Annotated in this window: 201 protein-coding genes, 6 tRNA genes, 5 pseudogenes and 2 CRISPR repeat arrays (1 of these 214 running past the window's edge); of the genes and pseudogenes, 119 read left to right on the forward strand and 93 right to left on the reverse strand. The window is 54.6% G+C overall.

Going from position 1 to position 181891, the window contains the following annotated elements:
- On the forward strand, positions 1–199 hold the 3' end of the coding sequence (locus tag ACYQ04_RS02180) for an SPL family radical SAM protein (RefSeq protein ID WP_460127059.1). The gene continues 641 nt to the left of window position 1, outside the view; only the last 199 of its 840 coding nucleotides appear in the window; its start codon lies beyond the left edge, outside the window; the stop codon is at positions 197–199.
- On the opposite strand, the gene ACYQ04_RS02185 is transcribed toward ACYQ04_RS02180, so the two are convergent.
- A complete protein-coding gene (locus ACYQ04_RS02185; protein ID WP_460127060.1) occupies positions 129–968 on the reverse strand; it encodes a gamma-glutamyl-gamma-aminobutyrate hydrolase family protein in 840 nt (279 codons plus the stop codon). The genes ACYQ04_RS02180 and ACYQ04_RS02185 overlap by 71 nt on opposite strands.
- 48 nt (positions 969–1016) lie before the next feature.
- Positions 1017–2273 (reverse strand): aminotransferase-like domain-containing protein, encoded by a 1257-nt coding sequence (locus tag ACYQ04_RS02190; protein ID WP_460127278.1) that lies wholly within the window; start codon positions 2271–2273, stop codon positions 1017–1019.
- 268 nt (positions 2274–2541) lie between these two features.
- Between ACYQ04_RS02190 and ACYQ04_RS02195 the strand changes: the two genes are divergently transcribed.
- From ACYQ04_RS02195 to ACYQ04_RS02220, 6 genes are all read left to right on the forward strand, one after another.
- Positions 2542–3510 (forward strand): ribose 1,5-bisphosphate isomerase, encoded by a 969-nt coding sequence (locus tag ACYQ04_RS02195; RefSeq protein WP_460127061.1) that lies wholly within the window; start codon positions 2542–2544, stop codon positions 3508–3510.
- Between the two features lie 79 nt (positions 3511–3589).
- Positions 3590–4852 carry a C/D box methylation guide ribonucleoprotein complex aNOP56 subunit gene (locus ACYQ04_RS02200; RefSeq protein WP_460127280.1) on the forward strand — a complete coding sequence of 421 codons (1263 nt, stop codon included), beginning with the start codon at positions 3590–3592 and terminating at the stop codon, positions 4850–4852.
- A 5-nt stretch (positions 4853–4857) separates the two neighbouring features.
- Entirely contained in the window at positions 4858–5538 is a 681-nt protein-coding gene (locus ACYQ04_RS02205) for a fibrillarin-like rRNA/tRNA 2'-O-methyltransferase (RefSeq protein WP_014123188.1), read from the forward strand.
- Between the two features lie 99 nt (positions 5539–5637).
- Positions 5638–6690: a hydroxymethylglutaryl-CoA synthase gene (locus ACYQ04_RS02210; protein WP_460127282.1), complete on the forward strand. Its 1053-nt coding sequence runs from the start codon at positions 5638–5640 to the stop codon at positions 6688–6690.
- A 10-nt stretch (positions 6691–6700) separates the two neighbouring features.
- Positions 6701–7861: a thiolase domain-containing protein gene (locus ACYQ04_RS02215; protein WP_460127283.1), complete on the forward strand. Its 1161-nt coding sequence runs from the start codon at positions 6701–6703 to the stop codon at positions 7859–7861.
- 2 nt (positions 7862–7863) lie between these two features.
- Positions 7864–8268 carry a Zn-ribbon domain-containing OB-fold protein gene (locus ACYQ04_RS02220; RefSeq protein ID WP_460127062.1) on the forward strand — a complete coding sequence of 135 codons (405 nt, stop codon included), beginning with the start codon at positions 7864–7866 and terminating at the stop codon, positions 8266–8268.
- A 67-nt stretch (positions 8269–8335) separates the two neighbouring features.
- Here the strand turns inward: ACYQ04_RS02220 and ACYQ04_RS02225 are convergent, their stop codons facing one another.
- The gene (locus ACYQ04_RS02225; protein WP_460127285.1) at positions 8336–8626 is read right to left on the reverse strand and encodes a hypothetical protein; all 291 of its coding nucleotides are present in this window, start codon (positions 8624–8626) and stop codon (positions 8336–8338) included.
- Positions 8627–8643: 17 nt separating this feature from the next.
- Positions 8644–9141: a GNAT family N-acetyltransferase gene (locus ACYQ04_RS02230; protein ID WP_460127063.1), complete on the reverse strand. Its 498-nt coding sequence runs from the start codon at positions 9139–9141 to the stop codon at positions 8644–8646.
- Between the two features lie 67 nt (positions 9142–9208).
- Here ACYQ04_RS02230 and ACYQ04_RS02235 point away from each other — a divergent pair, with 67 nt between their 5' ends.
- The 4 genes from ACYQ04_RS02235 (at position 9209) to ACYQ04_RS02250 (ending at position 13350) form a co-directional block, all read left to right on the forward strand.
- Positions 9209–9742 carry a multiprotein bridging factor aMBF1 gene (locus ACYQ04_RS02235; protein ID WP_042691882.1) on the forward strand — a complete coding sequence of 178 codons (534 nt, stop codon included), beginning with the start codon at positions 9209–9211 and terminating at the stop codon, positions 9740–9742.
- 42 nt (positions 9743–9784) lie between these two features.
- Positions 9785–11635 carry an McrB family protein gene (locus ACYQ04_RS02240; protein ID WP_460127064.1) on the forward strand — a complete coding sequence of 617 codons (1851 nt, stop codon included), beginning with the start codon at positions 9785–9787 and terminating at the stop codon, positions 11633–11635.
- A gap of 5 nt (positions 11636–11640) precedes the next feature.
- Positions 11641–13083 carry an McrC family protein gene (locus tag ACYQ04_RS02245; RefSeq protein ID WP_460127065.1) on the forward strand — a complete coding sequence of 481 codons (1443 nt, stop codon included), beginning with the start codon at positions 11641–11643 and terminating at the stop codon, positions 13081–13083.
- Between the two features lie 96 nt (positions 13084–13179).
- Positions 13180–13350 (forward strand): hypothetical protein, encoded by a 171-nt coding sequence (locus ACYQ04_RS02250; protein WP_460127066.1) that lies wholly within the window; start codon positions 13180–13182, stop codon positions 13348–13350.
- A 32-nt stretch (positions 13351–13382) separates the two neighbouring features.
- Here ACYQ04_RS02250 and ACYQ04_RS02255 read toward each other — a convergent pair whose 3' ends face one another.
- Positions 13383–13811 carry a DUF356 domain-containing protein gene (locus ACYQ04_RS02255; RefSeq protein WP_460127286.1) on the reverse strand — a complete coding sequence of 143 codons (429 nt, stop codon included), beginning with the start codon at positions 13809–13811 and terminating at the stop codon, positions 13383–13385.
- 137 nt (positions 13812–13948) lie between these two features.
- Here ACYQ04_RS02255 and ACYQ04_RS02260 point away from each other — a divergent pair, with 137 nt between their 5' ends.
- The 3 genes from ACYQ04_RS02260 to ACYQ04_RS02270 all read left to right on the forward strand — a co-directional run bounded on the left by ACYQ04_RS02260 (position 13949) and on the right by ACYQ04_RS02270 (position 17335).
- Entirely contained in the window at positions 13949–15652 is a 1704-nt protein-coding gene (locus ACYQ04_RS02260; protein WP_460127067.1) for a DUF505 family protein, read from the forward strand.
- Positions 15653–15754: 102 nt separating this feature from the next.
- Entirely contained in the window at positions 15755–16327 is a 573-nt protein-coding gene (locus ACYQ04_RS02265; RefSeq protein ID WP_042691874.1) for a TATA-box-binding protein, read from the forward strand.
- Between the two features lie 6 nt (positions 16328–16333).
- Positions 16334–17335: a histone deacetylase family protein gene (locus ACYQ04_RS02270; RefSeq protein ID WP_460127068.1), complete on the forward strand. Its 1002-nt coding sequence runs from the start codon at positions 16334–16336 to the stop codon at positions 17333–17335.
- 1 nt (position 17336) lies between these two features.
- On the opposite strand, the gene ACYQ04_RS02275 is transcribed toward ACYQ04_RS02270, so the two are convergent.
- On the reverse strand, positions 17337–18461 hold the full coding sequence (locus ACYQ04_RS02275; protein ID WP_460127069.1) for an AAA family ATPase: 1125 nt from the start codon (positions 18459–18461) through the stop codon (positions 17337–17339).
- Positions 18462–18597: 136 nt separating this feature from the next.
- On the opposite strand from ACYQ04_RS02275, the gene ACYQ04_RS02280 reads away from it, so the two are divergent.
- Positions 18598–18816, forward strand: a complete 219-nt coding sequence (locus ACYQ04_RS02280) for a hypothetical protein (protein WP_460127070.1) — start codon at positions 18598–18600, stop codon at positions 18814–18816.
- 25 nt (positions 18817–18841) lie between these two features.
- Positions 18842–19261, forward strand: a complete 420-nt coding sequence (locus ACYQ04_RS02285) for a hypothetical protein (RefSeq protein WP_460127071.1) — start codon at positions 18842–18844, stop codon at positions 19259–19261.
- Between the two features lie 20 nt (positions 19262–19281).
- On the opposite strand, the gene ACYQ04_RS02290 is transcribed toward ACYQ04_RS02285, so the two are convergent.
- The 7 genes from ACYQ04_RS02290 to ACYQ04_RS02320 form a co-directional block, all read right to left on the reverse strand.
- A complete protein-coding gene (locus ACYQ04_RS02290) occupies positions 19282–19890 on the reverse strand; it encodes an indolepyruvate oxidoreductase subunit beta (protein ID WP_460127287.1) in 609 nt (202 codons plus the stop codon).
- Positions 19891–19895: 5 nt separating this feature from the next.
- Positions 19896–21842 (reverse strand): indolepyruvate ferredoxin oxidoreductase subunit alpha, encoded by a 1947-nt coding sequence (gene iorA, locus ACYQ04_RS02295; protein WP_460127072.1) that lies wholly within the window; start codon positions 21840–21842, stop codon positions 19896–19898.
- Entirely contained in the window at positions 21842–22027 is a 186-nt protein-coding gene (locus ACYQ04_RS02300) for a hypothetical protein (RefSeq protein WP_460127073.1), read from the reverse strand. The genes iorA and ACYQ04_RS02300 overlap by 1 nt, the downstream gene beginning before the upstream one ends.
- Positions 22020–23396 carry an acetate--CoA ligase family protein gene (locus ACYQ04_RS02305; RefSeq protein ID WP_460127288.1) on the reverse strand — a complete coding sequence of 459 codons (1377 nt, stop codon included), beginning with the start codon at positions 23394–23396 and terminating at the stop codon, positions 22020–22022. The genes ACYQ04_RS02300 and ACYQ04_RS02305 overlap by 8 nt, the downstream gene beginning before the upstream one ends.
- A gap of 128 nt (positions 23397–23524) precedes the next feature.
- Entirely contained in the window at positions 23525–24520 is a 996-nt protein-coding gene (locus ACYQ04_RS02310; RefSeq protein WP_460127074.1) for an AIR synthase family protein, read from the reverse strand.
- 6 nt (positions 24521–24526) lie between these two features.
- Entirely contained in the window at positions 24527–25597 is a 1071-nt protein-coding gene (locus tag ACYQ04_RS02315; RefSeq protein WP_460127075.1) for a cell wall-binding repeat-containing protein, read from the reverse strand.
- Between the two features lie 53 nt (positions 25598–25650).
- Positions 25651–27420, reverse strand: a complete 1770-nt coding sequence (locus ACYQ04_RS02320) for a ribosome biogenesis/translation initiation ATPase RLI (RefSeq protein ID WP_460127289.1) — start codon at positions 27418–27420, stop codon at positions 25651–25653.
- 243 nt (positions 27421–27663) lie between these two features.
- Here ACYQ04_RS02320 and cmr1 point away from each other — a divergent pair, with 243 nt between their 5' ends.
- The 15 genes and pseudogenes from cmr1 (at position 27664) to ACYQ04_RS02395 (ending at position 47750) form a co-directional block, all read left to right on the forward strand.
- Complete coding sequence (gene cmr1, locus ACYQ04_RS02325; RefSeq protein ID WP_460127076.1) at positions 27664–28932, forward strand: type III-B CRISPR module RAMP protein Cmr1; 1269 nt, start codon at positions 27664–27666, stop codon at positions 28930–28932.
- Positions 28929–31829 carry a type III-B CRISPR-associated protein Cas10/Cmr2 gene (gene cas10 / locus ACYQ04_RS02330; protein WP_460127077.1) on the forward strand — a complete coding sequence of 967 codons (2901 nt, stop codon included), beginning with the start codon at positions 28929–28931 and terminating at the stop codon, positions 31827–31829. The genes cmr1 and cas10 overlap by 4 nt, the downstream gene beginning before the upstream one ends.
- A complete protein-coding gene (gene cmr3, locus ACYQ04_RS02335) occupies positions 31826–32863 on the forward strand; it encodes a type III-B CRISPR module-associated protein Cmr3 (protein WP_460127078.1) in 1038 nt (345 codons plus the stop codon). Before cas10 ends, cmr3 begins: the two co-directional genes overlap by 4 nt.
- Positions 32863–34305, forward strand: a complete 1443-nt coding sequence (gene csx1 / locus ACYQ04_RS02340; RefSeq protein WP_460127079.1) for a CRISPR-associated CARF protein Csx1 — start codon at positions 32863–32865, stop codon at positions 34303–34305. Before cmr3 ends, csx1 begins: the two co-directional genes overlap by 1 nt.
- A complete protein-coding gene (gene cmr4, locus ACYQ04_RS02345; protein ID WP_460127080.1) occupies positions 34305–35171 on the forward strand; it encodes a type III-B CRISPR module RAMP protein Cmr4 in 867 nt (288 codons plus the stop codon). The genes csx1 and cmr4 overlap by 1 nt, the downstream gene beginning before the upstream one ends.
- A 10-nt stretch (positions 35172–35181) precedes the next feature.
- A complete protein-coding gene (cmr5, locus tag ACYQ04_RS02350; protein ID WP_460127081.1) occupies positions 35182–35619 on the forward strand; it encodes a type III-B CRISPR module-associated protein Cmr5 in 438 nt (145 codons plus the stop codon).
- Between the two features lie 329 nt (positions 35620–35948).
- Positions 35949–36665: pseudogene (gene cmr6, locus ACYQ04_RS02355) on the forward strand (type III-B CRISPR module RAMP protein Cmr6); the annotation flags it as partial.
- A gap of 24 nt (positions 36666–36689) precedes the next feature.
- The gene (gene cas2, locus ACYQ04_RS02360) at positions 36690–36956 is read left to right on the forward strand and encodes a CRISPR-associated endonuclease Cas2 (protein WP_460127082.1); all 267 of its coding nucleotides are present in this window, start codon (positions 36690–36692) and stop codon (positions 36954–36956) included.
- 664 nt (positions 36957–37620) lie between these two features.
- A CRISPR array of direct repeats spans positions 37621–38300; the repeat unit is 28 nt; unit sequence GTTTCCGAACCTCTAGAAGAGTGGAAAC.
- 148 nt (positions 38301–38448) lie between these two features.
- Complete coding sequence (locus ACYQ04_RS02365; RefSeq protein ID WP_460127083.1) at positions 38449–39759, forward strand: hypothetical protein; 1311 nt, start codon at positions 38449–38451, stop codon at positions 39757–39759.
- Positions 39760–40869: a hypothetical protein gene (locus tag ACYQ04_RS02370; protein WP_460127084.1), complete on the forward strand. Its 1110-nt coding sequence runs from the start codon at positions 39760–39762 to the stop codon at positions 40867–40869.
- A gap of 80 nt (positions 40870–40949) precedes the next feature.
- Entirely contained in the window at positions 40950–41900 is a 951-nt protein-coding gene (gene cas1 / locus ACYQ04_RS02375) for a CRISPR-associated endonuclease Cas1 (RefSeq protein WP_460127085.1), read from the forward strand.
- A gap of 127 nt (positions 41901–42027) precedes the next feature.
- A CRISPR array of direct repeats spans positions 42028–42531; the repeat unit is 28 nt; unit sequence GTTTCCACTCTTCTAGAGGTTCGGAAAC.
- 777 nt (positions 42532–43308) lie between these two features.
- Positions 43309–44052, forward strand: a complete 744-nt coding sequence (cas6, locus tag ACYQ04_RS02380) for a CRISPR-associated endoribonuclease Cas6 (RefSeq protein ID WP_460127086.1) — start codon at positions 43309–43311, stop codon at positions 44050–44052.
- A 218-nt stretch (positions 44053–44270) separates the two neighbouring features.
- On the forward strand, positions 44271–44996 hold the full coding sequence (gene cas6 / locus ACYQ04_RS02385) for a CRISPR-associated endoribonuclease Cas6 (protein ID WP_460127087.1): 726 nt from the start codon (positions 44271–44273) through the stop codon (positions 44994–44996).
- 11 nt (positions 44997–45007) lie between these two features.
- Positions 45008–46288, forward strand: a complete 1281-nt coding sequence (locus ACYQ04_RS02390; RefSeq protein ID WP_460127088.1) for a hypothetical protein — start codon at positions 45008–45010, stop codon at positions 46286–46288.
- 4 nt (positions 46289–46292) lie between these two features.
- A complete protein-coding gene (locus tag ACYQ04_RS02395) occupies positions 46293–47750 on the forward strand; it encodes a hypothetical protein (protein ID WP_460127089.1) in 1458 nt (485 codons plus the stop codon).
- A gap of 396 nt (positions 47751–48146) precedes the next feature.
- Here the strand turns inward: ACYQ04_RS02395 and ACYQ04_RS02400 are convergent.
- Positions 48147–48224, reverse strand: a tRNA-Pro gene (locus ACYQ04_RS02400).
- Between the two features lie 245 nt (positions 48225–48469).
- Between ACYQ04_RS02400 and ACYQ04_RS02405 the strand changes: the two genes are divergently transcribed.
- From ACYQ04_RS02405 to ACYQ04_RS02415, 3 genes are all read left to right on the forward strand, one after another.
- Positions 48470–48736: a hypothetical protein gene (locus ACYQ04_RS02405; protein ID WP_460127090.1), complete on the forward strand. Its 267-nt coding sequence runs from the start codon at positions 48470–48472 to the stop codon at positions 48734–48736.
- 39 nt (positions 48737–48775) lie between these two features.
- Entirely contained in the window at positions 48776–49018 is a 243-nt protein-coding gene (locus tag ACYQ04_RS02410) for a hypothetical protein (protein ID WP_460127091.1), read from the forward strand.
- Between the two features lie 124 nt (positions 49019–49142).
- On the forward strand, positions 49143–49703 hold the full coding sequence (locus tag ACYQ04_RS02415) for a zinc metalloprotease (RefSeq protein ID WP_460127092.1): 561 nt from the start codon (positions 49143–49145) through the stop codon (positions 49701–49703).
- Positions 49704–49799: 96 nt separating this feature from the next.
- On the opposite strand, the gene ACYQ04_RS02420 is transcribed toward ACYQ04_RS02415, so the two are convergent.
- Together ACYQ04_RS02420 and ACYQ04_RS02425 are read right to left on the reverse strand one after the other, a co-directional pair.
- Positions 49800–50423, reverse strand: a complete 624-nt coding sequence (locus ACYQ04_RS02420) for a YigZ family protein (RefSeq protein WP_460127093.1) — start codon at positions 50421–50423, stop codon at positions 49800–49802.
- Between the two features lies 1 nt (position 50424).
- A complete protein-coding gene (locus ACYQ04_RS02425) occupies positions 50425–50871 on the reverse strand; it encodes an HAD family hydrolase (RefSeq protein WP_460127094.1) in 447 nt (148 codons plus the stop codon).
- A gap of 103 nt (positions 50872–50974) precedes the next feature.
- Between ACYQ04_RS02425 and ACYQ04_RS02430 the strand changes: the two genes are divergently transcribed.
- Both ACYQ04_RS02430 and ACYQ04_RS02435 read left to right on the forward strand, forming a co-directional pair.
- The gene (locus tag ACYQ04_RS02430) at positions 50975–51790 is read left to right on the forward strand and encodes a phosphatase PAP2 family protein (protein WP_460127095.1); all 816 of its coding nucleotides are present in this window, start codon (positions 50975–50977) and stop codon (positions 51788–51790) included.
- A 39-nt stretch (positions 51791–51829) separates the two neighbouring features.
- A tRNA-Thr gene (locus ACYQ04_RS02435) sits at positions 51830–51906 on the forward strand.
- On the opposite strand, the gene ACYQ04_RS02440 is transcribed toward ACYQ04_RS02435, so the two are convergent.
- Positions 51907–52314 (reverse strand): hypothetical protein, encoded by a 408-nt coding sequence (locus tag ACYQ04_RS02440; protein WP_460127096.1) that lies wholly within the window; start codon positions 52312–52314, stop codon positions 51907–51909.
- Positions 52315–52461: 147 nt separating this feature from the next.
- The gene (panB, locus tag ACYQ04_RS02445) at positions 52462–53313 is read right to left on the reverse strand and encodes a 3-methyl-2-oxobutanoate hydroxymethyltransferase (RefSeq protein ID WP_460127097.1); all 852 of its coding nucleotides are present in this window, start codon (positions 53311–53313) and stop codon (positions 52462–52464) included.
- A gap of 90 nt (positions 53314–53403) precedes the next feature.
- Between panB and ACYQ04_RS02450 the strand changes: the two genes are divergently transcribed.
- Genes ACYQ04_RS02450 through ACYQ04_RS02470 form a run of 5 tightly spaced genes read left to right on the forward strand, consistent with a single transcriptional unit; the run spans position 53404 to position 55904 of the window.
- On the forward strand, positions 53404–53664 hold the full coding sequence (locus ACYQ04_RS02450; RefSeq protein WP_460127098.1) for a ribbon-helix-helix protein, CopG family: 261 nt from the start codon (positions 53404–53406) through the stop codon (positions 53662–53664).
- Positions 53633–54097, forward strand: coding sequence for a type II toxin-antitoxin system VapC family toxin (locus ACYQ04_RS02455; RefSeq protein WP_460127099.1), 465 nt, complete (start codon positions 53633–53635; stop codon positions 54095–54097). Before ACYQ04_RS02450 ends, ACYQ04_RS02455 begins: the two co-directional genes overlap by 32 nt.
- Complete coding sequence (locus ACYQ04_RS02460; protein WP_460127100.1) at positions 54094–54522, forward strand: archease; 429 nt, start codon at positions 54094–54096, stop codon at positions 54520–54522. The genes ACYQ04_RS02455 and ACYQ04_RS02460 overlap by 4 nt, the downstream gene beginning before the upstream one ends.
- 9 nt (positions 54523–54531) lie before the next feature.
- Positions 54532–55467 carry a tRNA (cytosine(49)-C(5))-methyltransferase gene (locus tag ACYQ04_RS02465; RefSeq protein ID WP_460127101.1) on the forward strand — a complete coding sequence of 312 codons (936 nt, stop codon included), beginning with the start codon at positions 54532–54534 and terminating at the stop codon, positions 55465–55467.
- Complete coding sequence (locus ACYQ04_RS02470) at positions 55464–55904, forward strand: methyltransferase RsmF C-terminal domain-like protein (RefSeq protein ID WP_460127102.1); 441 nt, start codon at positions 55464–55466, stop codon at positions 55902–55904. The genes ACYQ04_RS02465 and ACYQ04_RS02470 overlap by 4 nt, the downstream gene beginning before the upstream one ends.
- On the opposite strand, the gene ACYQ04_RS02475 is transcribed toward ACYQ04_RS02470, so the two are convergent.
- Positions 55901–57304: a flippase gene (locus tag ACYQ04_RS02475; protein ID WP_460127103.1), complete on the reverse strand. Its 1404-nt coding sequence runs from the start codon at positions 57302–57304 to the stop codon at positions 55901–55903. The genes ACYQ04_RS02470 and ACYQ04_RS02475 overlap by 4 nt on opposite strands.
- Before the next feature lie 207 nt (positions 57305–57511).
- On the opposite strand from ACYQ04_RS02475, the gene ACYQ04_RS02480 reads away from it, so the two are divergent.
- From ACYQ04_RS02480 to ACYQ04_RS02490, 3 genes are all read left to right on the forward strand, one after another.
- Complete coding sequence (locus ACYQ04_RS02480; protein WP_460127291.1) at positions 57512–58843, forward strand: RtcB family protein; 1332 nt, start codon at positions 57512–57514, stop codon at positions 58841–58843.
- Positions 58844–59915: 1072 nt separating this feature from the next.
- On the forward strand, positions 59916–60380 hold the full coding sequence (moaC, locus tag ACYQ04_RS02485; RefSeq protein ID WP_460127104.1) for a cyclic pyranopterin monophosphate synthase MoaC: 465 nt from the start codon (positions 59916–59918) through the stop codon (positions 60378–60380).
- A gap of 48 nt (positions 60381–60428) precedes the next feature.
- Positions 60429–60941 (forward strand): hypothetical protein, encoded by a 513-nt coding sequence (locus ACYQ04_RS02490; RefSeq protein ID WP_460127293.1) that lies wholly within the window; start codon positions 60429–60431, stop codon positions 60939–60941.
- A 5-nt stretch (positions 60942–60946) separates the two neighbouring features.
- Here ACYQ04_RS02490 and ACYQ04_RS02495 read toward each other — a convergent pair whose 3' ends face one another.
- The 6 genes from ACYQ04_RS02495 to ACYQ04_RS02520 all read right to left on the reverse strand — a co-directional run bounded on the left by ACYQ04_RS02495 (position 60947) and on the right by ACYQ04_RS02520 (position 66208).
- Positions 60947–62458 (reverse strand): AMP phosphorylase, encoded by a 1512-nt coding sequence (locus ACYQ04_RS02495; RefSeq protein ID WP_460127105.1) that lies wholly within the window; start codon positions 62456–62458, stop codon positions 60947–60949.
- Positions 62459–62571: 113 nt separating this feature from the next.
- Entirely contained in the window at positions 62572–62820 is a 249-nt protein-coding gene (locus ACYQ04_RS02500; protein ID WP_460127106.1) for a hypothetical protein, read from the reverse strand.
- Positions 62821–62907: 87 nt separating this feature from the next.
- On the reverse strand, positions 62908–63156 hold the full coding sequence (locus tag ACYQ04_RS02505; protein WP_173866252.1) for a hypothetical protein: 249 nt from the start codon (positions 63154–63156) through the stop codon (positions 62908–62910).
- Complete coding sequence (gene minD / locus ACYQ04_RS02510) at positions 63156–63935, reverse strand: cell division ATPase MinD (RefSeq protein WP_460127107.1); 780 nt, start codon at positions 63933–63935, stop codon at positions 63156–63158. Before minD ends, ACYQ04_RS02505 begins: the two co-directional genes overlap by 1 nt.
- Positions 63936–64067: 132 nt before the next feature.
- Entirely contained in the window at positions 64068–64880 is an 813-nt protein-coding gene (locus tag ACYQ04_RS02515; protein ID WP_099211615.1) for a slipin family protein, read from the reverse strand.
- Positions 64877–66208 carry an NfeD family protein gene (locus ACYQ04_RS02520; RefSeq protein ID WP_460127295.1) on the reverse strand — a complete coding sequence of 444 codons (1332 nt, stop codon included), beginning with the start codon at positions 66206–66208 and terminating at the stop codon, positions 64877–64879. The genes ACYQ04_RS02515 and ACYQ04_RS02520 overlap by 4 nt, the downstream gene beginning before the upstream one ends.
- Before the next feature lie 97 nt (positions 66209–66305).
- Here ACYQ04_RS02520 and ACYQ04_RS02525 point away from each other — a divergent pair, with 97 nt between their 5' ends.
- Genes ACYQ04_RS02525 through ACYQ04_RS02550 form a run of 6 tightly spaced genes read left to right on the forward strand, consistent with a single transcriptional unit; the run spans position 66306 to position 68802 of the window.
- Positions 66306–66614 carry a hypothetical protein gene (locus tag ACYQ04_RS02525; protein WP_460127108.1) on the forward strand — a complete coding sequence of 103 codons (309 nt, stop codon included), beginning with the start codon at positions 66306–66308 and terminating at the stop codon, positions 66612–66614.
- Positions 66581–67426: a DNA-3-methyladenine glycosylase family protein gene (locus ACYQ04_RS02530; protein WP_460127109.1), complete on the forward strand. Its 846-nt coding sequence runs from the start codon at positions 66581–66583 to the stop codon at positions 67424–67426. The genes ACYQ04_RS02525 and ACYQ04_RS02530 overlap by 34 nt, the downstream gene beginning before the upstream one ends.
- A gap of 21 nt (positions 67427–67447) precedes the next feature.
- A complete protein-coding gene (locus ACYQ04_RS02535; protein ID WP_460127110.1) occupies positions 67448–67615 on the forward strand; it encodes a hypothetical protein in 168 nt (55 codons plus the stop codon).
- On the forward strand, positions 67608–68063 hold the full coding sequence (locus tag ACYQ04_RS02540) for a type II toxin-antitoxin system VapC family toxin (RefSeq protein ID WP_460127111.1): 456 nt from the start codon (positions 67608–67610) through the stop codon (positions 68061–68063). Before ACYQ04_RS02535 ends, ACYQ04_RS02540 begins: the two co-directional genes overlap by 8 nt.
- Positions 68060–68407: a hypothetical protein gene (locus ACYQ04_RS02545; protein WP_460127112.1), complete on the forward strand. Its 348-nt coding sequence runs from the start codon at positions 68060–68062 to the stop codon at positions 68405–68407. Before ACYQ04_RS02540 ends, ACYQ04_RS02545 begins: the two co-directional genes overlap by 4 nt.
- Positions 68404–68802, forward strand: coding sequence for a hypothetical protein (locus ACYQ04_RS02550; RefSeq protein WP_460127113.1), 399 nt, complete (start codon positions 68404–68406; stop codon positions 68800–68802). Before ACYQ04_RS02545 ends, ACYQ04_RS02550 begins: the two co-directional genes overlap by 4 nt.
- A gap of 142 nt (positions 68803–68944) precedes the next feature.
- Here the strand turns inward: ACYQ04_RS02550 and ACYQ04_RS02555 are convergent, their stop codons facing one another.
- On the reverse strand, positions 68945–70024 hold the full coding sequence (locus tag ACYQ04_RS02555; protein ID WP_460127114.1) for a DUF512 domain-containing protein: 1080 nt from the start codon (positions 70022–70024) through the stop codon (positions 68945–68947).
- 57 nt (positions 70025–70081) lie between these two features.
- Here ACYQ04_RS02555 and ACYQ04_RS02560 point away from each other — a divergent pair, with 57 nt between their 5' ends.
- On the forward strand, positions 70082–70615 hold the full coding sequence (locus ACYQ04_RS02560) for an adenylate kinase family protein (RefSeq protein WP_460127115.1): 534 nt from the start codon (positions 70082–70084) through the stop codon (positions 70613–70615).
- Here ACYQ04_RS02560 and ACYQ04_RS02565 read toward each other — a convergent pair.
- Complete coding sequence (locus ACYQ04_RS02565; RefSeq protein WP_460127116.1) at positions 70600–71085, reverse strand: type II toxin-antitoxin system VapC family toxin; 486 nt, start codon at positions 71083–71085, stop codon at positions 70600–70602. The two genes, ACYQ04_RS02560 and ACYQ04_RS02565, sit on opposite strands and share 16 nt — an antisense overlap.
- Before the next feature lie 58 nt (positions 71086–71143).
- Here ACYQ04_RS02565 and ACYQ04_RS02570 point away from each other — a divergent pair, with 58 nt between their 5' ends.
- Genes ACYQ04_RS02570 through ACYQ04_RS02580 form a run of 3 tightly spaced genes read left to right on the forward strand, consistent with a single transcriptional unit; the run spans position 71144 to position 73587 of the window.
- The gene (locus ACYQ04_RS02570; RefSeq protein ID WP_460127117.1) at positions 71144–71911 is read left to right on the forward strand and encodes a LamB/YcsF family protein; all 768 of its coding nucleotides are present in this window, start codon (positions 71144–71146) and stop codon (positions 71909–71911) included.
- A 4-nt stretch (positions 71912–71915) separates the two neighbouring features.
- Entirely contained in the window at positions 71916–72602 is a 687-nt protein-coding gene (gene pxpB, locus ACYQ04_RS02575; RefSeq protein ID WP_460127118.1) for a 5-oxoprolinase subunit PxpB, read from the forward strand.
- Positions 72595–73587, forward strand: coding sequence for a 5-oxoprolinase subunit C family protein (locus ACYQ04_RS02580; RefSeq protein ID WP_460127119.1), 993 nt, complete (start codon positions 72595–72597; stop codon positions 73585–73587). Before pxpB ends, ACYQ04_RS02580 begins: the two co-directional genes overlap by 8 nt.
- Here the strand turns inward: ACYQ04_RS02580 and ACYQ04_RS02585 are convergent, their stop codons facing one another.
- Positions 73588–74022: a UPF0179 family protein gene (locus ACYQ04_RS02585; RefSeq protein ID WP_042690696.1), complete on the reverse strand. Its 435-nt coding sequence runs from the start codon at positions 74020–74022 to the stop codon at positions 73588–73590.
- Between the two features lie 34 nt (positions 74023–74056).
- A complete protein-coding gene (locus ACYQ04_RS02590; RefSeq protein WP_460127120.1) occupies positions 74057–75109 on the reverse strand; it encodes an NAD(P)-dependent glycerol-1-phosphate dehydrogenase in 1053 nt (350 codons plus the stop codon).
- Between the two features lie 68 nt (positions 75110–75177).
- Between ACYQ04_RS02590 and ACYQ04_RS02595 the strand changes: the two genes are divergently transcribed.
- From ACYQ04_RS02595 to ACYQ04_RS02610, 4 genes are all read left to right on the forward strand, one after another.
- Positions 75178–75987: a DUF63 family protein gene (locus tag ACYQ04_RS02595; RefSeq protein ID WP_460127121.1), complete on the forward strand. Its 810-nt coding sequence runs from the start codon at positions 75178–75180 to the stop codon at positions 75985–75987.
- Between the two features lie 10 nt (positions 75988–75997).
- Positions 75998–76768 carry a bifunctional fructose-bisphosphatase/inositol-phosphate phosphatase gene (locus tag ACYQ04_RS02600; protein WP_460127122.1) on the forward strand — a complete coding sequence of 257 codons (771 nt, stop codon included), beginning with the start codon at positions 75998–76000 and terminating at the stop codon, positions 76766–76768.
- Positions 76758–77372, forward strand: a complete 615-nt coding sequence (locus tag ACYQ04_RS02605; protein ID WP_460127123.1) for a rhomboid family intramembrane serine protease — start codon at positions 76758–76760, stop codon at positions 77370–77372. Before ACYQ04_RS02600 ends, ACYQ04_RS02605 begins: the two co-directional genes overlap by 11 nt.
- A gap of 52 nt (positions 77373–77424) precedes the next feature.
- Positions 77425–77532: transfer RNA gene (locus ACYQ04_RS02610), tRNA-Met, on the forward strand.
- Positions 77533–78095: 563 nt separating this feature from the next.
- Here ACYQ04_RS02610 and ACYQ04_RS02615 read toward each other — a convergent pair.
- Both ACYQ04_RS02615 and ACYQ04_RS02620 read right to left on the reverse strand, forming a co-directional pair.
- A tRNA-Leu gene (locus ACYQ04_RS02615) sits at positions 78096–78183 on the reverse strand.
- Positions 78184–78220: 37 nt separating this feature from the next.
- Positions 78221–78991 carry a DUF835 domain-containing protein gene (locus tag ACYQ04_RS02620; protein ID WP_460127124.1) on the reverse strand — a complete coding sequence of 257 codons (771 nt, stop codon included), beginning with the start codon at positions 78989–78991 and terminating at the stop codon, positions 78221–78223.
- A gap of 81 nt (positions 78992–79072) precedes the next feature.
- Here ACYQ04_RS02620 and ACYQ04_RS02625 point away from each other — a divergent pair.
- Together ACYQ04_RS02625 and ACYQ04_RS02630 are read left to right on the forward strand one after the other, a co-directional pair.
- Positions 79073–79150 (forward strand) — tRNA-Lys (locus tag ACYQ04_RS02625).
- 71 nt (positions 79151–79221) lie between these two features.
- Positions 79222–80430 carry a DEAD/DEAH box helicase gene (locus ACYQ04_RS02630; RefSeq protein WP_460127125.1) on the forward strand — a complete coding sequence of 403 codons (1209 nt, stop codon included), beginning with the start codon at positions 79222–79224 and terminating at the stop codon, positions 80428–80430.
- 154 nt (positions 80431–80584) lie between these two features.
- Here the strand turns inward: ACYQ04_RS02630 and ACYQ04_RS02635 are convergent.
- From ACYQ04_RS02635 to ACYQ04_RS02655, 5 genes are all read right to left on the reverse strand, one after another.
- A tRNA-Ser gene (locus ACYQ04_RS02635) sits at positions 80585–80671 on the reverse strand.
- Between the two features lie 12 nt (positions 80672–80683).
- Entirely contained in the window at positions 80684–80992 is a 309-nt protein-coding gene (gene rpsJ / locus ACYQ04_RS02640) for a 30S ribosomal protein S10 (RefSeq protein ID WP_012571711.1), read from the reverse strand.
- 46 nt (positions 80993–81038) lie between these two features.
- Entirely contained in the window at positions 81039–82325 is a 1287-nt protein-coding gene (gene tuf / locus ACYQ04_RS02645) for a translation elongation factor EF-1 subunit alpha (RefSeq protein ID WP_460127126.1), read from the reverse strand.
- A 291-nt stretch (positions 82326–82616) separates the two neighbouring features.
- Positions 82617–84815, reverse strand: a complete 2199-nt coding sequence (locus tag ACYQ04_RS02650) for an elongation factor EF-2 (protein ID WP_460127127.1) — start codon at positions 84813–84815, stop codon at positions 82617–82619.
- A 99-nt stretch (positions 84816–84914) separates the two neighbouring features.
- Positions 84915–85205, reverse strand: coding sequence for a hypothetical protein (locus ACYQ04_RS02655; RefSeq protein WP_460127128.1), 291 nt, complete (start codon positions 85203–85205; stop codon positions 84915–84917).
- Positions 85206–85295: 90 nt separating this feature from the next.
- Here ACYQ04_RS02655 and ACYQ04_RS02660 point away from each other — a divergent pair, with 90 nt between their 5' ends.
- Positions 85296–89468, forward strand: coding sequence for a DEAD/DEAH box helicase (locus tag ACYQ04_RS02660; RefSeq protein WP_460127129.1), 4173 nt, complete (start codon positions 85296–85298; stop codon positions 89466–89468).
- Here ACYQ04_RS02660 and ACYQ04_RS02665 read toward each other — a convergent pair.
- Genes ACYQ04_RS02665 through pepQ form a run of 4 tightly spaced genes read right to left on the reverse strand, consistent with a single transcriptional unit; the run spans position 89465 to position 91013 of the window.
- The gene (locus tag ACYQ04_RS02665; RefSeq protein WP_460127297.1) at positions 89465–89566 is read right to left on the reverse strand and encodes a type II toxin-antitoxin system RelE family toxin; all 102 of its coding nucleotides are present in this window, start codon (positions 89564–89566) and stop codon (positions 89465–89467) included. The two genes, ACYQ04_RS02660 and ACYQ04_RS02665, sit on opposite strands and share 4 nt — an antisense overlap.
- Positions 89563–89721, reverse strand: a complete 159-nt coding sequence (locus tag ACYQ04_RS02670) for a type II toxin-antitoxin system RelE family toxin (RefSeq protein ID WP_460127130.1) — start codon at positions 89719–89721, stop codon at positions 89563–89565. Before ACYQ04_RS02670 ends, ACYQ04_RS02665 begins: the two co-directional genes overlap by 4 nt.
- Positions 89711–89908 (reverse strand): hypothetical protein, encoded by a 198-nt coding sequence (locus ACYQ04_RS02675; RefSeq protein ID WP_460127299.1) that lies wholly within the window; start codon positions 89906–89908, stop codon positions 89711–89713. Before ACYQ04_RS02675 ends, ACYQ04_RS02670 begins: the two co-directional genes overlap by 11 nt.
- A gap of 52 nt (positions 89909–89960) precedes the next feature.
- A complete protein-coding gene (gene pepQ / locus ACYQ04_RS02680; protein WP_460127301.1) occupies positions 89961–91013 on the reverse strand; it encodes a Xaa-Pro dipeptidase PepQ in 1053 nt (350 codons plus the stop codon).
- Positions 91014–91097: 84 nt separating this feature from the next.
- On the opposite strand from pepQ, the gene ACYQ04_RS02685 reads away from it, so the two are divergent.
- Genes ACYQ04_RS02685 through ACYQ04_RS02700 form a run of 4 tightly spaced genes read left to right on the forward strand, consistent with a single transcriptional unit; the run spans position 91098 to position 94315 of the window.
- Positions 91098–91763 carry an HAD family hydrolase gene (locus tag ACYQ04_RS02685; RefSeq protein ID WP_460127131.1) on the forward strand — a complete coding sequence of 222 codons (666 nt, stop codon included), beginning with the start codon at positions 91098–91100 and terminating at the stop codon, positions 91761–91763.
- Between the two features lie 35 nt (positions 91764–91798).
- Entirely contained in the window at positions 91799–92065 is a 267-nt protein-coding gene (locus ACYQ04_RS02690; protein WP_460127303.1) for a 50S ribosomal protein L35ae, read from the forward strand.
- A gap of 41 nt (positions 92066–92106) precedes the next feature.
- Positions 92107–93237: a tRNA (guanine(10)-N(2))-dimethyltransferase gene (locus ACYQ04_RS02695; RefSeq protein WP_460127132.1), complete on the forward strand. Its 1131-nt coding sequence runs from the start codon at positions 92107–92109 to the stop codon at positions 93235–93237.
- Positions 93218–94315: a VIT1/CCC1 transporter family protein gene (locus ACYQ04_RS02700; protein WP_460127133.1), complete on the forward strand. Its 1098-nt coding sequence runs from the start codon at positions 93218–93220 to the stop codon at positions 94313–94315. The genes ACYQ04_RS02695 and ACYQ04_RS02700 overlap by 20 nt, the downstream gene beginning before the upstream one ends.
- On the opposite strand, the gene ACYQ04_RS02705 is transcribed toward ACYQ04_RS02700, so the two are convergent.
- From ACYQ04_RS02705 to ACYQ04_RS02725, 5 genes are all read right to left on the reverse strand, one after another.
- The gene (locus tag ACYQ04_RS02705; RefSeq protein ID WP_460127134.1) at positions 94312–94710 is read right to left on the reverse strand and encodes a type II toxin-antitoxin system VapC family toxin; all 399 of its coding nucleotides are present in this window, start codon (positions 94708–94710) and stop codon (positions 94312–94314) included. The genes ACYQ04_RS02700 and ACYQ04_RS02705 overlap by 4 nt on opposite strands.
- A complete protein-coding gene (vapB, locus tag ACYQ04_RS02710) occupies positions 94697–94918 on the reverse strand; it encodes a type II toxin-antitoxin system VapB family antitoxin (protein WP_460127135.1) in 222 nt (73 codons plus the stop codon). Before vapB ends, ACYQ04_RS02705 begins: the two co-directional genes overlap by 14 nt.
- 47 nt (positions 94919–94965) lie before the next feature.
- A complete protein-coding gene (locus tag ACYQ04_RS02715; protein WP_460127136.1) occupies positions 94966–96366 on the reverse strand; it encodes an MATE family efflux transporter in 1401 nt (466 codons plus the stop codon).
- A gap of 104 nt (positions 96367–96470) precedes the next feature.
- On the reverse strand, positions 96471–96662 hold the full coding sequence (locus ACYQ04_RS02720; protein WP_015859350.1) for a 50S ribosomal protein L37e: 192 nt from the start codon (positions 96660–96662) through the stop codon (positions 96471–96473).
- 18 nt (positions 96663–96680) lie between these two features.
- A complete protein-coding gene (locus ACYQ04_RS02725; RefSeq protein ID WP_042690133.1) occupies positions 96681–96911 on the reverse strand; it encodes an LSm family protein in 231 nt (76 codons plus the stop codon).
- Between the two features lie 149 nt (positions 96912–97060).
- Between ACYQ04_RS02725 and glyS the strand changes: the two genes are divergently transcribed.
- Positions 97061–98779 carry a glycine--tRNA ligase gene (gene glyS / locus ACYQ04_RS02730; protein ID WP_460127137.1) on the forward strand — a complete coding sequence of 573 codons (1719 nt, stop codon included), beginning with the start codon at positions 97061–97063 and terminating at the stop codon, positions 98777–98779.
- Here glyS and ACYQ04_RS02735 read toward each other — a convergent pair.
- Together ACYQ04_RS02735 and ACYQ04_RS02740 are read right to left on the reverse strand one after the other, a co-directional pair.
- Positions 98776–99120, reverse strand: a complete 345-nt coding sequence (locus ACYQ04_RS02735; RefSeq protein ID WP_460127138.1) for a HepT-like ribonuclease domain-containing protein — start codon at positions 99118–99120, stop codon at positions 98776–98778. The two genes, glyS and ACYQ04_RS02735, sit on opposite strands and share 4 nt — an antisense overlap.
- Entirely contained in the window at positions 99113–99415 is a 303-nt protein-coding gene (locus tag ACYQ04_RS02740; RefSeq protein ID WP_460127139.1) for a nucleotidyltransferase family protein, read from the reverse strand. The genes ACYQ04_RS02735 and ACYQ04_RS02740 overlap by 8 nt, the downstream gene beginning before the upstream one ends.
- Positions 99416–99474: 59 nt before the next feature.
- Here ACYQ04_RS02740 and ACYQ04_RS02745 point away from each other — a divergent pair, with 59 nt between their 5' ends.
- The 6 genes and pseudogenes from ACYQ04_RS02745 to ACYQ04_RS02770 all read left to right on the forward strand — a co-directional run bounded on the left by ACYQ04_RS02745 (position 99475) and on the right by ACYQ04_RS02770 (position 104150).
- Positions 99475–99984 (forward strand): ribonuclease FAU-1 family protein, encoded by a 510-nt coding sequence (locus ACYQ04_RS02745; RefSeq protein WP_460127140.1) that lies wholly within the window; start codon positions 99475–99477, stop codon positions 99982–99984.
- Positions 99981–100286: a DUF167 domain-containing protein gene (locus ACYQ04_RS02750; RefSeq protein ID WP_460127141.1), complete on the forward strand. Its 306-nt coding sequence runs from the start codon at positions 99981–99983 to the stop codon at positions 100284–100286. The genes ACYQ04_RS02745 and ACYQ04_RS02750 overlap by 4 nt, the downstream gene beginning before the upstream one ends.
- 18 nt (positions 100287–100304) lie before the next feature.
- Entirely contained in the window at positions 100305–101672 is a 1368-nt protein-coding gene (locus tag ACYQ04_RS02755; protein WP_460127142.1) for an ATP-binding protein, read from the forward strand.
- A gap of 234 nt (positions 101673–101906) precedes the next feature.
- Positions 101907–103409 (forward strand): annotated as a pseudogene (locus tag ACYQ04_RS02760) (AAA family ATPase); the annotation flags it as partial.
- A gap of 115 nt (positions 103410–103524) precedes the next feature.
- Positions 103525–103755 (forward strand): AbrB/MazE/SpoVT family DNA-binding domain-containing protein, encoded by a 231-nt coding sequence (locus ACYQ04_RS02765; protein WP_460127143.1) that lies wholly within the window; start codon positions 103525–103527, stop codon positions 103753–103755.
- Positions 103740–104150 carry a PIN domain-containing protein gene (locus ACYQ04_RS02770; RefSeq protein ID WP_460127144.1) on the forward strand — a complete coding sequence of 137 codons (411 nt, stop codon included), beginning with the start codon at positions 103740–103742 and terminating at the stop codon, positions 104148–104150. The genes ACYQ04_RS02765 and ACYQ04_RS02770 overlap by 16 nt, the downstream gene beginning before the upstream one ends.
- Here the strand turns inward: ACYQ04_RS02770 and ACYQ04_RS02775 are convergent, their stop codons facing one another.
- Positions 104151–105158 carry a phosphorylating glyceraldehyde-3-phosphate dehydrogenase gene (locus tag ACYQ04_RS02775; protein ID WP_460127305.1) on the reverse strand — a complete coding sequence of 336 codons (1008 nt, stop codon included), beginning with the start codon at positions 105156–105158 and terminating at the stop codon, positions 104151–104153.
- 155 nt (positions 105159–105313) lie between these two features.
- On the opposite strand from ACYQ04_RS02775, the gene ACYQ04_RS02780 reads away from it, so the two are divergent.
- Both ACYQ04_RS02780 and ACYQ04_RS02785 read left to right on the forward strand, forming a co-directional pair.
- A complete protein-coding gene (locus tag ACYQ04_RS02780; protein ID WP_460127306.1) occupies positions 105314–106072 on the forward strand; it encodes a molybdopterin-binding protein in 759 nt (252 codons plus the stop codon).
- 40 nt (positions 106073–106112) lie between these two features.
- Entirely contained in the window at positions 106113–107186 is a 1074-nt protein-coding gene (locus tag ACYQ04_RS02785; RefSeq protein ID WP_460127145.1) for an mRNA surveillance protein pelota, read from the forward strand.
- 3 nt (positions 107187–107189) lie between these two features.
- Here the strand turns inward: ACYQ04_RS02785 and ACYQ04_RS02790 are convergent, their stop codons facing one another.
- From ACYQ04_RS02790 to ACYQ04_RS02805, 4 genes are read right to left on the reverse strand one after another with little or no spacing between them, the layout of a single operon-like run.
- Positions 107190–108176, reverse strand: coding sequence for an AIR synthase family protein (locus tag ACYQ04_RS02790; protein ID WP_460127146.1), 987 nt, complete (start codon positions 108174–108176; stop codon positions 107190–107192).
- The gene (locus ACYQ04_RS02795; RefSeq protein ID WP_460127307.1) at positions 108176–108922 is read right to left on the reverse strand and encodes a PP2C family protein-serine/threonine phosphatase; all 747 of its coding nucleotides are present in this window, start codon (positions 108920–108922) and stop codon (positions 108176–108178) included. The genes ACYQ04_RS02790 and ACYQ04_RS02795 overlap by 1 nt, the downstream gene beginning before the upstream one ends.
- A gap of 5 nt (positions 108923–108927) precedes the next feature.
- The gene (locus ACYQ04_RS02800; RefSeq protein WP_460127147.1) at positions 108928–109713 is read right to left on the reverse strand and encodes a DUF7411 family protein; all 786 of its coding nucleotides are present in this window, start codon (positions 109711–109713) and stop codon (positions 108928–108930) included.
- A 37-nt stretch (positions 109714–109750) separates the two neighbouring features.
- A complete protein-coding gene (locus ACYQ04_RS02805; RefSeq protein WP_460127148.1) occupies positions 109751–110101 on the reverse strand; it encodes a DUF4870 domain-containing protein in 351 nt (116 codons plus the stop codon).
- Between the two features lie 189 nt (positions 110102–110290).
- Between ACYQ04_RS02805 and ACYQ04_RS02810 the strand changes: the two genes are divergently transcribed.
- From ACYQ04_RS02810 to ACYQ04_RS02825, 4 genes are all read left to right on the forward strand, one after another.
- Entirely contained in the window at positions 110291–110518 is a 228-nt protein-coding gene (locus ACYQ04_RS02810) for a FeoA family protein (protein WP_099211522.1), read from the forward strand.
- 9 nt (positions 110519–110527) lie between these two features.
- Positions 110528–112516, forward strand: a complete 1989-nt coding sequence (feoB, locus tag ACYQ04_RS02815; RefSeq protein ID WP_460127149.1) for a ferrous iron transport protein B — start codon at positions 110528–110530, stop codon at positions 112514–112516.
- A gap of 2 nt (positions 112517–112518) precedes the next feature.
- Positions 112519–112779, forward strand: a complete 261-nt coding sequence (locus tag ACYQ04_RS02820) for a DNA-binding protein (RefSeq protein WP_099211518.1) — start codon at positions 112519–112521, stop codon at positions 112777–112779.
- Between the two features lie 234 nt (positions 112780–113013).
- Positions 113014–114255: a nucleotidyltransferase family protein gene (locus tag ACYQ04_RS02825; RefSeq protein WP_460127150.1), complete on the forward strand. Its 1242-nt coding sequence runs from the start codon at positions 113014–113016 to the stop codon at positions 114253–114255.
- Here the strand turns inward: ACYQ04_RS02825 and ACYQ04_RS02830 are convergent.
- Positions 114247–117021 (reverse strand): DEAD/DEAH box helicase, encoded by a 2775-nt coding sequence (locus tag ACYQ04_RS02830; protein ID WP_460127151.1) that lies wholly within the window; start codon positions 117019–117021, stop codon positions 114247–114249. The genes ACYQ04_RS02825 and ACYQ04_RS02830 overlap by 9 nt on opposite strands.
- Positions 117022–117104: 83 nt before the next feature.
- Here ACYQ04_RS02830 and ACYQ04_RS02835 point away from each other — a divergent pair, with 83 nt between their 5' ends.
- Positions 117105–118598, forward strand: coding sequence for an MFS transporter (locus tag ACYQ04_RS02835; protein WP_460127152.1), 1494 nt, complete (start codon positions 117105–117107; stop codon positions 118596–118598).
- 21 nt (positions 118599–118619) lie between these two features.
- On the opposite strand, the gene ACYQ04_RS02840 is transcribed toward ACYQ04_RS02835, so the two are convergent.
- Entirely contained in the window at positions 118620–119756 is a 1137-nt protein-coding gene (locus ACYQ04_RS02840) for an iron-containing alcohol dehydrogenase (RefSeq protein WP_460127308.1), read from the reverse strand.
- A 136-nt stretch (positions 119757–119892) separates the two neighbouring features.
- Between ACYQ04_RS02840 and modA the strand changes: the two genes are divergently transcribed.
- The 8 genes and pseudogenes from modA to hisC all read left to right on the forward strand — a co-directional run bounded on the left by modA (position 119893) and on the right by hisC (position 125199).
- Complete coding sequence (gene modA / locus ACYQ04_RS02845; RefSeq protein WP_099211506.1) at positions 119893–120705, forward strand: molybdate ABC transporter substrate-binding protein; 813 nt, start codon at positions 119893–119895, stop codon at positions 120703–120705.
- Positions 120693–121490, forward strand: a complete 798-nt coding sequence (locus ACYQ04_RS02850) for an ABC transporter permease (RefSeq protein ID WP_460127153.1) — start codon at positions 120693–120695, stop codon at positions 121488–121490. The genes modA and ACYQ04_RS02850 overlap by 13 nt, the downstream gene beginning before the upstream one ends.
- Positions 121471–121812 (forward strand): annotated as a pseudogene (locus tag ACYQ04_RS02855) (ATP-binding cassette domain-containing protein); the annotation flags it as partial. The gene ACYQ04_RS02850 and the pseudogene ACYQ04_RS02855, both read left to right, overlap by 20 nt.
- Before the next feature lie 61 nt (positions 121813–121873).
- On the forward strand, positions 121874–122359 hold the full coding sequence (locus tag ACYQ04_RS02860) for an ABC transporter ATP-binding protein (RefSeq protein WP_460127154.1): 486 nt from the start codon (positions 121874–121876) through the stop codon (positions 122357–122359).
- A gap of 10 nt (positions 122360–122369) precedes the next feature.
- Positions 122370–122528 (forward strand): TOBE domain-containing protein, encoded by a 159-nt coding sequence (locus ACYQ04_RS02865; protein WP_460127155.1) that lies wholly within the window; start codon positions 122370–122372, stop codon positions 122526–122528.
- A 66-nt stretch (positions 122529–122594) separates the two neighbouring features.
- The gene (locus tag ACYQ04_RS02870; protein ID WP_460127156.1) at positions 122595–123332 is read left to right on the forward strand and encodes a beta/alpha barrel domain-containing protein; all 738 of its coding nucleotides are present in this window, start codon (positions 122595–122597) and stop codon (positions 123330–123332) included.
- Positions 123333–123421: 89 nt separating this feature from the next.
- The gene (locus tag ACYQ04_RS02875; RefSeq protein ID WP_460127157.1) at positions 123422–124171 is read left to right on the forward strand and encodes an ATPase domain-containing protein; all 750 of its coding nucleotides are present in this window, start codon (positions 123422–123424) and stop codon (positions 124169–124171) included.
- A gap of 15 nt (positions 124172–124186) precedes the next feature.
- Positions 124187–125199, forward strand: a pseudogene (gene hisC, locus ACYQ04_RS02880) (histidinol-phosphate transaminase).
- Here the strand turns inward: hisC and ACYQ04_RS02885 are convergent.
- Both ACYQ04_RS02885 and ACYQ04_RS02890 read right to left on the reverse strand, forming a co-directional pair.
- The gene (locus ACYQ04_RS02885; protein WP_460127158.1) at positions 125120–126553 is read right to left on the reverse strand and encodes an RNA-guided endonuclease InsQ/TnpB family protein; all 1434 of its coding nucleotides are present in this window, start codon (positions 126551–126553) and stop codon (positions 125120–125122) included. The pseudogene hisC and the gene ACYQ04_RS02885 sit on opposite strands and share 80 nt — an antisense overlap.
- 369 nt (positions 126554–126922) lie before the next feature.
- On the reverse strand, positions 126923–127084 hold the full coding sequence (locus ACYQ04_RS02890; RefSeq protein WP_167728196.1) for a hypothetical protein: 162 nt from the start codon (positions 127082–127084) through the stop codon (positions 126923–126925).
- A 271-nt stretch (positions 127085–127355) separates the two neighbouring features.
- Between ACYQ04_RS02890 and ACYQ04_RS02895 the strand changes: the two genes are divergently transcribed.
- The 5 genes from ACYQ04_RS02895 (at position 127356) to ACYQ04_RS02915 (ending at position 131605) form a co-directional block, all read left to right on the forward strand.
- Positions 127356–128267 carry a pyridoxal-phosphate dependent enzyme gene (locus ACYQ04_RS02895; protein WP_460127159.1) on the forward strand — a complete coding sequence of 304 codons (912 nt, stop codon included), beginning with the start codon at positions 127356–127358 and terminating at the stop codon, positions 128265–128267.
- Positions 128251–129345 (forward strand): N-acetyltransferase DgcN family protein, encoded by a 1095-nt coding sequence (locus tag ACYQ04_RS02900; protein WP_460127160.1) that lies wholly within the window; start codon positions 128251–128253, stop codon positions 129343–129345. The genes ACYQ04_RS02895 and ACYQ04_RS02900 overlap by 17 nt, the downstream gene beginning before the upstream one ends.
- The gene (locus ACYQ04_RS02905; RefSeq protein ID WP_460127161.1) at positions 129317–130795 is read left to right on the forward strand and encodes a hypothetical protein; all 1479 of its coding nucleotides are present in this window, start codon (positions 129317–129319) and stop codon (positions 130793–130795) included. The genes ACYQ04_RS02900 and ACYQ04_RS02905 overlap by 29 nt, the downstream gene beginning before the upstream one ends.
- A complete protein-coding gene (locus ACYQ04_RS02910; protein ID WP_460127310.1) occupies positions 130752–131252 on the forward strand; it encodes a GNAT family N-acetyltransferase in 501 nt (166 codons plus the stop codon). Before ACYQ04_RS02905 ends, ACYQ04_RS02910 begins: the two co-directional genes overlap by 44 nt.
- 62 nt (positions 131253–131314) lie before the next feature.
- Positions 131315–131605 carry a hypothetical protein gene (locus ACYQ04_RS02915; protein ID WP_460127162.1) on the forward strand — a complete coding sequence of 97 codons (291 nt, stop codon included), beginning with the start codon at positions 131315–131317 and terminating at the stop codon, positions 131603–131605.
- A 1-nt stretch (position 131606) separates the two neighbouring features.
- Here ACYQ04_RS02915 and mtnA read toward each other — a convergent pair whose 3' ends face one another.
- A complete protein-coding gene (gene mtnA / locus ACYQ04_RS02920) occupies positions 131607–132680 on the reverse strand; it encodes an S-methyl-5-thioribose-1-phosphate isomerase (RefSeq protein ID WP_460127163.1) in 1074 nt (357 codons plus the stop codon).
- A 56-nt stretch (positions 132681–132736) separates the two neighbouring features.
- Here mtnA and ACYQ04_RS02925 point away from each other — a divergent pair, with 56 nt between their 5' ends.
- Positions 132737–133267, forward strand: a complete 531-nt coding sequence (locus ACYQ04_RS02925; RefSeq protein ID WP_460127164.1) for an NTPase — start codon at positions 132737–132739, stop codon at positions 133265–133267.
- Here ACYQ04_RS02925 and ACYQ04_RS02930 read toward each other — a convergent pair.
- The 3 genes from ACYQ04_RS02930 to albA form a co-directional block, all read right to left on the reverse strand.
- Positions 133264–133788 (reverse strand): CBS domain-containing protein, encoded by a 525-nt coding sequence (locus ACYQ04_RS02930; RefSeq protein ID WP_167728201.1) that lies wholly within the window; start codon positions 133786–133788, stop codon positions 133264–133266. The genes ACYQ04_RS02925 and ACYQ04_RS02930 overlap by 4 nt on opposite strands.
- A 39-nt stretch (positions 133789–133827) precedes the next feature.
- Positions 133828–134385 (reverse strand): ArsR/SmtB family transcription factor, encoded by a 558-nt coding sequence (locus ACYQ04_RS02935; protein ID WP_460127165.1) that lies wholly within the window; start codon positions 134383–134385, stop codon positions 133828–133830.
- A gap of 75 nt (positions 134386–134460) precedes the next feature.
- Positions 134461–134736, reverse strand: a complete 276-nt coding sequence (albA, locus tag ACYQ04_RS02940; RefSeq protein WP_013467275.1) for a DNA-binding protein Alba — start codon at positions 134734–134736, stop codon at positions 134461–134463.
- Positions 134737–134933: 197 nt separating this feature from the next.
- Between albA and purB the strand changes: the two genes are divergently transcribed.
- The 3 genes from purB to ACYQ04_RS02955 all read left to right on the forward strand — a co-directional run bounded on the left by purB (position 134934) and on the right by ACYQ04_RS02955 (position 137632).
- Positions 134934–136277: an adenylosuccinate lyase gene (purB, locus tag ACYQ04_RS02945; RefSeq protein WP_460127312.1), complete on the forward strand. Its 1344-nt coding sequence runs from the start codon at positions 134934–134936 to the stop codon at positions 136275–136277.
- 587 nt (positions 136278–136864) lie between these two features.
- Positions 136865–137242: a hypothetical protein gene (locus ACYQ04_RS02950; RefSeq protein WP_460127166.1), complete on the forward strand. Its 378-nt coding sequence runs from the start codon at positions 136865–136867 to the stop codon at positions 137240–137242.
- A gap of 75 nt (positions 137243–137317) precedes the next feature.
- Positions 137318–137632 carry a hypothetical protein gene (locus ACYQ04_RS02955; RefSeq protein ID WP_460127167.1) on the forward strand — a complete coding sequence of 105 codons (315 nt, stop codon included), beginning with the start codon at positions 137318–137320 and terminating at the stop codon, positions 137630–137632.
- Positions 137633–137995: 363 nt separating this feature from the next.
- Here ACYQ04_RS02955 and ACYQ04_RS02960 read toward each other — a convergent pair whose 3' ends face one another.
- Positions 137996–138346, reverse strand: a complete 351-nt coding sequence (locus ACYQ04_RS02960; protein WP_460127168.1) for a helix-turn-helix domain-containing protein — start codon at positions 138344–138346, stop codon at positions 137996–137998.
- A gap of 73 nt (positions 138347–138419) precedes the next feature.
- On the opposite strand from ACYQ04_RS02960, the gene ACYQ04_RS02965 reads away from it, so the two are divergent.
- Positions 138420–138875 carry a 6-pyruvoyl trahydropterin synthase family protein gene (locus ACYQ04_RS02965; RefSeq protein WP_460127169.1) on the forward strand — a complete coding sequence of 152 codons (456 nt, stop codon included), beginning with the start codon at positions 138420–138422 and terminating at the stop codon, positions 138873–138875.
- Here ACYQ04_RS02965 and ACYQ04_RS02970 read toward each other — a convergent pair.
- On the reverse strand, positions 138872–139396 hold the full coding sequence (locus ACYQ04_RS02970; protein ID WP_460127170.1) for a hypothetical protein: 525 nt from the start codon (positions 139394–139396) through the stop codon (positions 138872–138874). The genes ACYQ04_RS02965 and ACYQ04_RS02970 overlap by 4 nt on opposite strands.
- A 54-nt stretch (positions 139397–139450) precedes the next feature.
- On the opposite strand from ACYQ04_RS02970, the gene ACYQ04_RS02975 reads away from it, so the two are divergent.
- Positions 139451–139873 carry a PPC domain-containing DNA-binding protein gene (locus ACYQ04_RS02975; RefSeq protein ID WP_460127171.1) on the forward strand — a complete coding sequence of 141 codons (423 nt, stop codon included), beginning with the start codon at positions 139451–139453 and terminating at the stop codon, positions 139871–139873.
- On the opposite strand, the gene ACYQ04_RS02980 is transcribed toward ACYQ04_RS02975, so the two are convergent.
- The 7 genes from ACYQ04_RS02980 to tsaA all read right to left on the reverse strand — a co-directional run bounded on the left by ACYQ04_RS02980 (position 139845) and on the right by tsaA (position 143494).
- Positions 139845–140423: a DUF998 domain-containing protein gene (locus ACYQ04_RS02980; RefSeq protein ID WP_460127313.1), complete on the reverse strand. Its 579-nt coding sequence runs from the start codon at positions 140421–140423 to the stop codon at positions 139845–139847. The two genes, ACYQ04_RS02975 and ACYQ04_RS02980, sit on opposite strands and share 29 nt — an antisense overlap.
- Before the next feature lie 45 nt (positions 140424–140468).
- Positions 140469–141260 carry an SDR family oxidoreductase gene (locus tag ACYQ04_RS02985; RefSeq protein WP_460127172.1) on the reverse strand — a complete coding sequence of 264 codons (792 nt, stop codon included), beginning with the start codon at positions 141258–141260 and terminating at the stop codon, positions 140469–140471.
- Between the two features lie 36 nt (positions 141261–141296).
- A complete protein-coding gene (locus ACYQ04_RS02990; RefSeq protein WP_460127173.1) occupies positions 141297–141611 on the reverse strand; it encodes a nuclear hormone receptor family protein in 315 nt (104 codons plus the stop codon).
- Between the two features lie 36 nt (positions 141612–141647).
- On the reverse strand, positions 141648–142118 hold the full coding sequence (locus tag ACYQ04_RS02995) for a NifB/NifX family molybdenum-iron cluster-binding protein (protein WP_099211463.1): 471 nt from the start codon (positions 142116–142118) through the stop codon (positions 141648–141650).
- Between the two features lie 55 nt (positions 142119–142173).
- A complete protein-coding gene (locus tag ACYQ04_RS03000) occupies positions 142174–142404 on the reverse strand; it encodes a hypothetical protein (RefSeq protein ID WP_460127174.1) in 231 nt (76 codons plus the stop codon).
- A 38-nt stretch (positions 142405–142442) separates the two neighbouring features.
- Positions 142443–143048, reverse strand: a complete 606-nt coding sequence (locus tag ACYQ04_RS03005) for a NifB/NifX family molybdenum-iron cluster-binding protein (RefSeq protein WP_460127175.1) — start codon at positions 143046–143048, stop codon at positions 142443–142445.
- 65 nt (positions 143049–143113) lie between these two features.
- Positions 143114–143494: a tRNA (N6-threonylcarbamoyladenosine(37)-N6)-methyltransferase TrmO gene (gene tsaA, locus ACYQ04_RS03010; RefSeq protein ID WP_460127176.1), complete on the reverse strand. Its 381-nt coding sequence runs from the start codon at positions 143492–143494 to the stop codon at positions 143114–143116.
- 222 nt (positions 143495–143716) lie between these two features.
- Between tsaA and gapN the strand changes: the two genes are divergently transcribed.
- Complete coding sequence (gapN, locus tag ACYQ04_RS03015) at positions 143717–145243, forward strand: NADP-dependent glyceraldehyde-3-phosphate dehydrogenase (protein WP_460127177.1); 1527 nt, start codon at positions 143717–143719, stop codon at positions 145241–145243.
- Between the two features lie 48 nt (positions 145244–145291).
- On the opposite strand, the gene ACYQ04_RS03020 is transcribed toward gapN, so the two are convergent.
- The gene (locus ACYQ04_RS03020; RefSeq protein ID WP_460127178.1) at positions 145292–145480 is read right to left on the reverse strand and encodes a hypothetical protein; all 189 of its coding nucleotides are present in this window, start codon (positions 145478–145480) and stop codon (positions 145292–145294) included.
- Between ACYQ04_RS03020 and ACYQ04_RS03025 the strand changes: the two genes are divergently transcribed.
- The 5 genes from ACYQ04_RS03025 to ACYQ04_RS03045 all read left to right on the forward strand — a co-directional run bounded on the left by ACYQ04_RS03025 (position 145479) and on the right by ACYQ04_RS03045 (position 149445).
- Positions 145479–146429 (forward strand): ABC transporter substrate-binding protein, encoded by a 951-nt coding sequence (locus tag ACYQ04_RS03025; RefSeq protein WP_460127179.1) that lies wholly within the window; start codon positions 145479–145481, stop codon positions 146427–146429. The two genes, ACYQ04_RS03020 and ACYQ04_RS03025, sit on opposite strands and share 2 nt — an antisense overlap.
- On the forward strand, positions 146426–147382 hold the full coding sequence (locus tag ACYQ04_RS03030) for a FecCD family ABC transporter permease (RefSeq protein ID WP_460127180.1): 957 nt from the start codon (positions 146426–146428) through the stop codon (positions 147380–147382). Before ACYQ04_RS03025 ends, ACYQ04_RS03030 begins: the two co-directional genes overlap by 4 nt.
- Positions 147382–148176 carry an ABC transporter ATP-binding protein gene (locus tag ACYQ04_RS03035; RefSeq protein ID WP_460127181.1) on the forward strand — a complete coding sequence of 265 codons (795 nt, stop codon included), beginning with the start codon at positions 147382–147384 and terminating at the stop codon, positions 148174–148176. The genes ACYQ04_RS03030 and ACYQ04_RS03035 overlap by 1 nt, the downstream gene beginning before the upstream one ends.
- Entirely contained in the window at positions 148177–148917 is a 741-nt protein-coding gene (locus ACYQ04_RS03040; protein WP_460127182.1) for a Rossmann-like domain-containing protein, read from the forward strand.
- A gap of 135 nt (positions 148918–149052) precedes the next feature.
- Positions 149053–149445 carry a hypothetical protein gene (locus tag ACYQ04_RS03045; RefSeq protein WP_460127183.1) on the forward strand — a complete coding sequence of 131 codons (393 nt, stop codon included), beginning with the start codon at positions 149053–149055 and terminating at the stop codon, positions 149443–149445.
- An 18-nt stretch (positions 149446–149463) separates the two neighbouring features.
- Here the strand turns inward: ACYQ04_RS03045 and ACYQ04_RS03050 are convergent, their stop codons facing one another.
- The 4 genes from ACYQ04_RS03050 to ACYQ04_RS03065 are packed head-to-tail and all read right to left on the reverse strand — an operon-like array spanning position 149464 to position 151328.
- Complete coding sequence (locus ACYQ04_RS03050; protein ID WP_460127184.1) at positions 149464–149982, reverse strand: DUF2250 domain-containing protein; 519 nt, start codon at positions 149980–149982, stop codon at positions 149464–149466.
- Positions 149945–150376: a methyltransferase family protein gene (locus ACYQ04_RS03055; RefSeq protein ID WP_460127185.1), complete on the reverse strand. Its 432-nt coding sequence runs from the start codon at positions 150374–150376 to the stop codon at positions 149945–149947. The genes ACYQ04_RS03050 and ACYQ04_RS03055 overlap by 38 nt, the downstream gene beginning before the upstream one ends.
- 3 nt (positions 150377–150379) lie before the next feature.
- Positions 150380–150790 (reverse strand): NifB/NifX family molybdenum-iron cluster-binding protein, encoded by a 411-nt coding sequence (locus tag ACYQ04_RS03060; protein ID WP_460127315.1) that lies wholly within the window; start codon positions 150788–150790, stop codon positions 150380–150382.
- 55 nt (positions 150791–150845) lie between these two features.
- Positions 150846–151328, reverse strand: a complete 483-nt coding sequence (locus ACYQ04_RS03065; RefSeq protein ID WP_460127317.1) for a ferritin family protein — start codon at positions 151326–151328, stop codon at positions 150846–150848.
- Positions 151329–151434: 106 nt separating this feature from the next.
- On the opposite strand from ACYQ04_RS03065, the gene ACYQ04_RS03070 reads away from it, so the two are divergent.
- From ACYQ04_RS03070 to ACYQ04_RS03085, 4 genes are all read left to right on the forward strand, one after another.
- Positions 151435–152304, forward strand: a complete 870-nt coding sequence (locus ACYQ04_RS03070; protein ID WP_460127186.1) for a P-loop NTPase — start codon at positions 151435–151437, stop codon at positions 152302–152304.
- The gene (locus ACYQ04_RS03075; RefSeq protein ID WP_460127187.1) at positions 152304–153194 is read left to right on the forward strand and encodes a nucleotide-binding protein; all 891 of its coding nucleotides are present in this window, start codon (positions 152304–152306) and stop codon (positions 153192–153194) included. Before ACYQ04_RS03070 ends, ACYQ04_RS03075 begins: the two co-directional genes overlap by 1 nt.
- A gap of 62 nt (positions 153195–153256) precedes the next feature.
- On the forward strand, positions 153257–153670 hold the full coding sequence (pfdA, locus tag ACYQ04_RS03080) for a prefoldin subunit alpha (RefSeq protein ID WP_460127318.1): 414 nt from the start codon (positions 153257–153259) through the stop codon (positions 153668–153670).
- Between the two features lie 82 nt (positions 153671–153752).
- The gene (locus tag ACYQ04_RS03085; protein WP_460127188.1) at positions 153753–155195 is read left to right on the forward strand and encodes a hypothetical protein; all 1443 of its coding nucleotides are present in this window, start codon (positions 153753–153755) and stop codon (positions 155193–155195) included.
- Here ACYQ04_RS03085 and ACYQ04_RS03090 read toward each other — a convergent pair.
- Positions 155180–156100 (reverse strand): SDR family oxidoreductase, encoded by a 921-nt coding sequence (locus ACYQ04_RS03090; protein ID WP_460127189.1) that lies wholly within the window; start codon positions 156098–156100, stop codon positions 155180–155182. The genes ACYQ04_RS03085 and ACYQ04_RS03090 overlap by 16 nt on opposite strands.
- 31 nt (positions 156101–156131) lie before the next feature.
- Positions 156132–156428, reverse strand: a complete 297-nt coding sequence (locus tag ACYQ04_RS03095; protein ID WP_099211427.1) for a hypothetical protein — start codon at positions 156426–156428, stop codon at positions 156132–156134.
- 154 nt (positions 156429–156582) lie between these two features.
- Here ACYQ04_RS03095 and ACYQ04_RS03100 point away from each other — a divergent pair, with 154 nt between their 5' ends.
- A complete protein-coding gene (locus ACYQ04_RS03100) occupies positions 156583–157602 on the forward strand; it encodes an adenylosuccinate synthetase (protein ID WP_460127190.1) in 1020 nt (339 codons plus the stop codon).
- On the opposite strand, the gene ACYQ04_RS03105 is transcribed toward ACYQ04_RS03100, so the two are convergent.
- From ACYQ04_RS03105 to fba, 11 genes are all read right to left on the reverse strand, one after another.
- The gene (locus tag ACYQ04_RS03105) at positions 157595–159649 is read right to left on the reverse strand and encodes a hypothetical protein (protein WP_460127191.1); all 2055 of its coding nucleotides are present in this window, start codon (positions 159647–159649) and stop codon (positions 157595–157597) included. The two genes, ACYQ04_RS03100 and ACYQ04_RS03105, sit on opposite strands and share 8 nt — an antisense overlap.
- 68 nt (positions 159650–159717) lie before the next feature.
- Positions 159718–160500, reverse strand: coding sequence for an alpha/beta hydrolase (locus tag ACYQ04_RS03110; protein ID WP_460127320.1), 783 nt, complete (start codon positions 160498–160500; stop codon positions 159718–159720).
- A 1-nt stretch (position 160501) separates the two neighbouring features.
- Complete coding sequence (locus ACYQ04_RS03115; protein ID WP_460127192.1) at positions 160502–160909, reverse strand: type II toxin-antitoxin system VapC family toxin; 408 nt, start codon at positions 160907–160909, stop codon at positions 160502–160504.
- The gene (locus ACYQ04_RS03120; protein WP_460127193.1) at positions 160906–161193 is read right to left on the reverse strand and encodes an AbrB/MazE/SpoVT family DNA-binding domain-containing protein; all 288 of its coding nucleotides are present in this window, start codon (positions 161191–161193) and stop codon (positions 160906–160908) included. Before ACYQ04_RS03120 ends, ACYQ04_RS03115 begins: the two co-directional genes overlap by 4 nt.
- Positions 161194–161237: 44 nt before the next feature.
- Positions 161238–161894 (reverse strand): hypothetical protein, encoded by a 657-nt coding sequence (locus ACYQ04_RS03125; RefSeq protein ID WP_460127194.1) that lies wholly within the window; start codon positions 161892–161894, stop codon positions 161238–161240.
- Positions 161894–162184 (reverse strand): iron-sulfur cluster assembly protein, encoded by a 291-nt coding sequence (locus ACYQ04_RS03130; RefSeq protein WP_460127195.1) that lies wholly within the window; start codon positions 162182–162184, stop codon positions 161894–161896. Before ACYQ04_RS03130 ends, ACYQ04_RS03125 begins: the two co-directional genes overlap by 1 nt.
- Entirely contained in the window at positions 162165–163166 is a 1002-nt protein-coding gene (locus ACYQ04_RS03135) for an ArsA family ATPase (RefSeq protein ID WP_460127196.1), read from the reverse strand. Before ACYQ04_RS03135 ends, ACYQ04_RS03130 begins: the two co-directional genes overlap by 20 nt.
- Positions 163167–163175: 9 nt before the next feature.
- Entirely contained in the window at positions 163176–163442 is a 267-nt protein-coding gene (locus ACYQ04_RS03140) for a DUF7990 family protein (protein ID WP_460127197.1), read from the reverse strand.
- Positions 163443–163481: 39 nt separating this feature from the next.
- Positions 163482–165260 carry a carbon starvation CstA family protein gene (locus tag ACYQ04_RS03145; RefSeq protein WP_460127198.1) on the reverse strand — a complete coding sequence of 593 codons (1779 nt, stop codon included), beginning with the start codon at positions 165258–165260 and terminating at the stop codon, positions 163482–163484.
- Between the two features lie 149 nt (positions 165261–165409).
- Positions 165410–167179, reverse strand: coding sequence for a pyruvate/oxaloacetate carboxyltransferase (locus tag ACYQ04_RS03150; RefSeq protein ID WP_460127321.1), 1770 nt, complete (start codon positions 167177–167179; stop codon positions 165410–165412).
- Positions 167180–167264: 85 nt separating this feature from the next.
- Complete coding sequence (fba, locus tag ACYQ04_RS03155; protein ID WP_460127199.1) at positions 167265–168110, reverse strand: class I fructose-bisphosphate aldolase; 846 nt, start codon at positions 168108–168110, stop codon at positions 167265–167267.
- Positions 168111–168236: 126 nt separating this feature from the next.
- On the opposite strand from fba, the gene ACYQ04_RS03160 reads away from it, so the two are divergent.
- The 7 genes and pseudogenes from ACYQ04_RS03160 (at position 168237) to rpl18a (ending at position 173361) form a co-directional block, all read left to right on the forward strand.
- The gene (locus tag ACYQ04_RS03160) at positions 168237–168950 is read left to right on the forward strand and encodes a biotin--[acetyl-CoA-carboxylase] ligase (RefSeq protein ID WP_460127200.1); all 714 of its coding nucleotides are present in this window, start codon (positions 168237–168239) and stop codon (positions 168948–168950) included.
- A gap of 122 nt (positions 168951–169072) precedes the next feature.
- Positions 169073–170360, forward strand: a pseudogene (locus tag ACYQ04_RS03165) (dicarboxylate/amino acid:cation symporter).
- A 77-nt stretch (positions 170361–170437) separates the two neighbouring features.
- Positions 170438–171853 carry a DUF3858 domain-containing protein gene (locus tag ACYQ04_RS03170; RefSeq protein WP_460127201.1) on the forward strand — a complete coding sequence of 472 codons (1416 nt, stop codon included), beginning with the start codon at positions 170438–170440 and terminating at the stop codon, positions 171851–171853.
- A gap of 79 nt (positions 171854–171932) precedes the next feature.
- Positions 171933–172088 carry a 50S ribosomal protein L39e gene (locus ACYQ04_RS03175; RefSeq protein ID WP_099211395.1) on the forward strand — a complete coding sequence of 52 codons (156 nt, stop codon included), beginning with the start codon at positions 171933–171935 and terminating at the stop codon, positions 172086–172088.
- A gap of 10 nt (positions 172089–172098) precedes the next feature.
- Positions 172099–172368 (forward strand): 50S ribosomal protein L31e, encoded by a 270-nt coding sequence (locus ACYQ04_RS03180; protein ID WP_099211393.1) that lies wholly within the window; start codon positions 172099–172101, stop codon positions 172366–172368.
- A gap of 27 nt (positions 172369–172395) precedes the next feature.
- Complete coding sequence (locus ACYQ04_RS03185; protein ID WP_460127202.1) at positions 172396–173082, forward strand: translation initiation factor IF-6; 687 nt, start codon at positions 172396–172398, stop codon at positions 173080–173082.
- A gap of 45 nt (positions 173083–173127) precedes the next feature.
- Positions 173128–173361 (forward strand): 50S ribosomal protein L18Ae, encoded by a 234-nt coding sequence (gene rpl18a, locus ACYQ04_RS03190; protein WP_460127323.1) that lies wholly within the window; start codon positions 173128–173130, stop codon positions 173359–173361.
- Here the strand turns inward: rpl18a and ACYQ04_RS03195 are convergent.
- Positions 173345–173959 carry a DUF7411 family protein gene (locus tag ACYQ04_RS03195; RefSeq protein ID WP_460127203.1) on the reverse strand — a complete coding sequence of 205 codons (615 nt, stop codon included), beginning with the start codon at positions 173957–173959 and terminating at the stop codon, positions 173345–173347. The genes rpl18a and ACYQ04_RS03195 overlap by 17 nt on opposite strands.
- Positions 173960–174078: 119 nt before the next feature.
- Here ACYQ04_RS03195 and ACYQ04_RS03200 point away from each other — a divergent pair, with 119 nt between their 5' ends.
- Positions 174079–174726, forward strand: a complete 648-nt coding sequence (locus ACYQ04_RS03200; protein ID WP_042690183.1) for a phosphoribosyltransferase — start codon at positions 174079–174081, stop codon at positions 174724–174726.
- A 12-nt stretch (positions 174727–174738) separates the two neighbouring features.
- Positions 174739–175047: a hypothetical protein gene (locus ACYQ04_RS03205; protein ID WP_099211385.1), complete on the forward strand. Its 309-nt coding sequence runs from the start codon at positions 174739–174741 to the stop codon at positions 175045–175047.
- On the opposite strand, the gene ACYQ04_RS03210 is transcribed toward ACYQ04_RS03205, so the two are convergent.
- A complete protein-coding gene (locus tag ACYQ04_RS03210) occupies positions 175029–176831 on the reverse strand; it encodes a DUF4932 domain-containing protein (RefSeq protein WP_460127204.1) in 1803 nt (600 codons plus the stop codon). The genes ACYQ04_RS03205 and ACYQ04_RS03210 overlap by 19 nt on opposite strands.
- 92 nt (positions 176832–176923) lie before the next feature.
- Between ACYQ04_RS03210 and ACYQ04_RS03215 the strand changes: the two genes are divergently transcribed.
- Entirely contained in the window at positions 176924–177904 is a 981-nt protein-coding gene (locus ACYQ04_RS03215; RefSeq protein WP_460127205.1) for a metal ABC transporter solute-binding protein, Zn/Mn family, read from the forward strand.
- Positions 177905–177909: 5 nt separating this feature from the next.
- Here the strand turns inward: ACYQ04_RS03215 and ACYQ04_RS03220 are convergent, their stop codons facing one another.
- From ACYQ04_RS03220 to ACYQ04_RS03235, 4 genes are all read right to left on the reverse strand, one after another.
- Entirely contained in the window at positions 177910–178821 is a 912-nt protein-coding gene (locus ACYQ04_RS03220) for an ABC transporter permease (RefSeq protein ID WP_460127206.1), read from the reverse strand.
- Positions 178818–179861 (reverse strand): ABC transporter permease, encoded by a 1044-nt coding sequence (locus tag ACYQ04_RS03225; protein ID WP_460127207.1) that lies wholly within the window; start codon positions 179859–179861, stop codon positions 178818–178820. The genes ACYQ04_RS03220 and ACYQ04_RS03225 overlap by 4 nt, the downstream gene beginning before the upstream one ends.
- A complete protein-coding gene (locus ACYQ04_RS03230; RefSeq protein ID WP_460127208.1) occupies positions 179845–181380 on the reverse strand; it encodes an ABC transporter ATP-binding protein in 1536 nt (511 codons plus the stop codon). Before ACYQ04_RS03230 ends, ACYQ04_RS03225 begins: the two co-directional genes overlap by 17 nt.
- A gap of 42 nt (positions 181381–181422) precedes the next feature.
- Positions 181423–181891 (reverse strand): BMP family lipoprotein (locus tag ACYQ04_RS03235; protein WP_460127209.1); only part of this gene is annotated, 469 nt, incomplete at its 5' end.

Consider the following 181891-nt stretch of genomic DNA (forward strand, 5'->3'; position numbering starts at 1 on the left):
GGGGCTGATGGAAAAGCTGTGGCCGCTCTATGAGAGGGGGGAGAGGATTGGCGGCTACTATTACCTCCAGAGGGAGCTACGCTTTCAAATCCTCCGTGAGGCAGAGAAAAAGATAACCGAGAGGGGCATCACGTTTGGTTCGTGTCGGGAAGGTTATCGCTCGTTTCCGAGCTGTGACGGCTCTCATCTTGTTCCTTAGCGAGCTCCTCACGGATTTCGGCTTCAATTGCCATCCTTCTCATGTCCTCACTTTCTCTGTGTCTCTTGAATGATGCCTCAACCAGGGCCCTGTACAGGGGAAGCATCTCGGGCAGGTGCTCCGGCTGCCACTGGACGCCGAGAATGAAGCCCTCTTTGCCCTCTATGGCTTCTATCAGGCCGTCAACGGCGAAGGCAACCTGTCTGAGTCCTTCTCCAACCCTCTTCACGGCCTGGTGGTGGAAGCTGTTTACCCACGCCCATCCCTCGTTGGTTCCCTCGATGTTCAGGCTCTCGCGCAGGATGGAGTAGAGGGTCGAGTCCGCCTTTATTCTGATGGTGTGAAGCCTCTGCTCCGGCCTCGTGCTTCCAAAGCTCCAGTCGTGCTTTATCGCCTTGGGGATGTCGTAGATGTCCTGATAGAGCGTTCCGCCGAGGGCGACGTTGATTATGTGCATTCCCCTTCCTACCCCGAGGATTGGGATGCCGACCTCGACGGCAAGCTTTACCAGCTCAATTTCGAACTCGTCTCGAAGAACGTCAACTTCCCTGAGGCTCGGCGAGGGGTCCTCCCCGTAGAAGCGCGGGTGGACGTCAGGTCCTTCAATGAGCAGTATCCCGTCGGCGACTTCTATGATGTCCTCAGGCTCGATTTCGGGGCTGAAAACTGCTGGAAGTCCGCCGGTCTCTATAACGCGCTTTATGTGCGCTCTGCCCGCTGAAAGGGACTCACTCCAGGGAGAACCTATGATTGCTATCAGGGGTTTCATGTCACCACCGATGGAAATCTGGGAAAGAAAGGGGTAAAAAGCTTTTCCTCACTTCTTGAGAGCCTTGATTTCTTCCTCAATGACCTCGGCGAGCCTCCTAACGCCCTCCCTAATGGTTTTCTCGGGAACGTAGGTGAAGTTCAGCCTGAGGGTGTTCTTAACGTCGCGGTGGGCGAAGAAGGCCTCACCGGGGACGTAGGCGACGCCCTTGGCGACGGCCTTCTCCATCATGAGCTTGGTGTCTATTCCCTCCGGCAGGGTGACCCAGACGAACATTCCTCCGTTGGGCTTGGTCCACTCGACGCCCTCCGGCATGAACTCCTCAAGCGCCTCAAGCATTGCATCGCGCCTCGGCTTGTAGAACTCGATTATCTTCGGTATGTGCTCGTCGAGGTATCCGTTCTCCACGTACTTCCACGCTATAACCTGGGCGAGGGTGTTGGCGCAGAGGTCAACGGCCTGCTTCGCTATCTCCATCTTCCTAATGAAGTGCGGGTGTGCCGAAACCCATCCGAGGCGGAAGCCGGGGGCGAGTATCTTCGAGAACGTCCCGAGGTAGATGACCCTACCCTCGTCGTCGAAGTGCTTTATCGGCGGAATGGGCTCGCCCGAGTAGCGGAGCTCGCTGTAGGGGCTGTCCTCAACGATGAGGAAGTCGTACTCCCTGGCGAGCTCTATGAGGCGCTTCCTCCTGTCGAGGCTCATTGTGACGCCCATTGGGTTCTGGAAGGTCGAGACGGTGTAGACGAACTTAACGCGCTTTCCTTCCCTCTTCAGCTCCTCAAGCTTCTCCTCAAGAAGGTCAATCCTCATTCCGTCGTGGTCCATCGGAATGCTCACGAACTCGGGCTCATAGTACTTGAACGCATTGAGCGCCGCGAGATAAGTCGGAGCCTCGACGACGACAACATCCCCGGGGTTTATGAAGACCCTTCCGATGAGGTCGAGGGCCTGCTGTGAGCCGGCAACCATCATTATCTCGACCTTGCTCATCGGGATGCCGTAGCGGTTCTCCATCCACTTCGCGAGGGCGAGGCGGAGCGGGGTGAACCCCTTGGTCGTTCCGTACTGCAGGGCCTTGTCGGCGTGCTCCGTGAGGACTTCTTGGGCAATCTTCTTGATAATCTCAACCGGGAAGGTCTCGGGAGCGGGCAAACCGCCGGCCAAGCTGATAACATCACTCGTCTCGACGAGCTTAAGGAGCTCCCTAATCTCCGAAGCCTTCATCTGAAGGGCCTTCTCGGAGAAGAATGACTCGAAGTTGAGGGGCTCGGATGCGAGTTTCCTTTCGAGTTTTTCCTGCATAGCCACCACCTCAATGAACATGCCTGAGCACGTCACCAAATCTATACACTAAGAACTTCGGGTCTTTCGTTATAAACCTTTCCCAACGCCCAGATTTGAGCTTTACAAAGGTAAACACGGCTTCCTTCGGCAATTTAAGGACACCGAAGGACTTTTAGTGACATTGATGCACTAAAAGCACATTAAAGCTCCTTCGGAATTCTCGTGTCTTTTCAGAAAAAATATAAACCCTGTCTCCTAAACCTGAGTTTACCGGGAGGTGATAGCGATGCCAGTGGTGAAGGAAGTCCTTGAAATAGCGGAGAAAATAAGGAACATGGAGATACGCGGTGCAGGGAAGATAGCCCGTTCGGCTGCCTACGCGCTCCAGGTACAGGCCGAGAAGAGCCAAGCCAAGACCGTTGACGAGTTCTGGGAGGAGATGAAGCAGGCCGCGAAGATACTCTACGAGACGAGGCCAACCGCCGTTTCCCTGCCCAACGCCCTTCGTTACGTCATGCACAGGGGCAAGATTGCCTACTCGAGCGGTGCCGACCTTGAACAGCTCCGCTTCATCGTCATCAACGCCGCCAAGGAGTTCATACACAACTCCGAGAACGCGGTCAAGAGGATAGGGGAGATAGGGGCGAAGCGCATAGAGGACGGCGACGTCATAATGACCCACTGCCACAGCAAGGCCGCGATAAGCGTCATGAAGACCGCCTGGGAGCAGGGTAAGGACATCAAGGTCATCGTAACCGAGACGAGGCCCAAATGGCAGGGCAAGATTACCGCCAAGGAGCTGGCTTCCTATGGAATTCCAGTCATATACGTCGTAGATTCGGCGGCGAGGCACTACATGAAGATGACGGACAAAGTCGTCATGGGAGCCGACAGCATAACGGTCAACGGCGCGGTGATAAACAAGATTGGAACGGCCCTGATAGCGCTTACCGCCAAGGAGCACAGGGTTTGGACTATGATTGCCGCTGAAACTTACAAGTTCCACCCCGAGACGATGCTCGGTCAGCTCGTCGAGATTGAGATGCGCGACCCAACGGAGGTCATTCCCGAGGAAGAACTCAAGACCTGGCCGAAGAACATCGAGGTCTGGAATCCGGCCTTCGACGTTACACCTCCAGAGTACGTTGACGTCATCATAACCGAGCGCGGGGTCATTCCGCCGAGCGCTGCTATAGACATCCTCAAGGAGGAGTTTGGTTGGGCTCTCAAGTACCGCGAGCCCTGGGAGGACTGACTTTTCCCTCTTTTTCCACCGATACCATTTAAAACTCCTCGCCCTTCTATATCTGAGGAAAGAAAGGAAGGTGATGCTCATGAAGGTTTACATTGCTGAGAACGTCAGAGGGGTTTACGCCTTCGACGAGAGCGGGAAGCTCATCGCGAGCAAACCCTTCAGCGGGAAGCCGGAGGTAAGCCTCGACAGGCTTTTGAAGGGCGAACCGAGCGACGAGCTTTTAGTTCTCCTCGACGAGCTGGGCGAAGAGGGCTACGAGGAATTCGTCGTCGAGGACACCGAGCTGAGCAGGAAGCTCAAGGAGCTCGGCTACAACGCCACCGCCGAGTTCCCTAACTTGGCAGGAGAAAAACTCCGCTCAAGCCCGGAGGAGTTCCTCGGTGAGAACTGGTTCGACGAGTACTACACAGTCGGAGTTGCCCTGACGAGGCTCCGCATACAGGAGCAGAGCGGTGCGCGCGACAAGATGATTATACAGGCAATCGAAGCTCTGGACGACATAGACAAGGTCATTAACCTGCTCGTTTCGAGGCTGAGGGAGTGGTACGGCCTCCACTTCCCCGAGCTGGACGAAATCCTGCCCAAGCACCAGCAATACGTTGCCTTCGTCAAGGAAATCGGCCCGAGGGAGAATGTAACGAGGGAGAAGCTTGAAAAGCTCGGCTTCTCCGAGGGCAAGGTTGAGAAGATTCTCAAGGCGGCCGAGAAGTCCATGGGAGCACCGCTCGGCAAGTTCGACAGCGAAATCATAAGGAAGCTCGCCAGCGAGATTTCCGACCTCTACAAGCTGAGGGAGCAGATTGAGGACTACCTTGAGACCGCTGTTGGTGAAGTTGCTCCGAACCTGAAGGCCCTCGTCGGTGCGAAGCTCGCCGCAAGGCTCATGAGCCTTGCTGGAGGCCTTAAGGAGCTCGCCATGATGCCGGCATCGACGATACAGGTTCTTGGCGCTGAAAAGGCTCTCTTCAGGCACTTAAGAACCGGTGCCAAGCCACCCAAGCACGGAGTCATCTTCCAGTACCCTGCGATAAACCGCTCGCCCTGGTGGCAGAGGGGTAAGATTGCGAGGGCATTAGCTGGAAAGCTGGCCATAGCGGCAAGGGTTGACTACTTCTCGGGTGAATACATCGGCGAGGAGCTCAAGAAGGAGCTCGAGCAGAGAATCAAGGAAATCAAGGAGAAGTATCCGAACCCGCCCAAGAGGAAGGCCAAGCCCGAGAAGAAGAAAAAGAAGAAGTTCAAGGGCAAGGACAAGAAGGGCAAGAAGCACGACAGGAAGGAGAAGAAGGGTAAGGGCAAGCCCGATAAGAAGGGTAAGAAGAAAAAGAAGGGCAAGAGGTGAGGTAGATGAAGGTTAAGAAGCACAGGTTCCCGGGCGTTTACATCGTCATCGATGACGACGGGAGCGAGAAGATAGCCACCAAGAACCTCGTCCCCGGCCAGAGGGTTTACGGGGAGAGGGTCATCAAGTTCGAGGGCGAGGAGTACAGGATTTGGAACCCGAGCCGTTCAAAGCTCGGCGCGGCAATACTCAACGGCCTCAAGAACTTCCCGATTAAGCCCGGCTCAACCGTCCTTTACCTCGGAATAGCGAGCGGAACCACCGCTTCCCACGTCAGCGACATCGTCGGCTGGGAGGGCAAGATATTCGGCGTCGAATTCTCACCGAGGGTTCTGAGGGAGCTCGTTCCAATCGTTGAAGAGAGGAGGAACATCGTTCCCATACTCGGCGACGCGACGAAGCCAGAGGGCTACCGCGCCCTCGTCCCGAAGGTTGACGTAATCTTTGAAGACGTTGCCCAGCCGACGCAGGCGAAAATCCTCATCGACAACGCAAAGGTCTTCCTCAAGAGCGGTGGCTACGGCATGATTTCGGTCAAGAGCAGGAGCATAGACGTCACCAAGGAGCCCGAGGAGGTCTTCAAGGAGGTCGAGAGGGAGCTCTCCGAGTACTTCGAGGTCGTCGAGAGGCTTTCGCTCGAGCCCTACGAGAAGGACCACGCGCTGTTCGTCGTGAGGAAGCCTTGAGCTTTCCTCGTCAATCGTCTAAACTCTTTTTCACTTTTACCGAAAGGCTTTTATAAGGCCCGTTCCAACCCCCGGCAGTCAGTTCTCAAGGTGATGCCCATGAGGAAGCTACTGAAGCCGAAGAGGGAAGTGGGCATCGTCGGCTACGGTGCCTACGTTCCGAGGTATAGAATCAAAGCCGAGGAGATAGGAAGGGTCTGGGGCGTTTCGAGCTTTCCAATCGAGGAAAAGGCCGTTCCAGGTCTCGACGAGGACGCGCTCACCATAGGACTTGAAGCGGCAAGAAACGCGCTCAAAAGGGCTGGAATAGACCCCAAGCTCATAAGGGCGGTCTGGTTCGGCTCGGAGAGCAAGCCCTACGCGGTTAAGCCCACAGGTACGGTCATAGCCGAGGCCATTGGCGCAACTCCCGACGTCAGCACGGCCGACTTCGAGTTCGCCTGTAAGGCCGGAACCGAGGCTCTGCAGACAGCTATCGGCTTCGTTGGCTCCGAGATGGCCGACTACGCGATGGCCATTGGAGCGGACACCGCCCAGGGAAGGCCCGGCGACCACCTCGAGTTCACTGCCGGAGCGGGCGGAGCTGCCTTCATAGTTGGCCCCAAGAGCTCCGAGACGGTTGCCTACTTCGAGGGAAGCTACTCCTACGTTACGGACACGCCGGACTTCTGGAGGCGCCAGCACGAGCACTACCCGAGGCACGGAAACCGCTTTACAGGCGAGCCGGCCTACTTCCACCACATAATCAACGCGGCAAAAACGCTGATGGAAGAGCTGGGTCTTACAGTCAACGACTTCGACTACGCGGTCTTCCACCAGCCCAACGTCAAGTTCCCGCTCACAGCGGCAAAAATCCTCGGAATCCCGAAGGAAAAGGTTCTCCCGGGACTTCTGACAGGCAAGATTGGAAACACCTACAGCGGTGCAACGATGGTCGGCGTTTCAGCGGTTCTCGATATAGCCAAGCCCGGCGACAGGATTCTGTGGGTTTCCTTCGGTTCCGGAGCAGGAAGCGACGCCTTCAGCATCGTCGTTCAGGACGCCATAGAGGAGAAGAGGGACCTCGCGCCGAAGGTTAAGGACTACGTCGAGAGGAAGAAGTACATAGACTACGCCCTCTACGCCAAGGCGAGGAGGAAGTTCATACTGTGAGGTGATGGAGATGAAGAAGGCGGTCATAATCGGAGCGGGCATGACGCCCGTTGGTGAGCACTGGAAGCTCTCCCTCAGGGATTTGGCCGTTGAGGCCCTTCTCAAGGCGATGGAAGATGCAGGCGTCGATAAGGTTGACTCCCTCTATGTCGGCAACATGGTTTCTGGTCCCTTCGTCGAGCAGGAGAACCTCGGCGCGCTCATAGCTGACTGGGCAGGTCTCGGGAACATTCCTGCCGTTAAAATTGAAGCCGCCTGCGCCTCTGGAGGTGCCGCCGTTCAGGAGGGCGTCAAGGCCGTCCTCAGCGGACTGGAGGATGTTGTTGCCGTCGTCGGCGTCGAGAAGATGACCGACGCCTGGCCGAGCGACGCGACGCGCTACCTGGCTTACGCCGCCGATGCCGAGTGGGAGCTCTTCCACGGGGCCAGCTTCGTAGCTTTGAACGCGCTCATCATGAGGCACTACATGAAGACCTACGGCTACACCGAGGAGGATTTGGCCCTCTTCGCCGTCAACGCCCACGCCAACGGTGCCAAGAACCCCTACGCGATGTTCAAGAGGCCCATCAAGGTCGAGACCGTCCTGAAGAGCCCCTACATAGCAGACCCGCTCAAGCTCTTCGATGCTTCCCCGGTCTGCGACGGTGCCGCTGCCGTGATAATAACCACCCCCGAGAAGGCCGAAGAGCTCGGCGTTCCGAAGGAGAAGTGGGTTGAAGTTGCTGGAATGGCGCGCGCCATAGACACCATAAACCTTGCCAACAGAGAAGATTTGCTCACCCTCAAGGCGGCGAAGATAGCAGCAGAGAAAGCTTACAAGATGGCCGGGGTCGAGGCAAAGGACATCGACTTCTTCGAGGTTCACGACGCCTTCACGGTCATGGCCGCGCTGAGTCTTGAGGCTCTCGGCGTCGCGAAGAAAGGGGAAGGAGCGAAGCTCGCCAGGGAGGGCCAGATAGCGATTGACGCAGATTATCCGATACAGACGATGGGAGGACTTAAGGCGAGGGGTCACCCAGTTGGAGCTACCGGCGTCTACCAGACGGTCGAGGCGGTTCTTCAGCTCCGCGGTGAAGCGCCGAACCAGGTTCCAGATGCGGAGGTCGGCCTGACCCAGAACATCGGTGGAACCGGTTCGAACATAACCGTTAGCATCTTCAGGAGGGTGTGAAGATGGCCCGTCCGATGCAGGTTTCCCGCTACTGGAGGCACTTCCGCGAGAAGTACAGGCTCATAGGAGGCAAATGCGAGAACGGTCACGTCTTTTTCCCCTACAGGGGAGTTTGCCCCGTCTGCGGTTCGAAGAACGTCGAGGAGTACGAGTTCAGCGGAAGGGGCAAGGTGCTCACCTGGACGATAGTGAGAAACCCGCCGAGCGGGTTTGAGTACTACAAGCCCTATCCATTGGCCCTGGTTCAGCTCGAGGAAGGGCCCGTCGTTCTGGCCCAGCTGACGGACGTTGACCCGGAGGAAATCCACGAGGGTATGGAAGTTGAGGTCGTGACCAGAAAGGTCAGGGAGTTTGAGGAGGACGGCATAATCCTCTACGGCTACAAGTTCAGGCCCGTTTTGAAGTGATTTCCTTTTCCTTACCCTGCTTTTTAACCTGTTTTGGCTTCAGAAAAGAATTGGGCATTGAATGCCATTAAGCCCTCTCAATCCTCATCCTGTCCCCGCTCTCGAACTCAAGCTCGAGCTTGCCCTTCTCCATCCTGACCTTCACTCCGTCAACCACGGTCTCTATCTTCCCGTCCTTCGCTTCGACGCCGAGCATCTCGGCAACTTCCTCGACGCTCTTCAGCCTTCCGCTCATCGTAGTTTCGAGGGTCTCGCTCCCCTCTATCGTGACCTTCAGCTTTCCCTTTCCTTCCCTTATGAAGCTCTCCTCTTTCATTTCCTTCACCCTGTCTGTGCCGGGTGGATGAATGCAGGGCATTGCAACCACCAATAAACCTACTTCTCGTCCGCGCTTATCACCTTTTCGGCAGGCTTAACCATTCTCACCCAGATGCCGTGCTTTCCAGCTTCTCTGAAACCGTACTCCTCGTAAAACCTCTTTGCTCTCTCGTTCTTCTCGCCGACCCAGAGCTCTATCCTTTTTCCCTTCAGGTACTCGAGGCACTTCTCCATGAGCTTCCGCCCTATCCCGTGCCCCTGATACCTCCTGTCCACGGCGAATTCGTGAATTGCCCCAACCGTTTTTCCCTCGTACTTGCTGTACCAGTCGTCGTCGCAGACTATGAAACCGACTATCTCGTCGCCGAGTTTGGCAACGAAGAAGCCGTCTTTGGCCTTGCTCCAGCACCACCGCAGGTAGCGCTTCGCGTAGCTCTCGCCCTCCCCGCCGTACTCGCGCATTCCCTCGTAGGCGTTCATGTAAATCTCTATCAGCCTCTCGAGCGTTTCCTGGTCGAGCTTTTGTAGCTTCTCTATCTTTACTTCGGTCATCATCCATATCCTCATCGTCGGGTTTAAAAAGCCTGACTCCGAGCTTTGAGCGGTAGAGAAGGTGGTAGCTATGAGCAAGGCCAAGCCGCGCTACTGTGAGATTTGTGGTGCGCCCATTAGAGGCCCGGGCCACAGGATAAGGCTCGAAGGCGCCGAGGTTCTCGTCTGCGACCGCTGTTACGAGAAGTACGGCCGAAAGAAGTCCGGTTTCAGCATAATGCCTACAGGAAGGGAGCCGAGGAGAAGGCCCGTCTCAGCTCCAAGGCCGAAGAGGGAGCCGAAGCCCTACCGCGAGAGACCGCTTTACACTGAGGAAATCGTTGAGGACTTCGCCGAGAGGGTTTACAAGGCCATACAGAGGAGCGGTAAAAGCTACGAGGAGCTGTCCCACGAGATTGGGCTTTCGGTGAACGATTTGAGAGCCATAGCGCACGGCTACCGTGAGCCGACGATTAAGGAAGCCAAAAAGCTTGAACGCTACTTCAAGATTACGCTCATCGAGCGCGTCGAGGAGGAGGTAAAGGAGAAGAAGACGATTCCAAAGGACTACGAGCCAACCCTCGGCGACATCGCGAACATCAGGATACGGAAGAGGAAGAAGTGAAGTTTTTAAATTTTCATTCTTAAAATACTTGGGGACACTACAATGGAAAACCAGTTATTCATAATTGGGATTGGAACAGGAACTGATGAGTATGAGAATTTTGAGGAGACGATCCTAAAAGGAGTGAAACGAAATGAGCTGGAAGGCCGAATTGACCCCAATATCCTAGACAATTGCTGTTCTGATGTTTGCTATTTCTGGGGCAGATCAAAAGAGACAATCTATAAGAAAAAGATTGGTAAAGGCGACGTGGTGCTATTTTATGTAGGCAGACGCATTGGCCGAAATAAAGTGGATCTAGGACACGAAACTAAAGTATACATTGGAATTGTCTGTGAAACCGTAGATGTTCCCAAACACAATGCTAGTTTTCTTGAGGACTTTTGGGAAAAAGGAAAGAAATTCACATTCTTGATATTCTTCAAGAAAAAACTAGAGAAACTACCATATTCCGTTGAAGACATAAACAGGAAACTAGGATATAATCCTGATTATTTTCCGATAGCGGGATACGTCAAGCCAGAACGCATAGATGATAACCTAGATGATACTCTAAGAGATATTTTGACGGAGTGGGATGTTATGAATGAAAACGCAAGTCACGATGGAAAAAATGGTGAAGGCATCGTTGAGAGTTTAGTTGAAAGTTTGTTGGATAAAAAAGGCCAAGTAATTCTCTACGGCCCTCCCGGAACAGGAAAAACTTGGCTGGCACGAGAATACGTCGTTAAAGAAACTAATGAAGACAAGCCCGGAGACCTCTGGGAGTTTATAACCTTCCATCAGTCCTACAGCTACGAGGAGTTCATTGAAGGATTCAGACCAAAAACCGATGATAATGGGAACATCAGATACGAAGTGGAGGATGGAATCTTCAAGAAAATTGCCCTTAGAGCGCTTGTAAAGGGACTTCTTGAACTGGAAAACGCATCGATTGATAGGGACGAGCTACAAAAACTCCACGGGCTTCTACTCAAAAAAGAACCTCTATCCCTTACAGAATATGAGGAGTACTTACGTCTCAAGAGATACCTCTGGGAACTGGTAGAAAGACTTCCAGACGAGAATCTGAGAGAACTCACTCCAAAGTTCTACCTCATCATAGATGAAATCAACCGTGGAAACATCAGCAAAATCTTCGGCGAGCTGATAACGCTCCTCGAAAAGGACAAGCGCTTGGGCGGTGAGAACCAGCTTATAGTTAGGTTGCCATACTCGGGGGAACCTTTCGCGGTTCCGCCAAACCTTTACATCATTGGCACGATGAACACCGCAGACAGAAGCATTGCTTTGCTTGACGTTGCGCTGAGGAGGAGGTTTGCATTCATCGAGGTTGAGCCAAGACCAGAATTTCTCGAAAAAGAAAACCTGAAGAAAATTAGAGAAAAGAAGCTAAAGACAGAGGAGAGACAAAGGTTAAACGAAAAGCTAAACGAGCTATTTAGTAAACTGGACAATGATAACTACTTTCTCAAAACTCTTCTCGAGAAGATTAACGTTCGCATTACTGTCGTTAAAGACCGCGACCACAGGATAGGCCACAGCTACTTCCTGAACGTGGAGACCGTTGATGACCTTAAGCACGTCTGGTATTATGAAGTGCTCCCGCTCCTCATGGAGTATTTCTACAACGACTGGGAGACGATAAAGTGGGTGCTGAATGAGAAAGACAGGGATTCTGAAGATGTGTTCTTTAAGAAGCTTAGTATTACTGGACCCAATGGGGAAAAAGCATATCAAGTGGAAGTTCTTGATAAAAATGCTTTCATTAGGGCATTAAAGAGAATAATAAGAAAAAAGGACAACTCCTCTAATAACAATCAGAACAATCAGACTACAAATAGAGATGAAAACCCAATAGAAAACAGCCAGTCCCAAACTGAAGGGGACTGATTCGCATGCCAAGACTAACCATAATAACGCTTTATGAACACGAGGAAAAGAAGTACAGGGATATTACAGGCGACAAGAAAACCATTCAGGAGGCCCTTATCGAGTTGAACAGGAAATTTAAGAGGGACTTTAAAAAGTTGGACAAATCGAAAGATAATTCCGACACTGAGGATACAATAGACGAGAGCAAAGGCGTTGTAGAAGTCTACGCCAACAAGATTAAAGCACGGCACTACGTCGGCTTTGCCGCCGTTGGCAATGTTTTCCTTCAAATTCTTCCAAAAGTCTTCAAGCCAAAGAAAGGGCAAACACAAGAGACACAAGAAGATACTTGGAGGTCCATTCTGGCTTTTATACGAATGCTTAACATAGCCTATGGACTGAAAATCGAAGACCATGACTTGGCTTATCTTCATGGGAGAAAACTTAATCCAAACCTTTACGAAGTTTTTATTTATCTGTTCGCTAAAAGCCTTTGGAAAGAAATTCAAAGTGGATACCATCGAGAATACGTTGAAGTTCACAGGGAGGAGAAGTTTCTTCGGGGAAAACTACTGATGAGCAGACAGATACGAAAGCTTCCTCACCGGCTAAATACCTTTAGTGTTGAAGTCCATGAGCTAATTGAAGATAATTTGCTCAACAGGATTTTCTATGCATCAGTCAGAGAAGCGATGAGAAAAACAACATGGGGGATAAACAGAAAACTCCTCGGTGAGCTGATGCTGGCCTTTGACGGTGTTACGCAGATACACCTTAGGGCAGAGCACTTTGAACGCGTTCATTTCACGAGGCTCAATGAGAGGTTTAGGAAGCCCTTTGAGATGGCCAAACTTTTGTTTATGCCCGCAAGCGGTAAAGGAAGGAGCAGGGAAGTTAGTGGGTTCTTCGTCGATATGAACAAGCTTTTCGAGTTGTATATTGCAAGAGTTCTATCCAGATACGCAGGGGAGAACGGCTATGAGCTTACAACTAACAAAGATTTAGAGAATAGCAAGAGGCTTTTTAACAATAAACCTTCGAAGGCATCTTTTAAAAATCAGTATCCAGACTATATTCTTAACCTAAATAGGGGTTTGGTAATATTAGACGCCAAATACACGGAACTCGTTAAAATTAACAAAAAGGGGGAGACAAAAATTGAACTTAGGCCAGATATTGCACGTCAGCTCTACGTTTATTCGAGAATTTGGGGGTATCACAGGATAAGTCGCAATGAAGTGGATTCAAAACCACCAAGTGTAATCGTAGTTCCAGCAAGCTTAACATATAATCAAGAACTTTCGGAAAAGCTGTTAGAGTTTGAATTCTTCGATGGGCGGAAACTCTACATCATTGCCTATAACATGGAGCACCTGAAGACAAAGAACGTTTCTGATATGGGAGAGAAGTTTAAGGAAATCTTAGATAAAGTAATCAGTCGCACTACTGCCCTACCTGAGTCATAATTCTTCATAATTCTCATGGATTAGTGGAGAAACTGTGTGATAAACAAACACCCAATAAATAAAGGTTTCTCCCTTAGACTCTCTTTGGTGGTTTCAGTGGGCGAGATAATTGTGAAGGTGCCCTCTGGAATGGAGCGCCTCATTGAACGGAAGATAAAAATTATACTTGAGCGGGAGATGGGGAAAGGGCTGAGCAGAGCTGTTCTTTCCAAGTACCTTGGCAAGTTCAAGGGGGATGTCAATGAAGAAGACTGGTACCTCCAGTGATTTGGGGAGAAAGAAGGACTAAACGTCCTTCCCTAAACCTCCTCGAACTCCCACTCTTCCTTCTCTCTCCTCTTCTCGGCCTTCCGCCGGGCTTCTTCGGCCCGTGTTCTCTTCGGCGGGTGGAAGCCCTTGAGCCTCTCAAAGCTTCCCCAGAGGCGCATTAACTCTTCCCAGACCTCTGAATCCGGCGGGATTACAAGGATATGGGCCGGCGGGTGAATGTCCATCAGCCTGCCTATGGCCTTCCTCGGCGGAAGGTCAATCTGAGCCACGACGTGGGCCTTAAAGCGCTTTCTCGGTTTCTCGCCACTTATCTTTTCGAAGGCCCAGTCCGAGAGGGCAGGCGGTATTATCCTCGGGTCACCGCGAATCCTCATGCCCCCGTATCTCACGAGGTCGGCCAACGCGACGCTCGCCTTCTGAAAGTTGTCGGTTCTCACGAGCACTATCGTGTTTCTCATGTTCTCACCACCCCCCACTCAACGGGTTGCCTTTTAAACCTTAGCCGATTTTAGTTACCGAAAGTTTTAAAAACTTTGCGTTTCTAAAAATGCCGGAGCCTTTTTAAGCATCAAAACGGAAGTGGAGGGGTGATAACATGTATCTGAAGAAGAGGCACCTTGAGATACTCAGGGAAATGAAGACGACCGAGAGCCAGGCCGAGATTGAGGCCAAACTGCCGGAGGAGTTCCAGATAAGGGCAATCGAGCTCTACATTCTCGGGTTTGCCGAGCTTGAAGGCGGAAAGATTAAGCTCACCGAGGCCGGAAGGAAGCTCCTCGAGATAAGCGACTCCCTGAACCTCGACGAGCTTCCCGAGGTCATAGCCGATACTGAGATAATGAAGATGCTTGAGCTCCTCGAGGAGACCGGAAAGGTCCCCGAGAGCTGGCTCGAGAAGCTGAAGGAGAGAAAGCTCGCCGATGAGAACGGCCTCACCGAGTTCGGAAAGGCGCTTCTCGAGCTTTACCGCGAGACCCACCCCGTCGTTTACCTGACCCCGGAGATAGTCTCGTTCCTCAGGGGAATGCCGAAAATCGGAACCCTTGATGAACTTGTAACCTACAAGAACTCCAAGCTCTACGGCGACAACATCGTGAACGCCCTTCAGGCCATGCGTCTGCTCCTGATTTCACCGCCGACCGAGAAGGGAAGGGCCTTCGCAACCACGCCAGCGGCGAAGCTCGCCCTTAAAGCCGTCAGCATGATTCCGGTATTTGCAAGGGCGATAGTCCTCAGGAAGGAGGACTTTGAGGCCCTGAAAGCCGGAAGGAGCAACGCCGAGCTGGAGAGCATGGGACTCAGCGACGAGAAGGGAACGACCGAGTTCGGAAAGGCAATGATGGAGACCTACAAGGCGATGGGTAAGGTTGAGGAGAAGGTCCTCCCGATTTACCTGCTCGACGATGAGCTTGCAGTCCTCAAGGCCATCAAGGAGATTGAGGAGAAGTACGAGACCAACCCGGATATACTGCCCACCGAGAAGGAAATCGCCAAGTGCGTTGAGGTTGAGGACCTCGGAGCCATACTGCACCTCCTCGAGAGCAAGGAGCTGGTCGAGAGGAGGCTCGTCAAGAACAAGGACACTTACTGGCTCACCGAGTGGGGTAAAGAGGCCATAAACTTCGGAACCGTCAGTCCCGATGCCATGAAGGCGATAACCTACGCCGAGAGCGGTGACGTGCCAATAGCCGAGTGGGTCATCAAGGCTCAAGAAGAGGGCGTTGTGAAGGCCGGCGTCACCGACAAGGGAAGGTTCTACCTCAAGCTCAGCAGGAGTATAAAGAGGAAGCCGTTCCTTACCAGATACGACGCGGCAATACTTGCCAAGACCCCGAGGAAGAAGTACATCCACAGGGATGAGCTCGTCGAACTCGTCAAGGACTACGTCGGCGGAGACGAGAAGGAAATCATCAGAGCAATCGGCGAGGCGGAAGCGAAGGGCTTCGTCGTTGAGCTCCAGAACGGCATGGTCAAGCTGACGGAGCTCGGGGATAAGGTTAAGACCGCCCTCGAGAACGCCAAGCTCCAGGAGATAGTCAAGGTCAAGTTCAGCGTCACACCGACCCTCTACAACGTGCTCAAGGTAATCTACGACAACATCGAGACCTTCAACGGGATATGGAAGGAGAAGGGCGAGGTCAAGGGCTACAAGATGGAGGAGGTTGACGTCATCAGGAAGCACCTCAGCCTCAGCGACGACGAGATAAAGAAGGCCTTAACGATGCTCCGCCAGCTCGGCTTCCTCGGAAGCAAGAGCCTGACGGAGGCGGGTAAGGTTCTCGTTGAGGCCTACCTTTGAACTTTTTCTTCTTCGATGTTCCCTTTTGAGCATAAAGCTTTAAAAAGCGACTGCCCCCATTTATAAAGGGGTTTTTAAACCCACCATCCGGAGGTGTAAACCTTGGTGGACATGAGCAATGTAAAGCTCAGGATTGAGAACATCGTCGCTTCTGTTGACCTCTTTACGGAGCTGAACCTTGAGAAGGTTATTGAAATATGCCCCAACTCGAAGTACAACCCGGAGGAGTTCCCCGGAATCATCTGTCGCTTCGATGAGCCGAAGGTTGCCCTGCTTATATTCAGCTCCGGGAAGCTCGTCGTTACAGGTGCTAAGAGCGTCGAGGACATCGAGAGGGCCGTCAACAAGCTCATCCAGATGCTCAAGAAAATCGGCGCCAAGTTCCACCGCGCGCCCCAGATTGACATACAGAACATGGTCTTCAGCGGTGACATCGGCATGGAGTTCAACCTCGACGCTGTAGCGCTTAGTCTGCCCAACTGTGAGTATGAGCCCGAGCAGTTCCCCGGCGTCATCTACCGTGTAAAGGAGCCGAGGGCGGTGATACTGCTCTTCTCCTCCGGTAAAATCGTCTGCTCCGGCGCCAAGAGCGAGCACGACGCCTGGGAGGCCGTTAGGAAGCTCCTCCGCGAGCTTGAGAAGTACGGTTTAATCGAGGAAGAGGAGGAGTGGTGAGGAGGCTTGGCCTTCTCTGTTATCTATTCTCCCGTTTTTCTCGAGCACAGACCCGAGAACTATCACCCAGAAAACCCAGACCGGCTGTTACGGGCGGTAAACTCCTTAAAGCGGTTGGACCTGTGGAAACCCATCGAGCCGGTTCCCGTTCCGGAGGAGGAGCTCCTGAAGGTCCACTCAAGGGACTACGTTGAGCTCGTCCGCGAGAGCAGCAGAACCTTCTCGTACCTCGACCCGGACACCTACGTCTCCCCCGGCACGTGGGAGGCCTCGCTCCTCGCCTTCGGGGCGTCAAGGCTCGCCGTTGAGCTGGCCCTGAAGTTTGGAGGCCTCCATCTTGCCCTCGTCAGGCCACCTGGCCACCACGCCGGAAAATCTGGAAGGGCCTTCAACGCCTCAACGCTCGGCTTCTGCATCTTCAACAACGCGGCCTATGCGACAAAATCGGCCGAGGAGCTCGCTGGAAAGGTTCTGGTCATAGACTTTGACGCCCATCATGGCAACGGAACGCAGGAGATACTCTGGAACGACCCCAACGCGGTGCATATAGACCTTCACGAGCGTGATATTTACCCCTGGAGCGGCTACGAGCACGACGTCGGCGGGAAGAATGCCGAAGGTACAAAAATCAACCTGCCGATGCCCCACTACTCCGGAGACGACGACTTCATCTACGCCTGGAACGAGGTTGTTCTCCCAGTTCTTGCCCAGTTCAGGCCGAAGCTCGTGGTCGTCTCGGCGGGATTTGACGGATTCCTCGGCGAGAACCTGACGACGCTTCGCCTCAGTGAACTCTTCTTCGCCTACGCGGGCTCAACGCTCTCGCGCTATCCGCTCGCGGTGATTTTTGAGGGTGGCTACTCGGTCGGCCTTGACAAAGGCCTTCCAGCCTTCATCAGGGGCTACCTCAGCGGGGAAATCCGCGAGGTCCCGGTCAGTCCATCGTATGAGGCCCTGAGAACGGTGGCGCGGGTGAAGGAGGTTCACTCGGAGTGGTGGGAGTTCTGACTTATGGGAGGGTAAGTAGCTTACCGGGGGGTAAGTTGGTCTTCTTTATGACTTCCTTAACGACTGGGTCGGGGATGGAGTAGCCCTCTTCACCTTTCTCAAGGTAGCCGTACTTGACGAGGTTCTTTAGCAGGGCTGAAAACTTCGCGTCGTTTATTTTTCCCGCCTTGAACTCCACGTACTCCTTTATGGAGCTCCACGAATTGTTTCCCAAGGAGACTGCCTTCAGAATGTACCAGTACCTCGCGCTGTACTTCGTAAGGGTCGAAATTTCGTCAAGGACCAGCGCTTTGGCCCGTTCAAAGAGCTCGTCAAGGGCATCTTTTTCGGAGAGCTTTCTAACTCCCCTGAGGTAGCCGTATAGGGTCAGCCATCCGACAATTCCGTCGAGCCTCTCAACGGCTCTTTCAATTTCCTCCTCCTGAACTTTCACACCAAGCTCGTCGAATCCTCTTCTCAGGAAGTCCCTGCTCTGCTCCCTCGAAAATCTCTTCAGCGTTATTTCCCTCGCGTACCTGCCAAAGAGGGGCTTTTTGGGGTTGTCGAGTCCGATAAAATCGTGGAGCATTCCGACCTCGGAGCCAGTCAGCACAAACGTCAGGTTCGGCAGGTTGTCCACGGCGTACGCTATGAGCCCATCGTACCGTATTCCCGAAAGCCTCAGGTACTGAGCCTCATCGAAGGCTATTATAACCCTACTCCCTGTTTTCTCGGCCCAAGAGTTGAGCTTCTCAAGGAGCTCCGCAAGGTCGGGCTTTTCGTCGAACTCAACACGAATACCCGAAACGTTAATCCCTTTAATCCGTGAGAGGGCTTTCACGAGTTCCATCCTTATTTTGTTGGTCCCCTTCAAAGACCTGAGGAGACCTTCGAGGAGTTTTCTCGCGAGTAACTCTTGAGGAATCGAGCCGTGGGTGAAGTAGAGCGAGCGAACGTCAATCTTGGAGAACGGCTTTTCTGATTCGGAGAGCGCAACGTTGAGGAGTGAGCTTTTACCGAGCCTCCTGATGCCGAGCAGAAGAACGAGCGTTTCTCCGAGCTCAACGGCTTCAAAAAACTCCCTGAGCTCGTCCTCCCTATCGTAGAGGTCTTCCCTCCTCCTCTTTGGCTGGAGGTCGAACAGCAACTTACCCCACCGTAAGTTACTTACCCGGGGGCAAGTTATAAGAGTTGCTCCACTCTGAAGGCGGTTTGTGAGTAATACTTTTAAAGAATTTGAGAACATTCCTAATCACCACGATTAAAAATCCTTGGGGGTTCTGGTGGTCATGGCCGAGGAATTCGTGTCTCCTAAAGGGAGGATTCTCGTTCTCATTCCCGCACTAGGAGTCGTCCTGGCACTGTTTACGCTCCTTCCGTTTGGGCTCAAACCCGGCATTCGGGAGTTCGTGTACGGTTTGGCGGCTTTCTTCGTGGCCCTAACCGCCCAGACCCCCATACAGCTCCTGTTCGTGAGGGGCCAGCTCTCTGAAATCCGATGAGCTCAGTGCTTTCAACGTTGTGGTCTTGGGGATCATTGCGGGAGTTGTTCAGGAGATAGTGAAGTTTCTTTTCCTCAGAGGGCACTCTGCCGTTTTTGGTGCGAGCTTTGGCTTCGGTTTTGGCACCGCGGAAGTCATCATGTTGCTTCCGCTGGTGTTTATGGATGAGGATATCCTTGAGGAGATGTCCGAGAGGTTCTCCATGCCCCTCCCTAAGCTTTCCCTAACTGGTCTCGTTGAGAGGCATTTTGCCGTGATGTTTCATGTGGGGACCTCAATGCTCCTCACAGGTGGGTCCCTTCCGGTTCTCCTCGCACTCGCAGTTCTCCACTCAATCGTAGACGGCCTTGGCAACTTGGGCAACATTGGAAAAATAGATGTCAAAAAGTTCGAGACTTTCTTCGGTTTTGTTTCAATCTCCGTGTTTCTCATTGCGGTTAGATGATGGGAAGAAAAGAAGGGGCCTCAAAGCCCCAGCATCTCCTTCGCGGCCTTGACGCCCAAGTCGAAGGCCTTCATGTTGACGTCAACGGCCTTCTTCGGCACGCTGACCTTTATGACCTCCCTGACGTGCTCTGCCGAGAGTGGGAAGTCCGGCGTCTGAGTCAGCGCTCCGATGAGGACGACGTTGGTGGTTATGATGTTGCCGGCCTCCATAGCGAGCTTCTCGGCGTCGAAGGCCATGAACTTGGCCTCGAAGTCCTCCTCGACGACCTTTCTAATCTCCTCCAGGCTCGGGTACTTGGCGAGGCCCATCGAGACCTGAACCGGCGGAATCGGCCTCGCGTTGGTGAAGACGAGGCCGCCTTTCTTGAGGTAGTTGATGTAGCGCAAAGCTTCGACCGGCTCGAAGCTCAGTATGACGTCCGCCTTGCCCTCTGGAACCATCGCGCCGTAGACGTCCTCCCCAAAGCGAACGTAGGCAATAACGCTTCCAAAGCGCTGGCTCATGCCGTGAACCTCACCAACGCGCACCTTGTAGCCGGCCCTCAAAGCGGCCCAGCCGAGCAGGTTCGCCGCGGTAAGGATTCCCTGACCGCCAACTCCGGTGATAACGATGTTGTACTCCCTCATCTCGCTCATAGCTCTCCCTCCCTCACCTTCTCGAAGGCGTCGAACGGACAGACCTGGGCACAGCCGCCACAGCCCCAGCACATCGTCGGGTCAATCTTGGCCTTCTTCTTCTCGGCGTCCCAGTAGATTGCAGGACAGCCGTAGGCGTTGATACAAATCTTACAGCCGGTACACTTGTCCTCGTTGACCTGGTAGAGCGGCCACTGCTTGCCCTCGCGCCTGAGCTGGCCTATTCTGTAGAGCGCACAGACGCGCCTCGCGACGACGACGCTCACACCTTCAACGGCCAGGGCCTCCTTTATGGTCCTCTCGACGGCCTTTATGTCGTAGGGGTCAACGACGGCGACGTAGTCGGCACCGAGGGCCTTCGCGACCTCTTCAATCTTAATCTGCTTGCCCGGGCCGTGCGGGGTCTCGCCGGTTCCCGGATTGGGCTGGTCGCCGGTCATAGCGGTAACGAGGTTGTCGAGGACGACTATGACGACGTTGGAGCGGTTGTAGATGGCGTTCGCTAAAGCCGGAAGTCCCGTGTGGAAGAACGTTGAGTCGCCTATCGTGGCGACGATTACCTTCTTCTCCTTGCCTGCCTTGTGCTCGTCCTCGGCAACGGAGCCGTTCAGGGCGATGCTGAGGCCGTGGGCGACGCCGATTGAACCGCCCATCGCGACGGTTGTGTCAACGGTCTTGAGCGGTGGAAGGACGCCGAGAGTGTAACAGCCTATGTCGCTCGGGAAGATTGCCTTCGGAGTCGCGGCCCTTCTAATCGCGTAGAAGGTGTTCCTGTGCGGACAGGCCGGACAGAGGCTCGGCGGCCTCGGCGGGACCATGCCCTTTACCTTCTCGTACTTCTGGTCGAGCTCCTCGAAGTTCACCGGGGTTTCGAGGCCGAGGAACTTCGCTATGGCCGTTACAGCTCTCCTCGTGGTCATCTCGTAAACCCTCGGCACGAGGTCCTTGCCGTGAATCGGAATCGTTAATCCCCTGTCGTAGGCCCAGGTCTTGACCTGCTCCTCAACCACCGGCTCGAGCTCCTCGACGATGAGAACCTTCTCGAGCCCGTCGAGGAACTTCTCAAGCAGGCCGTAGGGAACCGGGAAGGGCGTTCCGAGCTTGAGTATCTTGACGTTCTCGACACCGAGCCAGGCAAGTGCCTCCTTGACGTAGGCGTAGGCGAGGCCCGGAGCGATTATACCGACCTTCGCGTTCTCGTCGCCCTCAATCCAGTTGAAGGGGCAGTTGTTGAGCTCCTCGCGAATCTTCTCAATCTTCTCGAGAATCTGCGGGTGGAACTTCCTCGCGTGGGCCGGGACATCAACGAACCTCTCGGGGTTCTTCTTGAAGTTCCCGAACTTCCTCTTGCCTGTCTTTATCTCCTCGGGAAGCTCTCCGAGAACGACGTCGCCCCTCGCGTGGGAGCTCCTCGTGGTCGTCCTCAGGATGACGAAGTGCTTGAACTTCTCGCTGAGCTCGAAGGCGTACTTCGTCATCTCCTTGGCCTCGTGGGGTGAAATGGGCTCAAAAACCGGCACGTTGGCGAACTTGGCGTAAACCCTCGTGTCCTGCTCGTTCTGACTGCTCCACATGCTCGGGTCATCTGCCACCATTATGACGAAACCGCCCTCGACGCCCATGCCGACGGCGCTGAGGAAGGTGTCTGCTGCAACGTTCAGTCCGACGTGCTTCATGGCCGTCATAGCTCTGAGGCCGCTCCATGCCGCTGAGAGGGCCGTCTCAAAGGCGACCTTCTCGTTGGTGGAGTACTCCATGTAAACTCCTGCCTTCCTGGCCACCATCGCCATCGTATCTGTCAGCTCCGAGCTCGGGGTTCCGGGATAAGCCGCGAAAACGGCTATGTTGGCCTCCAAAGCTCCGCGCGCTATGGCCTGGTTTCCGAGGAGGAGAACCCTCTCCCCGGGCTTATCCCACAGCACTATGTCCGTCACCTTCGCCATCAAACAACACCTCCATTGCCGGTCGTAATAAATCGAAACTCCCTTATCTCCCTCAAAATGTCGTGTGGGTCATTCTCAACCGTGTCCAGTATTCCCTTCATACGCCTATAGACTTCCCTAACGGTGATAGGAGAAGTAAAGGGAAACTGAGCTTTCTGCTCAGGGGTTATCCCCATCTCACTCATCCTCCAAAACCCCGGCGTTCCTCGCCTGCTGGACGAGCGCGTAGGCACCGGCGGCAACGTCCTCCGGCCTCTCGTAGCTCGGGATTCCGTTCTCTTCGAGGAGCTCCTTCGCCTTCTCGCTGACGTAGCCGGCCATGAAGAGGCCTAAGACGGGCTTGCCGTTGTTGACTTCCCGGATTGCCCTGATTACTCCTTCGGCGTGCTCCGTTGGAGTCATTCCCGCGAAGGTAGGGACGACGCATATCGCTATGAGCATGTCGACGTTCGGGTTCTGGAGGAGCAGCTTCGCGGTCCTGTAGTAGTCCTCGCCCCTCGCGGAAGCTATCATGTCAACGGGGTTCTTTACGGCGGCCATCGGCGGGAGGAACGAGCGGAGCTCCTCTATCGTCTTCTCCTCGAGGTCGGCGAGCTTAAGGCCTCTCTTGTCAATCTGGTCGGCCGTCAAAACGCCTGGCCCGCCGGCGTTGGTCATTATCGCGACGCGCTTGCCTTTCGGCAACGGTTGGGTGAAGGCCCTCGCCATGCTGAGCATGTCGTCGATTGTTTCGGCGATGAGAACTCCGCTCTGCTTAAAAGCGGCTTCGTAAATCTTCCAGCTTCCTGCTAAGGAACCCGTGTGGCTTGAAGCGGCCCTCGCTCCGCTCTCGCTCTTTCCGGCCTTGAGGGCTATGACGGGCTTCTTCCTGGTGGCCTTCTTGGCGACCTCGATGAACTTCCTCCCGTCCTTGATTCCCTCGATGTAAAGGGCTATGGCCTTGTCCTCTTCGGTGTCCGCCAGGTACTCCATGAGCTCCGCGAAGTCGAGGTCTGCCATGTTGCCGACGCTGATGAACTTGGAGAAGCCGATTCCTTCTTTGACGGTCTTGTAGACGATTCCCGCTCCTAAAGCTCCGCTCTGGCTCACGAAGGCTATGCTCCCCTTCTTGGCGTCGGTTATGAAGGTCGCGTTCATGTCGTTGTGGGTGTTCATGAGGCCGACGCAGTTTGGGCCTATCAGGCGCATTCCGTACCTGTGGGCAATCTCGACGAGCTCGCGCTCCTCCTTCTTGCCTTCCTTCCCGGTCTCGCCGAAGCCGGCCGTTATGATGACCGCTCCCTTAACTCCCTTCTCACCGCAGTCCATTATCGCCTGCTTCACGAAGCGCTTGGGGACGACGATTACCGCGAGGTCAACCTCGTCGGGGATGTCCTTGACGTTCTTGTAGGCCTTAACGCCCTGAACGACCTCGTCCTTGACGTTGACGGGGTAAACCTTGCCGTCCTTGTACTTCTTGAGGTTCTTGAAAACTTCGTAGCCGAGCTTCATCGGGTCGTTCGATGCACCGATGACGGCTATACCCTTCGGTTTGAAGAAGTAGTCCAGGTTCATGAACCTCACCGTTAAAATCTCCGTGGAATCGTATATAAGCTTTCCCAAAAGCTACATCGAGGTAGATACGGGCATTAGAGACCATCTTATGGTTACAATGCTCGAAAAAAGACGTTAGTGAAGATGTCTCACTGAGTGCTTTTTTGGCTACCTACGACCTTCCACAGCTCGTCACTCTCTGGTCTCCACGCGGGCCTCTCTTCGTTCTCCTCGACTATGACGCGTTTCTCTTCGGCCAAAAACTCCCCTATGATGCTCGCGGTTATGCCATGGCTCAAAAGCTCTTCAACGGCCTTTTTCGCGTAATCCCTTGGAACAGAGGCGAGGAGAACGCCCGAGCTTATCAGACCGAGCGGGTTCAGGTGGAGGTAGTTGCAGAGGGTTTTCGTTTCCTCCCGGATTGGAATTCTCTCGGCGTAAAGCCTGAAACCCAAACCGGAAGCATCGGCCATCTCATGGAGACCGTTGAGTATTCCCCCCTCTGTTGGGTCGTGCATCGCGTTGGCCACCTTCCTGAGAATCCTCGCCTCGGGAAGGACGCTCAGGTACTCAATCAGAGACGAGGCAACCTCAAGGAACTCCTCGCCGAGTATCGGGGCGAGTCTCCCCCTGAGCTCCTCCGCGATTATGGCGGTTCCTTCGATGCCCGCCCACTTCGTCATGATTATTGCATCCCCAGGCCTCGCTCCGTTGGGTCTGATGAGCCTCTCGGCCTCGCCGAGCATTGTTCCAACGACTATCGGTCTGTCGAGACCGGGAGTTACTTCCGTGTGCCCACCGACGACCGCAACGCCGAGCTTCTTAGCTTCGCGTGAGATTTCCTCGATGATGTTTTCTAAAAGCTTCTCATCGGTGTTCTCTGGAAGGAGCACCGTCGTCAGGAACCACCTCGGCTCCGCGCCCATCACTGCCACATCGTTCGCGTTGACGTGGACAGCGTAGAAGCCGATTCTCTTCGTTGCCCCGGTTATGGGATCGCTGGAGGCGACGAGGATCCCCTCGACGTTCACGGCCGCGCCATCTATTCCGGTTCCCGGGCCTAAGATAACCCCCTTCCCTCCTGTCGGGAGCCTGGAGAGGACCAGCTTTTCAAGGAGTTCCGGAGGAAGTTTTCCCGGATGCATGGGTCATCACTTGTCAAGGTTTAGGTCGTTGAGGTTTGGGGATATAATCGGAGATATAAACCCTCCGAACCGCCCGTAAACGCGAAGGAACCTCGTTATGATTATCAGGCGGATTCTCCTCGCCTTTTTATAGTCGTGGTTTTTGAGGGCCTCCTCGAGTTCCTTCATAAGCTTCTGGAGTTCCTCCTGCTGTTCCGGGGTTAGGGGCTTCATTCCATGCATATAGAACTCCATGAGCGATACGTCAAAGTCAGCCTTCACGTTTGGGTCGAGGGCGGCCTGCTTTATTGCGAGTTCGACCTTTTCCCCGGCAAGGTTCGCGAGTCTGTAGGCCTCGGCGTAGTTTCCCCTTGCGTATGCCTCCTTTGCTTCCGCGAGCAGTTTCTTGGCGTCATCGACGTACTTCCCCAGGACCTCCCCCGGTGTTCCGTTGATGAAGCCCAGGAGGAAGTTCAACTTCCCCTCAACCTCTTTAATCCTCATCTCCGCGGTCCAGTTCGTTACCTTCACCTTCACTACCTCCGGGCCTGAGACGTTGACCCACTGGGGTACGACGAGCTTTCCGTTGCTGATGTTTTCGGTGGGTTTCGTCAGGTAGACCACCGCGGCCCTTTCCTCGAGGGCCAGCTTGAGGGCCGTTTGAACGCAGGCCGGGTCAGAACCGACGGCAAAAACCTGCTTTTTGAGGTTTATCCCAAGCTCCCGCAGTCCTTTGATGACGTCCCTGTTCGTGTCGTACCTCGTCCTGCCGCCCCACCTTATAACAGTAACGTTTGAGGCGTTCAAATCCGCCGCGTAGTCAGGGAGAACCGCCAGGGGTCCACCGATTATTATGACCTTCCGCGGGGACTTCGAGAGAACCTTCGCGGTTACACCCGGGTCGTATATACCCCAGGGAGCAACGACAATCGGGTATCCCGTTAGATTCGAGACGAGCTCGGCCATCACAAGGTCGGCCGAATTGTCGCTGACGAGTATTACGGTATCAGAACCGCCTCCAGATGCTGTGGCCGTGCTGAACGCGGCCCCCCAAGTGAGTAACATCAGCATGATGACAAATGAGGCCAACTTCTTCATACCACTCACCCAGGGAATGTAAAACGTAAAATTATATAAGGGTTCCGAGGATTTCACGCATAGTAGTACTCGCCCCTCTCCTTCTGCTCCCTGTCCTTTACCGAGCCTTCCTTGTTGGCCCTCGGCCTGCCGGTGTCGGGGTCGCGCCTGAAGGTTATTCCGACCGAGGCCAGGAAGCGGTTCATTCCCTCGCGCATGCCCATCGGCTTGCTTGCCCTTCCGAACTTGCCGGGCTGGCCCTCGAACACAATCAGCCTGTCGCTCAGGTAATCGACCATCATGACGTCGTGCTCGACTATCAGTGCCGTCTTCTCGTTCTTGGCCATCAGCGAGCGGATTGCCTTCGAAACCGCCAGCCTCTGCTCGACGTCGAGATGCGCCGAGGGCTCGTCGAGGAGGTACAGGTCGGCGTCCCTTATCAGGCAGGCCACTATGGCAACGCGCTGAAGCTCACCGCCGCTCAGCTCGTCCACGCGCTTGTCGTAGAGCTCCGGAATGCCCAGAGGATTCAGGAGCTCGCTCTTGTAGAAACTGCTCATGAGCTTGCTCGCGTCAATCTTGCTGAGGAGTTCATAAACCGTTCCGTTGTAGTCGGTCTTTATGTACTGGGGCTTGTAGGAAACGGTTAGGGACCAGTCTATTTCTCCCTCCGTTGGCTTCTCGACTCCCGCTAACATTTTCACGAAGGTCGTCTTACCGATTCCGTTCGGGCCGACGATTCCGACGACCTCGCCGATGTAGAGCTCGCCTCCCTCAGCCTCAAGCCTGAAGGAGCCGTAGTCCTTAACGAGACTCGGATACTCGACGAGGATTTCTCCCTCCTGGCTCTTGCGCTCGCTCTTCTTGCTGAAGTTTATCTCGTAGGGCCTGAACCTGACGTTCTCGTCGCGGAGGTAGCCACGGAGAAACTCGTTTATGCCGTTTCTCGTTGACTTGGGCTGGGAGAAGATACCGTAGGCCCCGGGCTTACCGTAGACGACGTGGATTATGTCGCTCATGTAGTCGAGGATAGCAAGGTCGTGCTCGACCGCCAGAACGTTCTTTCCCGAGTCCGCAAGGTTCCTGATGATTTTGGCGACCTTGAGCCTCTGGCTTATGTCGAGGTAGCTCGACGGCTCGTCGAAGAAGTAGAACTCCGCGTTTCTCAGGAGGGCAGCGGCTATGGCAACGCGCTGGAGCTCACCGCCGGAGAGCTGTCTTATGTCTCTGTCGAGGATTCCCTCAAGTTCCAGCTCTTTAACGACCTCGTCGAACCTTCCGCCCTCGTCGGCCTTCTTAAGCAGGTCGCGGATCTTTCCCCTAACGGCCTTTGGAATCAGGTCAACATACTGGGGCTTCACGACGGGTCGAATCTCCCCGTTCTTCAGCCTCTCGAAGTACGTCTGGAGCTCGTTTCCGCGGAAGGCCTTAATCACGTTGTCCCAGGAGTCGTTGTCACCGCAGAGGTTCGGCAGGAGCTGGCCGGAGAGGATTTTGACGGCTGTCGTCTTACCCGTACCGTTCGGTCCGAGGATTCCGACGACCATGCCCTCCTTGACGACGGGGAGGCGGTAGAGGACGAAGCCGTTGATTCCGTAGCGGTGGACGCAGTCCTCGTCGAGTTGCTCCGGCAGGTTGACTATCGTTATTGCGTTGAAGGGACATTTGTGGACGCAGATTCCACAGCCGGTACAGCTGGCCTCCTGTATGACCGGCCTGTAGTTTTCTTCGTCTATGATTATCGCCTCGCCGCCCATTCGGTTGACTGGGCAGACTCGCTCGCAGAGGAAGTGACCGCACTTGTCAGGGTTGCACTTGTCGTAGTCGATGACCGCAACGCGCATCTTCACCACCGGGCTATGCTGAGGGCGAGGATTTTAAAGGGTTGCGGGGTTTACTCTTTGAAGGTACTAATCTTCTGTTGTTTCCCTTGTTTTGAGGTAGTGTCAGGAAATGTCTCATCCACGAGTTGATGTGTTCGTTCACGTCATTACTGAATCATCCCGCAAAATTTTTATACATGCCAATTGTCATTTTAGGCAGGGTTAATTTGAGGATTCCTCTTTATTTAGTACGGGGGTGCTCGTATGTACGAAGCCACATTTGAGCTTGAAACTATAACTCCTCTTTTTATGCGTGGTGCAGACCAGAGAAAAGCTGAATTTCGCTCCGCAAGCATCAAAGGCGTTATGCGCTGGTGGTTCAGGGCTTTGGCTGGGAACTACTTTGGAAACAACATTGCAAAGCTCAGGGAAGCCGAGTGCAGGGTGTTTGGATGCGCTGGAAGTGGGGGGACGAGGAGGAGTGCGGTGATCGTTGAGGTGGAACCCGTTGAGTCTGATGGTGAGTACTCCCCGAAGAGCGAGTATGAGAGTTACTTCTGGTTCTCTCAAACGGGCCGTAATTCAAGGGGTGCCGTTCTCCCCGGACTTACCCTCACCATTACGTTGGAGGGTCGCGATGAGGATTCACTGAAACTTGCTGTCCTCTCCCTGTGGGCTGCCCTGCACCTCGGTGGGTTCGGTTCCAGGTCGAGGAAGTTTGGGGGCTCTCTGTTCCCAAAAGGGGAACCGGAGGGAGACGTGAGCCTTGATATACCCTTCGTTCCAGGGGAGAACGTTAAGGAATTCTACAAGGGAGTGTTCGGGGGGAAAAGGAACATCACGTCAGAGTTCTCCAAGATACTGGGGGATATGGGCTTCAAGCAGGGGTCACAATACGAAGGATTGCCTGGGTATCCAATACTCAATCGAGAACACTCACTGATCGTGGTTGGTAACCCTAAGGAAGATGTCAGTGAGGTCATAAAAGACGTTGGCGAATGGTATCTCGGAACTGCGGGGGATGGAGATAAGTTCGAGGGAGGCTTCAGGTTCAAGTACGCCAACCGGAGGATTCCCCACACGATTCATAAAAAGTACCAGCAGGGGGAGGAGAGAATCGGGAGCATAGATGCAGCTTCCGAGAGGAGGCCTTTCTTAGGCTTGCCAATCCCGTTCTACAAGTCGTTTGGGAGGGAATCCGTTAAATTTACAGTCGATCATCGGAATGCCAATAGAAGGGCATCCGGTTTACTGTTCACGGTAAACGCTGTGAGAAGCCAGAACGCCACTGAATACTACCCAGTGATAACCCTCTTCAGGTACAAGTTCTTGCCGGGTTACGAGGGCCCAGTGAGGTACAGGGGGGGAGTGTACAAGGGAAGGGAAAAAGTTGCCAACGCCGCGGGAGACCTCTTCATCATCGAGAGGGAGCAGGATGGTGAAGTTGAATACCTGAAGTACTTGGGAGAGCTCTCCTCATCACTCTCCACTAAGTTTACCCCTGTTTACGGCTCCAAGGAGGTGTCTCAATGAACCCGTGGGAATCTTACGCTTGGGCCCTCCTTGAGGTTGCTCCGTCGAGGATTCTCGCTTCCCTGCTCGGGGAGTACGAACTTCCGGAAAGGTGGAAGCATTTGTCGAGTTTTCCTGTTACCGGGAAGTTTACTCTTGAAAAGTTCGTCCTTAAGCATCCGATAAGCGCGAAGGAGAAACCTCTCGAAAAGCTCAGCAGTTTCTGGTTCAATTCAACTGACGAGGAAAAGCTGAAGTTCGTAGGTGCGCTGAAAAAAGCTGAAGAGAGCGTTGCAAGGAAAATCGAAGACTCTGGCTCTGTGGAGAAGTTCGCCAAGCTTTGGAACAATCTGCCGGAACTCTTGCGGGAGGAGTATGAAAAGGTTCTTGAGGGGCTTGGACTGAGTCCGGCAATCGCGGGAGAACTCGTTCACTTCCCTGCGGACCCCTACGTGCCAGACCATGACTGGCTCAGCAGACTTGACGTTTACGCTCAGCTAAAAAACGGAAAAGTTAAACTCCTTCGCTTCAAGATTTCTCCGGTTCAGGGGTTCATTGGCAACGCGAGGACCGAGAGGGATTTGTGGGCTGGAAGCCACATGCTCGGCCTCCTTACTTACACCGCGATATCGGAAATTTGGAAGCTCTATGGTCCAAACGCCTTGATATTCCCACACCTCCGCGGCCAACCCTTCTTCGAGCATGAGTTGGGGGAGATTGAAGACTACGACAAGCTCGACGTAGCGAACATACCCAACAAAGTCCTTGCCTTAATTCCTGAGGATGCCAACGTCGATTCGCTCTCAAGTAATATCAGAGCCAAAATCCAAGACCTGTTGGAGAGACTGTTCCGCTCTGCGTGGGAATTCTACGGTTTAGGGCCCGTTTTGAACCTAAGGAAGGAGTACGTGAAAACTATCAGGGAGTACTTCTCGATAACTGTCGAGACAGCTCCCCTTACGAAACTCCCGGACGTCATTGAGAAGGGCTTGAAGGAGTACCTTCTAGAACTTCCGGATGGATTCGAAAGCGATGTCCATTACTACTCCGAGCTCTTCACGATACTTGACCAAAAAACCGATTTCAAATCGGCCCAGCACTTCCCGCCTGAACAGCCGATGGGCTTCAAGTGCACTCTGTGCGGCGAGAACTTGGCTATAGGGGGAGATGCAGACCACAGTGTTGTTAAGAGTAGGTGGGATTCCATCAGGGATAAACTTAGAAAAAGGGGAGTATACGACATAAAAGAGGGCGAAAGGCTCTGCCCACTCTGTCTTGCAAAGCGCTTCTACCCGAGGTTTTACTCCCTGTGGAAGGATGATTACGGCTGGCTCTCAAGGTCTTCAGAGGATATAACCTACGAGGCCAGGGAAGAACACAGGCGGGGCTCGGTGAGGCTCAAGCGCTTCGCTTCGGTGAGTGAGGTCGCCATGAGGAGGCCCACGGAGGTTGCACTTGAACTCGCGGGCAACGATGAACTTGAAACCGACGGAAAGCCCGTTACCTGGCACGACGTCTTTCTCTACACCGTATTCCACACTGGGGCAAGGAATGAATGGAGGGGGGAGGTTGAGGAGCCGAAGTTCAAGGGCACCAAAGCGGGGGAGTTCATCAAGGGACTCATGGCCCTGTCATCTGCCTTGATGCCCACGTTCAGGAAACTCGGCCCCAACAGTGAGGTTCTCTACCCCGAAAACCTGAGGGATAAAAAAGCCCTGGCTAAGGTCTACGGTGTTCCGGGGAGTGAACTGCCTTCTGGAACCTCGCCGGAGGTTATTGCTAAGGAGCTATCCAACGTTTCTGGAATCCTTGGTGACGCCCCTAAGTACTACGCCATCCTCAAGATGGATGGGGACAACATGGGGAAGGTGATAAGTGGAAGCAAGTCCGTTAAGCCAGTTGAGGATTATCTGGCAGTAAAAGGACTTGAAAGTGACGTTAAGAGGCCAGTAACTCCAACGGTGCACATAGCCATAACCCGCTCCCTCAGCGAGTTTGCCGTCAATTTCGTACCAAAACTCTCCGAAGAGCACGGGGGGGAGCTCCTCTATGCGGGCGGTGATGACGTTTTTGCTATAGTGCCGACTGATAGGGTCTTCAGCCTGGCGTTTGAGATACAGGATTCCTTCCGTGAGGACTGGAAGGATTTCAGTTACCTCCAGGGTAAAACTAGGAGCATGAGTGCTGGAGTTCTAATACTCCACTATAAGGAGCCGTTTTATCTCGCTGTAAGACGTGTTAACGAGTTAGAGCACCTAGCTAAGGAATCCGGAAGGAACGCTATCGCAATAGGCTACCTCAAGCACAGCGGCTCTTATCACAGGGTTGTACTCAACTGGAGGGCCCTTGAAGACGGACACTACGCGGACTTTCTTGAAGGTGTGCGAAACGGCAAAATCAGTACCAAGTTTATCTACGAGTTGAACACTGAAACCTGGCCAAACGATGCCTACGCGGCTTTAATGCTCTTGAAGTACGAGTTTCTGAGGCACTCCAACTACAAGAAAGATGAGGATGCCAAGATGCTAGAGCACTTTGCTGAACTCCTATGGCTGGTGAGGAACGTTAGAAGCGAGATAACGGCCAATGAGCTTGAGGAACTGGGAGTTGCCCAAAACAAAGACGTTGTTGGGAGAATCAACGAGACGGTACGTGATGTTGTAGTGGACGACCCTGAGAATGAAGAGCCCAGCGATTCGTTTGAGGACGTTAAGGGGCTGGCAAAAGCTATTTTAACCAACGTGGAAACTGAAGGGGTTACCTGGTTTGAGGAGCTCAGGAAAAGGCTATCCTCAACGCTTCAGGCTCTCAACCTGCCGGACGTTTCGGCAGAGATAGCAGGTATTATCGTTAAAAAACAGATTAAAGGGGCGTCCAGATTACTTAAGATTCTCCTCGAAACGGGGGTGAGAGCATGATTGAGATTTACCCCAACGACGTTCTTCTCTTTAGGGAGAGTCGGGACTTCTCCGCCGGGGAGGGACACGTGGCCGTTACCACCGAACCTCTTCCCCACACGATAGCTGGAGCCCTCATGGCGGTCGCCTTTGAAAGTGGGGCCTTTGCTATTTTGAACCTTGAGAGGGGCAATGATGATGTGAGGAAACCAGAGAACTGGAGGCCGGGATTTTCAATACTCGGAACGTTCTTTGCCCTTAACGGCTCTCCGGTCTTTTCGCTCCCAAAGGACGTGGTGTCGGTTAAAGGTGAGGACGGGGTTGAGCACCTCGTTCCAGTGGAACCGGCTGAAACCCCCGTTGGGGAGGTCGTCGTTGCACCCGTATCGGATGAAACCAGAACGCTCCATTTCAAACCTGCAAGGTGTTTCGTCTCTGCAAGTGAGCTCTCCCGATACCTTGCTGGAAAACTGAGGGAGTTCACGGAAATTGACGTGAGGAGAGTTTACACCATAGAGGAACGCATTGGCATAGGCCTCACCGAAGGGAAGGTCACCGAGGAGGGATTACTGTACCGCACTTTGAACCTCAGGATGAGCAAGGAAGCGGGCATTCAGGTTTACTTTGAGGAAAACGAGGAGGGTCTAATCGGTGCAATCGGGAAAGAGGGACTCATCAAGCTCGGCGGTGAATCGAGGTTTGCGAGGTTCGTGCACTTAAAGAAAGATTTCCCGTTCTCGGGGACGCTTCACGTTGAAAAGGGCTCCATGATGAGGCTTTACTTCGCCACTCCGTTGATACCCAACGGCTCTCTGGAGTCCCTGCTAAGGGAGGCGGGGATTAACGCCGATGTCGTGCGGGTGTTTACAGATAGGAAGGTCCGCGTTACCGGGTGGGATATGATGGCGAAGATGCCCAAGGCAACTCTCTACGCCTATCCCGCTGGAACGGTGGTGTGGCTCAGGGCTATTGAGGACCTTGAGGTTGAGAGGGTGCAAAAGGCTGGGCTCATGAAGGAGTTTGGGTATGGGTTAACCATTGCGGGGGAGTTTTGATGGAGCGGGTCCTCGTGGCTACCTGGGGAAATCCATTCCAGTGGGAGGAGGTCAGATACAGTGTTGACTGCTCACAGTTGGGAGCCAAAGATTGTGAGAACGTCGATGGGGAGCGGGGCAACGTTAGTACGCTACCTGTCTTGCTGAAGGCACTTAAGCCACGTAAAACAATAATCCTCGTCCTGGACACGCTTGTCAACCTAACGTTGAAAAACGACGTTAAGCCTAATGAACTGAACTCCTATGAGGACGTTGTTGGGGACGTTGAGGAGAGGGTTAGGTGGTTCATTGAGAACAGGATTAAACCGCTCATGGAAGAGAAAGACCGGGAGCTCCTTGACAGCGTAAAAATCGTGGTCTTGCCTGGTGTGGGGGAGTTCAACAACGTGAGCGTCGAGGGGGACGTCCTCGACTTTTATTCCAGCGTCCTCAGGGTTCTCGCCGAGGAGTTGCCTACTGAAGACACTGAGGTGTTCCTCGACCTAACGCACGGCATAAACTTCATGCCTGTCCTAACTTACAGGGCCCTCAAGAACCTCCTCGGTCTCTTAGCTTACGTTAGAAAGACGAAGCTCTATGTCGTGAACTCCGAGCCGTTTCCTCAGGGAGATAGAGAGTGGAAGGAGACGATTCTCAAAAACCTCGTGCTCCACATAAGACCCGTTGAGACCGTTGAGATAATGCCCAAGCCCGTTTACTCCACCGTGTCGGATAAGCCCGAGTGGAGTGCCTTCATAAGCTCCGTGACAAACGGTTTTCCCCTGGCGTTTGCGACGTTCTACCCCAATGTGAACAAGGTAAAGAAGTACGTTGACAATGCGTTTTCGAAGTTTCTGAAGGAAATTGACATTGAGATAAAAAACGACAAGGCTAAGGTGAAAAAGGCACATATAAAAAGGAAAACCGCCTTAGGCGAGGACTTCAGGACGGTGGTAAAGCTCTACTACATGCTTCGTGTCTTCGAGGGAGTGCTAAAAGATAAGTATCCGAAGAGAAGCGTTACCCTCAATGAGCTGTTTCAGATAACGAGGACGCTCTTCGTGAACATGCCTAGGATTGGCATAGTCGTCGAGGACCAGCTGTGTAACTTGAAAAGGCTACAGGAAAAGGCGAACTTTGAGCTTAAGAAAAGGGGCAGGAGCATAATCAGAAAAGAAGTTAGGAGAAAGCTTGAGAAAAGCGGGGTTCCTCTGGCAGAGCTCTACGACGAGGTAAAGTTCCGTTATAGCTCCGGTGACAGGGGCCACAACCCAAAGCTAAAGGTCAGGAATTTCATAGCCCACTCGGGCTTCGAGTTCAACCTGACCCGGGTTAAGGTCGAGGACGTTATAATGGGAAATAAAGTGGAGAAGGTTTTCGTTTTCTCTTACTCGGACTTTGAAACGGTTATGCGGCTCTCAATAGAAGCGCTGAGTTACAGGGACGAGGAGGTGACTTGTTGATGTATGCGGAAAGACTCGTTTTGGGGATATACGCGGTTTCGCCCGTCCACGCGGGTAGCGGCTCCGAGGTTAGCGTAATAGACCTCCCCATACAGAGGGAGCGCCACACGGGCTTTCCGGTTGTATGGGGCCAGAGCCTCAAAGGAGTCCTGAGGCATGCGTTTGAAAAGGCAGGGAAGGATAAGGGCATAGTGCGTTCGATATTCGGCCCTGATACTGATAAGGCCCACGAGCACGCAGGGGCGATAGCGGTTGGAGACGCAAGGGTTCTGCTCTTCCCGGTCAGGAGTGCTAAGGGGGTCTTCGCCTACGTTACCAGTCCCTTCGTGCTTGAGAGGTTCAAACGTGATATGGAGCTTGCCGGGAAATCTGTGGGCTTTAACCCGAAGGAACTCGTACCTGGTGAAGGAAGGGCCATCGTTGATGTTTCCAGTGTCCTGAAGCTTAAGGATTCCGTAGTCTTTGAAGAGGTTGCCCTCAAGGCTGAACCAAGGGACCTGAGCAAAGTTGCCGGTGCAATAGAACCCCTCCTTCCCGGGGACGTTGATGTGAAGAAGAGGCTCGCGATAGTTCCCGACGATGTCTTCTCGGCCTTCGTCAGATTCTCGACGGAGGTGGTTGCGAGGGTCGCGATAGACGCGGGGACGGGAACCGTTAAGAGGGGCGGCCTCTGGTACGAGGAATTCCTTCCGAGCGAGACTCTACTGTACTCGGTTATAGCCGTGGGCAAGCCCAAGGGAGGAAAGCTCAGTAGCGCGGAGGAGGTCTCGACTGAGCTCAGGAACTTCATTGAGTCAGTGGGTTATCTCCAGGTCGGCGGAGACGAGACCGTTGGAAAAGGATTCGTCCTGGCGAAACTCGTCTGAGGTGGTGGGGATGGACTTCAGAACCCTGGAGCAGGAGAGGGCAAAGTTCGCCTACGAGAAAGTCAGCGAAGTCAGGAGAGAAGATGAGGACACACAGGGGCGCTACGTTTCCTACGTTAAGAGTGCTCCCGTGTTAATCCTCACAAACGGCCTCGGGCAGGCACTCGCGTTCTACCTGTCCAAGCTCGACAAGCCGATAAACGTTGACTACAAAACCATAAACCCCAAAGGGTTTCCAAAGGGTGACAAGATGGCGTACGCATACCTTTACAGGCACATAGCGGAGTGGCTGGCGAAGAGGGTAACCAACGGCGAGGACCCGCTCAGGTACTATATGGAACACGATGGGATGAGCGCGATAAGGCTGACCGACGAGACGATAGCGCTCCTCAACTGGCTCAAGCGCTTCGCCGATGCAATGCTGAAGAAGGAAAAGGAGCAGCGGTGAGCGAAATGCACGGGGGTGGAAGAGGAAAACATCCAAAAAGACACAGGGGAAAGCCCAAAAAGTCCCGTGAGCCACCAAGATACGTGGTGCCTAAGGACAGCATAACCACGATTGGAAACCCCATAGGGACGGTTAGCAACCTGTCCCTATTGCTCCAGAAGTATGCACCTTTCGTGAGGGAAAAGGGAGCATACAAGGCAACGGTGTCCATGCTGAAGAGGCTCAACTTCAAGCCGTCCCTTGAGAACGTCATCGAGAACTACGCGGTTTACCTCGGCACCTACCTTAGGGTCGTGGCAAAGGCCGGAAAAACCTTCGTGCTCGAAACAAAGTCGAGGCTTGTAGTTGGTCTCGGCGACGAGAGCGTCTATGAAACAAGCATAAGGCTCCTGAGGAACTACGGCGTTCCCTACATACCGGGCTCGGCCTTAAAGGGAGTAACCAAAGCCTGGGCAGTGGAGATGATGACGGAACTCCTCGGCGGGGCCGATGGTTTTAAGGGGGACTTCTTCGAGAGGGCCAAGGAAGTTCAGGGACTGCTCAACGCGGGAGAAATCAAAAAGTTCCCTGAGCTTGTGGAGTTAATAAACCCGTCAAGGCACCTCGTGGAATTCCTGAATGCACTCGGAGTTGGGGCCAAACCCGGCTCAGTCGTTAACGCCCGCGAGCTTGCAGAGCGCCTAGTGAGAATCTTCGGGACAACAACGGAGGGAGGCTCGGCTATCTTCTTCGACGCCCTGCCGAGCCCAGTCAAGGCACCTCTAGAAATGGAGAAGCTAATCCCCCAACTCAGGGCCAAGCTTAGGGACGCGATAGAGTTCGACATAATGAACCCCCACTACGGTCCCTACTACCAGAAGGGCGAAGCACCCGGGGACTGGCACAGTCCTGTGCCGGTTCTCTTCCTGACCGTGAGAAAAGGCGTTCCCTTCGTCTTCGCAGTCGGAGGGGATGAAAGAGGCGTCGCGGAGAAACTCCTGCGCCTTGCCCTAAGACATCATGGCGTGGGGGCGAAGACCAGTCTGGGATACGGGAGGTTCTACTGATTTCTTTTTCCCTTGGTGGTGACCATGAGGTACTACATCGTCGTCTACGACGTGAACGAGAAGCGCGTTAAAAAGGTGCACGACGTGCTGAGACAGTACCTTCAGTGGAGACAGAGGAGCGTCTTCGAGGGATGGCTCGGACGGAACGAGATGGCGGAGCTGAAGAGGAAGCTGTCAAGGGTCATAAAGGAGGAGGAAGACAGCGTGCTCTTCTACTCCCTCCCGGACGACAAATGCTTCACAACTTTCCACCTGGGAAAACCAGCGGAGGAATTTGATAACGTAATTTGAGCCGGTGAGCTGGCTTCTGTTGGCGGTTGGACGTTTTAAGTTTGGGTTTTAGTTTAATGCTCCTTGGAGGTTTTTGTTTTTTCAGTTGTGTTCATTGTGGGTGGGTGGTTTTCGTGGGTTTTAAGGTGGAATGGGGGGCTTACGTGGCTTGCGGATGGTTAGCTAAGGGGGGATTAGTCTTGGAGGGCCATTTAAAGCTCTTAAACGGGATATTTAGTTTTTACGTTACATAAGAGTGTTAGCATGTACGTGTTTTGCAAAAGAGTTAGGATATTCGTTTGAATGCTTGAAGAAGGGTGTAACGGTTGATTTGAGGCTTAAAAGTTGGTGTGTGCTGGTTTTTGAGTTGGGTGTTTTCGGGGGTTCTGACGGGTTTCTTTTAGCTGGTGGTGGGTTTTCTGGCCTTTGCGGTGGGTTAAAAATTCTGTAAGGGGCTTTGTTTTTAGTTTCAAGTTTTGTAGTCTTTTGGTTGGGCTGGTTATTGCTTATGATTCTTCTGTTGGCTTTTTCGGGTTTTTTGGTTGGTTATTTTGCCTTTTTACTGTTGTTGGTGGTTTGGGAGAGAGTGGTGTGGTTTTGTTTTTTAGGAGCTTTTCCGGGCGAAAAATTTATATAAGAATTCCTAACTAAGGTTTATTGTTGGAATGAAGGGAATTTCCAGACCGTTTCCGAACCTCTAGAAGAGTGGAAACGCTTCGCTGACCAGCGGCCACCTACTCTTCTCACACCCAACACTGTGTTTCCGAACCTCTAGAAGAGTGGAAACGTGCCGACCACTACTTTGCCACTGAATCGGTCAGTCGTCTCTATCCACGAGTTTCCGAACCTCTAGAAGAGTGGAAACGAAAGGCATAAGGAAGGTTATACCCTCCTTATACGGTGTAAACTCACCGCTGAATATCTTATTTCCGTTTCCGAACCTCTAGAAGAGTGGAAACGACCACGATCTGTCCGATGTCCATCTCTATCACCCCCATAGTTTTTCACGGCGGTTTCCGAACCTCTAGAAGAGTGGAAACCTGCAGGCCATTTCAACCACCTCGAGAAGAGTTTTGAGGGGGCGGGGTACGGGTTTCCGAACCTCTAGAAGAGTGGAAACTGCGGTTCTATCCCGACGAGGGCTGCAGCGAAGACGAGCGGCCCGTGTATGTTTCCGAACCTCTAGAAGAGTGGAAACTTGAACATGCGAGTGCTTATTGCGTTACCAATGAAGAGAGTAATATCATGTTTCCGAACCTCTAGAAGAGTGGAAACGAGCATCTGGTTGGTCGCTCTGGAACGTCGCGCCGAGGAGCCACCCCTGCTCCTGACTCTGGGTTTCCGAACCTCTAGAAGAGTGGAAACAGTTTCTGAATAATAGCTGGGGGTTGTTCTAAGAGGGAATCTTTAGATTGAGGTTTGGATTAAGGGGCCTCGAACTGGCTCGTTTTGAATTGTGAAATGAGGAACTCCTGCATAACGTTAATAAGGTCGAGTTGTGGAAAAGCTCACCATGCCAAATAACGGGCTGTCCCAGGACCAGAGGAAGTGGGTTGTCTTCTTCCTCCTAAACCTTGGGGTGGTTCCCCTTATAGTTGTAAGAGCCGAGAGCGTTTACTCGGGCGACTACATGCCCTTCCTTGAGGTCACCGCAATCCTGTTTCTTCTCTCCGTGGCCCTCGCGTTGAAGGCGGGATGGGGCCTGTGCGGGAAATCCACAGGGGGGAATAATGAAAAAGGGGATGAGCCTAAGCTCCTCGACTTCCTTCGCTTCTTCCTTCTCAGGTACTTTGTGGGTGAGGCCCTTCGCTCAATCTACGGCCTCTACATCTTCGTTCTCTTCGCCGTTACACTAACGGCTTGGCTCCCGGATGGTTTCGAGAACGGCAACGTGCCGTTTATCCTCGCATCTGTGCTGTACTTCCTCTCATCGGTTTTCTTCACAGCGTGGGTTTATGGCCCCCCGAAGAGAAAGGGCTCCGATGTCGAGGTTCTTGTGTTCCCCCTGAGTATCCCAAACTGGACGCCAGAGAACCTTGACCCGCAAAAAGACCCCCGGGTGTGTGAGAAGCTCTGCAGGAACGAGGGGACGAAGAACATCGTGGTTCCCCTACTGGCGCACCTTGCAAGGCACCCAACAATACGTACCGTCGTTTTCCTTGTTACGGATACTGTTTATAACGGTGCCAAGCGTTTTCCCGGGCTGAAAACCGAGGAGGGGAGGGAGTACATCAGGGCTCTCGTGAAGGTCATTGAGACGTGCAGGTTCTATTGGTCGAATTACATCGGAACTGACGCGGAGTTAACGGTTAGTTTTAAATCAGAGATGTTCAACTGCGGTGAATTTGACTGGGACATCAAATGGGATGACCTTGAAGACGACGACGTTGAGATAGATTTACCTAACGATGATGAGAATGGAAAGAATAAGCTAACCGTGCGGTTCGTTAGGATAGGAAAGGCCAACAACCTTCACGAGATAAAGAGAAGGATAAACCGGGCGTTTTCTAAAATTGAGGACAAAAACAGTTCAAAGGTTCTCTTTGATATAACGGGAGGGACCGCCGTCGTGAGCGCCGCCATAATTCTCGAGGCCATTAAAGGTGACTACCGAGCCGGCTACGTGGCCCTCCCGCAGGGTACCGTTGGCGTTGAAGAAGCTAAGAAAAAGCTCAAGTCCAATGACATCAATCTCCCCGAGGAGCTCATGGAGAAATGCCCCATAGCTGGAATGGTAGAGGAGATTCCGATAAGCGTGTTCAGCTTTGAGGATATTGCCAACGAACTGCAAAAATACTTTGAAAGGGCATACGGGGGGAGGTGAATGGATAAGAAGGTGCTCCTCGCGACGCTCCTCTTACTCATCCCGATTTCATTCCAGTTTACTGATAGACCTTTCACGTGGAGGCTCGCGGCTGTTGTCCTCGTCCTTCTGCTGTCCTCTTTGCTCTTCTGGAGGAAGCTCAAGAAAGGCGAAAGAAGGGTCAGCCTCTCAGCCTTCGTCCACGCCTACTTCATAAACCTGATAATAGGGAACGTAAAGTCTCTGTTCGGGATATTCGTCTTCATTCTCCTAGCGGCGGTTCTGACCCAGTGGCTGCCGGACGCCATAGAGTCGGGCTCCCCCTACTGGGCCGGCTGGAACCTCGCGTACCTGCTCTCAATACTACTCCTGACGTACTGGGTGGCCGTTCCAGAGGAGAGGAAGGAGGAGGGCCTTAGGAAGACCAAGTACCTCGTCTTCGCCCTGAGCTGGCCGAGCTGGAGCCCCAGCTCCGTGGCCGGAGCGAACTGCAACGAACTTTTCACGAACTCCCCCTCCCTGGCGGGGGGTGGAGGAAAGCCTCCCAACGTGACCCCCCTCTTCGTGGCGGTGAAGTACCACCTCGAAAGACTCGAACGCGTTTACCTTCTGGTTTCCAGCTCTGAGATGAAGTACGGGTTCAAGAATGAGGACGAAAGGGAATACGTCAGAACGTACCTGACCTCGAGGGGAATAAGCCCCGAAGGCCACGACTTCAGGGACCTGGTCAGGCTACTGCTCGTAAAGCTCTCCGAGTGTACAGGGAAAGGCATCACCGTTGAATGGACCGACGGAACCATCGAGGGGCTAACCGGAAATGACGTGACGTTTAAGCTCGCGGTGGCGGATGACTTCGACGACGTGGACAAGTGCAGGGAAGTGATAAGAAGCCTAACTGATGAAATAATAAAGCGTGAGAGTGAGGAGCTGACGTTTGACCTTACCGGTGGAAAAACGCTGGTTAGCGTTGCGATGGCGCTGACCGCGATAAGGCGGGACTGTCAGGCAGAGTACCTGAGGCAGAACGTCTACGGCAAGGAGCCAGAAGAGCTACTCAAGAAGGTGAACCTCGACATCTTCACGGTCGAGGACATCCTCGAGGAGCTTCGGGATGCGTTTGAGGCAGGGTAACACCCATAAAACACCCTCTATTTCGTTACTTAATCCTTCATACGGTTCCATTCACCTCGTGATTAACGGGGGTGGCCATCGTGAAAAAGCCCCTGTTCATAACCCAGCACGGAAGGCTCGAGAAGGAAAAGGGAGCCCTCGTCTTTATCGGCCAGCTGGTAAAAAGGCCGGTCCCTCTGGCTCAAGTGAGCGAAATCCACTGTCTAGCCCGCGTTTCCCTGACTAGTGGAGCCATAGAGCTCCTTAGCGAGAGGAGGATTCCGGTTCATTTCTACACAACCAGGGGCGATTACAGAGGCTCGCTGATAAACGATGCCTCCCCGAGGGGAAAGCTTCACCTGGCACAGGCCGAACACCACCTAAATCCTGAGAAGCGGCTTTTCTTGGCCAAAGCCATCGTCGAAGGGATACAAAACGTCATGGCATTCGTTCTAGCCGGGTGGGGCATCAACGCGGTGAAGCTCAACTCCATTAAAATCGAGGGAGGAACGGTTGATGAGATTATGGGAAAGGAAGCCGAGCTCTGGAGCAACTTTTATCGCTACTTTGGGGAAGCCATAGGCTTAGACGGTTTCAGGAGAACCAGAAGACCCCCGGAGGACGAAGTTAACGCGCTGATAAGCTACGCCAACGCCGTGACCTATGGACTGGCTTTTTCCTCCGCCATAAAAGCCGGCCTCGACCCGGCCATAGGATACCTCCACGCGGTGAACGACAGAAGACACTCGCTCCCGCTGGACTTAGCCGACATCTTCAAGCCCCTCTACGTTTTCACGACGATTCACAGGCTCTACACTGAGGGAAAGCTCAGGAAAGGACACTTCTCGAGGAAGGGAAAGGCCGTTTACCTGAGCAGGGAGGGCAAGAGGCTTCTGCTCAGCGAGCTAACGGCCACGCTCATGACGACCGTGTACTACAAGAGATTGAAGAGAAACGTGAGCTATCGCTCCATGCTCGACATGGAGGCGAGGAAGCTCAGAAAGCACGTCCTCGGCGAGGAAACCTACCGACCATTCAGGCCGTGGTGGTAGGCTCTTAGAAACCGTGAACACTATAATTTTTCTTTTCAACATCAAAGAAAGCTTTTCTACCGCTTCTACCGCTACGCTGGTTCTGAAACAAAACCTCCCCACCGGAACGAATTCAGAAGCGGTCAGTGTTTCCACTCTTCTAGAGGTTCGGAAACTCATGAGCGTCCACGTCAGCATTTCTGGCAGGAGAGTTACAATCACGTTCCTCGACACGGTTTCCACTCTTCTAGAGGTTCGGAAACTCGGTATCGATCCAGTTGAAACGTACGTTTACTTCCCGGACGCCATTGCCGCGTACAGGTTTCCACTCTTCTAGAGGTTCGGAAACTTCAGCGTCCCGACGCCGGTGATTTGGGATGAGCCGGAGAATTGGTTTTGGTTTGGGTTTCCACTCTTCTAGAGGTTCGGAAACGCTCTGGTGTTGGATTCAGGAAAATGTTTTGGGACGCGAGATCAAAATTAGTTTCCACTCTTCTAGAGGTTCGGAAACTTGGCCCATTATGGAAAACAAAAGTGGAGTGTGGTATTATCCGGGTTTCCACTCTTCTAGAGGTTCGGAAACATGTGTCATGAAGGGACCGTATGTGAATATTGGAAATGTAAGTTTCCACTCTTCTAGAGGTTCGGAAACGGTCCGGAAATTCCCTTCATTCCAACAATAAGCCTTAATCAGGAATTCTTATATAAACTTTTCGCCTGGAAAACCCCTAAAAAACACCCCTACCAAGGCCAGTCCGTTACCACCGTTAGTTCTAAACATGCCAACGGACAATCCCGAGAGGCCGTAACCCGCAAAAAACCATCAAAATTCTTGGAAAAACGTCTAAAAGCCATATAACAATTCATTTCAGTTTACACTTGCTTACCCATCATTTTTACCCCACCGCACTCCGCGGAAAGGCCCCCAAACCCCAGAAAAGCCCCTCAAAGACCTCCGTCAATACCTATCCAAAAAACCAGCGCATCTACCTCCCGTAGCCCAAAAAAAGCCTTAACATACTTACATCTAACCGAAACCAGCACCAGACACCTCGGATTCCAAACACGTACATCAAATTACCATGGGAAATTGTAGAAACTGAATATCCGGTTTAAGGGCTCTAAAAAACCCTTCAAGGCTAATCCACCCTCATCCAACCATCCGCAAGCCGTGTAAGTTCTCCATTCCACCCTAAAACCCACGAAAACCACCCATCCACAATGAACACAACTGAAAAAACAAAAAACTCAAGAGCTTTCAGCCGGAAAACGGACTTACAAACCAGCAACCAAACAAACCCCGCAGGCTCATCGTCTCAAATCACGTTTAATGGGTTTTAGGCGTTCCCCACATGGGTGGTGAAGCTCCACCGAACGGCTTGACCAAAACCCTTAAGAGTTCAAACTCAACAACTACCTTGGTGCCAGCATGAGGCTCCTGCTCGAGCTCGAATCCGATGAAGAGTTTCCGGACTGGGCCTTTGGAAAGCACGCGTTTCAGGCGATGATATACACCCACCTAACAGGAACGCCCTACGAGAGGGTGCACGATGGAAGGGGCTTCAAGTTCTTCTGTTTCTCTGACGTGTTTCCCAGCGGACCGTACAAGCCGGGCGTTGTTAAGAGGTTGATAGTGAGCTCCCCCGATGATGGTTTCATAGAGACGCTGTATGAGAAGCTCCTTCCAAACGAGAGGATTTACCTCGGAAGGCATTCCCTTAACCTGAGGTCCATTAAAAAGCTCAAACTCAGGCTGAGGAGGGCCTTCATAACGGGTTCTCCCATCGTCCTCAACGCCCCCGAAGGAAAGGGAAGGTTCTTCACGTTCCACCACTTTAACAGTCTCGCCTACTTCGTGGATAGGCTCACCGAGAACGCCGTCGCGAAGTACTCTGCCTTTATTGGTGAGCCCTTCCAGCTCGACAGTCCTTTGTTCACAAGAATGATTCCAAGGATACGGCGGAAAGGTTGGTTCGACGTTTACGTTCGCGTTAACATTCGTGGAAGGTACTTCGATGTCCCGGGAACCAACTGGGAGTATCTTGAGGTGCCCCGTAATGGGGACCGTGACTTCTACACTTTCTTGATGGACGCGGGTTTGGGAGTCCTCAACAGCCTCGGCTTTGGCTTTCTTAACCCTATAAATGATAAGCAACGTTCCCAGCGTCGATGAACTGTGCAAAACGGCCCCTTCAGATTACTGGAACTTTGGAATGTACTGAGGGGGTTTCCGCCCCCGGAAACTCATAACGACAAATCCGTTGCATGCATGTTGCGTCCGAACGTTGCGGGGATGTAACACGCGTTGCCGATTAGGAGGGTTCCTCCCGAGCAAAAGTTTTTTATTAACCCGTTGGGTTGAATTTTCAGGGATTGCAATGAGGTGTTGATATGAGGCTTCTCCTGACGCTCAGGCCTGAAAGGAACTTTCCCCGGTGGGCCGTTGGAAAGCACTCAATCCAGTCGATGATTTACTACCACCTCCGTGGAACCGAGTACGAGGACATCAACGATAGGCCCGGCTTCAAGTTCTTCTGCTTCTCGGACCTGTTCCCAGGGGGTGACTTCAGGAGGGAGAAGCCGAAAAACCTTCTGATAAGTTCCCCTGATGAGGCTTTTATAGAGGTTCTCTACGAGAGGCTGAGCGGTGTGGAAAAGGTCGTCCTGGGACGGTACACGCTGACCCTCGAAAAACTAAAGAAGTTCAGGTTGAGGCCAAGGGGCACGTTCGCAACCGGTTCACCCGTCGTCGTCAGGGCACCCGAGGGGGCAGGAAGGTACTTCACCTTTCACGAGCACGGGGACGTAGAGTACTTCAGGGAACGGCTGAAAGAGAACGCCCTCAGCAAGTACAGGGCTTTTACAGGGGAAGATTTTGAGCTCAAGGGCCCCCTCTTCAGCAAGATGGTTCCCAAGGTGAGGCGGAACGGATGGATTGACGTTTACGTCAGGGTCAGCGTTAGGGGCAAGCACTTTGACGTTCCCGGTTCGAACTGGGAGAGGCTCGAAGTGGACCTAAACGATAACAATAGGGACTTCTATGCCTTTCTCATGGACGCCGGATTGGGGGTTCTTAACAGCCTCGGCTTTGGCTTCCTCAATCCCCTGAGAGAGTAGGGGGTGAAAGGTTGGACAGGTACAGAGTCGGAAGAACCGTGGGGTTTTTCGTTCTCCTGTTCGCGAGCTTCACCTTCCTGTCCTTCGTTGGTGCCGTGATGAGCTCGGGTAGTGACCTGCCGTTCTCGGCTGTCGTCGGGCTGGTCCTCCTGCTCTACGCGTGGACGGACTACGTTTACTTCGCCATTGACATAACCTACGGACTGGCGATACTGATAGGCTTCCTCGCCGCGGATTTAGAGGGTGTATTCTACGCCATTCCGATGGATATCCTCTATCTAGTGTTCATATACCTGATGAGGAGAAACAGTGAGAGGCTCGCGACGCTTCTCTTCGTGCTATCTGTCCCGCTCGCACTGGTGAACTCTTACTTGGTGCCCCCTTCGAGTGCAATCGCCTGGATGGTCGTTGGTCTCATGGCAGGAATCGTTGAAAATGCTGTTGTGGAGGAGATGGCGGAGGGAGACCCGATAATGATAGCCCTCTACTTCATGGCCCTCGGACCCTTAGCGCTGGTGCCCTTCGCTTTCCAGAACGTAACCGGAAGAACCCTCTTTGCAAAGGAGAACCGCTGGCCGGTCGGCCCCGCAATGTTTACGGTCGCGGTTCCCCTCTTCAAGCCAATCCTCGACCAGTGGGACTCCAAACTGCCGGACTGGCTTCTCTACGTTCAGTACCACGGCGTCCCCCATTCAAGCCTTGGAGTTCTTGTGGGGTTCCTGACGTTATTCTGGTTGGGTTTCCATCTAATTAGAGTGCTCTCAAACGAAGGCATGAACGCGGTGGAGATTGTTGCAGGTGTAATGACGGCTGTAATAGCCCCACTTTTCGGGCTCTCCCTACTGGCCGTCATCGTGGAGGTTCTCTCCGACTCGGGCTACACGAACTTGTCAATGTTAGTCACCCTCGCCGGTTTTGTGGGCCTTATAGTCCTGGCTTGGAAGGCCCTAAGGGTTCCAAGACTGCACTACGAGAGGAGGAGCTCCATAGACTTCGAGCGCTGGGAGAGCGGGATTTTCCTTCTCGCGGATGCCGTCTCGTTGCTCCTCCTCTTCAAGCTGTGGAGCGTCCTCGGCCACCACAGACTCGCCCTTGGAATGGCCCTCTTGCTGGCCGTCTGGTACTACGCCGTGTTCCTCTGGGATATACTGAAGGACAAAATCAATGGATTACTGGGGCTTCCGAGGGTCATGGCCCTTGGTCTCACGGTTCCATACTCGTGGTTCATAATCATCTCCGCTTTCTTATCTGGTCTCTGGGTCGGTTTTGGAATCGGCTGGATAGCGGGGTGATTGCATGAAGGCTTACATAACAACGGTTGGAACGAGCGTTGAGGCCGTTATCAATCCACTCTGGTATCTCGCCGAGGTTTACTCCTGGTTACCGAATATGGTGTACCTTCTCTGGAACGATGACGTCAGGGAACAGTTAGAAAAAGCAAAGGAGCTAATCACAGAACTATCTAAGACGTACGGGGCTAGCGTAAAAGTTGTTGCTGGAGAGAACTTGAGGTTCAACGAGGAGAACCCCACCGAGTTCAGGGAAAAAGCAGGCTCCCTCATCGACTCACTGAAGAGTAAGGGTTACGAGGTTGTTGTGGACATTACCCCGGGCAGGAAGTTCATGAGCGCCCTCCTCCTCAGCGCGGCCATGTCAGAGAACGCCGACGAGGTGACATACCTCCATCTAGACGATTTAAGCTACACGGGGAGGCTTCTCTTTGACGTCCCAATGGTGAAACAAAAGCTCTTTACAACGAAAGAACTCACCGGGAATAAGGGTTTTCTCAGACCGAGGAGGTTTGGAAAGGAGTCCTCAGGTAGCTACTTCACAACCCGGAGAGCCCTCATGAGGGTTCTTAACTCCCTCTACCTCGATGGTAAAACCTCGTTCGACGTCTCGTTGAGGAGCGTTCCGATAGGAAAAGTTAGGCTCGGTGAAAAAACGGAGCTCAAGGTCTCCCAGAGGGTTCATGTCAATGATACCGTCCACGGTGACCCCTCGAAGGTCCGCGAGGCGATAGTGGCCGGCGGAATGGCCAAGTTCAGGAACTGGAATGAGCTCAGGAAAAAAGTTTTCTCTCTCCTTGAGGATGGACGACCCCTCTACGTGGGCTTTGATACGAACGCTCTCTACTTCAGAGTTCCCTCGAAGATTCTAACTGAGAATGACTTTTACAGAAACGGAAACTTGATTTTCGACTTCCTGTACGCCAAGGGTGTCATGGATGAAGTCGGAAGACACCTGAACAAAAAGCTACGCTACAACACCGCTTTGGGAGTGTTCTCCAACCAGCCAACCCCACTGGCAAGGTTTGCAACGCTGGGCTTGGTGGAGCTTCAGAAGTTGAAGTCAAGTGGTGCGGAACTAGTTGACAGTGGGGGAAATGAGGAGGGGGATACAAGGATAGCCCTTGATTACAGAAGCTACGCCGAGAGGAAGGACGTGAACGTTCTTGTCATTACCCTGGACGATAGGGCCTACGCCGAGATGAAAGCCCTGAGCGGCTCTGGACTGATACCGTTCAAGCTTGAGTGGGAGGATGTTTTTGGAAAGACACTTAAGGGGCGCTGGGAGGACCTCAGGGATACACTCTATACCCTCGCCGTAGTTCTCGGCGAGCTTAACTTTGCCCACTACAAGCTGTACGGTGTATGGAAGGGCAAGAAAACGGAGGACTGGGAGACAGAGAGACTTCGGCTGAACGGCTTTGAGTACGGTCGATTGTTTGGGGTTTTTGAAGGTAACTCATAGAACATCAAGACGTTCGGTGCAGGACGTTGCATCGTTGCGTCTGTGCAACACCGTAGGGGTTCATTTTTATTATTTTGTTGCATTCCCAAGTGCGAATTCCAGACGTTTGTTCTGGTATCATAACACCGTATCCTCTCGTGGAACAGAAAAACGAAACAAAAACCAACAAGTAGATGCGTTTGTTTCATCCATGAAACAGTTGTGCAACACCTGAAACGGTAATATCTTGATTGGGGGGTGATACAGGTACCTACGCCTCCCTTTCGTTCAAGTGTTTCGCGTTTCGTTGCATGCAACACTTGCACTGGGACTATACTGACCCCAATATTGTAACCCGCGTTAGTTTCTCACGCGAGATGTTACCGATGGGATTGGAACGTAGAATCGTGAAGAGTGTGGTGGGGCCGCCGGGATTTGAACCCGGGTCACGGGCTCCCAAAGCCCGCAGGATGGGCCAAGCTACCCTACGGCCCCTAACCCGCGGTCTACTCATGACGGAACCTTTTAAACTTTTTCCTGGATGCGGATGTTGAACGATGAATCGAAGGGTTAATACGTTCTAGGAACACTATGAGGACACCTTTTTGAAAGCTGCATCTTCACGGGGTTTGAAGGCACGGTTCCATGGACCGAAAGATTTATAAATTTAAACTTGTTTTATTATTCTCGCCGTTTCCGGGCCTCCTCGGGACTGGAGGTAGCGTTTCTGGTGGTGCGGAATGGTGCGTGCCCTTAATTTTGGATACGAGTTTGATTGCTACCTTCTTGAACTTGATGGCCCTTCTGAAACTGTAACAATAAAAGCCGAGTTTGAACCCAAGTACCTGAAACTCACAATTACGAGCGAGAACTTTTCGAGCCAGCTCCTTCTCAAGTACACCCGCGAGAACGTTCAGAAACTGGCATATCTTTACTGGAAGTATATGAGACACGTTGAAGGTATGAACGCCCTCCGCGAGGTTTCCGACCCTGTTCCCGCCCTGTGAAGTTTTCTTTTCTTTTCAAGAAGCCGGGAGGTGATTCTTGTGGGTGTGAAAAGGGTTAAGAAAACCCGTGTCGTGTTGGAATGTTTTGACTCTTTCACGTTCTCGCCGATAAAGTATCCTGCCGAGTTCGTGTTTGAAAAAGACGCGGTTAGCTTTGCACCACCCATGTTCAAACCAACCAGGGTCTCCTACACGCGGGAGAACGCCAAAGCCCTCTACGAGCTTCTTCGGGCTTTCGCAGAGAGGGTAAGGATGGAGGAAGAGATAAACCGTCTAATTTGACTTCCTTTATTTCCCCTTCGAGGCCCCTTGAGAGCCTTCGAATGGTAAGGGTTGGTCTCAGCAGACCCTTTAGGAGAAAAATTTTTGTGCTTAACGCCGATGGTACTTCGGTGGTTTCATGGACATGGTAGAGATGGTACATCTAACTGTTGCCTACTTTTTGATTCTCGGTATGCTGTCGTGGACGAGCCTTTCAAGTGCCGAGTTCTACGCAATACCCCTTCTGACGGCGTTCGCTCTTTACGAACTGGGGCATAAGTACGTTGGGAATAAGTTTGGGTACGCTGGGAGGTATCGGCTCTCCCCGACTGTAATCGTGGTTTCTATACTCCTGTATCTGGCAACCCTAGGGAGTGCAATCTTTTTTGCACCGGGGGTTTTTGAGGTGGCCCCTAAGGTGGATGGGACAACTTGGAAGCCCCATTACGATGTGGGGGAAGTGGGGAAAATAGCCCTCGCGGGTCCTCTCGCCAACCTCGCCTTTGCAACGGTGTTCTTCGCCCTGGCGTTCTTCAACAGTAGCATGGAAATCGCGGCGGTGTACGGCATCAACACGCTCATGGGACTGTGCAACCTCCTTCCCCTCAGGTTTTTCGACGGGGGTAAGGTTCTATCGTGGAGCAAGCGGGTTTATGCGCTCGTAGTCGCGTACGGTCTGGCGCTGTTCCTAATCGCCTGGCTGTGAGGGGGCGTATAGCGTGCTCCCCTTTGTTGTTTTGGGTACTTCTCGATGACCCCTACTAAACGGCAGAGTTACGCCTTTCGTGTTTTCTACTTATCTCTAGAGCTTCCCGTTAAATGTCCCCATGAACAGCCTCCTTACCCTTGCCTTTCCCCTCGTTTTTTCAACGAGGAGCCTCATCAGCCCTTCTGCGTCCCCTTTTCTCGTCTCGACGGTGAAGGTGACACTCCCGGAGTAGTCCTCGCCGACGACCCTCGCGCCGGCTTTTTCGATGGTTTCCCTAACGGTGTGGAACAGGCTGTAGGGAAAGGTAACCCGAAAGCGCTCCGTCTCGTAGACCTCAACGATTCCCGCGTTCTCTATGGCCCTGCTGGCGGCCTCGCTGTAGGCCTTAACCAGGCCGCCGTAGCCGAGCTTTATCCCGCCGAAGTAGCGCGTGACCACTACGACCACGTTGCTCAGGCCTTTGTTCTGGATGACCTTTAGGACGGGCTTTCCGGCGCTCCCCTTCGGCTCGCCGTCGTCATCGTAGCGGACCGCGAAGTTCCGCCCGTCGTTTATGACGTAGGCAGAGACGTTGTGGTTAGCGTCGCCGTGGTGGGCCTTAATTTTTGCGATAAATGCCTTGGCTTCCTCCTCGTTTTTAACTGGCGAGGCGTAGCCGATGAAGACAGACTTCTTCACAACGAGTCTGGCCGTCCCGACGCCTTTTAGAGTCCTCATGCTACCTCCTCAGCGTCGCTATTAGCTTCTTCTCATTGAGGAGCATCTCTATCGCGTCCCTAACGTCCGTGACGACTATGTCACTCGCGAGGAGTGCATCAACGGTCGCCCCTTCCCGCCCAATCACGCAGAAGGCCAGCTCCGCCTTCTCAAGCATGGCAACGTCGTTGTTTCCGTTTCCTACGGCGGCGTAGGGTGCGTAGCCTTCGGCAATCTCGGCTTTTTCGACACCGCTTGAGACCCTCTCGATTCTAACGGGCAACCCTCTGAACTCCTCCTCCAGGGTTCCGAAAGTGTCTGCACTGAGAACGACCACCGTGTAGCGGTCGGCGAGTTTCGCAAGAAGTTCCTTCACGTCGTCGGAGACCTTTCCCTCGACCCCCAGTGTGCCGTTCAGGTCGAAGAGGACGGCGTTGAACTCAATCTTTCCGTAGCCGGGTACTTCCATGATACCACCCTTCCGGGGTTAAGTGCAAAGTTTTTAAAGGGTTGGTCCCAATACATTCCGATACATAACGGACGAGTTAAGCAATCACTTCGGGGGATAAGAAATGAACCCACTCCTTGCGAGGCTTCGCGACAGGGAAGTTCTCGTGAGGTTGAACGCCTTCATTCTCAGCTACTTCGGGTGGATAGCCTTTGGAATCCTGTACGGCTACCTCGGCAGGTGGAGCATCGACGCGACCAAGGAGTTCCTTAAGCTTCCTCTGACTTCCCGCTCTCTCGTTCTCGGCTTGTTGAGCTTTACAAAGTCGATACCTCCTCTCTACATGACCCTGAGGTGGGTCTACTACTTCGGCTTTGCCGGTTCAATAGGGTTCATGGTCCTCTACGTTCTCCTTTACCTGCGTGACCTTAAAACCTCGGACGAACTCCTTGCGAGGTATCTGATGGCGTACGCTGGGGCTGGGACCATCTATTTAATCTTCCACATCCACGCTCCCCACTACGTCTACCACATTCCCGGCTACTCGGTTGACAATACCCTGCTGACGAGGCAGGAGTTCGTGCTGCCTTCACTCCACAACACCTTTGCGGCGATAAACATCATAACAATCTGGAAGTACAGAAAGCGCATAGGTGGAAAAGCATTGATAGCGATAAACACCCTGATTCCCTTTGCGACGGTGTTCTTGGCTCACCACTGGATATACGATGTTCTCACCGGATTCCTCTTGGCGTGGGCGGTTTCAAGGGCGACCGATGGCTGGATGGCGCGTGTCCCGGAGTGCTTCTACCGATGGGAGCTTAAGTCACTTGGGGCGATAACGGCTTTCAACGTCCTACTTGCCACGCTTGCATTCCTCGTTGCTCTGGACCCCCAGAAGTGGCTGATGGTAATCCGGAGCATTCTCGGTCAGCCCTGAGAAAAGCTTATAAATCCCGGGCCTGTTCCTTAGAACGGTGCCGGGGTAGCCTAGCTCGGCAGGGCGGGGGACTCGTAATCCCCAGGTCCCGGGTTCAAATCCCGGTCCCGGCTCCATCATTTTACGAGGATTCCGCGCTCTATGGTAACCGTCGCTTCTGCGGGCTTGTCAGATAGTATCACGAGGTAGAACTGACCGTCGTTGGGACTTCTCCAAACCCTCTTCAGGTCCTTCACGTTTCCCGCGTACATGTAGCACAGGGCTTTTTCGCCCGCCTTTAACTTTGCAAGCCCCGTGGCGTCAGTCATACAGACCGTAACGGGCTCAGAAGAGGAAACCTCCACGGAGACCGTTAGAAAGCCTCCAGAAATTGAAAAATAGTAAGGAGAACTGGGGCTTAGAGTCACATGGTAAGTGACGCTTGAGCCAGTGGCCGCTACGAAACCGATGAACACCACTGCCACCACTGAGAACGCGAAGACCATCGCCAAGAGCCGCTTGTTGCCCCTTGCACCCCTCGTCACGTTGAACATTCCACTGCCACCATTGGATATTTCACAATAACCCCTTATAAACCTTGAAGTTTAAACAATCCAAAACCACGGAGTGGTTACAAAGAAGGGCTGGAAACACACAAAATTGGAAGGAATCCAAAAAGTCACCGAAAGAACTTAGAGGTCGAGCCTTCTGAGGGCGTTTTTCGCCTTCCTCTCAAAGTCTTCCTTGTCCTGATACTCCCAGTAATGCTCGGAACTTGGAAATTCTCCAGCCTTGACCTCGCGGTTGTACTGACTCAGGGCCTCCAAGATAATCCCACCCAGCTCGGCGTAGCGCTTGGCGAAGGGAGGCGAGCTTTCGTAAATTCCAAGGAGGTCGTGCCAGACCAGAACCTGACCGTCAACGTACGGGCCCGCCCCGATTCCTATCGTCGGTATCGAGACTTCCTCAGTTACGAGCTTCGCAACATCGGCCAGGACGAACTCAAGCACAACGGCAAAGGCCCCGGCCCGCTCAAGGGCTTTCGCGTCGCGCAGGATTTCCTCGATTTCCTCCTCCGTCTCGCCGGTGATTCTGTAACCACCGAGCCTTAGATAGCGCTGGGGAGTTAAACCGGTGTGCCCCATAACCGGAATTCCCATCCTAACGAGCTTCCTGACGAGCTTCTCATGGTCGGCACCGCCTTCAATCTTCACGGCATCGGCACCGGCCTGAATCAACCGAACGGCGTTCTTAACGCCCTCCTCAACGCTGACCTCGTAGCTGGAGAAGGGCATATCGGCTAAAACGAGCGCCCGCTTAACGGCCCTTGCAACGGCCCTCGTATGGAAGACCATCTGCTCCATCGTCACGTTGAGCGTATTGTTATCGCCGTAAACGACCATTCCAAGGGAATCGCCGACGAAAACGATGTCAATCCCAGCTTTATCCGCCAGGAACGCCGAGGGGTAATCATAGGCCGTCACCATCGTGATTTTCTCCTTCCCCTTCATCTCGCGGATTTTCTTCGGCGTTACCTCCCTCATGCAACCACCGGCTTCGTTTCGAGGGCGGTCTAATTAACGGTTTCGATAAGGGTTATATACCAACGTCGGTAATTACCTACAGGTGGTGACATGGGGAAGGTTAAGACGAGCGTTTACGTCGATGAGGAGCTGTGGAGGGAGTTTAAAGAGCTGGCCCTTCGGGAGGGGAGCGAGGTCAGCAGACTGCTGGAGGAGGCGCTGATGAACTACCTCATAAACGAGGTCTTGAAGGACGTTGACGACTCCGAAGTTCCCCTGTGGTTCGAGCCACTCGACGCTGGTGGCGAGGGCAGTGAAAAGCTCCTGAGGGAGATGAGGGATGACCGCGAGGAGCGTTTACTTGGACAGTAGCGCAATCCTGAAGAGGTATCTGAACGAAAACGGAAGCGACCTCGTGAAGAAAGCCTTCAGGGACGCCTACAGGGGTGAGGTAAAGCTGGCCTTCAGCTTCTGGAACATAGGCGAGGTAATCGGGGTATTCGACAAAAAGCTGAGGAGAGGTCAGCTCAGCAGGGAGGACTTTGAGTTTCTGAGAAGGGGTTTTCTGGCCGAGGTAAAGCGGTTCACGAGGCTGGGTGTCCTTGAGGTCGTTCCCGTCCATTCCCTGCTCCTAGCTGATGCGTGGGAGCTGATTGAGGGGTATCACATTTATCAGGCAGACGCCTTGCAAATAGTCTCGGCTAAGTACGTGAGGGCCGACGCCTTTTACACCGCCGACAGGAGGCTTCACGAGGTAGCCCTTAAAGAGGGCCTGAACTCAATTCTCGTGGGGGTGAGAGAATGAGAACCTGGGAGCACTACGAGCACACCGCTGACATAGGCGTTCGCGGTTACGGCTCAACGCTGGAGGAGGCCTTTGAGGCCGTTGCGTTGGGACTCTTTGACGTGATGGTTAACGTGAGGAAGGTCGAGCCGAGGGAGTGTCGCGAGATTGAGGTGGAGGAAGGGGACTTGGAGGCGCTCCTGTACAGCTTCCTTGAGGAACTCCTGGTGCTCCACGATATGGAGGGACTGGTCTTCGGCGACGTCAGGGTCAGGATAGAGAAGACAGAGAACGGCTACCGCCTCAAAGCGAAGGCCTGTGGAGAGGTTCTCGACTACGAGAAGCACGAACCGAAGGAGGAAGTTAAGGCGATAACCTACCACGACATGAGGATTGAGAAACTGCCGGACGGGCGCTGGATGGCGCAGTTCGTCCCCGACCTGTGAGGTGGTTGGATGAGCGCAAGGGACGTTATCAAGGAAACAAACCTTGCCTTTTACGAGCGCTACTCGAAGCTCAACGATTCGGACGAGTTCTGGGGGTTCATGGTTAAGCCCCTCAGGCAGAGCATCAGGGTGAACACGCTCAAGGCACCGCTGGAGGTTGTTGTTGAGAGACTCAGAGAGGAGTTCGAGCTTGAACCGATTCCCTGGGTCAGGGAGGGGTTCTTCATCAACGTTGACAACCTCGCGAAGGTTCCGGAGCACGGCCTCGGCCTGATATTCGGCCAGGAAGCGAGCTCGATGATTCCGCCAGTTGTGCTTGAGCCGAGGCCGGAGGAGCTGATTCTCGACATGGCCGCCGCGCCGGGCTCGAAGACCGGGCAAATAGCCCAGTACATGGAGAACGAAGGCTGTATAATAGCAAACGACCCCAACAGGGACAGGGCCAACGTCCTGATAGCGAACCTCAACAGGATGGGGGTCCTGATAGCGAGGGTGACGACGAGGGACGGGGCAAAATTCGCGCGCTTCGAGAACACCTTCGACAGGGTTCTATTGGATGCACCGTGCTCCTCGGTTGGAATGATACGAAAGAGCTGGCGCTTCCTGAGGGAGTGGCGTGAGAAGGCAGTCGTCAAGTACATGAAGGTTCAGAAGAGGCTTATCCTGGCCGGTTACAAAGCGCTGAAGCCCGGAGGGATCATGGTTTACTCGACCTGTACAATAGACCCGCTTGAGAACGAGGAGGTCGTTGACTACCTCCTGAGGAAGACCGACGCGAGGCTTGAAAAGATAGACCTGCCCGTGAAGACGAGCGAGCCAGTCCTCGAGTGGGAGGGGAAGACATACTCGGACGAGCTGAAAAAGGCCCTGCGCATACACCCGAACGACAACGACACAGAGGCGTTTTTCATCGCGAAGATAGTCAAGCCGGGTGATGGGGAATGAGCAACCCGAGGGATAAGATTGGGAAAACCGGCGATGCCGAGCTCGTTAAAAGGCTCCTCATCGAGAACTACGGTTATGCTCCGGAGCTAATCTACGAAATCCGGGGCAACCACAGCAAGGTCTACGCCTACAAGCCTTGTCAGTTGAAGATAAGCGACACCGGCAGGAGGGGAATCTACTTCGGCAGGATAGAGAGCGACGGCATAAGACTGACGATTGAGGGTGCCTTCCTCGTCGGGCCGAAGGCAACGAAGAACGTCGCCGAACTGGACGACGAGCGGGCGAGGCGCTACTTGGCCGGGGAGAGCGTGGAAGTTGACGCGCCGGACGGCTGGGTGCTCCTCAAATGGCGCTCCTACTACCTCGGCTCGGCAAAGGCGAAAAACGGAAGGTTGCTCAACTACGTTCCGAAGGAGAGGAGGCTAAGGCTGGATTAGATTCTGAAGCCTTCTACCTTTATTATCCCCGTTTTGTAGAGCAGGTAGAGCGTCAGGAAGTACAGGTTGTCGGCCCAGTCCGGCTTTACGTAGTTCTCCAGCCAGAGGACGGCCAAGGCGGTGAGAACCCACGCAAGGGCCCCCCAGACGAGACCCCTCGCGAGCTCCATCGGGGGAAGGACCTTTGGGAGGACGTCGCGGAGGTAGTAAACCGTCGCCCCAAGGAAGAGGGCCTGGCTGACCACCGTTCCGTAGACGGCACCGAGGAGTCCGAAGAGCCTTATGAAGATCAGGTTCAGGATGAAGTTGGCGATGTTCGCGAAGACCAGCGTGTTGACGGCTTCCTTCTCGCGCCCGATTGCCATGAGGAGGTTCTGGCCGATGAAGGCCGGGAAGTAGAAGAGCACTATGAGCGACATCGGACCCATGAGTTTCATCGCAGGGGCGTACTTGTCGCCGAAGAGCAGGGGAATGTAGTAGGGAAGGCTCGTCTGGGAGTAGAGCACGATGCCAATCGCTATTAAGAGAAGGCTCTTGGTGGACTCGAGGATTGGCCCGCGGAGCCTCTCGAGGTTGCCCTCGTGGTGGGCTTCGCTCATCTTGGGAAAGAGTACCGAGCCGAAGGACTGGGGAATGAAGTATATCGCCTTGAAAATCGTCGCGCCGACGTTGTAGAATCCCGTCGCAACGGCTCCGAGGAGCTTTGACACCATCATTATGTCAACGTTCCAGAAGAAGAGGCCGGTTAAAGTCTGGAGGGAGAATGGAAGACTCTTTCTGAGAACCTCCCTCATAGACACACTGCTCCCCCGAGGGAAGTCCCTCACGAGCTTTCTGTAGTCAACGTAAAGGAAGGCGAGGACTACGAGGTCGGCCACGATGTAGGAAACAACAATCCAGAGGAGGCCGTAGCGGGCAGTGAAGAGCACGAAGAGGAGGAGAAGGGCCCTCTTTCCAAACTCGGCCAGCGCGACCGGGTGCGTTCTGCCCTCGATGTAGAGGATTGAGTAAATAGAATCGAGGAGGAAGCATAGGAGGGGGTCGAAGGCAAAGACGAGGGTGAGGAGGATAACCTCTTCCGGATAGCCGAGGACCCTCAGGAGCGCGTAGAGGAGAGCCTCTGAGAGGGCAAAGAGCAGGAAGCGGGCCTTCGTCACCGTTTTGAGGAGGGGAATGAAAATCTCCCTGTCCTTGCTGGCCTCGCGGGTGAGGTAGGTATCGAGGCCGAAGTTGACAAAGGCCATCGTTATGGCCGAGAAAGCGAGAACCGTCGAGTAGATTCCAAAGTCCTGAACGCTGATAACCCTGATTATGTAAATCGTGAAGATGACCATTATTATACTCCTTGCGAAGCTACCCGCCATCAGGTGCCCGATGTTCTTGAGCAGGTTCCTGGCCATCGAAGGATTTTCGGAGAGGTGGTATAAAGGGGTAGCGGTTGGAAATTCGGTGCTAAGGTTTTAAAGTTCCGGCGTTGGAATACCACAAGGGTGAGAACCATGGTGCCGTTGAAGAGAATAGACAAAATCCGCTGGGAGATTCCCAAGTTTGACAAGCGGATGCGCGTTCCGGGCAGGGTTTACGCTGACGACCAGCTCATCGAGAAGATGCGTCAGGACAGGACGCTGGAGCAGGCGGCCAACGTTGCCATGCTCCCGGGCATCTACAAGTACTCCATAGTAATGCCCGACGGTCATCAGGGCTACGGCTTCCCGATTGGAGGCGTCGCGGCGTTCGACGTGAAGGAGGGCGTGATAAGCCCCGGAGGCGTGGGATATGATGTGAATTGCGGCGTCAGACTGATTAGAACGAATTTAACGGAAAAAGAAGTCAGACCGAGGATAAAGGAGCTCGTTGACACGCTCTTCAAGAACGTCCCGAGCGGACTTGGGAGCAAGGGAAGGGTAAGGCTCCACTGGAGCCAGCTCGACGACGTCTTAGCGGACGGCGCCAAGTGGGCCGTTGACAACGGCTACGGCTGGAAGGAGGATTTGGAGCACCTTGAGGAAGGCGGAAGAATGGACGGGGCAGACCCGAACGCCGTCAGCCAGAGGGCGAAGCAGAGGGGAGCGCCACAGCTCGGCTCCCTCGGCTCTGGAAACCACTTCCTTGAGGTTCAGGTCGTTGACAAAATCTACGACGAGGAGATAGCCAAGGCGTACGGCCTCTTCGAGGGGCAGGTCGTTGTGATGGTCCACACCGGTTCGCGCGGTCTCGGCCACCAGGTGGCGAGCGACTACCTCAGGATAATGGAGAAGGCCAACAGGAAGTACGGAATCCCCTGGCCCGACCGCGAGCTGGTGAGCGTCCCCTTCGGGAGCGAAGAAGGTCAGAGGTACTTCAGCGCGATGAAAGCGGCCGCGAACTTCGCCTGGGCCAACAGGCAGATGATAACCCACTGGGTCAGGGAGAGCTTTGAGGAGGTCTTCAAGAGGAAAGCCGAGGACATGGAGATGCACATAGTCTACGACGTGGCCCACAACATAGCGAAGGTCGAGGAGCACGAGGTCGATGGAAGGAAAGTCAAGGTCGTCGTCCACAGGAAGGGAGCGACGAGGGCCTTCCCTGCCGGCCACCCGGACGTGCCGAGAGCCTACCGCGACGTAGGACAGCCGGTCCTCATTCCCGGCTCGATGGGAACGGCGAGCTACGTCTTAGCCGGAGCCGAGGGCTCGATGAGAGAGACCTTCGGAAGCTCCTGCCACGGCGCCGGAAGACTGCTCAGCAGAAAAGCTGCAACGAGGCAGTACCGCGGTGACAGGCTCAGGAACGAGCTCATGAGAAGGGGAATCTACGTCCGCGCGGCTTCTCTCAGAGTCGTTGCTGAGGAGGCTCCTGGTGCGTATAAGAGCGTCGACAACGTCGTCAGCGTCGTCCACCAGGCGGGTATAGCGAAGCTCGTCGCGAGGATGCGCCCGATGGGCGTCGCGAAGGGCTGATTTTCCCATTTTTGTTGTATTAAAAAATCGCCTAGTAGCGTTTAATAAAGTCTTGAGTCGATGAGCCCGCGAGATTTGTTTAGTAATCGGCTTATAGGTCTGTTTTTGAGCTGAAATGCCCCAATTTTTCTGTTTTTTCAGTTGTGTTCATTGTGGGTGGGTGGTTTTCGTGGGTTTTAAGGTGGAATGGAGGGCTTACGTGGCTTGCGGATGGTTGGATTGATTGGATTTGCCTTGGAGGGCCATTTAAAGCCCTTAAGCGGGATATTTAGTTTTTACGTTACATAAGAGTGTTAGCATGTACGTGTTTTGCAAAAGAGTTAGGGTATTCGTTTGAATGTTTGAAGAAGGGTGTAACGGTCGGTTTAAGGCTTAAAAGTTGGTGTGTGCTGGTTTTTGAGTTGGGTGTTTTCGGGGGTTCTGACGGGTTTCTTTTAGCTGGTGGTGGGTTTTCTGGCCTTTGCGGTGGGTTAAAAATTCTGTAGGATGCTTTGTTTTTAGTTTTGAGTTTTGTAGTCTTTTGGTTGGGCTGGTTATTGCTTATGATTCTTCTGTTGGCTTTTTTGGGTTTTTTGGTTGGTTATTTTGCCTTTTTACTGTTGTTGGTGGTTTGGGGGGAGTGGTGTGGTTTTTGTTTTTTAGGAGCTTTTCCGGGCGAAAATTTTATATAAGACTTCCTGATTAGGGTTTATTGTTGGAATGAAGGGAATTTCCAGACCGTTTCCGAACCTCTAGAAGAGTGGAAACACCTATTGTCAAACTCGACATCCAACACCTTGGCTCCCGTGGACTTTAGTTTCCGAACCTCTAGAAGAGTGGAAACTTATAAACTTCGACGTCTTCTGCTGTCCATCCCTTTTCATTGAGCCGTTTCCGAACCTCTAAAAGAGTGGGAACCCATAGACGGTTGCACCAGTTCCCGGGTGCGGGTTCGGTGTATCGTTCTAACTAGTTTCCGAACCTCCAGAAGGGTGGACGAGCACACTTGTGGGGACCCGCTCTTCTGGGTCGAGCTGGTAAACGGTTTGACTATTTTTATAAGCTTCCAAGCCAATTCTCCGGAGGTGGTCCCATGGAGCTGACACACGTTGATGAAAAGGGAGTGAAGATGGTTGAGGTCGGCCACAAGGACGTCGTTTTCCGGAAGGCGGTAGCCAAAGGCAGGATTAGACTCAAACCTGAGACGATAGAGCTCATCAAGGCAGGAAAAACCAAGAAGGGCAACGTGGTAGCGGCGGCCCAGATTGCTGGCATTCTGGCCGTCAAGAAGACGCCCGAGTTAATACCCCTCTGCCACCCGATACCGCTGACCGGCGTTGACATCACCTTCGAGTTCGGGGAAGATTACATAGAGGCCACCTGCGAGGTTAGGGCGTACTACAAGACCGGCGTCGAGATGGAGGCCTTAACCGGCGTAACGGTTGCGCTACTCACGATATGGGACATGGTGAAGGCGGTCGAGAAGGATGAGAACGGCCAGTACCCGGTGACCAGAATCGAGGACGTCCATGTTGTGGAAAAGATTAAACAGAAATGACCAGTAAGGGTTATAAATGACACCTGTGGAGTTGGCTCGGTGAGGGAGATGTACGAGGTAAAGAAGAGCAAGTCCGGTTACGTCTTAGACCTTCCGAGGGAGAGGATAGCCTTCATGTTCCTGAAGGACGGAACCTACATGATGTTCCACGACGAGGAGTTCCTCTGCTACTCGCCGAAGCCCGTTGAGATTTCGAGGGAGGAGCTCGAGCGCTTCGAGGAAACAGGCGAGATGCCCGAACTGATAAGGCGCGTTAAGGCCCACGATTTCCCGAGCGAGTGCGTCGTCAAGAGACTGCCGCCCATAGACGAGGATTTGAAGCCCTTCAACCCGAACAGGAAGTGCGTCGTAATCTTCACCGGCTTCCAGGATACGGTAATAGACTACATTGAACAGGACGGAATTACCTACGCGGTCGCGAGGCTCGTGGACGAGCCGGAAAAGGTCTGCAGGTTCGTCGGAAGGGGTAACTACAAGATTGCCGCGGTCAGGCTGAAGAGGGGCCAGCCCTGCATGAGCCGGGAGGAGTTCAGAAAAGAGCTGGAAAAGCTGAAAGAATGAAAGGTTCAGATGTTTCCGATTCGCTGGAGGACCATTCCCTCTATTCTTATCGGCTCGGCCCTCCTCGCGAGGACTATCGCCTGGTCGAGCCTCGCCTCGTGCTCGGCGTGAATCGTGAAGAGCGGGTCGCCTTCCTTGACCTTCTCGCCGACCTTGACGTAGAGCTCCAGTCCGGCACCCTTGTCCTCGGGAGCTCCGGCGGCCCTCGCGATGGCAGTTATCGCCCTGTTGTCTATCGCGGTGACGTAACCGCTCGTTGGGGCGGTGAAGGTGTAGGTCTTGTCTCCAATCGGAATCTCCTCGGGCTTGATGTTGGGGTCTCCTCCCTGGGCCTCGATGATTTCCTTCATCTTCTCCCAGGCCTTTCCGCTCTCGAGGATTTCCCTGGCCATCTTCTTGCCCATTCCCTGCGGAGCAACTCCACCCATCTCGAGCAGGATTCCGGCAAGTCCGGTGGCCTTCTCGATTAGGCTTCCAGGGCCCTTTCCAGTCATGAGCGTCATCAAGGCTTCCCTAGCCTCGAGCGCCGGGCCGACGGTGTGTCCTATCGGCTGGCCACCGTAGGTTATGGCAACCTCAACGTACTGGCCGAGCCTCTTGCCGAGCTCTATGAAGTCCCTCGCGAGGGCCCTCGCCTGCTCGACGGTTTCAACCTTGACGCCCTTTCCGGTTGGAATATCTATGAGGACATACTGGCTTCCCATGGCGTACTTCTTGGACATTATGCTCGCGAGCATGAGCCCGGTCGGGTCGATGCTGAGGGCGCGCTCGGCCTTGATTGTGATGTCGTCGGCGGGAGCGAGGTTTAAAGCCCCTCCCCAGACGAGGCACGCGCCGACCTTCTCGACTATCCTCTTGATTTCGTCGAGGGAGAAGCTGACGTCTGCGAAGACCTCGACGACGTCGGCCGTTCCAGCGGCGCTGGTTATGGCCCTTGAGCTGGTCTTCGGAATTGTTAAACCGGCGGCGGCAACAATCGGAACGACGAGTATGTTGGTCTTGTTACCAGGAACGCCGCCGATGCTGTGGACGTCCATTATCGGCTTCCTGTCAATGTCGAGCATGTCACCGGTTTCGGCCATCGCTATTGTCAGGGCCGCAATCTCGTCCATGTCGAGGCCGTTTATCTCAAGTGAAGTCACGAACGCACTTATCTCGATGTCCCTGAGCTTCCTGTCAACGATGTCCCGTATTATTGCCTCAATCTCGACCTTCCTGAGCTTCGAGCCGTTCATCTTCTTCTTTATGTAGCGGACGCTCTCCGGGGTTCCAGCGGGAATAACCGCGACGGTCTCGCCCTCGGAGAAGCTGTGAAGCTCAAGGACGTCCCTGCTGACGCCGATTTCGCCCCTCTCGACGAGGTTGCTTATGACAACGCTTCCGTAGACGGTCTTCTTCCCGGCCTCGAGCTTCACGAGGTCATCCGGGTGGAGCTTGGCTTCCCTTGCGTCCTCCTCGTTTATGAGGACCGAGTACCGGCCGCTGTAGAAGTCGAGAATCCTGACCTTTGCCCTCATTCTTTCACCCCCTGTGAATTTATTTTCTCTGTCAAAGCTTACTTAAATGTTTTCGAGAAGAGCGCGCCAAAAGAAAACGATGTGAAAATTTCAATAGTCAGGGACTTGTAGAATTAGTCCGAGAGGCTCTCACCGTACTGAACCTTGGAGTGTATTATTGTCTCGAGTTCTCCTGTTCTCAGAAGCAGTCTTATGATGTCGTTGGTCACATCCCTGATGGCAGGGGGCAGAACCCCTGAACCGGACAGGTAGTATTTAATGACCTCCTCAAGGGGGGCGGTGTAGAGCTTTCCATCAAAAACCACAACCTCATTTTCGGCTATCTCCACGAGTTTGTCTTCGTATCCTAACTTGGTCCTCATCGCCCCCCACCTCCAGAATAGAAAGTATAAAGGAGGTTTTAAAATTTAACGGCTCAGAAAAGTTTAATAACAGAGGGTAAAAGAAGGTTAGAGGTTTCTGACTTCCTCGTCTATTGACTCCTCAAGGGTCCTCTCCCAGTCGTCAACGTCGAACTGCTCCAGCTCGCCCTCGAGCTCCTCCTTAAGGCTCATGACACGCCTCTTGAGGGCAGTCTTGGTCTCTTCGTCGTAGACGACGTAGTACGGGTTGCTCTTGGCGGACATGTAGAGCATTGCAAGTATTATGACGAGTATCAGGAGGATTATAACGAGTCCGTAAAGGATAACCTCCGCCATCACTTCTTCCCTCCGAATATAGCTTTGAAGACCCTCTTAATCGGACTCTCCGGCTCGGGCGGCTGCCACCTGATTCCGGCGAGTTTGGCCGCGAGCTGTTTGATGGCGATGGCCGCTGGGCTGGTTGGGTTCTTGATGACGAGTGGAACGCCGTAGGCGCTGGCCCTCTTCACTTCGGGGTCCTCTGGAATCATAGCGAGAACAGGAACCTCGAGTATTGCCTCGATTTCCTCCTTGCTGAGTTCGGTCTTCTCGTTGGTGACCCTGTTGAGAACGACGCCGAGCGGGAGGGTTCCAAGCTTCTCGGCGATTAGCTTGGTCTTGAGTGAGTCGGTTATGGCGGATATCTCCGGGTTGGTGACGATGATAAGCTCCTTACCGATGAGGAGAGCGGTGACAGAGGTCATCTCAAGTCCCGCTGGCGCGTCAATGAGTACGAAGTCAGCCATCTGACCGATTTCCCTCATGAGTTCCCTGAGTCTCTCCGGCTTTGCCTTCTTGACCTTTTCCAGGCTCAATCCACCGGGTATAACCTTGACTCCCGCTGGCCCCTCGTAGATGGCATCCTTAAGGTCGGCCTCCCTCGCGAGGACGTCGTGGAGCGTGATTGGTATGTCCTCCATTCCGAGGACGAGGCTGAGGTTTGCCATGGTCAGGTCAGCGTCGAGGAGAATCACTTCCTTGCCGAACTGGGCTAAAGCCACACCTAAGTTGGCGACCGTTGTCGTTTTACCCGTTCCACCCTTTCCGGATGCAAAAACTATTGAACGCCCTTCCAAAGCCGACACCTCCGGTAAAATCATGACAGGCATGCTCTAATTTAAGGCCTATGGTGCACTGCGATTATCGCTTAAGGAAAAGTGCTTTTAGCTTTTGCGGTGGAAATAAAAAGAAGTAATCGCCAGAAATGTTCATTCGGCGGTCTCTTCCTTCTCTTCCTTTACCTTAGCCGTGTACGTCCTCGCTGCATCCCCGACGGCTTGAAACAGCTTCAGCATCTCCATCGGAAGCGGCAGGACTATGACGTTGCTCTTGTCTCCCGCGACGTCGCTTATCGTCTGGAGCGTCCTGAGCTGGAGCGCCATTGGGTGTTCGCTGATAATCTCCGCCGCCTCGCGAAGCTTCTCGGCCGCCTGTCTTTCGGCCTCAGCGAGTAGAATCCTCGCCCTCCTCTCCCTCTCGGCCTCGGCCTGTCTCGCCATAGCCTTCTGCATTCCGCTCGGAAGCTCGACGTCCTTTATCTCCACCGTGGTCACCTTGATGCCCCATGGGTCGGTGGCCTCGTCTATAATCTTCTGGAGCTGAAGGTTGAGCTTTTCTCTTTCACTGAGCAGTTCGTCGAGGTGAGCCTGTCCGATGACACTCCTCAAGGTGGTCTGGGCAATCTGACTGGTTGCCATTATGTAGTTGCTGACCTGGGTGACGGCCTTAATCGGGTCAATAACCCTGAAGTAAACGACCGCGTTTACCCTGACCGGGACGTTGTCCTTGGTTATGGTCTCCTGGACAGGAACGTCGAGAACCCTCGTACGGAGGTCAACTATAACGGCCTTTTCGAAAATCGGTATGATGAAGAACAGTCCAGGCCCCCTAGCACCGACGACCCTACCGAGACGGAAGATAACGGCCCTCTCGTACTCTTTGACGATTTTTATTGCGCTCGCCAGTATAATCAAAACAAAAAGCAAAACTATTCCCAAAACGATGGTCCCAATCGCCATCATTCACCACCCCTAACCTTCTCAACTATGAGAGTCAGCCCTTTCACCTTAAGGACCCTAACCCTTTCCCCGACCTTAATCGTCGAACCGTCCTTTGAGACGGCCTTCCAGAGCTCCCCACGAACCTTTATGACCCCCTCGGGGTTGAGGTCCTCAACGACCTTTCCGATTTCTCCTATGAGCTCTTCCCTTCCGGTTTCAGGCTTTCTGCGGTGAGCTCTGACAACTGCAGCCATTCCGAAGAGGAAAAACAGCGCCAGCAAGACGCCCGTGACTATGATTGCAATCCTAAGGGTCTCGAAAGTCGAAGCGCTCACGAGGTAGACACCTCCCCCACCTTTGCCGAAGAGTATTAGGCCCCCAAGGATGAAGCTAACGAGACCAGCAACCGTGAAGAGTCCGAACGTCGGTGTCAGCGCCTCCGCGATGAAGAAAATCATGCCGAGTATTACCAGCACGAGACCTGCCTCGTTGTAGCCGAAGTAGCCCATTCCAATGATGCCAAGAACGAGCAGGATTGCACCGAGCGTCTCCGGAACGTGCCAGCCGGGAGTCAGGAAGCCGAAGACGAGGCCGAGCATTCCAACGACAAAGAGGAGATAAGAAACGGCAGGGTTGGCAAGGAACGTGACTATGCGGTAGCTTATTGAGGGGTTCAGCTCCCTTATCTCGACGTTCGTGAAGTTTAACGTAACGTAGCCTTTTCCAGCCACGGGAACCTTTGTCCTCATCCCGTTGGCCTTCCGGAGGAGGTCGGGAACGTCGTCCGCAATCACCTCAATCACGTGGGCCTTCAGAGCCTCCTCGGGCGTTAGGCTCAGGTCCTCCATAACGAACTTCTCGGCGGCCGTAACGTTTCTGCCGCTCTCCTCTGCCAGAGAACGCATGTAAGCGGTGTAGAAGTTCCTAATCTTTGCAGGAGCGCGTATTATACTCCCGTTTGCGGCGTAGCCGAGTATTGGCTCGCAGGCCCCTATGCTCGTTCCGGGGGCCATGGCTATAAGGTGAGCGCTCATCGCGATGTAAGTTCCAGCGGAGGCTGCAATTGCTCCCCTTGGATAAACGTAGATTATCACGGGGACCGTCGAGTTCTGAATCAGGGAAACGATGCGCATCATCGCGTCTCCCTGGCCGCCGGGTGTGTTGAGCTCGACAATCAGCGCCTCCGCGTGATGTCCTTCTGCAGTCTTTATGTAGCTCGCGAACTGGTCGGCGGTGTACTGCGTTATCGTGCCCTCTATCTTACCCACGTAGACAACTTTCTTGTCGGCGGAAACGCCGGGGAGAAGCAACATTGAAACGAACAGGACTACGAGCAGGGCACGTCTCATGGCTCTCATCAAAGGTGATACCACTTAAACGTTTAAAACTTTTGCCTGCGGGTTAGAGTTAGGAAAGCCATTTATAGACCAACCCCTAACGGGAAACATGCTGGCAGAAACTTACAGGCGCTATCGCCTTGCGAGGGGTGACGAAAAGAGAAAGCTCGCCAGAGACCTCGTGATGGAACTTTCCAGGTACTCCCATAGAGAGCCGTTCTGGGATGAAGTGAGAAAGCTCAATCTGAAGCCGGATAAGGTTAAGGAGGTAATGCTATTCCTCGAGGAGAACGGGGAAATCGAAATAAGGCGCTCATCCGACGGGAAGAGGCTCTGGGTCTTGACCCTAAGGGATATAAGGCGCAACCCCGTAAAGCTCGACCGATGGTTAGTGTTGAAAAAACAGCAAAGGAAATGATACGCAACGGCACCTGGACCTTCAAGGGCGGCACATTCTACCAGGCCCTGAGGCTGAGCAACGGAAAGATTGGAGTGGTCGCCTACGACGGGGACTTTCGCTTCCCCGAGGAGTGGGGAAGAAGTGAGAGGAAGGAAGCGAGGGAAAGGCTGACCTTCATACTGGGCCTTGACACTGACCTCAACGCTTTCTACGCCGAAATAGGCGATTCGCCCTTCGCGTTCCTCATCGAGGAGTTCTACGGCCTAACGATTCCCGCATCGCCGAGCCCCTACCAGGCCCTCGTCGAGGTGATAGCTCAACAACAGGTTAACTACGAGTTTGCCCAGCGGACGATTAGAAACCTCGTGGAACTCGCAGGAGAGCCCGTTGGCGAACTCTACGCATTTCCGACTGCCAAGCGGATTGCCGGGCTGAGCGAGGAGGAGCTGAAGAAGGCCAGACTTGGTTATAGAGCGGGCTACATAAAGTCCCTCACGGAGTCCTACCTGAAGGGTGAGCTGAACCTCGAACTCTGGAGCTGGGACGTTGATGATGCTATCAAATACCTCACGAGGTTCCGCGGAATAGGGAAGTGGAGCGCGGAGCTGTTCCTTGCTTATGGCCTGAGGAAGAACGTCTATCCAGCGGGGGACCTCGGCCTGAGGAGGGGAATAGCGAAGATTTTCGGCAAAAGGCCGAAGGAGGTCAAGGAGAGGGACGTTAGGGAGCTCATCGAGCCCTACGGAAGGTGGAAGGGGCTTCTGGCCTTTTACATTCTCTGCTACGACAGGAAGACCGAGATGGAGAGGAAGGTTAAAATACGGGGTTGAGGAAAACAAGGCGGTGGGACGATGCTCGTTGATATGAAGACTCTCTCCGTTCTGATGGAAGTGCGGGCCAAGAAGAGGGCAAAGAAGGGCTCCGCCAAGAGAATGCTGGGCATACTCGAGGGAAAACTGCCCGAGGGCATGACCAGCGTGGAGCTGATTAGGAAGATGAGGGAGGAGGAGTATGATTAGAGCATATCTCGATACAAACGTCCTCCTAAACGTGTGGTTTAAGGAGGAAGACCCAAAAACAGGAGCCAAGCTGTGGAAGGCCCCACTTCGGATTTTAGAGCTCATTGAGGAAGGCAAAATTGAAGGTGTAGTCTCGATATTCACGCTTATGGAAAGCGCCCACGTCTTCAAAAGGAACGGAATGAACCCTGAGAGAGTCAGGGAGATTGAAGACGTTGGTATAGAGGTTTACATTCCCAACGAACTCGTTTTAATTGACGCTTTCTCCTTCCAACTAAAGCTTGAAACCGACCCATATGACTCCGTTGCGCTGGCTTCTGCACTGGCATCGAGGTGCGATGTTCTGGTAACAAGAGACGAGTCCTTCAGAAAGAAAGCACGAGAGCAGATAACAATGCTTAGTCCGGAGGAATTTATTGAATGGCTTTCAATGCGTGATGAACCATGAAAGTAACGGTTGTCTTACCCCGCGAGAAGTTCAAATCCCTGAAGGGAAAGGACGTTAAAGCCCTAATCAAGGAGAACCTGCCCAGGGTTGAGGAAACACTCAAGGCCGAGCGGGAGGAGTTCCTTCGGGAGAAAATCGGGAAGCTCGAGGAGAAGCTCCGGGAAATGGAGAACCAGCTCGACGAGCTGAGGGAGTTCTACGAGAAGGCCCTGAGGGACAAGGAGCTAATGATGGCGGAGCGCGATAAGCTGAGAAAGGAGAACGAGGAACTCAGGAAAAAGCTCGAGGCGAAGAAAAGTTCACAAACTGTGAACGACTCGTTCACGGAGCGTGAACGAATATGAAGCTCACAATCAAACCAGATAGGGGCTTCGGGAAGGTTGAGGTCGAGCTCAACGAGGCCTTGTGGGCCGAGATTGAGAAGCTCGCGGAGCGCTACGGCGTCTCTCCTGAGAGGATTATTGAAATCGCACTCGCCGGGGAGTTTAGGGAGTCAAAGGGAAAGCTTGAGGAGCTCGAGAGGAAAGCTGAGGAGCTCGAAAAGAAGGTCTGGAAGCTCGAAAAGGAGTATGCCCCACTCCGCTACAAGGCCTACGGCCTTAGCGAGGACAACAAAATCCTCGCAATCGAGCTCTCCGGCCTGATAGCGGAGAACAACGGGTTGAGGCGCTTCTTGAGGCTCCCCCCGAACAGGAACCTTGAGCTGAGAAAGCTTATATCCTACTACCTTCAAGGTTGAAGCGCGGATGATGACAGCGAATTGCACTGATGTTGATGACGAGGACTGGCCCTGACGCCGTCCCGGGCCGGCCGTGATGAATCCAAGACGGGATGAGCGAAGGCGATGATATACCCTATGAGCGCCGAGCCGGCCCGGGGCGCTAAATTGCCCCAACCTTCTCAAGAACGCGCGGTATCTCAACCGGCTCGAGGGCGCTCTCGACAATGTAGCCCTTCTCCACGAGGATTCTCGAAACGAGCTCCTCCCGCGTGAAGCCGTCCAGTGTTCTGTCGCCGTAGAACATTAGCTCCGGCAGAAGAAGCAGGCCGAGGTCGACCTCCGGAAGCTTTTCAACGGTTCTGAGAACGTCCCTGCCCGTGAGCAGGCCGGCGGTTCCTATGTTCCCGCCGAAGAACTCGTTTTTGACGGCCACAACAGGAATCCTCGAGAAGATTCGCCTCAGCTCAGGATAGGCCAGCTCGCCGGTCAGTATGTAGGTCGGCATCTCCGGCTCGAGTTCAAAGGGGCCAACATCGAGCCGGAACTCGCCGAGGAGGGCCTTGAAGATGGGCGGAATCACGACCTTTATCCCGGTCCCTCCCCCTACATCTAGGGCCGTCTCCTTGACGAAGGTTAGCTCGTCCCTCGTTAGGGGCCTAACGTCCCTGTTGTACCTCGTCACCCCAACGGGGAAAAGCCTGACCTCGGCAACGCCCATCGAGGCTAAATCCCGGATTATCTCACCGATGTCGTCGACGTTGTAGCCGGGCGTCAGGATTATGTCCGCTATTACCCTGAAAGTCTCTGCCACGAGGGGGAGGAGGTCTATCAGCCTTCCCGCAAGCGGGCTTCTCATGAGGGCAATCCTCTTTTCCTTCTTTGTCGTGTGGACTGAAATCTGCATCTCGTCGAGGCCGGCTTTCTGGAGGCTCTCAATCCTTTTCTCGTCCAGTCCGACGTTTCCGGCAGTGTCGGTAACACGAATCCACAGCTCGGGATAGTGCTCGCTCACGTAGGCAATCCTTCTCTCGAGCTCCGGGTCGTTCAGGGTGTCGTGGAAGGAAACGCGGTAAATCATCTCGGGCGGATTCTGCCGGAGGTAGCAGAAGAGGCAGTAGCTCCCGCACGGGCCGGCCCTGCTCGACGGAGGAATGACTACCAAATCGTCCCGCTCATCGACGCCGTCCAGCTCGTACTTGGTGATTCTCCTCAGCTTGAAGTCCTCGGTGAACTCGTACATGCTCGAAACTCGAGCTGGGTTTTTAAAAGCTTAAGGTGAACCCGGTACGGTGGTGGCATGATAATAGCTGTAACCGGAACGCCCGGGGTCGGAAAGACGACGGTTTCGAAGCTTTTGGCGGAGAGGCTCGGCTACGAGTACGTCAGCCTGAGGGACTACGCAATGGAAAAGGGCATCGGCGAGATGAAGGGCGATGAACTTGAGGTCGAGGTTGACGAGCTGGCCTACAACTTCGAGCGGGACTTCAAGGGGAGGAACGTCGTCGTTGACGGGCATCTGAGCCACTTCCTCAACGCAGACCTCGTGGTTGTACTTAGGGCACATCCGAAGCTAATCGGTGAAAGGCTGAAGGAGAGGGGCTATTCGAGGGAGAAAGTTGGAGAAAACGTCGAGGCCGAGTTGGTTGATGTCATTCTTGTCGAGGCCCTTGAGGAGAACGAGAACGTCATAGAGGTTGACACGACCGGAAAGACGCCGGAAGAGGTTGTGAACGAGATTTTGGGGCTGATTGAGAAAGGTGTCATGAGAAGGGTCGGCGTAGTTGACTGGAGCGAGGTCTACGACGAGGTGATTCCCTACCTGCGCCTCTGACGCCTCCTCTTTTTCCTCGGTATGAGCTTAACGGGACTGCCACAATTGGGACAGATACCTTCAGGGGGCATCTCGGAAAAGCGCTTCCCACAGCCGATGCAGACGTAGTTCCAGTGTATCACGCGCTTTATCCCGCGCTTGAGGGTCTTGAAGGGAATTCCGAGGGTTCTGGCTATGTTCTGGAGGTTGTAGTCGTCGGTGAGAAGAGTGGCCTTGAGCTCGTACGCCAGGGCGAGAACCTCAAGGTCTGCCTCGCTGAGCTCGTTGAGCTCACCCGTCTTTCTCGCGGCTTCCATAACCGCTTTAACGCTCTCCATTGAAGGGACGAGCACCTTAACCTTTCCCGCGCTTATCAGACCCTCAAGGAAGAGCTTCGACTCGGGGTCCTTAACCTCTTCAACGACCTTCGGCGTCGTGAAGCCCTCTACATCTATCCCCTGAATGAATATCGCGGTGTCTATCACATGCATGGTTCAAACTCTGGGAAAGCCTTTTTTAGATTTCCGTCGAAATGAGGCCGGTGGGAGCATGAGGGTGGATTTGAACTCCGACCTCGGGGAGAGCTTTGGGAGGTACAAGTTGGGCCTCGACGAGGAGGTCATGAACTATATCACGAGCGCCAACATTGCTACGGGCTGGCACGCAGGCGACCCGCTGGTTATGAGAAAGACCGTCAGGCTCGCGAAGGAGAAAGGAGTTGAAGTCGGCGCGCACCCAGGTTATCCGGATTTGATGGGCTTCGGGAGGAGGTACATGAAGCTCACACCCGAGGAAGCTCGTAACTACATCCTCTACCAGATTGGAGCACTCTACGCATTCACGAGGGCTGAAGGCCTCGAACTACAGCACGTCAAACCTCACGGAGCATTTTACAACGCCCTCGTTAAAGAGGAGGAGCTCGCGAGGGCGGTTATAGAGGGGATAGCGGACTTCGATAAAAAGCTAATTTTTGTAACGCTCTCGGGCTCGAAACCAGCAGAAATAGCGGAGGAGATGGGCGTCAAGGTTGCCCACGAGGTCTTCGCCGACAGGGCCTACAACCCGGACGGAACCCTCGTCCCGCGCTCGAAGCCCAACGCTGTAATCCACGACAAGGAGGAGATAGCGGAGCGCGTTATCTCTATGGTCAAGGACGGCGGGGTTAGAGCCATAAACGGCGAGTGGATTGAGCTTAAGGCAGATACAATCTGCGTCCATGGCGACAACCCGAAGGCCGTTGAGATAGCAAAACACATCCGGGAGGCCCTTGAGTGGGAAGGGGTTAGGATAGTGCCGATGAAAGAGTTCATCAGGTGAGACCATGAACTTCAAACCCCTCGGCGACTCTGCCCTGCTGGTTTCCTTCGGAGAGGTCATCGACGAAGAGACCAACGACCGCGTTCACGCCCTCGCGGGGGCGATAGAAAAAGCCAGCTTCGAGTGGCTCGTCGAAGTCGTTCCCGCGTACTCTTCCCTCGCGGTAATCTACGAGCCGGAGCTCATAGACTTTGAAAGGGTCAAGCGGGCAATCCGGGAGCTTGAATTCTCGGCTGAGAAGTTCGAGGGGAGGCTCGTTGAGATTCCGGTTCTCTACGGCGGTGAGTACGGCCCGGATTTGGAGTTCGTAGCGGAATACAACGGCCTGACTCCTGAGGAGGTCATCGAAATCCACTCGAGGCCTGTTTACCGCGTCTACTTCCTCGGCTTTCTGCCCGGCTTCGCCTATCTGGGTGGAATGGACGAGCGCATAGCGATGCCCCGCCTTGAGAAGCCCAGACTGAAGGTTCCTGCTGGCTCGGTTGGGATAGCCGGAAAGCAGACCGGCATCTACCCCCTCGAAAGCCCCGGCGGCTGGAGGCTCATCGGCAGAACCCCCCTGAGGCTCTTCAACCCATCAAAGGAACCGCCCACTCTTCTCCAGCCCGGCGACAGGGTAAAGTTCGTGCCGATTGATGAAGGGGAGTTCGAAGAGCTCTACAGGGCTGAATGGGGGCGCGAAAATGATTGAACTCCTCCGCGTTCCCTCGTTGCTGACGGTTCAGGACTCCGGCAGAAGGGGCTACAGGAAGCTTGGCGTCCCGGTTTCCGGTTACATGGACGACTACTCAGCCAGAATAGCCAACTACCTCGTCGGAAACCCCGGCGATGCCCCGCTTTTGGAGTTCCTCCTGACCGGGCCAACGCTGAGGTTCAACGCTTCAGCTGTCTTCGCCGTTGCCGGCGATGTTGACGTCAGGCTCAACGGCGTTCCCATTGAATCCTGGACGAGCCACTGGGCGAAGCGGGGAGACGTCCTCGAAGTTGGGACGCTGAGGAGCGGTCTCTACGGCTACATTGCCTTCGCCGGCGGGATAAAGTGCGAGAAGCTCTTGGGCAGTTGTTCGACCTACGCCAAAGCCAACCTCGGAAGGCCACTGAAAGCCGGCGATAAACTTACTCTCGGCTACGCAATATTGACCGGCAAAGAGGGGCGCAGACTTCCCGGGGAACTGAGACCAGACTACTCGGCAGAGGAGATAACCGTCGGCGTCGTTCTCGGCCCGGATTTGGAGCACTTCACAGAGGAGGGTGTGAGGACGTTCCTGAGCGAGGCCTTCACCGTAACGCCGGAATCGGACAGGATGGGCTACCGCCTCGACGGAAAAGCGATAGAGCACTCCGAGAAAGGCGCTGGAATAGTTACGGGCCCGCTTGTCCCCGGGACGGTTCAGGTTCCTCCCAATGGAAAGCCAATCGTGATGATGCGCGACGCTCAAACCACCGGAGGTTACGCGAGGATTGGCGTCGTTGCGAGTGCACATCTGCACCGGCTTGCCCAGCTGAGGCCCGGTTTTAAGGTGCGCTTTAGGGAGACGAGCGTCGAAGATGCCAGAAACGAGCTCTTGAAGAAGGAGAAGACGCTTGAGGCGATAAGGCTTTTCATTGCCGGGAGAATGAGGGCCTACAGAATAAAAACCGAAAAAATGGAGACGATAGCATTTGCCGGGAAGTAATCACTCCTTCTTGCGCATTACCTTGGCAATCTTGTAGGTCTTTCCGTCGCACTCGATTTCTCCCGTTATCTCGATGATTTTCACGTGGTCGCCCTCAAAGAGGCCCTCCGGCTTGAAGAGGTCCCTCTTCTTGGGGTCACTGCACTCCTCGAACTTCAGCTGAATTATCGAGCCGACTATAGCTAATCTCGGCTCTATCGCCACCTCGACGCTCGGCTCGACGACCTCAACGACGCGAACCTTGCCCTCGTGCAGTGGACAGGAGTGCGACGGCATGCTCCTCACGCGCAGAATCTTGTACCTCCTGCCCGGTTCAAGGTTTCCGACGCAGACTCCAGCCAGCTTGCAGGTTTTGCACGGCTCGGCCGGTCCGTAGAATATGAACTCAACACCCGGTTTCGCAAGCTTTTCACCGACTAACGTGATTATGGCCATTCCAAACACCTCCTGAAGTTGTGAGAGATGATAGTCAGATAACTCCGGTGATTTTAGCGGCTTTCTCGGCCGCTTCGCGGGTGAGGCCGTCCTTTCCAAGGATTGTGTAGCGCTCGGGCCTTATCGTGTGAGCAATCGTGAGGGCCTCGATTATAATTTCCGGCTCGATTCCGAGCTCGTATGCTGTAGTTGGTGCGCCGACCCTCTTTAAGGTTTCCCTAACGCGCTCCCACTTCATGCCGTGGAGGTAGGCCATTATAATCGTCCCGAGTCCCGTCTGCTCGCCGTGCAGAGCCGGTTTGTCGAGGAGCATGTCGAGTGCGTGGCTGAAGAGGTGCTCCGCACCGCTCGCGGGTCTTGAAGAGCCTGCTATGCTCATGGCAACGCCCGTGGAGATTAGGGCCTTTATGACCTTCCTAACGCTCTCCTCGTTGCCGAGCCGTATTATGTCGGCGTTCCTCATGACCATCTTCGCGCTCATTAGACTGAGTGAGGCCGCGTACTCGCTGTAGTATTCGCCACGAATCCTGTGCGCCAACTGCCAGTCCCTTACGGCCGTCAGGTTGCTTATAGTGTCCCCAACCCCTGCCGCGAGGTAGCGGTAGGGTGCGGTTTTGATAACTTTAACGTCCGCTATGACCGCTATCGGCGGGACGGCCTTGACTGAAGTTTTGGCGCCCAAATCCCTTATCGAGGCATTGGCGCTCGCTATGCCGTCGTGGGAAGCTGTAGTTGGGAAGCTGATGAAGGGAACGCCCGTTTTGAAGGAGGCGAGCTTGGCGACGTCTATTATGCTCCCCCCACCAACCGCGATGACCCAGTCGGCGCTTTCGTCCTTTATCAGGTCTATCGTCCTCTCAACTCCCTCCATCGTCGCGCCCTTTCTAACGGTGAGCGGAACGACTTCGTACTCGGATTTAAGGCTATCCTCAACGTCCTTACCGGCTATCTCCTTCGTTCTCGGCCCGTAGAGTATAAGGGCCTTCTCGCCGAGGCCCAGCCGTCTCGCAACGTTCACAACTTCCCCTTTAAGGTCCTCGCCCAGCAGAACCTCGCGGGGAAGCTGCATCAGATGAACTCCCTTCATTCTCCCACCCCTAACCTCTCGGAAGGAAAAGCTTTAAGGCTATCGGAACAACCGTCTATGGTGGTCGAATGAGCTTTGGGGAGTTTTTTTACCGCTATTTCGTTGAACCTATAAAGTACAATCAGGGTTACAACGTCGTGAACACCCTCGTTTACGCCATAATCCTCGGCGTCGCCGTTCTGCTCCTGTATAAGATGCTCAAAAAGATGGGGATAAAGGTAGACGAGCGGTTCTTCGTCGCCCTGATGCCCTACATACTCCTCGGCCCGCTGATGAGGAGCATAACTGACCTCGGTGCTCTCCCAAGAACCTACCTGACCGTCAGCCCCGGCGGTTACTTCGTCATAGCGGGCTTCGCGATAGCGTCCCTCTTTGCCGTCTGGATGCATCTCGGACCGGATGACAGACTCTACCCAATCTATCGCGACTTCGGGTGGGTCCTCGTCGCGGGTCTGCTCTTCATAGCGGTCATCAACTGGGAGAAGTTTTCGGTCAGGTGGGACTACTTCAAGTACTTCCTCCCAAGCCTTCTCGTTGCTGAATCCTTCATCTGGCTCCTCTCAAGGAAGTTCGAGCTCGTGAGGAACAACAGGATACTCTTCTACACCCACTTCTACGACGCGACGACGACGTTCGTTGGAATCCAGTTCTTCGGCTTCTGGGAACAGCACGTTCTCGCGAGGACGCTGATGAACCTGTTTGGAACGCCAGCCGTTATGTACCTCGAGAAGCTCGTTATAATCACGCTCGTGGTTTACGTTCTCGACAGGCTGATGACCGATGAGGACCCCGAGCTTATAAACTTCGTCAAGCTGACGGTCTTCATCCTCGGATTCGGTCCGGGAACGAGGAACCTGCTCATAGCCCTGTTAAGCTGAGGTGGTTGAGATGGAGTTTGCGTGGAATGAGATTGCCCTTAACATGGCAAAGGATTTGGAGAAGACGATAATGCCCCTCTTCGGAACAAAGAAGGCCGGGGAAAACGTCGGAACGAACGTGAGCGGTGACGTGACGAAGTACGTTGATAAGGTCGCGGAGGACCTGATTATAAGGCACCTCAAACCGCTCGGCGTCAACATAGTGAGCGAGGAAGTCGGAGAGATAGACGTTGGAAGCGACTACACAGTTGTCGTTGACCCCCTCGACGGCTCTTACAACTTCTCGATGGGAATCCCGATATTCGCTTTCAGCTTCGCCGTCTTCAAGGAGAGGGAACCCGTTTACGGGGCAATCTACGAGTTCTTCCCGAAAGCCTTCTACGAGGCCATTCCGGGTGAAGGGGCTTACCTCAACGGAAGGCAGATTCACGTCAACGAGCCCGAGCCTGGGAAGGAGGCGATAAGCTTCTACACGCGCGGAAGATGCCTCGGACTCGTGAAAAGAGTTAAGCGGGTCCGCGTTCTCGGGGCGATAGCGGTAGAGATGGCCTACACCGCCAAGGGCTCGCTTGACGGGGTCTTTGACATAAGGAACTACGTTAGACCAACGGACATAGCGGCTGGGGTTATGCTCGTCAGGGAAGCCGGTGGACTGGTGACCGATGAGAAGGGAAAACCCCTTGAGTTCGAGCTGAAGGCTGAGGTTAACACCAACGTTATCGCAGTCGCGAACGAGAGAATCCTGAAAATAATCCTGGAGGAGCTGGAGAATGAGCCTTGAGCGCTACTTCCACCGCTACGGGAAGGCAACCTTCACGCTCTTCCTCATAAACGTCGCCGTCTATGTGGTTGAGGCAATCCTCAGCAGGAACCCGATAAGCATCAGCGGGAACGTCTTAGCGACCCTCGGCCAGTGGAACTACGCTGTTCTGCACCTCGGGGCTTGGTGGCAACCCTTCACGGCGATGTTCGTCCACGTGAATATAATCCACATCTTCTTCAACATGTACTTCCTCCTCGTCATGGGGAGCCAGCTTGAGAGAATACTCGGGCCCAAGCGGGTCGCCATGATTTACATAGTCTCTGGCTTAGCAGGAAACCTCCTGACGCTGTTCCTTATGCCTCCCAACGTCGTCAGTGCGGGCGCGAGCGGGGCGCTCTTCGGTATCGCGGGGGCGCTGATAACAATCACAGGCGTCGTCGGCGGAAACATGCAGATGGCCCTTATGAACGCCTTCGTGCTGTTCCTAATCAACAGCTTCCTGCCAGGGGTTAACGCCTACGCCCACCTCGGCGGACTTCTCGCCGGAATCCTCATAGGCTACTACTACGGCAAGGTCATAAAGAGGAAGCTTACGTGGGCCTACGCGTACGACTACTATTAGCGAAAGATTTAAAAACGCCCGCCGGAAGGTATAGGTCGAGCGCTCGGGCAGTGCCGGGGTAGCTTAGCCTGGTCAGAGCGCTCGGCTCATAGGGCCACTCCCCCTCGGGGGAGCCTGAGAAACCGAGAGGTCCGGGGTTCAAAGCCCCGCCCCGGCACCACAGAAACTTTTCTGGCGAAAAGTTTCATCAAAGTTAGTAGCTCCTTTTGGAAAGCGATATTTCGGGTGAGTTTCTCTTCAGTTGGCTGTTTTGAGTGTGAGAACATCTCAAGTTGCTCCTTGTTGTGGGTTTGAATTTAAATCGACGCCCAAAGGGCGTCAAAGGAAAATAAACCCTTTGAAAGGGCTGTTTTGGTTGGTTCTCTCTTGTAACGCTCGATTTTCTCAGTAAAATCTTCTTCCTTTGAGCCTTTGAGCGAGAGCTACGAGCTTTTGGTGAAGCTTTTTCCAAAAGTTTGTGATTCTTCTTCAAAGCTCCGACATAATAGGATTTCAAAACCAAGCCAGCCGTTGGAAGTTTGAATTCATTGGATTAGGGCCTTCCACGCGGGTTCCATTTACCCGCGCTCCAAAGGAGCGCAAAAAGGCTTGAACCCCTTGTTAAAAGACGCCCTTAGAGAAATTCACATTTCCACAGGAGCAATCAAGAGAAATCCACTCAAAGAACAGCAACTCAAAAGAGAACCACAAACTTTGATGAAACTTTTGCTTGGCAAAAGTTTCTGGTGCGGGGGCGGGGATTTGAACCCCGGAACCCCTACGGGACGGGACCCTCAATCCCGCGCCTTTGACCAGGCTCGGCAACCCCCGCGTTGCCAGATATAAGGGCGTTGGGGCCTTTATAAATTTTACGGTTTCTGGAGGGGCAACCTCTCGAACTCCCTCATCAGCATGTTCATCTGTCTGTCATCGAGGGTCTTCGGGTCAACTATTACGACCATCCCTGCATTCCTCGTGAGAAGGTTGTCCTTCAGGTTCATGAGGAACTTCATAACGGGCTCAAAACCGTTGTTCAGGATTAAGTACTCAAGCCCGTCCACGATTATGAACGTGTTCTCATCTGCGTCTGAGAGCACCCTGTGAAGGAGAGGGGCAAGTTCCGTCGGCCTTACGGTGTTTTCAGCGGGAACGTTGCTAATCCAGATATAAGGGATGCCATGCTCTTCGTACGGTTTTGGATGTCTCGTGATTGCAAGAAGCTGTTTTCCCTGGAGGAGAGGTAGTATCTTCGATGGCACCACAAGACCTGTTATGTACGCTCCAGGTTTTAGAAAACTCGGTCCTTTGGTCACGACTTTTGGTCTTACCGCTCTGATTTGTTTCTTCATTTGAAACGCCGTCACGACGATGATTGTCATACCAACGGCAACGAGAACATCGTCAAGAACCTTCGTGAGCTCCGTCTTGTACAGGTCGTTAAAAACGTTCTCAAGGTAGCCGAGCCAGAAGATAAATATTCCTAGAAAAACTCCCCTCAGAGTTTTCCTATCCACGTAGCTTGTCAGAATGTCGCGGAGCGAGTAGACTACCACAACGGCGGAGGTAAGGGTGGCGAAGGCAACAATCTCGGCAAGAAGCTTAACTGTTTGAAATCCCCCGGCCAACCACTTCGCCCCCATGTTCTCTTTGTTTTTGGGACTAATAACGGTTGCGAACCGAAAAATTTATAAATACACTTCCCCTCTATGGTTTCGGGTCGTGGGCCGGTAGCTTAGCCTGGTTAGAGCGGCGGACTCTTAATCCGCAGGTCGGGGGTTCGAATCCCCCCCGGCCCGCCAAAACGCGTTTCTCCTCGGCGCGTTCTGAGAGGGAGCGCGTTTGAGACTTCAGTGTTAAGGAGATTTGAAAAATGAGTTTTAAGGAGCTTGGCTTATCGAAGGCCTCCGTTGAGGCCGTTGAGAGAAAGGGTTTCTCAGAACCCACGGACGTTCAGAGGGAAGTTATACCGCTCATTCTCGACGGAAAGAGCGACGTTGTTGGTCAATCAAAGACCGGGAGTGGAAAGACAGCGGCCTTTGGCCTCCCAATCCTCGACCTGGTTGATGAGCGTAGAAAGGAAGTCCAAGCACTCATTCTAACGCCGACGAGAGAGCTGGCAATACAGGTGAGTGAGGAGCTTCGCTCGCTACGCGGGAAGCGGAAGATAGACATTTACGCCGTCTATGGAGGCCAGCCGATAGGGCCCCAGATAAGGGCCCTTGAGAGGGCTCAAATCGTCGTTGGAACGCCCGGCAGGGTGCTCGACCACATAAGGCGCGGAACGCTCAGACTTGACTCGCTCCGCTTCTTCGTCCTCGACGAGGCAGACAGAATGCTTGATATGGGCTTTCAGGAGGACATTGAGGCAATCTTCCGGGCCACTCCAAGGGAAAAGCGCGTGATGATGTTCTCGGCGACGATGCCGATGGACGTTCTGTTGCTCGCCAAGAAGTACATGAAAAACCCCGAAGTTGTCATCGTGAGTAGGGACGAGCTGGTTCCAGGCGAGGTCGAGCAGGAGTTTATAGAGGCCGTCCCGGCGAGGCGCTACGGAATCCTCAAGAAAATCCTGAGCGAGGACTTCTACGGCATAATCTTCTGCCAGACGAAGGTGGAAACTCGGGAACTGGCGGAGAGGCTCAGGAGGGATGGTTTTAAGGCCGAGGCCCTCAACGGGGACATGAGCCAGCCATCAAGAGAGAGGACCTTTGGAAGGTTCAAGCGCGGGAAGACCGAGATTCTCGTGGCGACAGACGTTGCCGCGAGGGGGATTGATGTCCCTGAGATAAGCCACGTTGTCAACTACTCAATCCCCATGAACGCTGAGCAGTACATCCACAGGATTGGAAGAACAGGTAGAATGGGGAAGAAGGGGAAGGCCATAACCTTCATCGCGCCCGGTGAGCTAAGGAGGCTCAGGTACATAGCGAGGCAGGCAGGGGTTGACGTCAGGAAGTCGGAGCTGAGCGAGGAACTTCCAAAGGAGTACAGGGAAATGGTTCGGCGTGACGAGCTTGAGAACGAATACAGGCACAGGTGGGGCAAGAAGAAGCCGAGGCAGAGAAGAAGGCGCTACTGAGTCCACTTAGTCTCTGTTCTTTTATCTTCTCCGCTTATTAACTCCACTCCATTGAGAATGTTGAATCAGAAAACGTGCTTTTCTGTGTTTGGTATTTGCCCAAAAACTATTGCACGAGACTAGTTCCAAGGAGAATGAGATGACAAAAGGAGTTTGGCGCCGGGGCAGGGATTTGAACCCTGGCGGGCAAGCGCCCACGGACTCTCCAGGCCCGCGCCTTCCCAGGCTAGGCTACCCCGGCGCATAAAGGAAATCAGGAGATGAGCTCAATCTCGATGGTGACGTCCTCAGGAACGCGGATGCGCATAATCTGGCGCATGGCCCTTTCGTCGGCCTCGATGTCGACGAGCCTCTTGTGAACGCGAAGCTCGAAGCGGTCGAAGGTAGCAGTACCCTCTCCGTCGGGGCTCTTTCTGGTAGTAATCCTTATCCTCTTGGTCGGGAGCGGTATGGGACCGCTCATTCTGACACCGGTCCTCTCGGCAATCTGCTTAATCTGGTCGGTGACCTCGTTGAGGGCCTTGATGTTCGTACTTGCAAGCTTAATCCTCGCCTTCTGCATTTCCGTCCCTCCTAAAGTTTAGGAAGTAAAGGAAAGGCCGAAGAAATCACTCGGCCTTCTGGATGGAGATAACCATACCGGCGGCAACGGTCTGGCCCATGTCACGGATGGCGAACCTGCCGAGCTGCGGTATCTCCTTGACCGGCTCGATGACCATGGCCTTGGTCGGCCTGAGGATGACGATGGCTGAGTCACCGGTCTTGATGAACTGCGGGTTCTCCTCGAGGACGTTACCGGTCCTCGGGTCGAGCTTGGCGAGGAGCTGCTCGAACTTAACAGCAACCTGGGTGGTGTGGGCGTGGAGGACCGGGGTGTAACCGATGGTGATGGCGGTCGGGTGGTTGAGGACGATTATCTGGGCCTTGAAGGTGTCCTTCGGCCTGACGACGGTCGGCGGCTTGTCGGTGTGTCCGGCAACGTCACCGCGCTTTATGTCGTTCTTACCAACGCCACGGACGTTGAATCCGATGTTGTCACCCGGGTAAGCCTCCTGGAGAGGCTCGTGGTGCATCTCGATGGACTTAACCTCACCCTGGATGGGCTTGTGGAAGATGGTGCTGGCCGGCTCGAAGATGACGACGTCACCGACCTTAAGGACACCGGTCTCGACACGGCCGACCGGAACGGTACCGACACCCTTGATGGAGTAGACGTCCTGAATCGGAATGCGGAGCGGCTTGTCGGTCGGCTTCGGCGGCTCGGGTATCTGGTCAAGGGCCTCGATGAGGGTCGGACCGTTGTACCAGGGCATCTTGTCGCTCTTCTTGACGACGTTGTCGCCCTCCCAGGCGCTAATCGGGATGACCGGGAAGTCCTTATAGCCGAGCATCTTGAGGAGCTTCTCGACCTGGGCCTTGACCTTCTCGAAGGCCTTCTGGTCGTAGTTGACCATGTCCATCTTGTTGATGGCGACTATGATGTGGCCGATACCAAGGGTCCTGGCAAGGAAGGCGTGCTCCTTGGTCTGGGGCATGACACCGTCGGTGGCGGCGACGATGAGAACGGCGGCGTCAGCCTGGCTGGCACCGGTAATCATGTTCTTAACGAAGTCCCTGTGGCCCGGAGCGTCGATGATGGTGATGTACCTGTGCGGGGTCTCGAACTTGGTGTGAGCGACGTCGATGGTGATACCCCTCTCGCGCTCCTCCTTGAGCCTGTCCATGACCCAAGCGAACTTGAAGGACTTACCCTTCTCACCCATCTCCTCGAACTTCTTGATGATGTTCTCCGGTATGTTGGCGGTGTCAAAGAGCAGCCTTCCGATGGTGGTGCTCTTTCCGTGGTCTACATGGCCTATAAAGACGATGTTAACGTGCGGCTTCTCCTTCGGCATTTTCAAACACCTCCAGTTTTTGGTCTAGTCTCGTTGACTAGGACGGCTTTTTAAATCTTTCGAACCTCGGCCCCCTCGGGCGGGGAACCCGCCGTTTACGGGGGGACCTCATGAGCTCCGACCCTAACTTGAGGGGCGAGTTTAAAAAGTTAACTAATCGCCCTTAAACGCGTATCTGTCAAAATCAGGCCTCCTATTCTCGGAGCGAGAGGATTGGACTGAAGAACGGACCGAAATGTGAACCAAAGTCAAAATTCAAGAAAGGTGAAGAAACGGAAAGCCGGGACGGCTTCACTGCTGCGGGCAGACGTCCTTCTCGGTCGGCGGGTTCGGGTCGAGGCCCTTCCTCTGGCGTATCTGCCTGATGATGTTTACGGCGAGCTCGCTCGGAACGCGCTTGAATCCGGCGTGCTCGGTGCTCCAGAGGGCCCTTCCGCTGGTGGCTCCACGGATGGCTCCAGCGAATCCGAACATCTCCGCAACTGGAGCCTCGGCGATTATAATCATGACCTCGCCTTCCTGCCTCATGTCGATGAGCTGACCGCGCCTCTGGTTGATTTCCCTGCTGACGGCACCCATGTACTCGTAGGGAACGTTGATGATGACCTTCTGGTACGGCTCGTAGAGGACCGGACCGGCCTTCATCATGGCGCAGTGGATTGCAGTCCTGATGGCCGGGTAAATCTGGGCCGGACCGCGGTGGACGTTGTCCTCGTGTATCTTGGCATCGTGGAGCCTGACGATGACCTTCATGACCGGCTCCTTGGCGAGCGGTCCCTCGTCCATCGCCATGTGGAATCCGTCAACCAGGAGGTCCATGACCTCGTTGAGGTACTGGATACCCTTGGTGTTGTCGAAGAACATGTTGCCGTTGTAGACGTCGACGATGCCCTTGGCCATCTCGTAGTCCATGCCGAGCTCGGCGAGCTTCTTGGCGACCTCCTTCGGGTTCTTGGGCCTGCCCTCTGGGATTATGCCCTCCCTTATTGCCTCGTAAATCTCGTCGGGCATCGGCTCGACGGTGATGTAGAACCTGTTGTGCTTGTTCGGGGACTTTCCTTCGACTATCGGGCTCTTCTTGGTGACGCTCTCGCGGTAGACGACTATCGGCGGGGAAACGTCGACGTCAATCTTCCAGTCTTCCTTGAGCTTGACGAGCTTGACCTCGAGGTGGAGCTCACCCATACCGCTGAGGAGGTGCTGGCCAGTTTCTTCGTCAATCTTGACGTGAAGGGTCGGATCCTCCTTGGCGAGCTGTCTAAGGGCCTCGATGAGCCTCGGGAGGTCCTTAACGTTCTTGGCCTCGATGGCAACGGTAACGACCGGCTCGCTGACGTAGTGGAGGGCTTCGAACGGCTCAATCGGCTCCTCTGAGACGGTCTCACCGGCCATGGCGTCCCTCAGACCGGTGACGGCGACGATGTTTCCAGCCGGAACGGCCTCCATGTTAATCCTCTCGGGACCCATGTAGATACCGACCTGCTGAATTCTCGCTTTTCTCTTGCTGTTGATGAGGTAGACTTCCTTACCGCTCTTGACGGTACCACTCCAGACACGGCCGGTAGCAACCTCACCGGCGTGCTTGTCGATGATTATCTTGGTGACGACCATAACCATCTTGCCCTTCGGGTCACACTTGAGCATGGCCTGGCCGACATCGCTGTTTATGTCGCCCTGCCAGAGGTGCGGAATCCTGTACTTCTGGGCCTCAAGCGGGTTCGGGAGGTGCCTGACGACCATATCGAGAACGACGACGTGGAGCGGGGCCTTCTGCCTGAGGGTCTTCAAGTCGTTGGCGTTGGTGAGCTCGACGATGTCCTTGAAGGAAACGCCGGTCTTCTTCATGAACGGGACGCTGAGGGCCCAGTTGTAGTAAGCGCTTCCGAAGGCGACGCTACCGTCCTCGACCTTGACCATCCACTGGCTCTTGAACTCCTCGGGGGCGTAGCGCTTGATGAGCCTGTTGACGTCGGTGATTATCTTGGCGAAGCGGTTGAGTATTTCGTTCGGGCCGAGCTTGAGCTCCTTGATGAGCCTGTCAACCTTGTTGATGAAGAGAACCGGCTTGACGTACTCGCGAAGGGCCTGCCTGAGAACGGTCTCGGTCTGGGGCATGACACCCTCAACGGCGTCAACGACGATGATGGCACCGTCTATGGCACGCATGGCCCTGGTAACGTCACCACCGAAGTCAACGTGACCCGGGGTGTCGATGAGGTTGATGAGGTAGTCCTGGCCCTCGTAGTTGTGGACCATCGAAACGTTAGCCGCGTTGATGGTGATACCTCTCGCCTGCTCCTGCTCGTCGAAATCGAGGACGAGCTGCTTTCCGGCGAGCTCCTCGCTTATCATTCCAGCACCGGCGAGCAGGTTATCGCTCAGCGTGGTCTTACCGTGGTCAATGTGAGCGGCGATACCCATGTTCCTGATTCTCTCAGGCTGGGTCATGAGTTCCTTAATCTTCGCAATCATCTCTTCCCTTCTTCCCATAACGCACCACCTTTGGATGAGCTTGTCGGCTTAACTTAAAAGGCCCGGTTATAAAGCTTTTCCCGGTCGATACTGAAGCCGAATTCTGAGCAGGTCAAGCTACTTAAGCCTTTTGGGTGGGAGCCGGTACCTCACGACGTAGCGGCCGTGCTCGAACTCGTCTTCCTCTGCCTCAAGAACCCCCACCGGCTCAAGCTCAAGGCCAAAATCCATCGCCTCCCACTTGATGTCGTCGAAGTAGTCGTACAACCCGCAGGTGGCGCAGAAGGAACCCTCAAACTCTATGATTACCTCGTCTCCCTCGAGCTTTAGAATCCTCGCGCTGGCCTCGCTACCGTGGAGGCGGTTGAACTCGTCAAGAACCTTCCTGAGCTTCTCCTCGACCTCCATTCTCCCACCGGATTTAGTTCGCCAAGCCCACTTAAAAAGTTTGCTTAACCAACCGAATAGTTTAAAAACCGAAAGTCCAATGGGTGGCAGATGGCGGGGAAAAGAATACGGTGGGCGAGAAGGGAATACAGCGATGAGGAGATATTCTCAATCCTCAGCGAGCCGGTTAGGGAGTGGTTCAGGCGAAAGTTCGGAAGCTTCACGCCCCCACAGCGCTACGCGGTTATGGAAATTCACAAAGGTGAGAACGTGCTCATCTCCTCGCCGACCGGCTCCGGAAAAACGCTCTCCGCTTTCCTTTCGGCCATAAACGAGCTGATTCTCCTCGGAAAGGAGGGCAAACTCGAGGATAAAATCTACGTCCTCTACGTCTCACCGCTGAGGGCTTTGAACAACGACATAAAGCGCAACTTAGAAGGACCTTTGGCCGAAATCAAGGAAGTGGCTAGGGAGCTCGGTTACAATTTGTCCGAAATCCGCGTCGGCATAAGGACGAGCGACACGTCGAGCTACGAGAAGAGCAAGATGGTGAAGAAACCGCCCCACATTCTAATAACCACCCCTGAGAGCCTCGCAATAGCTCTAAACGCCCCCAAGTTCCGCGAGAGGCTGAAGACGGTGAGATACCTTATCATAGACGAGGTTCACGCTTTAGCGGAGAACAAACGTGGTTCCCACCTGGCTTTGAGCGTTGAGAGGCTCCAGGAGATGGCCGAGGAGAGATTTGTGAGAATAGGTCTCAGTGCGACGATACACCCGCTCGAGGAGATAGCGAAGTTCGTCTTCGGCTTCGATGACGAGGGGAAGCCGAGGCCGGGCCTCATCGTTGACGTTAGCTTCGCCAAGCAAACAGAGATTAAGGTCGAGAGCGTCGTCGAGGACCTAATCTACACTCCTGCAGGAGCGCTGAGCGAGGCGCTCTACAGGAGGCTGGCGGAGCTTATCAGGGAGCACAGGACGACGTTAATCTTCACCAACACGAGGAGCGGTGCCGAGAGGGTTGCATTCAACCTCAAGAAGCGCTATCCCGAGTTTGAAGGCCTCATAGAAGCGCACCACTCAAGCCTGTCGCGCGAGGTTAGGCTGGACGTGGAGGAGAAGCTGAAGAGGGGCGAGTTAAAAGCTGTCGTGTGCGTTTCGGGTCATTCCAAAATTATTACCCCCAGAGGCATTAGGAGAATTGACGGTCTTGGTGTAGACGAGAAAATCGTGGGAGTTAAAGAATCAAGGAGTCGTTTTGTTGAGTTTGGGGGAACTCACAGAATCGAATACAACTCGACTGGTGTCAGGCTTAAGACAAGGCTCGGCTTTGAAGTTGAAGCCACGCGGGAACATAAGTTCCTGACGATAAAGGATGGAAAGCTCACCTGGGTTGAGGTTGAGAAGCTTAAACCGGGTGATTACGTTGGAGTTCTGCGCAGGTTGCCAAGTCCGGATGAAGAAGTGCCCATTTTTGAAATCCTCCCGGACTCCGCATACCTGCACCTTCGGACTGAATTTCTAAGGGAGCTGAAGAAGAACATTCAGACTAAATTCTGTTCAATTAACGCTTTTGCAAGAAAGCTAGGCATGAGTGGAAGCTACTTATCGAGGCAACTCCGAGGGGAGTATCCATTTAGGTGGAGCAAACTAAAAGTGGTCCTCCAGGAAGTTGGAATGACCCTTGACAAAAGCGATGTGGTGAGGATAACTTCCGACAAAAACAGCTACGAATTGCCGAAGAGGTTCACACCTGGGCTGGCTCGATTGCTCGGTTTCTGGATTGCCGATGGTTCGTGGAAAGGTGGCACGGTAACGCTGTTCTCCAGCGATTTGGACATGCTTAAGCATTATGCCAAGCTCGCCAAAGAGGAGCTTGGAATCGAGGGAAGCATAAGAAAGCAAAACGAGAGTACGTATTCTCTTGAGCTTTCCTTTAACGTTCTTCTTCACATGTTCAGAGAGTTCGTTGGGGATGGGGGCAAGAAATCCCTCAACGGCAGATTTCCAGAGATACTCTACCGCCTTCCAAAGGAGCACAAAGCTCAGTTTCTCTCAGGGTACTTCGATGGTGATGGGTACCTTGAGATAAAAGAAGGCAGGCGAGTGTATTCAGCGGGCTTCGCTACGTTCAACCCCGAGTTCGCCGAGGGGATACGCACTCTCTTGCTTCAGCTCGGAATCGTTGCCTCCATCAGGAGAAGGTATTACAATGAACGGCAGCTCTTCAGGGACAGAGAGATAAGAAAGACCGGGACGTCTTACACCGTTGCCATCTTGGGAGGAGAGTACCTCAGGAAATTTGGGGAGCTAATCGAACCTTGGCGTCCAGAACTTAGGAAGATAAAGGAAATCCCCAGGGAAGGGTACTCCAACCAAGATGTAATCCCAGGAATCGGCAAACGCCTGAGAAAGCTCCGGGAAGCACTTGGTATCAGCTCTTACAGGCTTCAAAAGGCTGGCTTTTATAATCCCGTGAAAGTCGAACTCGGAACCCGTGAAATCAGCAGAAGAAACTTGGTGAAACTTCTCGATTTTTACGAGAGGGTTGCAAGAGAGAAGAGGAGGGAAAACATAATTCCTGAAATCGAGGAGCTTAGAAAACTCGCCGAGGGAGACGTTTTCTTTGATAGAATTGAATCCATTGAACCTGTTTTCATCACCGATGCTTATGGCATATTGAACTCCGAAACAGGGAACTACGTTGTCAATGGCTTCGTCTCAAAAAACAGCTCGACCAGCCTTGAGCTCGGAATAGACATTGGAACGATTGATTTGGTGGTTCTAATCGGCTCGCCGAAGAGCGTGAACCGCGCTTTACAGAGAATAGGGAGGGCCGGCCACAGACTACACGAGGTCAGCAAGGGAGTTATTTTAGCCCTCGATAGAGATGACCTGGTCGAGGTCACCGTTTTGGCGCACAACGCGAGGAACAGGCGCTTAGACCGCGTCAGAATTCCAAAGAACCCGCTCGACGTCCTCGTCCAGCACCTCCTCGGGATGGCCTTAAACAAAGTCTGGGAGGTTGATGAAGCTTACCGCGTTGTCAGAAGGGCTTATCCATTCAGGGATTTGCCCTTCGAGGACTTCATGAGCGTTTTGAAGTATTTGGCCGGGGAATACGCCGGACTGGAGGAGCGGAAGGTCTACGCCAAGGTATGGCTGGAGGACGGGAAGTTCGGAAAGCGCGGAAAGATGACGAGGGCGATTTACTACATGAACGTCGGCACGATTCCAGATGAGGCTAAAATCAGGGTTTACACAATGGACAAAAAGCTAATCGGAACCGTTGAGGAGGAGTTCGCCGAGAGGCTGATGCCCGGCGACATCTTCGTCTTAGCTGGAAGAACCTACGAGTTCGTCAAGAGCAGGGGCAACAAGCTCTACGTCATCCCGCGCGAGGGCGCCAAGCCGACCATTCCAGCGTGGTTCTCCGAGATGCTCCCGCTCAGCTTCGATTTAGCGGTGGATATTCAGCGGTTTAGGGGGGAGGTTAAGGGGCTACTCAGCAGGAAGGACGCCGTTAAAAGGTTGATGGGGAAGTACGGGATAGACGAGAAGGCCTCGCGCGCCATAATCGATTACTTCCGCGAGCAGGCGAGGTATTCGGTGGTTCCCGACGACGAGACCCTTCTGGTGGAATTCGTTCCAGAGGACAAAAGGAACCGCTACTTCTTCCACACGCTCGTAGGGAGGCGCGCCAACGATGCGTTAAGCAGGGCCTTCGCTTACCTCGTGAGCAAGAAAAAGAACTGCAACGTCGGGATAGTGATAAACGACAACGGCTTTGCTTTGCTCCTTCCGCCGGAGGTCGAGCTGAGCGAGGAGGAAGTGATGGAGCTTTTCAAGGTTGAGGACCTGAGGGAAACGTTAAAGCGGGCCCTGGACAACACCGAGCTTTTGAAAAGACGCTTCAGGCACGTCGCCAACCGCGGGTTGCTAATTTTGAGGCGCTACGTCGGGAGGAGCAAGAGGCTCGGCAGGCAACAGGTCATGGCGGTCTCGCTACTCAAGGTGCTCAAGGAGAACTACCCCGACTTCCCGCTCCTGAAGGAGGTCTACCGCGAGATTATGGAGGACAAGATGGACGTGGAAAACGCTGAGCTTTTCCTGAGCTGGGTTCGGGAGGGGAAGATAAGGGTGGTCTTCCAGAGAAACGCCGTTCCGAGTCCCTTCGCCTTCAATCTGGAAGCTATAGGCTCGAGCGACGTGGTTCTGATGGAGGACAGGAGGGAACTGATTAAAGCCCTGCACAGAAAAATAATGGCGATGATAGGGGATTAGAGACCGTAAACGTTTTCTCTTCTCCCTATGCGAACGACGTAGACCGTCTTTGAGTCCTCGTCAACGCTGTATATTATGCGATAATCTCCAACCCTTATGCGATAAAACGGATAACCCTAAGCTTTTTATACTGTGTGAACCAGGGATTCTGACTGAGTTTAAGAAGGGCCCCCTTTACTAGCTCCCTGTCATTGGGGGGCAGTTTCTTAATGTACTTCAGAGCGTTTCTCGAAAGAACGACCTCATAGCTCATGGAGAACCTCCTCGAGCTTCACGCCCTTTTTCTTAGCGTCCTCCAACTCAGCCATCAGCTCCTGAAGCTCATCCTCATCGGCTTCGAAATAGCCCGCAAAGCTGTCAATCTTCGAGTTGAGCGCTCTAAGCTCCCCTTTAATCTCGTGAAGCTCTTGGAGGATGAGTTTCTCAACGCTCTCCATCATTACCACCGCCAGGTTGTTAATACGCATCGGTGGAATAAAAAGTTATGTGGAATCAGATTAGCTCCCTCTCCGTCCTCGTCAGCCTCCTGGCCCCGTTTTCGGTTATGACTATCGTGTCCTCTATCCTGACCCCGCCGAACTTTGGAAGGTAGATGCCCGGCTCGACAGTGACGACCATACCGGGCTTGAGGACGGTCTCGTCGCTCTGGTTCACGCCGGGCCACTCGTGTATCTCAAGGCCGACGCCGTGTCCCGTTGAGTGGATGAAGTAGTCCCCATAGCCGTACTCCCTGATGACGTCCCTAACGATTGTGTCGAGCTCCTTCGCGGTTATTCCCGGCCTCGCCATCTCAACGCCCTTCATCTGGGCCTCGAGGACAGCCTGATAGATGTCCTTCTGCTTCTCGTTGGGACTGCCGACCACGATGGTCCTCGTCGTGTCGGAGTTGTAGTGGTTGTAGAGCGCACCTTCGTCAATGACGACGAACTCACCCCGCTCGATTCTCTTGTCGCTCGCGACACCGTGGGGAAGGGCCGAGCGCCAGCCACTCGCGATTATCGTGTCGAAAGCCGGCTTCTCAGCGCCGTTCATCTTCATGACGTACTCCATCTTGGCGGCTATTTCCCTCTCGCGCTTGCCCTCGCTTATCTCCTCTATGGCAACGAGCATCGCCTGGTCCGCTATCTCGCACGCGGCCTGAATGACCTCAAGCTCCTCCTTCGTCTTTATCATCCTGAGCTCCTTTATGACGTCATCAACGGTCACGAACTCTTCAGCTCCGAGCTTCTCGCGGTAGCTCTGGACGGTTGAATAAGCGGTTCTCCCCTCGATTCCGAGTTTCCTCAGCTTGAAGGACTTGAGCCTCTCGAAGAGCTCTGGCCCGCGCTTGAATGCCTCAACGGGAACGCGCGAGGTTTCTTTGGCTTCCTCATACTCAAGCTGGGGAACGAGGAAGAGCGCCTCGTCAGCCGTTACGAGCAGGTAGCCGCCGAGAACGGGGGCAGAGTCCGTGAAGTAGTAAAGGTTTGGTCTGTGGGTTATTATTACGCCGTCCAGTTCCTTTTCGGCTATGTATTCCCTGAGCCTTTCGATTCTCATGACCACCACCGGGTGAAGTTGGCCGGGCAGGATAAAACGGTTTCGGAAGGAATATAAACTCCGGGGCGAAACCCCGAACAGGTGTTAAGCGTGACGGTTTACCTCTTCGACTTCGACGGAACGCTCGTTGACAGCACCGGCGCGGTAGAGAAGGCGTTGAGGATAGCCATCGAGAAGACGATTCCAGCGGTGATTGAGAGCGACCTCTACGACGAGTATTACAAGGCACTCTTCCTATTCATCAAGGGCAAGCTCACCTACGGCCACCTCGGCGTCATACACGAGCTCGTGGCTCAGGGGACAATCCACGAGTACTACAACCTAATGCCCAAGTACATCAAGGACTTCCCCTTCGCCCGTGAAGTCGTCAGGGAGCTCAGAAAGCGGGGACGGAAGGTGATAAGCTTCTCAGGCGAGCACACCTACCCGGGCGGAAAGGTCATCTTCATGAAGAAGACCAACTGGTACGACGAGTTCGACGAGGTCATAACGTTCAAGGGGACAAAGGACATGCTCAAGAAGTTCGAGACACTCAGAGAGCTTTACCCGGAGGAACCCTTCGTGTGGATTGACGACAGCCCAAGTCGCTTCACCTACGTCCTCGACGAGAACACGCTCCTCGTTCAGAAGGCCTCACCTTACAAGAGCGACGTTCCGCTCCTCTTTGACCGGGTGAACTTCGTGAAGATAAAATCCATCCGAGAGGTTCTCGAGATAGACGATGGCCTAAGCGAGTTCCTGGGCGATAAAACTTAAAAATCCAGCCCCTAAATCAAGGCCGGGTGAGGGCGATGGCGAGGGTGAAGGCTGTCGTCCTCTCCTACGCGGGTTCTCACGAGCACCAGGACAACCACAGAATGATTCTCAAGCCCATCGGAATCGACGACAGGGGAAGCGCGGCCCAGCTCATCGGCAGGAAGGTCGTCTGGAGGACCCCGACCGGCAGGAAGATGTTCGGCAGGGTCATCAAGACCCACGGCAACCGCGGTGAGGTCAAGGCCGTCTTCAAGCCCGGTCTTCCTGGGCAGACCCTTGGGGACATCGTCGAGATTCTCTAAACCTTTAAAGCCCCTCAACCCTTTTCTTTACGGGTGGGAGAATGGAGCTGATTGAGGTCAGTGAAGGTTCCGCGAGGTTCCTCGTACCGAAGGCAGAGCGGATTTACGACGCGCCGGTCTTTTACAACCCCGTGATGGCGCTCAACAGGGATATAAGCGTCCTCGTCGCCCGTGCTCTTGAACCCAAGAGGGTTCTCGACGCGCTCTCAGCGACCGGCATCAGGGGAATCCGCTACGCCCTCGAAAGTCCAGCGGAGGAAGTCTGGCTCAACGACATAAGCGACGAAGCATACAGCCTGATGAAGCGGAACGTTGCCCTCAACTTCGAAGGGGAGCTCTACGAGGAGGGCGACCGCTCCTACCTCTGGGGCGAGAAGCTAATAGTCATAAACAAGGGCGACGCCAACAGGCTGATGGCGGAGAACTTCCGCTACTTCGATTTGGTTGATTTAGACCCCTTCGGCTCGCCGATGGAGTTCCTTGACACTGCTTTGCGGAGCGTGAAGAGGAGGGGCGTTCTGGCCGTTACGGCAACGGATACCGGAGTTCTTTGCGGGGCCTACGCGAGGGCCTGCGTGAAGAACTACCTCGCGAGGCCGATAAGGGGCGAGCTGTGCCACGAGGCCGGTTTGAGAATCCTCATCGGGACGGTGGTTAGGTACTCAGCCAAGTACGACCTTGGAGTTGAAGTTCTCCTCGCCTACTACCGCGACCACTACTTCAGGGCCTTCCTCCGGTTTAAGAGCGGGGCGAAGAAGGCCGAGAAGAGTCTTGCCCAGCTCGGCTACCTATGGCAAGATGAGAACGGAAGGTTCACCTATGAGAAAGCCTTCCTCCCAGAGAAGCCCAAGGCCTTCGGCCCGATGTGGCTCGGCCCGCTGAAGGATTCGGAGTTCATGGAAAGGATTTCGAAGGAGCTTGAGACCTTTGAACCGGCTCATAAGAAAACGAGGCCCTTTATAGAGCTACTCGCGGGCGAACTCGACGTCCCGTTCCACTACGACACCCATTCACTGGCGCGGAGGAACGGCCTGGAAGTGAGGAAGGTGAGCGAAATAATTGAAAGACTTGAGAAACTCGGCTACAGGGCGAGCAGAACGCACTTCTCGCCGACCGCGGTAAAAACCGATGCCCCCTTTGAGGTGGTGCTCGATGTCCTCAGAGGCGATTAAGCTCGCAAGGCGCTTCTACCTTGACGAGTGGGCCGACGCGGAGCTGTACGGGAGGCTCGCCGAGTGGGAAAAGGACGAGAAGATAAGGGCGGAGTTCAAGCGTTTGGCCGAGCTTGAGCGCTGGCACGCCGAGTTCTGGAAGTCCTTCCTCGAGAAGAGGAACGAGAAATCGCCGAGGCCGAGGGTGAACCGACTGACTGTATGGGGCGTCAAGCTCCTTCGGAAGTTCCTCGGGCCGGGTTCCGTCGCTTCCCTCCTTGAGATGGGTGAGAACAGCGCGATAGAGAAGTACTTCCGCTTCCTCAACGAATATGCACGCGAAATGAGCGATGAGGAGCGCGAAACCCTCAGGAGGGTAATCCTCGACGAGATAGAGCACGAGAAGTTCTTCCGCGAGGAGGAGAAGGCCTTCCACGTGGAGAACATCAGGGACCTCGTCCTCGGAATGAACGACGGCCTCGTCGAGATACTCGGGGCAGTTACGGGCCTCTCGGCGGTTTACCCGAACAACCCCCAGCTCGTTGGGATAAGCGGTCTCATCGTTGGAGTTGCCGGCGCGCTCTCGATGGCGATAGGCACCTTCGTCTCGGTCCGCTCGCAGAGGCAGGTCAAGGAGTCAATCCGCTCGAGGATCGAGGTCCTCTTCGAGGTCTCGCCCGAGAAAACGGCTGAGGAACTCAGGGAAAAGCTGGTAGAGGGCGGAATGCCCGAGGACATGGCTAAGGAGATAGCGGAGAAGCTCAAGGACAACCCCGATGCCGTTAAAAAGCTCCTTCTTCCAGAGGCCGAGGAGAACGAGGTTCGCGCCGCGTTGTATACGGGCTTATCGTACCTTCTCGGCGTCGTCTTCCCTGTTACACCCTACTTCCTGGCCTCGAACTCGCTCACGGCGCTCGCCTTCTCGATACTCTTCGCGGGTTCGGCTCTCGCGATAGTGGCGACGCTGATTTCGCTCCTCTCGGGAATATCGGTCAAGAAGAAGGTCGCGGAGATGGTCGCGACAGGCCTTGGCGCGGCGTTCCTGAGCTACCTCTTCGGAAGGGCGATGGAGGCAATCTTCCACGTCTCGGCGCTTTAGAGGTAGACCACCTCAACGCCGAGCTTTTCCGCTATTTTTCCCTGCCTCTCATCGGCCGTCGCGAGCTTTCCGTACTTGAGGGCCTGGGCGATGTAGAGGGCGTCGTAGATTGGTATGCGGTGCTCGACCGCTATTTTCCTTGCCTCCGTTAAGTAGTTGGTCCCGTCCTCGAGGAGAATGACGTTCGGGAGGAAGTCTATTACCCTTGACCGTCTCTCAAATTCCTCCCGCGATATCTCCCCGTACAGGACGTGGTGCTTCCAAAGGGCGTTGGAGACCTCCGTGAGGGCGTAGTCCAGCAAAACGGCGTTGCCCATCAGGAGTTTCTCTACTTCCTCCCAGCCCGGCTCGATGAGGACGTACTTCGCCAGAATGGAGGCGTCAATTACTATCACGGTCCTCCCTCACGTACCTTTTTGCGGTTCCCGCTTTGGCTGGCGTTCCACCCGCGAGCAACTCGTGCATAATCTCAAGTGTCCTCTTTTTCTCCTCCTCGTTTATCCTCGTCGCTATGAACCGCCGTATCTCCTCGCTCCAGTTGATGTTGTACTTCTTCATCTTCTCCTTAAGCTCGTCGGGAACGCGGACGCTTATGACCGCCATACAACCACCGTTTACAAAAACGAATTACAGGAATATAAACGTTCCCGTCACACCTTCACGTGCTTCCACTTGCCCTTCCTGAAAATCCACCAGTACATTCCTGCGCTCGTGAAGGTCTCGAGGCTCATCGCAATCCACGCCGCTATAACGCCGAGACCCTCGAAGGTAAAGCCCGGGAACGTGAATCCGAGCAGGTGAAAGCTCGGAATCGAGAACCCAAAGCCGAGAAGGTAGGCCGGGATAATCCGGAACAGGAGCTTGCTTATCGCAGTAACATACATTGGGCTCTTGGTGTCGCCGGCTCCCCTTAGAGCTCCGCTGAGGACGAAGACCCACGCGAGGGGAACCTCGCTCACGCCAACGATTATGAGGTAGATGCTCGCGAGGTGGAGGACCTCGGCGTAGTTCGGGTCGTTCGGGTTGAGGAAGGGCATGACGAGGTAGCGCGGGAAGAGGATTAGCACCGCGCCCATGACGCCCATGAAGAGGCCTGCCATCTTCATTGCCTCGTAAACCGTTTTCTCTGCTTCCTCAGGTTTCTTTGCCCCAAGGTTCTGGCCGACCAGGGCCGATGTTGCGACGTTGAAGCCGAAGGCAGGCATGTAGGCGATGCTCTCAATCCTGAGGCCTATCTGGTGCGCCGCCAGAGCCACGTCGCCGAAGCGGGTGACTATGCTCATGTAAAGGAAGTTGTAGAAGCTGAAGAGGCTCCTCTCAACGAGCGTCGGCGTGCCGATGCGGACTATCTTCTCCACTATCTCCCTGTTAAAGCGCCAGCTCGGCTCGAACTTCAGGACGAGCCGGTTGGATAGCAGGAGAACCAGAAGAACCATTAGGGCAGAGGTTATACCGATTCCAGATGCCCATGCAGCTCCTACCGCCCCAAGCCTCGGAAAGCCGAGCTTTCCGTAGATTAAGAGGTAGTCAAAGAGCGCGTTCATGACGTTCATCAGGATTCCTACCTTCATCGGGGTCTTTGTATCGCCGGCTCCCCTGAGGGCAGAGTTTACCGTAAAGACTACGAAGCGGACGGGATAGAACAGGAAAACGACCTTTAGGTAGGCGTAGGCAAGGTTCAAGAGCTCCCCCTTCGCACCCATTATCCTAAGGATATCATCGCCGAAGAACCAGCCAAAGAGCAGGACGGGGATTCCAAGGAGAAAAGCAAGGTAAAGGCTCTGTTCGAGAACGAGTTCCGCCCGTTTGAACTCCTTCGCACCTACCGCACGCGCGACGAGGGCGAGGGTTCCGACGGAGACCGACATCATTATCGGGAACATGAACCAGCTTACCTGCCCGCCGAGGCCCACCGCGGCTATCGCCAGGGCACTCACGTGGCCGACCATCAAGGTGTCCACTAGGTTGAGGAGGGTCTGGGAAATGTTGGCTATGATTGCCGGCCACGCGAGTTTCCATATCCTGCGCTGGGTCTCGTTGTGGAGTATCATTAAGACGCCCCTCTAAACGAACAAAAGAGCGTTTTAGTTAATAAGGGTTGCGGTTTCGAGAAAGAATGCACAGAATAGAACACAAGGAAACAAAAGAAAAGGGTTCAGTATGAGAGGTTCCTCTTCTTCTTCCACTTGTGGCTCCAGCTGTACTTCCTCATTCTCCTGCTCCTGCCGAAGCCACAGGCGGCGCAGTAGCCCTTCTTAACGTTGAAGGCCCTCCTACCACAGCGCCTGCACCTGATGTGGGTAGGGGTCCTGTTGCGCTTGCCCTTCGGCGCGGTTCCGGCTCCCATGGTATCACCCCGCTAAGCTCACTCTATCTCGACCGGGGAGATGGCCAGAACGTTGTCTCCCCTGATGACGATTTTACCGTACTTCTTAACCTCCTCGCCGTCCTGCATGAGCGAGGCGTCGGCGAGGACAACGTTCAGGTGGATGTCGTAACCGATGAGCCTTCCCCTGAACTCGCCACCCCTCTTGAGGAGCACGAGGACGTCCTTGTCAAGGGACCTGTGAATAACATCGAGTGGTCTTTCCGCCATTTTCACGCACCTCCAAACAATCAAAGCTCATAGCCTAAACGACGGGAACGGTTTATAACTCTTTCCGTTTTTGGGCTTCGTTAGAGTTCCAAATCGAATCCCAAAACATTTTTATGAAATTCGCCCGCTCAACTCTCAGGTGATAGAGCATGGGAGAGAAGCCCGACAAGTACGAGATTCTCCAGGATTTGATGAGGAGGCGAGGTTTCGCGTGGGGTAGCTTTGAAATCTACGGAGGTTCACGCGGATTCTACGACTACGGCCCTCTCGGCGCGACGATAAAGAGGAAGATAGAGCGGAAGATAAGGGAGGCATTCCAGAGGGAAGGCTTCTTCGAGCTCGAAACGCCGGACATAACGCCCGAGAAGGTCTTCATAGCGAGCGGACACGTGGAGAAGTTCGTTGACCCGCTCGTCGAGTGTAAGAAGTGCGGTGCCCGCTTCAGGGCCGACCACCTCGTCGAGGAAGCCCTTGGCATGGACGTCGAGGGATTATCCGCTGAAGAACTCACGAAGCTCATCCGCGAGCACGAGGTTCGCTGTCCCGAGTGCGGCGGCGAGCTGAGCGACGTCTGGTACTTCAACCTCATGTTCGAGACGAAAATCGGCCCCTACGGCGACCAGAAGGGCTACCTAAGGCCCGAGACGGCCCAGGGCATATTCGTGAACTTCAAGAGGCTGAACGCCTTCGCAAGGAACAAGCTCCCCTTCGGCGTATTCCAGATTGGGAAGGCCTACAGAAACGAGATTTCACCGAGGCAGGGGATGTTGAGGCTCAGGGAGTTCACTCAGGCCGAGGCCGAGATATTCTTCAACCCGAAGGAAACCGAACACCCTCACTTCGACGAGGTCAAGGACGAGGTTCTGAGGCTCTACCCAATAGAGCACCAGCTCAAGAACCTCGGCGAGATTGAAATGACGGCAGAGGAAGCCGTAAAGAAGGGCTACATTATGAACACCTTCTTCGCCTACTACATGGTCATGGTCAAGAGAACCCTCCTCGACATCGGCATCCCCGAGGACAAGATACGCTTCCGCCAGCAGCTGCCGGAGGAGCGCGCCCACTACTCGCGCGACACCTGGGACGCGGAAATCCACAGCGAGCGCTTCGGCTGGGTCGAGTGTGTTGGAATAGCGAACAGGGGAGACTACGACTTAAGCCGGCACATGCGCGAGAGCGGGGCAGACCTTACGGTGCTCATCCACTACGACGAGCCGAAAATCGTGAGAAAGCTGGAGGTTTCCCTCAACCTCAAGCGCGTTGGTCCAAAGCTGAGGAAAGACGCCAAGAGGATAAACGAGCTGGTCAAGGGCTGGAACGAGGAGAAGAAGCGCGAGCTGGTTGAGCTCCTTGAGAAGGAGGGCAAGGTCACGATAGAGGGCTACGAGCTGGAGAAGGACGACTTCATAATCAGGGAAGTCGAGGAGAAAATCACCGGCGAGAAAATAGTCCCGCACGTCCTCGAGCCGAGTTTCGGCATAGATAGGCCCTTCTACCTGCTCCTCGAGAACAGCCTCGTCATCGAGGAGGACAGGACTTACCTCAGGCTCAAGAAGGACATGGCACCGATTGAGGTTGCCGTTCTCCCGCTCGTCGCCAAGGAACCGCTCAAGGGCATCGCATACAACGTCTTCAGAAAGCTCCAGAAGGCAGGCTTCATAGTCGTTTACGACGAGAAAGACACCATCGGAAAGCGCTACCTCCGCTACGACGAGATTGGAACGCCCTACTGCGTGACCATCGACAACCAGACGCCCGAGGACAACACGGTAACGATTCGCGACCGCGACACGAGGGAGCAAACGAGAGTTAGCATCGAGGAGCTACCTTCAAAGCTCAGGGAGCTGATTTTCGGGGAGGGAGTTTAACACAGGTCTTCGATTATTTTCTCCACACTTTCCTTTAGTTCTGGCAGTTGAAGTCGGATTATCGTCCAGACAATTCCCAAATCAACACCAAAATAGTGATGAATAACGACATTCCTGAGCCCGACGACACGTCTCCATGGTACATTCGAGTAGGTACTCCTTATTTCATCGGGCACGTATCGGGAAGCCTCTCCGATTATCTCAAGGTTCCGGAGAACTGCATCGACAGTCTTTCGATCATTTATGAAGTCTTCAAAATCGTAACCCTCTGTATACTCCTCGATTCTGGAAATCGCCTCAAGCATATCGTTCAAGAAAAGACAGGGATCTCGCTCAGACATAGACAAGGTCCCCCTTTATGTGCTCCCAGAACCGTCCTCGGCTCATGGCGGCGTTTTTTGTGATTAAGTCCACCCTGACACCGAGAAGCGACTCAAGGTAGTCCTTCAAGTCCACTATCTCCCACCCGATGGGCCTCTCGAACTCCACGAGAATATCGACGTCGCTCAGCTCCGTCTGCTCTCCCCGGGCGTAGGAGCCGAAGATGGCAATTGAACTAACCCCAAACTTCTGGCGGAGTTCTTCCTTATGCGCCCTTAAAATTTCCTCAATCTCCCGCAGGGTTTTAATCATCATCGTTTATTCCTTGGTGGTGAAAATATAAAAAGGTTAATCCGGAGCTATTGCGAAGGCGTATGAAAGGAAAAATCCACCTTATCTACCGGCGGATTCCGAACCGGGTTCTCGAACGGGACGACGAGCTCATAGCGGATTTGGGCGATGTAATCGTCGCCAAAGCCAAGTTTGAGGGAATGCTCGCCCCACTGAGGGTGAACGGCGTGGAAGTCATTAAAAACGGCTATACCATGCTCTACTTCGCCTTCGTCGGAAAGAACTACGACATCTTAAAGGTCTACGATGAGCGGGGCAACTTCAGGGGACTCTACGTTGATGTCTTGGCCTACACAAAGCGCGAGGGGAACACCTTAGAGATGCTCGACCTCTTCCTCGACGTCTTCATCTTCCCGGACGGGGGAGCGTTCCTCCTCGACGAGGAAGAGCTTGAGATTGCCCTCAACTATGGTCTGATTGATAGGGAGACTTTCGATTTCGCTTACTCTGTCGCGAGGGAGATACTCGAAAAGGCCGGGCGCGGTGAATTTCCACCCGAAATCGTGTGGAAGTACGGGGAGGGTTCGAGATGAGCGCAAAATTCATAAAGGAGACGAAAGAGGGAACGCTCCTTCTCGTTTACGTCCAGCCAAAGGCAAAGAAGAACGAGATTGAGGGAATCGACGAGTGGCGTGGGAGACTGAAGGTCAGGGTGAAGGCGCCGCCAGTTGGAGGGAAGGCAAACAAGGAACTGGTTAAGTTCCTCTCGAAGGTCCTTGGAGCCGAAGTTGAGCTGGTTCGCGGGGAGACGAGCAGGGAGAAGGATTTGCTGGTCAGGCTGAGCGCGGAAGAAGTAAAGAAAAGGCTGGACTCAACCGGAAGTCTTAAATACTAATCTTGATTAGTACTAATCATGATTGGTAAATTCATTGACAGGAAAGACGAACTGGACCTGCTGGAGAGGGAATGGGAGAACACACCGTCCTTTGTCGTGGTGTACGGCAGAAGGAGAGTTGGGAAAACAAGGCTTCTGAGTGAGTTCGCAAAGGGGAAGAAGGTATTCTTCCATACGTTTACCGAGGGCACCAAAGAGGGGCAGATAGAGGCTCTCAGGAAGGAACTCGCGGAGTTTTTCGGGGATGAACTGTTCCTCAGCTTCTCGGACTGGTTCCCTCTCTTCAAGTACCTCGCCTCCAAGATAAACGAACGAACGGCGGTAATCCTCGATGAATTTACGTACGCGGTTAAATCCGACAGAGAAATCCTGAGCGCCCTCCAGAGGGCGTGGGACCATGAGCTCTCAAAGAGGCCGGTGATGCTGATACTTTCGGGCTCGCTCCTTGGAATGATGCGAGATGAAGTTTTAAGCTATTCTTCACCCCTCTACGGCAGAAGAACCGCAGGCTTCATGCTGAAACCGCTCAATTTCAAGCACTCCGTCGAGTTCTTCGGCGATTGGGATTACGGACTCAGGGCCTACCTGCTCCTCGGCGGTGTTCCGGCTTACCTTGCCATAGCATCGAGGAAACGGAGCATTGAGGAGCTTGTGGAAGAGGAGTTCCTCTCTCCCCTCGGCTATTTCTACGATGAACCCTACATAGTCCTCGCGGGAGAGTTGAGGGAGCTAAAGGTTTACTTTTCGATTCTCGCGACAATAGCTGGCGGAAAACACCGGCCGACGGAAATAGCAAACAGCCTCGGCATCGAGGGGAGGAGGGTATACCCCTACCTTGAAACCCTAATCCGGCTGGGCTTCGTGAGGAGAGAGGTTCCAGTGGTAGGAAAGGAAAAGAGGGGCATCTACCGGATAAACGACCCGTTTCTGCTCACGTGGTTCTCGCTGGTTTACCCGAACAGAACCGCCATAGAGCTCGGCCTGGCCAATTTCGAAAGCGTTTTTGAGAACCTCCAGAGGGTCTACTCCATGCGGTTTGAGGAACTCGCCCGAGAGTTTCTCGTCGAGCTGAACAAAGCCGGGAGGCTCCCGTTCAGTTTTACAAAAATCGGCAGATGGTGGCGGAAGGGAGAGGAAATTGACCTCGTTGCCTTGAACGAGCGGGAGAAGAAGGTGCTCTTCGTTGAGGTGAAGTGGAAGGAGCTAAGTGAGCGGGAAACGAGAGGAGTTTTGAGGGATTTGAAAAGAAAGGCAGGGCTTGTAGGGCTTGATGACTGGGAATCGTTTTATGGCCTCGTGGCGAAGCGGGCTGAAGGGAAAGGGGAGATGAGAGAAGGTGGCTGGCTCGTCTGGGACTTGAAGGACTTTGAAAATACCATCCACTGAGAATCACAGAAAAAAGAGAAAAGCCCCTTCGATAATCTCTAATCACTTCAGAATCCCCAAACTCCTGTTCGTCTTCCTTATGCTCTCGCACTTTTCAGCGAGCTCAAATATTGCCTCAATCGTGTTTAAGAATTTGCTTGTCAGACTGAGCGCGAAAGAGGTTAAGTATCTAATTTCCGTGTTGGTTACAAAACATTTTAGAGTTTTGAGAGTTATCCAATTATGGTGAGCAAAATGAGCAACGAAATTAAGCGTAAGGTATCTATCGCTTATCAGAGGGATGTTGGTAGGGGAATCGTTAGGATTGACAGGAAGGCCATGCGCGAGCTCAACGTCCAGCCCGGCGACATAGTCGAGATTATCGGAACCAAGAACACGGCCGCGGTCGTCTGGCCCGCCTATCCAGAGGACGAGGGACTCAACATCATCAGAATGGACGGAACCATAAGGAAGAACGCCGGCGTCGGACTCGGCGACGAGGTTACGGTTAGGAAGGCCGACGTCAAGGAGGCGAAAAAAGTCATTGTTGCTCCAACCGAGCCGATTAGGTTTGGAAGAGACTTCGTCGAGTGGCTCCACAGCAGGCTCGTCGGCAGGCCTGTCGTCAGGGGAGACTACATCAAGATAGGAATCCTCGGTCAGGAGCTCACCTTCGTCGTTACCGCGACGACTCCAGCCGGAATAGTCCAGATAACCGAGTTCACAGAATTTGAAGTCCAAGAGAACCCAATTCAAGAAAATGCTAAAACAACAGTCTTAGGGATAACCTATGAGGATATTGGTGGTTTATACGATGCAGTCCAGAAGATTCGCGAGATGGTCGAGCTTCCCTTCAAACACCCAGAGCTCTTTGAAAGGCTTGGCATTGAGCCTCCAAAAGGAGTCCTCCTCTATGGTCCACCGGGAACCGGTAAGACTCTCCTTGCGAGAGCTGTTATCAATGAAACTGCTAAGACCCACAATATTCGTGGTATAACCACAAGTGGTCCAGAGATAATGAGCAAGTTCTATGAAGGGAGTGATGAGATACTGAAAGAAATTTTCAAAGAGGCTAAGGAAACTGCCCCGAGTATAATTTTCATAGATGAGGTAGATGCAATAACACCGAAGAGAGGATGTCTTAGTGAAGTTGAGAAGAAGGTTATTTCACAGTTGATTATGCTAATGGACAGCCTAGATGAAGGGTTGGGTAGGGTCATGATTATAGGTACTACTAACAAACTGGAGTCTATAGATCCCACCCTTCTGAAAGTGGGACGGTTTGAGAAGGTAATAGAGCTTAAGCCTCCAGACAAGAAGGGTAGGAAGGAGATACTCCAGATACACACGAGGGGAATGCCACTGGAACCTGAATACGACAGAGATACTGTTTTGGAGGTTCTCAATGAGCTTAAGAGCATGAACACTTTCGACTCAAAGAAGGTGGAGGAACTAATTAAACTCGTCGAATCTGCGAAGAGCGTGGAGGAAGTGGAAGAAATTCTTAAATCCAAACGCGAGTTTTATCCCGAGATACGCGCCAAACTGGTAGACAAAATGCTTGATGAGATTGCCGACAAGACGCACGGGTTCGTTGGGGCTGACCTCGCGGCGTTGGCCAGAGAGGCGGCGATGGCCGCACTCAGGAGGCTCATCAAGGAGGGCAAGATTGACTTCGAAGCCGAGCACATACCCAAGGGAGTTTTTCAAGAACTCTATGTTAGAAAAGCCGACTTTTACGAGGCTCTTGAAGAGATAAACGAAAGAAGGAACTTGGATGAATGATATATCTCATTGTTTGCTTTAATTGCCCGATGACTCACAAAACTTTAATATAGGAGTTGGACAGATCTACTACCCAGGTGAACCTACTATGAGCGTCACGAAAGTAACCCGGAACTACCAGATAACGATTCCGGCCGAGATTAGGAAGGCCCTCGGCATAAGGGAGGGCGAACTTCTCGAAGTCAGCATCGAGGGAGACAGGATAGTCCTTCGGAGGCTCAGAAGGGAAAGAAAGCGCCTGAAACTCGGCAGAAACATAACACCCGGGGAGATAGAGGAGTCAATCGAGGGGGGCATGCGCGAATGCATGGAGTCATAGACACGAACGTCCTCATCTACGACACCTTCGAGGACACGGAGTTCCATAGAGGGGCCGAGGAGGTACTTGAATCCCTCGACAGGTGGTACGTTCCGGCGATAGTCGTGCAGGAGTACGTGTGGTTCTTCAAAAACAACGGCTTTTCGGCGGAAGAAGCGCTCGAAGCCCTGAAGGGGTACACGGAAGACCCGAGGTTCAAGGGCTTGAGTGAGGACCCCAGACTAATCGAAAGCGCCCTGGATTTAGTGGTAGCCGAAAAACTCTCGCTCTCACGTTTCAACGACGCGGTGATTCTCCTCCACGCCCTGGAGAAGGGAACCCTCGTTACATTCGACGTCAAGCTGAGAAACTTAGCAAAAAGAAAAGGGGTTGTTGTTCTCCCAGAGGAGCTTTAATCACTTCAAAATCCCCAAACTTCTGTTCGTCTTCCTTATGCTCTCCCACTTGTCCGCGAGCTCGAACATCGCCCTTATCGCGTCGATGTTCTCCGGAACCACGTCGCTCTCCTGATGCACCGCCTGAATGTAGAACAGCCTGTTTCCTCTCACGCTGATGCTCTCCTTCCAGACGGCAATCTCGTAGAGGTTGTTCCACTCGCGGTGCAGGTCCCTTGCAAACTCTATGAGCTGGGCGGTGCTGTCAAAGCCCCTCTCCTTCTCGAAGAGCAGAACGCGCGTGGTGTTCTCGAAGATATCGACGACGTCTTTCGCCTCGACCGGCTTCTTCAGCTCGACCATTACGCTGTGAACGTGCATGAGCGTCGTCGGAACGACGAAGGCGCTCGTCTCAATGTTAATCGGTATAACCGTCTGGACGTCCGGCCCGTGGTGGGAAGGAACGGTAACGCTCGGCGTAATGGCGTTTATTGGACCGCGCTTCGTGTCGTTGGGGTCGGCCGCTCTTCTAATCATGACTGCGTAAACGTAGTCTATGTACTCCTGAATTGCGCTCAGCGTCCTTGTTAGGCCCGTCGTGTTGCAGGAGACGACGCGGACGTAGTCCTTCCCGAGGGCCTTCTCGTAGTTGGCCTGGGCCACGAAGGAAACCTCGGCAACGCTTGCCTTCTCACCGCCCTGGAATACGGCTTTAACGCCGGCCTTCTCGTAGAGGGCCTTGTTCTTCGCCCCCATTCCTCCGGGGGTGGCGTCAACGATTACGTCAACCTCGTTGAGAAGGTCCTCCAGCGTTCCGGCGACCTCGAAGCCGGCCTTCTCAAACCTCGGCAGGAACTCCTCGCCCGCAGAATAGACGGGGATTCCCAGTTCTCTCGCGCGGTAGGCTTCGAAGTCCGGCTTGGTCTTGGTTACGCCGATGAGCTTCATATCGTCCTGTTTGGTTACGGCGTAGGCGACACGCTTTCCTATAGTGCCGTAGCCGTTGATTCCGACCTTAACCCTGGCCATGGCAACCACCGGGAGTTTTACAGTGATAAAATACTTAAACCTTGTTTTCACTCGTGGTGAAAAGCACTTCAAGAAGTGGCTGTTTTAACATTCTCCTGCAAAACCCCTCCGCTGGCGTTATAAGTCCCTAAGTTGAAACATCTCCGGTGGTGGGAATGTTCGCGGAGATACTGACGGTAGGCGACGAGCTTCTCACAGGGAACACCGTTGACAGCAACTCCGCCTTCATAGCCCAGAGGCTCACCGAGCGGGGCTACTGGGTGAGGAGGAAAACGACTGTGGGGGACGACGTGGAGGAGATAAAGACCGTCCTCAGAGAAATCCTCGGCAGAAAACCCGAGGTTCTCGTTATCTCCGGCGGTCTCGGACCGACACACGACGACGTTACGATGTTGGCGGTAGCGGAGGCCCTCAACAGAAGGCTCGTCCTCTGCGAGGAGTGCCTTGAGAGGATTAAAGCGTTTTACCGCGAGCTTTACGAGAAAGGTCTCATAGACGACCCCGAGTTAAACGAGGCGAGGAGGAAGATGGCCTACCTGCCGGAGGGCGCGGAACCGCTTGAGAACACCGAGGGCGCCGCTCCAGGGGCTTACATCGAGCACGGGGGTGTTAAGATATTCGTCCTTCCCGGAATGCCCCGCGAGATGAAGGCGATGCTCGAGAAGGAAGTCCTCCCGAGGCTCGGGAAGAAGAAGTTCGTCCAGAGGAAGCTTCTGGCGGAGATAACGGACGAGAGCAAGCTCGCGCCGATACTCAACGAGACGCTGGAGCGCTTCAAGGTTAGAATCCACTCCTCGCCGAAGGGCTTCGGGAAGTACATCGGGATAATCCTCTTCGGTGAAAGCGGGGAGGAGGTAGAGCGCGCGAAGGCCTTCATGGAGTCGAAGGGAATCCGCTTCGAGGAGGGCTGGTAACCTTTAAATCCTTCCCTCCAAGTTCGTTAGGGGTGAGAGGGTGCAGATACTCGAAGAGAAACCCAAGGAGGGCATAGTGAAGGTAAAGGCCGAAACGCTGGACGACCTTTGGCACCTCTACCACGTCATAGACCCCGGCGACGTCGTTTACGCTAAAACCCTCAGGAAGCAGTCCCAGAGGACGGACTCGCTGAGGGCCGAGAAGGTCGAGGTCATTCCGGTTTATCTCGGCGTTAAAGCCGAGAAGATAAACTTCCACAAGTTCGCGAACCAGGTCCGCGTTACCGGGCCGATAGTCTACGCGAGCAGAGAAGATGTCCCCCTCGGCAAGTACCACACGATAACGATTGAAGAAGGAACGGTCGTAACAATCCAGAAGCCCCGCTGGAAGGAGCACCACATAGAGCGCCTTAAGGAGGCGATAGAGGCCTCGAAGAGGGCCAAGGTCATGATTGTGGTGATAGACGAGGGGGAAGCCGACATAGCGCTCGTCCGCGAGTACGGCGTCGAGATGGCCGCGAGCATAAGGCGGAACCTCGGCGGGAAGCGCTACAACACAGACAGAGAAAGCGAGGAGAAGAAGTTCTTCCACGACTTGGCTAAGACTATGGCCGAGCTCATGGAGAGGGAGAAGATTGAGAAGGCGATTGTAGCGGGTCCGGGCTTCGTCAAGGAGGATTTCCACAAATTCCTGCGCGAGAACTACCCCGAGCTGGCGAAGAAGGTCGTCATCGAAGATACGAGCGTAACCGGAAGGACGGGCATCTACGAGGTCATCAAGCGCGGAACCGTTGACAGGGTCTACCACGAGAACAGGGTTGCCAAGGAAGTCCAGCTCATCGAGAAGGTCCTTGAGAACATCGCGAGGAACACCGGGTTGGCCACCTACGGCCTCAGGGAGGTGGAGGAAGCGGTGAACTACGGGGCCGTTGAGACGCTTTTGGTCCTCGACGAGCTTTTGAAGAGCGGACACAGGGAGAAGGTCGAGGAACTCATGGACGCCGTAAGGTATTCAAGGGGTGAAGTCGTCATCGTCAGCTCTGAGCACGAAGGAGGCGAAAAGCTGAAGGCATTGGGCGGCCTCGCGGCGTTGCTGAGGTTCAGGGTGAAGTAATATTCAGTAAAGCTCCACATAGGGGTCGCCCTCGAACTCAGGGAAGGGCCTTTCCTCGCTACCCTCTACGAGAATTCTCTCCTTTCTCTCCGTGAACTCGCCGAGCTTGAAGGCCCTAATTCCATTTCTATTCAACTCTGCAATTAGGGAATCGGCGTTCTCCGGAGGCGTTATCGCTATCAGCGTTCCCGTCGAGGAGACACTCCACGGTTCCAGCCTGTAAAAATCAAGGACTTTCCTTACAAGGGGATTCAGCTCGAGCCTCTCACCGTAAACCCTGAAGCCCACTCCAGAGTTGTCAGCAATCTCGTGGAGCGCCGTTAGTCCGCCCTCGGTAGCATCGTGCATCCCCCTGACGAAGGGCTTCGCTATCAGCGCATCCGGGAGAACCGTTTCAAGCCTGTAGAGCGAGCGTAGCTCCTCTATCTCCCCAGAGGTTAGAACCTTCCTCAGCCCTTCAGCGCGGAAGTAGGCTGAGGAAACCGCGAACTCAAGAGCGACTTTGTTCGTAACGATTATCCTATCTCCCGGCCTCGCGATGGGAAGTTTGAGCTCCCCCTTTCTCACAAGCCCCATCGCCGTTGTGGTTGCGGTTGGCTCGGAAATCGGGGGGTAAACTCCGGTGTGCCCGCCGATTACCGCCGTTTTATACCGCTCGCACTCCCCCTTGAGGTCTTCCATCGCTTTTCGGAGAAACTCCTTCCTCGTTCCCGGCGGGAGGAGAAAATCAACCACGAGCCACCTCGGCCTCGCCCCGAAAACCGCGACATCGCTCGATGCAAAATGGTAGGTGAAGAAGCCGAAGGCTTCAGCGGGAACGCCGAGCGTTGGGTCGGTGGCTATTACGAGGTAGTTCTCATCGTCGTACTCGAGAACCGCTGAGTCAAAGCCCTCCCTCGGTCCGTAGATTACCTTGGCGTCCTCAACACCGAGGTTCGGGAAGATTACCTCCCGCAGGACGTCGTTCCTCAGCTTTCCGGGCGGGAGCATCAGAACCACCGGTAGAGGATTATCGTAACGTTGTCGTGGGTGACGCCGAGGGCCTCGTTGAGCAGTACCTTAACGGCCTCGCGGGGTTCTTTGCTCTCGCTCAGGGTTTCAAGGATTCTCTCAGGCTTCACATAGTCATGAAGGCCGTCTGTGCTCAGGAGGAGCCAATCACCGGGTCTGGCCTCCCAGCGGTAGAAATCCACGGCGAAGCGCCTCCCACTGGCGCCGATGACGTGGGTGAGTCTGCTGGACGCTGGATGGCCCCATGCCTCCTCTTCGGTCAGTTCCCCCCTGTCGAGGAGCTCCCTCAGGAGGTTGTGGTCGCGCGTCTGGGCCAGAACTTTTCCATTCCTTATCAGCTGGGCCCTGCTGTCACCGGTGTTGGCGAGAAAAACTTCCCTCCCCCTAATAACGGCGGTGAGAAGCGTCGTTCCCATTCCTGCCCTCTCTCCAATGGCCTCCTCCAGAACGGCGGAGTTCGCGAGCTCGTGGGCCCTCCGCAGAAGGAGCCGCACGAGGACTCCGTCCATCCCGTCCTCGTACTCGTCTGCAATGACTCTTCTAACGGTTTCTAGGGCAATTGCCGAAGCGACCTCCCCCGCCGCGTGTCCCCCGAGGCCATCTGCTATCCCGAGGTAGTGACCGTAGGGAAGCTTTCCAACGGTGAACCCGTCCTCGTTGTTCTTCCTCGCCCCAACGTCGCTCACCGCGCAGAGGTGAGGGTAGCAGAGCCACTTCGAATCCATTCTTATCACCGTTTGAACTTTTCGATAACCTTTTTAACTTCTTCGAGTGTCTCCTCGTCGGCGTTCCAGGCCATTATCTCGAAGCTCGGCACGCGGACGCTTACCCTGACCTTCCGCCTCCTCGCGATTCTACTCACCTCGTAGTTCACCCGGTAAGCGAGGTTCATCAGTTCCTCCGTGACGATTTCCTCGCGGTCTATGTACTGCAACGGACAGCCCTCGCGCCACTGCCTCCTCCTCGCGTGCTCGTACATGCGGTAGGGCCTTATACCAGCCTCCTCAGCGAGCCGTTCGACGAGGTCCGCCGGGTACTTGATTAGGGGCCTGAAGAAGGGAACGCCTATCCTCGGGATTTCGCAGAGCCGTATGTCCGTCTTACACTGGTCGAGGAGCGCTCCGATTATCTTGTCGTTGGCGTTGTCGCCCTTCGCTAAGACGTCAAAGCCGTTGTCGAGGGCAAACCACTTGGCATTCCAGAGCATGACCTTCTTGCAGTTTATGCACACCGGCCCCTTCCTGCCGGTAGCCTCACGGAGAAGGCCGTCCGTGATGTCAACCAAATAATGTTCAACGCCGAGGTTCTTCGTGAAGCGCATCGCCCAGCCGAGCGTTTCGCGCCAGCTCCAGCGGTGAAAGAACGTCAAGGCAGAAACGTCGAGACCGGCTTCTTTGAGCAGGTAGAGAACGAGCGAGCTGTCCTTTCCGCCGGAGAAGAGAACGAGAACCTTCTTGTGGTGAATGCCAGACTCCCTGGAGAACTCCTGGATTTCCTCAACGACATCCTCAAGCATGAAAAAACGTAAAGGATGGGGCTTAAAAAGCTGAGCCTCAAACGTTGAACTTCTCGACCCACTGCTCGGCGAGGTCGCCGAAAATCGGGAACTTGTAGAGCTCGCCCTGGTAGGCTTTAACCATGCCCACAATCCAGGCTATGATGGCAATGAGCGATAGCAGGTATGCAATGAGTCCTCCAATGATAGGTATGAACTCGAAAACTTTAATCGCCACCGTGAAGAACAGGAACATCACAGTTGACTGCATCGCATGGAAGCGGACGAAGTAGCTCTCTTTCTCCAGCAACAGTAGGATTATTCCGGTTAGCCACCAGAGCAGATACGCGAGTAGTCCCTCCATGTTCTCATCCATCCCGAGGGACGTTTTTCTAATCTCCTCACCCATGGTGATACACCTCCATCCTTCTCTATTGAAGCTCCTATAAATACCTTTGCAACGGGGCTCACCGTTGGGGACGGTTTTCCAACCTCAGTGATTTGGATTCGAACCGCTGAGTTTTGTTAGGCTCACCAAAGATTTATTAAGGGTTTCGAGTAGTTGAGTCGGAATTAGGAAAACCTAACGGTGATGAACATGATTGTGCCCTTACTGTCACTCGCTCCTGGCGAGAGAGGGGTTGTGGTTGACCTGCGGGGGGGGCCGAACTTCCGGAGCAGGCTCTACGCGATGGGACTGGCGCCGGGGGCGATTGTTAGGGTCCTCGAGAACTACCCGAGGGGTCCGGTTATAGTCGAGGCCGGCGGAACGAGGCTGGCACTTGGAAAGGGCATGGCCTCAAGAGTCCTTGTGAGAAAACTCTGAGGTGATAGCATGGCGATGAGGGTGGTCGCCCTAGCCGGCAATCCCAACGTTGGAAAGACGACGATATTCAACGCCTTAACCGGAATGCGCCAGCACGTCGGCAACTGGCCCGGCGTTACCGTCGAGAAGAAGGAGGGCGTTTTTGAGTACAAAGGCGAGCGTTTTCTCGTGGTCGATTTGCCCGGAACGTATTCTCTCACCGCCCACTCCGTTGACGAGCTCGTCGCGAGGAACTTCCTCCTCAACGGAAACCCCGATGTGGTTGTTAACGTGGTTGACGCGACCTCGATTCTCAGGAACCTCTACCTCACCATGGAAATCTTCGAGATGGGGCTGAAGAACGTAATCATAGCCCTCAACAAGCTCGATTTAGCGGAGAAGAAGGGAATCAAGATAGACCCCGTAAAGATGTCCAAGGCCCTCGGCGTTCCAGTCGTCCCGCTCAGCGCCAAGGAAGGTGCCGGAATCGAGGAGCTCAAGGAGAAGATATGGGAGATGGCGCACAGGAGGATAAAGACGAACCCCGTTTTACCGCGCTACGACGAGGCGGTCGAGAGGGAAATCGAGCACATCGCCAAGTGCCTTGAGGGGACCAAGCTGGCCGGCCGTTACCCGCTCCGCTGGCTGGCGATAAAGCTCCTCCAGCGCGACGACGAGGTTATGAAGCTCGTTCTTAGGCACCTCGGCGAGGAGAAGCTGAAGGAGATAATGACCCACATAGGCGAGGCCGAGGAGCGCTACGGGCGGGCGATGGACCTGATTATAGCCGGCCAGAAGTACGAGTTCATAGACGGCCTGACCCACGAGTTCATGAGCTACGGGAAGGCAAAGGAGACGCTCACAGACCAGCTCGACAGAATCCTCGTCCACCCGGTTTACGGCTTCATAGCGATGGCCTTCGTCTTCTACCTCGTCTTCAAGTTCGTCTTCACCTTTGGAATGCCCCTTCAGAGAATCCTTGACGAGGCTTTCTCGGCTTTTGGGGGCTGGCTCGCACCCCACATAGCCAACGAGACCCTGCGCGGTCTCCTCGTGGACGGAATCATCAGCGGTGTTGGCTCAGTCTTAAGCTTCTTCCCGCTCGTCTTCTTCCTGTTCCTCGCGCTTTCCTTCCTCGAGGACCTCGGCTACATGGCGAGGGTAGCGGTGCTGATGGAGGGGATAATGCGGAAGTTCGGCCTGCCGGGCAAGGCGATAATACCCCTGATCCTCGGCCTCGGCTGCAACGTTCCGGCAGTTATGGCCACGAGGACGCTCGACGAAGAAAGAGACAGGCTCGTGACGATGTTTGTCAACCCGTTCATCCCATGCTCCGCCAGACTCGCCGTCATAAGCTTCCTCGTGGGGGCCTTCTTCGGTGGGAACGCGGTCGTCGCCGTTGGAATCTACCTCATAGCGGTCGCCGTGGCGTTGCTCTCCGCCAAACTCGTGAGCAGGTTCGTTTCCGGCGAGGAGAGCCCCTTCGTAATCGAGCTCCCAGAGTACATAATCCCGAGCGGAAGGAGCCTTCTCCTTCACTCGTGGGAGAGGAGCAAGGAGTTCGTCCAGAAAGCAGGAACGGTAATCCTCGTCGGCTCGATAGCAATATGGTACCTCAGCAACTATCCCGTGCCGATTGGAACCGGAAAGAGCTACGCCGAGAGGCTCGGCCACTTCGTCGCACCTTACCTCAACCTCATGGGGCTCGACTGGAAGGCCGGGGTGAGCCTAATCTTCGGAATAATCGCCAAGGAGAACGTAATCTCAACCTACAGCATCCTCTACGGTGGTTTAACGGGGGAGGCGCTCAAAAGGGCTATGATGTCATCTATGAGCCCACTGCAGGGCTTCGTCCTGGCGGTCGTTACGACGCTCTACATACCGTGCATAGCCACGATAGCGGCCATAAGGGCTGAGAGCAACTGGAAGTGGGCGCTCGCGGTGACGGTCTACATGATAACCGTCGCCTCGCTCCTCGGAATCTTGATATGGCACGTTGGAACGGCGCTGGGGTTGTGAAGATGGGCAAGATGGAGGAAGTGCTGAGGCTCATCAACGAGGGCAAGCGGTTTCCTCAGGACATAGCGAGGGAGCTCGGGATTACGGTTGAGGAAGTCGAGGGAATAATCGAGCTCCTCAAAAGCCTTGGCTACATCGAGGAGGTTGAGCAGGGGCCGGCCTGTGAGACCTGCCCGCTCAGAAAGGTCTGTTATGGAAAGTGCCTCGTGCCAAGGGTGAAGGTGCTTAGGCCGAGCTTTGATGTTCACAAAAACGAGCATTAGTGAACAGTCTGGTGCACCCATCTTTTCATCCGGTTGGGCGCTTCGCGTTCTTCAAGCGGGACCCATCAATCCTCGCTTATCCCCTCCATTCGCGGGACCACTGAGCCTTTTTGCCTCATTCACGTCAACTTTTCGGGAGTAGTCACCGCCGGTTAAACCTTTCACCAACGGTAATATATTTTATGGCCGTAAAATATATAAGCCGACCCGTGGTATCTATAGACGGTGAGAACCATGAAAGCTGTCATTCTTGCAGGCGGTTTTGGAACGAGACTCAGGCCCCTCTCATCAACGAGGCCAAAGCCGATGATTCCCGTCCTTGGGAAGCCCAACCTCCAGTACATCCTCGAAGCGCTCGAGAAGGTCCCCGAGATAGATGAGGTCATTCTCTCCGTCCACTACATGAGGGGTGAGATAAGGGAGTTCGTTGACGAGAAGATGGCGGACTACCCCAAGGAAATCCGCTTCGTCAACGACCCCATGCCGCTCGAGACCGGTGGCGCGCTCAAGAACGTTGAGGAGTACGTGAGCGATGACTTCCTTGTGATTTACGGCGACGTCTTCACGAACTTCGACTACCGCGAGCTCATAAAGGCCCACGAGGAAAACGACGGACTCATAACCGTTGGGGCGACCAAGGTCTACGACCCGGAGCGCTTCGGAGTCCTCGAGATGGACGAGAGCGGAAAGGTGCTCCACTTCGAGGAGAAGCCCAAGAGGCCCAAGAGCAACCTCGTTGATGCAGGAATCTACGTCGTGAACAAGAAGGTCCTCGAGGAGATTCCGAAGGGCAAGGAGGTCTACTTCGAGCGCGAGGTCCTCCCGAGGTTCGTCGAGCGCGGCGAGGTTTACGCCCACAGGATGCCGAAGGGAACCTACTGGGTCGACCTCGGGACACCGGACGATCTGTTCTACGCCCACCAGATAGCGCTCGACGAGATGGCCCGTGAGAACGGCTACTTCCACATAGCGGAGAGCGCGGAGGTTCCGGAAGACGTTGAGATTCAGGGGCCGGTTTACATCGACGAGGGCGTCAGGATAGGACACGGCGTCAAGATTAAGGCCTACTCTTACATCGGCCCGAACACCGTGATAGAAGACAAAGCCTACATCAAGCGCTCGGTCCTCATCGGAAGCGACATAATCAAGGAGCGCGCCGAGCTGAAGGACACGATACTCGGCGAGGGAGTTGTAGTTGGCAGGGACGTAATCATCAAGGAGAACGCTGTCATCGGCGACTACGCGAAGATTTACGACGGGCTCGTGATTTACGGGGCCAAGGTCCTGCCCTGGAAGAAGGTCGAGGAGTACGAGGCCTACATCAAGATAAAGCTCGACCCGACCAAGGTCAGGCCCGGCCAGTATCCGGACCGCTGTCCGCTCGGCCTTCCGGAGTGTATATACAAGAAGTTCAAGGCGATAGCCGGCGAGAAGCCGCCGTGCGACGAATGTATCGAGAACCAGTGGCTATTCTGATTTATCTTCCTCGACCCCTTTCTTCTTATCGACCCAGAACCGCCTCGTCCTTATGAACTGCCTCTCCCTCTCCATGAGCGCGAGGATTAATGAGTCCCCCCTGTACTGCGCGAGCAGTCGCGCGGCGGTATCGGGCCCCGTTCCGTAGCTCGCCAGCGCCAGCACCGCTTCGAAGCCGTAGGTATCGACCAAATCGGCCGCCTTTAACAGCTTCCTATAGGCTCTCTCCTCCTTTTTCTCCAGCGGTTTCCCATGTCTCACTTTCTCAAGCACCGCGAGAAACTCCTCGGCGTCAATCGGGTGCGCCACCGCTAACATCTTTGAACCACAGCGCGGGCACTGCCTCAGATTGATGTTTTGAAGTCTCGCAACCTTCGTCTTCGAGTGCCAGCCGCAGTTGGTGCAGACTAAAACAACTTCGTGCTCAAGCAACCTCTTCCTGAACAGCTCAATCAGCTCGTCTTCCTCCAGAACACCCGACAGCAGGAACTCCCCGCTCACCGTCATGTTGAGCCTCGCCAGAGTTGAAGGCTCCTTCCTCAGGACTGTCTTCACCCTCAGCGAACCGGCTTTGAGCAACTCCATCACGAGCTCGGCCTTCCTGACGTCAACCTTGTCGTGGTAGAGCTCGTTGAGCGTTTCCCTCTCAATCACCGTCCCCTCGAAAAGCCTCTCAATTCTCCTTATTCTCGCGTCCCGCCTTAAGGCACCGAACCGCTTGGCCACGTTCAGCATTCTCCAGCGGTAGGCGTGAGAATCCCTCAGAGCACGGGAAACTATGAACTCGACGCTTTCGGGTTCCTGATAGAGGTAGCGCTTCACTTCGTCGGGGTTGAGCTGGAACGGGGTCTTGAAGACTATCGCGTGCCCCTGGCTCCTCACGGAAAAGACCCGGCCGTAGCGGAGGATTAGGAGCGAGTGAACTATCCTCCCTATCGCTTCGTTCGCCCTGCTTCCGAAATCGGCGTGGATTATCAGCGCTTTGGGCGTGCTCTCGACGATAATATCTCTATCCGTTGGAAACGGCTCGTCCCTGATTTCCTCGAGGGTCCTTCTGAGTTCCTCCTCGCTGAACTCGACGCCCTCCAAAAGACCTAATGCCTTTCTGAAGTCGAAGGCCAACTCCCTCCTCAGCCTACCGACGTCGAATGCAACTCCAAAGGGAACGGGAATCATCTCGCCCTCCCAGCTCGGTATCGCGCTCTCGAGGCTCTTGCTCTCGCGAACCTTCAAAAGCCTCGCCTCGTCGTCTATCTTGAGCACTATCCAGCTCCGCCCGTTCATGACGAACTCCATGCCCTCTTCCAAATCCATCACGAAGCTCTCATCGAGCCTCCCTATGACGTGCCCGCTTTTGGCGTCGAAAACCCTCCAGGAAACCTCGTCCGGAATCGTCGAGAGGTTCTCGTAGTAGTACTGGAACGCTCCTCGCCTGAGGTAGAGGAGGTTTTTCTCTTCATCGTAGCCGACAAGGCGAGCGTCCTCTAAAACGCTGAGAACGTCGAGGTAATCGCTCCAGCTCAAATCGCGGTAAACGTAAGCCCTTTTCGCTATCTCGTAGGGCCTCTCGCGCGGAAGGCGTTTGTATTCGATGAGCAACCCGACGACGAAGTGGGCCAGGACGTCAAGCCCGCCTATCGGCTCAACCGCCTCGAAGCGCCCCTCTAAGGCTCTCTTCGCTATGACGAGGCTCTGAAGGTAGTCCTCGACGTTCGTCGCTATGACGTAGCCCTCGCTGACCTCCCCAATCCTGTGCTTCGCCCTGCCGACGCGCTGGACCAGCCTGTTGACCTGCCTCGGACTCATGTACTGTATCACGACGTCAACGTCGCCGATGTCTATGCCGAGCTCCATCGAGGATGTGCAGATTAGGGCCCGGATTTTCCCCTCCTTGAGGGCCTTCTCAGCCCTAACGCGCGCCTCCTTCGAGAGCGAGCCGTGATGAACCTCGACAGGCTTTCCCCAGGCCTTGAGGCGATGCGCAAGGACCTCGGCGAACTGGCGGGTGTTGGTGAAGATGAGGGCCTTTCCGTGCCTCTCAACTATTTCCCACAGAACCCTCAGACGGGACGCTATCTCCGGCGAGACGCTCAGCTTCTCAGCAAGCTTCCTGTCTTCCTCTTTCGGCTTCGGATAGAGCACGTGGAAGCGGTAGGCTTTCCTCCAGTTCGGCTTTACTATCGCCTCGGCCCTGAGCCAGTCCCTCACCTCTTCCTCGTTGCCAACCGTCGCTGTCATTCCGATTCGTCGGAAGTCGGCAATCTCAGCCAGTCGCTCAAGGTTCAGGAGGAGCTGAGAGCCGCGCTTGTTGTCTACAAGCTCCGCTATCTCGTCAACGATGACGAACTTCACGTTTTCGAGATGTTTTCGAAGTGATTTGACCGTCAAAATCACGCCGAGGGTTTCGGGGGTGATGATTAGCATTTGAGGCGGGTTCTTAGTCTGCTTTGCCTTCCTGTAGGCTGACGTATCGCCGTGCCTGACCTCGACGGTTATTTCGAGCCTCTTCCCCCACCATTCGAGCCTCTCAAGCAAATCCCTGTTTAACGCTTTGAGCGGGGCTATATAGAGTACCGAGATGGGTTTTAGCCCTTCCTCAAGGATTTCGTTGAAAACCGGCAGAACAGCGGCTTCCGTTTTTCCAGAGCCGGTCGGGGCGATGATTAGAATGCTCTTCCCAGAGCTAACCTCCCTGAACGAGTCCTGCTGGAGCCGGTTGAGCTTCCCAAAGCGCTCTCTGATGGCCTTTTTGAGGAGGGGGTGCATGGTTAAACCTGTATCCTGTACTTTATAACCCCTACCGCTAACTTTATAAGACGATATATCGTTCGACATATCGGTGAAGAGATATGAACGTCACGAGGAACGGTGAAACGTACGACCTCAGCTATGCGAAGAAGGCCACGCTCGTCGTGGTTCTCCTTCCTCTCCTCGTTATGTACACTGAGGCGATGCTAACTCCAGCGTTGCCAACGATTCAGAAAGAGTTCGCGATAAACCCCAACGACGTCAGCTGGGTTCTCACAATCTACCTCCTCGTCGGAACGGTAAGCGTCGCCCTCTTTGGAAAGCTCGGCGATATGTACGGCAAGAAGAAGATGTTCCTCGTTGCCCTCGGCTTCTACACCCTCGGCGTCATACTCAACGGCTTTGCGCCAAGTTTCCGCTGGTTGCTCTTCAGCAGGGCAATTCAGGGCTTTGGAATGGCCATATTCCCGCTCGCCTTCAGCCTCGTCCGTGAGGAGTTCCCGCCCGAGATGGTCCCGCAGGTTCAGGGAATGATAAGCGCGATGTTCGGCGTCGGTATGGTTATCGCGCTACCGCTCGGAGCTTACGTTACCCAGCACTGGGGCTGGCGCTGGACCTACCACACCGCCGCTCCCTTCGCGGTTCTGATGTTCATCCTCGCGTGGAAGATACTCCGTGAGAGTCGCTACATCAACCCTGGAAAGCTCGACTGGCAGGGAGCGTTGCTCCTCGTCTGGGCCGTCGTTCCGGCACTCGTCGCGGTAACGCGCGCTCCGAACGTCGGCTGGACCGCAAGAGAAACCCTCGTCCTCTTCGCGGTCTCAATAGTTGGCGCGGTCCTGCTCGTCCTCTGGGAGAAACGCGCGGAGAACCCGATAATTCCCCTCGACATCGTGACATCTCGCAATCCTGCCATAGTGAACCTCGGAATCATGTTCGCGGCCTTCGGAATCTCGATGATGAGCCAGGCGAACACCTACATCTTCCAGATGAAGCCACCGTACGGCTTCGGCAAGAGCATACTCGAGAGCGGTCTGCTCATGACTCCAATGGCGGGCGTCATGCTCGTAATAGCTCCTCTGGCAGGTAAGCTGATGCCGAAAATCGGCGCAAAGCCACTCGCGATAACTGGAGCGCTCATCGCGAGCTCGGGCCTCGCCGTTCTGGCCAAGTACGCCCCCGAATTCCCGCCGAACCACCTCTGGGCATTCGTGGCGATGATAACCTACGTTGGCGCGGGAATAACGCTGATGAACATCTCATTCATCAACGTCCTCGTCTTCAGCGTCCCGCAGAGGGTCATGGGCGTCGCGACGGGAGCGAACAGTCTCTTCAGGAACTTCGGCTCGACGTGGGGGCCGGCCATCGCTGGAACCGTCATGAGCACCTACTACATCCTCTTCCATCCGCCCGGTGCCCCTTCGTGGGTCAAGATAAAGATACCGACGACGAAGGCCTACGAGGTGCTCTTTGGAACCTCCGCCGGAATCTACCTCTTCCTGGCGATACTAAGCCTGGCCATCGTTGAGGTCATGAAGGGCGGAAAGATTCGCGGGGTCGAGAACGGGGGAGAAAAGGAGGTAAAAGTTGGCTGAAATCCAGCTTTTCTTCCCCTTTTACTCTCCCCTGAAGGCCTTCAAATACAGCTCCCTTATCTCCTCGGGCTTTGCCTCGACCGGATTGAAGGCCAAAAGGCCATCGCGGTAGGCCTTCTCGGCCATCTCATCGAGCCTCGCCATGAAGGTTTCTTCATCAACGAGCTCGCTCAGCTTCGGAATGCCCGTCCTCTCGTTGAGCCCCCTGATGGCATCAACCAGCGCCCTCCAGTCCCTCAGCCCGAGTTCCCTCGCTATCTCGTCGTAGCGCCTTCTCGCGTAGTCGCTTCTCTCGGCGTTGAACTCCATGACGTAGGGCAGGAATATGGCATTGAGAAGTCCGTGCGGTCCAATCCATGCCGCCTTGTGGCTCATCGCGTGGCAGAGGCCAAGGCGCGCGTTGAGGAAGGCGATTCCGGCCATTGTAGAAGCGTAGTGCATCCTTTCGCGCGCTTCCTCGTCGCCCTCGAGGCTCCTCTCAAGGTAGCTGAAGACGGTCTTTATTGCCTTGATAGCCATTGCGTCGCTGAAGTCGCTGGCGACTTTGGTTGTGTAAGCCTCTATTCCGTGGACGAGCACATCCAACCCGGAGTTCCTCGCCACTTCCCTCGGCATCGTCATCGGTAAACGGGGGTCGAGTATCGCAACCTCCGGCGCTATCTCGGGCGTAACGATGTTGTATTTGATTCCGCCCTTCTTCAGAACGCTCGCTCCGGAGACCTCGCTTCCTGCACCGCTCGTTGAGGGGACCGCTATGAGCTTCGTCTTCAGCTTTGGAACAGGTTTGGGCTTTGAAAAGCGGTCCATGAAGGCTATCTCCTCGAAGTTCAGCCCTGGAGCATCGTAGAAGACCTTCAGCGCTTTCGTCGTGTCTATCACGCTTCCACCGCCGAGCGCTATCAGCAGGTCTGGCTTAAACTCCCTCACCTTCGGCAGGAACTCCTCTATCGTTTCCACGCTCGGCTCCGCCGGAAGGCCGGCTATGGACAGAACCTCCGCTCCCGCTTCCCTAACGTAGTCCTCCGCCTCCCTCAGGAAGTCGTGTTTTTTCATCGAGTTGCTGGCCAGGATAAGAACCCTCTCGTGCCCGCTCGCTTCCCTCTTGAGCTTCTCAAGTGAACCTTTGCCCTCGATGATTCTCGTCTTGAGCCAGAACATCGCCACCACCGGACTAAGTTCGCGGGAGTCCTTTTAACGGTCTCGCAGGGTGGGAAAACGCTTTCGTTTACAGAAAACTTTTTTGTTTACGCAAACGTTTAAATTCGAATCCCGAACCTCCTTTTCGGGTGGTCTAATGAAGGGTGTTACAGGTATTGTCTTGGTTTTGCTGCTCTTGGGAGCCGTTGTCGGCGCGGGCTGTATAGCCTCGGGAAGTCACCACGGGAGCGAAAAACCCTTCTCGGGTCAAACCGTCGTCGTCTGCTCTGGAGCCGGCCTGATGAAGCCGATGAACGAGCTGATAAGCCTCTTCGAGAACGAGACCGGCGCGAAGGTCGAGGTGCACTACGGCGGGAGCAGTGAAATCTTTGGCGTCCTTCAGACGACATGCGGCTGCGACGTCTTCATCCCCGGGGCCTGGTACTACACCGAGCAGGCCATGAAGAAAGGGTACATCCTCAACGACACAGTCATCAACGTTACGGAGCACGTCCCGGTCATAGCGGTTCCGAAGGGCAACCCGAAGGGAATCCACTCCCTCAAAGACCTCGCGAAGCCCGGCGTTAGAGTCGTCCTCGGCGACCCGAAGGCCTGCGCCATCGGTAAGGTCGCCAAGAAAATCCTCGAAAAGAACGGCCTCTGGGAGAACGTGAGTAAAAACGTGGTGGTCTTCACGCCAACCGTCAACCAGCTCCTCATCTACATCGCCACCGGGCAGGCGGACGCGGCGATAATCTGGGAGGACATGGTGACGTGGGCCCAGTCAAAGGGCAAAATCGAGGTTATCCAGATACCGCGCGAGCAGAACTCGATTAAAACAATCCCAACCGCCGTGACGACCTGCGCTGAAAAGGACGGCCACCTCGCCGTCGCGAAGGCCTTCAACGAGTTCGTAGCTAACCACACGGAAATCTGGGAGAAGTGGGGGTTCAGGCCATGGAAGGGCTGAGCTTCAGGAGAGTCACGATTGCGGTCGCGTTCATCTTCACGTTTTTCCTTTTCGTGGCGATAGCGACGCTCTTCTTCGTGCCGAAGCCCCACGAAATCCTTGAGGCGCTAAAGTCGGAGGAGATGGTCTACTCGCTCAAGCTCTCGCTCATAACGGCATCGGTCTCAACGGTTCTCGTCATCCTCGTGGGAATACCGATAGGCTACGCCCTCTCGCGCTTCGACTTCCCTGGAAAGAGCGCGGTCAAGTCCGTCCTCGACCTGCCGATGGCCTTCCCGGAGCTCGTCCTCGGTCTCGCTCTGCTCCTCCTCTTCGGTAGAACTGCCCTCGGGGAAGCCCTCAGCGACCTTGGGGTAAAGGTGGTCTTCACGAAGCTTGGCATCGTCGTGGCCCAGTTCTTCACGGCACTCCCCTACGCCGTCAGGGTAATCTACACGACGTTTGAGGAGATAAGCCCGCGCTACGAGCTCGTCGCGAGGAGCCTAGGTTACTCCGAGTTCGAGACCTTCAGGAAGGTGACGCTCCCGATGGCCAAGAACGGCCTCTTTGCCTCGACCATAATCTCGTTCGCGCGCTCGATGGGCGCCTTCGGTGCCGTGCTTATTCTGGCGGGCGGGAGCTACATGAACACCGAGATACTGCCTGTAACGCTCTACCTGAACATCTCCTACGGCAACATCGGCATGGCAATAACGAGCGGCATAGTGCTCGTCGTCGTCTCGTTCCTCGCGATACTCCTCTTCGAGAGGCTGGAGGGTGGAGAGCATGGCCCTGTTAGAGGTTGAGAACCTTAGCATAGACCTCGGGGACTTCCACCTCAGGGACGTCTCGCTCTCGGTCGAGGAGAACGATTACCTCACCGTCATCGGGCCGACCGGGGCCGGAAAATCCGTCCTCCTTGAGGCGATAGCCGGCTTTTACCCCCTCCTCTCAGGAAGGGTAATCCTTGAGGGGCGCGACATCACCAACGAGCCGCCCGAGCGGAGGGGGATAAGCATAGTCTACCAGGACTACATGCTCTTCCCGCACATGAGCGTCTTCGACAACATAGCGTTCGGGCTGAGGAAGAAGGGCCTCCCGCGGGGAGAAATCGAGAGGGAGGTCCGCTCAATAGCTGAGGAGCTCCACATAGGCCACATCCTCCACAGGAAGCCCGGGACGCTGAGCGGTGGGGAGCAAGCAGAGGGTCGCGCTCGCGAGGGCCCTAATCGTCGGGCCAAAGGTCCTCCTGATGGACGAGCCTTTCTCCGCCCTCGACTCGAAGACGAGGGAAAAGCTCCGCTCCCTCGTGAAGTCCGTCATCGAGGAGCACGGCACGACGGTAATCCACGTCACCCACGACTTCGAGGACGTCTTTGCCTTGGCAACGCACGTCGCGGTGATGAGAGACGGGAAAATAGTTCAGTTTGGAACGCCGGAGGAGGTCTTTTCGCGGCCCGGCGACGAGTTCACAGCGAGCTTCGTCGGGACGAACCTGCTCAGGGGGCGCGTTGAAGGCCTTCGCGACGGCCTGACGGCTGTTAGGGTCGGGGACGTAATCCTCTACACCGCTGATGAGGCGGAAGGGGAAGCCACGCTCTCGCTCAGGCCCGAGGAGATAATACTCGCCAGGGAGCCCGGGGAATGCTCTGCCCAGAACGTTGTCCCCCGTTGAGATAGCGGAGATGGAGAGGCGCGGCCAGCTCGTCTGGCTTTCGCTCGTCTCGGACGGCCTCTCGCTCCGCGCGGTTGTCACACCGAACGCCGTCGAGCTGCTCAAGATAAGGCCCGGTGAGAGGTTCTACGCCCTCTTCAAAGCGAGCGCACTGAGGGTGGTGAAATGAACCCTCTGAGGCTCTTCGAGCTGTACCTCGACGAGGACTGTCCCTACTTCGACGAGACGACCGAGCTTGCTCGGCATTGAGGGGAAAGGAGAGCTGAGGATAATCTCAAGGGAGCCTGGAGTTTCAGCGTGCACGGAGGAGCTCTCTGCTTTTTTATCCTTCCTCGGGCTTGAGACCGGCTTCATCCCGAGCGGAAGAACTTTCGATGGGGGTTCGGCAATCCTCTCGGCGAGAGGCGACCTGAGAACGCTCTTCCGGGTCTGGCGCGTGAGCCAGACGTTCCTCTCGATAACCTGCGCGATAGCGACCGAGACGAGAAAGCTCGTCGAGCTCGCGAGGAAGGCGAATCCAAACGTCATCGTTGCCACCACGCGCAAGACCCACCCGGGGATGCGCTACTTCGAGCTGAAAGCCGTTAAAGCCGGCGGAGGAGGAATCCACAGGAACTCGCTCAGCGACTCCGTTCTGATAACCGGGAACCACCTCCGCGTCGTTGATGGTCTCGAAGGGCTTGGAGACCTTAAAACCCTCAGAAAAATCGAGCTGGAGCCGAGCACTGCCGAGGAAGCCATGGAGTACGCCAAGACTGCTGACCTTTTCCTCCTCGACCACTTCTCACCGGAGGAGCTTGAGGACCTCGTGCCGAGACTTAGGGAGCTCAACCCCTCGCTTGAGATAGCCGTCGCGGGCAACATAAACGCCGATAACATCGCCGACTACGCAAGGCTTGCCGATGTCATAGTGACGAGCGCTCCTTACTACGCCAGGCCCCTCGACCTGACGACGAGGATTGAGCGACTTTAATGGACACATCTGTGGCGCAAGGTTTAAAGTTCGTGTAATTCACCACGCACATGGAATTAGGTTAGCCTAACCTAATTGGGGGTGGTGCCATGCTCGTGAGGCTCGGGATTCCCTGGATTGAGGAAATACTCCCCAAGGGGTTTCCGGCGAACACATCAACACTCGTCAGCGGGCCCGGCGGCTCAGGAAAGCCTCTAATCGGCTACATCTTCGCCTCCGGCTGGCTCAAAAACGGTGGAGCGGTCGTCTTCCTCCTCACGAGCACGACAGTTGAATACCTTCAGAACACGATGAGGCTCCTCGGTGCGAGCCTTGAGCGGTACCGGAGAAGGGTCTTCTTCGTTGAGCTCGACCCGACGATTGAGGGGATTGAAATCGTCTCGGATAACCACGTCAGGGCCAACTTTGTAAAACCCGACGTCTGGGACGAGGCTATAGCGCTTGGAAGCGTCTACCTCAGCAACTCCCATCCGCCCTTAGGCACCATGGTGGTAGGCTCCGCGCTGAACCTGCTCTTCTTCTCGCCGACCTATGGAAGGGTCATCCACGAAAAGATTAAGGGGGCACTGAGCGTTGATAAAACGAAGACGTATTTCCTGACCGTGAACACCGACGTCTTCAGGGACATGGTGGAGGAGCTGGAGAAGGCAGCCGACAACCTCATGTTCAGCAGGATGGAGAAGCCGATGAGGCTCTTCCTGAGGGTCGAGCGGGTCAAGGGGGCGCCCTTTGAGCGGAAAGAAATCGAGGTTCCTCTCTCGAAGGAAATCCTTGAGGAGATTAGGAAGGAAGCGGAGAGGGGCAAGAAGAACCTGATTCCCGCTATAAAGTGGCTCTGATTGGAGGCGGGTAAAGTGAGAATTAGGGAAAACGTGCTGAACCTTCCCTCATGGGAGCCCGTTGGGGAGCCAGAAGTGAGAATCCGCCTCGACAGGAACGAGAGCCCCTTTGACCTGCCGCACGGCCTCAAGAGGGAGCTCTTCTCGGAGCTCTCGCGGATTCCCCTGAACCGCTATCCTCCGGCTTTTCCCGCCGACGTCGAGGCGAAAATCGCCGAAGCCCTCGGGTTAAGCCCCGAAAACGTCATGCTCGCCAATGGGAGCGACGAGCTGATAGGCCTAATCCTCAAGCTCTTCGAGGGCGACCGGGTAGTGATAAGCTCGCCGACGTTCGGGATGTACTCCTTCTTCGCGGCCGTCGAGGGGCTGAAGGTTGAGGACGTCCCCCTCGGCGAAAACTTCGAGCTCGGCGACGTCGAGGCCCGCGCGGAGAACGCTAGGGCCGTCTTCATCTGCTTCCCCAACAACCCCACCGGGAACGTCCAGCCCCGGAAGAGGATTATCGAAGTGCTTGAGACGGGGGCGCCTGTGGTGCTCGATGAGGCCTACGCCGAGTTCTCGCGGGAGAGCAGCGTCGGCCTCGTGGAGGACTACGACAACCTGATAGTCCTCAGAACGTTCTCGAAGGCCTTCGGCCTCGCCGGGGCGAGGCTCGGCTACGCGGTGGCGAGCGAAGAAACCATGGAGCAGCTCAGGAAGCTCCGGCCCCCGTTCAGCGTGAACTCGCTCTCCCTCGCGACAGCCGACTTCATGCTCAACCATCTCGACTACGTGAGGAAAATCGTCCGCTACATCGTCTCGGAGCGCGAGAGGCTCTACCGTGCCCTCAGGCCTTACGCCTACCCGAGCGAAGGCGAACTTTCCTCCTGGTAAAGCTCGACGTCCATGACTTTCTCCTTGAGCGCGGGATTGCGGTTAAAAAGCTCTCCGGAAGGCTTGAGGGGCACGTTAGAATAACGGTCGGCAGAAAAGAAGAAAACGATGCGCTTCTGGATGCCCTGCGGGAGTTTTTGGAGGTGGCCCCATGAGGCTCCTGACCTCCTCTCCGCCCTGAAGGGCGAGGGTTCGGCTTAACCCCTCGCCAACGGCAGGGGAGGTTTGAGGGGTTTCACTAAAGCCCGCCAAAAAGCGGGTCTTCGACCCCTCTGGCCGGGTCTTCGGCCAGTTACCCCTCCTCTGAGCGTACAAACCGCCCAGATTCGGGGTTATGGTCTTCACGACCTTCTTCAAAATGTTAAACGCTCCAACTAAGTCCGCGTTAAAGACAAGCCCCGTCGCGGGACACTTAAACAAACCACGAACAAACCTCGCCCTTTCGTGGGGCTTCCCGCAAACGGGACAAACCTTAGAAGTGAAAGCCTCATTGACCACCAAGACTTGAATACCATACTCCTCCGCAACTTCAGTCAAGCGTTTAATGACATAATTAAACCGCCAAACGTGGGAAAGGATAAAATTCTGCTTTTTGCCCTTATCAGAGTTCCGAGCTATCCCCTTTGGATAGCCAATGACAATTTTAGAAACGCCTAAATCGTAGAGTCTCTTAATCGTTTGTCTAACTGCTGTGTTGATGTAGTGCCTCGCCTGAAGTTTGGCTTTGTCATGCATTCTCCTGAGTTTCTTACTCGTTTTGACTCCCGATTTGTTGAGTTTTGATTGGTAGTCTGCAATCTTTTTCCTCCAGTAAAAGTCAATGCTCTTTAACGGTCTCCCATTGACCAGAAAGCTCTGGCCATTCTCCACATAAACGGCCATCAAATTGTTAACTCCGAGGTCAATTCCTGCCGAAAGGCTTCCTTTGGGTTGCCTTGGAATGCTCACCCATTCTCCGCCCTCAAGTTTTTCCTCGACGGTAAAGCTCAAGTGGGCATACCACTTCCTCCTAACCGGGTCATAAGTGATTTCCAACCGCCCTTGCTTGCCCTTCAAGTGTGTTCTGCCCTTGAATTGGATTTCGAGGCGTTTTAACTTACCGAGGCCTTTTAGAATGAGCTTATTCCCTTCAATCCGGCACTGATCGTTTCTGAGAACGATTAGGGGCTTTCTCCTTCCGTCCTCTTTGAGGTAGTTTGGTGGTTTTGGCTTAAGCCACGAGGGAAGTTCTCCATTTCTCTTCTTCCGGAGGAGTGAGAAGAAACTCCTCCAGCTTTCAGCGTTCTTCCTCGCTATTTGTTGAACGGTTGCAGAGCCAATTTCCCGTTTAAACTCTTCATAAACGGTTTTTTCGGTCGAATTGAAGTCCACGATTTTGCCCTCGAAGAACTGTTGTCTTCGCAGGTAGTTTACGCGGTTCCAGACTTTGGCTCCAGTATCGGCTAATTCGAAGAGGATTTTCGCTTGCTCTTTTGAAGGTTGGAGTTTAACCGTTACTGTTCTTTTCATTTCAAAGTATGGTATGATTTTTAAGCTTTAAAAGAGTGTCGCTTTCCGTGTGAAAGCTGTTTGGTTTATTACTGCATCCCCGCTCTAAAGGGCGAGACTTTCAAAAGAAAAATGTAATCGGCGGCTTTCACTATCCGTCCAGAGAGACTCTCGATAGGCTTGCCGGGATGACGGAGTTCATAGCCCCCGCCCACTGCTCGGGCGAGGAGGCAAAGGCCTACGTGCGGAGAAAGTACCCTGAGAAGTTCGTGGCGGTGAGAACGGGAAGCGTTATCGAGCTTAGGTGATGTTGAAAACCTGCAGGGACGTTAGAGGTTTGGTTGTGTGTTGGGTTCGAGAAAGAAGGTAGATAGCAGGTAGAGGACCCACTCAGTCCTCGTCGTCATCCCAGCTCCAGTCCTCTTCTTCGTCCTCCCAGTCTTCCTCGTATTCGTCGAAGTCCTCGTAGGCATCCTCGACGCTCTCGAGGGGGTCAAACTCCTCCTCTTCCTCCTCAACCTTGGGCTGAACCTTCTTCCTCGGCGGATACATCTCAACCACCTCGCCCCGCTCAGGGGCACTCTACGGTTGGTTAAAGGGTTAAAAACTTTTCTTTTCCATTTTCACGGCAATTATTCGGTTTTCTAAAATTTTTAACTGTTGAGAACAAAGTTCGGCCTCAAAAACGGCCTCACCTGGGAGAAAGGTTTATATACCCTTGCCCAACCCGATGATGCCCCATTCCAAATATCGGGGGAATTCAACAATGGAAGCCATAAAAACAGCCCGTTCCGAATCTTACAGGCCCAAAGAAGGCCTTTCAGTGAGTGAATCTGAGGCAGGTGAGGGGCCCGGCGGCCTCGGCAGACTCTTCCGCGCCACGGTTTTGGAGGAGCTCCTCGGCGTTAGGGAGGTCTACGTCGACTACGAGGGCGTCAACCCAACCGGAACCCACAAGGACAGGATTGCCCTTGCTCACGTTGGTGAGGCCGTTAAACGCGGTTTTCCGGGGATAACTGTCGGCACGTGCGGCAACTACGGCGTGGCAATAGCCTATTACTCTGCCCTCGCGGGCTTGAAAGCGGTGATATTTGTTCCCAGAGACTACACCCTCGAAAGGCTTCCCGAGATGAAAGCCATGAGCGCAGAGGTCATCGAGGTTCCGGGCACCTACGAAGAAGCCGTCAGGGCCAGCAGGGCCTTCGCGAGGAAAAACGGATTCTACGACGCCAACCCGGGGAGCAATCGCGCCGTTGACATAAGTGCCTACTCCGAGATGGCCCTCTGGATTGCGTCAAGGGTGAACCCCACCGCGGTCTTCGTGCCCCTCGGCAACGGGACGACGATGGCAGGCCTCTGGGAGGGGTTCAGGAGCATTGGCTTGGCCCCGAGGATGGTTGGCGTGACCACCGCTTTTGGCAACGAAATCCTGCGGAGGTTCTACGGCGGAAGTCCCGACTTCGCGGAGACTGAACTCAACGAGCCCCTCGTTTCGGAGAGGTCCTTCGATGCAGATGGAGCACTGAAAGCCGTCCGCGAGTCAAACGGCTACGTCTTCGGATTCGCCGACGACACCGCCCTGAGGTGTGCCGAGCTGATGCGCGTCGCGGCGGGGATAAGACCCCTTCCCGCGTCGGCTTTAGTGCTGGCCGGCCTCGTGAAGTTCGTGAGGAAATTTAACCTGAGGAACGGACGGTTCGTCCTCGTCCTCACCGGGGGTGCTCGGGTTGGATGAGGCGCTAATCCTTACCGAGGGGCGTTATCTAACGACCGACGGAAAGACCGCCCACGGCCTCGTGCGTTATTCGAGGCGGTTCAAAATCGTGGGGTTAATAGATTCAACGCTCGCCGGTAGGGACGCCGGTGAGGTCCTCGACGGAATAAGGCGCGGAATCCCGATATACGCCTCTTTAGGGGAGGCGCTCCGCGAGAACCCGAACGCGAAGTGGCTCATCGTCGGCGTCGCAACCCCCGGCGGAAAACTGCCTGAGAACTACCGGAAAATCGTTGAGAATGCAATAACGAACGGCCTCGGCGTTGTGAACGGCCTCCACGAGTTCCTGAGCGACGACCCCTACTTTAAGCACCTTGCGAGGCGCTACGGCGTGGAGATAGTTGACGTGAGGAAGATTTTCTACAACACGAGGATTCCCTTCACCGGGAAGATAGCGGAGGTTAAAGCGGTAAAGGTGGCTGTCCTCGGAACGGACGCGGCAATAGGAAAGAGAACCGTTGCGATAATGCTCCACGAGGCGTTCAAAGAGCTCGGCTTAAAGAGCGAGTTCATAGCGATGGGGCAGACCGGCTGGATGCAGGGCTTCAGGTACGCTATAGTCACGGACTCGATAATAGACGACTTCGTGCCGGGGGCGATAGAGGACGTCTTCTACCGCGCCTGGGTTGAGGAAAGGCCCGACGTAATTGTAACTCACGGCGAGGGCTCGCTCCTCCATCCGGCATTTCCCGGCGGCTTTGACCTGATTGCCGCGGCGAGACCCGACTTCATCGTCCTCCAGCACGCCCCCGCGAGGAAGACCTTCGACGACTTTCCCGAATTCAGGATTCCCCCGCTTGAAGTTTACATTCAGCTCATAGAGCTCCTCAGCGGGAAGAAGCCCGTGGCGATAACGATTAACTCCTCCGGCCTGAGCGATGATGAGGCCCTTGAGTGGGCGAGGAGGATAGAGACCGAGACCGGGATTATGACGCGCGTTCCCTTCCTCCAGGGGGTTGGCGATATAGCGAGGCTTATCCTGCGGCTCTCCAGGCGGGAGGTGACGGGCCGTGAGCCTGCCAGAGCTGAAGTGCTTTGACTACATCGCCATAGAGCGGCCGAGGATTTCTTCGAGGCGCATCAAAGCGCGCTACGTCCTCGGAATTGACGGCGAGGAAAAGGGCTACGAGCTCGTCCACTCCTACCGCGAGAGGATTCCTGAGATAGAAGCCTTTGCCAAGCTCATGAGCATCGTCCCAGCTATAAACTACGGTCTCTTTGCTCCAGAAATTCGGTTCGAGTTCACCCTCGATGGCAGGGACCTGAGGTTCTTCGAGGACATGATGCGCGTGACCGCGAGAGATATTTTCGTGAACAGAATCGCGAATCCGAGCGAGTTCCTGAGGCGGGAGTTCGTGCCGAAGGAGATAAAGCCCGAGATGGCCGAGCCGATGGCGAAGCTAACTCCAGAGGGAATCGAGGAAGAGGAGATAGCCTTTGAGCCCGACTACTCCCGCTGTGCGGTCATGCTCAGCGGCGGGAAGGAAAGCCTTTTGACCTACGGCCTCATGAAGGAGCTCGGCTGCGAGGTTTACCCGTTCTTCTACAACGAATCCGGTGCCCACTGGCGCGTGGCGGTTCCGGCATACCGCTGGTTTGAGAAGAACGAACCGAATACAAGGAAAGTCTGGAGCAACGCCGACAGGCTCTACACCTTCATAGAGCGGAACATGAGAATCCTGCACGGTGTCGGGAGGAGAAAGAGGGCCGAAGTTTATCCAATCAGGCTGTTCTTCTTCGAGGGCTACGCCTTCGCCTTCCTGCCTCTGCTTTACAAGTACTCCATCGGCAACCTGCTCTTCGGCAACGAGTACGACGACCCCCGCTCTTATGAACCGTTCCACGGGATAGAGCACTACAACGCCACCTACGACCAGAGCCAGGACTTCGAGCTCTACATGACGCGCTGGTTTGCTGAGAGGGGCCTTAAAATCCGCCAGTGGTCAGCGGTGAGGCCTTTGACGGGTCTCATAGTGGAGAGAATTCTCCACAGCCGCTATCCAGAACTCTTCGTCCTTCAGAGGAGCTGTCACTCGGTCCACAGGGAGGGCGACGACTACGTTCCCTGCGGGACCTGCTTCAAGTGCAACGGAATCCTTACCTTCCTGCTCGCCAACGGCATCAATCCGAGGCTGATTAAGTATAAGGACCGGCACATTGTCACGCTCCCCGAGAGACTGAAGAAGGGCCTCGTAAGGCTCGACAGGGACGAGCTCGAGCACTCTCTATACCTCATAAAGCGCCGCTTTCCCAACTTCCCGCTCGATGGAAAGCCCCACTGGCACGTGGAGATGGTGCACTTCGACGGGAAAAGCTCAAGGATTGATGCAATTCCCCGGGAGTTCAGAGAAAAGCTCTACTCGATTTTTGAAGGCTACACGAGGGGTTATGCCTACCTGAAGGGGAACAAATGGGTGAGGATAACGCGTGAGGAGGCTGTCAGGGGTGTTCTTGGGGAAGAAACGGAAGGAAAAGCTCCCACCAATTGAAGAAACTGCGAAGAACTTCAGGATTGTGGACGGCGAACCATACCTCGATGAAATCTTCGAGTACGACATGGATGTCAGCAGGGGCTTTTCAAGGGCAGAACTGAGCGATGATGACTACGCCTCCGCCTATTCAAGGGTCATAAACCGCCTCCTGGCTCACGGTGAGCACAAGTTCTTTGTTGCGGTGGACCCATACGGGAGGTACCTCGGCCACGTCTGGGTCTGCATCATGGAGGACACCGTTGACTTCGTGCCAACGGCATACATCCTTGACGTCGAGACGAAAATTAGTGGCCTAGGCATCGGCTCGGCGCTCCTCGAAAGGGCCGAGGACTGGGCGAGGGAGAAAGGAGCCTCAAAGGTCTCGCTCCGCGTCGAGCTCGACAACCCTGCTTTGAACTGGTACCGGCGCAGGGGCTACCGTGAGAGAGCCTTCATCCTCGAAAAGGAACTTTAACCTCCCGTTGTCAACCCTCCGTTCAAAAAAGGCCTTTAAATCCCTCTTCTGCACTATCCTCGATGTTCGTCAGGGGAAAAGTTATTGGGAAGAAAGGTATCGCTCGTTTTGAAGTCAGGAAGGAGAAAGGAGGCCTAACGCTCAGGGCGGAGTTTCCTGAGGGGGAACCGCTCGACTACTCCGTTGACTGCTCCTGCCTCGAACCCCTTGAGCTGGTTGGCCTTCTCCTGCCTGCCTTCGAGGAGCGCCTCAGCGAGATAGAGGGTGTTTTTGTGGGAGAGATTGTTGAGGGGAAAAAGTCTGTTTTGGAGAGGATTAAGGATTTACTTGGGAAGATAAAGGGAAAGAAATAACTCATTCCTGCTCCTTGAACAACTTCTTCAGGTTCCTCTCAAACGGCGGGTAGACGACGCCCCGGTCGGTTATTATGCCGGTCAGATACCTGTGCGGTGTAACGTCGAAGGCCGGGTTGTAGATGTCCACATCTGGAGCGATTCTGCAGCCGCCGCAGGTGAGCACTTCTTCCGGCTTCCGCTCCTCAATCGGTATCTCCTTTCCGCTCTTCAGACTCATGTCAATCGTCGAGAGCGGTGCAACCGTGAAGAAAGGTATCCCGTGCTCCTTCGCGAGAACCGCCAGGGTGTAGGTGCCTATCTTGTTGGCGAAGTCGCCGTTGGCCACTATCCTGTCGGCGCCGACTATTATTGCATCGACTTTTCCCTGTTGCATCACGAATCCGGCCATGTTGTCCGTTATCAGCTTAAGCGGAATGCCGTCGTAGTGGTACTCCCACGCGCTCAAGCGAGCTCCCTGAAGGACGGGCCTCGTCTCGTCCACCCAGAGGAGCTTCAGCGTTCCGTCCTTGTTCATCACGCGCAGAACGGCTCCAACGGTCCCGAGCTGGACGGTAGCCAGGCTCCCGGCGTTGCAGTGCGTTAAAACGTTACCCTCGGGTAAGGCCTCCGCCCCGTAGTGGCCCATCCTGAGGTTCGCCTCAACGTCCTCGTCCGCTATCCTCTGCGCCTCCGCAACTATGAGCTTCCTGATTTCCTCCAGCGGGCTCTCGGCGTTCTCCTCGACGAGCTTCTTAATCCTGTTGAGCGCCCAGAAGAGGTTTACGGCGGTGGGGCGCGTGTTCCTCAGCCTGTCGTATGCCCGATAAAAGCCGTCCATGAACTCGTCTTTGGTTTTCGCTTTACTCGTGTCCGCGTAGAGGGCCAGACCAAAAGCAGCAGCCGCTCCAATGGCCGGGGCACCGCGGACCTTCATCGTGATGATTGCCTCGGCGACCTCATCAACAGTTCTCAGCTCGATGGTCTTGAACTCCCTCGGCAAAAGCGTCTGGTCAATCATGATGACCCTTCCCGTCTCGTAGCGAACGCTCCTCGGGAGCCTCGTGAGTTCTTCAGGCTTGTACCTTATCTCCACAGCGACCACCCCAAAGGGTTTAAGGGCTGAACTTAAAGCTCCTTCGGTGATGAAAAATGGTCAGGGTTTTCGTGACCGGCCCGGCAGGGGTTGGGAAGACGACGCTCGTCGAGAGGGTCGCGAGGGAAGTCGAGAGATGGGGCTACATCGTTGGGGGCATGATAACGAAAGAGGTAAGGCGAAACGGAAGGAGAATAGGCTTCAAAATCATCGCCCTTGACACCGGTGAAGAAGGAACGCTCACGAGCCTGCGCGGAACATCTCACTTGCCCGGGGTTCCCTTCGGGAAGTACGTCGTCCACGTTGACGAGCTTGAGCGAGTAGGAGTCTCGGCGATAAGGCGGGCCCTAATTGAGGCGGATTTGGTTGTAATAGACGAAATCGGCCCGATGGAGTACAAGAGCGACGAGTTCGTAAAAGCTATTGGCGAGGTGCTGAACTCGGACAAACCCCTTCTGGCGGTCGTCCACAGGAGGATGGTTGACAAGTTCAGGCCCCTTGGAAAGACCCACGTTCTAAGTTTCGAGAACAGGAACAGGGAGTTTGGAATAATATTGGATGAGATAATGAGAGAGCTGAGGGGCTAAAGGTTGAGGCTATCCTTACAGCTCTCGCAAATCCACCTTTCCTGGCCCTCTATGTAGACCTTGTAGAGCGGGCCGTACTGACCGCAGAGCTCGCAGATTCCGTAAACCTCTGTCTCCTCAACGGTTTCCTCTTCCTCCTCGTTGTTCATGCTGTTGAGGGCCGCCAGCAGGTCTGCCGCGGTAACGAAACCGAGGGGCTTTCCAAGGCGCGTTACGAGGAGCCTCCTTATGCCCTTCTCCATCATCTTGTCTATTGCATCGCTTATGTCGTAGTCGTCCTCAATCGTTATCGGGTTCCTCGTCATGACTTCGTGCACCTTGACGGTCTTAGGGTCGCGCCCCTTCGCAACTACCTTGTCGAGGATGTCGCGGTCTGTGATGACCCCAACTATCTCGTCATCGTCCACGACAACGGCGCTCCCAACCTTGTGCCTTGAGAGTATCCTTGCAACCCTCTCGATGGTGTCGTCGGGCTTCACAATCACTGCCTTTCTCTTGACCACCTGTCCCACGGCCATCATTGGAATCTCACCCCACGAGTTGGGGTTGATTTGAGTTTCTTAAAAACGTTTCTTAAGAAGCCACCCTGCGGAAATTGCGATGACAAACGTCATTATCGCGAGGAGTGCGGGAACGTAATCCCCCGAGTGGCCGGCCCTGCTGGTCGTCTCGGCCGAGAACATTTTAATTGTCTCCGTCCCGCTACTCCTCTCAGACGACAACATTTTCTCCGCGGCCCAGTAGACGAGTGCGGAAAGCCCCGTTGCAACTGAAAGGGTTATGACGCGCAGTTTGTCCAACGGTGACGTTCTCCGCTCGGTTGGGCGTGGGAGCAGAAGAATCGGCCGGCTCGATGCCCGGTAGAGCTTTACCTCCTGCAATCTTTTGCCGTACTTTTTCCCGGCCACTTCAACGAGACCCACACGGAGAAGTTTATCAAGATGGTATGAGACTGTTGAGATGGGCATGTCGAGCTCCTTCGCAATCTCGCTCATCGAGAGCTCACGCTCGCGGAGAAGCCTCAGAATGGCCATCGCCCTTTCGTTGGCGAGAACCTGCGCGAGCTCGCGAACTCGCTCATCTGTAACGTCTATGGTCTCGTACTCCAACGAGCCCACCAGAAGGGGTACGGGGCGGTGCTATTAAACTTTGCTTCTCAGAAGAAACCCGAAGGAAAAGGAAAGGGGTCAAATTCACGGCTTCTCGAGGATAATCTCGATGGTCGAGGTGTTGGCGGTCCTGCCGTCGGCAGTCGGGAGCTCCTCAGTGCCTATCTTGATTTCCTTGACCCTGACCTCGGGGAGGAACCTGTTCCTGACAATCTCGGCGACGTCAACGGCCCTGCTGATAGCCCTACCGCGAGCCTTGATGCTGACCTCCTTAGCGCCCTCGTTGAACTGGGTTATCACGGCGAGGACGTAGTTCATAACCGGCTTCTTTCCGATGTAGACGACGTGCTCCTCAGCCATTTCTGGCACCTCCGGAAGTTTTGTCGTTAGGCTATCGCGGGCATAGGGTTAAATACTTTTCGGTTCTATCTGTGGGAAGAGCTTTTTAAGTTGCGAGCGCATCTCAAAAACGCTCATTTGCTTAGCTTGTATTGATTCATAATTGTTAAAAAGAAAATGTTTTAATGCCAAGAATAATCATAAAAATGGTGATTGAGATGGCCGTTCACCCCATAGACTATCGCTACGGGAGCGAGGAAATGAGGCGCATCTGGGACGAGGAGAACAAGCTTCAAAAGCTCCTCGACGTTGAGGCCGCTCTGGCGAGGGCCCACGCGAAGCTCGGCAACATTCCCGAGGAAAGCGCCCGCGTGATTTCCGAGAAGGCCAGCACGGAGTGGGTGAAGCTCGAGCGCGTCAAGGAGATAGAGGCGGAGATACACCACGATATAATGGCCGTCGTTAAGGCCTTAAGCGAGGTCTGTGGTGAGCACGGGAAGTACGTCCACCTCGGCGCGACCTCCAACGACATAATCGACACTGCCAACGCGCTCCTCATAAAGGAGAGCCTTGAGCTCATCGAGCGCTACCTTAAGGAGCTCCGCGACGTGCTAATGAAGCTCGCCGAGGAGCACAAGTACACCGTCTGCATTGGCAGGACGCACGGACAGCACGCGGTTCCAACGACCTACGGCATGAAGTTCGCCCTCTGGCTCGACGAGGTTCAGAGACACCTTGAGAGAATTGAAGAGCTCAAGAAGCGCGTCCTTGTTGGCAAGATGCGCGGTGCCGTTGGAACCGCCGCTTCATTCGGGGAGAAGGCCCTCGAGATTGAGAGGCTTGTCATGGAGGACCTTGGCCTTAAGCCAGCGCTGATAACCAACCAGCTCGTTCCGAGGGACTTATACGCCGAGCTGATGGTGTTTCTGGCCCTGGTTGCTTCTACTCTCGACAAAATCGGCCTTGAGATTAGGAACCTCCAGAGGACGGAAATCCTTGAGGTCAGCGAGCCCTTCGGAAAGAAGCAGGTTGGCTCTTCGACGATGCCCCACAAGAGGAACCCGATAAGGACGGAGAAGGTCTGCGGTCTGGCGAGGGTTCTCTACTCGAACGTTATCCCCGCGCTTCTCAACAACCCGCTGTGGCACGAGAGGGACCTTACGAACTCCTCTGTCGAGCGCGTTATCCTGCCGGAGAGCTTCGTTCTTCTCGACGAGATGCTTCGCGTCACAATCCGCGTTCTCAAGGGCATTGAGTTCTTCCCCGAGAACATCGAGCGCAACCTATACCTGACGAAGAACCTCATCATGGCCGAACCACTGATGCTCAAGCTCGCCGAGAAAGGCATGGGCAGACAGGAGGCGCACGAGCTCGTCAGGCAATTGGCCATGAAGGCCTTTGAGGAGAGAAGGGACTTCCTTGAGGTTGTGAGGGAGAGCGAGGAAGTTAGGGAGTATCTAACCGATGAGGATTTGGCCTCGCTGAAGCCTGAGAACTACATTGGGATTGCTCCCCAGATAGTTGATAACGTGCTCCACTACGTCCGTGAGCGTTCCCTTTAATTTTTCTTTTACCTTACCACTAACTCTCTGGATTTTTGGGAGGGTGTTTACTGTTTATGTTCTTATTATATTTTGTAATTCTCTTAGTAATTTTATTATTTTTATTAGCATTTTTATAACACTCTAACTTTAGTTAGTTTTTTTCTAATTTTAAAAGAAGATTAAAACCTTTATATTAAGTAAATTTTAACATATGAAAAATTGTATAAAATCCAGAGAATCTACTTATTTAGTGGGTAAAATGCTGGCTGAAATATTTGGCTACCTGTCCCGCTTGCTCTTGCAGGGAAATCACACGTGGTGAAGCCTGCATCAATTCCAATTTTTCCTATTACAATTCATCGTGGTCAATGCTGCGGTTAACGTCTGGAAGGCTTAGATTTGTGAGGGGAACATAGAAAACACGGGGAGGGTGCCTTTGTTGTTTACCTCTAGAGATGAGTGGCAATACTGAAATGCCCTTCATGCGTTTCTCCTGCTAATGCACTTTTCTGGTCGTTGGTTTGAGATATAATATACCTTATATTGAAATTTTGTTTGGTGGTAATATTAACAAAATTTAAAAAGAAACCCCAAACATACAATTGGTGGATGTCGTGGGCGCAAAAAACTTGGTTGATAGTCCAGGAGTATATGAGAAGCTAACTCCGTGGGAGCCCCCTGAGATTCTGGAGCCATTAGCAACTTCCAAACTTAATTCCCTGCAGTTGAATAATACCCGTTCAAAACTTCCCCACTGGATACTAAAAACCCACATAGCCAAATGCTTAGCCCGTGGGACGGCAGTGTTAACAGAATGGACGATGGTCAATAAACGGTACGACCTTTATTTACCTCTTGAGAAGCTCAAAGTTGAAATAAAGTACTCGTGGGGTACACTCAGAACTATGGACGATACCAAGGGGACCGTGATATTTACGTCATTGTTGGCAAAAACGTATCCCCAGAGAAAATTGAACGCCTGAGCGAGCTCACCGGTTCGGTCTATATCCTCTACAGACTCGACTACGAAGAATTCTTCGTATATGGGGGGAGTTGAGATGGGCGAGTACAAACACCTTGGCCCCCTGGCGTGGGAGATTATAACGGCAAAGCTTGGAGAAGTTCTATTCGTAAAGAACCGCACCAAGCCTTTCTTCAAGGAGAATCCCCGCACGGGTGAGGTTGAGCTTGTCATTCCGCTTGGGTCTCTGAATCGGCTGGAGAGGGAAGTCCTGAAGGCGGTTGGGTATTCCCCCAAGCCTGTGAGGGTTGGAGATGGCGTCGTCATTGCGTTCGTTATACCTGCAAAGGAAGGGATTGCAATTGACCCCCGCCTGCCTGAGCTAATCCTTAAAGCGTATCGCGGTTCTTGATTTGGAATAAGAATATCTTTTTTGTTTATTGTTTCATATTTTCAACTTTTTCTTGTAGATCTTCTCTCTAATCTAATTTTATTTGGTTGTGTTAAAATTAGTATATACAATGAGAATTTCTAACCTAGCTTTAATAATTTTTATTTACAATCTTTTTTAGTAGTTAAAAGCTGTTTTATTAAGTTATAGCAATCAAAATAAAACAGGACACAATTTTAAAATTGCTAAAAGTAAAAACCCTCTGAAAATTTTAAAGCACCAAGCAATTAGGGTACCCTAAAATCAAAAAAGGCACGGAGAAGCGCCGTTTAACAAAAAGGGGTCGAAAAAACCGTTAAGAGGAAACTTTAAAGGTGCACAGCCTCAGACTTCCTCTTCAAATCTCCTGGGAACCTCGTTCCCTTGGGGCAAAATTATGAGCTCTCTTCCCTCAACGAGCATCTGGGCGACCTTCTTTCGGGCCGAATTGAGCGCCCTCCAGACGGTGCCACGGGAGACGCCCATTCTCTTTCCCGCCTCCTCCTGAGTCAACCCCTCGTAATCCACCAGCCTGAGGGCTTCAAACTCCTCATAGGTCATGAAAATCGGCGGTTTCGGCTGGCTAACCGGGGGCAACGCAGGATAGAAGTGCCTAACCTGGGGAATGAACCCAATCATTCTCATCTTCCGCCTTCTTCCTCTACCGCGTCCCCATCCGGATCCTCCCATCGGCATTTTCCGGCCTCCTTTTGTCAGATTTGTCCAGTTAGAGTTATAACCTTAACGGGGAAGCCCAATCGGTGGGAGCATGTTCAGGCTCGTGGAGAGAAAAATCGGCTGGCACAAGGATTTCGACAGCTCGCATTTCCTCGCGTTACCATACGACAGTAAGTGTCTCAGGATTCACGGACACACCTACAACGTGGACGTGGAAATCTGGGGTGAGCTGAACGAGAACGGCATGATTTTCGACTTCAACCACCTCAGCAACCTCATAAAAAGGCTCGACCACAGGATTCTCGTCAGTGAGGATTGGGTCCTCGAGAGGGGGGACGGTAGAGTCGTGGTCGAGAAGAACGGCAAGAGGCTCGAACTGCCCGAGGACGAGGTGGTAATCCTCGACAAGCCCAACGTTACAGCTGAATACATAGCCGAGTGGTTCGCGGAGAGAATAGCGGAGAAGGCCGGGGAGAACGTGAAGCGAATCCTCGTTAAGGTCTGGGAGGACCCGAGGAGCTACGCGCAGGTAGTCCTCGAGCGTTAGCTTTCTTCAATCTTCTTCCTCAGCTCCATAGCCCGCTCAAGAAGCTCGTCGTAATACTCGTCGTCGAACTTTTCGGAAGCTTCCCTTGCGAGGTCTTCGATAAGTTTTGCATACGCCAGAGCGGTCTCCCTGTCTTCATGCTCCGCTATCATGGGCACCATGCTCACGAGGTAGCCTATGAAGGAGCCAAGAACCCTGTCCCAGTCCTCCCCGAAGCCGTTCTCGTTGAGCCAGCCCTTGAGCGTCAGGAACACCTTTACCGCAGGTTTAACAACGGCATACTCGTTGAAACGGCGGTAGCGTATGAGCAGGTACTGGAGGAGTGAGAGGAGAACCTGACCAACGGCTTCCTTACCAACTGCCCCTTCCGCAAACCGCTGAAAGGCGGGAAGGCCTTTCTCTCCACTTTCGAGGAAAGCTGTAAGTAAGTTTGGATACGGTGGCGCGTACTGGCTGAAGTCGACATCGTTCAGCTCCTCAAGCTCTGGCAGGATTGCGAGCAGTGCCTCCTTGGTCTTCATCGAACCACCCAAAGCGTTAAAGAGTGGCAGTCTTATTAGCTTTGAGGTGGAAGCATGGAGTTCAAGCCGGGGCGAATTTTCCTGCTCAGGGTTCCCGAGGGGGAGGACCTGCTCTATTTTGTAAACAGGTTCGCGGAGGAGAAGGGAATAAAGACGGCGATTGTTAAGGGCATAGGTTCGCTCAGGAACCCGGTCGTGGGCTACTACTCGGAGGAAACTCGCGGCTATAAGCGGATTGAGCTCGTGGGAACCTTCGAGCTGCTGACCCTGCTCGGCAACGTCAGCATCAAGGATGGGCGGCCCTTCGCGCACCTCCACGTCACCCTGGGCAACGCCAGCGGCGACGTTTTCGGGGGACATTTGATTAGGGGAGAGGTCTTCGTCGCGGAGCTGTATGTGCAGGAACTCCTGGGGGAGCCGCTGGTGAGAAAAGAGAGGGGGAACAACCTCAGCCTTTGGGACGAGGAGCCCCTCTGAACTTTTTCCACATTACTGTGTAGTGCCACGCAATCACTCCAAAGACGCCGACGAACTCTGCCGGTGCTATCCCTGGGAAGCTGTTCTTCGCCCAGAGGGCCAGCGCCCAGCCGACTGTGAAGAGGGCTATGCTGAAGACCGCAAGCTCCTTTTCTCCAGAGAGACCCATTCCAATACCAGTGATTAGAAAACCGAGGCTCGAGAACACAAAAAAGCCCCAGCTGACGTAGTAGTGGGGGCTCGTTCCCTCCGGGAAGATGCCGATTAATGCGAGGAAGGCTAGTCCAGCGATGAAAACTCCAATCCCGAGCTTTTCGATGGTGTTGCTGACTTCTCCGATGAGACCGACCGCGTAGTAAATCGCCAAAACGGCAGAAACTATGAGCGAGACGTTGAGGATCCAGTTGTGGGGCAGGCCGAGCTTTCCGAGGTCACTTATCGCGTTGTCGGTGAGCCTCCACCACGAGCGATTTATGAGAATCGCCGTCCCTATGCCTGTGAGGGCCACTATTGGCGCAAAAATCCCAGCAAGGAGCTGACTTCGATTCATAGCCACCACGTTAACGTACTGTAGAAGAATTGAAAAGGATTTGCTTCAGAAGACCGAGTTCAGCCTCCCTCCGTCAACGGGAATCATCGCGCCGTTGATGTAGCTTCCCAGGTCACTCGCAAGGAATGCAACGAGGTAACCTATTTCCTCGGGCTCGCCAAGCCTTCCGAGGGGTATCGGCTTCGCGTAGTCCCTCAACGCTTCTTCGACGCTCTTTCCCTCCCTCTCTGCCCTGTCCTGGGCGAGCTGAATCATTCTGTCGGTCCTGATTATGCCGGGCATTATTCCGTTGACAGTTATGCCCTTTGGCCCGAGTTCCTTTGCGAGGGTCCTCACGAGGCCCGCCATCGAGATTCTGACGACGTTGCTGAGGGCAATGTTGGGAATCGGCTCTCTTATGGCGACGCTGGTGGAGTAAACTATCCTGCCAAAGCCCTTCTTTTCCATCGCGGGAACGAGGGCCTTGGTGAGGTAGACCGCCGGGTAGAGGAGCAGTTTGACGGCGCTTTCCCAGTCTTCCATGTCCATCTCCATGAAGTAGCCCGGCCTAGGCCCACCGGTCGAGAAGAAGAATATGTCCGGCTCCCCTATGTTTTCGAGCTCCATAACCGTTCTCTCAAGGTTCTCTCGCTTCGTGAGGTCTGCGACTATGTAGTGCACCTCGACGTCGCTTTCATTCTTTATCTTTTCCCGCGCCTTTTTGAGGTTCTCCTCACTCCTTGAGAGAAGGATTACGTCAGCGCCGGCCTTTGCCAGAACCCTCGCGACGCCGAAGCCTATGCCCTTGCTCGAGGCGGTTGTGAAGGCCAGCCTTCCGGAGAGGTCTATACCCAGCATGGTATCACCAATGAAGTTTTATCTTTGGGCATAAAATTATTTCTCGTAGAAAACTCGGTAGTGCTGGACGTATTTTTCTTTTTCAAGAAGGAATTCGTCGTCCTCGGGGTAATACTTTGCCAGCTCGGGGTTTTCGCCGGCGAAGCGCTTTATGGCATCCATAGAGTCCCAGACCGTTATGAGGAGAAAGTGGGCAACGTCTCCTTCATCTTTTCTCGTGAAGTAGAGCTTCAAAAGGCCATCAACGGAGCCGTAGTCCGGAACCGCCCTCTCGATGAGGAACTTTTCATATTCATCGGCCTTCTCAATCGGAACCTTCCCGTGCCAGAGCCTGACAATCGCCATGGGCATCACAGGATATGTGGAAAACAGGAGATATAAAAGGGTTCAGTACCAGCCGCCCCTTCCGCGGCCCATACCGCGACCTCTTCCCATTCCTCCACCGCGACCCATGCCTCTGCCCATGCCACGGCCCATTCCCATGCCCCCGCCGGGACCCATTCCTGCCCCTCCCTGGATTCCGGGCTGGAGTTCACCGCGGAGGAGCGCCTCAACGGCTTCCCTGACGGTCATGGTCGGGGGAGCTGAGTACATTCTTATGCCTGCCGCCTGAAGGACGCCGTAGGAGTTTGGCCCGAACTGGCCCGCTATTACTGCATCAGCTCCCTGGTCAATGGCGAACTGCGCTGCGGTAACGCCTGCTCCCCTCGGCTGAGAGTAGCCGGGGTTCGGAACAACTTGGACGTTCACTATCTCCCCGTTCTCGACGTCGACAATCGTAAAGGTCGGAGTTCTTCCAAAGGCCTGGTTAACGCGGTCGTCGAGTCCGCCGTTTATCGTGGACACGATAATCCTCACTCACATCACCTCCGCTTGATTTAGGTAACCCGAACTTAAAAAATTTTGCATAGGCTCAAAAAGGCCCGCAGAACCGGAAACGGTTTCCCCTCAGGAACGAGCGGAGGAGCAACAACACGACGAGTCCGAGGGCGTACGGAAGGGCGACTATGAAGAGCTTGAACAGGAAGTAGATTATCCCGAGCAGGATTAGCAGGTCGAGGATTCCGTAGAAACCCCCAAACGGGTAAAAGGTTCTGCCGTAGTAACCTCTCCTTCCGTAGCCCCTGCTCATTCCCCGCGGCATCTTTAAACCTCCAGCCAATTAAAAAGAAAGAAGAGAACTCACCACCAGCCGTAGAGCCAGCGGAGGGTTCTCCTGCTTGGCTGGCCGGTCCAGGGGCAATAGCCGAGCCTCGCGCCCCAGCCCCTTCCTCCTCTGCCCCATCCACGGCCCCATCCGCGTCCTCTTCCCCAGCCGCGACCCCAGCCTCTTCCCCAACCGTAGCCGAAGCCGTAGGCGGGGTAAGCCGGATAGACCGGTGCGGCTGGAGCCACTGGAGTTGTCGGAGCGGCAGGATACGGTCCGTAGGCCGGCGCCGGGGCGGCGGTGCTCGGGGCGCTTCCGCTGGTAACGGCTTTGATGGCTTCCTCGACGGGAGTTCCCGGGGCGACCTGGTAGAGCCTTATGCCCGCGGCCTGGATGGCCCCAAGGGCGTTCGGGCCGACCTGCGGTGCAACTATCGCCTCAACGCCCTCGTTGATGAGAGTCTGGACTGCCAGCGGTCCGGCACCTCCAGCGGCGTTCATGGCAGGGTTCTGGATGACCTTCTCGTTGGTGACGTTGCCGTTCTCGTCAACGTCAACTATGAGGAACGCGGGCGCCCTCGCGAAGACGGGAGCAACCGTATCGTTCAGTCCTCCTCCGTTGGTAGGTATCGCAATCTTCATCTTTGCCACCTCCTTCCTTCTGTTATTTTGTGCATATGCACAGACTTATAAACTTTTCGGCGACCCTAACGCGTGAAGCGCCCGTCGTCCCTTGCCTCGGGAAGTTTGTGAACGTTTTTCTCAAGCCATCCGATTCTTTCAACCCGGTGAACATCGAATTCCGGCACGTAGGGCTTTATATCAAGCAGGGGAGTCCCATCGAGGACGTCAATGTTCTCCACAGTGAGCCGCCTTCTCCGAACTTCGAGCAAACGCACAACGGAGAGCCCTATCGGGTTCGGTCTGCCCGGCGCCCTCGTCGCAAAGACGCCGTGCTCCTCATTGTCCATGTATGGCCTGACGGTTAGCCTTCCAGGCCTCGCGAGGTGGAAGTGGTAAATCAGGATTATGTGCGAGAAGCCCTCGATGTCCTTCAACCCATCCGCGTACTCCGGGAACACGCCCACTTCCCTCGAATCCCCTTCGCGGCTGAAGGTTGAATTGATACTCCCCTGGGCTCCCGGAAGGGGCTGTAAATGACCACGATCAGCGGCGGATTTCCATCGGCACCACGTTTCCACTTGCGGTTCCGACTTAAGCGCATTTGGGTAAACAATAATGCTTATCAAAAACAGAAATGTTTGCGAAAAACGTTTAAACTCAAGCTCGGTATCACTTTGGGTGATACTATGGTAGGTCCCTTCAGACCGAAGTCCGAGCTCTTCCGTGAGGTGTGGCGCGAGGGAGAGGACGGCGTTCCCGAGTTTGCCACCTACGTGGATGGGGAGTGGCTGTTCACCGGCAGAACTGCAGAAGTCAGGAGCCCGATTGACGGGAGCGTCATAGCGAGGATAAGCCTCGCCGACGGCGACCTCGCGAGGAAAGCCGTCTCCACGGCATACGAGAGGGGCAGGTCTGCCATCAGGGAGACTCCCGGGGACAGGCGCGTCAAGGCTTTCCTGAAGGCTGCAGGAATGCTGGGGGAGGCCATCGACGACTTCGTTACGGCTCTCGTCCTTGACGCCGGGAAGCCCCTCTCCAACGCGAGGGGCGAGGTCAGGGCGACGGTTGAGAGGCTTGAGAAGACGACGATGGAGTTCAGGAAGCTCGTCGGCGACTACATACCCGGTGACTGGAGTGAGGAAACGCTGGAGAGCGAGGACATAGTCAAGAGGGAGCCCTACGGGGTGGTTTTGGCGATAAGCCCCTACAACTATCCGCTCTTCATCTCGGCCACGAAGGTGATACCCGCGCTCCTCGCCGGAAACGCGATCCTGCTCAAGCCGGCCTCCCTCGACCCGCTCGCGCCGCTGCTCTTCACGAGGGTTCTCCAGCTCGCCGGGGTTCCCCCCGAGGCGTACCAGCTCCTCACGATCCCGGGAAGGCTCATGGACTCCGTCGTCGCGGACAGGCGCATAAGGGCGGTCACGTTCACCGGCAGCACCGAGGTCGGGGAGCACATCCTCGCGGTCGGGGGAATAAAGGCCTACCACATGGAGCTCGGCGGCAAGGACCCGGCCATAGTGCTCGATGACGCACCGCTCGAGGAGACCGTCGAGAAGCTTGTAAAGGGCATGGTGAGCTACTCCGGCCAGAGGTGCGACGCGATAAGGCTGATCATAGCGGAGGGCGGCATCTACTCCGACCTCAGGGCAAAACTCGTCGAGGAGCTGTCAAAGATAGAGCCCAGGAACTCGCTCGAGGACGAGAACGCCGTGATGGGTCCGCTGATTGACGAGAAGAGCGCCGAAGCGATTGAAGAAGTCTACAGGGATGCTGTGGACAAGGGCGCCGTTCCGCTGACGAAGTTCAGGCGCGAGGGGACCTACGTCTGGCCGGTCCTCCTTGAAGTGGACAGGGAAACGCTTCCGAAGCTCAGGGCATTTCAGGAGGACGTCTTTGGTCCGCTGACGCTCCTCGTTAAGGTCAGGAGCGACGAGGAAGCGATAGGCGTTGCCAACTCCTCCCGCTTTGGGCTCGACGCGGCGGTCTTCAGCGGGAGCGACGAGCGCGCGAGAAAGGTCGCGAGGAAGCTTGAGGTTGGCGCGGTGTTCATCAACGAGTTCCCGAGGCACGGCATAGGCTACTACCCCTTCGGCGGCATGAAGGACAGCGGAATCGGCAGGGAGGGAATAGGCTACTCCCTCGAGACCCTCACGACGACGAAGACCATCATCAAGAACTACAGGGGCAAGGGCATCTGGGATTACATCTAATGATGTAAACACTTTCGTTTACTTAAATTTTTTTGTTTACGCAAATTGTTAAAAATATGCCGCGAGACTTATGTTGGTGGTCCCAGTGGGATGGTCGAAGACAAGGGAAGCCCTGACGTTGACGTTGGTGTTTCTGGTTGTTTTGTCGGTGTTCTCAAGCGGGTGCATCTCCAGTTCGGGAACGCAGAAAACCTCCACGGGCACATCTTCTTCAGGATACCTCACCGTCACGGACATGTCTGGGAATTCCGTCAAGATTAAAGAGCCCGTTAATAGGGTAGTCTCGCTCTATGGGATAGCCACTCAGGTTATCTATCTCTTCGGCGTCACTCAGGGAAAGAAAGTGGTCGGGAGCACGCCCCTCGCGCTGCACGACGGGTTCATTCATCTGATAGACCCCGGGTCTGGGAAGAGGATGGTTTTCGTAGGCAGTCCACGCAAGGCAAACGTTGAGACGATAGAAAAACTCAACCCGGGGGTCGTTTTCACGGCATACTGGGGGGACCCGCGGCTGAACGAGCAGATTGAGTCACTCGGCATTCCCGTCGTGGTTCTCAACCTTGAGAGCGTTAAGAACTTCACAAAGGGTGTTGAGATAATCGGTAAGATTCTCGGGGAGGAGAAGAAGGCGAGTGAGATAGTATCTTTCTACGAGGGGGCGGTGTCATTTGTGACGAACAGAACCTCGAAGTTGCCCGATTCAAAGCGTCCAAGGGTCCTCCTACTCGAGTACAGCATGAAGGACAAGGTCTTCAAGGCACCGGGCAGGGACTTCTTCCAGAACAGGCTGATAGAAATGGCGGGAGGAATCAGCGTCTCCGCGAACCTCCCAGGTGGATGGAACGTCGTGAACGCCGAACAGGTTGCCAAGTGGGACCCTGACATCATAATAGTGGTAAGCTACTGGCCGAAGTTCCCGGCAACAAAGGCTAAGGAGGAGATACTCAGTGACCCTGCATGGAAGGCCGTGAAGGCCGTGGAGGATGGGAAGGTCTACGCGATGCCCAACGACGGGGAGAGCTGGGACTTTGGGCCGAAGTGGGTCCTTGGTCTCTACTGGATGGCGAAGCTCTTCCATCCATCCTTCTTCAGCGACTTGAACGTTACCGCAAAGGCCGACCAGCTTTACAGCGAATTCTACGGGATAAACCCGAAGGAGGTTAAAATAGTCGGGGATATGCCATGAGGAGAGGTTTTCTCTATTCACTGATTTTTTCACTGGTTTTCCTGCTTTACCTGCTCACCGGCAGGTACCTTTTCCTACCCCTTCATCCAAACGGGGTTGAGAGGACGATACTTGTGGACATACGCCTGCCCCGGGCAGTGGCCGTTTCCTTATCTGGAGCGGCCCTTGCAACTGCGGGGCTTGCCCTCCAGAACGTTTTCAGAAACCCTCTGGCGGGCCCCAACATCGTTGGAGTTACCAGCGGCTCCGCCTTTGGGGCAGTTCTGGCGATTCTGTACCTCGGATTTAACCCGCTAACAATACAGCTTTCCGCGTTCATTGGGGGAATCCTCGCCCTGGTCATAGTGTGGAGACTGCAAAGGCTAATTCGTGGGGGGACCCTGGGCCTCGTTCTCGTTGGCATGGCGGTTTCAGCGCTCTTCCAGGCCTTCGTCGGGTTCGCCAAGTACGTTGCGGACCCCTACAACAAGCTCCCCGCGATAACCTTCTGGCTCCTCGGTAGCTTTGCAGGCGTGAGGTGGGGTGATATCGTTCCCTTCGCCGTGCCGATGCTCATAGGAACGGTCGGGATAATCCTATTCCGATGGCCGCTTAACGTCATGAGCCTCGGCGATGAGGCCAGGGCTCTCGGGCTCGATGTTGGAAGGTTCAGGACCATCTTCATAGGGCTCTCGACCCTATCAATCTCCGCAACGACTGCCGTCGCCGGCATGGTCGGATGGGTTGGCCTGATAGCTCCCCATGTGGCGAGGCTGACTGTGGGCCACGACAACCGCTCCCTCGCTCCCGCCATCGCTCTGGCAGGGGCCGTTATCATGCTGATATGCGATGACATCGCCAGAAGCCTCACTCCGGGGGAGATTCCAATAGGAGTGGTGACGTCCCTCGTTGGCGGTCCGCTCCTCCTTCTGGTTCTATCTAAGAGCAACTACATCGTCAGGAGGCGTTGGTGATGCTGAACGTCAGCGATGTGAGTTTTTCCTACGGCAGTGGGGCGGTGCTGAGGGACGTGACTTTCGAGCTCGACGGTGGGGTTGGCTGTCTGCTCGGCCCCAATGGGGCTGGAAAGAGCACCCTGCTAAAGTGCATTGCCGGCGTGCTGGCGCCCCAGAAGGGGAGTATAGAGCTAGACGGGGTTGAGCTGACCTCCCTTGATTACCGGGAGCGCGCGAGGCTTGTGAGCTATGCGCCCCAGGAGTTCAACGTTGCCTTCCCCTACCGCGTTATCGACGTTGTTCTGATGGGAAGAAACCCCCACGTGAACCCTCTATGCGGGCCGGGGGATGAGGACCTTCGGATTGCACTCGATGCCCTTGGGAATCTTGGCCTTGAAAAACTCGCGGAAAGACCGTTCAGCGAGCTCAGCGGCGGTCAAAAAAGACTCGTCATAGTGGCGCGTGCCATTGCTCAGGGCGGCAGGCTCCTCCTCTTTGACGAGCCGACTTCTTTCCTCGACTTCAGGAACCAGTACCTCGTACTCTCCTCGATACAGAAAATCTCGAAGGAGCTCGATAAACTGACCCTCCTCTCCCTCCACGACCCGAACCAGGCTCTCGAGTTCTGCGACGTTATCTTCATGATGCGGCAGGGGCGAATCGTGGGATGGGGTCCAACCGAAGTAGTGACCCCGGGGGACATTTCACGCTTATACGATATGGATGTTGTGGAGCTGAGGGCTGATGGGAGGAGGTTAATCCTTCCAGGCAAAGGTTTTATTGAAGCAAAACGATGGATTGGAGGTGGTTGAATGTTGCTCGGAAAAATCAAGCGCGAAGCTTTGAGGCTCGCCAACGGCCTTGAGCTGGTGGACTTTGGATTTGCACTTCCCTACACGTGGGTTTTGGTCGAGGGTCCCGAAGGCAGGGCCCTTGGCGTTGCGATGACCCTGCCCGAGGAGGTGCAGCGCTACCGAAACTCGATAACCGAACCCTCGCTCGAGGCCTTCATAGGGAAGGCCGACAGTATAAACGCCATCGAGAGGACGCTCGGGCTCGCGGCCATAAACGCGGTCTCGCAGTACCACATAGACCTCAGCGGCGCGGAGTGGGGTGACGTGCTCGAGCTGATTCCCGAGAACTCCGGAAAGGTCGCCTTAATCGGCAACATGCCACCCCTCGTGAGGGAGCTGAGGGAGAAGGGTTATGAAATCTACGTCTTTGAGAGGAACGCCCGCCTCTGGGACAAGGACACGTTCAGCGATGCCCTCGAGTATCACCTCCTGCCGGAGATGGACGCGGTGATAGCGAGCGCCACCTGCCTCGTGAACGGGACGATAGACATGCTCCTTGACAGGGCAAAGAGGGCGGGGCTCTTCGTCCTGACAGGGCCGACGGGCCAGCTTCTGCCGGAGTTCCTCCGGGGAACCGGCGTGACACATCTCGCCGCGATGAAGGTTGTTGATATCAAGAGGGCTCTCCTCGGCCTCAAGCTCGGCTCCTTTAAGGGCTTCGAAGAGGGAAACAGGAAGTACGTGGTCGAGGTCATGTAAATATAGCGCCATTCAAAAAGAGCGGAACGATGGGGGACCATCCTGTATAGCAGTGAACTTTTCCATAACTGAGTTGTACAATAACAAAATTTATAACGAACGGTAGGCATTGGCATATGAAGGAGGTGACACATCATGAAAAAGCTTGCGGGAATGCTCCTTCTCTTGATTCTCGTTGCAGTGCCAGTGACCGCCGCGGCATTCTCACCGCAGTCTGCTTCAACGGTTGCAGGACTCACACTCAGGTACTACAGGAGCTACACCTCAATGGTCCAGACGTTTAACTCCACGTACCAGAAGGCGGTACAGGTGGGCGTTGATAACCAGACCCTTTCCAAGGCCCTTGCACTTTACGAAAACGCCACCAAGGAAATCGCAGTCGCAAAGAACCTCTCAAACGGCGGTTGCATCCTTGCCAGCCTTGGGGACTACTTCGTGTTCCTTCACGTTAGGCTTGCCTACGTTGACATCACCAACGCAATTAATCTCCTGCAGAATGCAATTGCCGCAAGGGAGAACGGGAGCTGATTCAGGCTTTTCGTTTTCTCATTTCATAACGAACTCCCACAGCCTCTTGAAGAACTCCGTTTTCCTTCCCTTTTCCGTAACGAAGCGGAAGACCTTGAGCTCCTCGATTGTGTCGTCGTTGAGTTGAACCTTTCTGCCCGCTTCCCTCACGTCCCTGCTTCCTGCAAGGGCGTTAACGACCTTCCAGCCGTCGGGAAAGAGGGCGTTGAAGTACCGCTTAAGCCACCTCTCGTCAATGGAGCGGACGAAGAGCTCGCCCTCGCGGGATAGATGGTAGTAGGTATGGTGCTTGTGAACCTCGAAGGCCTTCTTGAAACGTGCCCTGCTCCTCTTTATCGCGCTCCCTGAGTCGCGTTCGATGAGTCCCAGCTCAAGGAGGTCCTTTATCGCATCTTCGATTAGCTCAAGCGGTAAACCGCTCACCTTCGCCATCATCTTGGCGTAATCAACTCCTGCTTTCTTCAGATGAACGAGAACGTAGAGGTGAACCGGCAGGAGCTCAAAGCCTCGGTAGGAACCGGGGCGTTCTCTCTGCATATTCCCGCCACCCATCGCCGAATCGCTCCTCAAGGACCTTCTCCTCATCGCCTATAAACTTCACCACGGCGAACCAGTAAACAAGGGGTAAGCCGAGCATAAAGCCACCGACGGCAAGGGAGAAGCCGGGGATTATCAGGAAACCCCAAATGGAGTATATCGGGTGCCTGACGCGGGAGTAACAGCCGTCCGTCAGCAGTTTTCCTTCCCTGTAAGCCATTGAAACCTGAAAGTAGCAGATGAGCCACAGTGCAACTCCGACGATAACGAGAACTGCCCCGACTTCCGGGAATCTCGGAGTTCGGAGTCCAAGGGCGGAGTTCAGGTAGAAGGTGAGGAGCGCATAGGGAAAAGCGAAAAGCGCCACCTTCGGCTCTATGCCCCAGAAGCGCATGGCTCACTCCTCGATTGGTGGCTTTTCGGCCTTCTTTGCCTGCACCTGCTCCCAGAGGTCGTCGAAGTTCTCAATGAGCCTCTGCAGGGCGAGCTTCAAATCCCTCGTCCTCGTGAAGAAGGCGACCTTGTTGGTCTTGTCGCGAATCCTCAGGAAGTTCGGCCCCATTCTGAACGCGGCAAGAACGTCAACGTCAAGGAGCTGGCTCACCACCGCTTTAAACTTCCTCGGGTCACCGTGGCCCTCGTCGTGCTCCTCTTCAAAATCTTTAGCTTTGTTCGGCCTCTTCTCGATGAGCCTCACGCTCCCGTCTTCACAGACCTCGTAGATTGCGAAGAACTCGGAGTCGCCGTAGTGCGCATCAATGAGCTTCTCGTCGTCCTCCATTCCGAACGCGACCTTGAGGCACCTCATGAGCATCACCGGTGAAAGCTCGAAAGGCCCTTTAAAAAGATTTAGGGGAGCCTAATCACAGGTCGATGTCCTCGAACCACTGCTCGATTAAATCCTCTGGAATCTCCTCCTCTTCAACGTTCTCCTGCATGAACTCCCACATCTCAAGGTGCCTCCTCAGGATTTCGGCGTGCTCCCTGCTTATCTCCGCCAGCCAGCGGAAGAGCCTCCTTGCCTTTTCTGATTTGGCCCTCATGCTCAGCTCCGAGTAAAGCCTTGCCGTCGCTTCCTCGGCGTCGATGGCGTAGCGGTAGTAGTCCTCAACGGTCGCTTCTGGGTCGGCGAGTGCCTTCTCGAGGAACTCAAGGGCAACCTCGACTTCCTTCAGTCCCCTCGTGTCTGCAGGTATCTCAACGCCCTCGAGGAGCTTCGCGTTCCTCTCGGCGTGGCTCGCGAGCAGTTTAAGGTCGTCCTTAAAGTCCCTTGGGACGAGCGGAATCAATGCCCTGTAAACTTCGGCCTTCTTTTTCTCTATCCTAACGACGCTCTCCATACCCATCACCGAGTTTTAATAACCTTAAGTGAATAAAAATCTTTCGCGACTTTCGTGATTATGCACAAAGCTTAAAAGGAATTCGGCTTCCCTAATTTCCGGAGGTGAGAGCTTGCAGATAGCCGTGAGCGGTGGAAAGGGAGGAACCGGAAAGTCAACAGTCGCGATTAACCTTGCGGTCGAGCTTGCGAGGCGCTTCAAGCTGGTCTTAGCTGACTTGGACGTAGAGGCGCCGAACGACCACCTGCTCCTCGGCGTTGAGCTGGCCAGCGAGGAGCCTGTGAACCAGTTCATGCCGAAGTTCGACTACTCAAAGTGCACCAAGTGCAGGAAGTGTGCAGAAGTCTGCGAGGAGCACGCGATAATAACCCTCAAGGACGGGACGCCCTTCCTCATGCCGAACCTCTGTTCGGGCTGTCGGGCCTGTGAAATAGTCTGCCCCGTTCCGGGGGCGATTCTGGAAGCCTTCCGCGTCATCGGCCACACCTACGTGACGGAAACGCCCTACGGCTTCACCCTCGTCACGGGGAAGCTTAGGGAAGGCGAGGAGCGCTCTATGCCCCTCGTCGTCGAGGCCAAGAAGAGGGCCAGAAACCTCGACTACGAGCTCCTGATGGTTGACACGGCGGCAGGAACCGGCAACACCGTCTCGAAGGCCATAGAGGGGTCGAAGCTCCTCATCGCGGTAACCGAGCCGACCCCGCTCGGAATCCACGACACCGAGCTGATTCTAAAGCTCGGAAAGCTGATGAAGCTTAAGACATGGGTCGTGGTCAACCGCTCGGACCTCGGCGACGTTGAGAAGGTCAGGGAGATAGCTGAAAGCTACGGCGCTGAGGTCGTTGCTGAAATCCCCTACAGCGAAAACATCGTGAGGAGCTACGTAAGCGGAAGGCCTGTGGTGCTTGAAAACGTTCCCGAGGCGAAAATCTTCCGCGAGCTGGCCGAGAAGGTTGCCGACTTCCTCGGGGGTGGTGAGTGATGCAGGTAGCGATTGCGAGCGGTAAGGGTGGCGTCGGGAAGAGCACGATAACGGCGTCGCTCCTCTACTTCCTGAAGGATAGGTACAGGCTCATAGCGGTTGATGCGGATGCCGAAGCACCTAACCTCGGCCTTCTCCTCGGCGTTGAGGAGTGGGAGGAAGAGAGGGAGCACATAGGAGCGAAGGTGGCTAAGATAAACACCGAGACCTGCGTCCGCTGTGGAATCTGCTATGAAAGATGTCCATACGAGAGCATCTACATTGACGAGGACGGCAACTACGTCGTCAACGAGCTCACCTGCGAGGGTTGCAACGTCTGTGGCCTCGTCTGCCCAGTTCCGGGCACTATAACCCTTGAGCAGGCCCGCTCCGGCGTCATCAGGAAGGCAACTACCAAGTACGGATTCCCAATAATCTCGGCCCAGCTCGACGTCGGAAGGCCCGAGAGTGGTAAGCTCGTCACCGAGGAGAAGGAGTGGGCGAAGAAGCTGATGGACGAGCTCAACCTGGAGCACATGATAGTTGACTCCGCTGCTGGAATTGGCTGTCAGGTGATAGCGAGCATAGGCGGGGCCGATTTGACGATACTGATTGCCGAGCCTACTCCCGCCTCGCTCAGCGACGTTCAGAGGGCTTACAAGGTCGTCCAGCACTTCAGGCAACCTGCTTACCTGATAATCAACAAGGCCGACCTGAACCCGGGCTTTACCGCCCTTAAGGAGTGGGCCGAGGCCGAAGGGATTCCCGTTATCGGAGAGGTCCCCTACGACAAGGCCATTCCGAAGAGCATGGCGATGCTTAAGCCGGTTGTCGAGGCCTTCCCTGACAGCCCGGCGAGCAAAGCGCTCAAGGAGATTGCCGAGAGAATCGCTGAGGAAATCCTCGGTTGATTCCCCTTTTCTTTTAACCCAAACCTTAAAAGCCTCCCTCCGTAGTTTCTCCGGTGGTAGCGATGGTTGAGAAGGAGATGGAGAAGCTCGCTTACGAGTATCAGCTCCTGCAGGCCCAGGCTCAGTTGCTGGCCCAGAACCTTGAGCTCCTTACCCTTGGAAGGGACGAGTTCAAGGCCGTCAAGGAGACGCTGGAAGAGCTCAAGAAGACCGAGGGGGAGGTTGAAATCCTCGTTCCGATTGGGGCCGGTTCCTTCCTCAAGGGCAAGATAACCGACAAGGAGAACGCGATTGTGAGCGTTGGCGCCGGCTACGCCGTCGAGAAGAACCTCGATAGCGCCATCGAATACCTCGAGGAGCGCATAAAGGAGTACGATGAGGCAATCGCGAAGACACAGGAAGCGCTTAAGAAGCTTGAGGCCCAGCTCGGGGAGCTGGCTAAGAGGGCGCAGGAGTTGCAGGCGACCAAATCTTAACGATTGGTTACGATTCTTGGTGTTCTGTTCTTTTACTTTGTCCCCAAAAGGTTAAAGATTTAAGTCCTTTCGCCGATGTTCGGTGATGCGTCGTCTGAAGTCTAAGAAGTTCACGTTACTGCTCTTCATCCCCCTCGTGCTCCTTGTGACGATAGGGTTAGCTGTTCCTAACATCACCCTTGGAGTTCAGCCTATCACAAGCGGTAGCTGTGAACTAAAGAGTCCAGTAGGGTGGGCGACGATAACCCTTCACTGGTCAAAATCAGGAGGGTTGATACAAAGGTGGACCCTCACCGGGGCCTCCGTTGTTTTCTCCAACGACGTGGGTGGACCGGTCAATTTCACCGCCAGAATTGAGATTTTAGGATACCGTTCCCTTGGTGATGCTTATCCAACCCTTGATGTCGTCAGAGCCACGTTCTCGACGAACTCGGGTATCTCAGCCGGGGCAGTGTATCAGCTCACGTTAAACGCCAGTCCTACCTACATTGTGTCCCCTTTCTTAAATCCTCCGGAACCAGAGATTGTTAACGCAGAAGGGACAGTAACTGGAGGAACTACTTTGTGCCTGGGGAGGATTTCCCTTACATCGGAAGGAATTGGCATTGGCTCTGCTTCCTACTCTCCTCTACCCGTGGGCGTTCCCCAGATAAACGTGACGATTAACAACACCGGAAACCCGGAACTGAGGGACTACGTGATTAACTTCACGGTTTCTCCCTCGTGCATCCCCAATCTCTCGAAGGTTTACGTAACGGACTCCTCCGGGAAACGGCTGTACTTCTGGGCGTTTAATGATTCAGCGAACAATAAAATATGGTTCTGGGTGAACTACACCGTGCCGGCTAACTCCATGCGGGAGATAATAATACACCTCAACGGAACGGGGACAAGTCAGTATTTTGACCCAAACAGGGTATTTTGGAACTTTACCGAGAATTTAGGGCTGTCCGAGATGACGTTACACCAGATTGGTGTGAATCTTTCAAGGATTTCCGCACTTGGATACACAGGCTACGTCATTGATACCTATGCCAACTTAGATATTCCTAATAGTTATCATCCAGGTCCGATGTTTTTGGGATTTTATCGGTATAGGAGGGGTATCTACTATCTGTATGGAATCGGTATCAATTACTGGGTATCATTTTCAACGTTATCTTATTCATATCAGCTCGGGTCAGTTACACTTGCGGGCACCAATCCAAGTCAGCTTAGCCTATGGTCGTATAGTGTGGTGAATGACAACATTCCACTATCCTCAAGTGGATTGTATTCAGTGGCCTTCAACAATCTGACTAAAAACATAGGCCTTTATCTAAACGGGACCTTCCTTGGCTCTACTAAAGTTAGAGGAACCCTAATTCCACCCATCTTGGGGCAGTACAATGCCAATAGTGGCAGTCACTACTACTGGATTGGCGTCCGACCCTTTGCGAGCAGTCCCCCCAAAGTATCCCTCCCCGCAACGTGTTCTGCCCCTTCCAGTGGGATCTACACTTTCACTCTCTACTTCCGCCCCTGATACCACTCCACCGTCTTCTTAAGCCCTTCCTCGAGGCTCCACTCGGGCTCGAAGCCGAGCTTTTTGATTTCCGTTATGTCCGCGAGGCTGTGCCTTATGTCGCCGGGTCTCGGCTTGTCGAAGACTATCGAGCTCGTCGTCCTTGTTATCTCGATTATTTTCATCGCGAGTTCGAGAATGCTCGTCTGCTTTCCGGTTGCAACGTTGAAGACCCTACCGTTGGCGCGCTTGCTCTCGGCCACGAGAATGTTTGCCCTAACGACGTCCTTCACGTAGATAAAATCCCTCGTCTGCTTTCCGTCGCCGAAGATTACGAGGGGCTCTCCGGTTAAGGCCCTGTTGATGAAAATGCTTATCACTCCCGCGTACTGGTTAAAGCCCTGCCTCGGCCCGAAGACGTTGAAGTAGCGGAGCGCAACGACCGGTAAACCGTAGAGCTCGTGGTAAACGCGAAGGTACTCTTCAACGGTAGCCTTCGTTACGCCGTAGGGCGAGAGCGGTCTCGGCCGTTCCCTTTCCTTCAGCGGGAGGTTGGGGTTATCGCCGTAGACGGCGGCAGAGGAGGCGAAGATTAGCTTTCCGTGTCCCTCAAGAAGAGCCCTGATGATGTTGAGGGTTCCGAGAACGTTGACCTCCTCGGTGAAAATCGGGTCGCGTATGCTCTCAACGACGCTCACCTGCGCCGCCTCGTGGAAGACGTAGTCGGCGTTGCTTATCAGCTCGGCTATCGCCTCGTAGTCCCTTATGTCGGCCTTAACCAGCCTCGCACCCGGCGGAACGTTCTCGGCTTTTCCTGTGTAGAGGTTGTCAATAACGATGACCTCGTTGTCCTTGACCAGCTCCCAGGCTATGTGCGAGCCTATAAAGCCGGCTCCCCCAGTGATTACGATTAGCTTGTTCTTCATGTTCAACCCCGGGGGAGTAGAACCGGGCCCCTTAAGTCTCTTTCTCTGAGTAGCTCATCCTGAGCTTCACGGCCTTCATCAGGTCCTCCTTCGTGGGGGGCCTCTCGGGAACGTTTGAGTAAGCGTTAACGAGGTCGTTTATGATAATGACGAGTTTTTCAAGGATGTCCTTACTCTTGTTCCAGGGCGTTGCGTAGCGGAACTCAATAATCTCCGCAAGGTCGTCCAGGGTGAACTCGCAGATTACCTTCTCGCTGGGGCACTCGACGAGAAGCAACTTGCCGTTTTCCAGGACAACCTTAACGTCAACCTTGGGGGCCTTCACCATCGGGCATCACATTACTACATTGGGCACCAACGTACTTTAAGGTTGTGCTCCGAGACGTTGAAATTCCCAAGACCGCCGGCAGGGAATTAACAAATTTCTGTTAATTTCGAAACCGTTATAAGGCCCTTATTGACTTAAACTTTGGTAAGGAGCCATGCCGAGCTACATCGTTGTTGGCGGTCAATGGGGAGACGAGGGCAAGGGTTCCATCATAGCATACCTTGCCCTGAAGGACGAGCCGGAAATAATAGCGCGCGGCGGCGTTGGAACGAACGCAGGACACAGCGTTTTTATCAACGGAAAGAAATACGCGGTGAGACAGCTTCCAACGGGTTTCATGCAAACAAAGGCACGGCTCCTCGTTGGGGCCGGCGTCCTCGTTGACCCGGAGGTTTTCTTCCACGAGCTCGAGCATCTCAGGGACTTCAACGTCGCCGAGAGGGTTGGAATAGACCACCGTTGCGCGATAATCGAGGAAAAACACAAGCAACTCGACCGCTCCAACAGCCACCTACATGAGAAGATAGGAACGACGGGAAGCGGTTGCGGGCCGGCTAATGCGGACAGGGTCATGAGGAGGGCAAAGCTCGCAAAGGACATCCCCGAGCTCGAGCCCTACCTGACGGACGTGGCGGAAGAGGTGAACGACGCGCTTGACGAGGGAAAGCTCGTCCTCATCGAGGGAACCCAGGGGTTCGGGCTGAGTCTCTACTACGGCACCTATCCCTACGTGACCTCCAAGGACACCACAGCCTCCGCCATAGCGAGCGATGTCGGAGTTGGCCCGACGAGGGTTGACGACGTCATAGTGGTCTTCAAGAGCTTTCCGACGAGGGTCGGTGCCGGGCCTTTCCCGACGGAGATGAGTCAGGAAGAAGCCGAGAGGCTCGGTCTCGTTGAGTACGGAACTGTAACCGGTAGGAGGAGGCGCGTCGGCTGGTTTGACTTTGACTTCGCCCGCTACTCCGCGAGAATCAACGGGGCAACTATGATAGCGCTCACGATGCTCGACAAGTACGATAAGAACGCCTTCGGAGTAACCGACTACGATAAACTGCCGAAGAAGGCGAAGGAGTTCGTGGAAGAAATAGAAGAGAGGGTTGGGGTTCCTGTAGGGCTCATAAAGACCGGACCCGAGCTGGAACACATCATCGACAGGAGAGACGTCATTTGACGGCGTACTTGCCCTCGAGCTGGGCCAGTTTAATCTTTGAGGCGATGCCGCTTCCTGGAATGAAGTCGTGCTCGATTAGCTCCCCGGTTAGAGTGTTGTACTTGCCGAAGTAGATTCCCCTCCTTCCAATCCCCTTTATTCCCGCGTAGCCCTCCTCAATGTTGTGTGCCACCCACTCAACTTCGATGGAATCTCCGTAGGTGGTCCTGATGAACTCCTCAAACGACTTCGCTATTGTGCTTTCTATGTACTGGTAGTCAAAATCGAGAACTTCTCCGCTCGTCCGGTGGATGGTCAACCGTCCAAAGGCTTTCACACCGGTAAATTCAACCTCCCAGTGGTCGGACAGCTTGAGGCCCTCAATCGAGGGACTCGGCTCAACTTCGCGGATTTTGGAGAGCGCGATTTCCTCAACGACCTCCTTCTTGAGGAAGCGGTCGAGCTCCATGAGTTCGCCGGAGCGGGAGACAAAAACCTTAACGACGTTCCTGTCCCCCTCAAGCGTAACTGTGAACCCCTCTTCGGATTCCTCGATGAATATCGGCGCGAATCCCCTGTACTTCCTCAGTGCCACTTCCACTGCGATGTTCTTCTCAATCTCCAGGTCCCCTTCGAGTACTCTCCCGGTTTCCCCCTCGTATGTTATGGATGCCCTGAACCCCTCTCCCTCGAACTCGGCCTTAACTATCCCGTGGTCTATTACGTGACAGGTCTTCAGTTCGAGGTTTTTTGCGACCTCAACGATATCGCCCGCAACTCTGCGCAGAACCTCAATGGGAGCACCAAGGTTGCTGGTCTCAAGGATGTTCCCAGTTCTCTGGTCGAGCTTTACGGTAAGCACGCCTTTCTCCGTGAGAAGGTCTATGAACACTGCGTTTGAACGCCTCTCAACACCTATTACCCTGGCTCCGTCGTACTTTGATAGGACGACCCCGAACATGGCCTCTTCGGTGAGTGCCGGATGGAATCTCCTGAGGCTTCCGCTGTAGGAGTTGAGCTCGACCTCGAAGAGGTAGCGTTCAGTTTTTCCCCTCATGACCGTAAAGCGGCCCCTTCTGACAACCTCGATTGAGAGGGGCTCCTCTCCTATCTCCGCTCTAACCGCATCTCTCGCGAGCTCTGTGAGCCTCTCCTCGCTTAATGGTTCCGCCTCTGCACTCACGCGTCCTCTTTTAAAGTCAAACACAACCGTGGCCTCGTTCGGTCCCATTGAGAAAACCGCAACCGCGGACTCGGGGACGTAAGCCTTCCTCGAATGAACAACGCGGAGGTCAAGCCATTCCCTCTTTGCCGCCTCCTCGACTACGAACTTCCTGGGGTCTTCCCCTTCTTTGAGCCTAATCTCAGTTGCCAGTACCGTTGCAACGTCTTCCAGCAGGACCTTCATTGCCAACCCTTTCAGCTCGCCCTCTGTTTTGAGCACCACTCGCTCCCCATCAACGAAGGCCTTGCCGCTGTCGCTTTCCCTCACCCATGATACAACGTATACGGGCCTGAACTCGAGCCGTAGCTCTTTTAGTCTGGTTTCTTCCCTGGAGACGCCGTATTTGTAGGAGATGACGTTTTTGGCCTCATCAACGAGCTTTTTGCTGGACAGCGGCTCTACAAGCGGACCGTCGAGAATGAACTCCTTGAGAACGCCCTCTTCTTCGTATTCGCGGGGAAGGAACTTTTCAAGGAGCGTCCTCGGGGGTTCTATCGCATAGCGGTTAAAGGTCTCCGCGAGCCAGTCTGGACTGAGAACATTAACTCCCTCGAGATTGTACTCGAGCCCGTCAAGGGCTACGAGAAACGTTTTGTCCTCGCCGCGTAGGGCCTTATGGAGCCAGCTCTCTGGGGGCTTTCCCCGTAGTAACGCAACTGCCAGAGTTTCCTTTCCTTGGAAAGGGTCCTCCCTTTCACCGGTGACTATCACGAGATGAGCTTTGCCCCTCCTCTTGTACTCCCTTCTGGTTTCCTTGAAACCCGCCTTACTTAGAAGCTCGGCGAGCCCCTCAACTATGAAATCCTCTGGTGCGAGGGATATCATCGAAGGTTCCCATGACATGGCAACCCCCATTAGAGAATAGGTAGGGCTGAATAAATAGTTTATGGCTCGTAAAAAAGAGTTAATTATCACTCCGAGTAAGTCCTATCTATGAGCCACCGAACAATTGTTCCATAGAACTCGTCCGCCCACTCGGGGTCCTCGAATATCTCATGGTAAGCGCCTTCGAACTCCCTGAGCGTTTTGTCGCTTACCTTCAGCCTTTCAAAGAGCCTTCTTGAGCCTTCGGGGGGCGTTATCACGTCCCCGGTTCCAACGAGCAGGAGAACCGGAACTTCTATTCTCTCCGCTTTAAGGTGCGCCAGCTCCATGTTAACGAAGATGCTCCTTCCGAGCTTCGCCGAAATTCTGTCGTGGACGAGCGGGTCCTCAACGTACCTCCTCACGGCATCTTTGTTCCTTGAGAGAAGTTCCGGTTTTATGCCGTTGGAGAGAACAACACCAGGGGCAACCTTTCCGAGGAATTTCGCAAGGGACACCGTGAAGCCCGGCGTTTCCGGGCTCTTGGCGAGGGCCGGGGAAGATGCCACGACGCCCCTGATTCTATTGGGCCTCGTCTCGGCGTATCGGATAACGGTCAAACCGCCGAGGCTGTGGCCGAAGAGGAACGGCTTCTCACCTAATTCCGCAATTATGTAATCGATTATTTCCATAGCCTCTTCAATGCTTGTGTGGCCCCTCTTTCCGGGGCTCTTACCGTGTCCGGGCCAGTCAAAGGTGTAAACCGCGAAGCCGGCCTCGTTAAGCTCCCTAATCAGCCGTCCGTACCTTCCGCTGTGCTCCCCAAGGCCGTGAACGAGAATGACCCAACCGAGCGTTGGTTCGCCGAACTTGGCCTTGTAAACCTCCATCTCAACCACCCAGCCAGACCCGCTTGAGCGGGAGAACGTCAAAATCTTCATCCTCGCTAACTATCGCCTGAAGGCCGTTGTTCTCTATAGCCGCAACGTGGAGGGCATCGGAGGGGCGGAGGTTGTAATTCATGATTATTTGTCTGGCCGTTAGGTAGTCCTGAAACGTTAGAGGAAGGACTCTAACAGCGGGCAGAACAATGTCGTCTATGAATTCGAGTGTATCCTTGTAGGCTATTCCGTACTTGCGCTTTGAGACGTGGATTAACTCATCGAGAACCAGCACATCCGTGTAGAGTTCATGCTTCTGGGTAAGGTCCGCGTAGAATTCATCGAGCTCGTCGGCGATGTCTTCTGGAATTCGTGAGTTGAGATAAACGAAAAGGTTTGTATCGATGAAGAGCTTCATTCCTCAATCCCCCAGACCTCGTCGAACTCGTCTTCGAGGCTTATTCCCTTTAGCTCCCCCAGTTTTACCGGCTTAGTGCCTTTTCGCTTCTCGTGATACTCTTTGAGCTTTCTGAGGAGTTCCTCTTTGCTCGGCGGCTTTTTGATAACGAGACCCTCCTCTGTAGGCTCAACTATGACCTCTCCGCCTTCTTTTATGCCATAAGCTTCGCGGAAAACCTTGGGGATGACAATCTGCCCCTTGGGACCGACCTTGAGGCGTATGCTAACCAAAGGTATCACCATGTATAACTCGCGGTTCAACAAAATAAAGCTTTCGAGAAAATAGCTCAGGAGGAAAACGCGCTCTCCCTGAGCTTCTCGTTGACGAAGCGGACGAGTTTCTTAACGTCCCGCTCTATTGCTTCGGGCTCGGGCTTCATGAGGACGTAGAAGACGTTGGTTTTGGGTGTCAGAGAAACGTGCTTGACGTTGTGGGGCTTTGAAAGGCTCTCGACGAGCTCCTTGAGTTTGATTACGTCCCGCTTCTTCTCGTAGAGTGCCTCGTACTCCTTGCCGGCTATCTCAATCGTTTCCCTCTGAAGAAAGTCCTCGTTCTCGATGTTCGGGCTGAGCCGGTAATAGCCCTTCTGAATGAGGTGGGCCTCGCGCTTAATCTCGGCGAAAGGTCTGATGACGAAGTAAATTTTGTCGTGTCTGCTCGTAAGGAGCGCTATCGGGAAGTAGAGGAGACTGTGCCTCGGCAGGAGCGTTAGCGTGTACTCGAACTTCCTGATGTTGTCTCGGTTCACCTTATAGCTCGCCCTGAAGCCGATGTAGCCGCCGAGCCACACGTAGTCCTTGTCCTCGGGCTTTACAATCTCCTCGATTGAGCGAAGGTAGTGTTCCATCAGCTGAATGTTGAGCTTTCGACCCTTGTAGAATTGAATCGATGTCAGCGCGGCAACGACCATGAGCGCGAACAGCAAGGTTGAGCTAACTTCCATCACACACCACCTGGATGATATCTCTGAAGGGTAGTGTCATCGAGTATTTCAAACTTTTCTATTCCGGCCCCCTCAAGGACCTTCATGATGTCCTTGATTATCCTCGCCTGAACCGGCCAGGCAAGTGCACTTGAAACCGGGCCCGGGAGAGTGTTCCGGGCAAAGGCGAGGTATATCTGTATCCCCTCCTCATCTTCAATAATCGTCGAAACGAGCCCCTCGCTCACGATGTCAACCCCGGTGAAGGGGTTCTTAACTGATTTCAGCAACTCAAGAACCTCCTCCCTCAAGAATCATTCCCCCGAGCCTTCTGAGCCACTCGAGGCCCCTCGGCTCCTCCGCGAACATCGGGAGCTTTATGATGTCTATGCCCCTGAACTTCCGCTTGACTTCCTCAAGGACCTTTTTCTGCGCCTCCATCTTGACCTTCAGCTCCGGGATTTCCTCCCTGAGCTGGATTACCTTGTTCACCACTATGAGCCTCAGCGGGACGTTGAACTTCTTCAGGCTCTCGTAGGCTCTCTCCGTCTCGTAGAGTGGGAGCATCTCGGGATTCATCACGGCAACAACGCTCGTTTTCTCAGGGTCGGTTATCACTCTCTCGACGAACTCGACCTCCTTCCTGTACTGGAGGAGCTCCTTCATAACTGGGTCCTCCGCCTCGTCCTTGGGAAGCTTGAACTTCTCCCCGTCTATCTCGTACTCCTCCTCGCCCTTAATCTTCGCTATCGCCTTCCTCCTCTGGAGTATCTTGCGCCTTATGTCAATCAGCTTGTCGGCCCAGATGAGGGAAATCCTCGGCAGGGCCAAAACGCGGAGCGTTAGGCCAGTTGGAGGAGTATCGAAGACGATAACGTCCCACTGGTCGCCATCGCTCAGGATTTCCCTTATGGCCTCAAGCGTCGCGTACTCCTCGATTCCCGGGGAGTAGCTGAGGACCTCGAAGTACTTCTCGAGGTTTATGACTGTCAGGTAGCGGTACATGTTCTTGAGGTTCTTCTCGAGGTGCTTGAGGTAGGCCTTAATCAGCTTCTCCATGTCGAGCTCGCTCGCGTAGAGGTTGTCGAGGATTCTCTTAGGCTTGTCGCTCAGCTTCTCCATGAGGACGTCGCCGAGGTTGTGGGCGGGGTCGAGGGAAACTATGAGGGTTTTGTAGCCCCTCTCGGCCAATCCAACGGCTATTGAAGCGCTCGTCGTGGTTTTGCCGACTCCACCCTTTCCTATGACAAAAAGGACCCTGAAGCCCTCCTTGGGGACGAGGTACTCCCTCATGCTACCACCTCAGTCTATATCGAACATTCCGGCGACTTCAGCGAAGACATCGTCGAGGTTCACAGCGCGACTCTCCATAACACGGATTTCCTTGACCATGTGGGGCATGAGCCTCATAACCAGCGTCGTCGGCGGGCTGGGGATTCCTATGAAAGAGCCCATCAGGATGAGCGCGAAGACGTTCTCGAGTTCTCTCAATTCGAACTCTATGTACTCCGTGGACTGATGTTTGAAGGCCTCGCCGAATCCCTTCAAGAAGTCCCTAATCTTCTGCAAGCTCTCACCTCCAGAAGGAAAAATTAAAGAACGAAAGCCTCAGCTGGCCATCGCGGCGTACTCCTCGACCGGTCTCCTCCATGCCGCGTACCAATCGATGACGAGCATTATGTTCAGGAGCAGGCCGATGATGGTTATGACGCTGACCCAGATTCCTGGCTTGACGACAACGAGGAACCACACGAGGGCCGCCGTGACGGTAATCCACAGGAAGAGCGCCGGGATTATCACTGCCCACTTCCAGGCACCTTTCGGGTTCTGAACCTTTGCAACCCAGAGCGACGCTGTCATAAGGGCAATGCTGGCGAGCATCTGGTTCATACCGCTGAAGGCCGGCCAGATAATGAGCCAGTTGCCTCCCCATGCCATGTAGATTCCAAAGACCACAAGGATTATCGAGGCGACCCATTTGTTCTTCAAGAACTCCGGTCCATGGGCCATCTCCATGATTTCCTGCCATGCAAAGCGGCCGAGCCTTGTGGCGGTATCGAGGGTCGTCAGCGCGAAAGCCGCTACCCAGAGGCTTGCGAAGAGTGCTCCCGCGTGAACGGGAATACCGAACGCGTTGTTGAGGCCGTAGGCATAGCTCTTGGCGAAGATGCCAACCTTTCCGAGCTTGACGGCTTCAAAGCCCGCTGGAACTTGGAGTCCGAGCTTCTGAAGGAGCCCCGCTGTAACGAGGTTACCCTTTGCGCCGACTATCGGAGCGTAGACCTTGTACCAGTTGTCGGCTGTTATGGGTATCTTCAGGTCCTTGAAGACCTGGAAGCCGTACACCGCTATCGAGGATATAACGAGGGTCGAGAGGAAGCCCTCGGTGAACATTCCACCGTAGCCGACCATGAGGCCGTGGAGCTCGTTGTCAAGCTGTTTGCTCGTGGTTCCCGAACCGACGATGGAGTGGAACCCGCTCAGCGCTCCACAGGCTATTATGAGCGGAATCGTTGGCCAGAATGGTGAGGGCTTTCCGCCGACAACGTGGGCGCTCCATGTGGTGAAAGCAGGTGCCGTGAAGGTTCCAGTGCCCTTAATGCCGACCACTATGAATGCAAGGCCGCCGAGAATCAGTCCGAACCACAGGATGTAGGCGTTGAGATAGTCCCTGGGCTGGAGCAGAATCCAGACGGGTAGTGAGGAGGCTATGATAACGTACAGTCCGAGGGCGATAAGCCATGTGTGCGTACTTGCGTGTATCGGGTACTTGAAGCCTACGTATATTGCGCCTATCAGCATGAGAATTCCTATGACGGTTCCCAGCTTGAAGTCAATCTGCCACTTGTAGAGGAGCAGTCCGAGGATTACTGCAACCAGCATGAAGAGCCACGACGCGGTTGCGGCTCCCGGAGTACTGACGAAGATGCCACTGATGACTGCTCCGAACGCTGCAACAACGAGGACCAGTGAGAACCAGACGTAGAGCTCGAAGGCCATGCTCGTTCTCTTGCTCATCAGCTTCCCAGCAATCCACTGAACTGACTTTCCATCGTAACGCACCGATGACATCAATGCCAGATAGTCGTGGACGGCACCGATGAAGACGTTTCCAAACCAGACCCACAGGAGTCCCGGAAGCCAGCCCCACGCCATCGCTATAGCGGGACCGACGATAGGTCCAGCCCCAGCTATCGACGCGAAGTGGTGTCCGTAGAGAACCACGGGGTTTGCCGGAACGTAGTCAACGCCATCGTAGAGCCTGTGAGCGGGCGTTGGCCTGTTGGGGTCGGCCTTGACGACCTTGTTCTGCAGGGCCTTACCGTAGCTAAAATACAAACCGACGTAAATGGCCGCCGCTATCAATATTATTACAGCCGAGTTCATGGTTGCACCTCCATAGAGTATCTGCACCTTAATGTACATATTGCATACTTAAATGTCTTTCGGCAAAAAGCCGAAAATACTTCGACTTTTCACGGAAAAAAGGAGGAAAAAAGAGATTTTCAATGAAGCGGGCTTAACACGACCATTCGTTACCCGAGTTCTATGAGTGGGTCGCCGGTGTTTACGGTGTCGCCTTCCTTCACGTAGATTTTCTTTACAATCCCGTCTTTCGGAGCCGGAATCTCGTTCTCCATCTTCATAGCCTCAAGCACAACCAAACCCTGACCAGTCCTAACCTCCTGCCCCTCACTCACGAGAACCCTCAAAATCTTCCCAGGCATCGGAGCAGTAACAGTATTCGGTGAAACACTCACAGAAGCCGGTGTAGCGGCAGATGCCTGGGCTGGGGCAGGGACCGAATGGGAAGCAGGTGCGGAAACCTGTGCAGGGACGGCTCCCCGAGCCCCCGACAGGTATCTGAGCGCACTAAAATCAACACCCTCAATGCCGACCTCAAACTCGACGCCGTTGACGTAGACCTTAACCTTTGATGTTTTCTTTGGAAGTTCAACCTTCATTCTTCCCTCGGCCCTCGCCCTGAAGAACTCGAGGGCGACCTCAGGGAAGAGGCAGTAGGTAAGAACGTCCTCCTCCTTGTGGAGGTAGCCGAGCTCCTCAAGCTTCTTCCTGCACTCCCCAAGCTGGGGCTTGAGCAGGCTTCCTGGCCTCTCCCTTATTGGCTCCTCGTCGCCGAGGACGAGCCTTTTGAGCTCGGGGTTTATCTCCGCAGGAGGCCTTCCGTAGAGGCCCCTGATGTAGTCCTTAACCTGCTGGGTTATCTGCTTGTACCTGCCAAAGAGGACGTTGAGAACGGCCTGCGTTCCAACTATCTGGCTCGTCGGGGTAACCAAAGGAGGCCAGCCGAGGTCTTCCCTAACGCGCGGAATCTCCTCGAGAACCTCGTCGAGCTTGTCGAGGGCGTTCATCTCCTTGAGCTGGGCGATGAGGTTGGAGAACATTCCACCGGGAACCTGGTACTTAAGGACGTAGGGGTTCACCATGAGCGTCTCCTTGTGAAGTAACCCCCAGTACTTCTCCTCGAGCAGTTTCTTGAGGTAGCGGGAAACCCTGTGGATTAGCTCCCTGTCGAGGTGGCTTCCAACGGCCTCGGGAAGGGCGTGCCATATCGTCTGTATTCCAGGCTGGGCCGTTCCAAAGGCGAATGGACTTATGGAAGTGTCGATGTAATCGGCTCCAGCTTCCACCGCCTTCAGATACGTTGCGACAGCCATTCCCGTTGTTGAATGGGTGTGGACGTTAACTGGGACGCCGTAGGTTTCCTTTATCTCGCTGACCAGCTCGTAGGCCTTCCAGGGAGTGAGCAGGCCGGCCATGTCCTTAATCGTTATGACGTCAACGTCGAGCTTTAGGAGCTCCTCGACTTTCTTCATGTAGTACTCCAGTGTGAAGACTTTGCCTGTGGTGTATGCTATCGCCCCCTGAACCTCTGCTCCGACTTCCTTCGCTTTCTTTATCGCGACCTCCATGTTCCTGACGTCGTTGAGGGCGTCAAAAATGCGGAAGATGTCTATTCCGTTCTTGTGAGCCAGCTCGACAAACTTCTCAACGACATCATCGGGGTAGTGTCGGTAACCGACGACGTTCTGACCGCGAAGGAGCATCTGGAGCTTCGTCTTCCGTATGTGCTCCCTGAGGAGGTGGAGCCTCTCCCAAGGGTCTTCCCTGAGGTAGCGTATGCAGACGTCGAAGGTCGCCCCTCCCCATACCTCCATCGAGTAGAATCCGATTTTGTCCATCGTTTCGGCGATTTTCAGCATGTCCTCGGTCGTCATCCTCGTCGCTATCAGCGACTGGTGAGCGTCACGGAAGGTTGTGTCTATAATCTCAACTTTCGCCAACTCCATCACCTCCGGTGCACAGAAAAGTACAGGAATTTAAAAGTCTTACGACGAGAAAAGAAAAAGAGTTAGACAGATGCCGAAATCAGAGCAGGCCCTCGGCCTTCGCCGCCTCCTCCGGGTCCTCGTTCCTGTGGATTACCCTGAGAAGGGCCTTTATGAATGGCTCCGGGTTCTCGCGCTGGAATATGTTCCTACCAACGACGGCTCCTGAACCCCCGGCCTCTATGACCTCCCACACGAGCTTGAGGAAATCAACGGGGTTTTCCGTCTTCGCCCCTCCGCTGAGCAGGACGGGAACACCGGCGGCGGCATCAACGACCTTTGCAAAGGTCTCCTTTGAGCCGGTCCAGTAGGTCTTTATCATGTCCGCGCCACTCTCTGCCGCAGCCCTCGCCCCGTACATGACGACGCGGTAGTCCTCTTTCTTTCCATACTTTTCGTTGATGTACGGGCCCCTTGGATAGGCGAACTGCACAACAGGGAAGCCGAGGTCGTGGGCGTAGCTCGCTATCTCCGCGAACTGGCGCATCATGACGTCCTCCTGAGGCGAACCCCAGTAGACGGTCGCCGCTATCGCGTCGGCGCCGAGCTTCACGGCATCTTCAACGAAGCCCAGCTGGCTCTGGAGGAGTTGGTCGTCCTTCGGACGGAGGTTGGTCTTGCTGGTGAGCTTGACCATAAGCCCGACGTTGGGCTTGACCTCGTCGCCGACAATCCTCGCGATTCCTGGAAGCATCATCACGCCGTCTATTCCGGCCCTGACAACCTTCTTTATGATAACCCTCGGGTTAACGTGCTCCCACTGCTCCTCAAAATCGGTCGGCCCGTGTTCGAAGCCGTGGTCCATCGCGAAGATTAACGCCCTCCCGTCCCTTCGGAAGAAGCGCCTGAGCCTTCTCCTAATACCAACGCTCTGGTACGCATCCATTTACATCACCGTGAGTGATATATTCAAGGAGGATTTAAGGTTTTCCCCACGGATTTGTTACTACCAACAATGGTTTTCCGCAATCGTTTAAATCCCTTTCGACGAACGATGAATCGGTGTTCAATCGTGGAGTGGAAGGTAATCCGCCTCACCGAGGTTGGTTCGACCAACGACTACGCCAGGGAGATAGCCGAGGACGTGCCCGATGGGACTGTCGTCGTTGCCAGAAGGCAGACCTCCGGGAGGGGCAGGAAGGGCCGGAGCTGGGTTTCTCCCGAGGGCGGACTGTGGATGACGGCGATTCTGAAGCCGAAGTCCAGCCCCGAGCACGTTCCGAAGCTGGTCTTTGTTGGGGCTCTGGCGGTCACTGATACCCTCGCTCAGTACGGTATAGGGGGAAAGATAAAATGGCCGAACGATGTCTTCGTTGGGGAGCGGAAAATAGCCGGAATCCTGAGTGAGTGCAAGCTAAACTCCTTTGCCCTCCTTGGAATAGGTCTGAACGTTAATAACGAGGTCCCCGAGGAGCTCAGGGACGGTGCCGTTTCGATGGCTGAACTCCTCGGGCGGAAACTTGACCCCAACGAGGTTCTTGAGAGGCTCTTGAGGTCCCTCTCGTATTGGTACAGCCTCTTTAAGAGCGGTCGCCACGGGGAGATACTGCGGTCTGTGCGAACTAGGAGCGCTGTCATAGGAAAGGAGGTTGTTATACTCGAGGATGGCGAGGTCATCCTGAGGGGTAGGGCCGTTGGAATAGACGAGTCCGGGGCCCTGTTAGTCGACACCGGGGAGAGGGTCGAGAGGGTCCTCTACGGGGACGTTTCCCTGAGACTCCCATGAAGTTCTGCTCACTCTTTGCCATTTTGTCAAAAATTTTGCGAAAAAGTTAAAATCTCTTCTGTATTAATATTAATCCCGCGTGTTTACACTTGTTAAACTGCTGGAATAGCGGGGGTGAAAGTATGGGCCTGCTGAGGAAGTATCTGGACTACCCTGTTCTGTGGAAGATACTCTACGGTTTAATTTTAGGTGCGATTTTTGGCCTCATCGCGGGCCACTTCGGCTGGACGAACTTCGTGGCGACGTACATCAAGCCCTTCGGCGACCTCTTCATTCGGCTGCTGAAGATGCTCGTGATGCCGATTATCCTCGCGTCCTTGGTCGTCGGTGCGGCGAGTATAAGCCCCGCTCGTCTCGGTCGCGTCGGTGCCAAGATAATAGTCTACTACCTGGCAACCTCCGCAATGGCCGGTGTTCTTTGGTCTCATAGTTGGTAGGGTCTTCAACGTTGGCTCGGGCATACACCTTGGCTCGGGAACCGGAAAGGCAATCGAAGCGAAGAGCCCTTCGCTCGTTCACACGCTTCTAAACATAGTTCCCACGAACCCGTTTGCATCCCTCTCTAACGGGGTAGTTCTCCAGACGATATTCTTTGCGATAATCCTGGGAATAGCGATAACCTATCTCATGAACAGGCAGGAGGAGCGCGTTAGAAAGTCCGCGGAAACACTTCTTAGGGTCTTTGACGGCCTGGCGGAGGCTATGTACCTCATAGTTGGGGGCGTTATGCAGTACGCACCGATAGGTGTCTTCGCCCTCATAGCTTACGTCATGGCCAAGGAAGGTTTGAAGGTCGTCGGCCCCCTGGCGAAAGTCGTTGGTGCGGTCTACCTTGGCCTCTTCCTGCAGATTGTCGTGACCTACTTCATCCTACTCAAAATCTTCGGCATCGACCCAATCAAGTTCATTAAGAAGGCAAAGGACGCCATGCTGACGGCATTTGTGACGAGGAGCTCAAGTGGAACGCTTCCAGTTACAATGCGCGTCGCCGACGAGAACATGGGGGTGGACAGGGGAATCTACTCCTTTACCCTTCCGCTCGGTGCAACGATAAACATGGATGGAACGGCCCTCTACCAGGGTGTCACGGTTCTCTTCGTTGCCAACGCCATCGGTCACCCGCTCACGCTGAGCCAGCAGCTCGTTGTCGTCCTTACGGCCGTGCTCGCTTCCATCGGAACCGCTGGCGTTCCTGGTGCCGGGGCGATAATGCTTGCGATGGTGCTCCAGAGCGTTGGCCTCAACCTGACGTCTGGAAGTCCAGTTGCGCTTGCCTACGCGATGATTCTTGGAATCGATGCCATCCTCGACATGGGCAGAACCATGGTAAACGTTACCGGGGACCTCACTGGAACCACAATCGTTGCCAAGACGGAGGGGGAGCTTGACGAGAGCAAGTGGCGTGACTGATTTTTCTTCCCTTTCTTTTGGGCAAACTTAATATACCCCCGTTCGTTTTTAAGCCCAGGACTGTTGGAGGTAACGTTATGAAGAAGTTTGGATTTTGGCTGGTCGCTCTTCTGCTCGTCGGACTTCTCGCAGGGAGTGCCTCGGCCGCTGGAGAATACAAGGAAGTTCAGAAGAACGAGTACTGGGTTTCGTGGGATGGAAGCGCCAACGCGACCCTCGTGTCCATCGTTTACGGCCCGAGTGAGATGCTCAACCAGACGAAGGCGAGCATACTGAAGATGGGCATTCAGAACGCCACCAAGGTGTTCGTGAGCCAAGAGGCCCAGAAGCTCTCCCAGATGGGGTTAACGCTCAAAAACGCAACGGGAGAAATTATCGGGTACAACACCACCGGGCCGTTGGAGACCGTGATAAAGGGTAGGATACTCAACTTCGCGCGCTACTACTCCTACGACAACGTCTGGGAGATAGCGCTCGACGCGCTCCGCGTGGCAGACCTCTCGCAGATTAACCCAACCGCCATAAACGGCTCAATGTACTTGGAGAACTACTTCACCGTTCATCTCCCCGCCGGAGCCAAACTGAAGAACGTCACGAAGGGATTTAAGGTTGAATCAAACGGAAGCTACATACTCCTGGACGTCAAGGTCGAGGGGAACACAATATTCACGCACTCCATCGTGTACCTCAAGAAGGGTGTTACCAAGGAGGACCTCATGGTTCTTTATTCAAAGCTGGAGCCCGTTATGATTCAATACACCGGGAAGAAGGGTGTTGAGAACTACACGACTTGGGAGATGAAGATATACAACAACATAACCGTTCAGGGCAATCAGACGGTTCTCGACACTACTGAGGAGTACATAAAGCCCGAGGCATACATAAACTACGTCAAGGTTCAGTTCGCCTACGAGGGTCTTCAGAAGGCTGAGCAGAGCCTTTATGAGAAGTACGCCCAGCAGTTCCAGAACGAGGGAGTTCAGGTCCTTGGGGGAAGGGTTTCGATTCTGAACGCCAACACCAGCGGTCCCCTCATAGTCAAGTACCACTGGGTTCTCAAGGGCTTCGTCAGCAAGGTCAACGGAACATACGTTTACGCCTACGACCCGAAACTTGAGCTGGGTAGCATGAACTTCCCATACCGGCTCAACGCGGCGATAAACGAAACCAAGGTCACGAGGATAAGCCTTCCAACGGGCTACAAGTTCACGTCCATCCCCTCCAACATCGAGGTTAAGACGAGGGCGGGAAGCGTCACGATGAAGGTGCAGAAGCTCAGCGACAGGGAAATTCTCATCACGAGCAACGTTTACATAGCCTATGGGGTTCCCGCCGACGCTTACAAAGCGTTCATGGCCAAGGTTCCCAACAAGGTTGAGTTCAAGTACGAGGTCACCGCCGAGGAGGGGAGTGGAGGCAAGGGCATCTGCGGTCCGGCCGCGATAGTTGGGCTGGCCGTTCTTCCGCTCCTCCTGTACAGGAGGAGGCGCTGACCCCCTTTTCTTTCCCTCACGAAAAAGCTTAAAAACGCATCCCCAAAGCATCAACAGGCATAGCGAGGGAGGTGTGACCATGTCAAGGTACAAGCCGCTCGCCAAGAAGCTCAGGCTCGCCAAGGCCGCAAAGCAGAACAGGCGCGTTCCCGTTTGGGTCATCATCAAGACGAACAGGAAGGTTCTCACCCATCCGAAGAGGAGGCACTGGAGGAGAACCAAGCTCAAGGAGTGAGGTGGTCTAAATGATTAAGCCCGGTGAGGAAGTCATATTCGTCGTTCCCATCAGGAAGATAAAGAAGCGCGTTCCGCGCTGGAAGAGGGCCCCGAGAGCGGCTCGCTTCGTCCGCGAGTGGATAGCGAGGCACGCCAAGGCCGAGGAGGTCAAGCTCGACCCGGCCGTCAACGAGAAGCTCTGGGAGAGGGGTGCCGAGAAGCCACCCAACAAGCTCCGCGTTAAGGTCGTCGTTGAGGAAGTTGACGGCAAGAGGGTTGCGAAGGTCTCCCTGGCCTGATTTTAACCACTTTTTAGAGGTGAAGAGATGCACATCGAGAGGCTCGATTTTGAAAACTCTCCATATCTCGGTGTTTACGGCTTCGCCACCGACAGGGTAGCCATCATTAGAGAGGGCCTCGGCGAGAAGAAGTTAGAGACCCTCAGAGAAGTTCTGAAGGTCCCGCTCATCGAGACGAGCGTCATGAAGTCGCGCATCGTCGGCATATTCGTTGCCGGCAACTCCAACGCACTGATAGTCCCCTGGTACATCTGGGACGCCGAGCTCGACTTCATAAACGCCCAGCTCAGAGAGTACGGGATTGAGGTGGAGGTCGTCCCCTTCCAGAGCAGACTCACCGCCTTCGGAAACCTGATTCTCGCCAACGACAAGGGCGCTTTAGTTAGCAAAGACTTCACGAGGGAGGAAGCGAGGAAGATTGAGGACATACTCGGCGTTCCGGTTGAGCGGGGAGTCATAGCCGACTATACAGCGGTTGGAAGCGTCGGCGTCGTTACCAACAAGGGCGGTCTCGTGCACCCCGAGGCGACCGACGAGGAGCTTGAGTGGCTGAGCGACCTCTTCAAGGTCGATGTATACGTCGGAACCGCCAACATGGGCGTTCCCTTCGTCGGCTCGTGCATGATAGCCAACTCGCACGGCGTCGTCGTCGGACACCTGACGACGGGTCCGGAGATAGTGAAGATTGAAGAGGCTTTAGGCTTCCTCGGATAAAGCTTAAAAGTTCACCTTCAAAGGCCCGCTGAAGGAGGGATGGAAATGGAGGTCAAGGTCTACCGCGTTAAGGGAATCTTCCAGAGGGGTAAGCTCAAGCAGCCCTTCACCAAGGAGTACCGCGCTCTCAAGCCGGAGCACGTTGAGGAGCTCGTTTACTCGGAGATAGGGAGCAAGCACCGCGTTCCGAGGACCAAGATATGGATTGAGAGCATCGAGGAGATAAAGCCGGAAGAGGCCGAGAACCCGATAGTCAGGAGGCTCAGCCTCGAGCTCTGATTTCTCTTTTCCACCCCAGAACCCTCGACTGGTAGTGTCTCTTCGGAAAGATTTCGAGCGGGTTGATGCCCTTCTCCCTGAGGAGATACCTCAGCTCGACCTCGTAGTCCGCCTTCTCAAGTTCCTCGCTCTCCCGGATTTCGACTACAAAGAGCCTCTCGGTCAGCTCGCGTATCGTCTTGTAGCCGAGACCGAGGAGGGGCCGAATGTAGGCAACACCGAAGCGGTCCTCCAGTGAGCGGGTCTTTGGCAAGTCGAGGAGCGGAACCCTGTCGTCCCTCCGCGTCCCATCGCTCACCCTTTCCACCTCAGGAAGGGACGCCAGAGCCTCCAGAGCCCTCTCGTGGATGAACTGTATCGCGCTGTTCGGGTGGCCGTCGCTTATTGCCATCTCCCCTGCTTTTTCAAGGATTTCACGGGGAAGCTCCAGAACTCTATGCTTGAAGCCGAGCCTCTCAGCCGTTTCCCTCGCGTACCTCCAGTTGTCAAGCAGGCCGAAGGTGACCGTTACGAGCTCAACCTCGTAGCCGAGCTGGCTTAGAATCCACGCGGCCAAGCTCGAGTCCTTTCCGCCGGAGTAGAGGTGATGAACCCTCATGGCAATCCCCTAAACCCCTACGCCTCCAGCTTAAATCAGTTTCATGGACAAATACCCGTCAAAATCCCCGCCAAAAACCTTAAATAAAAGGTTGTTTTTGCTCCGTTAAGGGAAATCCAATGAAGAAGTTTCCGGCGTATCTCGCTTCTTGGGAGGACATTGAAAGGTGGGCCAAGGAAGGGGCCTGGAAGGTTTTGGAGGACGGATGGAGACCGGACGTTGTAGTCGGCCTCGCCCGCGGCGGCTGGGTTCCGGCGAGGCTCTACTGCGACTACCTCGGCGTCAAGGACCTTGTCAGCCTGAAGGTCGAGCACTGGGGAGTAACGGCAACCCCGGACGGCAAGGCCAAGCTCAAGTACGGTAGCAACTACAACCTCGAGGGCAAGAAGGTCCTCATCGTCGACGACATCAGCGACACAGGCGAGAGCTTAACCCTCGCGAAGAACTACGTCGAGAGCCAGAAGCCGGCCGAGATAAGGACTGCCACGCTCCTGACAATCAAGGGCTCGCGCTTCAAGCCTGACTACTTCGGCGAGGAAATCGACTGGGCCTGGATAGTCTTCCCCTGGAACTTCGTGGAGGACATGATTAACCTCGTCGGCAACATCCTTGAGGAGAAGGAAGCCGTGAGCACCGACGAGATAGTCGAGCTATTCAAGGAGCTTCACGGCATGGAGGTTCCGAAGGGCAGGCTCGAGGAAGCCCTCAGGATGGCCGAGCGCAGGAAGGTTTTTAAGTTCCGCGACGGGAAGTGGCGCAAAGCCTGAGGGTGTGGTACCTTGGATAGGGAAAAGAAGGTCGAGGAAATCAAAAACCACAGCGTGTACGCGCGGGAAATCTACGATATGCACAGCGAGAGCATCGACAGGGTTATCGACGACTACGAGAGCCTGAAGGAGGACTACCTCAGCGACCACTCGCGGGCAAGAATCGTCCGCATCGTCTTCAACGAGGACAACGGCCTTCCCCTGGCCATTGAGTTCAACAGAAAGGACGACAGCTTCAAGGGCTTCACCATAGCCATCGGCAAGCCCCACATAAAGAGCAACGGACTCCGGGAAAAGGAAAGTCAGGAAGAGGCCGACTGAACGTAGAACCCCATCTCCACTTCTTTTCCCGTGTAGACTTCATAACTGCTGAGGTAGTACGTCGGGTTCGTGAAGAGCGCCGTCAGGTTCCTGTTCTCGCCGGCAACCCAGACGAGGTAGTTGCTCTCGTTGTAGGGGTTCCGAATCGCCATGAGGACGCTCGCGTTGGCGACGTTTCCGAGGTTTCCAACGGCGACGCTCACGTTTCCGTAAACCCTCCTCCAGGGACTCTTCTCGTCAAGGAGGACGAAGCTCGTGACGTTCTCGGCGTGAGTTAACACCCACGTTCCGTTGACCTTCTCGAAGCGAAGCGGGAACTTGCCATCGAGCTCCCTCACGAGACGGTTCGAGACCGGACCGCCGACGAGGACGACGACCCCTTCAAGGTCACTGTCTGTGACGTTAACGTCCGCTTTCACCACGACGTCCACAGGCTCAACCCACTGGGAGTAGAACCGCCTCAAGTTCTCCGCTATATCCTCGGCCGTCTCCTTATCCTTTTCAGTCCCGATCGGGTCAGGATTTGCCGTTCCATAGACGATGACGACCCTTTCCAGCTCCGCACCCCTATCAAAGGCCCTCAGCGGGGTGACCGGAACCTCGCGGGAGTAAACCTCAGTGACGTTTTCTGGCGAGGCAAAGCCCCTCATCTCATCAAGGATTTTCCAGACGTAGTTCGAGAAAGGTTTGCCCATTTTTCGACTCAGCTCCGAGTAGTAAGCGGTTCTGTTGAGGAGCCAGCCAATCCAGAACTCTCCCCAGGCCTTCTGCATGTTGATGGCCAGGAGCGTGTAGTTCTCGTTTATCTGGCTTATCGCGTAGTCCTCCCACGCGTCGGCGAAGCCCTCGTAGAGCATTCCGGTTTTGCTCCAGAAGTGGATATCGTAGCGTGCCAGATATGGCATGTCACTCCTTATGGCGTCAATGAAGTAAGTGAGGTTGTAGAGGCCACTGTAGGAATAAATTGATGGGACCGTAATGTCGTGGCCGAGCTCATGGTAAATGAAGCCGAGGTAGAGGAGCTCGTCAAGGTTCATGCTCACTATGTAGTCCCTGTTCAGCGGGAGCCCAAACATCGTGTCTCTCGCGGTTTTGTAGCTCCACAGCGTTCTCTGGGGCGTCCTTCTGACGAGGGGGAGCATTCCACCGGCGCCCCAGATTTCCGTGCCATTAAGGGTCGGGCTGAAGCTGTGGCCGTGTATAGCGACGAGGTAAGGGTGGAGGAACTCGTAGGTGACGTTCTGAATCCCAGCGTCCTCGGCCATGAACTCGTCGGGAGGGAGCGTTTTGAGGGCGTTCTCGTATATTCTAAGGTCTTCGTCGTAGTAACTCATGTGGCTCTCGTAGAACTCCATGAAGTCGCTCTCCCTCGCGAACTTCCGTAGTGCCGGCAGGAACTCGTTCTCAAACCAGGGGTAGTCAAGGTTAGTCAGGGGCTCGAGCTCCGGTGGATTTGAGCAGAGGAGCGTGTAGTACTCGAGGTTGAGGAGCAGGTAATCCTTCTCCGGAACGCTCCTCCCCTGGGACATGTAAGACTTCAGGAGAAGCACCGCGGTCGAGTTTCTGAACCTTCCGAAGTGGGCCTCAACTTCGCTCAGGTAACTTCCCCGGTCGATGACGAAGGGGTCCCTCCCAAAGGCGAGGTAGTAAACGATTCCAATGAGCTCGGCGTTGGGGCTTATCTCGACCGTTACGTGGGAGTCGATTTCAACCGCCGACGCCCTGGGAACCAACGTGGCCAGCAGGATACCTGCAAGTGTTACCCACGCAAGGAGGCGCTTCATAACATCACCCCGTAGTAGTCAGGGGAATGGGTTATAAGGGTTGCGGGAGAGCTTTAAAAGGCGAAGGCCAAGGAGAATTAGGGTGACCTAAGATGAAGAGGCTCGCGCTCATAATCCTGCTGACACTCGCGCTGGTTCCGCTCAACGGCGTCTCTGCGCAGGAGGACGTTACGGTGGTGGCGACGATAGCGCCGATAGCGTCAATAGTTCAGGAGGCGTTCCCGGGAGTTAAGGTTGAGGTGATAGTTCCGCCCGGGGTTGACCCGCACGACTACCAGCTGACGGCCCAGCAGGTCGAACTGCTCTCGAAGGCCCAGGTCATAGTGACGACCGGTGGCCACTTGCCCGTTGAGAAGAGGATTGCGGAACTTGAGCAGGAAGGCACCGTAACGGGAAAGGCCCTCTTCGTGGACGACTACATGAAATACGGCTTCCACTACGCCAAGGAATACTGGTACAACGGCAAGGACAATCCTCACGGCGTCTGGCTCGACCCCTACAACGCCATAGCCATAGCGGAGGCGACCGAGAAGGCCCTAATCGAGGAAGACCCGGCCAACGCGGTGACCTACGAGAGGGACTTCGAGAGGTTCCGCGAGAGGGTCCTTGCGATAGTCGAGGCCTACAAAGCTTTGGCCCCCAAGAACGCAACCGCAGTAATCCAGATGCCTCCCGATGAGTACGCTCTCGACTGGCTCGGAATTAAGGCGGTTGCCTCGATAAAGCCGGAGGAAGAGGTCCCTGCGATAGGGGTTGACCGGCTCGTCCCGACCGCGGAGAAGAGCTCGCTGGTAGTTTACGGCTCCGACAGCTCGGAACAGCTCAAGAATGCCGCAATCGAACTCGCCCAGAAGAGTGGGAAGCCCCTTGCGGAGATAACTGTTTTCTGGGCCTCGGGGAACTACACCGACTGGCTCATCAAGAACACGGCATCGATAATGAAGGCACTCTCGACCCCCGAGAAGCCTGAGAAGCCGAACCAGGGCGAGAACACAGCCGTTACGTACGCTTTCTTGGCGCTCGTTACCGGAATCGTTCTGGGAACCGCGCTGGGAGTAATATTGAAAAAATGAAAGGGTCACTCGCGCTTGTAGGGCCTGCCGTCCCACTTGGGTGGCCTTGCCCTTCCTATTATTCCCGCGACCACTATGAGGGTCACGACGTACGGCAGGGTCGCTATGAACTGCCAGGGTATCGTTCCCGCGAGCCACGGGTTGTTCTGGATGTAGATGGCGAAGTTGTCGAAGAATCCGAACAGGAACGCTCCGCCGAGGGCTATTATTGGATTCCAGCCGCTGAAGACCATGTTCGCCAGGGCTATGAAACCCCTTCCGGCCGCTATCGTCTTCGTTACGGTTCCGAGCCAGTCAACGCTGAGGTAGGCACCGGCAACGCCGGCCAAGGCACTCGCTATGAGAACCGCCGTGAAGCGGTAGAGCTCGACGTTTATTCCAATAGCGTCCGCTGCTTCTGGGTTCTCTCCGACGGCGCGAATTCTCAGCCCGAACGGCGTCTTGAAGAGCATCCACCAGACTATTACCGCGACCGCTATCGTTATCGGCACCATAGGGCTGAGGGAGTTTCCGAAGGCGTCCATCCAGAGGGGCTTAATCTGGGCGTTTTGAGGGACTTGATGCTGTCCTGCGGTGCCCCAGTACGCTAGGATTCCAAATGCGACGCCACCGTAGCCTATGAGGTTTATACCGATGCCCGGAATGACGTGGTCGCCCTTGAGGTAGACGGTGATTACACCGTGGATTATCCCTATGATAAGGCCGGTTAGTGCACCTCCGAGGAGACCAACCCATCCGTTGTGAGCTAGCTCCGCGAATATCGCCCCGAAAAACGCCGAGAGCATCAGTATTCCCTCGTAGCCGATGTTGACGACACCGGCCCTTTCGCTTATCACGGCACCTATGCTCGTAAGCGCTATTGGAACCATCGCCGCCAGGGAGCCGAGCAGGAGGCTGATTACCATAGTCTCGTTCATGAACTTCCCCTCCTGAACGCTCTGGTGAAGAGGTCAAGGAGTCCGGGCACGGCGACGGCCACGATGATGATGCCCTCGATGACTTTGACCATCTCAAGGGGAACACCCGTTTGCTGCATCTGTGTTGCCCCAGCGTTGAGGGCTCCGAAGAGTATCCCCGCGAAGATTATGCCGAGGGGGTGGTTCCTGCCGACGAGGGAGACGCCTATTCCGTCGAAACCGTAGCCGTAGACGTTCGCGAGCCCCTGGCTGATGGAGTAGCTCGGCGGGATTCCCATGACCTGGAGTGCACCCGCGAGTCCGGCAGTCATTCCGCCGATGACGAAGGACCAGAGCATGGCCACCTTGGGGTTCGTGCCACCGTATTCGGCCGCCCTTGGGTTCTGTCCACTGGTTCTGAGCTCGTAGCCGAGCTTGGTGTGCCACATTACCACGTAAACAACGATTGCCGAGATTATTGCTATCACGAAGGCCAGCGAGAGAGTAGAGTTCTTCACGAGCAGGGGTAGCCTTGCCCCCGGTGGAATCGGCAGCGTGCTGTTGGGGTTCATTGGGTTCTCAAAGACTTGGAGGGCAAGCCAGCTTGCCAAGAAGAATGCAATCCAGTTGAACATTATCGTGGAGATAACTTCATGAACGCCCCTGTACACCTTGAGGACCGCCGCGGGGAGCATCCACAGCGCACCAACTAGGATTCCAGCTAGGATTCCGGCCAGAGGATTCCGTACGCTCTGGGTTACCGCGACGGCCGCTATGGCGCCGAAGTAGACGGTTCCCTCGGCGCCGATGTTGAAGAGCCCAGTTCTCGCGCCTATGGCGAAGGTTATCGCCGTCAGAATGAGCGGTGTTGATTTGCTGAGGGTCTCCGCAAAGTTGCTGAGGGAACCGAAGGAACCCGATAGAAGGGCTCGGTACGCGGCAATCGCGTCGTAACCACTGAACCAGAGGACGAGGGCACCTATGAACGCTCCAATGAGTATCGCCAAAACGCTCTCGGCCACGGGTTTGGCGTATCCCCTGAGCTCATTTTTGAGGTTCACCCTTGACACCTCCCATCATGAGACCAATCTGCTCCTCTGTAACCTCGTCGGGCTTGACTATTCCCATAAACTGACCCTCGTACATTATCGCCATCCTGTCGCTGAGCTGGAGAACCTCATCCAGGTCGGCAGAGACGAGCAGAACGGCCTTGTCCTCGTTCCTCAGCTTGACGAGGTAGTTCCTGATGTACTCGGTCGAGGCGACGTCAACACCACGCGTTGGCTGTGCCGCTATGATGAACTCGGGCTTTTTGCTTACCTCCCTCGCAACTATTAGCTTTTGCTGGTTTCCACCGCTCAGGCTCTTTACCGGGGCTTTCGTTCCAGGTGCGCTGACCTCGAACTCCTCTATCAGTCTCTTTGCGTGCTCCTCGACCTTGCCCCAATCGATAAGGGGCCCCCTGGAAAACTCCTCTCTCCAGTGCATTCCCAGAATTGAGTTCTCCATCACCGTCATCTCGAGGATTAAACCCATGTGCGTTCTGTCCTCTGGTATGTGCGCCACCCCCATGTCGTAGAGCTCCCTCGGTTTCTTGCCGGTGATGTCAACGCCCTTGAGGTAAACTTTGCCCTTCTCGACCTTCCTCAGGCCGGCTATGGCTTCTATCAACTCGCTCTGGCCGTTGCCCTCAACACCGGCTATGCCGAATATCTCGCCAGCGCGGACCTCGAAGGTCAGTCCGCGAACAGCTTCTTCGCCCCTGTCACCCTTCACCCATAGGTCCTCGACGCGGAAGATTACCTCACCGGGCTCCTTCGGGGGCTTCTCAATTCTGAGAACGACGTCCCTGCCCACCATCATCCTCGCGAGGAGCTGGGGCGTTGCCTCGTTTGTCTTGACGGTTCCGACGACCTCACCTTTCCTTATGACCGTGACGCGGTCGGTTATCTCCATGACCTCGTTGAGTTTGTGGCTGATGAAGATTATCGTCTTCCCCTGCTCCTTGAGTTTTCTGAGAACCGCGAAAAGCTCCTTAACCTCAATCGGAGTGAGAACTGCGGTCGGCTCGTCCAGGATGAGTATATCGACGTCGCGGTAGAGCATCTTGAGAATTTCAATCCTCTGCTGGACGCCAACGGGGAGGTTTTCGACGGGGACGTCGAGGGGAACCTGGAAGTTGAGCTCGTCCATCAGCTTCTGGAGCTTCTTTCTCGCGTTCTCGACGTCAATCTTGGACAGCAGCCCGTGCCCCTCCATTCCAAGGATGATGTTCTCGAGGGCGTTGAAGACCTCAACGAGCGTGAAGTGCTGGTGAACCATTCCGATTCCGTTCGCTATTGCATCAGCGGGGCTCTTGAAGCGGACTTCTTTACCCCTGAGAAAAATCTTGCCCTTCGTCGGCTTGAGCATTCCGAAGAGAACCTTCATCAGCGTCGTTTTTCCGGCACCGTTCTCGCCGAGGAGACCGAGGATTTCACCCTCGTAGACCTTAATCGTGACGCCCTTCAGGGCCTTTGTGCCGTCCGGGTAAACCTTCACGATGTCACGCATCTCGAGCACTGGAGTCCTCTCTTCCATTGCTTTCACCTCCTAAAGGGAAGAAGAACAAAGGGAAGGAAATCACTGCTTGTTGGCTATGTGGTTCTTGTAGTAGTCAAGCGCCCAGTAGGCACCGAAGCGGTAGCCGCCCTCGAACTTGTAGAGAACCGGAATTTCCATACCGAGGACGATACCGATGGTGTCCTTACCGTCGTTGAGGGCTATGAGGGCGGCGAGCGCTCCGGCCAAGGCCGAACCCTCGTTCTCCTTGAAGAGAACCATCTGAACGTTGTGCGGCATGTTGGGGTCGTAGCCGTCGATGAGGACGAACCTCTGCTTCGGGTACTCCTGGGCGACCTTCTTAACCGCGTCGGTCATCATGAATCCGACGGCGATGATAATGTCGTACTCGCCAGTCTTGGCGAGGCTCTGGAGGTTGGTGTAGTAGTCGTTCGGGCTGTTGCTCTGGAGCTGGGTGAGCTGGAGTCCGAAATCCTTAACGGCCCTCTCGGCACCCATGTATGCCATGTCGTTGAAGCTCAGGTCACCC

The sequence above is a fragment of the Thermococcus prieurii genome (assembly GCF_054657655.1).

Bases quoted from the DNA above. Each gene is read 5' to 3' on its own strand.
- ACYQ04_RS02200 (WP_460127280.1), top strand. From the start codon at position 3,590: ATGAAGGTTTACATTGCTGAGAACGTCAGAGGGGTTTACGCCTTCGAC.
- ACYQ04_RS02970 (WP_460127170.1), bottom strand. From the start codon at position 139,396: ATGAAGACCAAGGAGGCACTGCTCGCAATCCTGCCAGAGCTTGAGGAG.
- ACYQ04_RS03035 (WP_460127181.1), top strand. From the start codon at position 147,382: ATGCTGAACGTCAGCGATGTGAGTTTTTCCTACGGCAGTGGGGCGGTG.
- moaC (WP_460127104.1), top strand. From the start codon at position 59,916: ATGGAGCTGACACACGTTGATGAAAAGGGAGTGAAGATGGTTGAGGTC.
- ACYQ04_RS02960 (WP_460127168.1), bottom strand. From the start codon at position 138,346: ATGCCGATGGGAGGATCCGGATGGGGACGCGGTAGAGGAAGAAGGCGG.
- rpl18a (WP_460127323.1), top strand. From the start codon at position 173,128: ATGGAGGTCAAGGTCTACCGCGTTAAGGGAATCTTCCAGAGGGGTAAG.
- ACYQ04_RS02210 (WP_460127282.1), top strand. From the start codon at position 5,638: ATGAGGAAGCTACTGAAGCCGAAGAGGGAAGTGGGCATCGTCGGCTAC.
- ACYQ04_RS03025 (WP_460127179.1), top strand. From the start codon at position 145,479: ATGTCTGGGAATTCCGTCAAGATTAAAGAGCCCGTTAATAGGGTAGTC.
- ACYQ04_RS02740 (WP_460127139.1), bottom strand. From the start codon at position 99,415: ATGATGATTAAAACCCTGCGGGAGATTGAGGAAATTTTAAGGGCGCAT.
- ACYQ04_RS03110 (WP_460127320.1), bottom strand. From the start codon at position 160,500: ATGGAGGTTTACAAGGCCAAGTTCGGCGAACCAACGCTCGGTTGGGTC.
- ACYQ04_RS02215 (WP_460127283.1), top strand. From the start codon at position 6,701: ATGAAGAAGGCGGTCATAATCGGAGCGGGCATGACGCCCGTTGGTGAG.
- ACYQ04_RS02750 (WP_460127141.1), top strand. From the start codon at position 99,981: ATGAGCGCAAAATTCATAAAGGAGACGAAAGAGGGAACGCTCCTTCTC.
- ACYQ04_RS02850 (WP_460127153.1), top strand. From the start codon at position 120,693: ATGGAAGGGCTGAGCTTCAGGAGAGTCACGATTGCGGTCGCGTTCATC.
- ACYQ04_RS02255 (WP_460127286.1), bottom strand. From the start codon at position 13,811: ATGAGAAACACGATAGTGCTCGTGAGAACCGACAACTTTCAGAAGGCG.
- ACYQ04_RS02460 (WP_460127100.1), top strand. From the start codon at position 54,094: ATGAGAACCTGGGAGCACTACGAGCACACCGCTGACATAGGCGTTCGC.
- ACYQ04_RS03220 (WP_460127206.1), bottom strand. From the start codon at position 178,821: ATGAACGAGACTATGGTAATCAGCCTCCTGCTCGGCTCCCTGGCGGCG.
- ACYQ04_RS03040 (WP_460127182.1), top strand. From the start codon at position 148,177: ATGTTGCTCGGAAAAATCAAGCGCGAAGCTTTGAGGCTCGCCAACGGC.
- ACYQ04_RS02735 (WP_460127138.1), bottom strand. From the start codon at position 99,120: ATGTCTGAGCGAGATCCCTGTCTTTTCTTGAACGATATGCTTGAGGCG.
- ACYQ04_RS02975 (WP_460127171.1), top strand. From the start codon at position 139,451: ATGGAGTTCAAGCCGGGGCGAATTTTCCTGCTCAGGGTTCCCGAGGGG.
- tuf (WP_460127126.1), bottom strand. From the start codon at position 82,325: ATGCCGAAGGAGAAGCCGCACGTTAACATCGTCTTTATAGGCCATGTA.
- ACYQ04_RS03185 (WP_460127202.1), top strand. From the start codon at position 172,396: ATGCACATCGAGAGGCTCGATTTTGAAAACTCTCCATATCTCGGTGTT.
- ACYQ04_RS03100 (WP_460127190.1), top strand. From the start codon at position 156,583: ATGCCGAGCTACATCGTTGTTGGCGGTCAATGGGGAGACGAGGGCAAG.
- ACYQ04_RS02405 (WP_460127090.1), top strand. From the start codon at position 48,470: ATGGTGCGTGCCCTTAATTTTGGATACGAGTTTGATTGCTACCTTCTT.
- ACYQ04_RS03050 (WP_460127184.1), bottom strand. From the start codon at position 149,982: ATGCAGAGAGAACGCCCCGGTTCCTACCGAGGCTTTGAGCTCCTGCCG.
- ACYQ04_RS02195 (WP_460127061.1), top strand. From the start codon at position 2,542: ATGCCAGTGGTGAAGGAAGTCCTTGAAATAGCGGAGAAAATAAGGAAC.
- ACYQ04_RS03005 (WP_460127175.1), bottom strand. From the start codon at position 143,048: ATGAAGATTGCGATACCTACCAACGGAGGAGGACTGAACGATACGGTT.
- ACYQ04_RS02830 (WP_460127151.1), bottom strand. From the start codon at position 117,021: ATGCACCCCCTCCTCAAAAAGGCCATCAGAGAGCGCTTTGGGAAGCTC.
- ACYQ04_RS02565 (WP_460127116.1), bottom strand. From the start codon at position 71,085: ATGCATGTGATAGACACCGCGATATTCATTCAGGGGATAGATGTAGAG.
- ACYQ04_RS02580 (WP_460127119.1), top strand. From the start codon at position 72,595: ATGATTGAACTCCTCCGCGTTCCCTCGTTGCTGACGGTTCAGGACTCC.
- iorA (WP_460127072.1), bottom strand. From the start codon at position 21,842: ATGGCGAAGGTGACGGACATAGTGCTGTGGGATAAGCCCGGGGAGAGG.
- ACYQ04_RS02420 (WP_460127093.1), bottom strand. From the start codon at position 50,423: ATGAGGACTCTAAAAGGCGTCGGGACGGCCAGACTCGTTGTGAAGAAG.
- ACYQ04_RS02930 (WP_167728201.1), bottom strand. From the start codon at position 133,788: ATGATGGCCGTGGGACAGGTGGTCAAGAGAAAGGCAGTGATTGTGAAG.
- ACYQ04_RS02670 (WP_460127130.1), bottom strand. From the start codon at position 89,721: ATGAGCTATGAGGTCGTTCTTTCGAGAAACGCTCTGAAGTACATTAAG.
- ACYQ04_RS02540 (WP_460127111.1), top strand. From the start codon at position 67,608: ATGATTAGAGCATATCTCGATACAAACGTCCTCCTAAACGTGTGGTTT.
- ACYQ04_RS02700 (WP_460127133.1), top strand. From the start codon at position 93,218: ATGTCCTCAGAGGCGATTAAGCTCGCAAGGCGCTTCTACCTTGACGAG.
- ACYQ04_RS02605 (WP_460127123.1), top strand. From the start codon at position 76,758: ATGAGCCTTGAGCGCTACTTCCACCGCTACGGGAAGGCAACCTTCACG.
- ACYQ04_RS02425 (WP_460127094.1), bottom strand. From the start codon at position 50,871: ATGGAAGTACCCGGCTACGGAAAGATTGAGTTCAACGCCGTCCTCTTC.
- ACYQ04_RS02585 (WP_042690696.1), bottom strand. From the start codon at position 74,022: ATGGCCATAATCACGTTAGTCGGTGAAAAGCTTGCGAAACCGGGTGTT.
- ACYQ04_RS03095 (WP_099211427.1), bottom strand. From the start codon at position 156,428: ATGGTGAAGGCCCCCAAGGTTGACGTTAAGGTTGTCCTGGAAAACGGC.
- ACYQ04_RS02780 (WP_460127306.1), top strand. From the start codon at position 105,314: ATGTTCGCGGAGATACTGACGGTAGGCGACGAGCTTCTCACAGGGAAC.
- fba (WP_460127199.1), bottom strand. From the start codon at position 168,110: ATGGATGCGTACCAGAGCGTTGGTATTAGGAGAAGGCTCAGGCGCTTC.
- ACYQ04_RS02315 (WP_460127075.1), bottom strand. From the start codon at position 25,597: ATGAAGAAGTTGGCCTCATTTGTCATCATGCTGATGTTACTCACTTGG.
- ACYQ04_RS02600 (WP_460127122.1), top strand. From the start codon at position 75,998: ATGGAGTTTGCGTGGAATGAGATTGCCCTTAACATGGCAAAGGATTTG.
- ACYQ04_RS02835 (WP_460127152.1), top strand. From the start codon at position 117,105: ATGAACGTCACGAGGAACGGTGAAACGTACGACCTCAGCTATGCGAAG.
- modA (WP_099211506.1), top strand. From the start codon at position 119,893: ATGAAGGGTGTTACAGGTATTGTCTTGGTTTTGCTGCTCTTGGGAGCC.
- glyS (WP_460127137.1), top strand. From the start codon at position 97,061: ATGGGAGAGAAGCCCGACAAGTACGAGATTCTCCAGGATTTGATGAGG.
- ACYQ04_RS02515 (WP_099211615.1), bottom strand. From the start codon at position 64,880: ATGATGGCGATTGGGACCATCGTTTTGGGAATAGTTTTGCTTTTTGTT.
- ACYQ04_RS02980 (WP_460127313.1), bottom strand. From the start codon at position 140,423: ATGAATCGAAGTCAGCTCCTTGCTGGGATTTTTGCGCCAATAGTGGCC.
- ACYQ04_RS02965 (WP_460127169.1), top strand. From the start codon at position 138,420: ATGTTCAGGCTCGTGGAGAGAAAAATCGGCTGGCACAAGGATTTCGAC.
- ACYQ04_RS03125 (WP_460127194.1), bottom strand. From the start codon at position 161,894: ATGGAAGTTAGCTCAACCTTGCTGTTCGCGCTCATGGTCGTTGCCGCG.
- ACYQ04_RS02990 (WP_460127173.1), bottom strand. From the start codon at position 141,611: ATGCCCATGGCGATTGTCAGGCTCTGGCACGGGAAGGTTCCGATTGAG.
- rpsJ (WP_012571711.1), bottom strand. From the start codon at position 80,992: ATGCAGAAGGCGAGGATTAAGCTTGCAAGTACGAACATCAAGGCCCTC.
- ACYQ04_RS02595 (WP_460127121.1), top strand. From the start codon at position 75,178: ATGAGCTTTGGGGAGTTTTTTTACCGCTATTTCGTTGAACCTATAAAG.
- ACYQ04_RS02925 (WP_460127164.1), top strand. From the start codon at position 132,737: ATGGTCAGGGTTTTCGTGACCGGCCCGGCAGGGGTTGGGAAGACGACG.
- panB (WP_460127097.1), bottom strand. From the start codon at position 53,313: ATGAGGGAGGTAACGCCGAAGAAAATCCGCGAGATGAAGGGGAAGGAG.
- ACYQ04_RS02675 (WP_460127299.1), bottom strand. From the start codon at position 89,908: ATGATGGAGAGCGTTGAGAAACTCATCCTCCAAGAGCTTCACGAGATT.
- ACYQ04_RS03135 (WP_460127196.1), bottom strand. From the start codon at position 163,166: ATGAGGGAGTACCTCGTCCCCAAGGAGGGCTTCAGGGTCCTTTTTGTC.
- ACYQ04_RS02805 (WP_460127148.1), bottom strand. From the start codon at position 110,101: ATGGGTGAGGAGATTAGAAAAACGTCCCTCGGGATGGATGAGAACATG.
- ACYQ04_RS02720 (WP_015859350.1), bottom strand. From the start codon at position 96,662: ATGGGAGCCGGAACCGCGCCGAAGGGCAAGCGCAACAGGACCCCTACC.
- ACYQ04_RS02525 (WP_460127108.1), top strand. From the start codon at position 66,306: ATGCTGGCAGAAACTTACAGGCGCTATCGCCTTGCGAGGGGTGACGAA.
- ACYQ04_RS02205 (WP_014123188.1), top strand. From the start codon at position 4,858: ATGAAGGTTAAGAAGCACAGGTTCCCGGGCGTTTACATCGTCATCGAT.
- ACYQ04_RS02495 (WP_460127105.1), bottom strand. From the start codon at position 62,458: ATGAGGGCAAAGGTCAGGATTCTCGACTTCTACAGCGGCCGGTACTCG.
- ACYQ04_RS02530 (WP_460127109.1), top strand. From the start codon at position 66,581: ATGGTTAGTGTTGAAAAAACAGCAAAGGAAATGATACGCAACGGCACC.
- ACYQ04_RS02535 (WP_460127110.1), top strand. From the start codon at position 67,448: ATGCTCGTTGATATGAAGACTCTCTCCGTTCTGATGGAAGTGCGGGCC.
- ACYQ04_RS02290 (WP_460127287.1), bottom strand. From the start codon at position 19,890: ATGAGGGAGTACAACATCGTTATCACCGGAGTTGGCGGTCAGGGAATC.
- ACYQ04_RS02550 (WP_460127113.1), top strand. From the start codon at position 68,404: ATGAAGCTCACAATCAAACCAGATAGGGGCTTCGGGAAGGTTGAGGTC.
- ACYQ04_RS02365 (WP_460127083.1), top strand. From the start codon at position 38,449: ATGCCAAATAACGGGCTGTCCCAGGACCAGAGGAAGTGGGTTGTCTTC.
- ACYQ04_RS03195 (WP_460127203.1), bottom strand. From the start codon at position 173,959: ATGAGGGTTCATCACCTCTACTCCGGCGGAAAGGACTCGAGCTTGGCC.
- ACYQ04_RS02660 (WP_460127129.1), top strand. From the start codon at position 85,296: ATGGCGGGGAAAAGAATACGGTGGGCGAGAAGGGAATACAGCGATGAG.
- ACYQ04_RS02695 (WP_460127132.1), top strand. From the start codon at position 92,107: ATGGAGCTGATTGAGGTCAGTGAAGGTTCCGCGAGGTTCCTCGTACCG.
- ACYQ04_RS02185 (WP_460127060.1), bottom strand. From the start codon at position 968: ATGAAACCCCTGATAGCAATCATAGGTTCTCCCTGGAGTGAGTCCCTT.
- ACYQ04_RS02630 (WP_460127125.1), top strand. From the start codon at position 79,222: ATGAGTTTTAAGGAGCTTGGCTTATCGAAGGCCTCCGTTGAGGCCGTT.
- ACYQ04_RS02795 (WP_460127307.1), bottom strand. From the start codon at position 108,922: ATGGATTCGAAGTGGCTCTGCTACCCTCACCTCTGCGCGGTGAGCGAC.
- ACYQ04_RS02220 (WP_460127062.1), top strand. From the start codon at position 7,864: ATGGCCCGTCCGATGCAGGTTTCCCGCTACTGGAGGCACTTCCGCGAG.
- ACYQ04_RS02505 (WP_173866252.1), bottom strand. From the start codon at position 63,156: ATGGCGGAGGTTATCCTTTACGGACTCGTTATAATCCTCCTGATACTC.
- ACYQ04_RS02455 (WP_460127099.1), top strand. From the start codon at position 53,633: ATGACCGCGAGGAGCGTTTACTTGGACAGTAGCGCAATCCTGAAGAGG.
- ACYQ04_RS03200 (WP_042690183.1), top strand. From the start codon at position 174,079: ATGAAGAAGTTTCCGGCGTATCTCGCTTCTTGGGAGGACATTGAAAGG.
- ACYQ04_RS03030 (WP_460127180.1), top strand. From the start codon at position 146,426: ATGAGGAGAGGTTTTCTCTATTCACTGATTTTTTCACTGGTTTTCCTG.
- ACYQ04_RS02825 (WP_460127150.1), top strand. From the start codon at position 113,014: ATGAAAGCTGTCATTCTTGCAGGCGGTTTTGGAACGAGACTCAGGCCC.
- ACYQ04_RS02465 (WP_460127101.1), top strand. From the start codon at position 54,532: ATGAGCGCAAGGGACGTTATCAAGGAAACAAACCTTGCCTTTTACGAG.
- ACYQ04_RS02370 (WP_460127084.1), top strand. From the start codon at position 39,760: ATGGATAAGAAGGTGCTCCTCGCGACGCTCCTCTTACTCATCCCGATT.
- ACYQ04_RS02955 (WP_460127167.1), top strand. From the start codon at position 137,318: ATGGGCGAGTACAAACACCTTGGCCCCCTGGCGTGGGAGATTATAACG.
- ACYQ04_RS02985 (WP_460127172.1), bottom strand. From the start codon at position 141,260: ATGCTGGGTATAGACCTCTCCGGAAGGCTGGCCTTCACAACCGCCTCG.
- ACYQ04_RS03180 (WP_099211393.1), top strand. From the start codon at position 172,099: ATGATTAAGCCCGGTGAGGAAGTCATATTCGTCGTTCCCATCAGGAAG.
- ACYQ04_RS03000 (WP_460127174.1), bottom strand. From the start codon at position 142,404: ATGCCGCGGGGAATGAGCAGGGGCTACGGAAGGAGAGGTTACTACGGC.
- ACYQ04_RS02820 (WP_099211518.1), top strand. From the start codon at position 112,519: ATGGGCAAGATGGAGGAAGTGCTGAGGCTCATCAACGAGGGCAAGCGG.
- gapN (WP_460127177.1), top strand. From the start codon at position 143,717: ATGGTAGGTCCCTTCAGACCGAAGTCCGAGCTCTTCCGTGAGGTGTGG.
- ACYQ04_RS03115 (WP_460127192.1), bottom strand. From the start codon at position 160,909: ATGAAGCTCTTCATCGATACAAACCTTTTCGTTTATCTCAACTCACGA.
- ACYQ04_RS03170 (WP_460127201.1), top strand. From the start codon at position 170,438: ATGAAGAAGTTTGGATTTTGGCTGGTCGCTCTTCTGCTCGTCGGACTT.
- ACYQ04_RS03105 (WP_460127191.1), bottom strand. From the start codon at position 159,649: ATGTCATGGGAACCTTCGATGATATCCCTCGCACCAGAGGATTTCATA.
- ACYQ04_RS03055 (WP_460127185.1), bottom strand. From the start codon at position 150,376: ATGCGCTTCTGGGGCATAGAGCCGAAGGTGGCGCTTTTCGCTTTTCCC.
- cas10 (WP_460127077.1), top strand. From the start codon at position 28,929: ATGAACCCGTGGGAATCTTACGCTTGGGCCCTCCTTGAGGTTGCTCCG.
- ACYQ04_RS02570 (WP_460127117.1), top strand. From the start codon at position 71,144: ATGAGGGTGGATTTGAACTCCGACCTCGGGGAGAGCTTTGGGAGGTAC.
- albA (WP_013467275.1), bottom strand. From the start codon at position 134,736: ATGGCTGAGGAGCACGTCGTCTACATCGGAAAGAAGCCGGTTATGAAC.
- ACYQ04_RS02865 (WP_460127155.1), top strand. From the start codon at position 122,370: ATGGAGAGGCGCGGCCAGCTCGTCTGGCTTTCGCTCGTCTCGGACGGC.
- cmr4 (WP_460127080.1), top strand. From the start codon at position 34,305: ATGTATGCGGAAAGACTCGTTTTGGGGATATACGCGGTTTCGCCCGTC.
- feoB (WP_460127149.1), top strand. From the start codon at position 110,528: ATGGCGATGAGGGTGGTCGCCCTAGCCGGCAATCCCAACGTTGGAAAG.
- ACYQ04_RS02590 (WP_460127120.1), bottom strand. From the start codon at position 75,109: ATGAAGGGAGTTCATCTGATGCAGCTTCCCCGCGAGGTTCTGCTGGGC.
- ACYQ04_RS02875 (WP_460127157.1), top strand. From the start codon at position 123,422: ATGCTCGTGAGGCTCGGGATTCCCTGGATTGAGGAAATACTCCCCAAG.
- ACYQ04_RS02890 (WP_167728196.1), bottom strand. From the start codon at position 127,084: ATGTATCCGCCGAGGAAGAAGGTTCAGCCCAAGGTTGAGGAGGAAGAG.
- ACYQ04_RS02395 (WP_460127089.1), top strand. From the start codon at position 46,293: ATGAAGGCTTACATAACAACGGTTGGAACGAGCGTTGAGGCCGTTATC.
- cas6 (WP_460127087.1), top strand. From the start codon at position 44,271: ATGAGGCTTCTCCTGACGCTCAGGCCTGAAAGGAACTTTCCCCGGTGG.
- cmr3 (WP_460127078.1), top strand. From the start codon at position 31,826: ATGATTGAGATTTACCCCAACGACGTTCTTCTCTTTAGGGAGAGTCGG.
- ACYQ04_RS02790 (WP_460127146.1), bottom strand. From the start codon at position 108,176: ATGCTCCCGCCCGGAAAGCTGAGGAACGACGTCCTGCGGGAGGTAATC.
- purB (WP_460127312.1), top strand. From the start codon at position 134,934: ATGGCCGTTCACCCCATAGACTATCGCTACGGGAGCGAGGAAATGAGG.
- ACYQ04_RS02415 (WP_460127092.1), top strand. From the start codon at position 49,143: ATGGTAGAGATGGTACATCTAACTGTTGCCTACTTTTTGATTCTCGGT.
- ACYQ04_RS02450 (WP_460127098.1), top strand. From the start codon at position 53,404: ATGGGGAAGGTTAAGACGAGCGTTTACGTCGATGAGGAGCTGTGGAGG.
- ACYQ04_RS02245 (WP_460127065.1), top strand. From the start codon at position 11,641: ATGCCAAGACTAACCATAATAACGCTTTATGAACACGAGGAAAAGAAG.
- ACYQ04_RS02770 (WP_460127144.1), top strand. From the start codon at position 103,740: ATGCATGGAGTCATAGACACGAACGTCCTCATCTACGACACCTTCGAG.
- pxpB (WP_460127118.1), top strand. From the start codon at position 71,916: ATGAACTTCAAACCCCTCGGCGACTCTGCCCTGCTGGTTTCCTTCGGA.
- ACYQ04_RS03215 (WP_460127205.1), top strand. From the start codon at position 176,924: ATGAAGAGGCTCGCGCTCATAATCCTGCTGACACTCGCGCTGGTTCCG.
- ACYQ04_RS03045 (WP_460127183.1), top strand. From the start codon at position 149,053: ATGAAAAAGCTTGCGGGAATGCTCCTTCTCTTGATTCTCGTTGCAGTG.
- ACYQ04_RS02500 (WP_460127106.1), bottom strand. From the start codon at position 62,820: ATGAGGACCAAGTTAGGATACGAAGACAAACTCGTGGAGATAGCCGAA.
- ACYQ04_RS02885 (WP_460127158.1), bottom strand. From the start codon at position 126,553: ATGAAAAGAACAGTAACGGTTAAACTCCAACCTTCAAAAGAGCAAGCG.
- ACYQ04_RS02560 (WP_460127115.1), top strand. From the start codon at position 70,082: ATGATAATAGCTGTAACCGGAACGCCCGGGGTCGGAAAGACGACGGTT.
- ACYQ04_RS02545 (WP_460127112.1), top strand. From the start codon at position 68,060: ATGAAAGTAACGGTTGTCTTACCCCGCGAGAAGTTCAAATCCCTGAAG.
- ACYQ04_RS03020 (WP_460127178.1), bottom strand. From the start codon at position 145,480: ATGTCCGTGACGGTGAGGTATCCTGAAGAAGATGTGCCCGTGGAGGTT.
- ACYQ04_RS02225 (WP_460127285.1), bottom strand. From the start codon at position 8,626: ATGCCCTGCATTCATCCACCCGGCACAGACAGGGTGAAGGAAATGAAA.
- ACYQ04_RS02470 (WP_460127102.1), top strand. From the start codon at position 55,464: ATGAGCAACCCGAGGGATAAGATTGGGAAAACCGGCGATGCCGAGCTC.
- ACYQ04_RS02745 (WP_460127140.1), top strand. From the start codon at position 99,475: ATGAAAGGAAAAATCCACCTTATCTACCGGCGGATTCCGAACCGGGTT.
- cas6 (WP_460127086.1), top strand. From the start codon at position 43,309: ATGAGGCTCCTGCTCGAGCTCGAATCCGATGAAGAGTTTCCGGACTGG.
- ACYQ04_RS02520 (WP_460127295.1), bottom strand. From the start codon at position 66,208: ATGAGACGTGCCCTGCTCGTAGTCCTGTTCGTTTCAATGTTGCTTCTC.
- ACYQ04_RS03090 (WP_460127189.1), bottom strand. From the start codon at position 156,100: ATGAAGAACAAGCTAATCGTAATCACTGGGGGAGCCGGCTTTATAGGC.
- ACYQ04_RS02765 (WP_460127143.1), top strand. From the start codon at position 103,525: ATGAGCGTCACGAAAGTAACCCGGAACTACCAGATAACGATTCCGGCC.
- cas2 (WP_460127082.1), top strand. From the start codon at position 36,690: ATGAGGTACTACATCGTCGTCTACGACGTGAACGAGAAGCGCGTTAAA.
- ACYQ04_RS02300 (WP_460127073.1), bottom strand. From the start codon at position 22,027: ATGAGTGAGATGGGGATAACCCCTGAGCAGAAAGCTCAGTTTCCCTTT.
- ACYQ04_RS02725 (WP_042690133.1), bottom strand. From the start codon at position 96,911: ATGGCGGAAAGACCACTCGATGTTATTCACAGGTCCCTTGACAAGGAC.
- ACYQ04_RS02655 (WP_460127128.1), bottom strand. From the start codon at position 85,205: ATGGAGGTCGAGGAGAAGCTCAGGAAGGTTCTTGACGAGTTCAACCGC.
- ACYQ04_RS02840 (WP_460127308.1), bottom strand. From the start codon at position 119,756: ATGTTCTGGCTCAAGACGAGAATCATCGAGGGCAAAGGTTCACTTGAG.
- ACYQ04_RS02320 (WP_460127289.1), bottom strand. From the start codon at position 27,420: ATGCGCGTTGCGGTCATCGACTACGACAAGTGCAACCCTGACAAGTGC.
- ACYQ04_RS02230 (WP_460127063.1), bottom strand. From the start codon at position 9,141: ATGATGACCGAAGTAAAGATAGAGAAGCTACAAAAGCTCGACCAGGAA.
- ACYQ04_RS03065 (WP_460127317.1), bottom strand. From the start codon at position 151,328: ATGGGTATGGAGAGCGTCGTTAGGATAGAGAAAAAGAAGGCCGAAGTT.
- ACYQ04_RS02190 (WP_460127278.1), bottom strand. From the start codon at position 2,273: ATGCAGGAAAAACTCGAAAGGAAACTCGCATCCGAGCCCCTCAACTTC.
- ACYQ04_RS03230 (WP_460127208.1), bottom strand. From the start codon at position 181,380: ATGGAAGAGAGGACTCCAGTGCTCGAGATGCGTGACATCGTGAAGGTT.
- ACYQ04_RS02235 (WP_042691882.1), top strand. From the start codon at position 9,209: ATGAGCAAGGCCAAGCCGCGCTACTGTGAGATTTGTGGTGCGCCCATT.
- ACYQ04_RS02260 (WP_460127067.1), top strand. From the start codon at position 13,949: ATGTATCTGAAGAAGAGGCACCTTGAGATACTCAGGGAAATGAAGACG.
- ACYQ04_RS02475 (WP_460127103.1), bottom strand. From the start codon at position 57,304: ATGGCCAGGAACCTGCTCAAGAACATCGGGCACCTGATGGCGGGTAGC.
- ACYQ04_RS02480 (WP_460127291.1), top strand. From the start codon at position 57,512: ATGCGTCAGGACAGGACGCTGGAGCAGGCGGCCAACGTTGCCATGCTC.
- ACYQ04_RS02690 (WP_460127303.1), top strand. From the start codon at position 91,799: ATGGCGAGGGTGAAGGCTGTCGTCCTCTCCTACGCGGGTTCTCACGAG.
- ACYQ04_RS02490 (WP_460127293.1), top strand. From the start codon at position 60,429: ATGTACGAGGTAAAGAAGAGCAAGTCCGGTTACGTCTTAGACCTTCCG.
- ACYQ04_RS02715 (WP_460127136.1), bottom strand. From the start codon at position 96,366: ATGATACTCCACAACGAGACCCAGCGCAGGATATGGAAACTCGCGTGG.
- cmr1 (WP_460127076.1), top strand. From the start codon at position 27,664: ATGTACGAAGCCACATTTGAGCTTGAAACTATAACTCCTCTTTTTATG.
- ACYQ04_RS03175 (WP_099211395.1), top strand. From the start codon at position 171,933: ATGTCAAGGTACAAGCCGCTCGCCAAGAAGCTCAGGCTCGCCAAGGCC.
- ACYQ04_RS02755 (WP_460127142.1), top strand. From the start codon at position 100,305: ATGATTGGTAAATTCATTGACAGGAAAGACGAACTGGACCTGCTGGAG.
- ACYQ04_RS02650 (WP_460127127.1), bottom strand. From the start codon at position 84,815: ATGGGAAGAAGGGAAGAGATGATTGCGAAGATTAAGGAACTCATGACC.
- ACYQ04_RS02430 (WP_460127095.1), top strand. From the start codon at position 50,975: ATGAACCCACTCCTTGCGAGGCTTCGCGACAGGGAAGTTCTCGTGAGG.
- vapB (WP_460127135.1), bottom strand. From the start codon at position 94,918: ATGGCGGTCATAAGCGTCCGCGTTCCCGACGAGCTTAAGGAGAAGATG.
- ACYQ04_RS02800 (WP_460127147.1), bottom strand. From the start codon at position 109,713: ATGCTTGAGGATGTCGTTGAGGAAATCCAGGAGTTCTCCAGGGAGTCT.
- ACYQ04_RS02240 (WP_460127064.1), top strand. From the start codon at position 9,785: ATGGAAAACCAGTTATTCATAATTGGGATTGGAACAGGAACTGATGAG.
- ACYQ04_RS02810 (WP_099211522.1), top strand. From the start codon at position 110,291: ATGATTGTGCCCTTACTGTCACTCGCTCCTGGCGAGAGAGGGGTTGTG.
- ACYQ04_RS03120 (WP_460127193.1), bottom strand. From the start codon at position 161,193: ATGGTGATACCTTTGGTTAGCATACGCCTCAAGGTCGGTCCCAAGGGG.
- csx1 (WP_460127079.1), top strand. From the start codon at position 32,863: ATGGAGCGGGTCCTCGTGGCTACCTGGGGAAATCCATTCCAGTGGGAG.
- ACYQ04_RS03075 (WP_460127187.1), top strand. From the start codon at position 152,304: ATGCAGGTAGCGATTGCGAGCGGTAAGGGTGGCGTCGGGAAGAGCACG.
- ACYQ04_RS02915 (WP_460127162.1), top strand. From the start codon at position 131,315: ATGTTCGTCAGGGGAAAAGTTATTGGGAAGAAAGGTATCGCTCGTTTT.
- ACYQ04_RS02310 (WP_460127074.1), bottom strand. From the start codon at position 24,520: ATGCATCCGGGAAAACTTCCTCCGGAACTCCTTGAAAAGCTGGTCCTC.
- cmr5 (WP_460127081.1), top strand. From the start codon at position 35,182: ATGGACTTCAGAACCCTGGAGCAGGAGAGGGCAAAGTTCGCCTACGAG.
- pfdA (WP_460127318.1), top strand. From the start codon at position 153,257: ATGGTTGAGAAGGAGATGGAGAAGCTCGCTTACGAGTATCAGCTCCTG.
- ACYQ04_RS02775 (WP_460127305.1), bottom strand. From the start codon at position 105,158: ATGGCCAGGGTTAAGGTCGGAATCAACGGCTACGGCACTATAGGAAAG.
- ACYQ04_RS02620 (WP_460127124.1), bottom strand. From the start codon at position 78,991: ATGGGGGCGAAGTGGTTGGCCGGGGGATTTCAAACAGTTAAGCTTCTT.
- ACYQ04_RS03145 (WP_460127198.1), bottom strand. From the start codon at position 165,260: ATGAACTCGGCTGTAATAATATTGATAGCGGCGGCCATTTACGTCGGT.
- ACYQ04_RS03210 (WP_460127204.1), bottom strand. From the start codon at position 176,831: ATGAAGCGCCTCCTTGCGTGGGTAACACTTGCAGGTATCCTGCTGGCC.
- ACYQ04_RS02555 (WP_460127114.1), bottom strand. From the start codon at position 70,024: ATGTACGAGTTCACCGAGGACTTCAAGCTGAGGAGAATCACCAAGTAC.
- ACYQ04_RS03060 (WP_460127315.1), bottom strand. From the start codon at position 150,790: ATGAGGTGCCTCAAGGTCGCGTTCGGAATGGAGGACGACGAGAAGCTC.
- ACYQ04_RS02305 (WP_460127288.1), bottom strand. From the start codon at position 23,396: ATGAACCTGGACTACTTCTTCAAACCGAAGGGTATAGCCGTCATCGGT.